The sequence below is a fragment of the Chitinophaga alhagiae genome, from assembly GCF_003568665.1.
Classification (GTDB): domain Bacteria; phylum Bacteroidota; class Bacteroidia; order Chitinophagales; family Chitinophagaceae; genus Chitinophaga; species Chitinophaga alhagiae.
The window spans coordinates 922,744-1,153,429 of sequence record NZ_QXMH01000002.1; the positions used below are offsets into that span (position 1 = coordinate 922,744).

Annotated in this window: 190 protein-coding genes, 4 tRNA genes and 1 pseudogene (2 of these 195 running past the window's edge); 102 read left to right on the forward strand and 93 right to left on the reverse strand. The window is 53.6% G+C overall.

Annotated elements, in window-relative coordinates; genetic code table 11:
* Window positions 1-2,075: the 3' portion of a sensor histidine kinase gene (locus tag D3A97_RS14600; RefSeq protein WP_119079214.1), read on the forward strand. Its footprint begins 1,021 nt before the window's first position; only the last 2,075 of its 3,096 coding nucleotides appear in the window; the start codon falls outside the window, past its left edge; it ends in the stop codon at window positions 2,073-2,075.
* Window positions 2,072-2,833 carry a LytR/AlgR family response regulator transcription factor gene (locus D3A97_RS14605; protein ID WP_198674003.1) on the forward strand — a complete coding sequence of 254 codons (762 nt, stop codon included), beginning with the start codon at window positions 2,072-2,074 and terminating at the stop codon, window positions 2,831-2,833. Before D3A97_RS14600 ends, D3A97_RS14605 begins: the two co-directional genes overlap by 4 nt.
* Window positions 2,834-2,848: 15 nt before the next feature.
* Here D3A97_RS14605 and D3A97_RS14610 read toward each other — a convergent pair whose 3' ends face one another.
* Complete coding sequence (locus D3A97_RS14610; RefSeq protein WP_232825968.1) at window positions 2,849-3,226, reverse strand: hypothetical protein; 378 nt, start codon at window positions 3,224-3,226, stop codon at window positions 2,849-2,851.
* Between the two features lie 117 nt (window positions 3,227-3,343).
* Between D3A97_RS14610 and D3A97_RS14615 the strand changes: the two genes are divergently transcribed.
* Window positions 3,344-3,970 carry an RNA polymerase sigma factor gene (locus tag D3A97_RS14615; protein WP_157986546.1) on the forward strand — a complete coding sequence of 209 codons (627 nt, stop codon included), beginning with the start codon at window positions 3,344-3,346 and terminating at the stop codon, window positions 3,968-3,970.
* Between the two features lie 18 nt (window positions 3,971-3,988).
* Here the strand turns inward: D3A97_RS14615 and D3A97_RS14620 are convergent, their stop codons facing one another.
* Window positions 3,989-4,645, reverse strand: coding sequence for a hypothetical protein (locus D3A97_RS14620; protein WP_119079218.1), 657 nt, complete (start codon window positions 4,643-4,645; stop codon window positions 3,989-3,991).
* 333 nt (window positions 4,646-4,978) lie between these two features.
* On the opposite strand from D3A97_RS14620, the gene D3A97_RS14625 reads away from it, so the two are divergent.
* From D3A97_RS14625 to D3A97_RS14650, 6 genes are all read left to right on the forward strand, one after another.
* Window positions 4,979-5,167: a hypothetical protein gene (locus tag D3A97_RS14625; RefSeq protein ID WP_119079219.1), complete on the forward strand. Its 189-nt coding sequence runs from the start codon at window positions 4,979-4,981 to the stop codon at window positions 5,165-5,167.
* Window positions 5,168-5,206: 39 nt separating this feature from the next.
* Window positions 5,207-6,190 carry a bestrophin family protein gene (locus tag D3A97_RS14630; RefSeq protein ID WP_198674004.1) on the forward strand — a complete coding sequence of 328 codons (984 nt, stop codon included), beginning with the start codon at window positions 5,207-5,209 and terminating at the stop codon, window positions 6,188-6,190.
* A gap of 75 nt (window positions 6,191-6,265) precedes the next feature.
* The gene (locus tag D3A97_RS14635; protein WP_119079221.1) at window positions 6,266-6,724 is read left to right on the forward strand and encodes a carboxymuconolactone decarboxylase family protein; all 459 of its coding nucleotides are present in this window, start codon (window positions 6,266-6,268) and stop codon (window positions 6,722-6,724) included.
* A 32-nt stretch (window positions 6,725-6,756) separates the two neighbouring features.
* Window positions 6,757-7,098, forward strand: a complete 342-nt coding sequence (locus tag D3A97_RS14640; RefSeq protein WP_119079222.1) for a YciI family protein — start codon at window positions 6,757-6,759, stop codon at window positions 7,096-7,098.
* A 10-nt stretch (window positions 7,099-7,108) separates the two neighbouring features.
* Window positions 7,109-8,353 (forward strand): RNA polymerase sigma factor, encoded by a 1,245-nt coding sequence (locus tag D3A97_RS14645; protein WP_119079223.1) that lies wholly within the window; start codon window positions 7,109-7,111, stop codon window positions 8,351-8,353.
* A 73-nt stretch (window positions 8,354-8,426) separates the two neighbouring features.
* A complete protein-coding gene (locus tag D3A97_RS14650; RefSeq protein ID WP_119079580.1) occupies window positions 8,427-9,206 on the forward strand; it encodes a succinate dehydrogenase cytochrome b subunit in 780 nt (259 codons plus the stop codon).
* 71 nt (window positions 9,207-9,277) lie between these two features.
* Here the strand turns inward: D3A97_RS14650 and D3A97_RS14655 are convergent, their stop codons facing one another.
* Together D3A97_RS14655 and D3A97_RS14660 are read right to left on the reverse strand one after the other, a co-directional pair.
* Window positions 9,278-9,634 (reverse strand): YciI family protein, encoded by a 357-nt coding sequence (locus D3A97_RS14655; RefSeq protein WP_119079224.1) that lies wholly within the window; start codon window positions 9,632-9,634, stop codon window positions 9,278-9,280.
* A 37-nt stretch (window positions 9,635-9,671) separates the two neighbouring features.
* Window positions 9,672-10,427: an SDR family oxidoreductase gene (locus D3A97_RS14660; RefSeq protein ID WP_119079581.1), complete on the reverse strand. Its 756-nt coding sequence runs from the start codon at window positions 10,425-10,427 to the stop codon at window positions 9,672-9,674.
* A gap of 318 nt (window positions 10,428-10,745) precedes the next feature.
* Here D3A97_RS14660 and D3A97_RS14665 point away from each other — a divergent pair, with 318 nt between their 5' ends.
* Window positions 10,746-11,132: a VOC family protein gene (locus D3A97_RS14665; RefSeq protein ID WP_119079225.1), complete on the forward strand. Its 387-nt coding sequence runs from the start codon at window positions 10,746-10,748 to the stop codon at window positions 11,130-11,132.
* On the opposite strand, the gene D3A97_RS25170 is transcribed toward D3A97_RS14665, so the two are convergent.
* The 3 genes from D3A97_RS25170 to D3A97_RS14680 form a co-directional block, all read right to left on the reverse strand.
* Window positions 11,123-14,332, reverse strand: a complete 3,210-nt coding sequence (locus tag D3A97_RS25170) for a sigma 54-interacting transcriptional regulator (protein WP_232825969.1) — start codon at window positions 14,330-14,332, stop codon at window positions 11,123-11,125. The two genes, D3A97_RS14665 and D3A97_RS25170, sit on opposite strands and share 10 nt — an antisense overlap.
* A gap of 171 nt (window positions 14,333-14,503) precedes the next feature.
* On the reverse strand, window positions 14,504-15,280 hold the full coding sequence (locus D3A97_RS14675; protein ID WP_119079226.1) for an alpha/beta fold hydrolase: 777 nt from the start codon (window positions 15,278-15,280) through the stop codon (window positions 14,504-14,506).
* A gap of 52 nt (window positions 15,281-15,332) precedes the next feature.
* On the reverse strand, window positions 15,333-16,322 hold the full coding sequence (locus tag D3A97_RS14680; RefSeq protein ID WP_119079227.1) for an alpha/beta hydrolase: 990 nt from the start codon (window positions 16,320-16,322) through the stop codon (window positions 15,333-15,335).
* A 227-nt stretch (window positions 16,323-16,549) separates the two neighbouring features.
* On the opposite strand from D3A97_RS14680, the gene D3A97_RS14685 reads away from it, so the two are divergent.
* From D3A97_RS14685 to D3A97_RS14745, 14 genes and pseudogenes are all read left to right on the forward strand, one after another.
* Window positions 16,550-17,116: a hypothetical protein gene (locus D3A97_RS14685; protein WP_119079228.1), complete on the forward strand. Its 567-nt coding sequence runs from the start codon at window positions 16,550-16,552 to the stop codon at window positions 17,114-17,116.
* Between the two features lie 6 nt (window positions 17,117-17,122).
* Window positions 17,123-19,243, forward strand: a complete 2,121-nt coding sequence (locus D3A97_RS14690) for a cation:proton antiporter (RefSeq protein WP_119079229.1) — start codon at window positions 17,123-17,125, stop codon at window positions 19,241-19,243.
* A gap of 192 nt (window positions 19,244-19,435) precedes the next feature.
* Window positions 19,436-20,011 carry an RNA polymerase sigma factor gene (locus D3A97_RS14695; RefSeq protein ID WP_157986547.1) on the forward strand — a complete coding sequence of 192 codons (576 nt, stop codon included), beginning with the start codon at window positions 19,436-19,438 and terminating at the stop codon, window positions 20,009-20,011.
* Window positions 20,012-20,073: 62 nt separating this feature from the next.
* On the forward strand, window positions 20,074-21,252 hold the full coding sequence (locus tag D3A97_RS14700; protein ID WP_198674005.1) for a FecR family protein: 1,179 nt from the start codon (window positions 20,074-20,076) through the stop codon (window positions 21,250-21,252).
* Window positions 21,253-21,396: 144 nt separating this feature from the next.
* The gene (locus D3A97_RS14705; RefSeq protein ID WP_119079232.1) at window positions 21,397-24,756 is read left to right on the forward strand and encodes a TonB-dependent receptor; all 3,360 of its coding nucleotides are present in this window, start codon (window positions 21,397-21,399) and stop codon (window positions 24,754-24,756) included.
* 12 nt (window positions 24,757-24,768) lie between these two features.
* Complete coding sequence (locus D3A97_RS14710) at window positions 24,769-26,310, forward strand: RagB/SusD family nutrient uptake outer membrane protein (RefSeq protein WP_119079233.1); 1,542 nt, start codon at window positions 24,769-24,771, stop codon at window positions 26,308-26,310.
* Between the two features lie 45 nt (window positions 26,311-26,355).
* The gene (locus tag D3A97_RS14715; RefSeq protein WP_119079234.1) at window positions 26,356-28,272 is read left to right on the forward strand and encodes a sulfatase-like hydrolase/transferase; all 1,917 of its coding nucleotides are present in this window, start codon (window positions 26,356-26,358) and stop codon (window positions 28,270-28,272) included.
* A gap of 597 nt (window positions 28,273-28,869) precedes the next feature.
* Window positions 28,870-29,343: pseudogene (locus tag D3A97_RS25425) on the forward strand (alpha/beta hydrolase); the annotation flags it as partial.
* Window positions 29,344-31,842: 2,499 nt separating this feature from the next.
* Window positions 31,843-32,121 (forward strand): T9SS type A sorting domain-containing protein, encoded by a 279-nt coding sequence (locus tag D3A97_RS25430; protein ID WP_438830698.1) that lies wholly within the window; start codon window positions 31,843-31,845, stop codon window positions 32,119-32,121.
* A gap of 79 nt (window positions 32,122-32,200) precedes the next feature.
* On the forward strand, window positions 32,201-33,010 hold the full coding sequence (locus tag D3A97_RS14725; protein ID WP_119079236.1) for an AraC family transcriptional regulator: 810 nt from the start codon (window positions 32,201-32,203) through the stop codon (window positions 33,008-33,010).
* A gap of 79 nt (window positions 33,011-33,089) precedes the next feature.
* Window positions 33,090-35,555: a TonB-dependent receptor gene (locus tag D3A97_RS14730; RefSeq protein ID WP_119079237.1), complete on the forward strand. Its 2,466-nt coding sequence runs from the start codon at window positions 33,090-33,092 to the stop codon at window positions 35,553-35,555.
* 80 nt (window positions 35,556-35,635) lie between these two features.
* Window positions 35,636-36,550, forward strand: a complete 915-nt coding sequence (locus tag D3A97_RS14735; protein ID WP_119079238.1) for an alpha/beta hydrolase — start codon at window positions 35,636-35,638, stop codon at window positions 36,548-36,550.
* Window positions 36,551-36,558: 8 nt separating this feature from the next.
* Entirely contained in the window at window positions 36,559-37,197 is a 639-nt protein-coding gene (locus tag D3A97_RS14740) for a hypothetical protein (RefSeq protein ID WP_119079239.1), read from the forward strand.
* Between the two features lie 5 nt (window positions 37,198-37,202).
* Window positions 37,203-38,768, forward strand: coding sequence for a right-handed parallel beta-helix repeat-containing protein (locus D3A97_RS14745; protein WP_119079240.1), 1,566 nt, complete (start codon window positions 37,203-37,205; stop codon window positions 38,766-38,768).
* A 21-nt stretch (window positions 38,769-38,789) separates the two neighbouring features.
* Here the strand turns inward: D3A97_RS14745 and D3A97_RS14750 are convergent, their stop codons facing one another.
* Window positions 38,790-40,190, reverse strand: a complete 1,401-nt coding sequence (locus D3A97_RS14750) for a sialate O-acetylesterase (protein ID WP_119079241.1) — start codon at window positions 40,188-40,190, stop codon at window positions 38,790-38,792.
* A 139-nt stretch (window positions 40,191-40,329) separates the two neighbouring features.
* Here D3A97_RS14750 and D3A97_RS14755 point away from each other — a divergent pair, with 139 nt between their 5' ends.
* Together D3A97_RS14755 and D3A97_RS14760 are read left to right on the forward strand one after the other, a co-directional pair.
* Window positions 40,330-41,175, forward strand: a complete 846-nt coding sequence (locus D3A97_RS14755; RefSeq protein WP_119079242.1) for a helix-turn-helix domain-containing protein — start codon at window positions 40,330-40,332, stop codon at window positions 41,173-41,175.
* 108 nt (window positions 41,176-41,283) lie between these two features.
* On the forward strand, window positions 41,284-42,066 hold the full coding sequence (locus D3A97_RS14760) for a hypothetical protein (RefSeq protein WP_157986548.1): 783 nt from the start codon (window positions 41,284-41,286) through the stop codon (window positions 42,064-42,066).
* A 25-nt stretch (window positions 42,067-42,091) separates the two neighbouring features.
* Here D3A97_RS14760 and D3A97_RS14765 read toward each other — a convergent pair whose 3' ends face one another.
* The gene (locus D3A97_RS14765; RefSeq protein WP_119079244.1) at window positions 42,092-43,036 is read right to left on the reverse strand and encodes a Dyp-type peroxidase; all 945 of its coding nucleotides are present in this window, start codon (window positions 43,034-43,036) and stop codon (window positions 42,092-42,094) included.
* Between the two features lie 70 nt (window positions 43,037-43,106).
* Between D3A97_RS14765 and D3A97_RS14770 the strand changes: the two genes are divergently transcribed.
* Entirely contained in the window at window positions 43,107-44,219 is a 1,113-nt protein-coding gene (locus tag D3A97_RS14770; RefSeq protein WP_119079245.1) for an acyltransferase family protein, read from the forward strand.
* Window positions 44,220-44,233: 14 nt separating this feature from the next.
* Here the strand turns inward: D3A97_RS14770 and D3A97_RS14775 are convergent, their stop codons facing one another.
* The 3 genes from D3A97_RS14775 to D3A97_RS14785 all read right to left on the reverse strand — a co-directional run bounded on the left by D3A97_RS14775 (window position 44,234) and on the right by D3A97_RS14785 (window position 48,764).
* A complete protein-coding gene (locus D3A97_RS14775) occupies window positions 44,234-45,655 on the reverse strand; it encodes a hypothetical protein (RefSeq protein WP_119079246.1) in 1,422 nt (473 codons plus the stop codon).
* 33 nt (window positions 45,656-45,688) lie between these two features.
* Window positions 45,689-47,182 carry a sulfatase gene (locus D3A97_RS14780; protein WP_198674006.1) on the reverse strand — a complete coding sequence of 498 codons (1,494 nt, stop codon included), beginning with the start codon at window positions 47,180-47,182 and terminating at the stop codon, window positions 45,689-45,691.
* 382 nt (window positions 47,183-47,564) lie between these two features.
* Entirely contained in the window at window positions 47,565-48,764 is a 1,200-nt protein-coding gene (locus D3A97_RS14785; protein WP_119079584.1) for a cytochrome-c peroxidase, read from the reverse strand.
* Window positions 48,765-48,952: 188 nt separating this feature from the next.
* Here D3A97_RS14785 and D3A97_RS14790 point away from each other — a divergent pair, with 188 nt between their 5' ends.
* Window positions 48,953-49,504 carry a dihydrofolate reductase family protein gene (locus D3A97_RS14790; RefSeq protein WP_119079247.1) on the forward strand — a complete coding sequence of 184 codons (552 nt, stop codon included), beginning with the start codon at window positions 48,953-48,955 and terminating at the stop codon, window positions 49,502-49,504.
* Window positions 49,505-49,808: 304 nt separating this feature from the next.
* Here the strand turns inward: D3A97_RS14790 and D3A97_RS14795 are convergent.
* From D3A97_RS14795 to D3A97_RS14805, 3 genes are all read right to left on the reverse strand, one after another.
* A tRNA-Leu gene (locus D3A97_RS14795) sits at window positions 49,809-49,894 on the reverse strand.
* A gap of 89 nt (window positions 49,895-49,983) precedes the next feature.
* Window positions 49,984-50,056, reverse strand: a tRNA-Gly gene (locus tag D3A97_RS14800).
* 75 nt (window positions 50,057-50,131) lie between these two features.
* Entirely contained in the window at window positions 50,132-50,968 is an 837-nt protein-coding gene (locus tag D3A97_RS14805; RefSeq protein ID WP_157986549.1) for an RHS repeat domain-containing protein, read from the reverse strand.
* 104 nt (window positions 50,969-51,072) lie between these two features.
* Between D3A97_RS14805 and D3A97_RS14810 the strand changes: the two genes are divergently transcribed.
* Genes D3A97_RS14810 through D3A97_RS14825 form a run of 4 tightly spaced genes read left to right on the forward strand, consistent with a single transcriptional unit; the run spans window position 51,073 to window position 54,048 of the window.
* Entirely contained in the window at window positions 51,073-52,101 is a 1,029-nt protein-coding gene (locus tag D3A97_RS14810) for a DUF3667 domain-containing protein (RefSeq protein WP_157986550.1), read from the forward strand.
* 11 nt (window positions 52,102-52,112) lie between these two features.
* The gene (locus tag D3A97_RS14815; protein WP_119079250.1) at window positions 52,113-52,892 is read left to right on the forward strand and encodes an enoyl-CoA hydratase-related protein; all 780 of its coding nucleotides are present in this window, start codon (window positions 52,113-52,115) and stop codon (window positions 52,890-52,892) included.
* Between the two features lie 5 nt (window positions 52,893-52,897).
* Entirely contained in the window at window positions 52,898-53,533 is a 636-nt protein-coding gene (locus D3A97_RS14820; RefSeq protein WP_119079251.1) for a carbonic anhydrase, read from the forward strand.
* Complete coding sequence (locus D3A97_RS14825; protein ID WP_119079252.1) at window positions 53,530-54,048, forward strand: Ivy family c-type lysozyme inhibitor; 519 nt, start codon at window positions 53,530-53,532, stop codon at window positions 54,046-54,048. Before D3A97_RS14820 ends, D3A97_RS14825 begins: the two co-directional genes overlap by 4 nt.
* 202 nt (window positions 54,049-54,250) lie before the next feature.
* On the opposite strand, the gene D3A97_RS14830 is transcribed toward D3A97_RS14825, so the two are convergent.
* Both D3A97_RS14830 and D3A97_RS14835 read right to left on the reverse strand, forming a co-directional pair.
* Entirely contained in the window at window positions 54,251-54,895 is a 645-nt protein-coding gene (locus D3A97_RS14830; RefSeq protein WP_119079253.1) for a dihydrofolate reductase family protein, read from the reverse strand.
* Window positions 54,896-55,116: 221 nt separating this feature from the next.
* Complete coding sequence (locus D3A97_RS14835) at window positions 55,117-57,354, reverse strand: Tex family protein (protein WP_119079254.1); 2,238 nt, start codon at window positions 57,352-57,354, stop codon at window positions 55,117-55,119.
* A gap of 167 nt (window positions 57,355-57,521) precedes the next feature.
* Between D3A97_RS14835 and mazG the strand changes: the two genes are divergently transcribed.
* Both mazG and D3A97_RS14845 read left to right on the forward strand, forming a co-directional pair.
* A complete protein-coding gene (gene mazG, locus D3A97_RS14840) occupies window positions 57,522-58,289 on the forward strand; it encodes a nucleoside triphosphate pyrophosphohydrolase (RefSeq protein WP_119079255.1) in 768 nt (255 codons plus the stop codon).
* 68 nt (window positions 58,290-58,357) lie between these two features.
* Entirely contained in the window at window positions 58,358-62,110 is a 3,753-nt protein-coding gene (locus tag D3A97_RS14845; RefSeq protein ID WP_119079256.1) for a sensor histidine kinase, read from the forward strand.
* 79 nt (window positions 62,111-62,189) lie between these two features.
* Here D3A97_RS14845 and plsX read toward each other — a convergent pair whose 3' ends face one another.
* The 3 genes from plsX to D3A97_RS14860 are packed head-to-tail and all read right to left on the reverse strand — an operon-like array spanning window position 62,190 to window position 63,956.
* Window positions 62,190-63,146: a phosphate acyltransferase PlsX gene (gene plsX, locus D3A97_RS14850; protein WP_119079257.1), complete on the reverse strand. Its 957-nt coding sequence runs from the start codon at window positions 63,144-63,146 to the stop codon at window positions 62,190-62,192.
* 46 nt (window positions 63,147-63,192) lie between these two features.
* Window positions 63,193-63,387, reverse strand: a complete 195-nt coding sequence (gene rpmF / locus D3A97_RS14855; RefSeq protein WP_119079258.1) for a 50S ribosomal protein L32 — start codon at window positions 63,385-63,387, stop codon at window positions 63,193-63,195.
* A 32-nt stretch (window positions 63,388-63,419) separates the two neighbouring features.
* Window positions 63,420-63,956 carry a YceD family protein gene (locus tag D3A97_RS14860; protein WP_119079259.1) on the reverse strand — a complete coding sequence of 179 codons (537 nt, stop codon included), beginning with the start codon at window positions 63,954-63,956 and terminating at the stop codon, window positions 63,420-63,422.
* Window positions 63,957-64,151: 195 nt separating this feature from the next.
* Between D3A97_RS14860 and D3A97_RS14865 the strand changes: the two genes are divergently transcribed.
* Entirely contained in the window at window positions 64,152-66,623 is a 2,472-nt protein-coding gene (locus D3A97_RS14865) for a PAS domain-containing hybrid sensor histidine kinase/response regulator (protein ID WP_119079260.1), read from the forward strand.
* Window positions 66,624-66,635: 12 nt separating this feature from the next.
* Here the strand turns inward: D3A97_RS14865 and D3A97_RS14870 are convergent, their stop codons facing one another.
* Window positions 66,636-67,517, reverse strand: a complete 882-nt coding sequence (locus D3A97_RS14870) for a fructosamine kinase family protein (protein ID WP_119079261.1) — start codon at window positions 67,515-67,517, stop codon at window positions 66,636-66,638.
* A 16-nt stretch (window positions 67,518-67,533) separates the two neighbouring features.
* Between D3A97_RS14870 and D3A97_RS14875 the strand changes: the two genes are divergently transcribed.
* Window positions 67,534-68,601 (forward strand): DUF3810 domain-containing protein, encoded by a 1,068-nt coding sequence (locus D3A97_RS14875; protein WP_232825992.1) that lies wholly within the window; start codon window positions 67,534-67,536, stop codon window positions 68,599-68,601.
* On the opposite strand, the gene D3A97_RS14880 is transcribed toward D3A97_RS14875, so the two are convergent.
* The gene (locus D3A97_RS14880; protein WP_119079263.1) at window positions 68,598-69,545 is read right to left on the reverse strand and encodes an arginase; all 948 of its coding nucleotides are present in this window, start codon (window positions 69,543-69,545) and stop codon (window positions 68,598-68,600) included. The genes D3A97_RS14875 and D3A97_RS14880 overlap by 4 nt on opposite strands.
* Before the next feature lie 108 nt (window positions 69,546-69,653).
* Complete coding sequence (locus tag D3A97_RS14885; RefSeq protein WP_119079264.1) at window positions 69,654-70,796, reverse strand: acyl-CoA dehydrogenase; 1,143 nt, start codon at window positions 70,794-70,796, stop codon at window positions 69,654-69,656.
* A 195-nt stretch (window positions 70,797-70,991) separates the two neighbouring features.
* Between D3A97_RS14885 and D3A97_RS14890 the strand changes: the two genes are divergently transcribed.
* The 3 genes from D3A97_RS14890 to D3A97_RS14900 all read left to right on the forward strand — a co-directional run bounded on the left by D3A97_RS14890 (window position 70,992) and on the right by D3A97_RS14900 (window position 74,917).
* Window positions 70,992-71,663, forward strand: a complete 672-nt coding sequence (locus D3A97_RS14890; protein WP_119079265.1) for a YggS family pyridoxal phosphate-dependent enzyme — start codon at window positions 70,992-70,994, stop codon at window positions 71,661-71,663.
* A gap of 1 nt (window position 71,664) precedes the next feature.
* Window positions 71,665-72,897 carry a peroxiredoxin family protein gene (locus tag D3A97_RS14895; protein ID WP_232825970.1) on the forward strand — a complete coding sequence of 411 codons (1,233 nt, stop codon included), beginning with the start codon at window positions 71,665-71,667 and terminating at the stop codon, window positions 72,895-72,897.
* 778 nt (window positions 72,898-73,675) lie between these two features.
* Window positions 73,676-74,917: a serine hydrolase domain-containing protein gene (locus D3A97_RS14900; RefSeq protein WP_119079267.1), complete on the forward strand. Its 1,242-nt coding sequence runs from the start codon at window positions 73,676-73,678 to the stop codon at window positions 74,915-74,917.
* A 178-nt stretch (window positions 74,918-75,095) separates the two neighbouring features.
* On the opposite strand, the gene dcd is transcribed toward D3A97_RS14900, so the two are convergent.
* Entirely contained in the window at window positions 75,096-75,632 is a 537-nt protein-coding gene (dcd, locus tag D3A97_RS14905; protein ID WP_119079268.1) for a dCTP deaminase, read from the reverse strand.
* Window positions 75,633-75,699: 67 nt separating this feature from the next.
* On the opposite strand from dcd, the gene D3A97_RS14910 reads away from it, so the two are divergent.
* The 8 genes from D3A97_RS14910 to D3A97_RS14945 all read left to right on the forward strand — a co-directional run bounded on the left by D3A97_RS14910 (window position 75,700) and on the right by D3A97_RS14945 (window position 85,321).
* The gene (locus D3A97_RS14910) at window positions 75,700-76,329 is read left to right on the forward strand and encodes a 4'-phosphopantetheinyl transferase family protein (RefSeq protein ID WP_119079269.1); all 630 of its coding nucleotides are present in this window, start codon (window positions 75,700-75,702) and stop codon (window positions 76,327-76,329) included.
* Between the two features lie 109 nt (window positions 76,330-76,438).
* Window positions 76,439-76,921: a shikimate kinase gene (locus D3A97_RS14915; protein ID WP_232825971.1), complete on the forward strand. Its 483-nt coding sequence runs from the start codon at window positions 76,439-76,441 to the stop codon at window positions 76,919-76,921.
* On the forward strand, window positions 76,914-77,300 hold the full coding sequence (locus tag D3A97_RS14920; protein WP_119079271.1) for a DUF423 domain-containing protein: 387 nt from the start codon (window positions 76,914-76,916) through the stop codon (window positions 77,298-77,300). Before D3A97_RS14915 ends, D3A97_RS14920 begins: the two co-directional genes overlap by 8 nt.
* A gap of 93 nt (window positions 77,301-77,393) precedes the next feature.
* Window positions 77,394-79,973, forward strand: a complete 2,580-nt coding sequence (locus D3A97_RS14925; RefSeq protein WP_119079272.1) for an FtsK/SpoIIIE family DNA translocase — start codon at window positions 77,394-77,396, stop codon at window positions 79,971-79,973.
* A 131-nt stretch (window positions 79,974-80,104) separates the two neighbouring features.
* Window positions 80,105-80,779, forward strand: a complete 675-nt coding sequence (gene lolA1, locus D3A97_RS14930) for an outer membrane lipoprotein periplasmic chaperone LolA1 (protein ID WP_119079273.1) — start codon at window positions 80,105-80,107, stop codon at window positions 80,777-80,779.
* Window positions 80,780-80,948: 169 nt separating this feature from the next.
* The gene (lpdA, locus tag D3A97_RS14935; protein WP_119079274.1) at window positions 80,949-82,355 is read left to right on the forward strand and encodes a dihydrolipoyl dehydrogenase; all 1,407 of its coding nucleotides are present in this window, start codon (window positions 80,949-80,951) and stop codon (window positions 82,353-82,355) included.
* A 241-nt stretch (window positions 82,356-82,596) separates the two neighbouring features.
* The gene (locus D3A97_RS14940; protein ID WP_157986552.1) at window positions 82,597-82,926 is read left to right on the forward strand and encodes a hypothetical protein; all 330 of its coding nucleotides are present in this window, start codon (window positions 82,597-82,599) and stop codon (window positions 82,924-82,926) included.
* A gap of 214 nt (window positions 82,927-83,140) precedes the next feature.
* Entirely contained in the window at window positions 83,141-85,321 is a 2,181-nt protein-coding gene (locus tag D3A97_RS14945) for a S46 family peptidase (RefSeq protein ID WP_119079276.1), read from the forward strand.
* Window positions 85,322-85,362: 41 nt separating this feature from the next.
* Here the strand turns inward: D3A97_RS14945 and D3A97_RS14950 are convergent, their stop codons facing one another.
* Both D3A97_RS14950 and D3A97_RS14955 read right to left on the reverse strand, forming a co-directional pair.
* Window positions 85,363-86,259 carry a class I SAM-dependent methyltransferase gene (locus D3A97_RS14950; protein WP_119079277.1) on the reverse strand — a complete coding sequence of 299 codons (897 nt, stop codon included), beginning with the start codon at window positions 86,257-86,259 and terminating at the stop codon, window positions 85,363-85,365.
* 36 nt (window positions 86,260-86,295) lie between these two features.
* Window positions 86,296-87,849, reverse strand: coding sequence for an acyl-CoA mutase large subunit family protein (locus D3A97_RS14955; RefSeq protein WP_119079278.1), 1,554 nt, complete (start codon window positions 87,847-87,849; stop codon window positions 86,296-86,298).
* Between the two features lie 54 nt (window positions 87,850-87,903).
* Between D3A97_RS14955 and D3A97_RS14960 the strand changes: the two genes are divergently transcribed.
* The gene (locus D3A97_RS14960; protein WP_157986553.1) at window positions 87,904-88,806 is read left to right on the forward strand and encodes a M23 family metallopeptidase; all 903 of its coding nucleotides are present in this window, start codon (window positions 87,904-87,906) and stop codon (window positions 88,804-88,806) included.
* 83 nt (window positions 88,807-88,889) lie between these two features.
* On the opposite strand, the gene D3A97_RS14965 is transcribed toward D3A97_RS14960, so the two are convergent.
* The 11 genes from D3A97_RS14965 to D3A97_RS15015 form a co-directional block, all read right to left on the reverse strand.
* On the reverse strand, window positions 88,890-89,441 hold the full coding sequence (locus tag D3A97_RS14965) for a DUF7935 family protein (protein ID WP_119079279.1): 552 nt from the start codon (window positions 89,439-89,441) through the stop codon (window positions 88,890-88,892).
* 300 nt (window positions 89,442-89,741) lie between these two features.
* A complete protein-coding gene (locus tag D3A97_RS14970) occupies window positions 89,742-89,939 on the reverse strand; it encodes a hypothetical protein (protein ID WP_119079280.1) in 198 nt (65 codons plus the stop codon).
* An 82-nt stretch (window positions 89,940-90,021) separates the two neighbouring features.
* Window positions 90,022-91,449, reverse strand: a complete 1,428-nt coding sequence (locus D3A97_RS14975) for an L-serine ammonia-lyase (protein WP_119079586.1) — start codon at window positions 91,447-91,449, stop codon at window positions 90,022-90,024.
* A gap of 106 nt (window positions 91,450-91,555) precedes the next feature.
* Entirely contained in the window at window positions 91,556-92,947 is a 1,392-nt protein-coding gene (locus D3A97_RS14980) for a SusD/RagB family nutrient-binding outer membrane lipoprotein (RefSeq protein WP_119079281.1), read from the reverse strand.
* A 10-nt stretch (window positions 92,948-92,957) separates the two neighbouring features.
* Entirely contained in the window at window positions 92,958-96,482 is a 3,525-nt protein-coding gene (locus D3A97_RS14985) for a SusC/RagA family TonB-linked outer membrane protein (RefSeq protein WP_198674007.1), read from the reverse strand.
* A 227-nt stretch (window positions 96,483-96,709) separates the two neighbouring features.
* A complete protein-coding gene (locus D3A97_RS14990) occupies window positions 96,710-97,642 on the reverse strand; it encodes a FecR family protein (protein ID WP_119079282.1) in 933 nt (310 codons plus the stop codon).
* Window positions 97,643-97,723: 81 nt separating this feature from the next.
* Window positions 97,724-98,308, reverse strand: a complete 585-nt coding sequence (locus tag D3A97_RS14995; protein ID WP_157986554.1) for an RNA polymerase sigma factor — start codon at window positions 98,306-98,308, stop codon at window positions 97,724-97,726.
* Window positions 98,309-98,424: 116 nt separating this feature from the next.
* On the reverse strand, window positions 98,425-98,916 hold the full coding sequence (locus tag D3A97_RS15000) for an FKBP-type peptidyl-prolyl cis-trans isomerase (RefSeq protein WP_119079284.1): 492 nt from the start codon (window positions 98,914-98,916) through the stop codon (window positions 98,425-98,427).
* 12 nt (window positions 98,917-98,928) lie between these two features.
* Window positions 98,929-99,441: an FKBP-type peptidyl-prolyl cis-trans isomerase gene (locus tag D3A97_RS15005; RefSeq protein WP_157986555.1), complete on the reverse strand. Its 513-nt coding sequence runs from the start codon at window positions 99,439-99,441 to the stop codon at window positions 98,929-98,931.
* Between the two features lie 131 nt (window positions 99,442-99,572).
* On the reverse strand, window positions 99,573-101,207 hold the full coding sequence (groL, locus tag D3A97_RS15010) for a chaperonin GroEL (RefSeq protein WP_119079286.1): 1,635 nt from the start codon (window positions 101,205-101,207) through the stop codon (window positions 99,573-99,575).
* A gap of 46 nt (window positions 101,208-101,253) precedes the next feature.
* Window positions 101,254-101,535 (reverse strand): co-chaperone GroES, encoded by a 282-nt coding sequence (locus D3A97_RS15015; protein ID WP_119079287.1) that lies wholly within the window; start codon window positions 101,533-101,535, stop codon window positions 101,254-101,256.
* A 314-nt stretch (window positions 101,536-101,849) separates the two neighbouring features.
* Here D3A97_RS15015 and nusB point away from each other — a divergent pair, with 314 nt between their 5' ends.
* The 4 genes from nusB to coaE all read left to right on the forward strand — a co-directional run bounded on the left by nusB (window position 101,850) and on the right by coaE (window position 104,320).
* Window positions 101,850-102,746, forward strand: a complete 897-nt coding sequence (nusB, locus tag D3A97_RS15020; RefSeq protein ID WP_232825972.1) for a transcription antitermination factor NusB — start codon at window positions 101,850-101,852, stop codon at window positions 102,744-102,746.
* 11 nt (window positions 102,747-102,757) lie between these two features.
* Window positions 102,758-103,198, forward strand: coding sequence for a DUF1573 domain-containing protein (locus D3A97_RS15025; protein WP_157986556.1), 441 nt, complete (start codon window positions 102,758-102,760; stop codon window positions 103,196-103,198).
* A gap of 37 nt (window positions 103,199-103,235) precedes the next feature.
* Window positions 103,236-103,586: a preprotein translocase subunit YajC gene (gene yajC, locus D3A97_RS15030; RefSeq protein ID WP_119079290.1), complete on the forward strand. Its 351-nt coding sequence runs from the start codon at window positions 103,236-103,238 to the stop codon at window positions 103,584-103,586.
* Between the two features lie 146 nt (window positions 103,587-103,732).
* Window positions 103,733-104,320 (forward strand): dephospho-CoA kinase, encoded by a 588-nt coding sequence (gene coaE / locus D3A97_RS15035; protein WP_119079291.1) that lies wholly within the window; start codon window positions 103,733-103,735, stop codon window positions 104,318-104,320.
* Window positions 104,321-104,479: 159 nt separating this feature from the next.
* Here coaE and D3A97_RS15040 read toward each other — a convergent pair whose 3' ends face one another.
* From D3A97_RS15040 to D3A97_RS15055, 3 genes are all read right to left on the reverse strand, one after another.
* On the reverse strand, window positions 104,480-105,670 hold the full coding sequence (locus D3A97_RS15040; RefSeq protein ID WP_119079292.1) for a pyridoxal phosphate-dependent aminotransferase: 1,191 nt from the start codon (window positions 105,668-105,670) through the stop codon (window positions 104,480-104,482).
* A 410-nt stretch (window positions 105,671-106,080) separates the two neighbouring features.
* Window positions 106,081-106,788: a DUF4397 domain-containing protein gene (locus D3A97_RS15050; protein WP_157986557.1), complete on the reverse strand. Its 708-nt coding sequence runs from the start codon at window positions 106,786-106,788 to the stop codon at window positions 106,081-106,083.
* Window positions 106,789-106,831: 43 nt separating this feature from the next.
* A complete protein-coding gene (locus D3A97_RS15055; RefSeq protein WP_157986558.1) occupies window positions 106,832-108,016 on the reverse strand; it encodes a serine hydrolase in 1,185 nt (394 codons plus the stop codon).
* Between the two features lie 228 nt (window positions 108,017-108,244).
* Here D3A97_RS15055 and secDF point away from each other — a divergent pair, with 228 nt between their 5' ends.
* Window positions 108,245-111,391 (forward strand): protein translocase subunit SecDF, encoded by a 3,147-nt coding sequence (gene secDF, locus D3A97_RS15060; RefSeq protein ID WP_119079296.1) that lies wholly within the window; start codon window positions 108,245-108,247, stop codon window positions 111,389-111,391.
* Window positions 111,392-111,577: 186 nt separating this feature from the next.
* On the opposite strand, the gene D3A97_RS15065 is transcribed toward secDF, so the two are convergent.
* Window positions 111,578-111,922: a HesB/IscA family protein gene (locus D3A97_RS15065; RefSeq protein ID WP_119079297.1), complete on the reverse strand. Its 345-nt coding sequence runs from the start codon at window positions 111,920-111,922 to the stop codon at window positions 111,578-111,580.
* Window positions 111,923-112,051: 129 nt separating this feature from the next.
* Between D3A97_RS15065 and D3A97_RS15070 the strand changes: the two genes are divergently transcribed.
* Both D3A97_RS15070 and D3A97_RS15075 read left to right on the forward strand, forming a co-directional pair.
* Window positions 112,052-114,844, forward strand: coding sequence for a TolB-like translocation protein (locus D3A97_RS15070; RefSeq protein WP_157986559.1), 2,793 nt, complete (start codon window positions 112,052-112,054; stop codon window positions 114,842-114,844).
* Between the two features lie 10 nt (window positions 114,845-114,854).
* Window positions 114,855-115,907, forward strand: coding sequence for an AI-2E family transporter (locus D3A97_RS15075; RefSeq protein WP_119079299.1), 1,053 nt, complete (start codon window positions 114,855-114,857; stop codon window positions 115,905-115,907).
* 85 nt (window positions 115,908-115,992) lie between these two features.
* Here the strand turns inward: D3A97_RS15075 and D3A97_RS15080 are convergent, their stop codons facing one another.
* A complete protein-coding gene (locus D3A97_RS15080) occupies window positions 115,993-116,475 on the reverse strand; it encodes a hypothetical protein (protein WP_119079300.1) in 483 nt (160 codons plus the stop codon).
* Between the two features lie 52 nt (window positions 116,476-116,527).
* Window positions 116,528-119,224, reverse strand: coding sequence for a valine--tRNA ligase (locus D3A97_RS15085; RefSeq protein ID WP_119079301.1), 2,697 nt, complete (start codon window positions 119,222-119,224; stop codon window positions 116,528-116,530).
* Between the two features lie 417 nt (window positions 119,225-119,641).
* Here D3A97_RS15085 and D3A97_RS15095 point away from each other — a divergent pair, with 417 nt between their 5' ends.
* Together D3A97_RS15095 and D3A97_RS24855 are read left to right on the forward strand one after the other, a co-directional pair.
* A complete protein-coding gene (locus D3A97_RS15095; protein ID WP_198674008.1) occupies window positions 119,642-120,187 on the forward strand; it encodes a hypothetical protein in 546 nt (181 codons plus the stop codon).
* Between the two features lie 387 nt (window positions 120,188-120,574).
* A complete protein-coding gene (locus D3A97_RS24855) occupies window positions 120,575-121,189 on the forward strand; it encodes a hypothetical protein (protein ID WP_232825994.1) in 615 nt (204 codons plus the stop codon).
* Between the two features lie 78 nt (window positions 121,190-121,267).
* Here the strand turns inward: D3A97_RS24855 and D3A97_RS15105 are convergent, their stop codons facing one another.
* Complete coding sequence (locus D3A97_RS15105; protein ID WP_119079304.1) at window positions 121,268-122,281, reverse strand: threonine aldolase family protein; 1,014 nt, start codon at window positions 122,279-122,281, stop codon at window positions 121,268-121,270.
* Window positions 122,282-122,672: 391 nt separating this feature from the next.
* On the opposite strand from D3A97_RS15105, the gene D3A97_RS15110 reads away from it, so the two are divergent.
* The 5 genes from D3A97_RS15110 to D3A97_RS15130 all read left to right on the forward strand — a co-directional run bounded on the left by D3A97_RS15110 (window position 122,673) and on the right by D3A97_RS15130 (window position 126,786).
* Window positions 122,673-123,530 (forward strand): sigma-70 family RNA polymerase sigma factor, encoded by an 858-nt coding sequence (locus tag D3A97_RS15110; RefSeq protein ID WP_109698810.1) that lies wholly within the window; start codon window positions 122,673-122,675, stop codon window positions 123,528-123,530.
* Between the two features lie 165 nt (window positions 123,531-123,695).
* On the forward strand, window positions 123,696-124,580 hold the full coding sequence (locus tag D3A97_RS15115; protein ID WP_157986561.1) for a DUF4249 domain-containing protein: 885 nt from the start codon (window positions 123,696-123,698) through the stop codon (window positions 124,578-124,580).
* 35 nt (window positions 124,581-124,615) lie between these two features.
* Window positions 124,616-125,563, forward strand: a complete 948-nt coding sequence (gene trxB / locus D3A97_RS15120; RefSeq protein ID WP_119079306.1) for a thioredoxin-disulfide reductase — start codon at window positions 124,616-124,618, stop codon at window positions 125,561-125,563.
* Between the two features lie 67 nt (window positions 125,564-125,630).
* Window positions 125,631-125,987: a dihydroneopterin aldolase gene (locus D3A97_RS15125; RefSeq protein ID WP_119079307.1), complete on the forward strand. Its 357-nt coding sequence runs from the start codon at window positions 125,631-125,633 to the stop codon at window positions 125,985-125,987.
* Window positions 125,988-126,030: 43 nt separating this feature from the next.
* Window positions 126,031-126,786, forward strand: coding sequence for a tetratricopeptide repeat protein (locus tag D3A97_RS15130; protein ID WP_157986562.1), 756 nt, complete (start codon window positions 126,031-126,033; stop codon window positions 126,784-126,786).
* A 104-nt stretch (window positions 126,787-126,890) separates the two neighbouring features.
* On the opposite strand, the gene D3A97_RS15135 is transcribed toward D3A97_RS15130, so the two are convergent.
* Window positions 126,891-128,225 (reverse strand): MATE family efflux transporter, encoded by a 1,335-nt coding sequence (locus tag D3A97_RS15135; RefSeq protein WP_119079309.1) that lies wholly within the window; start codon window positions 128,223-128,225, stop codon window positions 126,891-126,893.
* 99 nt (window positions 128,226-128,324) lie between these two features.
* Here D3A97_RS15135 and D3A97_RS15140 point away from each other — a divergent pair, with 99 nt between their 5' ends.
* From D3A97_RS15140 to D3A97_RS15155, 4 genes are read left to right on the forward strand one after another with little or no spacing between them, the layout of a single operon-like run.
* A complete protein-coding gene (locus D3A97_RS15140) occupies window positions 128,325-129,203 on the forward strand; it encodes a DUF3822 family protein (protein WP_119079310.1) in 879 nt (292 codons plus the stop codon).
* Window positions 129,191-129,757, forward strand: a complete 567-nt coding sequence (locus D3A97_RS15145) for an RsmD family RNA methyltransferase (protein ID WP_119079311.1) — start codon at window positions 129,191-129,193, stop codon at window positions 129,755-129,757. Before D3A97_RS15140 ends, D3A97_RS15145 begins: the two co-directional genes overlap by 13 nt.
* A gap of 12 nt (window positions 129,758-129,769) precedes the next feature.
* On the forward strand, window positions 129,770-130,252 hold the full coding sequence (gene coaD / locus D3A97_RS15150; protein WP_119079312.1) for a pantetheine-phosphate adenylyltransferase: 483 nt from the start codon (window positions 129,770-129,772) through the stop codon (window positions 130,250-130,252).
* A gap of 12 nt (window positions 130,253-130,264) precedes the next feature.
* Entirely contained in the window at window positions 130,265-130,702 is a 438-nt protein-coding gene (locus D3A97_RS15155; RefSeq protein WP_119079313.1) for a hotdog fold thioesterase, read from the forward strand.
* On the opposite strand, the gene D3A97_RS15160 is transcribed toward D3A97_RS15155, so the two are convergent.
* Both D3A97_RS15160 and D3A97_RS15165 read right to left on the reverse strand, forming a co-directional pair.
* Window positions 130,686-131,414 carry a class I SAM-dependent methyltransferase gene (locus tag D3A97_RS15160; RefSeq protein ID WP_119079314.1) on the reverse strand — a complete coding sequence of 243 codons (729 nt, stop codon included), beginning with the start codon at window positions 131,412-131,414 and terminating at the stop codon, window positions 130,686-130,688. The genes D3A97_RS15155 and D3A97_RS15160 overlap by 17 nt on opposite strands.
* A gap of 3 nt (window positions 131,415-131,417) precedes the next feature.
* Complete coding sequence (locus D3A97_RS15165; RefSeq protein ID WP_157986563.1) at window positions 131,418-132,002, reverse strand: NUDIX hydrolase; 585 nt, start codon at window positions 132,000-132,002, stop codon at window positions 131,418-131,420.
* Window positions 132,003-132,061: 59 nt separating this feature from the next.
* Here D3A97_RS15165 and pyrE point away from each other — a divergent pair, with 59 nt between their 5' ends.
* A complete protein-coding gene (gene pyrE, locus D3A97_RS15170) occupies window positions 132,062-132,727 on the forward strand; it encodes an orotate phosphoribosyltransferase (protein ID WP_317126381.1) in 666 nt (221 codons plus the stop codon).
* A gap of 53 nt (window positions 132,728-132,780) precedes the next feature.
* Complete coding sequence (locus D3A97_RS15175; protein ID WP_119079317.1) at window positions 132,781-133,158, forward strand: heavy-metal-associated domain-containing protein; 378 nt, start codon at window positions 132,781-132,783, stop codon at window positions 133,156-133,158.
* A 406-nt stretch (window positions 133,159-133,564) separates the two neighbouring features.
* On the opposite strand, the gene D3A97_RS15185 is transcribed toward D3A97_RS15175, so the two are convergent.
* Window positions 133,565-134,020, reverse strand: a complete 456-nt coding sequence (locus D3A97_RS15185; protein WP_119079319.1) for an LEA/WHy family protein — start codon at window positions 134,018-134,020, stop codon at window positions 133,565-133,567.
* A gap of 342 nt (window positions 134,021-134,362) precedes the next feature.
* Here D3A97_RS15185 and D3A97_RS15190 point away from each other — a divergent pair, with 342 nt between their 5' ends.
* From D3A97_RS15190 to D3A97_RS15200, 3 genes are all read left to right on the forward strand, one after another.
* Window positions 134,363-134,995, forward strand: coding sequence for a WbqC family protein (locus D3A97_RS15190; RefSeq protein WP_157986564.1), 633 nt, complete (start codon window positions 134,363-134,365; stop codon window positions 134,993-134,995).
* Between the two features lie 303 nt (window positions 134,996-135,298).
* A complete protein-coding gene (locus tag D3A97_RS15195) occupies window positions 135,299-136,696 on the forward strand; it encodes a type III PLP-dependent enzyme domain-containing protein (protein ID WP_119079321.1) in 1,398 nt (465 codons plus the stop codon).
* Between the two features lie 513 nt (window positions 136,697-137,209).
* Entirely contained in the window at window positions 137,210-137,554 is a 345-nt protein-coding gene (locus D3A97_RS15200) for a hypothetical protein (protein WP_232825973.1), read from the forward strand.
* 3 nt (window positions 137,555-137,557) lie between these two features.
* Here D3A97_RS15200 and D3A97_RS15205 read toward each other — a convergent pair whose 3' ends face one another.
* Window positions 137,558-138,397 (reverse strand): hypothetical protein, encoded by an 840-nt coding sequence (locus D3A97_RS15205; protein WP_119079323.1) that lies wholly within the window; start codon window positions 138,395-138,397, stop codon window positions 137,558-137,560.
* 121 nt (window positions 138,398-138,518) lie between these two features.
* Window positions 138,519-138,956, reverse strand: coding sequence for an Hsp20/alpha crystallin family protein (locus D3A97_RS15210; protein ID WP_119079324.1), 438 nt, complete (start codon window positions 138,954-138,956; stop codon window positions 138,519-138,521).
* 220 nt (window positions 138,957-139,176) lie between these two features.
* Here D3A97_RS15210 and D3A97_RS15215 point away from each other — a divergent pair, with 220 nt between their 5' ends.
* The 10 genes from D3A97_RS15215 to D3A97_RS15260 all read left to right on the forward strand — a co-directional run bounded on the left by D3A97_RS15215 (window position 139,177) and on the right by D3A97_RS15260 (window position 151,214).
* Window positions 139,177-139,590: a BrxA/BrxB family bacilliredoxin gene (locus D3A97_RS15215; protein ID WP_119079325.1), complete on the forward strand. Its 414-nt coding sequence runs from the start codon at window positions 139,177-139,179 to the stop codon at window positions 139,588-139,590.
* A gap of 209 nt (window positions 139,591-139,799) precedes the next feature.
* Window positions 139,800-141,029 carry a prolipoprotein diacylglyceryl transferase gene (locus tag D3A97_RS15220; protein ID WP_232825974.1) on the forward strand — a complete coding sequence of 410 codons (1,230 nt, stop codon included), beginning with the start codon at window positions 139,800-139,802 and terminating at the stop codon, window positions 141,027-141,029.
* The gene (locus D3A97_RS15225; RefSeq protein ID WP_119079327.1) at window positions 141,029-141,454 is read left to right on the forward strand and encodes a hemerythrin domain-containing protein; all 426 of its coding nucleotides are present in this window, start codon (window positions 141,029-141,031) and stop codon (window positions 141,452-141,454) included. Before D3A97_RS15220 ends, D3A97_RS15225 begins: the two co-directional genes overlap by 1 nt.
* Window positions 141,455-141,955: 501 nt before the next feature.
* On the forward strand, window positions 141,956-144,424 hold the full coding sequence (locus D3A97_RS15230) for a TonB-dependent receptor domain-containing protein (RefSeq protein ID WP_119079328.1): 2,469 nt from the start codon (window positions 141,956-141,958) through the stop codon (window positions 144,422-144,424).
* A 186-nt stretch (window positions 144,425-144,610) separates the two neighbouring features.
* Window positions 144,611-145,147: an RNA polymerase sigma factor gene (locus D3A97_RS15235; RefSeq protein ID WP_157986565.1), complete on the forward strand. Its 537-nt coding sequence runs from the start codon at window positions 144,611-144,613 to the stop codon at window positions 145,145-145,147.
* 3 nt (window positions 145,148-145,150) lie between these two features.
* Window positions 145,151-145,681 carry a hypothetical protein gene (locus D3A97_RS15240; protein ID WP_119079330.1) on the forward strand — a complete coding sequence of 177 codons (531 nt, stop codon included), beginning with the start codon at window positions 145,151-145,153 and terminating at the stop codon, window positions 145,679-145,681.
* Window positions 145,671-146,744, forward strand: a complete 1,074-nt coding sequence (locus D3A97_RS15245) for a hypothetical protein (protein WP_157986566.1) — start codon at window positions 145,671-145,673, stop codon at window positions 146,742-146,744. The genes D3A97_RS15240 and D3A97_RS15245 overlap by 11 nt, the downstream gene beginning before the upstream one ends.
* Window positions 146,745-146,767: 23 nt before the next feature.
* Window positions 146,768-147,514, forward strand: coding sequence for a head GIN domain-containing protein (locus tag D3A97_RS15250; RefSeq protein WP_119079332.1), 747 nt, complete (start codon window positions 146,768-146,770; stop codon window positions 147,512-147,514).
* 39 nt (window positions 147,515-147,553) lie between these two features.
* Window positions 147,554-148,702, forward strand: a complete 1,149-nt coding sequence (locus D3A97_RS15255) for a C1 family peptidase (protein WP_119079333.1) — start codon at window positions 147,554-147,556, stop codon at window positions 148,700-148,702.
* Window positions 148,703-148,853: 151 nt separating this feature from the next.
* Window positions 148,854-151,214 (forward strand): ABC transporter permease, encoded by a 2,361-nt coding sequence (locus D3A97_RS15260; protein ID WP_119079334.1) that lies wholly within the window; start codon window positions 148,854-148,856, stop codon window positions 151,212-151,214.
* A 19-nt stretch (window positions 151,215-151,233) separates the two neighbouring features.
* Here D3A97_RS15260 and D3A97_RS15265 read toward each other — a convergent pair whose 3' ends face one another.
* The 14 genes from D3A97_RS15265 to D3A97_RS15330 form a co-directional block, all read right to left on the reverse strand.
* Window positions 151,234-151,506: an acylphosphatase gene (locus D3A97_RS15265; RefSeq protein WP_119079335.1), complete on the reverse strand. Its 273-nt coding sequence runs from the start codon at window positions 151,504-151,506 to the stop codon at window positions 151,234-151,236.
* Window positions 151,507-151,562: 56 nt separating this feature from the next.
* Window positions 151,563-151,982: a hypothetical protein gene (locus D3A97_RS15270; protein ID WP_157986567.1), complete on the reverse strand. Its 420-nt coding sequence runs from the start codon at window positions 151,980-151,982 to the stop codon at window positions 151,563-151,565.
* 177 nt (window positions 151,983-152,159) lie between these two features.
* Entirely contained in the window at window positions 152,160-152,738 is a 579-nt protein-coding gene (locus tag D3A97_RS15275; RefSeq protein ID WP_119079337.1) for a 2'-5' RNA ligase family protein, read from the reverse strand.
* Between the two features lie 188 nt (window positions 152,739-152,926).
* Window positions 152,927-153,685: a triose-phosphate isomerase gene (gene tpiA / locus D3A97_RS15280; protein ID WP_119079338.1), complete on the reverse strand. Its 759-nt coding sequence runs from the start codon at window positions 153,683-153,685 to the stop codon at window positions 152,927-152,929.
* 43 nt (window positions 153,686-153,728) lie between these two features.
* A complete protein-coding gene (locus tag D3A97_RS15285) occupies window positions 153,729-154,901 on the reverse strand; it encodes a putative sugar nucleotidyl transferase (RefSeq protein ID WP_119079339.1) in 1,173 nt (390 codons plus the stop codon).
* Between the two features lie 66 nt (window positions 154,902-154,967).
* Window positions 154,968-155,222, reverse strand: coding sequence for a type B 50S ribosomal protein L31 (locus tag D3A97_RS15290; protein ID WP_119079340.1), 255 nt, complete (start codon window positions 155,220-155,222; stop codon window positions 154,968-154,970).
* A 64-nt stretch (window positions 155,223-155,286) separates the two neighbouring features.
* Complete coding sequence (locus D3A97_RS15295; protein WP_119079341.1) at window positions 155,287-155,778, reverse strand: YajQ family cyclic di-GMP-binding protein; 492 nt, start codon at window positions 155,776-155,778, stop codon at window positions 155,287-155,289.
* A gap of 135 nt (window positions 155,779-155,913) precedes the next feature.
* The gene (locus D3A97_RS15300; RefSeq protein WP_119079342.1) at window positions 155,914-158,382 is read right to left on the reverse strand and encodes a M56 family metallopeptidase; all 2,469 of its coding nucleotides are present in this window, start codon (window positions 158,380-158,382) and stop codon (window positions 155,914-155,916) included.
* A 10-nt stretch (window positions 158,383-158,392) separates the two neighbouring features.
* Window positions 158,393-158,776 (reverse strand): BlaI/MecI/CopY family transcriptional regulator, encoded by a 384-nt coding sequence (locus D3A97_RS15305; protein WP_119079343.1) that lies wholly within the window; start codon window positions 158,774-158,776, stop codon window positions 158,393-158,395.
* Window positions 158,777-158,976: 200 nt separating this feature from the next.
* Complete coding sequence (locus tag D3A97_RS15310) at window positions 158,977-159,873, reverse strand: sterol desaturase family protein (RefSeq protein WP_119079344.1); 897 nt, start codon at window positions 159,871-159,873, stop codon at window positions 158,977-158,979.
* A gap of 157 nt (window positions 159,874-160,030) precedes the next feature.
* Window positions 160,031-160,654 carry a hypothetical protein gene (locus D3A97_RS15315; RefSeq protein ID WP_157986568.1) on the reverse strand — a complete coding sequence of 208 codons (624 nt, stop codon included), beginning with the start codon at window positions 160,652-160,654 and terminating at the stop codon, window positions 160,031-160,033.
* Window positions 160,655-160,674: 20 nt separating this feature from the next.
* Window positions 160,675-161,544 (reverse strand): DUF4249 domain-containing protein, encoded by an 870-nt coding sequence (locus D3A97_RS15320; protein WP_119079346.1) that lies wholly within the window; start codon window positions 161,542-161,544, stop codon window positions 160,675-160,677.
* Between the two features lie 6 nt (window positions 161,545-161,550).
* On the reverse strand, window positions 161,551-163,926 hold the full coding sequence (locus D3A97_RS15325) for a TonB-dependent receptor (protein WP_119079588.1): 2,376 nt from the start codon (window positions 163,924-163,926) through the stop codon (window positions 161,551-161,553).
* A 176-nt stretch (window positions 163,927-164,102) separates the two neighbouring features.
* Window positions 164,103-164,312, reverse strand: coding sequence for a hypothetical protein (locus D3A97_RS15330; RefSeq protein WP_119079347.1), 210 nt, complete (start codon window positions 164,310-164,312; stop codon window positions 164,103-164,105).
* A gap of 93 nt (window positions 164,313-164,405) precedes the next feature.
* On the opposite strand from D3A97_RS15330, the gene D3A97_RS15335 reads away from it, so the two are divergent.
* Window positions 164,406-165,404 carry a helix-turn-helix transcriptional regulator gene (locus D3A97_RS15335; RefSeq protein WP_119079348.1) on the forward strand — a complete coding sequence of 333 codons (999 nt, stop codon included), beginning with the start codon at window positions 164,406-164,408 and terminating at the stop codon, window positions 165,402-165,404.
* A gap of 354 nt (window positions 165,405-165,758) precedes the next feature.
* On the opposite strand, the gene D3A97_RS15340 is transcribed toward D3A97_RS15335, so the two are convergent.
* The 8 genes from D3A97_RS15340 to D3A97_RS15375 form a co-directional block, all read right to left on the reverse strand.
* Window positions 165,759-167,975, reverse strand: a complete 2,217-nt coding sequence (locus D3A97_RS15340; RefSeq protein WP_119079349.1) for a sodium-translocating pyrophosphatase — start codon at window positions 167,973-167,975, stop codon at window positions 165,759-165,761.
* Between the two features lie 85 nt (window positions 167,976-168,060).
* Window positions 168,061-169,575, reverse strand: a complete 1,515-nt coding sequence (locus tag D3A97_RS15345) for an NAD(P)H-hydrate dehydratase (RefSeq protein WP_119079589.1) — start codon at window positions 169,573-169,575, stop codon at window positions 168,061-168,063.
* A 261-nt stretch (window positions 169,576-169,836) separates the two neighbouring features.
* On the reverse strand, window positions 169,837-170,370 hold the full coding sequence (locus D3A97_RS15350; RefSeq protein ID WP_119079350.1) for a hypothetical protein: 534 nt from the start codon (window positions 170,368-170,370) through the stop codon (window positions 169,837-169,839).
* A gap of 35 nt (window positions 170,371-170,405) precedes the next feature.
* Window positions 170,406-170,873 (reverse strand): hypothetical protein, encoded by a 468-nt coding sequence (locus D3A97_RS15355; RefSeq protein WP_119079351.1) that lies wholly within the window; start codon window positions 170,871-170,873, stop codon window positions 170,406-170,408.
* Window positions 170,874-170,951: 78 nt separating this feature from the next.
* Window positions 170,952-172,148, reverse strand: a complete 1,197-nt coding sequence (nhaA, locus tag D3A97_RS15360; RefSeq protein ID WP_119079352.1) for a Na+/H+ antiporter NhaA — start codon at window positions 172,146-172,148, stop codon at window positions 170,952-170,954.
* A gap of 23 nt (window positions 172,149-172,171) precedes the next feature.
* On the reverse strand, window positions 172,172-174,064 hold the full coding sequence (locus tag D3A97_RS15365; RefSeq protein WP_157986569.1) for an OstA-like protein: 1,893 nt from the start codon (window positions 174,062-174,064) through the stop codon (window positions 172,172-172,174).
* Between the two features lie 5 nt (window positions 174,065-174,069).
* Entirely contained in the window at window positions 174,070-175,062 is a 993-nt protein-coding gene (locus D3A97_RS15370; protein WP_119079354.1) for an MlaD family protein, read from the reverse strand.
* Between the two features lie 94 nt (window positions 175,063-175,156).
* Window positions 175,157-176,398 (reverse strand): N-acetylmuramoyl-L-alanine amidase family protein, encoded by a 1,242-nt coding sequence (locus tag D3A97_RS15375; protein WP_157986570.1) that lies wholly within the window; start codon window positions 176,396-176,398, stop codon window positions 175,157-175,159.
* A 262-nt stretch (window positions 176,399-176,660) separates the two neighbouring features.
* On the opposite strand from D3A97_RS15375, the gene D3A97_RS15380 reads away from it, so the two are divergent.
* On the forward strand, window positions 176,661-179,408 hold the full coding sequence (locus tag D3A97_RS15380) for a putative LPS assembly protein LptD (RefSeq protein WP_157986571.1): 2,748 nt from the start codon (window positions 176,661-176,663) through the stop codon (window positions 179,406-179,408).
* A gap of 161 nt (window positions 179,409-179,569) precedes the next feature.
* Complete coding sequence (locus D3A97_RS15385) at window positions 179,570-179,989, forward strand: phage holin family protein (protein ID WP_119079357.1); 420 nt, start codon at window positions 179,570-179,572, stop codon at window positions 179,987-179,989.
* Between the two features lie 3 nt (window positions 179,990-179,992).
* Here D3A97_RS15385 and D3A97_RS15390 read toward each other — a convergent pair whose 3' ends face one another.
* A complete protein-coding gene (locus D3A97_RS15390) occupies window positions 179,993-180,367 on the reverse strand; it encodes a YccF domain-containing protein (protein ID WP_119079358.1) in 375 nt (124 codons plus the stop codon).
* Window positions 180,368-180,458: 91 nt separating this feature from the next.
* Here D3A97_RS15390 and D3A97_RS15395 point away from each other — a divergent pair, with 91 nt between their 5' ends.
* Window positions 180,459-182,804 (forward strand): ATP-binding protein, encoded by a 2,346-nt coding sequence (locus tag D3A97_RS15395; protein WP_119079359.1) that lies wholly within the window; start codon window positions 180,459-180,461, stop codon window positions 182,802-182,804.
* 10 nt (window positions 182,805-182,814) lie between these two features.
* Here D3A97_RS15395 and D3A97_RS15400 read toward each other — a convergent pair whose 3' ends face one another.
* On the reverse strand, window positions 182,815-186,585 hold the full coding sequence (locus D3A97_RS15400; protein ID WP_119079360.1) for a glycosyltransferase: 3,771 nt from the start codon (window positions 186,583-186,585) through the stop codon (window positions 182,815-182,817).
* Window positions 186,582-187,904, reverse strand: a complete 1,323-nt coding sequence (locus D3A97_RS15405; protein WP_119079361.1) for a glycoside hydrolase family 2 TIM barrel-domain containing protein — start codon at window positions 187,902-187,904, stop codon at window positions 186,582-186,584. The genes D3A97_RS15400 and D3A97_RS15405 overlap by 4 nt, the downstream gene beginning before the upstream one ends.
* Window positions 187,905-188,078: 174 nt before the next feature.
* Between D3A97_RS15405 and D3A97_RS15410 the strand changes: the two genes are divergently transcribed.
* Window positions 188,079-190,106: a tetratricopeptide repeat-containing sensor histidine kinase gene (locus D3A97_RS15410; protein WP_198674009.1), complete on the forward strand. Its 2,028-nt coding sequence runs from the start codon at window positions 188,079-188,081 to the stop codon at window positions 190,104-190,106.
* Window positions 190,107-190,118: 12 nt separating this feature from the next.
* On the opposite strand, the gene D3A97_RS15415 is transcribed toward D3A97_RS15410, so the two are convergent.
* Both D3A97_RS15415 and D3A97_RS15420 read right to left on the reverse strand, forming a co-directional pair.
* Complete coding sequence (locus D3A97_RS15415) at window positions 190,119-191,027, reverse strand: alkaline phosphatase family protein (RefSeq protein ID WP_232825975.1); 909 nt, start codon at window positions 191,025-191,027, stop codon at window positions 190,119-190,121.
* A 49-nt stretch (window positions 191,028-191,076) separates the two neighbouring features.
* Window positions 191,077-191,694 (reverse strand): helix-turn-helix domain-containing protein, encoded by a 618-nt coding sequence (locus tag D3A97_RS15420; RefSeq protein WP_119079363.1) that lies wholly within the window; start codon window positions 191,692-191,694, stop codon window positions 191,077-191,079.
* A 169-nt stretch (window positions 191,695-191,863) separates the two neighbouring features.
* Here D3A97_RS15420 and D3A97_RS15425 point away from each other — a divergent pair, with 169 nt between their 5' ends.
* Complete coding sequence (locus D3A97_RS15425; protein WP_119079364.1) at window positions 191,864-192,685, forward strand: hypothetical protein; 822 nt, start codon at window positions 191,864-191,866, stop codon at window positions 192,683-192,685.
* 90 nt (window positions 192,686-192,775) lie between these two features.
* Here the strand turns inward: D3A97_RS15425 and D3A97_RS15430 are convergent.
* Window positions 192,776-192,849: transfer RNA gene (locus D3A97_RS15430), tRNA-Arg, on the reverse strand.
* A gap of 92 nt (window positions 192,850-192,941) precedes the next feature.
* Between D3A97_RS15430 and ung the strand changes: the two genes are divergently transcribed.
* Both ung and D3A97_RS15440 read left to right on the forward strand, forming a co-directional pair.
* Window positions 192,942-193,613 carry a uracil-DNA glycosylase gene (gene ung, locus D3A97_RS15435; RefSeq protein WP_119079365.1) on the forward strand — a complete coding sequence of 224 codons (672 nt, stop codon included), beginning with the start codon at window positions 192,942-192,944 and terminating at the stop codon, window positions 193,611-193,613.
* Between the two features lie 30 nt (window positions 193,614-193,643).
* Window positions 193,644-194,414 carry a lysophospholipid acyltransferase family protein gene (locus D3A97_RS15440; RefSeq protein ID WP_119079366.1) on the forward strand — a complete coding sequence of 257 codons (771 nt, stop codon included), beginning with the start codon at window positions 193,644-193,646 and terminating at the stop codon, window positions 194,412-194,414.
* Window positions 194,415-194,470: 56 nt separating this feature from the next.
* Here D3A97_RS15440 and D3A97_RS15445 read toward each other — a convergent pair whose 3' ends face one another.
* Both D3A97_RS15445 and D3A97_RS15450 read right to left on the reverse strand, forming a co-directional pair.
* Entirely contained in the window at window positions 194,471-194,848 is a 378-nt protein-coding gene (locus tag D3A97_RS15445; RefSeq protein ID WP_119079367.1) for a VOC family protein, read from the reverse strand.
* A 72-nt stretch (window positions 194,849-194,920) separates the two neighbouring features.
* Window positions 194,921-195,715 carry a helix-turn-helix transcriptional regulator gene (locus D3A97_RS15450; RefSeq protein WP_119079368.1) on the reverse strand — a complete coding sequence of 265 codons (795 nt, stop codon included), beginning with the start codon at window positions 195,713-195,715 and terminating at the stop codon, window positions 194,921-194,923.
* A gap of 206 nt (window positions 195,716-195,921) precedes the next feature.
* Between D3A97_RS15450 and D3A97_RS15455 the strand changes: the two genes are divergently transcribed.
* Together D3A97_RS15455 and D3A97_RS15460 are read left to right on the forward strand one after the other, a co-directional pair.
* Window positions 195,922-197,202: a Gfo/Idh/MocA family oxidoreductase gene (locus D3A97_RS15455; protein WP_119079369.1), complete on the forward strand. Its 1,281-nt coding sequence runs from the start codon at window positions 195,922-195,924 to the stop codon at window positions 197,200-197,202.
* 14 nt (window positions 197,203-197,216) lie between these two features.
* The gene (locus tag D3A97_RS15460) at window positions 197,217-200,597 is read left to right on the forward strand and encodes a 3-keto-alpha-glucoside-1,2-lyase-like domain-containing protein (protein WP_119079370.1); all 3,381 of its coding nucleotides are present in this window, start codon (window positions 197,217-197,219) and stop codon (window positions 200,595-200,597) included.
* A gap of 169 nt (window positions 200,598-200,766) precedes the next feature.
* On the opposite strand, the gene D3A97_RS15465 is transcribed toward D3A97_RS15460, so the two are convergent.
* The 4 genes from D3A97_RS15465 to D3A97_RS15480 form a co-directional block, all read right to left on the reverse strand.
* Window positions 200,767-202,425: a RagB/SusD family nutrient uptake outer membrane protein gene (locus D3A97_RS15465; RefSeq protein WP_119079371.1), complete on the reverse strand. Its 1,659-nt coding sequence runs from the start codon at window positions 202,423-202,425 to the stop codon at window positions 200,767-200,769.
* A gap of 23 nt (window positions 202,426-202,448) precedes the next feature.
* Window positions 202,449-205,652 (reverse strand): SusC/RagA family TonB-linked outer membrane protein, encoded by a 3,204-nt coding sequence (locus tag D3A97_RS15470; protein ID WP_157986572.1) that lies wholly within the window; start codon window positions 205,650-205,652, stop codon window positions 202,449-202,451.
* Window positions 205,653-205,992: 340 nt separating this feature from the next.
* Complete coding sequence (locus tag D3A97_RS15475) at window positions 205,993-207,030, reverse strand: FecR family protein (protein WP_119079373.1); 1,038 nt, start codon at window positions 207,028-207,030, stop codon at window positions 205,993-205,995.
* 193 nt (window positions 207,031-207,223) lie between these two features.
* Window positions 207,224-207,766 (reverse strand): RNA polymerase sigma factor, encoded by a 543-nt coding sequence (locus tag D3A97_RS15480; RefSeq protein ID WP_157986573.1) that lies wholly within the window; start codon window positions 207,764-207,766, stop codon window positions 207,224-207,226.
* A 157-nt stretch (window positions 207,767-207,923) separates the two neighbouring features.
* On the opposite strand from D3A97_RS15480, the gene D3A97_RS15485 reads away from it, so the two are divergent.
* On the forward strand, window positions 207,924-208,124 hold the full coding sequence (locus D3A97_RS15485) for a hypothetical protein (protein WP_119079375.1): 201 nt from the start codon (window positions 207,924-207,926) through the stop codon (window positions 208,122-208,124).
* Window positions 208,125-208,276: 152 nt separating this feature from the next.
* Here the strand turns inward: D3A97_RS15485 and msrA are convergent, their stop codons facing one another.
* Complete coding sequence (gene msrA, locus D3A97_RS15490; protein ID WP_232825976.1) at window positions 208,277-208,927, reverse strand: peptide-methionine (S)-S-oxide reductase MsrA; 651 nt, start codon at window positions 208,925-208,927, stop codon at window positions 208,277-208,279.
* A 220-nt stretch (window positions 208,928-209,147) separates the two neighbouring features.
* On the opposite strand from msrA, the gene D3A97_RS15495 reads away from it, so the two are divergent.
* From D3A97_RS15495 to D3A97_RS15520, 6 genes are all read left to right on the forward strand, one after another.
* Complete coding sequence (locus D3A97_RS15495) at window positions 209,148-211,253, forward strand: endonuclease MutS2 (RefSeq protein WP_119079376.1); 2,106 nt, start codon at window positions 209,148-209,150, stop codon at window positions 211,251-211,253.
* A gap of 67 nt (window positions 211,254-211,320) precedes the next feature.
* The gene (locus D3A97_RS15500) at window positions 211,321-212,208 is read left to right on the forward strand and encodes a helix-turn-helix domain-containing protein (RefSeq protein ID WP_119079377.1); all 888 of its coding nucleotides are present in this window, start codon (window positions 211,321-211,323) and stop codon (window positions 212,206-212,208) included.
* Between the two features lie 497 nt (window positions 212,209-212,705).
* Window positions 212,706-213,746 (forward strand): efflux RND transporter periplasmic adaptor subunit, encoded by a 1,041-nt coding sequence (locus tag D3A97_RS15505; protein ID WP_232825977.1) that lies wholly within the window; start codon window positions 212,706-212,708, stop codon window positions 213,744-213,746.
* 78 nt (window positions 213,747-213,824) lie between these two features.
* Window positions 213,825-216,998 carry an efflux RND transporter permease subunit gene (locus D3A97_RS15510; RefSeq protein WP_119079379.1) on the forward strand — a complete coding sequence of 1,058 codons (3,174 nt, stop codon included), beginning with the start codon at window positions 213,825-213,827 and terminating at the stop codon, window positions 216,996-216,998.
* A 15-nt stretch (window positions 216,999-217,013) separates the two neighbouring features.
* Complete coding sequence (locus D3A97_RS15515) at window positions 217,014-218,423, forward strand: efflux transporter outer membrane subunit (RefSeq protein WP_119079380.1); 1,410 nt, start codon at window positions 217,014-217,016, stop codon at window positions 218,421-218,423.
* A 327-nt stretch (window positions 218,424-218,750) separates the two neighbouring features.
* Window positions 218,751-218,835 (forward strand) — tRNA-Ser (locus D3A97_RS15520).
* A 333-nt stretch (window positions 218,836-219,168) separates the two neighbouring features.
* Here the strand turns inward: D3A97_RS15520 and D3A97_RS15525 are convergent.
* Entirely contained in the window at window positions 219,169-219,573 is a 405-nt protein-coding gene (locus D3A97_RS15525; RefSeq protein WP_119079592.1) for a VOC family protein, read from the reverse strand.
* A gap of 98 nt (window positions 219,574-219,671) precedes the next feature.
* Window positions 219,672-220,580 carry a helix-turn-helix domain-containing protein gene (locus tag D3A97_RS15530; protein ID WP_157986574.1) on the reverse strand — a complete coding sequence of 303 codons (909 nt, stop codon included), beginning with the start codon at window positions 220,578-220,580 and terminating at the stop codon, window positions 219,672-219,674.
* Window positions 220,581-220,713: 133 nt separating this feature from the next.
* On the opposite strand from D3A97_RS15530, the gene D3A97_RS15535 reads away from it, so the two are divergent.
* Entirely contained in the window at window positions 220,714-220,971 is a 258-nt protein-coding gene (locus D3A97_RS15535; protein WP_119079382.1) for a YciI family protein, read from the forward strand.
* Here the strand turns inward: D3A97_RS15535 and D3A97_RS15540 are convergent.
* On the reverse strand, window positions 220,961-221,815 hold the full coding sequence (locus D3A97_RS15540) for a hypothetical protein (protein WP_157986575.1): 855 nt from the start codon (window positions 221,813-221,815) through the stop codon (window positions 220,961-220,963). The two genes, D3A97_RS15535 and D3A97_RS15540, sit on opposite strands and share 11 nt — an antisense overlap.
* 275 nt (window positions 221,816-222,090) lie before the next feature.
* Here D3A97_RS15540 and ppsA point away from each other — a divergent pair, with 275 nt between their 5' ends.
* A complete protein-coding gene (gene ppsA, locus D3A97_RS15545) occupies window positions 222,091-224,709 on the forward strand; it encodes a phosphoenolpyruvate synthase (RefSeq protein WP_232825978.1) in 2,619 nt (872 codons plus the stop codon).
* A 5-nt stretch (window positions 224,710-224,714) separates the two neighbouring features.
* Here ppsA and D3A97_RS15550 read toward each other — a convergent pair whose 3' ends face one another.
* Both D3A97_RS15550 and D3A97_RS15555 read right to left on the reverse strand, forming a co-directional pair.
* Window positions 224,715-224,924: a helix-turn-helix domain-containing protein gene (locus D3A97_RS15550; protein WP_119079384.1), complete on the reverse strand. Its 210-nt coding sequence runs from the start codon at window positions 224,922-224,924 to the stop codon at window positions 224,715-224,717.
* Window positions 224,925-224,926: 2 nt separating this feature from the next.
* Window positions 224,927-225,481 carry a DUF2975 domain-containing protein gene (locus D3A97_RS15555; protein WP_119079385.1) on the reverse strand — a complete coding sequence of 185 codons (555 nt, stop codon included), beginning with the start codon at window positions 225,479-225,481 and terminating at the stop codon, window positions 224,927-224,929.
* Between the two features lie 210 nt (window positions 225,482-225,691).
* Between D3A97_RS15555 and D3A97_RS15560 the strand changes: the two genes are divergently transcribed.
* Complete coding sequence (locus D3A97_RS15560; RefSeq protein ID WP_119079386.1) at window positions 225,692-227,485, forward strand: glycoside hydrolase family 97 protein; 1,794 nt, start codon at window positions 225,692-225,694, stop codon at window positions 227,483-227,485.
* 179 nt (window positions 227,486-227,664) lie between these two features.
* Here the strand turns inward: D3A97_RS15560 and D3A97_RS15565 are convergent, their stop codons facing one another.
* Window positions 227,665-228,507, reverse strand: a complete 843-nt coding sequence (locus D3A97_RS15565) for a helix-turn-helix domain-containing protein (RefSeq protein WP_119079387.1) — start codon at window positions 228,505-228,507, stop codon at window positions 227,665-227,667.
* A gap of 148 nt (window positions 228,508-228,655) precedes the next feature.
* On the opposite strand from D3A97_RS15565, the gene D3A97_RS15570 reads away from it, so the two are divergent.
* Window positions 228,656-229,510, forward strand: coding sequence for a phytanoyl-CoA dioxygenase family protein (locus D3A97_RS15570; RefSeq protein ID WP_119079388.1), 855 nt, complete (start codon window positions 228,656-228,658; stop codon window positions 229,508-229,510).
* A gap of 81 nt (window positions 229,511-229,591) precedes the next feature.
* Here the strand turns inward: D3A97_RS15570 and D3A97_RS15575 are convergent, their stop codons facing one another.
* Complete coding sequence (locus D3A97_RS15575; RefSeq protein ID WP_119079389.1) at window positions 229,592-229,999, reverse strand: DinB family protein; 408 nt, start codon at window positions 229,997-229,999, stop codon at window positions 229,592-229,594.
* A 79-nt stretch (window positions 230,000-230,078) separates the two neighbouring features.
* On the reverse strand, window positions 230,079-230,686 hold the 3' portion of the coding sequence (locus D3A97_RS15580; protein ID WP_119079594.1) for a helix-turn-helix domain-containing protein. Its footprint extends 235 nt past the window's final position; the window shows 608 of its 843 coding nt (coding positions 236-843); its start codon lies off the right edge, out of view — the gene reads right to left on this strand; the stop codon is at window positions 230,079-230,081.

The following is a 230,686-nucleotide window of genomic DNA, read 5'->3' on the forward strand; positions in this document are numbered from 1 at the left end:
TCGGTTTGCTGCGGGAGCGGAAAGAGCAGCCGCTCTTTACCGCCTGGGACCTCAATACAGCGCCGCAAGACGGCTACTCCCAGTTCTACGCTATGCTGCGCCTGGGCGGCCGCCTTTACCTCACGGGCAGCGATCCCGAGGCCGCCATTACCGTGGTAGACACCGCCACCATGTCTGTTATCCGCACCATCAGGCTGGACCCCGGCGGCAAAGACAGGATGCAGCTGCCTTCCATCCAGAGCTACCATCCGGACACGCTCTGGATAGGCACCAACAAAGGCGTGATGTGGCTGGATACGCGGCATTACCGTTTTGGCCGCGTGGCCGTACCGCCGGAGCTGGAAGGGCTGCGCGTCAACCTCGGGCCCGCGCTGAAGAACGGCGAAGCGTGGCTGGTGGCCATGTGGGGCGGCGCGGTGGCGCGCTACAACATACAGCGCCGCAGTTTCACCTGTTATACCGGCAGCACCGATCCGGCATTGCCCTTTGACCGCGTGAAGCAGGCCGTCTGCGATGCCTACGGCGATGTGTGGATCTCCGGCCATGGCCTTGCCCGCTGGCGTTACAGCACCGGGCGGTTTGATGATACGGTGATCACCCGCTACAACGGCATCAATAAAGAGGAAGACAACATACTGGCCATTTGCGCGGATGCCCGCGGCTCGTTATGGCTGCACAGCTTCGAGAACGGCCTGCAGGAGTACCGTATCCGAGAAGACCGCTTTATCAGCCACAGCCTGACGGAAGGTTTTTCTTCCACCGCCCTTGTCAGCATCAGCAACCGGGAGGTGCTGGGAAAGATATGGTTCTCCACCCCGGGCAACCAGGTGGGCAATATTGACCTGGACACGCGCAAGTTCAACATCTACGGCGCCGCAGACGGCCTGCCGGAAGAGCGCCCCAGCTCCCGCAGCATTTTTTATGATGAAGAAACCGGCGCCTGCTATGCGCTTACGGCCAATCACCTGGTACGCTTTTACCCCGGTGATGAGCCTGCCGCACCCAACACCAGCCCCATCCTGATAGAACAGGTAACGGCGCCCGGCGGGCCCATCTACCACCCCGGGGATACCGTGCGTTTTCCCTATCAGCATAACAACGTGGACGTGCGCTTCACCATTGTGAGCTACGGCAATAACGCAGACAACCAGTTCTTCTACCGCATCAACACCGCCAAAACATGGGTGCCGCTCCGCAACCAGCGCAGCGTTAACATGAGCGGTCTTTCACCCGGCACATATAACCTGTGGATCAGGGCCGTAGGCAGGCATGGGGATGAGCAGTTCCGGCGCCTGGCCGTGATCATTGACCCGCCTTTCTGGGATACCTGGTGGTTTTTGGCGCTTGCCGCCATGCTGGCCGGCGGCGCGGGATATACGGCCATGCGGTGGCGGGAGCGCATGCAGCAGAAGAAGCTGGAGCTGGCCCTGCTCAACCAGCAGCTCACGGAAATGGAAATGAAAGCGCTGCATGCGCAGATGAACCCGCACTTCATTTTCAACTGCCTCAACAGCATCCTGGGCATGATCATCTACCGCCGCAATGAGGAGGCATACCGCTACCTCAACCGCTTTGCCCGCCTCATCCGCGAGAACTTCGACCATAGCCGCCGCACCTTCATCACCCTGCAGCAGAATATAGACTACCTGCACAATTACCTCAAGATGGAGCAGCTGCGGTTCACCAATTTTGAATATGATATGAAAGTAGACGAAGGGCTGAACACCACGGAGATCATGATTGCCCCCATGCTGATACAACCGCTGGCTGAAAACGCCATCTGGCACGGGCTGCAGGCCGTAGAAGACAAAAAGCAGCTATGGATCTCCTTTTCCCGCAAACGGGATTACCTCGTGTGCGAAATAGAAGACAACGGCATTGGCATCAACCGGGCCACGGCAGACCGCAGCCACACCCAGCGCCACCTTTCCATCGGCATAGACAACATCAGGAAACGCATTGTGCTGCTGCAAAGGAAATATAATACAGACTGCATCATCCGCTTTATGGACAAGAGCGAGCGGGGCACCGGCGAAAGCGGTACAATTGTAACCCTTACATGGAAAATCATATGATCAAAGCAATCATCACAGACGATGAGGTACGCAGCGTGGAAACCCTGCGGCGGCTGCTGGAACTGTATTGCCCTGCTGTTACGGTAGTGGCGGAATGTTACAACGTGGAGTCTACCCGCCGGCAGATCTCCATTCACCGGCCAGACCTGCTTTTCCTGGACATTGCCATGCCCGGCAAGAGCGGCTTTGACCTGCTGCGCGAGCTGGGAGACGTTCCTTTCGAGATCATCTTCATCACTGCCTTCAGCGAGTACATGATGCAGGCCTTCCGCTTCAGCGCTATAGACTACCTGCTGAAGCCGGTGGATGAAGAACTGCTGGTGAACGCGGTAAACAGGGTGGAGAAGCGGCTGCAAAGCGCGGCGGCGCCCACTTCCATGGAGGCGTTGCGTTATAATCTTGAGAAACTGCAGCGGCCGCAGGAGATGAAGATCTGCATTCCTCATTCCAAGGGGTTTGTGCTGGTACACCTGGCGGATATTATCTATTGCGAGGCAGACAATACCTACACCACTTTTTTCCTCACCACCGGCAAACCCTTTGTGTCTTCCAGGTCTATCATAGATTTTGAGCTGCTGCTGCAGGATACGTCGTTTTGCCGCATCCATAAATCTTTCCTCGTTAACATGCTGCACATCAAGGAGTACGTAAAAGGAGAGGGAGGCAGCGTGATACTCAGCAACAATGCGGAGCTGGAAGTATCACGCCGGAAGAAAGACCATTTTCTGGCAAGGGTGAAGGAGTATTACAAGTTTTAAACCATGCCGCCTTCTTTATGCCTTGCCGGCCGCCTGGAGCCTGGTCAGCTGCGCCAGGGTATATGCGCCCACCGCCATCACCAGGTCCCGTACGGCCACGTCAAAATAATGGCCTCCCATTACCAGTTGCAGGGCAATACAGATCAGCCAGGCCATTACCACATAGGCCCCTATCAACGGCCGGACCAGCACCAGAATGCCCGCCACGATCTCGATGACGCCTACTGCTTTCATAAATGCCTCCGGGGCAAGGGGAACGATGCCCGTCATAAAGCTGCTTAAATAGTCCGTCCAGTTAGCCAGCAGGTTCGTAAATTTGTCCAGCCCCGCAATGACCGGCACCAGGCCGAAAGTGAGCTTCAACGTTTGCTGTAATTGCTGTATGGATGCCATGATATACATATTTTGGTACCTATATTGGATGTGGCGGGGAAGAAAACGTTACAAAACTTTCCGGGATTTTTTTTGGCAACTGCTGTAACCTTTTATGGCTGCCCGCATCTAATGCATATGATAGCTACACCAGACCAGGTATCTGACCAGGAACTTGTTGCAAGGGTACTGGCCGGAGAAAAGGGAATGTTCGAAACAATTATCCGCCGTTATAACCAGCGGCTGTACCGCATTGGCATGTCTGTGCTGAACAGCGATACCGATGCGGAAGACGCCATGCAGAACGCTTATATAAAGGCATATGAACACCTGGCAGGGTTTGAGCACCGCGCGGCCTTCAGCACCTGGCTGACCCGCATTATGCTGAACCAGTGTTACGAGCAGAAAAGAAAGAACAGGCATATGGTGGCCCCGCTTTCTCCAACAGATAATTTTATGCATATGGATACGCCGGCAAATGATCTGGTGAACAAAGAACTGGGCAACGTGCTGGAACACGCAGTTGCGCAACTGCCGGAAAAGTACCGGCTGGTGTTTGTTCTGCGGGAAATAGAAGACCTGTCTGTCAAAGACACGTCTGAAACCCTGGATATTGAAGAGAGCAACGTAAAGGTCCGTTTGAACCGGGCCAAGGTGATGCTCCGGAAAAGCCTGGCCGGGTATGTGAAAGACCATGTGTACAGCTTCCACCTGAGCCGGTGCAACCGGATAGTGAGCCATGTAATGGGGAAGCTGGGGGCGTGATGGGGCGGAGCCAGGCCGTCAATTCATTGCCCTGTAATAGTCCTGTATCTTCTGCCGGTTTTTCCAGCCCTCCAGCAGCTGTACGTTCCTTTCCTGCAGCAGGCGGAAAGACTCCATGGTGGCGGTGATCTTTGACAGGTATTCCCTGCCTTCGTCACTCAGTGTGCCGGGAGAAAAGCGCTTCTTTTTGTCCATTTGTTCTTTCAGCGCCCCGTTGAGCGTATCAGCATTGCGCATGAATTGGCGCATGGTCTCCTGCATCTGGGCATGGCCTTCCAAGTTTGCGCTGCCGCATTTATCCGCCAGTTTTGCCGCAAATGGCTGCAGCGCCTTTTTATGATAGGCGGCCAGCAGGTTGTACAGTTTAACAATGCATCCATAGACCTGTTTTGCGGTGGCCGTTTGCGCAGTACGCCAGTTGCCGGCTTCCTGCAAAATTTTCAACAGCTCCGTGGCCGCGGGCAGGTCGGTATGCTTCAGTTTTTTGGTGATCTTGACAATGTAGTGGCTACAGTCATGTTCCCTGGTATGCCATTCCAGCAACTTTTTCAGGTTGTCTTTCCCGGTATAGCATTTATAGATCAGCGTGTCATGCTGCTCAAGTGACTTAAAAGGAAAAAATGCAAATCCTTCGCAGAATTTCTTTTGCAGTTCGGTGTCGGTAAATGAAGGCATAGTCTCTCTCTTTTGTTACAATGATCGGGTATAGGTTTTCACAGATAGTAAATGTATGCAACCAAAGATATGTTTCCGCCGGTGCATGCAGCTAACCCAAAAGTAGTACAACGGACGTTAACAGCAATACGGGGCGTTGTATCTTAGTGTTATGGCCCGCCAAAACTTCACTATATACCGTGTAACCTCCGCGTACTGACGATATATCGTGACCCCGCGCCATGCTGGGGGATCCTAATCAGTTGATCTATAGCCTGTTAATCCAATGGCACATGGGTTGCAAATACTCCTGCGCAACAATAATGTTGTTATCACCACTTAAAACCCAAAGCCATGACAGTACTTTCCCAGATCCTCCGCGCCCTTTTCGGGGGCCCTGCAACAACGCCGGTTGTAACAACCGTTGAGACCGCGCTGGAAGAAGTGCATGAAAAAGACGTTTACCAGGGCATTGAGTTCCTGGATGATCCTCTCCGGCTTGATGACCCGGATGAAAATGATATGGATAAATGGACATATTGATCAATCAACAGGCACATGCATATAGGAAAATCATACAGGTTGTCCGACTTCCTTTTCTGGACGCGGAAAAAAATGTACACATTGGTGATACTGGGCACGGTACCCGTAGTGCTCTACCAGTTGCTGGGGTTTAAATGGCTGACGGTACCGTGGATGGTGGTGGCGCTTTTGGGCACGGCCACCGCTTTTATTGTTGGGTTCAAAAATACGCAGACCTACAACCGCACCCGGGACGGGGGCGCCGTGTGGACGGGTATCAACAGCAGCAGTAAAACATGGGGCATAATGTGCCGGGAGTACTTTCAGGATGCCGGCCTGGTACGCGAGCTGGTGTACCGCCACTTTGCCTGGCTGACGGCCCTGCGCTACCAGTTGCGCGAAGGCCGGGTGTGGGAGGTGACGGATACGCAGCCCAATGCGGAATACCAGCGGTATTACAACATTCCCGAACGGCAGGCAGGTTTTGAAGGGGAGATGCTGAAATACATCCCTGAGCAGGAACTGGCCGCTATAGCCGGCGTCCGCAGCAAGGCAACGCAGTTGCTGGCCCTGCAAAGCCGCACCATCAAGGCGGCACATGAAAGCCAGGCCATAGCCACCGCCCAGTTCATCGAAATGCAGCGTACGCTCAACGTTTTCTTTGGCCAGCAGGGGCAGTGCGAAGCCCTGAAGGAGGCGCCTTACCCGCGGCAGTACTCCATTATCAATACCATTTTTGTGCGCATGTTCTGCGTGCTGCTGCCGTTTGGCATGTTGCAGGAGTTTGACAAGCTGAACAGCAGTGTAAGCGGGTGGATGCACGGGCACATGATCTGGCTGCTGATCCCTTTCAGCATGATCATATCCTGGATGTACACGTCACTGGAGCAGGTGGGGGAAAGCACGGAAAACCCTTTTGAAGGCAGCGCCAACGATGTGCCTATTTCCCAGATCTGCCGGGCCATTGAGATAGACCTCCGGGAAATGCTGGGCGAAACGGAGCTGCCGGTACCGCTGGAACCGCAGAACGAGATCGCTGTCTGAAAAAAATATCCGGGAATTTGTCTAAAACAGGAAAACCGGTTGTCATTAGTATATAACAAATCAAATCAGATTAAAATGGAACAAAGAATTAACTTTCAGGAAAAAGGGCCTGGCGCCATTAAAACGCTCTTTCACATTGGCGCTTACCTCAAAAGATCATTGATAGAGGTACCCCTGCAGGAGCTGGTATCTTTCCGGGTATCACAAATTAACGGCTGTGCCTATTGCCTTGACATGCATTCAAAAGATGCCCGTTCTCATGGGGAAACGGAGCAGCGCCTGTACGCCCTGAGCGCGTGGCGGGAAACGGCGTTTTTCACCACCCGTGAAAGGGCGGCGCTGGCATGGGCGGAAGCGGTAACGGCCTGTCACATACCGGATGATATTTACATACGGGTAAAAGAACAGTTCACAGATGAAGAACTGGTAGACCTGACGCTGGTGGTTGCTTCCATCAATAGCTGGAACCGCTTCAACATAGCGTTCACCCGGCCCGATGCCGTAGGCACCTACCAGGTAGGCCAGTTTGGCTGAGACTTTGCCCAGGCACAAAAAAACCAAGATATATGAACGATTTCTTACTGGTATTCCGCAGAGATTACAAAACGAAGGAGATACAACCGTCGCCGGAGCAATTGCAGGCGCATCTGAGCCGGTGGCGGGAATGGTTTGACGGCCTCCAGGCGCGGGAACTGCTGGCAAGGCCGCTCCAGCCCTGGGAAGCCACGGGAAAAGTGCTGAAGCATGATAAGACCGTAACAGACGGCCCGTATGCGGAGATCAAGGAATCCATAGGCGGGTTTATAGTGATCAGGGCCAACAGCTACGATGAGGCCGTTGAAATTGCCAAAGGCGCGCCCATCCTTGAGCTGGGCGGAACAGTGGAAGTACGGATGGCGGTGGTGTAACTTTGACCGTATGGAAGGAAAAGAACTATTGCCGCATTTGTTCAGAACAGAGTACCGCAAAATGGTGTCGGTACTTTGTTCCCTGTTCGGCATGGAACATATAGAACTGGCGGAAGATATTGTGAGTGACACCTTTCTGGCCGCAACAGAATCCTGGAGCGCCAGGGGCGTACCGGAAAACCCGGCGGCCTGGCTGTACGTGGTGGCCCGGAACAAAACAAAGAACTGGCTGAAGAGAGACAATTTCTTTCACCGGCAACTGCTGGTTGATCTCCGGCTCAATACCCCGGAGGGAGAAGAGATCGAGATCGATCTTTCCGCCCGCAACATAGAAGACAGCCAGCTGGCCATGATCTTTGCCGTATGCCATCCTTCCATTCCCGCAGAATCCCAGGTGGGGCTTGCGCTGAACCTGCTTTGCGGTTTCGGGGCGCAGGAAATAGCGGATGCTTACCTTACCAGCAAAACGGTGATTTACAAACGCCTGAGCCGGGCCAAAGAGAAGTTGAAAGAAGCGGGGATAAAGATCGGGCAGCCCACGCTCCCGGAAATGAACGAGCGGCTGGAGGCGGTGCTGAAAACGTTGTACCTCCTTTTTTCCGAAGGCTATTATTCCACTTCCCACAACACGGTGTTGCGGAAAGAGCTGTGTGTGGAAGCCATGCGGCTCAACTACCTGCTGGCGGAACAACCGCAAACAGACCAGCCAGCGGTGAACGCCTTGCTGGCGCTGATGTGCTTTCACTCTTCCCGTTTTGACGCAAGAACGAATGATTCGGGAGAGCTGCTCCTGTACGAAGACCAGGATGAGACGCGCTGGGACCGGGAACTGATCGGCCGGGGCGAGTATTACCTCCACCGTTCCGCGGCCTCCCTAGTACTGACCCGCTACCACCTGGAGGCGGCCATTGCCTACTGGCACACTCATAAGGAAGACTCCCGCGAAAAATGGGAGAACATCCTGGGCCTGTACAACCAGCTGCTGATACTGGAATATTCTCCCATGGCCGCCCTGAACCGCACATTTGCCCTGGCCAAGGCAAGAAGCAAACAGGAGGCTATCAGGGAAGCGGAGAAACTGGGGCTGACAGACAATTATTTTTATTACCTGCTGCTGGGCAACCTTTATACGCATGTAGATGACAGGAAGGCGCTGCGGCATTATGAAACGGCGCTGAAGCAGGCCAATACCCCGGCCAATACTTCGTTCATGATAAAGCATATGGAACAGCTGAAGCGCCACCTGAACAATTGATGTTCGTTCTTTTGTTGATACTGTATAACCGTGGCCGTTGCCCGCGCCTGCACGGCCCATAAACGCATTCACCATGCAAGGTTTCAAACAATTCTTCCGCTCATCGCTGGGCAGAAAGCTGATCATGTCCATGACGGGGCTGTTCCTCTGCCTCTTCCTCATCGTACACCTGGGCGGCAACCTTACGCTGTTTGCCGGAGATGAAGGGTATACGTTCAATATCTACGCGCATTTTATGACCCATTTTTTGCCGGTTGAAATTATTGGCTATGTGTTGTATGTGTCCATCCTGATTCATGCCTTCTATGCGCTGGCGCTCACCATCAGCAACCGGCGCGCCCGGCCGGTGAAGTATGCCATTGCGCCAAAAGGTGGCGCCAGTTGGGCTTCCCTGAACATGGGGCTGCTGGGCAGCATCATTTTCCTGTTCCTGGTGATCCACATGACCAACTTCTGGGGCCGGTATAAATTTACCGAAGGCACCTACCGGGAGTACCGGAAAGATCTTTTGACGGGGCAGCTCACATCCACCGTGTACGTACCGCCATCCCCGGATTTTGAGTACGCCGTTACCCAGGAGCAGCACATTGAGGTGGTACGGGTAAAAGACCTGTATGCTATTGTTGCGCACAGCTTCAGCCTGCTCTGGTACGTATTGCTGTACCTGGTGGCCATGGTGGCGGTGGCCTACCACATGTACCACGGTTTCCAGAGCGCTTTCCAGACCGCGGGGCTGGCCAGCCGGCGGTATACGCCCGTGGTCAAATTCATCGGCATATGGCTCTTTGCGGTCATCATCCCGCTGGCGTTCGCGTCCATGCCAATTGTATTTTACATCAAGAGCCTGTTGTGATCAGCAGACAAAAGCAGCAAGGCCTTTGCGGTATACCGCAAAGGCCTTGCTGTTGCCGTTCAGTACGGTGATCAGGCTACCGGTACCGCCATGCGTACTTCAACAATGGCGCCGTAGCGGATGATGGGGCAGCCTTTGGCTATTTCTACCGCATCGTCATAATCCTTTGCCCGTACCAGGAAGAGGCCGCCGATAGATTCCCTGCTTTCAGCATAAGGGCCGTTGTATACCTGGTCTTTGTTCTTTTCAAACCTGATAACCCTGCCGTCTACGTCCCAACGCTTGGGCGGGGCTACCAGCCTGTCTTGCGCGGCAATGCCGGCTACCCAGTCCTGGTACGGTTTAAGGGCTTCTTTCATCTGTTCGGGCGAGGGCGTTGGGTTAGCGCTGGTCAGGTCCCTGTGGATCACTAAGAGAAATTCTTGCATGTTGTTGCTGTTTATAAATGAATACTAAAAAAAGTTGTTACGCTTTCACAGGGCGGTTGGCAAACCAGGTCTCAAAATTGATGTGGCCAATGCGCGGGTTGGGGCCGGGTACGAGCGACTGGTTGTTGAGCAGCGCGCCGAAGTACCGGGCAGAATTATCCGCCACCACTGTACGCGGATCTTTCAGCTCACCAAGGTAGCGGGCTACCAGGGCGGCGAGGCTTACTTTTTCCGGCCCGGCAATTTCTACGGTGCCGTTCACCGGCGCTCCCAAGGCAACGTCTGCCACGGCATCCGCTACATCGTCAGACGCAATGGGCTGTATAAATGCCGGTGACAGGTGAATGGCCTCTTCTTTGGCCGCTGAGGCCGCAATGCCGCCCAGGAACTCGAAGAACTGGGTGGAGTGAACAATGGTGTAAGGAATGCCGGAGCGTTTGATGAGCGTTTCCTGTGCCGCTTTTGCGCGGAAGTAGCCGCTTTCCTGCAGCCGGTAGGTGCCCACTACGGAAAGGGCCACGTGGTGTTGAACGCCTGCTTCCGCTTCCGCGGCCAGCAGGTTGCGGCCGGAGGTCTGGAAAAACTCCAGTACGGCCTTGTCTTCAAAAGAAGGAGAGTTGGCCACGTCTATCACTACGCCGGCGCCCTCCAGCGCTGCGGACAGACCTTCGCCGGTAATAGTGTTCACGCCGGTGGCGGGAGAGGCGGCTATTACTTCGTGCCCAAGCAGGCGAAGTCTTTCAACTGTTTTGGAGCCGATCAGGCCGGTTCCGCCAATTACTACGATTTTCATGATCAGAACATTTAAGGTTGCCTGCATGCAGGCAGTGGTGAATTAATTTGCAGAATAGTTTGCAAGTGAAGTGCCATTGCTTTACCGGGCTATAAATCAGTTAGTTGCATTGGGGCAGCCTGTTTTTCTTTCACCTTATAAAGAGAATTGCCGTGGGTTTCACGAAATACAGCGGGGTTTTTATGGGGTACCGGGAGAATGACGGAAACGGCCCGCAGAATTTCGCAAATGGCCGCCTTGCCTGACAAGCTGATGGGCTATCTTTGAGACTGATACAGGCACGCCAGCAAGCATGCCGGAACACATTAAATCTGGTTTATGAAAACAAAAAAGATTTGGGCCAATTTCGGTGTCCTGGATTTAGAACGGACCACTACATTCTATCAACAGCTCGGGTTTAAGCACAATGGAGCGTCTGGCCAATTGACCAGCTTCTTCTTTGGCGATGAGAACTTTATCATCCATTTCTTTCTGAAGGATGTGCTTGAGCCCGCTATGAAGGGGCCAATAGTTGATACCAAGGCCGGGAATGAAATTATATTTACCATTTCCGCTGACAGCCGGGAAGTGGTTGACAACTGGGAAAAGGAGGTGCGGCAAGCCGGGGGGACCATCGTTTCCAAACCCGAAGCGTTTGGCGAAGGGTATTACGGTTTTGTATTTGCTGACCCTGACGGGCACAAGTTCAACGTATTTCAGATGTAGTCCGCCTTGACGATCTTTAGCTTTCTCATTTTGGAATGCAGCGTGGTGCCCGGTATCTCAAGTATCTCCGCCGCTCCCCCGATGCCGGATATTTTTCCGCCGCACCGTTTCAGCATGTCAATGATATGGCTGCGTTCTATCTGTTCCAGCGTTCTTCCGGATGATGCCTGCGCATTTCCGTTATTTTCCTGCTGGCGCCCGGGCAGTTGAATTTCACTGAGCGTATCGCCTTCGCTGAGCAGAATGCCCCGCTCTATCTGGTGTTCCAGCTCCCGCACATTGCCCGGCCAGTCGTAACTTCTGAGCTGTTTCAATACCCTGGCGGACATGCCGGTCACTTTTTTGCCGATGTTCTTGTTGAATTTGGCGATAAAGGAATTGGCGAGCGCCTCAATGTCTTCCAGGCGTTCCCGCAGCGGGGGCAGGTGAATGGGGAATACGTTCAGCCGGTAGTAGAGGTCTGACCGGAAACGGCCTGCCTGTACTTCCGCTTCCAGGTTACGGTTGGTGGCGGCAATAATACGCACGTCTACCTTGATGGTGCTTTTCCCGCCCACTCTTTCAAGCTCCCTTTCCTGCAATACCCGCAGCAATTTCACCTGCAGCTCCAGCGGCATTTCACCGATCTCGTCCAGGAAGAGGGTGCTGTGATTGGCCAGCTCGAACTTCCCGATGCGCCGGTCTATAGCGCCGGTGAAAGCGCCTTTTTCGTGGCCGAACAGCTCGCTTTCAATGAGGTGGGTGGGCAGGGCGGCGCAGTTCACCTTTACCATCAGCTTGCTTTTACGGGGAGAGGCGTTGTGTACGGCGCGGGCTATCAGCTCCTTGCCGGTGCCCGTTTCGCCCAGTATCAGCACGGTAGAGGCCGCGTTGGCCACCTGTGTGATGAGGCGGTACACCTTCTGCATCTGCGGCCCGCTGCCTACGATCTCGGAGAAATTGTAAATGGTCTTGATCTGCTCCCGCAGGTAATCGTTCTCATGCTCCAGCTTCTGTTTGTAGGCCAGTATCTTTTCGTTGGCGCGGATGTTCGAGATGGCAATGGATACCTGCGCGCAGATGCCCTGCAATATGGTGAGGTTAAGCTCATTGGTCAGCAGCCAGAGCGTGCCTACATTGGCATTGCCCGCACGCAGCGGCGCGCCGAAGGCGTTCTCCATCCCTACGCTTCGCCAGAAGCGCACAATAGGGCTGTCATTGCCCCGCGCCATCTCTTCTTCCACGTTAAAGAGCAAAGGCCCCTCGCTCCGCAGCACCCGCGCGTTCAGCTCATCTGATATATCAATGTTCCTGGAAACAAGCATCCTGAACGTAGTGTTTTCGTTCTGGAACTCTTTCTCGTCATACATGTAAGGGCTGAGGGTAACGCCATCGTCTTCAATAATGCGGATAATGGCCAGCTTGATGTTCAGCACCTTTTGCAATACCCTTGAAATGGCCAGCTGCAGCTCATCTTTGGTGCGTACAGCGGCAATGTCACGACTGAAATCCAGGAGGAAGGACTGTTCTTTTTCCCGGCGCAGTATTTCTTCGTTGGCAATAATGTTGTACATGGCTATGGAGATCTGGGCGCAAATGCCCTGCAACAGCGGCATGTTTATTTCTTCCAGCCCCAGCCACAGCACGCCCAGCGTTACATTGCCGGTACGCAGCGCGGTGCCTACCACGGTGGTGAACCCGATCTTTTTCCAGAGCTGCAGGTAACGCGCGGTGCCGCCCTTCCTGATCTCCGAGTTTACATTGAAAAAGAGCGGTATCTCGCTGTCCAGCACCCTGTTCTGCAACCCGTCTTCCAGGGGCAGCCTGGCCGTGAGCATTTCCCGTACCATCTCATCATCTTCTTCCGCAATATCTTCATCATAAATATAAGTAGTGGACGTAACGCGGTCTTCGTTGATCTTGCGGATCACGTAGCCGTTCAGCGAATCCAGCTTCCGGAGGCTTTTACGGACGGCGTCAGACAGGTCTGCCTTGCTTCTTACCGCGGCAATGTCGTTGCTGAAGTCCAGCAGGAATGATTTTTCCATTTCCCGTTTCAGTATTTCCTCATTGGCGGAAATATTGCTGATGGCGGTAAACAGCTGGCTGGAAATGCGGTTAACGATGTTGACGGCCTCCGTGCCGAACATCCCGGTCTGGTCTGCGAAGAGCATCAGGCTGTACTTGGACGTGCCGTTACCGCCCAGTATTTTCACGATCATTTCACGGGAGCCGGCCTCGTAATGCAGCCTGAACCAGAGAGGGGCATGCTCCAGGTCAAAAGACCGCATGTCAAAAACCAGCGGCTTGTAATAGAGTGACGCAATGTCGTAAATGCCATCATCCGCAGGCGTTGCCATGCCGAGTACGTTCCCGGAGTCTGTCAGCTCTTTCAGTTTGGCTTCCGCGTCCATCAGGTAAGCCTTGTAGTATTCCTCCTTCTCGTCCATCACTGTGATCATGCTGGCGGAAAAGGGCACGATCCCCTTCAGGGCGGAGCTGATGACTTTCAGCAGGTCCTGCCGGTCCCTGACCTTTACCATTTCGTTGCTGAGAGACAGCAGCACTTCGTTGACGGAGTCTGCGTGGCGCATGGCCTCATTTTTCTGGATATTGGCCACAGCGCTGGATATCTGGGGCGCAATGCCGGTGATGATGCCCGTAAATTCGTCCGTAAATCCGGCGGGGTCTGTTGTATAGGTGTGCAGGAAACCGATGATCTGGTCTTTGTCTTTCAGCGGCGTCATCAGGATGACCCGGATGCCCGCCTCGTAATTGACCTTCAGGAATACGGGGCTGCCGGGGAGGTCCATCACGTCTTCCATCCGGAAGGGGGTAGGTTCTCCGCTGGTCATTACCCGTTCAATAAAGGGCTCCTGCATCGGAAAGCGGCCGGCTACCAGGGAGGCATACAGCTCGTGGCCCTGGATGGGCGATGAATCAGGGTCCAGCAGGAAAGGAGTGTAGCTCTGCCCGTCCGGGTTGATGAGCGTAACAATAGCATGGGAAAAGGGGAACATTTCCCTGATCTTCAGGGAGAAAATGGTGATCAGGTCTGTTTTTTCCCGCACCTTGGTCAGCTCGTTGCCCAGCTCCAGGAGGATGCGGCGCTCTGTTTCCAGTGAGGCGATGCGTTCATTGGCCCGCCGGGCACTGGTACCGGTCACAAGTGTAGTGGCGGGGGAGATTTCGGAGGTAACTGCGGTTTTCGTTTTTTTCATGCTAAATGGACAGATTGTTAATGGTTAAAATGCAATGCTCATACTTAATAACAATCAGAAGGCGGTAAGTGGACAAAAAATACGGAATATTTATACCATTTCTTTTGTTTTTAGTAAAAAGCGCAAAGACCCGGGCGGGCCGGATCTTTGCGCTTTCGTGTTACGGGGCTGTTACAATTCCTGTGCGGCATTAACAATTATTGCCGCCACCTTTTCCGGCATGGAGACCATGGGTACGTGGCTGGATGCCAGCTCGGTGGTTTTGGCCTTGATCATGGCGGCTTCCGCCCGGGCCAGGTCTGGCGGTACCATCTGGTCTTCCGTGCCAATGATGCACCAGGCCGGCCGGGTCTTCCATGCTGCTGTTGATATTTTGGCAACGGTGGCTTTTGCGGCCCAGGGTGTTTGCGTAGCTACCAGTACGCCCCTTTCGGCGGCGGAGAGGTCTTGCGCAAAATGTTCGTTGATCCCTTTGGGAGAAAGGCGGAGGAAACCGGCGTCATCCTGCCTGAACTCCGCGCTGCCGGGCGCCGGTGGAAAAGCTTGTGTTACGTCCACTACAGATTGACCATCGTTGGGGATCAGGGCGCATACATACACCAGGCCAGCCACTTTGGGATCGTTACCTGCTTCCGAGATCACCATGCCGCCGTAAGAATGGCCCACGAGCAGCACAGGGCCTTCCATCAGCGCAATGGCCCTTTGGGTAGCTGCTACGTCTTCTTCCAGTGAGACGAGCGGGTTCTGCACCGCGGTAACGTTCAGCCCTTTGGCCTGCAGCAGGGGAATGACCTTTGCCCAGCTGGAGCCGTCGGCAAACGCGCCATGGACCAGTACAATGTTTTTCACGCCCTTGAGAATGGGCTGGGATTGCGCACCGGCAGGGCCGGGGGCAACTGCGGCAGCAGACAGTACCGTTGCGGCCACCACTTGTTTAATTGTAGACATATTGTATGTTTTTAAAAGTGTAGAAAAATCAGGTGAGAACAGGGTAAAGCGGTTACCCGGCGGCCAGCGATCTTTTTATCACGGCCGCGGCCTGCAGCAGCGCGGTTTTAACGGCCGGCACGCCGGCAAGGGCATTGAGCAGCCCGTAGTCATGTATCAAACCGGCGTAGCGGGTAAGGGTAACGGGTACGCCCGCTTCGTCCAGCTTGCGGGCGTATGCCTCGCCTTCATCGCGGAGCACGTCGTTTTCCGCCGTTTGCACCAGCGCCGGGGGCAAGCCTTTTAACTGGTCTGTGGAAGCCTGCAGGGGAGCGGCATATATTTCTCCACGCTTCTTTTTGTCTGGCAGGTAATTGTCCCAGAACCATATCATCATATTTTTGGTAAGGAACCTGCCTTCGCCCATTTCCTGGTAGGAACCTGTTTCGAAATTGGCGTCTGTAACCGGCCAGAGCAGTACCTGCAGCCTGATGGCGGGGCCGCCTTTCTCTTTGGCCAGTAACGCCAGCGCGGCTGCCATGTTGCCGCCTACGCTATTGCCCACAACAGCCAGGTTATGCCCGTTCACGCCTATTTCATCGCCCTGTTCCGCTACCCATTTGGCGGCGGCATGTAGCTGGTGTAAAGCAACCGGGTATTGCGCTTCAGGAGAGGGAGTATAATCCGGGAACACCGCTACGGCGCCGCTTTCTACCACCAGGTCCCTTACCAGCCTGCGGTGCGTGGGGTAATCTCCCAGCACCCAGCCGCCGCCATGGATGTAGAGGAACACCGGCGCGCCGGGTTGCGCATGGAGCGGTTTGGTGATGTGGAGCTTCAGCGTTTCTCCCTCCCAGGGGATAACTTTCTCCGATTCTTCGATGCCTGAATAATCTGCCGCTGCAGCGCTTTGGGCGCCGGATAGCACGTTCCGCGCGTCTGCCGGGCTGAGTTGCTCAATAGGTTTGCTGCCGCCGGCATTCAGCTGTTGCAGGAAACCCCGTACTTGCGTGAAGATGCGCGCATCTTCTTCCGGCCTTGATGTTTTTTTAGATGGTGCCATTGTGATCGTGTTTAATGTTGAATGATCGTAACCGTGATGCATGTGTTGTTGCAAGTGCTGCGCCATTTGCCAAACTGTTGAGCGCCAATAGCATAAAAAAGAACGTGTGTAGATTTTCTGGCTATATTTCGCCAATTGCCGAAATACGGTTCACAAATTGTGGAGAAAGGCCGCAAAGACCCTGTTCCCCTGTTTTTCGTATATTGATATACTAAACGTTTTGATGTATGGGCTGGCAACAAAAGATAACAGGCATCTTGCTACTTGGCTTGACAGCGTCTTGTGCCGATGGCCGGCGGGAACAGCAACTGACCTGGCGGGAACAGGTATTGGCGGAAAAAGAACGGCAGTTTGCCGTGAAAGAAGCGGATTATCAGTTGCTGCTCCGCATGAGAGACAGCCTGCTGGCCGCTGCAGATGCCCCGGAGCAACAGGCCTGGCCGGAAGACATACAGGGCAGGTGGAGCAGCAAGACCATTTGCAAGGAATCTACCTGCACGGAGTATGTAGTGGGAGATCAGCGTTCAACTGCCTGGGAATTTACCGGTGACTCTACCGGCCTGTTCACGAAAGTGTTTGACCGGAATATGGTAACGCGGGTCTTTTCCGCGTCTTTTGACAGCAGTACCGTCCGTTTGCTTTTTCAGTCAGATTCCGCCGCGCACAAGAACATGCAGATAAGCGTAGAGCTAAGCCGGGTCAGCCCTGGTTTGATGAAAGGCAGCCAGTTGCTCCGCATAGATAATAACTGCGCCGCCAGATTTTCTGTGGAACTAGTTCGTGCATCAAACTAATTGTGTATGTCATTGCTGAGTATAGGGCATCTGAGCCTCCCGATAGAGGACCCGCTATTGAAATTCCTGCTTGAACTGATCATAATCCTTTGCGCACCGTTGCTGCTCAACAAGATCAAGGTGCCGCACCTGCTGGGCCTTATCATTGCCGGCGCGCTGATAGGGCCGAACGGGTTCAACGTGCTCTCGCGTGACAGCAGCGTGGTAGTGACCGGCACCACCGGCCTGTTGTACATCATGTTCCTGGCGGGCCTTGAAATAGACATGGGCGATTTCAAGAAGAACAAGTGGAAGAGCATCACGTTTGCTGTTTACACCTTTGCTGTGCCTTTTGTATTGGGCTACCTGGGCGGCTATTATATACTCGGGTTCAACGTGCTTACTTCCGTGCTGTTTGCCAGCCTTTTTTCTTCCCATACGCTTATTGTATATCCCTACATCAGCAAAATGGGCATCTCCAAGAACCTTTCCGTTAACATTACGCTGGGCGGCACCATGATCACGGACGTACTGTCACTACTGGTACTGGCGGTAGTGGTGGGCATGACGCAAGGTGAGGTAGGAGCAGGTTTCTGGGCGCAATTGTCAATATCCATGGTAGTGTTTGTGGTGGTGGTGCTGGTGGTGTTCCCGCTAATGGGGAGGTGGTTCTTCAAGGAGGTGCAAGACAAAATATCGCAATACATCTTTGTGCTGGTCATGATATACCTGGCGGCGCTGCTGGCGGAAATAGCCGGTGTGGAAGCTATCATCGGCGCATTTTTTGCCGGCCTTGCCCTGAACCGCCTCATTCCCCGCACCTCCACGCTCATGAACCGCGTAGAGTTTGTAGGCAACGCCATTTTCATTCCCTTTTTCCTGATCAGCGTGGGCATGCTGATAGACTTCAAGGTGTTCTTCAAAGGCTGGGAAACGCTGGGCGTAGCAGCCGTAATGCTGGTGGCGTCAATTGGCGGCAAGTACCTGGCGGCCATGGCCACAAAAAAAACCTTCCGCCTGAGCAGGGATGAAGGCCGCCTGATCTTCGGGATGAGCGCCGCCTCGGCCGCGGCTACGCTGGCATCGGTAATGGTGGGTTATAATATCATCCTGTACGAAACCGCGGCGGGCGAGCCGGTGAGGCTGCTGAACGAGCATGTGCTGAACGGCAGCATTTTACTGATCCTGATCTCCTGTTCCATTTCGTCTTTCGTGTCTATGTCCAGCGGGCAACGCATTGCGGAAGCAGACAATGAGAACACCGTGTCCGGCAACACCCAGGAACGGGAACACATCCTGATGGCCATGAACCACGAAGAGACCATAGAGCGCATGGTGAACCTGGCCTTGCTGATCAGGGGCAAGGGAGGCGCCAGCCGGCTCTTTGCCCTCAATGTGATCAACGATGAGAAGAACGAGTCTTCCGTGAAGAACGCGGAAAAGATACTGCATCATGCGGTAGACACCGGCGCGGCGGCAGACGTGGAGGTAACCCCGCTGACGCGGTACGACAGTGATGTAACAGCAGGTATCGGTAACGTGATCAAGGAGCAGAAGATCACAGACCTGCTCATTGCCTTGGAAGGAGAGAAGGGATTTGCTCCCTCGTTTGCCTACAACCTGTACAACGGGTACCTGCAGAACGATCATGTGAATGTGCTGGTATACAGGGCACGGCAGCCGCTTTCCACCATCAGGAAGTATACCGTGGTAATCCCGCCGAATGCGGAGAAAGAGCCGGGTTTTTTCCACGCGCTTTTGCGGGTGTGGAACATAGGCAGGAACACCGGTGCGCAGATGATCTTTTATAGCAGCGAAGCCACTACCCGCATATTGAACCGGATACTTGCAAAAGCAGGCATAGAGGCGGAAATGCGGACAATGGGCCATTGGCGGGAAGTGGAGAAGATAGCCGGGGAACTGGCTGAAGACGAAGGGCTGATAGCCATGATGGCCAAGCGGGGCATGGTGTCCTATACGCCTGACATGCGGTTGATGCCCGATTTCCTCAACCTCCGCCTGCCTAACCATAATTACCTGCTGATATTTCCTTTTTCGGAAGAAGAGGGGATGGTGGAAAAAAGGGCTGTCAGCAATCACCGGGACTTTATGGAGATCGGGAACGTGATCAGCAGGTTGTTCAGGTAGAGCGCCCGCAAAAGCCACCGTAATAATTATGTCCATCAATAAAAAAGGAATATCTATTTTTTTTAAGGGAAAAGTTCACTTACTTAGGAGTAAATTTATCCGCTGCCTGGCGGATAATGGTATGGCAGCCGGATGGCACCTTTGTACTGACGTAGCCCGCTTTGCGGGGGCCAATCATAAATTACACTTGTTTTGATCAACGAAGAATTGCATGTAGACGAGGGGGCGCTGTTTAAATTAATTGCGCTGGGAAACGAGGAGGCGTTTGAAACGCTCTTTCGCGGTTTCCTGCCAAGGCTTACGCCTTTTGCCCTGCGGCTTACCGGTAACGAAGAAGTGGCGCGGGAAATTGTGCAGGAGGCGTTCATGCAGCTGTGGCTGGGGCGGGACAAGCTGGAAGATGTGAAAAACCCCGCCGGCTGGATCTTTACGGTCACCGCCAGGCTCTGCTACAAGTTCCTCCGCCGCAAGGTGCTGGAAGAGGCGCCCCGCCCCGGGCTGGCGGGAGAAGAGGCCACCCATGACCATTACGCGTTCCGCGAACTGAAAACATTGATACACCAGGCCGTGCTGAACCTCTCGGGCCAGCGGAAAACGGTCTTTTTGCTCAGCCGCGAAGAAGGGCTTTCCATTCCTGAAATAGCCAGCCAGCTGAACCTCTCCAGCAATACGGTCAAAAATACCCTGGTGAGCGCCCTGAAACAGATCAGGGAGCACCTCAAGGCACATGGCTACCTGATGCCCTGTGCCATCTTCCTCTGGCTTTAAAAAAAAGTTTTGCCGGCCATTAGTCCTGAATGGCTGGTTGCGGTACATACCTGTATATCATCATGAAAAATAAAGAGCAGATAAAGGAACTGTTGCGCCGGTATATGGACGGAACAACCGGAGACGCCGGGCAACAGGCGTTAAAGGAGGTTTTGGCCGATGACGGTATGGAGGAAGTGGTAGTAGCTGCCTTGCAGGAGCTGGCCGCGGAAACGGGCAGTGACGCGGCAGCGGTGCCCGGCGAATGGCACGGCATGCACAAGACCATTACCAGCGTAGACAAGCCCTTTCTCCCGCGCACGAAGCGCCTGCCGCTCTTTAAAACATGGGGATGGGCCGCGGCCGCCGCTGTATTGCTGGCTGTTGCCGGTTACCGGTGGCTCGGTACGGAAAAGGGAACGCAGCCCGTTGTGGCGGTACTACCCGTGCCGGACACTACAGCCATTTCTCCCGGTGCGTACGGGGCCGTGCTGACCCTGGCAGACGGCAGCACCGTGGTGCTGGACAGCCTGGGAGAAGGCACTATTGCCGCGCAGGCAGGGGCGGTTGTGAAGCTGGCCGGTGGCCAGCTGGCTTATGATGCCGCAGGCGCAGGCGGCGAAGCGGTCTGGAATGCCATGACCACCGCACGGGGCAAACAGTTCCGGCTGGTGCTGCCGGACGGATCGCGGATATGGCTGAACGCGGCCTCATCTATCCGTTACCCCACCTCCTTTACCACCGGAGACCGTGTAGTGGAGCTGCAGGGCGAGGCTTACTTTGAAATAGCCGGCAATCCGCAGCAGCCCTTCCGCGTAATCCTTGACCCTGAAACGGAAATACAGGTGCTGGGCACGGCGTTCAACGCCAGCAACTATGAGGGCGGGGGCGGAATAACCCGCACCACGCTGGTGGAAGGCGCCGTGAGGATCAGGTCTTTCAGCCAGTCGCAAACGCTGAAACCCGGCCAGCAGGCATTGACCGCGCCGGGGAAAATACAGCTCATCAGCGGTGTAGACACGGAGCAGGTGCTGGCATGGAAAAACGGGCTGTTCAACTTCAACGGCGTTGGCATAAAAGAAGTGATGCAGGAGCTGGAACGCTGGTATGACATAGATGTGAAGTATGAAGGCGCGGTTACCGCGGAGAAGTTCAGGGGCGGCATGCAACGCGGCCTGCAGCTGTCAGAAGTACTGGAAAGTTTAAAATATATGGGGGTAAAATGCCGCCTGGAAGGCCGCACGCTCATTGTATCGCAATAGAAAATAACTCTCTGATAACTATACCATCCACGTTAGGATACGAATGCAGTACCGGGAAGGCTTTTACGGGCCTTACAGGCTACCGGTACATTCAACCAGGCATACATTAGAGCCTTTATTCTTATCACCAAATGATTGCACACTATGCAAAAATTCCACTTTCTGCAGTGGCAGGGCTATGCGCGCAGGCGCCGTACTAACAGCGTTATTTCCAGGGCTAACCTGATGCTGTTATTGCTGCTATTTTTCTTTCTACAATCAGCCGCCCGCGGCTTTTCGCAGGTAATCCGTTTTTCAGGCAAGGAGGTGCCTGTTGAAGAAGTATTCCTTGCGGTGAAAAAACAGACAGGCTATGTGTTCTTCTACAAGGAGTCTGTTATCAAACAGGCAAAGCCGGTCACCATCACGGCGCAAAGTATGCCGCTGGAAGCATTTCTCCAGGAAGTATTCAAAGACCAGCCGCTCACCTATATTATCCGCAACAAAACGGTGACCGTAAAAGAACGTGAAACAGCGCCGGCCCCGCCGCCCGTACCGCAGGCGCCTGTAAAGGGGCGGGTGGTAGACAGCAACGGAGCACCGGTACCCGGCGTTACCGTGATGGTGAAAGGTACCCGCAAAGGTACTGCCACAGACCAGGAAGGCCGCTTTACTATTGAAGCGCCCGAGCGCGGGGTGCTGGTATTTTCCAGCATCGGGTTCAAACCCCTGGAGCTGCCCGTTACGCCGGGCAACAACAGCCTGCAGGTAACCCTGGAAGCCAGTGTAGGCGCCATGGAAGAAATGGTGGTGGTGGGGTATGGCGCGCAGAAACGCGCCAATGTAACGGGCGCCGTGGCCAGTCTTGATTTTGACGAACTGAAAAACGTTCCTCAGTCCAATACCATGAACATGCTCTCAGGCCGGTTGCCCGGTGTTGCCGTGGTGCAGCCCGGCGGCCAGCCGGGAGCGGATGAAGGAGAAGTGCTGGTACGGGGCACGGGCACGCTCAACGATGCATCTCCCCTTGTGATCATTGACGGGGTGATGGCCACCACGCGTGACCTGGGCAACCTTACACCGCAGGAGATCGAGACCATCAGCGTGTTGAAAGATGCTTCTTCCGCCGCCATCTACGGCGCCAGGGGCGCCAACGGCGTAATACTGGTCACTACCAAACAGCCCGGCGTTAAAAAGCTGCGGGTGGGGTACGACTTTTACTACGGCCTGCAAAAGGCCACCTATCTTCCCCGGTTCGTGGAATCGTGGCAGTGGATGACCCTGAACAATATTGCTACAAGAGCTACCAACTATGCCCCCCGCGTTATTGAAGACGTGAAGAACGGCATATTGACAGACTCGTTTAACAACGTGCAATGGTTTGACCATGTTTTCAGAACGGTGCCCATGACCAACCATTCCATCTCCCTTTCGGGCGGCAACCAGCTGGCCTCTTTCCAGGCCAACGTGGGTTATCTTGACCAGCAGGGCATCATGCACGGTACTTCCGCCAAAAGGTATACCTACCGTGTAAATGTAAAAGCGAACATTTCCCCCGTGCTCAGCGTAGGGCTGAATACCTGGGGCTACCTGCAGCGGCAGCACGAGCCGGGCACAACGCCCACCGCCATCATGAACCACACCAATATGGCGCTGCCTATTACCCCGGTATATTTCTCCAACGGCAAGTGGGGCGTGTACCACCCGGCGCACCCCGGCGGCAATGACCCCGCGCGGGTGGTGAACAACCCCCTGCTGTTCACCACCATTGGAAGAAACGATGTGGATGACAACAAGACCAACCTGCAGGGGCATATTGAATTGAAGCCGCTTGCGGGGCTGAAAGCCAGGACCATGATCGTTTACTCTAACAATAACCGGTACGGGGAAGCGTTTATGCCCACTTATTCCTACAGTGCGTTCAATGACCAGCCGGTATTGTTCAGCAACCGCTCCAATCTCCAGAACAGGCAGGACGCTATTTCACAGCTACAGGTGCAGACAACCCTGAATTACGCAAAAACGCTGCGCAAGGTGCATGACCTGAACCTGCTGCTGGGGCATGAGTACAATGCCTATGATTCCAGGTATTTCCTGGCCAGGGGATATGATCTGCCGGACAATGACCTGCAGGTGCTGGACAGGGCCGTTACCGACTACAATATTGCCGGCAGCAAACAGGCCTGGCGGCTGCAGTCTTTCTTCGGGCGCGTCAACTATGCGTTTGACCAGAAGTACCTCTTTGAGGCCAACCTGCGTATTGACGGTTCTTCCCGTTTTTCTGAAGGGAACCGGTACGGGTTTTTTCCTTCCTTTTCCGCCGGCTGGGTGCTTTCCCGGGAGTCTTTCCTGGAGGGGCTGTGCAACGCGGGCATAGACCTCCTGAAGCTGCGCGGCGGCTGGGGGCGTGTGGGGAACGACAGGATCGGGAACTATGCTTCGTCTCAATACCTCAACCTGGACAACATGTATGCCATTGGCGGGCAGATACAGGCCGGGGCGGCCATTACCGCCTTTGGCAACAAAATGCTGCAATGGGAGTCCACTACCACTACCAACATCGGCATAGACATGGCCCTGCTGAAAAACAGGCTGTTCGTGAATGCGGACGTATTTGACAGGCTTACCAGCAATATCCTCTACAACCTGCCTGTACCGCCTTCTTTTGGCAATGTGACCCCCAGCGTGCAGAACGTGGCGGCCGTATCCAACAAGGGGTGGGAGCTGGGCGTAACCTACCGCACCACTGTTGGGAAGGTCAACATCAACGCCGGCGCCAATGTGGGTTTTGTCAGGAACCGGGTGGAAAGCCTGAACACGCGTGAAGCGATCAGCGGCAAGTTCATTCTGCGCGAAGGACAGCCCATCAATTCGTTCTTCGGTTACGTGTATGAAGGTCTGTTCCGCGATTCCGCGGACCTGCAGGCATATCCCAAATATTCCCTGAGCGGCCCCAAGATAGGCGCCATGCGGTTCAGGGACGTAAACAAAGATGGCATGATCTCCGAAGCAGACCGTACCGTACTGGGATCTGCCAATACGCCCTACACCTACGGCGTTACCGGCAGCCTCTCCTACAAAGGCATTGACTTCAGCTTTCTCCTGCAAGGGGTGCAGGGAAAAGATATGTACATCTATGACAACGGCAACCGGCCTGGCAACGCGGGCAATTCCAACTACTGGAAAGAATGGTGGGACAACCGGTATGATCCCGTAGTGAACCCCGGCGGCAACTGGCCCGCCATGATCAGGAACTCTTCCGAGCCGGCGGCAACTTCTTCTTTCTGGATACAGGACGCATCTTACCTGCGGGTGAAGAACCTGGAGCTGGGTTACTCCCTGCCGGCGTCAATATTGAAGAAAGTAAAGCTCTCTACCTTCCGGCTGTATGTTTCCGGGCAAAACCTGTTCACGTTCTCGAAACTGATCAAACAGCTGGACCCCGAGCGGAACAATACCGTGGTGGTCAATACGGCGTACCCGCAAACCAAAATACTGAGCTTTGGCCTGAATGCTTCACTTTAAACTGATCCTACCATGATGTTACAAATAAACCGACTACTAGTGAGCATCTTCCTGCTATCCGCCGTGCTGGGAGGATGGGGATGCGGAAAGAATATAGAGATATCCAACCCTAACCAGTTATCAGAAGAGAATTTCTGGAGGAATGAAAAAGACGCACTGATGGGGTTGAACGGGGTGCTGGACGCATTCCAGCATAACCAGTTTGCCGGTAAGTTTTACCGGGAATTTGATAACCTGACAGATAATGCCATCACCATTTCAGGCGCGAGCTGGGCGGAGATAGAGTCCAGCTTCCATACGCCCGCCACCGGGCGCGTGTTGAACGCATGGACGGTGTATTACACCGTGATCAACCGCGCCAACCTGCTGATAGCCCGCGTAAAGGCCATGCCGGCGGAGGGCATCAGCGATGGGGCACGCGCGCGCATCATTGCGGAAGCCTCTTTTCTGCGGGCCTACGCCTACCTCGACCTGACCATGCTTTGGGGCAACGTGCCGTTTTACCTGGAGCCGCTCAATGCATTTGACGAAGGCGGCCCGGCCGCCCAAAGATCAGTGATAGTGGCCGCCATGGAAAAAGACCTGGAAGACAACATCCCCCATCTGCCGGTCAATATCCCCGGCGCGGAAAAAGGAAGGATCGGGCGCGGTGCGGCGGTGGCCCTGCTGGGTAAATACTACCTGTTCAACAACGAACCGGGCAAAGCCGCGGGAATGCTCAAACCGCTGATGACCGCTCCGTATGCCTACAACCTCTTTCCCAGGTTTGACCTGCTCTTTACGCTAGACGGGGAGTTCTCCGCGGAAAGCCTGTTCGAGATCAACTTTGTGTCTGGCGGCATAGACAACGGCGAGAGCTTTTCCATCAGGGTAGATACCATGCTGACGCCGCTGGTGCCCCAGGCCAACTGGCGGCCCACGCCCAACCTTGTCAATTCTTTTTTATGTGCGGATGGAAAGCCTATACAGACCTCCGCCTTGTACGGCCCGGCGTCACCCACATACAACGCGGCCAAACCGTATGAAGGCCGCGACCTCCGCCTGCGCGCGTCTGTTCTCACCAACGCAGACGTAACGCCCGGCGGCAAAAAGATATGGGCATTTACCAACAACATACCGTTTGCACCCAGGAAATACTTTACGCTCACCTCCACACAATACAACGGCGGGCCGCAAAACTATTACATGATCCGCTATGCGGAAGTGCTGCTGATGTACGCGGAGGCCGAGAACGAGGCCGCAGGGCCCAATACCGATGTGTACACGGCCGTGAACGAAGTACGCCGGCGGGCGGGCGTAGCGGCCTGTCCGGACGATCTTACGCAGGAGCAGATGCGCCAGTACATCCGCAACGAACGCCGCTGGGAGTTTGCCTTTGAGCACCAGCGCTACTTTGACCTGCTCCGCTGGCGCATAGCGGAATACGTGATCCCGCCCATAGGAGGCGTAAAGGTCTTCACGGCGCCGAAAGATTACCTTTGGCCATACCCCCAGAACGAAATGGACAATAACCCGGCCCTGAAAGCGCAGGGGCAGAATGAAGGATGGCAATAGGCTAGCGCCCGCACAAAACGAAACCAGATCTCTAAATGCCAAAATATGCATAGAATCAACATAACCGGTATTTTCCTGCTGATGCTGTTCCTGGGGAGCCATACCGTCAGTGCACAAAACAAAAGGCCCAATATACTATGGCTGGTCATTGAAGACACTTCCCCGCAGTTTATTGGCTGCTACGGGAACAGCCAGGCTAAAACGCCTAACATTGACGCCCTGGCCAAACAGGGCATCCGGTTCAGCAACGCGTTCTCTACCGGAACGGTCTGCTCTCCCAGCCGCTCCGCCATTATAACCGGCGTGAGAACGTACGAGCTGGGCACCGGCAATCACCGCAGCAATTATCCGTTGCCTGATTTCATCAAAGGCTTCCCTTATTACCTGCGGCAGGCGGGGTATTACACCAGCAACAATAAAAAAACGGATTACAATACGTCTTCCGCCGGCAGAATTACTCGTGAGGCCTGGCATGAAAGCTCCGGCAAGGCCGGATGGTGGAACAGAGAGCCGGGCCAGCCCTTCTTTGCGGTGTTCAATTTTGAAGATTCCCACCAGTCGCGCACCATGACCAACCCTTACTACCTGTACCAAAAACAGGTGCTGGAACTTTTGCCGGAAGAAAAACAGGTAGCCGCCAAAGACATTGCCGTACCGCCTTTCTTCAGGGATTCGGATTCCATGCGCAAACAGCTGGCCAGGATCTACAATGGCATTGGCCTGGCAGATCACCGCATCGGCAAGGTGCTGGACAGCCTGCGGAAAGATCACCTGCTGGACAGCACCATCATCTTTTTTTACGCAGACCATGGAGAAGGCATGCCCCGCGCCAAAACCAACGGCATAGACCTGGGGCACCGGGTACCGTTCATTGTCTGGTTCCCGGAAATGTACAAACACCTGTCTCCCTGGGGCACAGGCGGTACCGTAAGCGCAGACCTGGTATGCTTTGCGGACCTGGCGCCCACGCTGCTGCAGCTGGCCGGCGCCACCATTCCCGGTTATATGAAGGGAAGAGTGCTGCTGAGCAAAAACGCCACCCCGGCGCCAGGCAGCATGTTGCTTTCCAGTGACGGCTCCGAAGGCGTATCCGAGCTGTGCCGTACCGTTACCAACGGCCGTTACTCCTACACCCGGGTATTCATGCCTTTTATGCCCGAGCTTTTTTACAAGAAGTATTTCGATTATAGTGACATTATGCAGCTCATGCGCGCAGACCTGAAGAATAACCTGCTGGGAAAAGAACAGAAAGCGCCGTTTGAAGAACGCAGCCCGGAATATCTCTTTGACATCAGCAAAGACCCCTGGCAAATGCATAACCTGGCAGAAGACCCGGCATTCCGGGAAGTGGTGGCGCAGATGCGCGCGGAAATGAACGCGGGCATTCTGCGGGACAAAGATGTATTGTTCCTGCCGGAATACGAGCTGGCGCGCATCTCTGAAAAAAGCACCCCCTACGTATTCAGAGAAGACAGTACCCGCTACCCCGTACGCCAGGTGCTGGACGCAGCCTCTCTCTCCGGTTTGCGCAGCCCGGACGCATTGAAACGGCAGGTTGCGCTTCTGGGCTCGCCGCAGCCGTACGTGCGCTATTGGGCCGCCCTGGGGCTCAAAAGCCAGGGCGCGGCCGTAAAGGCATACGCCCGCCAATTGAAGGCCGCCCTGAAAGACAACTATCCGCCCGCGCGGGTAGTGCTGGCGTCTGTATGTTACGATCTCCTGAAAGACGGTGAGGCCGAAGCTATCCTCAACCGCGCCATAGGGGATGATAACATGCACCTGTCAAGGCTGGCCATCCAGATGGCACAGTACCAGCAGCACCGCAACGCGTTTGTGCCCGCGGTTACCAGGGTGATAACGGAAGTGGAGCAGAAGAAGAGGAAACCCGGCGCCAGGGAGGCGGCAGAGATGTTCCTCTACAGTGTAAAGGGCGCACCCCTGCATTACAATGCTTTCTGGTAAAGATCATCCTGATTCCATATCACATAAATACCATCCACTACCATGAAAAAACTCTACTTGATGTTAGCTGCCTGGGTAAGCGGAACACTGGCTTACGGGCAATCATTTAAAGAAACCATCGGCAACGTGGCCGTTACGCCCACCGCTATTGCCACGCATGCCGCGGCCAATGGCTTTGCCAACAACTGGCTGTCTTTTTCAGGTACGGCAGACCTCCGGCAAACCAACGTTTCTTCCGGCTATGCGCAGGCATCCGGCCAGGGCAACGTATATCTATCCAAGCTGTCTGTGAACTTCACTATCGGGAATATCAATACCACCGCTATTGCCATGCCCGCGCTGGCATTTGGCATGCGGAAAGCGGGAGATGCGGACAATGGCGCAGAAGTGATAGTGGAATATTCCGTTAACGGCGGCAGCAGCTGGACGGCGCTATCCCTGCCGCCGCTCCCCACCGGCGCCGCTACCGCGGGCTGGCATTACAGGGTGGCGGGCGGTTTGCCGCAAGCGTCCGCGCTGATGCTTCGTTTCAGGAAAAATGCGTCAGACAATTTCTATTTCCTGGACGACTTTTCGGTGAATAACAAAACGGCCCTGATGAACAACGTAGCCTATCAGACCTATACCTATAAAACCGTTGATACCACTACGCTGCAGCTGGACGTGTTCCTGCCGCCGGAGCGCGTCAGCATAGACAGCCTGGCGCCCGCCATGGTGCTGTTTCACGGCGGCAGCTGGCAGGGCGGCTACAAGGAGATGCTGCATGAGCAATGCCAGTATTTTGCCAAGCGGGGCATGGTGACCGTTACCGCCAATTACCGCTTCAGGAACAGCAGCGGCACCGGCATGGAAACTACCGAAGAGATCTGCATCCGCGATGCCAAGAGCGCCGTGAGATGGGTGAAACAGCAGGCGGCCGTGCTGGGCATTGACACCGCCAGGATCGTGCTGGCCGGCGGCTCCGCAGGCGGGCACCTTGCCACCATGACATCCGTTAACCAGCAGGACAATAACGACTCAACAGATAATTTGTCTATTTCCACCCGCGCCAAAGCCCTGGTGCTGTTCAATCCCGCTTACCGGCATTTTACAGCGCCCAAATTATTGCCGTATAACTATATTCATAACGAGGGAACACCTGCCATATTTCTATATGGCGGTTTAGATAACTGGAAGCCCGCCGGTGACATGCTGTACAAGGCTTTCAATTTCCACGGGGCAGATGCGGAAATGTGGGTGGCAGACGGCGCGGGCCATGGCTTCTTTAACAGCGCGTACTGGCGGTTGCCCTGCAACCTGCTGGCAGATAACTTCCTGACCGGCCTGGGCCTGCTGGATAACGAAGGGTACAGCTTTCCCCTTCCTGTAGACGATACCCTGCACCTGCAAGCGCCTTACACCTTCCAGCCCGCACCTTTCCGTGAAACGTTCGGGCAGGCTGCAACCGCCGTTACCAACATGATGCAGCACCAGGTGAGCCAGGAGTATGATAACGACGGGCTTTATTTCTCCGGTGTTGCAGACATCAGGACCACGCTCACCTCTTCCGGGTACGGCAACGCCTCCGGCGGCGCCAACGTGTTCCTGTCAAGGCCTGATGCCAGTTTGCGGATAAGCGGCATCAACACGTCTGCCCTTACAGCCCCCGTACTGGCCTTTGGCATCTATAAAGGAGAAGACAGCAATACAGGCGCGGCCCTTGCCATAGAATACACTATAGACGATACAACCTGGGTGCCGCTCTCCATGCAGCCGCTGCCTGATGCGGCGGGCAGCGTTGGCTGGTACTACCGTGCGGTAACGGGGCTGCCCGCAGCGCCCCAATTGAGCATCCGTTTCAGGAACAGCGCCAGCGCGCACTACTTCTTCCTGGACGATGTTACGGTCGAAGACAGCGCCGCCCTTGCCCCGCTCGCTATCCGTGGTGTGAAATGGCGGCAGGCCGGGGATGAGGAGTTTTTGCAAACTACCGTTAACTGGTGGCTGGCAAAACCGGCCGGCTCCACCAAGCCGGGCGTATTGGCCGCCCTGGCCACCAAAGCGAACGCGGTAGTGCTGCGGGTTGACCGGGCAGACCGTTTCAAGCCGGATACGGCCGTGAATTTCAACAAGGCGATGGACGAAATTGTGGACGCCATCGTAAAAGCAAAGAACAACAATGTGCCGCTGGACATATACCTGTGGGGAAGAATATGGCTGGAGCGGGATGGCGCGCCCAATTTTGGCACGGCAGACGCCAGCGCGGCGGCGGTACGGGACTGGTTTACGCCCGTGCTGAACAAAGCCCTGGCCGCCGGCGTGCTGGACAGGATCAAGGGCATAGCCCTGATAGAGACCAATTGTGACAGAACGCAGGACGTGAAAGACTACGCGCTGCGCATTGCAGACAAGTTCAACGGCGTTACCGCCTGGAAGGACGCGGCCGGCCGGCCTTTCTTCCATACCCGTACCCTGATGGTGCCCGGCGCGGCTTTCGGCATGGACTTCCGTAACGTTGGCAATGGCGGCGGCGCTTTTTTTGACAGCATCAGCACCAAATGCCGCAACTTCTCCTTCATCTACAAACTGATGCAGGGTACCCACGAAACAGTTACCGGGCCTGAGTATGACAGCGTACTGGTGAATGGTACCTACCGGTCATGGGTAAACGACATGGAAAAGAACGATGCATCTTTTTCCGTAACAGACCGGAAGGCCTACCTGAACTATTTCGGGCTCAGCGAGCTGACGGCGTATGTGAACACCTATAAGGACACGCATCCAACAGCCGCCAACATCGTTTTTTGGGGAGACAAGTGGGACGGTATCAGCCAGACGCAGCCCATGACCAGGCAGGCATTGCACAGCCTGCTGGTGCGGAACGGGGGAGAAGAGCCCGTGGCCACCAATACCAGCTACTTTTTCACGCTGGCGGCCAATCACACGTCCAACACATCCGCCGCAAAATTCTACCTCCTGGATACCACGCTGGCGCCTAACCAGGTACCCGGCTGGACGGGTATATCCGCCTCCGCGGAATGGGACAGCTGGCCGCTGGCCAACCGGGGCGCCATGCCGTTTGCGGAAACCGGCGGTACCGTGCCCGGCAGCCTCTCCGCCACGCAAACCAACGGGCGGTTTGACAGCAAAGCCCTGCTGCTGAACTTCGGCGGCACGGCAGACCTCAGGAATACCACGCCCTCCACGGGGTACCCGCTGGCCTCCGGGGGCAATGCCTTTTACTTTAAAAAACCGGGCGCCTACCTGCAGATCAACGAATTGAACACGGCGCTGCTCCCCCAGGCCAGCGTTGCTTTCGGGATATACAAAGATGACACTACCGCCACCGGCAGTGACCTGACGGTGGAATATTCCACAGACGGTAACAACTGGTCAGCGGCGTCATTCAGCCCGCTTCCCGCAGGCGGGGGAACAGCAGGATGGTACTACCGCGTGGCGGATGGCCTGCCGCTTGTTACGGCGCTGCATCTGCGGTTCGTGAAAGACAGTTCCGACAACTTTTACCTGGTAGATGATATCCTGATACATGATACGGACTCGGTCAGCGAAGGGTCGTTAATGGCGCCCGGCATGCTCAGCGCAATAAAACAGCCCGGCCAGGCGCGTGCCGCCGGTGTAACGCTGTACCCCAATCCGGTACATGACGAGCTGTATGTGACTTACCCGTTAACCGATGCAGAAACAATATTGACCGTAGGCGGTATGGACGGCAAGCTCCATTACCGCAACAAACTGCTGCCCAACAGTACAACGTGCAAGGTATCCCTGGCAGGGCTGCCGCCTGGCGTATACTGGCTGTCTATCCAGGGAAAAGGGGCGCCGGTAGTGCGCAAGATCGTGAAATACTGACAGGCCCCTGGGGATGAGATATGGCCGGGCTTGAATCTCATCCCCAGGATGCTTATCTTGACGGTAATTATCAAAAGAGATGAACAACATCCCGATCAAATCTAAAATTACCGGGGATAGCCTGTTTAAGATCAGCATGATGAAAACGGTGATCAAGCCAACAAGGCCCCATCGCCATGCGGATTACCATGAATTTATTTTCCTGGATGAGGGCTCGGGGTTTCATGATATAGGCGATATGAGCTTTGAGGTGACGCCGCCCGTGTTTTTCTACATAAAGCCGGGGCAAACGCATTGCTGGAACTTTTCAGCACTGCCCAAAGGGTACGTGCTGCTGTTCCGGGAAGACCTGCTGCTGAAAGAAGATATAGATACCTTATTTGACCTGCCAGCCCATATTCACCTGGGAGAGCAGCCCCGGCTGTTCCGCCTGTTGTCAGACCTGCGGGAAGAGTATGAGGCCGCCGGGCAGGGCCGTGCGGTGTACAGCGCCTATCTTCATCTATTGATGGCAAAGATCAAAGTGCTCTCCGGAACAAAAAACAATGTGCAGACGTTCTCGGACGGGCTTTTCCAGCAATACAAACGGCTGGTGAACGATCATTTCCTGGACAGCAGGCAATTGAATTTCTATGTCAGCAAGCTGAATACCACCACGGGCACATTAAACGATATCTGTAAAAGATCGTCCGGTAAAACGGCCTCTGCCGTTGTGAACGAACGCGTTTTGCTGGAGGCCAAAATGTTGCTGTCCGCTACGGTCAGGCCGGTCAAAGAAATTGCGGCCGTGCTCAGGTTTTCCGATGCGCCGCACTTCGTCAAGTTTTTCAGGACGTACACTAACCTGACCCCCGGCAAATACCGGGAACTGGCGCTTTCAAAAAAATAATTGTACAACAATTGCCATGAATGTTACAACCGCGGCTTGCGGCAGGGGAGTATATTTGCGATGATTTTTTGATTGACCGATGAACATCAGACCGCTTATCCTTTCCGTTTTCCTGTGCGCTGCACAGGCAGCCCTTGGGCAAAAAGCCGCTGTTACAGGCACTATCATAGATGAAAAAGACGGCCTGCCGCTGGAATATGCCAGCGTTGCCGCCTTCAGGGCCGGAGATTCTTCTCTGGTGACCGGCGCGGTAACCAACGCAAAGGGCGGTTTTGTGCTGGAAAAACTGAAACACGGCAACTACTATCTGCGGGTTTTGTTTATGGGGTACGGAACGAGGTACGTGAGTAACATAACCCTGGCGGAGGGGCAGACGGCCAGCCTGGGCAAGATCGCTCTCAGCCGGGGAAGCGCCCTGCTGAACGAGGTGAACGTTACCGGCCGGGCGGCAGATGTTGCGAACAGGATCGATAAACAGTCTTTCCGCGCCGGGCAGTTTGAATCGGCAAAAGGAGGGAACGCCATTGACGTGCTGAAGAACCTGCCCTCCGTATCGGTGAATGGTGAAGGCAGTATCAGCGTGCGCGGTTCTACAGGCTTCCTGGTATTGGTTAACGGGAAACCGGTGATCACAGACGCGCAGACCGTGTTGAGCCAACTGCCCGCAAACGCCATTGAGAACATTGAACTGATCACTTCACCTTCTGCAAAATATGACCCTGACGGCAAGGGCGGTATCATCAATATCATCACCAAAAAAGGCGCCACAGACGGGTTCAGCATTGCAGCAAATGTAATGGGGGGATTGCCGAGTACCACAGACCATGGCAACAAGGAAAAACCGAAACGTTTTGGCGGCGACCTGACCATCAACTTTAAAAAGAACAAATGGGACGTTTCCGTTGGCGGCAACTATACCAGAAATGACAATGCCGGCTACCGCGAAGGGGATGTCTACACCAAAAACTTCGATACAGGTATCATGACCCGCTTCCCCTCCAATGGCGAGAGAAGTTTTGATAAATACAATTATGCCAGCCGTGCGTCCGCTACCTTTGCGCCGGATACGAACAATACGGTTTCCGCAGGCTTTTTCATTGGTAAAAGGTACCAGGCCAGGCTGGCAGACATACTCTACAACAATACGGCCTCCAACCTTACTACCGGGGAGCTGATCAGAAGCACCACTTATTTCAATTCCAACCTGCAAACCAAACAGGGGAGTTTTTACCTCGGCAACGTGGATTATACCCACCGGTTCCGGAACAGATCGGCCCTTACCGCTTCCGCGCTGTTTGAAAGCGCCCGGCTGTTTGGCAATACCAGCAACAAGAACGTGGGCTACCCGGAAACTGCGCACGTGTTGCAGGAAGTATTCAATCCATACGAAAACCCTATTGACGGGTACCGGCTCAAGCTGGACTATGTGATCAACATCGGGAAGGGGAAGCTGGAGAGCGGCTACCAGTTCAGGCATGATACGCAGAACGGCAAGTTCGATTACTTTGTAACGCCCGCCACCTCTCAGCCGGATGCAGACCGGTTCCGGGGATCTGCCAGCACCAGGAACCAGGTCAACGCTGTTTACACCCAGTATGCAGGCAACTGGCAAAAGCTGGAATACATAGCCGGTTTGCGGTACGAATATGCTGCCAGAACAGTAAAACTGTCTTACGACCCGGCGCCCCACGAGCTTGATCTCTCCAATTTATTCCCGTCTGCCAACCTGCTGTACAACATCGGCAACGGGTGGAAAGCAAAGGCAGGGTACAGCAAAAGGATACAGCGCACCAATAATTTCGAGCTGAACCCGATACCCGAACGGGAGCATTCCGAAACGCTGGAGCAGGGAGACCCTGACCTGCTGCCTTCTTTCATAGACCTGGCGGAACTGGGGGCCATCCACAATTTCAATAAAGGGTCGTTCTTTGCCACCTTGTATTACCAGCACGTTAAAAATCCCATACAGCGGGTCAACAGCGTGTATGCAGATACCATTTTAAACCGTGTGTTCACCAACGCGGAAGCGGCGCGTACATTTGGCCTGGAGGCGGGGACCAACCTGCAGCCAACGGCGTGGTGGGACCTGTACCTCGGGGGCAATCTTTACAACTACAAGATCAAAGGCAACCTGAACATCCTGGGCGTCAATTCAACGGTCAATAACAACGCCTGGGTATATTCCATCAATGCCAATACCAGCTTCAAACTGGGGGCAACATGGAACCTGCAGGTGAATGTCAACTACCTTTCCGCCAGGCCTACCGCCCAGGGAGAAGATTCCCGCTTCCTGGTGCCCAATACTTCCCTGAAAAAAACGTTCATGAACGGGCTGCTTTCAGCCACCCTCCAATGGCAGAACATGGACCTTGGCATGCGGCAAACGCAACGCCAGCGCATCACCACCAGCGGCCGTGATTTTTATACCACCACCAACTACATCTACGAAACAGACGTGTTCCTGATCAACCTGGGCTTTAACCTGAACAAACTGAGCGGGAGGTCCAAATTGCCCAACAGTGAATTTGGGGATAAGGAATTCTAAGGGAAGCAATTCCCGGTAACGTACACGGAAAATCAGAAAAAGATAATTATCTTGGCCCATATCAACCTAAAATCCACACTATGGGGCCATTGATCTTATTAACAAAACGGTTGCTTTCCGTTCAGGGGGCCAATGCATGGAAGAAGCTCACAGGGGCCTGTTTTTTCCTGGGCGGACTGGCCATGCCTTCCGCAGGGCAGGCGGCCACGGGGCCGCTTCCTGCGGACAGTGCGTACACGGTACAAGTGATAAGGAACGTCCGCTACGCGCCGCAACCCGATTCCATGAAAACGGATACTTCGTCAGACCGCCTGCTGGACCTATACCTTCCCGCGGTAAAGGGTAAATTGCCCGTGCTGGTGTTTGTTCATGGCGGAGGGTTCAGCGGCGGGGATAAACGGCAGGTAACGTCTTTGTGTACAAAGATCGCCTCAAGGGGTATTGCAGTGCTGTCTGTCAACTACCGCCTCTTCCTGAAACACCATAAAATACCCGGTGCAAGCGCCAGTGCCAACATGGCCGCGGGGCTGCCGGCGGCGGGCGCGTTCAACCCGGCGTTGCAGCATGCCGTGGAGGTGGCTTCGGAAGATGCCCAACTGGTGTTCAGGTGGATTGGCAGCCACGCGCGGGAATACGCTTTCAATAAACGGAAAGTAGCCATATCTGGCGGGTCTGCGGGAGCCATGACCTCGTTGTATACTGCTTATGCTTCCCGGCAGAAAGTGCTGCCGGTTGGCGCGGTGGTCAACCTGTGGGGCGGGCTGCCCGATGCCGGGGTTATTGAAAAGAACGCGCCTCCCTTGCTCACTTTCCATGGAGACAAGGATAAACTGATCAATGTTGCCTACGCGTATGCGCTTGACAAACAGATGAAGCAGCTGGGCAATGTTTCCGAGCTGCATGTGATGGAAGGAAAGGGGCATGCGGCCTATAAAGAGATCGAACTGCATTATGTTCCGGAGGTGGCCGCATTTGTAATGAAGCACCTGAAATAGTTTTTTTCATGATAAACAAACTGACATCCTTGCCGCTGGTATTGTTCAGCATGTTGTGGGCTACCGTTTCCATGGGCCAGAAAGCGGGGCAGACGGTGGGGTATATTGACGGGTTGCCCGTTACCGCTACGGAAGTCAAAAGGGAAATGATGAACGCCAGGTGGCAGCAGGCAGACGGGAACACGGAAGCCGTTCACCAATTGGCGGTAGCAGCGCTGGTGCGCCTGAAAGTACAGGAAAAGCTGCTGCTGGGCGAAAACCTGTGGCCATTCAAAACGTACGCTGCTTTGCTGGGCGAACTGCAAAAGACCAACGCCGCCCGGAAGGCAAAGGGTGCAGTATACGTAGGCCCGCAAACATACACGGAAGACGACTTCTATCAATATTGCCTGAACAATGCCGTGATCGTTCTCAAGGAAAAGATGCTGGAAAACAAACGCATTGCGGTGAGCCATGCTGACCTGGAAGCACAGTTCCTGGAGATGAAGAAAACAGTGTACAAGGCCGAAAAATATACGCTGGAGCTGTATGAGCGGCAGGTATATGATGCCTGCGTAGAGAAGGCGTATGCAGAAATGATCGATCAACTTTCGGCGGAAGCGGTCAAAAAGATCGATGCCGCAAAATTAGCAAAGGTCCAATTGTAATAACTATGAACCGTAACGCATATGTATGCTGCCTGGCGGCGCTGCTATTTTTGACCATGATGGCGCAGGGGGCGGCCATCATTACCGGAACGGTGTATGTAGATGCCCGCTCCGGTAACGACGCCAACAGCGGGCGCTCTCCCAAAGCCGCCTGGAAGAGCCTGGAAAAGCTCAATAACACTACGTTCGGCCCCGGCGCAACCATCCTTTTAAAGGCCGGTTGCCGGTGGACGGGAAGCCTGCACCCCAAAGGCTCCGGCACTGCCGCTGCCGTTATCACCCTGGGCATGTATGGCAAGGGGCCCAAGCCGCTAATTGACGGCGGCGGCCTGGTGGGCAGGGGCGTGCTCTGCCTGCATAACCAGGAATACTGGGAGATCAGCCACCTGGAACTGGTGAATTTTTCCCCCGAGCCGGGAGACCGGCGGGGCGTAGAGATCAATGCGGCGGACTATGGTACCGTAAATCACATTTACCTCAGGGACCTGGACATTCATCATATCAGCGGCATAGTGGGGCATGGGGATAAGGAAAAGCGCACGGCCGGTATCCATATCAACACCCTCAAAGACAAAGTAAAGGCTACGCGCTTCAACGATATCCTGATAGAAGGCTGCCATATTCATCACATAGAGAACCAGGGAATTGCTACCAACAACGATGTATCGGTATCCAACTATCCCGGTACGCCGGAGTGGGAGGCCAGAAAACTCACCAACCTGGTGGTCCGCAACAACGTGATCCATCACATTTCAAAGAATGCCATGATCATCCGGCTAACAGAAGGCGGCGTGATAGAGAACAACCTTTGTTATGAGACCGCCATTGCCATCACCGGCAATACCATCTTTTCCCGTACGGTAAAAGGTACCGTGTTCCAGTACAACGAAGGTTTCCTGAACCGCTCGCCGGATGCGGACGGCAGTCTGTATGACCCTGATATCAACAGTCCGGGTACCATCTGGCAATACAGCTACAGCCATGATAATGCCCACGGGCTGGTCTGGTTCTGTACCGATAAAAAAGATGACAGCATTGTAGTACGGTACAACCTCAGCGTTAATGACCGCGGCGCGCTGGTATATTTCAACTATCCTTTCCGCGGCGTGGCTGTATACAACAACGTCTTTTATATTGGCCGGCACCGGGCGCCGGTGATCATCCGGGAAAAAAGCACCGCCAGCCATACCTACAGCTTTGAGAACAACATTATTTACAACCTGGGCCAAAAGGCGGTATACGGCCTGGCTGTTGACGGCAAAGGAAAACAGGAGCGGCACTTCGGCCACAACATATTTTTCGGGCTGCACCCGGAGGGAGAGCCGGGCGGAACAAAGTTGGTGACCGACCCGATGTTCATCAACCCCGGCTGCATGTTCCCCGACATAAAGGGTTATGACGGGTACCGGCTCAAGGCAGGCTCACCGGCGCTGGGAGCGGGAAAACCGGTACCAGACGATGGCGGCCGGGACTTTTACGGCAACAAGCTGGAAACCGGCGCCGCAAGGTCCATTGGTATCTATGAAGGAACGGGCATCACTGTCCCGGCCGGCAGGAAGTTACCGGATTAGCGTACGCTCATTTGTTGCTGCTTACCAGTTGTCTGTACGGAAAGAAGAAGCCGGCAAACCTTCCGTATTAAAAAGCTCCCCTACGAACCAGTCTTTAAAAGCATACCGCACTGCCACCGGTTTTTTTACCTGCTCAGACCGTACGCGAATACCCGTTCCGGTTATTTTAGCTTCGGCAGCATGAAAGACCTTATCCTCACCTGCAATTTCGAACAAGGTCAGGTCTTTGGCGCCTGCATACAAACCATTTTTTGTATGATCGAAAGTGAGGTCAACAGTGTCATTATTGATCTTCATTGACTTGTAAGCCGGGCCCTGATACGGAAGCTGCCCGATCCCGTAGTCACGTGCCAGTGCGCAGTAGGCCAGGCGTTTGGCAACGGTCATTTTGTCTGGCGGATGAATGGAGTGTTCTTTTCCAATATCTGCGGTTACCGCCATGGCGGAATTGGGTATTATTTTCAGGGCCTGCAACTGTGCTTCCCTGAGGTAGGGCGAGTTATTATCGTTATCATATTTGTATGGCGCAATCTGCACATAATAGAACGGCCATTCCCCGCAGTTCCAGCGTTTGCGCCAGTCGGTCACCATAGACAGCATTTGCTGGGCGTACGGCTGCGCGTTTTTCCGGTTGGCCTCTCCCTGGTACCATAATGCCCCTTTGATGCTAAAACCGGCTATGGGGTTGATCATGGCATTATACAGTACCGTGGGGCTGTTCTGGTTCAATTTTGTACCGTCGCCGGGAGCCGGTATTTTGACAGAAGGAAACTCCTGCAGGCTGGAGGCGCTCATCCATGCTTCAATGCGGGTGCCGCCCCAGGAAGTGTGAATGATACCCACCGGTACATCCAGCCGCTCCTGGATGATCCTGGCAAACAGGTACGCAACAGCGCTCATTTCGCTCACGCTTTCTACATCCGCTTCCTCCCAGTGAAGGGCTTTGGCGTCGAATTGGGGCTGGTCAGACAGCTGGCGGGTAACCTGGAACAGCCGGATGTTAGGGTTCTTCGCGTTTATCAGCAGGTCGGTAGAACCTTCTATGGGCTGGTTGCGGAAGCCCTTCATGGGCATGGACATATTGGACTGGCCGGAACAAACCCAGACCTCCCCGATGAGTATGTTCTTCAGCACCAGTTTCTCTCCATCGTCAAAAGTGATGTTGAAGGGGCCACCTGCTGCCGGGGTACTTACTGAAACGCGCCAAAGGCTGTCATTTCCCGCCTGCACCGTGTACGATTTCCCGTTCCAGCTGGTGGTGATCTTCACCTTTGCCGCCGGGCGCGCTTTTCCCCAGAGCGCGGCGTTCGTTTTTTGCTGCAATACCATGTTGTGATCGATGACGGCCGGGAGAATTACCTTGGCATTGGCGGCCATGTTCATCAGCAGGAACAGGCCAATACATGATTTAATTCGTTTCATACGTGTTATTGATAAGGATATTTTTTTGTAACAGTAGGGCCAAAGTACTCAATATATTTGCTTTGTGCAAATGTAGTACATATGAGAGGCCACAGCCGGCAAAGTTTTATTATCTTTATCTGGTATCCAGGTTTAGCGAATGGGTTTTTTAGAAACATATCGCCCATGTGAAGCGCTGCAAGATGTAGTAGCGCTTTATTGGCGTTCCCGCTGTGACCTGGAACAGGCCCTTGTGCAGGAAATGTACACCCCAACTTTACAAGCCCTGACCTTCAATCTGGGAGGTAGATATGAAGATATTTTGCTGGAGGAGGAATGGATGCGAATGGATAAATATTGTTATGTAATTGGCCAGCCGCTGTCTAAACGTGTCTCCCTAAGCAACCCTAAAGGAATAGATATATTAGGCGTTAAATTTACCCCGCTAGGCTTGTACCTGCTCACAGGTATAGATATGAGGCATATTTCAGATAAAATTATCGATGCCGGTGATATATGGGCTCTTGACATTCCATTGCTATACGAAGAGATCTTGAGTAAAGGGACTACGCTGGAACAGATCGGTGTAATAGAGCATTTTCTCATAAGGAAGCGGAAGCAGCATAGCCGTTGTGAAAAGGCCCATATGGTCCGCCATACACTGGAATTGATGGCGCATAAAAGGATATTCTCTGTATCGCAGCTCAGGGAAGACAACTTTGTTACCAAAAAAACATTTGAGCGGTATTTCCTGAACCATATAGGCGTTACCCCTAAACAATATGCCAACATTTGCCGGTTTAACAATGTTCGCGCTTATCTGGACAGTTCATTGTCAGAACCTGATTGGCACGAGGTGGTCGTATCTTTTGGTTATTACGATCAGAGTCATTTGATAAGGGACTTCAAACGATATGCAGGAAAGACCCCTAAAGAATACTTTTCGCTAATACCTCATGCCGTACATCCGAAAGTAGTGGGCGGCCTGAAACAGATCCTCACTTAATTTTTGTACTCAAGATTGATGTTATCCCCGATTGTCTCTTTTATACAATGGGAAGGCTGCCGGTTTCCCTAATTTGCTTTCAATTTTTGAAGGAATAAATATTTTGAAATGAGAAAGCATCTGTATTATTTTATGGGAGTCATGTTATGGGCATTTAGTTTTTCCTCCTGCAGCAAGAAGGACAAGTGTGATCCCGAAGATAGAGATAGCCCTTGTTATGCCGGGGGCGGGGCAGGAGTGAAGCTCTTGCTGACCGAAGATAAAGTAAATGGTGAAGTGCTCGCAAAATTCGAATATGACAGCCAGAACAGGCGGACACGGTATATACTTGGTAGCGGCACCATTGAGTATAGCTACAATGGCAAAGGGTTTCTTTCCGCTACAGTATATAAGGACCTGACGGGAAAGATCACTCACCGCGAGGATTATACATATGGCTCGGATGACAAACCCGTGTCTATGGTGATCAATGATCTGAACGATAAGGATAATATACCGATTGATGTACAGTACACCTACTCCAGGAACAAAATAATAGAGACCTCAATTCCCCGGCGTGCAGGAGCGGCCATTACAACAAACACCTATTTGTTCAATGAGCAGGGAAACCTCACCGATGTTATAACTGTTACGGGCGGGGTAGAATCTACCAATTCCTGGGCCGAGTTTGATGACAAACCCTCCGCAGCAGTGCATGGCGACCCTTACTACTGGAAAAATTCCAAAAATAATGCGCAGCGCTTCCGCGTAACGTCGTCCGTGTTCAATCTTGAGCAAAAATGGGTTTATACCTATAATGCAGAAGGTTATCCCATTAAAGCGCTCATATATAATAATGGTGCGGAAGATGTGGCCGAAGAGCATGTTTTTAGTTACAAACCAGCTAAGTAGCTGGAATGTGTTCCCGGGCGGCGCGTCAGCCTGAAAATTCATCGAGCATATCCAGCCCGGGAACAAAAAACAAGCTCCCTGTTTGGGGAGTACTGAAGTCCAGGATACGGTCATAATTGCCTGGAGGGTCCCCGATAAACATATTGGTCAGCATTTTCTCTACTGTAGCAAAGGTACTTGCATAGCAGATAAAATAAGTGCCCATTTCATTGGAAGACACATTTCCGAAAGGCATGTTATCGCGGACCACCTTAAGATCGTCACCGATATTTGCCAGTGCAATATGGGAGTTCTTGGGCTTCACGTCATCAGCCATTTCTATATCATTGTCCCGCGATCTTCCGATGATCTTTTCCTGTTCATGAACGGGCAGCGATTTCCATGCATCCAGGTCGTGGATATATTTTTGAACAAAAAGATAGCTTCCTCCTTTATACGCGGGATCTTGTTCGTCAATAACGGCAAAGAATGCACGGTCGGCGCCATGCGGATTTTCTGTGCCGTCCACAAAGCCAAGAATAGACCGGCTGTCCCAGTACCTGAAGCCATGCACTTCCACCGTACATACGGCAATGCCTTTCATCAGGCCGGAAATCACCGAAGACATATCGTAAGCCAGGCTTTTTTTATCAGCCCTGATATGAAAATGCAGATCGCCGGGCGTTGAAACCGCGGTGTGTTTCTCTCCTTTTACCGCCACAAAGTTCTTCAGTTCTTTTGGCAGGGGTTTCGGGAGGCCGAGCGTTAACCAGGCTTCGTACCCTATGCCCATCACACAGCTGGCCTTGGCATCCGGAAAGCGGTCAAGGGCGGAGTTATTGAGGTTAATGACCAAAGCGCAAACCTGGCTGAAAACTGTTTTTATTTTCACAATATCCACTTCTTTCCTGAGGTCCCACACCAGAAAATAGGTGTTGTCATTTGGATAATCGGTTACGTTTTGAGATCTTACGTTGTTTTCCTTTTTCATGCCTGCGTTATTGCGGTGATACGCTAAATATAACAATAAAGGCAGCAGCCGGATAAATTTATTTTCGATAATGGATACGAACAGAACCGCCGCAACAATTCTGCAAACCAAACCGCATTTCGAGATCCTGGACGGATTGAGGGGTATTGCCGCCCTGGCCGTTGTAGTGTTTCATTTTATGGAGTGGGTGTATACGGACTTAAGCGAGAACTTTATCGGGCACGGTTTTTTAGCCGTCGATTTTTTCTTCTGCCTTTCGGGATTTGTGATTGGGTATGCCTATGATGACCGGATGGCAAAAATGGGTGTTCTCGAGTTCTTTAAATCGAGGGCCATCAGGCTGCATCCGCTGATCATAGCAGGATCGGTGTTAGGCTTGCTGGCATTTCTGTTTGACCCGTTTGGCGGCCAGCCTGAAATGTACAGCACCGGCAAGATCATCCTGCTGTTTTTGTGTTCAGCGCTGCTGATTCCCTTTCCTGTAATGGGAGACCGTGGCTTTAACCTGTTCGGCCTCAATGCGCCGTCCTGGTCTTTGTTCTGGGAATATATCGCCAATATCGTTTACGCATTTATACTTTGCAAGATCAAACGCGGCTACCTGGTGCTGTTAACCATCATTGCAGCAGTGGCTATTTGCTGGGTATGCTACCGTTCCGGCAATTTGCTGGGCGGCTGGAGCGGCCCCACCTTCTGGGATGGCGGCGCCCGTATATCATATTCTTTCCTGGCAGGGCTGCTTATTTACCGTTCCAACTGGATCATCAAAAACAAGCTGGGCTTTGTTGGCCTGGCTGTATTATTGTCCCTGGCCTTTATCATGCCATTTTCGGAATGGAACTGGTTATCCGAATCTTTAATAGTATTGTTTTACTTTCCCCTGCTGGTAGCCCTGGGCGCAGGGGCTACGTTGGCCCCGGGCCTCAGAAAGGTCTGCATCTTTTCCGGGAAGATCTCTTACCCGCTATACATGACGCATTACGCCGTTTTATGGATGTTCGGCAATTACTACACCAGCCATAAACCCGGCGGCACGGAGCTGACCTTCATCATCATTGCCGGAACAGTGCTGCTGGTGGGAGCGGCGTACCTGGTGATGGTGGCTTACGATATTCCGGTAAGGAAATATTTAAGCGATAAGCGGAAGGAAAGGCTTGATGCGGGCAAGCGCGCAACCGGGTAATTTGACAAGCAGGCCTACTGTTTCAGAACAATTTTATACATCTCAAACTGCCCGGCGCTGTTCACATCAATAGTGATCCGGTTATTCACAGCATCCAGCGTTGCTGCCGCGGTTTCTGCTATATAGGGAACGGCTGCGTCAGGCAGGGTGTAATTATTGGGCCGGAACCTGACTACGCTTTCTATAGCGCTAATTGTAAAACCATAAACTTTTACGTTACATGTTGTAGCGGGCTGATTGCGTCCCATCACAAACAGCGTGAGCGTATCCGTGCTATTGCGTGCAGCTGCCACATGGATGGAGTCGTATACGGTATTCACCGCATGGCCTGTATAGCTGCTGGACATCTCTTTGAATATCTGGCCACAGGGAAAAACAACGCCATAATTATAGTTCAGCAGGCCGAGCCCTGGAATAGAACTATTTACTGGAGGCCAGTAACTGCCGGCATCAGCACCCGCCCTTGCATATGCCTGGATTATATCCGGGACAACGTTGGCGGCTTGCATATATACCCAGTTGTCATTATAGGCTTTTGAAGGCGCCCACTCCGATAAATATGTATAGTTTTTAACAGGATTAAAATTATTTGCGCATTGTTCGATCCGTGATTTCAGGCTGTCAATACCATGAGTGGTTGTATAGTGCCCTGTATAGGTATGAAGCGCAACACCATCTATTGCGTCATATGCTTTCGTAAACTGCGCTTTCATTGCCGTAAATTCCGAAGGGACGGTATAATCCCCGTTGATCAGCAGCTTGAAATTCCGGGTGGCAGACGGGAATTGCTGGTTGATGTACTCTGCTATATTCATCGCGGTTTTAACATACTTGATCAATTTAGCGTTCCGGGCTACACCGCCGCCCCATTGCAGCCACCACTCATTGCCGATCTCAACTATCTTTACCTGGGTTGCTCCCGCCAGATTGATGGCTTTAACGGCTGAATCCCTCAGCGCGGCAATGGCACTCCACCAGGCAGGAGACCAAAGCTCTTCATTCATGGCCTGCAATGTTGGCACTACAATGGCATAATCTGTAACATTCGCTTTCAAGGTGGCTATTGATGCTCCGGGCGTGGCCGGCGTTCCGCTCCATCCCGGTGTGGAATTGGAGCTCCAATTGTAGTATTCAGACTCCCACCCTCCGGGAAACCTTACCAACCGGCTGCCGATACCGTTTAGCGCAAGCGCAAAGGAAGAGAAGGATGCATTGGTGACCCTGGACCAGTCATTATTAACGCCAAATATATCGGGGTTAATAGGTACCTTATCATTTGCCCATACATATCCGTTAGCCGTCAGTAAGGTGGCAGTCGCATTGTGCTTGACGTCTGTTTCGTTTATCAGGTCCTGGCCAGGCCCTTTGAGGCTTTTGGAGCATCCGCTTGTGCTTACAATAACTGCAATTAAGATCGTCCATTTCAGTTTTGTCATATAGAGCGATTTAATGATGATAATTGTTTCCTGTCAGGAGGCATATTTTATAGGGTATTGGGCGTTTTGCGTTTTTAACCAGCGTTCCAGGATCTCTTTAAGCGCTTTCGCTTTTTTGGGGTATTGCGTGATCAGGTTATTGCTTTCGGAAATGTCCTGATCGATATGATACAGTTCATAGCGGTCTTCCTCGTACCAGTGGATCAGCTTCCATCCTTTATATAATACGGCTGATGCCGCTCCTCCACCTTGCGGGCTGAAATGCGGGTAATGCCAGAATAAGGGCCGGTGGGCTATTTTCTTCCCTTTGAACAGGCGGTTGAGTTGCACGCCATCCGTATGCGGGGCAGGCGCCGGGGACTGCCTGGCCGCCTGCAGCAGGGTGGGGAAAAGGTCTGTACTGATAACAGGGGTTGCACTGGTTGTATTGGACTTGATCTTGCCTGGCCATTTTACGATCATGGGAACCCGGATACCGCCTTCATATACCCATCCCTTTCCGCCGCGCAGCGGAATATTTGAAGTGGGATGGCCTTCCGAGGTAGATAAACCCCCATTGTCGGAAAAGAAGATAACGAGCGTGTTCTCGTCCAGATTGAGCGCTTTGAGCTTATCCAGTACGCGCCCGATGGCCTCATCCATGGATTCTACCATCCCCGCGTAAATAGCATGGCTCTGGTTCGTTCTTGTTTTCAGATTTCCCTGGGTTTGAAACTCATCGGTCAGCTTGAGCTGTTCTTTCTTTTCGGTATATTTTTTTTGCAGTTCGGGGGTTGTTTGCAAAGGAGTATGTACAGAATAGAACGGCAAGTAGATAAAAAACGGGCGGTCACTATGTGCTGCTATAAACTGGTTCGTTTCCTGCGCTAGGCGGAGCGGGAGGTGTTCTCCCCGGGGGCCGTCTTCCAAACGCGGGTTGCCGTAGGGAGAAAAATAACCATTTGTCCCTGTTGCCTGGTTACGCCGCGGATGGCCCATGGAATTGCCGCCTTTATTCACCTCAAAACCCTGGTGTTCCGGCCAATATATGGCGCTGTCTCCCAAATGCCATTTTCCCGCAATGAAGGTAGCGTAGTTTGCATCTCTAAGCGCTTCAGCAATAGTTACCTGGTCTAGCGGCAGGTGAGACGCAGTGGGTGCAGGCAACATCCGGTAGCGGGCCTTCCACTTCGGATTGTTCCGGAGCTGTTGCGGGTCCGGGGCACCGATATAATCTGTAAGGCCCAATGCGGAAGGATACTTCCCTGTCATAATGCTTGCCCGTGTTGGAGAGCAGACAGGTGAAGCTGTGTATGCATTCGTAAACCGCATGCCTTCACGTGCCAGCTGCGATAAATGAGGCGTTTCATAAAATGAGCTTCCAAATGGGGTAATATCCGTCCACCCGAGATCATCGGCCAGGATCAAAATAATATTGGGCGGCTTTTGTTTTGTTTGCTGGGCAAAGGCGCCATATGCACCTCCCAGGAGCAGGAGGAAAAGAATACCCGAAATTTTCCAGTCGTGAAGGTTTTGTTTCCGATCCATATCTTCTATTTCTTATTTTAAAGGATTATCCATTACGATATTATTCTTTCATTGCATTGCCGTGATTGTTTGTTCACGATGCGGATTGCCCTATAATTCTCCCGTTGCCGGCCGGGATGCGCAGTTTTGCATGTATTGCACCGGCAGCAAAGAGCAATTACCTGCACATGAATATTATTAGTGAATTGCGATCAAATGTTCCTCACAGGTATGCCAGATCTCATTGGCCCGCAAGATCGGTCAGTAGTCCGTTGTTGTTTTGGTTGAAATAACATTATCAATACAATTTGACAGGCAATCAAAGATATTGCTATAGGGTTTCAGAAAAATGTCAGAATTGATGGTATAGATGGATAATTTTACGATGCCTCAAATCCGGCGTCTACCTGATATACCCGCCTACGGGCAGGCCGCTCGGTACGGAAGAGGGCACCTTTTTGTCGTAGTTGGCATCGTTGAGCGTGTTAAGAAATTCCACAATGCTATTGATGTCTTTAAACTCCACCCGTACCGCGGCAGCCAGGGGATCGAGCTGTGCGCGGTCAACATTTGGGTTGCGCAGCGGTTTGCCATGCAGGTCTTCATAAAAAAACAGTACTTCGTTGAGGGTTTGTATTTTACCGCTATGCATGTACGGCCTGGTGAAACGCAGGTTCCGGAGTGTTGGCGTACGGAAGCCGTAACTGCGCTGGATGCCGGAGTCGGATACCGGCAATTTTTCATTATCAGGAGCGCCCAGCACGTGAGATTGAAAATCTGACAGCATGGGCCCGCTGTGGCAACGTGCGCAACCGGAATTGATAAAAAGCTGCATGCCTTCCCGCTCCCTTTCTGTAAGGGCGGAGCGGTCGCCACGCATAAACTGGTCGAAGCGGGAGTTCGCGGCCGTCAGCGAACGCTGGAACGCGCCGAGGGCTTTGGTGATATTGGTAGGTGTGACAGTATTGCTTTCGGGGAATACTGTTTTAAAAAGCCGCCGGTATTGGGCTATGCCGTTCACACGTTTCGCCACTTCTTCCATAATATGATCTTCGCTGAAACCATGCCCGCGCATTTCTTCCAAAGTTTTTATCGGCATGGCAGCCTGCTCTTCAAGGCCCTTGGCGCGGAGGTCCCAAAACATAGGGGCCTCCTCCGGCGTATATTGCCCGTCTGGACCAATGCCATTGAACGCCGTATTGAGGAGAGATTGTGAATTGCGTTTAGTGAAGGGGATGTTGTTATCATGATTGAAGCGCCGCTTTTCGCCCAGGCCTGTACCGTTTACGCCAATAGACAGATCGATGCTTTCCGCGTAACCGAAATCCGGATGATGACATGTGGCGCAGGCTACGTCTTTTCCGCCAGACAAAACAGGGTCATAAAACAACAACCGGCCCAGTTCTATTTTTTCGGGCGTAGTGGGGTTATTGGCAGGAGAGCGGTAGGTGCGCGGCAAGGCGTCGATGGACCCCAGGCCCGGCAATTCTTTTTTTTCGGCAACGGCGGTTTGGCCGGCCGGTCTGTTGGGTGAGCGGCAGGCGTTCACAGCTACGATACCGGCCGCCAGAAGCAGTAAGGCATGAGTAATTCCCAGGCGCATAGGTTTGCTTATCATTTATGTCCGTCAAGATAATAAATAACGAGTAAATTGTCTTTTATTTTCCGGCGAAAAATTTGGAGGTAGAACATTGACCTGAAAGCCCTCCTTTTTGGCACGGAATGCCCTCAACATAGTTAACCCCCTTCCTTATTTTTGGCTTATAGCGTTAAAAACAAAAACTGATAAAGATGAGAACTGTAACATTCGGCATGAACATCAGCATTGATGGTTACTGCGATCACACTATTGCCGATCCAGGTGAAGAGGTCCTTGATTATTTTACGGGAATGATGGACGATGTAGACCTGGTCTTTTTTGGCCGTGTCATCTACCAGCTCATGTTTCCCTATTGGAGCGATGTTGCGAAAGATCAATCCGGCACACCCAGTGAAAATAGATTTGCCGAGAGGTTCAGTTCCATCAACAGGGTTGTTGTTTCAAGATCTTTGAACAGCGGCGATGACAAAACGCGGATCGTTCACAGCAACCCTGTGGCGGAGCTGGCGAAGCTGAAACAGCAACCCGGTAAAAAAATTATGGTAGACAGTGTGAGCATGCTTCCCGAGCTGATTGCAGCGGGCCTTATTGATGAGTTTAACCTGGTTGTTCACCCGGTGATAGTGGGGAAGGGAAGACAATTGCTGGATGCCGGGAGCCTCCAGGAAAAACTTGAGCTAAAGCTGGCCAAGATCATACATTTCAAATCCGGCAGTGTGGCGCTTCACTATTCGAAGCAATGAGGGAAAGATAAAGGACCAGGTTGAGAAATTGGGGAAGACGTAAAAGAGCAGAATGGTATTATAGGGTATTGAGGATCATAGCTATAATGATGGCTTAAATTTGACATAGAAAGGGGCGGCCGCCTTCTTATCGCCTTGTTGTAGGCTTGGCACCCCGGGCTTATCGGCTTCTAGTCGCCTTGTTATCGGCTTGGCACCCCCGGTTTATTGCCTATAAAAAGTATGCGGAAAGATAAATTAGCACGCTAACAACTGATGCAAACAAAAAAAGGCCGCCAGTTATGGTGACCTTTTTGATAATTCGTACCCGGGACGGGAGTCGAACCCGTACGGGCCTTGCAGCCCACAGGATTTTAAGTCCGGCGTGTCTACCAATTCCACCACCCGGGTATCCTGCTTTGTAAATGTAACCCATTCACAAAGAACTTTAAACAAAAATTCCAAACCACCACCGGCAGTTTGGAATGATCTGTTTTTTGAGCGGAAGACCGGGCTCGAACCGGCCACCCCGACCTTGGCAAGGTCGTGCTCTACCAAATGAGCTACTTCCGCAGAGATGTAAGAACTTTTTTCGTTGGGATTGCAAAGATAGCAATTGTTTTAATTCTGCCAAGTATTTTTTACCTTCTATTGAAAATAATCATACGTATACCGTATCATTCCCAATAGCTCCTGGCCTTTGCCATAGCATTCTTCCCGCGCCGGCAGCCCCTTCGTGTCATAACTGTATTTCCAGATCAGGTAATCTCCCTTTTCTATGTTCACCACCGTCATTTGTGCCAGTTTCCCATCTGCGCCGTACTCAAAACTGTAGTCCGGCAGCATGCGTTTGCGGCTGGGGTGGTAACGGAGCACGTCCGTGAGCCGCCCCTGGGCATCGTAGTTATAATAGATGCGGGCGCGGCCGGGGGCGGCTTCTTCGGTCACCCTGCCTGCGGTGTCTGTTTTGAACTGCACCATGGTAGAGTCAAGCCCGCCTTTTTTAACGATCAGGCGCTGCAGGCGGCCCAGGGTATCGTATATGTACTGGCGCTGCTCCGTCATCCGGAACTTGTCTTCCCGGCCCCGGGAAAGGGTCTGGATGCCTTCCAGCAGGCCGCTGGCATTGTACTGGTATTGCACCGTGCCGATGGAGTTCTCCGTACTGTCTACCGTTTTGGTAAGCCGCCCGGCATTGCTGAAGGAAGAGACCAGTACGGAACGGCCGCTCACCCGGCTTTGTGTAACGGCCCGCATCTGGCGGTAGCTCTGGTTCATGCCGCGCACGCAAACAAAATCATTGTCTGTTTGCTGGTTGGCATCCAGGCTCCGTACATGCTGGAAGCTGACCTTGCCGGCCTTGAAACCGGCCATGGTGGCGGCGGTTTGCTGGGTGCTGTAAATGTCCTGGTAATAATACTGCGCCCGGGCCCCGGCTGCCAGCAGCAACAGGGCGGCACACAATAACGTTCTCGGTTTATTCATATAAAACATCGGCTGTTGGCAAAAGTACTAACGTTCAGGGCAAATCAAAACGTATATTCTCATAAATCTATATCTTTAGCCGTCCAAAATCAGCAAACCCGCTCGTGAAAACACAACATCTCAGAAAAGATAAAACCTGCCTTAACTGCGGCGCCGAAGTGCCAGAACGTTTCTGCTCCCGCTGCGGACAGGAAAACGTGGAAACCAAAGAGTCTTTTGGGCACCTGGTGAGCCATTTCTTTCAGGACATCACCCATTATGATTCCAAGCTGCTCCTTACCTTAAAGAACCTCTTTTTCTACCCGGGCCTCCTCACCAAAAAGTATGTGCAGGGCCACCGGGCGGATTATGTGAACCCCATCCGGCTGTATGTGTTCACTTCTTTCCTGTTTTTCCTGCTGCTGGGCTCCGTGAACCACGGGGAAAACCCTTACCTCCGGAAAAAGCCGCATGAAAAAAGCGCGGCGGCGCAGGAAAACGAAAAGGCGGTGGTTACCTTCAGCAGTGTGGAAAAACGCCTTAAAGACTCCCTGGCCACGGCCAAACCTGAAGATTCGGCGGACTATAAAATTGCCGCCAACGCCATGGAGAGTTTTGCCAGGCTCCAGAACGACACTACCGGCCGTGCGGCCATCATGTATGACTCCCTGCAGCAACTGAAACCGGAACATGAGCGGGACGGGTTCTTTATCCGCAACCTCCAGCGCCGCCACTTTGAGATGCGGGACAAATACGGGGATAATGAAAGTACTGTGCTCAGGGAGAACATGATGCACCATTATCCCAAGCTGATGTTCCTGCTGTTGCCGTTCTTTGCCCTGCTGCTGAAGATCGTGTTCAGGCGGAAAGACCTGTATTATGCAGACCATGCCATTTTTGCCATCCACATCCATACCTTTGTTTTCATGATCTACATGGCAGGCATCGTGCTGAACCTGTTGGTCCACAACGATGATGTCTACGCCTGGCTCATGCTGCCGCTGTTCCTGTACTTTGTGATGGCAGCACGCAATATGTATGAGCGCAGCTGGATAGGGGCGCTTTGCCGTTCCCTGCTGGTGGTATTTTTGTACGCGGCCGGAACATTAATAGTGGCGTTATTGTTTATCATCCTGATGTTCGCCATTACTTAAAAACAGTTGTTATGACGCCTGAATACATCATCATACATCAACAGGCGCAGCCGCACATAGCGCATGTGCAGCTCAACCGCCCCAAGGAGCTGAACGCCCTCAACCTGCAGCTCATGCAGGAGCTGCGGGATGCGCTGAAGATGCTGGACGAAGACGAGAACACCCGCGTGATAGTGCTCAGCGGCAACGAAAAAGCATTTGCCGCAGGGGCAGACATCCGGCAAATGGCGGGCAAAACGGCTATTGACATGTTCAATACGGACCAGTTCAGCACCTGGGACGCCATCAAAAAAATAAAGACGCCCATGATTGCGGCCGTTAGCGGATTTGCGCTGGGCGGCGGCTGTGAGCTGGCCATGTTGTGCGATATGATAGTGGCGAGCGAAACGGCCCGCTTTGGCCAGCCGGAAATAAAAATAGGGGTGATGCCCGGCGCCGGCGGCACGCAACGCCTCACCCGCGCTGTAGGCAAGGCCCTGGCCATGGAAATGGTGCTGACCGGCCGCTTCATTACAGCGGCAGAAGCCCGGCAGGCCGGTCTCATTAACAGCGTAGTGCCGCAGGAACTATATTTGCAGGAAGCCTTTCGCCTGGCGGCCGTTGTGGCGGAAATGAGCCCGCTGGCCGTTAAAATGGCCAAAGAGGCGGTGCTGCGGGCGTTTGACAGCACGCTGGAAGAAGGGCTGCACTTCGAAAGGAAAAACTTTTACCTGCTGTTTGCCTCTGATGACCAGAAGGAAGGCATGCAGGCATTTATAGATAAAAGAACACCGGTATTCACTGGAAAATAATACATATGAACCCGTTCGAACAACTACTGGAGAATAACAAGATATGGGCCGCTGAAAGAGTGGCGCAAGACAAAGACTTTTTTAAGCGGCTGCAAGACCAGCAGGCGCCCAAGTTCCTGTGGATAGGCTGTTCAGACAGCCGCGTGCCCGCCAACGAGATCACCGACACGCAGCCTGGCGAAATTTTCGTACACCGCAACGTGGCCAACATGGTGGTGCATACAGACATGAACCTGCTCACCGTGCTGGAATACGCCATCAAGGTGCTGGAAGTGGAACACATCCTGGTGGTGGGCCATTATGGCTGCGGAGGGGTGAGAGCGGCCATGACGAATGAGAACTTCGGCATTATCAACCCCTGGCTTAAGCACATCAAGGACGTGTACCGCTTTTACCGGGATGAGATAGACGCGCTGGAAACGCATGAGCAGCAGGTAGACCGACTCACCGAACTGAACGTAAAGGAACAGGTGATGAACCTGGCCAAAACCACTACCATCCAGGAAGCCTGGCGCCGGGAGCAGCGCCCGCACCTGCACGGTTGGGTGTACGGCCTCAGCAACGGCATCATCAACCCCGTGTTCCACATGCCGCCCAATACGCCCATAGACCCTATTTACGAATACAATATCAAGCCATGAAACACTACATTGCCTGTATGTGCCTGGCCCTGGCCGCCTGCAACGCACCGGCGGGGAACAAGCAGGAAAAAAGATCGCCGGACTCATTGACCATGATACCGGCAGATACCATGATCCACACCACAGACACCACTATTACGCCTGCACTGGTGGAATCATGGAAATCTTATGAACAATACAACGGCAAGTATGCGCAGGATGTGAAGCTGGTAAGCCAGAACCCCCTGCGCCAGCGCCTCAGGCAGTTGCTGGGCGCCGATGAGGCGGAGTTCCTGAAACGCTACAAGGTAATGCCGCCCATTGAAGTGGAAAACGGCATCCTGTTCAATGAAGGCTGCAAGCCGCACGACTGTTCCGTGGAAGAGGCGGCTATTGCCATAGATATGAAGCGGGATGTGATCTACGTAGGCATTGCCCGCAACAAGGCGGTAAAGCTCTACGGGGAAAAGGAAGACACGGCGTACCCCGAGAAGCTGATGAAGTGGATGATGAAATTTGAAGAAAAAAGGAACTGATGCCTTGCAGGCACCAGGGATCTTATACAAAAGGGGCTGTCTCAAAAGTAATTTGATGGGCTTGAGAATCGCGTAAACGAAAAATCTCTCCATCAGGTACCTGAATAAGATCAGGTAAAAATTACTTTTGAGACAGCCCCTTTTTTGTTCAGGCGCACGTGGTGTTTTACCCAATGGCGCCCTGTCTATGCAAGTCTCCCGTTTATTTCTTTCTCTGTTCAAGTTCCTGTTCCGTAGCATCTTCTTCATCAAACTCGCCGGTAACTACTGCTCCCGCCGGCTGGTATTGCGCAATGATCACACCGGTGCCGGAAATAGCATGATCGGTGAGCTGCAGGCTGCCGGGTGCGGCGTTGCCGTCAAAAAGGCGTTTGCCTTTGCCCAGCAGCAGCGGGTACGTCATGAGGATAAGTTCGTCTACCAGTTGTTCAGCCAGCAATGTTTGCAGAAAGTTGGCGCTGCCCCACACCAGCAGGTCTATGCCGTTTTGCGCTTTCAGTTCCTTTACCTGTTGCAAGGTGTTTTTGTTGAGCAGTACAGTACGGTCCCACGTAGCGCTTTGCAAAGTGCCGGTGGCTACGTATTTGGTGGCCTTGTTGATCTTTTCTGCCATGGGGCCGCCTTTGAAAGGCCAGTAGCCGGCAAATATATCGTAGGTCTTCCTGCCCAGCAGCAGATCGTGTGGCTGCCCGGTAGCCTTGTCCAGGTATTGGCCAATTGTTTCGTCGCCATAGTTAACAGACCAGCCGCCGAATTTGAAGTTGTTGGAGGTATCTTCCCCGGGGCCGCCGGGAGCTTGTATAACGCCGTCAAGTGACGAAAAGGTAATGACTTTGATCTTTCTCATTTTTCTACGGTTGAAAGAGTGAAGAATGATTTGTTGATACAAAAGTAGGGGCAGGCGGTGAAAGAGGGGATGGGGGAATCCGACTTCGTTGCGGTGGAATGCGACATTTTGGGGAAAGGGGCTTCACCATACCCGGAATGATCAGGGCCGACCCCGTTTGGGGTCAGCCCTGTAATGATGCGCTGGTAGAACACGTGGTCCAGCCTTGCAGCAGTGATATGTTATTTGAACTTCGATCTCAACGCCTGCAGTTTTGCCTGGAAGTCGTTCAGCGGCGCTTCTTTGGCCGGCTTCTGCTCCCTGCGTTCCCTGCGCTGGCCGCCGCCTGAAGGTTCGCCGGTTTTCATGGAAAGGGAAATGCGTTTGCGCGCAATATCCACTTCCAGTACGGTTACCGTTACCTTCTGGTTCAGCTTTACGGCCTCGTTGGGGTTGCTGATGAACTTGTTGGAAAGATGGGAGATATGCACCAGCCCGTCCTGCTTCACGCCAATGTCTACGAACGCGCCAAACGCGGTGATGTTGGTGACTACGCCGGGCAGCGTCATGCCGGGTTTCACATCTTCCATGCTCTTGATGCCTTCCGCGTATTCGAAGATGGCGATCTCGTCTCGCGGGTCCCGGCTGGGTTTGGCCAGTTCCTTGAGAATATCTTCAACGGTGAGCTGGCCGGCTTCTTCGGTAATAAATTCCTTGATGTTGACCTGCTTGCGGAGGTCTTCCTTGCCGATGAGGTCTGCCACGGTGCATTGCTGTTTGGCGGCAATGGCCTCTACCAGCGGGTAGCGCTCGGGGTGTACGGCTGAATTGTCCAGCGGGTTGTCTCCGTTCTCAATGCGGAGGAAGCCCGCGCATTGTTCAAACGCTTTATCGCCCAGGCGTGTTACTTTTTTCAGCTCCTTCCTGTTTTTGAACGCGCCGTTCTCCCTGCGGTACTTCACAATGTTTTCCGCCAGGGAAGGGCCGAGGCCTGAAACATAGGCCAGCAGGTGTTTGGAGGCGGTGTTCAGGTTTACGCCCACGTTGTTTACGCAGCTGACCACCACGCGGTCAAGGCTTTGTTTGAGGTGGCCCTGGTTCACATCGTGCTGGTACTGGCCCACGCCAATGGCCTTGGGGTCTATCTTTACCAGTTCCGCCAGCGGGTCAATGAGGCGGCGGCCAATAGATACGGAACCGCGCACGGTCACGTCTTCGTTCGGGAACTCTTCGCGCGCTACCTCTGAAGCGGAGTATACGGAGGCGCCGCTTTCATTCACCATGAACACGTTCACCTTGCGGCCGAAGTCTATCTTTTTTACGAACTCTTCGGTTTCTCGGCCGGCGGTACCGTTGCCTACGGCAATGGCGGAGGCCTCGTATTTGTCTACCCAGTTGCGCAGCAGGTGCTCCGCATCCTGGGCCTTGTAATTCTTTTCAAGCGGGAAAATAACGTCGTGCGCCAGCATGTTGCCCTGGTTGTCCAGCGCCACGGTTTTGCAACCGGTGCGGTAACCGGGGTCTATGGCTATCACCGGCTTGGGGCCCAGCGGGGCCGCCAGCAGCAGCTGGCGCAGGTTTTCGGCAAACACCTCAATGGCTTCGGTATCCGCTTTTTCTTTGGCCGTGGCCCTGAACTCGTTTTCCAGCGAAGGGCGCAGCAGGCGTTTGTACGCATCCCCCGCGGCCTTGCCAACCTGTTCGGCCGCAAAGCCTTTGCCTTTCACAAATTGTTTGTGGATGATCTCTGAAGCGTCTTCTTCCACCGGCGCTATATTGCCGAAAAGGATGCCTTCGCTCTCCGCCCGCAGAATGGCCAGCACGCGGTGAGAAGGAATGCTGTGCAGCGGCTCGTTGAAATCAAAATAATCTTTGTACTTCACGCCTTCGGCCTCTTTGCCTTCTATCACCTTGGAGGTAAACACGCCGGTATTGGTAAAGAGCTTGCGCAGCTTGTCGCGCAGCTCGGCATTTTCGTTGATCCATTCCGCAATAATGTCCCGCGCGCCTTTGAGGGCCTCATCACTGCTGGCCACCTGCTCGTTGATGAAACCTTCGGCGGCCGCTTCCACCCCTTCTTCCTCCTGCTCAAAGATCAGTTTGGCCAGCGGTTCCAGGCCTTTTTCAATGGCCACGGTAGCGCGGGTCTTACGTTTGGGCTTGTAGGGGAGGTACATGTCTTCCAGCTCCGCCAGCACCCAGCTGCTTTCCAGCTTATCCAGCAGCTCAGGGGTCATTTTCTCCTGCTCCGTGATGGTTTTGATAATAAAGGCACGGCGGTCATCCACCTCCTTGTAGCGCTTGGACAGGTCTTCCACTTTGCCGATCTGTACCTCGTCCAGGCTGCCGGTCTGCTCCTTGCGGTACCGGCTGATGAACGGTACGGTAGAGCCTTCGGCCAATAGGCCCATGGTACTCTCGGCCTGCTTCGTGGAGATGCCCAGCTCGGCGGATATGAGCGCCACGTGTTTCGGATTCATATGCGTTTCTTTTGTGATTTTGCTAAGGCCGCAAAGCTAATTAAATTGGCTTTCCTGCCAAGAAAAAGAAATTAACAACCGCGGGGTGGAAAGATATGGAATCGGGGATATCCCGGATTTGCATTATTTTTCCGTTTCTTAGCACCGGGACCTTAATATTTAATGTTATGCAGCAGCCAGCACAAGCTTTTAACAGGTTATTGGAGATCATGGACGATTTGCGGGAAAAGTGCCCCTGGGACAGGAAGCAGACCCTCCAGAGCCTGCGGCAGCAAACCATAGAAGAACTGTACGAGTTGACAGACGCCATCACGGAAGAAGACTATAAAAGCATCCGTGAAGAGCTGGGAGACCTGATGCTGCACATCGTGTTCTATGCCAAAATAGGCGCCGAAAAGGAGAAGTTCACCATTACGGACGTGCTCACGGGCATTTGTGACAAGCTGGTGGCCCGCCATCCGCATATTTATGGGGACGTGAAGGTGGAAAACGAGGAAGACGTGAAGCAGAACTGGGAAAAGCTGAAGCTGAAGGAAGGGAAAACATCCGTGCTGAGCGGGGTACCGGTATCATTGCCCGCGCTGGTAAAGGCCATGCGGCTGCAAACAAAGGCCAGGACCGTGGGTTTTGAATGGGATACCACCAGCCAGGTGCTGGATAAAGTAAAAGAAGAGACCCTGGAGCTGGAAGAAGCGGTGCAGAAGGGCAACCAGGATGAAATAGAGGCCGAATTTGGCGATCTGCTGTTTGCCCTGGTCAACTACAGCCGTTTCCTGAAAATAGACGCGGAAAACGCCCTGGAACGCACCAACAAGAAGTTCATCCGCCGCTTTAAGGCCATGGAGACCCTGGCCGCGGAAACCGGCAGAACGCTGGATGAAATGAGCCTGCAGGAAATGGACGGGCTGTGGAACAGGATCAAACAGGGAGAATGAGCATACGTAGGCACAACACAATACAATAAACCAGGACAGGAACAAGCGAAACCGGGCCAATAAAAATTATGCTGGACATCAAGGAAATAAGACTGTTTTTTCTCCGCAACGGCTACCTGCTGATAGTGGCCGCGTGGCTGTTCACCTTCGCGTTCCTGTTCAACAACTACTGGAGTTATTATTCCTCCCCCCACGGCGTACAGCGCAGCCTGGAGAGCGACATCCACAGCCGCGAAAACTCGTTCGGCAAACTGGCGGCAGATACCGCCACCGTTAAAAAGCTGTTCAACGGCAGCTATAGCGAAGGCATGCTGAAAGACATTCACGGGCGGGATTATTTTCTCTTTGCTTTTGATACCACGGAATATGGCCATAAAATGGTGTTCTGGAGCACCAACACCGTGCAGCCTCCCGTGCAGGAAGGCCTGCGGCCCGGCACCAGTTTCCGCAAGCTGCTGAATGGCTATTACGTTATGAAGGTGCATGCCTACCCCTCCGGGCGCTACCTGCTGGGCCTTATCCCGGTAAAGCGGGAATACAGCATTTCCAACGAGTACCTGCCTTCCCGTTTTTACGGCCGCCCCGCCATAGGCCGGGAGTACGCCATCAACAACCGCCCGCCGGGGCTGCCCGTGGTGAACGTGGAAAGCACTATTCTCTTTTACCTGCAATATGACCCCTCCAAGTCGGAAACCTCGCCGAGTTTGATAAGCGTATTGCTGCTCACGCTGGGCTGCATTTGCGTGCTGATCTTCATCAACCTGTTTGCCACCCTCATTGCCAAAAAACTGTCCCCGCTGAAAGGGTTCCTTTTCCTGTTGGCTGTAGTGCTTATTTTCAGGGTGCTCAGTTACCTGTACGCCTTCCCGGTAGACCTGGGCTCCCTCAACCTCTTTCAGCCCACTATCTATGCAAAAGACGATGTGTTCCGCTCCCTGGGAGACCTCATGCTGAACGTACTGTTCACCTTCTGGCTGATCCTCTTTTTCCGGCAGCATGTGCGCACCATTCACCCGCCAGTGGTACGCAAAAAGTGGCAGAGCCGCCTCATCATCGGCGCGGCGGGCCTGGTGATGTTCATTGCCGGCCAGTTCCTGCTGGACCTGATCCGCAGCCTGGTAATAGATTCCAAGATATCTTACGACGTTACCAACTTTTTCAGCCTCAACGAGTACAGCGTAATAGGCAGCATGTGCCTGGGCTTCATTGCCATTACCTTCCTGTTCTTCTCGCAGATCGTCAACTACCTGCTCAACCAGCTGACCGACTTCCAGTACCGCAGCAAATACATTGCCCTGGCGGTGGTGGGCCTGGTGTGGCTGGCCTTCCGCTTCAACCAGCCGGATTTCAGCGCCTCTGTGGTGCTGATGTTCTGGCTGCTGGCCTACGTGGTGATACTGGACCTGCTGGAGCTGCGTTTCAGCCAGGGCTCCGCCTCCCTGCCATTCATTATGTGGATGCTGATGATGACGGTCACCACCTCTGCCGTGCTCATCTATTACAACAACCAGAAAGAGCTGAACACCCGCCTCAACATAGCGCAGAACCTCTCCAAGCAGCGGGACCCCTACCTGGAAACCTTGCTGACGGACGTGGGAGACCGCATTGCGAAAGACCCCGCCATCCGCCAGTTCTTTATACAGCCCAGCCGGGAAAGCAAGCGGGGCCTGGAAAGAACGCTGGAAGAAAAATATTTCTCCCGCTACCTGAACCGCTTCAATATTTCCTTCCACACCTTTGACGCGGAAGGCCAGCCGCTCTACAACCGCACGCGCGACACGCTGGAGCAGTTCAATGCCCGCATCATGACCGGCAGCACCCTGCCGCACGTACTGGGCCGGGACCTGTATTATGACGAGCGCAGCTTTAACGACTACAGCTACATCGGCAAAAAGGAATTTACCGGCTATAACGATTTTGTATCAGGCTACCTCTTTTACGAAGTACGCTCGGAGCCGGAAGTAGCGCGGGCAGACCGGCTGTACCCCGAGCTGCTGATAGAAAGCGGCATGCAGGACCCTGACGCGGAGTATGCAGACCGGTACTCCAGCGCTGTGTACGACAAGGGGGTGCTGGTGCTCAACCACAACAGCTACCCCTTCAAGACCTACCTCACGCCGCGTGAAATACCCGCCGCGGATGTGGTGTATGAGGAAGAGAACGGTTACTCGGTGCTGTATTACCAGGCCTCGAAAGACAAGCTGGTGCTGATAGCCAAGCCCACCCGAAACTTCCTGGAGTTCATCACGCTCTTTGCCTACATGTTCTGCCTCTTCTTGCTGATCATTGGCCTGTACGTGTTGCTTGACCTGCTCATCAAGGCGCGCATGCGCATTGCCAACCTGCGTAACATTGTGAAGCCCAGCATCCGCACCAAAGTGCAGGGCACCATTATTTTTGCCGTTACGTTCGCCTTCCTGGCGCTGGGCCTCACCACCATCCTCTTTTTCATTGGCCGCTACCGGGAAGAGAACGCTGAAAAGCTGAGCACCACCGTACATGGCATAGCCCGCGAAATTGAAGGCGCCTTTCATGCCCAGCGGGAGTTTGACGAAATGGAAATGATATTCGATTCCATTTTTGTGAAAGACCTCTCCGCCGCTATTGCGGAAATAGCCACGGAACATAATGTAGACATCAATATTTACAACACCCACGGTCAGCTGGAGCTGTCTGCCCAGCCGCTCATGATAGAAAAGGGCCTGCTGTCTGAAGCCATGAACCCGCTGGCCTATTACCAGCTTTCCCGGCTGAACGAGATACAGTTCATCCAGGAGGAGCGCATCGGCAACATGAAGTTCATCAGCGGGTACATTCCCCTGCGCAACAAGGGCAACGTGTTTGCCTACCTCAACGTGCCGTATTTTGCCACCCAAACAGAGCTGAACCAGCAGATATCCACCTTCCTGGTGGCCCTCATCACCATCAACGCCTTTATCTTCCTGATAGCTGGCCTGCTGGTGCTGTTGATCTCCAATACCATCACCAAATCTTTCTCTCTCATTACGGACAAGCTGCGGAACGTGAACCTGGGGCAGCACAATGAGGAGATAGCATGGGACAAGGACGATGAAATAGGCCTGCTGGTGAAGGAATACAACAAAATGGTGCAGAAGCTGGAAGTGAGCGCCGAAATGCTGGCCAAAAGCGAGCGGGAAGGCGCCTGGCGGGAAATGGCGCGGCAGGTGGCGCACGAGATCAAGAACCCCCTCACGCCCATGAAGCTCAGCATCCAGTACCTGCAGCGGGCCATTGCCAATGACTCGCCAGATGTGAAGGCCCTGTCTGTCAACGTGGCCAGCACCCTGGTAGAGCAGATCGAGCACCTGTCTAACATTGCGTCTGATTTTGCGGCTTTTGCCTACATCAGCAAGGGCCATAGCGAGGTGTTTTCGCTGGGAGAGGTGCTGCAGTCTGTGACCGCCCTCTATATGAGCAGCCCTGAATGCCATATTTACTTTGAACGCCAGCAGAAACCCTACCGCATTGCCGCGGATAAGACCCAGATCAACCGCCTGTTCACCAACCTCCTCCAGAACGCCGTTCAGGCCATTCCCGAGGGCCGGGAGGGGCATATTGCCATTTCTGTGAATGATGATGGGGAGCACGTTACCGTGGAGGTAATAGATAATGGTACCGGCATTCCGCCGGAGGTGGAGCCCAAAATATTCGTACCCAATTTCACCACCAAATCTTCCGGCACCGGCCTGGGCCTGGCTATGTGCAAAAACATAGTGGAACAGGCGGGCGGGGAGATCTGGTTCAAGACCTCCCCGGGCATGGGTACTACTTTCTTTGTGAAATTACCGCTGGTGAAGTAGCTCCCTGGGCGCAACGCCACAAAAGAAAAAGGGCTCACCTGGTAAGGTAAGCCCCTTGGTATCTTTAACCCGATGGGGATCAATCTTCTTTTACCGCTACAAAGCTCTCGCGGACCTTGTCCAGCAGTTTGCTTTCTATCATTCTTTGCGCCAGGGCTATCATGTTGGAGAAGGCGCGGCCCCCGGATATGCCGTGGCCGATGATCACCGGCTCGGACACGCCCAGTACCGGCGTACCGCCGTATTGCTCAAAGTCGAACTTGTCCATGTACTCGTCTTTGATATTGCGCCTGACCATAATATCATGGAAAGACTCCGCCATTTTCAGCACTACATTGCCGGTAAACCCTTCACAAACGATCACGTCTGCGGTGTCTTTGAACACGTCCCGGCCTTCTACGTTGCCGATAAAGTTCAGTTGTTTGGCCTCTTTGAGCAGGGGGTAGGTGGCTTGTGCCAGCAGGTTGCCTTTGCCTTCTTCTTCCCCGATATTGAGCAGGCCCACTCTGGGGGAGGGGTTGCCCATGATGTATTGGGAATAGAGGGAGCCCAGCAGGGCAAACTGTACCAGGTTTTCCGGTTTGCAGTCCGCATTGATGCCAACATCCAGCAGGAGGCCGGGGTTACCGGTTTCCCTGGGTACAATAGTGGAAATGGTGGGGCGTTGAACGCCGTCAATGAGCTTAATGGAATAAATAGCGCCTACCATCATGGCCCCGGTATTACCGGCGCTGATGAAAGCACCTATTTTTTTGTTTTGCAGGAGATGGAAGCCGATGGAAATGGAGGAATGCGGCTTTTCCTTGAGCGCCTTGGTAGGATGTTCATTCATCCCGATGAGCTGGGATGAATGAACAACTGAATATCTTGATTGGTCCAGCTGTGCATCGGACAGCAAGGGCGCCAGGGCTTGCTCGTCACCGATCAGTACCAGATGCACATCTGCGGCAACACTGCTATCTAAAAATAATTTAACTCCTTTTACTGCTTCTGCGGGGGCGTAATCGCCGCCCATCATATCAAGCCCGATTCTCATGAACTGTGTTTGTCTTTTTGCTCGGGGGTAAAATTAGTAAAAATTATTATTTAACGGCAGCTTGTTTTTCCAAAACAACTTTTCCTTTATAGAACAGTTTGTTCTCTACCCAGTGAGCACGGTGTCTCAGGTGCACTTCGCCGGTAGCGCTGTCTGTGCTTAACGTTTCAGCAAAAGCCTTGTAGTGCGTTCTTCTTTTTGCTGATCTTTGCTGCGAATGTCTACGTTTAGGATTCGGCATCTTATTTAAATTTTAATTGTACTTGTTTAAAATCAATTGTCTCTGAACTTCTCCAACCCTTTCCAGATCGGATTAGTGGTGTCTTCGCCCTGTTTGTTCATTTTTTCCAGCATTTCGAGCACTTTCGGGTCGCAACCGCTTTTGCCGTTGGCATCATCCGGGTGTATCCGCTGCATGGGGATACTCAGGTTGATGAACTCGTAGACAAAATCGGCTACGTTCAGGTGCGATTCCGTCCTGGAAATGTACGTAATGTCCGGATCTTCGTCACCGCTCAGCTCCGCGGGGTCTTCCACCAGCTTTACCACCTGGTTGAAATCGTCCCACAGCTGCATCTCGAACGGCTGCCCGCAGCGGTCACAGGTAACGGTAACCGTACCCCCGACCTCGAATTTTAACAAGAAAAGGTTATTTTTCTTGTCAAATTGTAACTTTACGGTCGCGTTACAGTTCGAGAAATCCTGCTGTCCGTAGTTTTCAAAGAAACTATCTGTGATCTGGTATTGGAATGTATGCACCCCGGGCGTCAGACCTACAAAAGCTATGTCAAATTCGCGGAGATGCTTCATATCAAAAACCTCACTTTTAGAGGGATGCAAAGGTACACAAATATTTGCAAAAGCAAAAATTTCCTACTTTTACTGATTCTCATCTGATTTTTATATATAAAAATTTATAAAAATGTCAGATATTTACAGATAGCCACTTACGGCAAAATGATGTAACTTCATGCTCCATTAAAACAAATTGCTCCGCAATGCCTTATGAAATCCTATAAAGCCCCCTATTCTGCAGACAACATGACACCCAAAGGACGAATAGGACGGACGAAAAAAAACACACTGAAGTCACCTGCAGCCCCCCCAACAGACGGGTTACCCCATATTTTTGCCCTGCCCATTGCCGTTTACCTCCAGAATACCAATGCCGGCGTGCTGGTCTCTGACGAGCGCCACCGCTTTATCTGGGGAAACGACGTGTTCATGGGGTATTTCAATGCCGGCCGGGCGTATAAAGGCAATATGATCGACAAAACCTTCCGGTCCATGATCGACTATTGCGCGCCCTACCTGACCGATCCTGCCGGATTTGAATTGAAAATGAAGGAATTACGTAAACGGAAAAAGCCTTACTTCGGCTGGGAGCTTGCTTTCAGCACCGGAGAGATCCGGGAGGTCAGCTATATACCGGTATTTGACGGCGCCCATTTTGCCGGCAGCATCTGGCAGATCGTGGATGTGACCCGCCACCGCCTCTGGCAGGAAGAACTGCGGCGCGCGGATGAAAAATACCGCGTCATCCTGGACAACCTCAACGCCGGCCTCTGTGAAACAGACCTGGAAGGCAACATCGTAAAGGTGTACGAGAGTTTCTGCCGCCTTTCCGGCTATACGGAAGAAGAGCTGTTGGGCCGCAATATTACAGACATCTTTGTGCCGGAAGAGAACCGGGAGTATGCCCGCAACCTGCGGCGCTACCGCGTGGAGAAAAAGGTGGCCCTGCTGTACGACATGGAAATAGTGCTCAAAGACGGTACCCGCAAATGGGTGCTGGCCAGCTCCGGCAATATTTATGACCGGGAGGGCATGCCCGTTGGCGGCGTAGGCATCCATATGGACATTACCCCCCAGAAAGCCCTGCAAAAGGAGCTGGAAACGGCCAAACAGGCGGCGGAAGAGGCCCAGCGCGCCCAGAAGGAGTTCCTGGCCAACATGAGCCACGAGATCCGTACCCCCCTCAACGCCATCATAGGCATGGCCCACCTCCTGGATGAAACGGCCCTCAGTGACGAACAGAAGGAATATATCAAGATACTCAAACACTCCTCCGGCATCCTGCACGGCCTTATTACGGACATCCTGGACATTTCCAAGATAGAGGCCGGCAAACAGGAGATCAATGCCCGCGAGTTTGACCTGCGGGAGCTGATACAGCGCATGAAGCACACGTTCCAGCTCAAGCTGGGGCAACGGCCGGTGAAAGTGACCCTGGAACTGGACAAACGTATTGATACCCTGCTGATAGGAGACGATATGATCCTGAACCAGATACTGATGAATTTGTTAGGAAATGCAGAAAAATTCACGAAAGAGGGCGAAATTGCGATCAGGGTGTACCTGGACAACATACAGGGCAACACCCTGTGGCTGAAGTTCCAGGTGGCAGATACAGGGATAGGCATTGAAAAGGACAAGCTGGAGCTGGTGTTCCAGAACTACAAACAGGCGGAAAAAGACATCCGCGAGCGGTATGGCGGCACCGGCCTGGGCCTGGCCATAGCCAAACAACTGGTAGAGCTGCAGGGCGGGCAGATCAGCGTGGAAGAAGGGCCGGAGTTCCGTACCTGTTTCAGTTTCACCCTGCCGTTCATAGACACCCGCAAGCCGCTGGCCGGCATGGTGGAGGCAGACATGGACAACAACAAGTATGCCCGCATAGACTTCGGGCAATCACGGGTACTGGTGGTGGAAGACAACCCCATGAACCTGAAATATATTATCAGCCTGCTTGAAAAATACAAGATAGACTACCAACTGGCCACCAACGGCCCTGACGCACTGTACTTCCTGGAATCCAGGCAGTACGACCTGGTGCTGATGGACATCCGCATACCCGGCATGGACGGGTTTGAGCTGGCCCGCAAGATCAGGGAGGACGAGAGCCGTCCCAACGTGGCCACCCCGGTAATAGCCACCACGGCGGCCGCCATGCCGAGCACCATCACACTGGCGCGCACCATCGGCATTACGGACATTCTCACAAAGCCCTATACACCTGATCAGTTATTGCAGGTGTTGAACAAATACCTCAATGAAGACGAAACAGAAATTATTATGGAAGTGCAAAATATTAGCGGATACGAATTTCATCCCGGCCTGGACGTAAGGTACCTGAACACGTTGTATGAGAGTAACATCGGTTACGCCATAGACCTGTTCGAGATCTTTGTGATGACCATACAGGAAGAAATGGGCAAGCTGGAAACAGTGGCCAGGGAAAACGACTGGGAAAAACTGAAATTCCAGGTGCATAAGATCAAACCGAACTTTTCCATGGTGGGCCTCACCTGGATCACCGCGCGTATGGAACAGCTGGAAGCGCACCTGCGCAAAGCGGAAGAGCTGGATATGATACCCGGCATGCTGCAGGAAATTTCTACCGAGGTAAACAAACTGTTCCCCACCATTGAAAGCGAGCTGCAGAAGATGCAGGCATTTGTGAAAGGTAAAGAATAACAGCTGCGCCCGTCAGTTCAGCACGGCCAGTATCTCCTTGATGTCATTATAATAACTGCCGCCAAACAGGTTCAGGTGTACCAGCAGGGGGTATAGCTGGCAGAGCCCTATGCGCTGCTGCCAGCCGTTCTCCAGCGGGCGTATGGCCTGGTAGGTATAATAGAAACGTGTGTCGAACCCGCCGAACAAACGCGTCATGGCGATGTCCATCTCCCGGTGGCCATAGTATACGGCAGGATCGAAAATACAGGCCTTCCCGTTAGTGCCCACCAGGAAGTTGCCGCTCCACAGATCACCATGCAGCAGTGCCGGCGGCTCGTCAGGAAAAAGGGCGGGCAGGCGGCGGCACAACTGTTCTATTTGCCGCAGCACGCTTTGTTCCATCCTGTGCTGGTCATACGCCATGCGCGCCAGCGGCATCAGCCGGTTAAAGGCGTAGAACACGGGCCAGTTGCTGTAGGGGGTATTGTATTGTTTGAGGGAACCGATGTAATTGGCGGCCTGCAGGCCGTAAAAGGGCTGTGTTTGCTCGTGCAGCCGCGCCATGCCGGCGGCAAAACCTTCCCAGAAATCAGGGGCGGCGGCGCCTTTTTCCACGTATTCCGTAACCAGGAAAGCCCGGTTGCCGGCAGCGCCCGTGCAAAGGGGGCGGGGTACGGCCAGGGCGCCGGTCTGCCACAGTTCCTCCAGCCCGTCGTGCTCCCGTATGAACATATCAGGGTACTTGCGGGCATCGTTCGTTTTGAGGAACCAGCGGCCCTCATTTGTTTCCAGCCGGAACGTATCGTTAATATCTCCACCGTATACCCGCTCTGCGCTATTAATCTGTATTTTCACCGATAATTGTGCGGATAGGGCCTGGGCCAATTCCCTTTTTGTAATTTCATCTATCATGTTCCGTCAAGTTAAAATGGAAACGAACAACCTGGTCAAAAAGCAGCTGATAGGCATAGTTATCAGCGTACTCGGCATTCTTGTATTGAATGCGGTATTTGCAGCGGGTGGTTGGCCGGCTGATCTATATTTTCATAGGTGGTACGTTTTCATTAGTACAGTCTTAAGAAAAGTTTTAGGAAAAATACCCTTCAGTATTGGCGATGTAATATACGGCGTCTGGGTAATAATGTTTGTAGTATTTTTATTAAGAATTGGCTGGGACCTGGTATGCGGCCGCTGGCAGCAGCTGCTGTACCGTTTTCTGCAGGGCGTGCGCTGGCTGCTCTCCGTGTATTTCGTGTTCCTGCTGTTCTGGGGCGGGCATTACCGCCGCACCACGCCGGTGGCCGAGCTGGGGTTTGATGTAAAAAAATATACCACGGCAGACCTGTACCTGCTGGCGGATACGCTGGTGACACTTACTAACCGGGACAAGGCGGCCCTGCACCCGCGGCCTGACACGCATTACAGCGCCACCTTCAGGGCCGCGGCGGAAAATTACCGGCAGGCCGCGCGTACATGGCCGGAGCTGGCGTATACGCCTGTTTCCCTCAAACCGTCGTTGTACAGCAGCTACCTCAATTACCTGGGTGTAACCGGGTACCTCAATCCTTTCACCAACGAGGCGCAGGTGAACACGCGCATCCCGGCTTTCCTGCAACCTTTCACCACCTGCCACGAGATTGCCCACCAGCTGGGCTATGCGCCTGAAGAAGACGCCAACTTCATTGGTTACATTACCGCCAGCCGCTCTGCGGACCCGCGTTTCCGCTATGCGGCCAATTTTGAAATGCTGTTGTACACGCTGCGCCAGCTGGGCCGCCGCAACGGCTATATGGCCCGCCTGATCTGGAACCGGGCAGATATTACCGTGCGGGAAGACGTGCGCGCCATGATCCTTTTTTACCGGCAGTTTGAAGGCCCCCTAGACGATTATTCCGCCGTGCTGTACGATCAGTACCTGAAAGCCAACCGGCAGCAGCAGGGCATCCGCAGCTACAGTGAGGTGGTGGGCTGGCTCATGTCCTATTACAAGCTCTAGTTCATCATCAGCACGTTCACGCTGCGCTGCAGGATGTTGAAGGCTATTTCCGCCATCAGGTTCTCGCGGTCAAGGGTGGGGTTTACTTCCGTGATCTCGAAGCAGCATATTTTACGGTGCTGCATGAATTTGGAGATAAGGTCTTCCGCCTCTCTTTCCCGCAGGCCATTGCTCACCGGCGTGCCGGTACCGCGGGAAATGGAAGCGTCCAGGCTGTCTACGTCAAAAGACACATAGATGTACTCACAGTTGCTCAGGTAACGGAACACGCTGCGGGCCACGTTTTCCGCGCCCTTGCGGCGTACTTCGCCGGTGGTGATCACCTTCATGCCGTGTTTTTTGATGAGGTGCTCTTCTTCCTTCTCATAATCCCGCAGGGAAATGAACACAATATCTTCCGGCAGCACCTTGGGCGCTATTTTGCCGATGTTCTTGAGCTGGTCCCACATCTTCACCGTATGCTCGTCTACTTCATGCACCATGTGATCTTTATTGTCTTCCGCAATGCTCACCGCCAGCGGCATGCCGTGCATGTTGCCGGAGGGAGTGGTGAAGGGGGTGTGCAGGTCCGCGTGCGCATCTATCCAGATCACGCCCAGCTTGGCCTTGGGCCGGGCCATCTTCAGGCCGGCAATAGTGGCCCCGGCCGTGCTGTGGTCTCCTGACAGCACCACGGGGAACCAGTTGGCCTTGATGGTATCGCACACGCTTTTGCTGATCTTCTCATACATGGAATAGGTGCCTTTGATGCGTTTGGCGTAAGGGCTTTCTATGGGCTCGAAGAGGAGCTTATTTTCCGTTTCTATTTCTTCTGTGGGAAAGTGTACAAAGAAGTTGCTCATGAAATCGAGCGCTGCTATCTTGATAGCGTCTACCCCCAGGCTGGCGCCACGGGTACCTGCCCCGATTTCGGACTTCACTTCAATAATCTTGATGTTCTTCATATTGTTTTGGTGTTGTGGCCGCCAATACGGATAGGGCGCCGTTTTGCGGGGAATCGTATTGTTGCCGGCAGGCTGTGCCCGGTTGCCGGCCGCCGGGCGCGGCGCCGCCTAATGGCCCAGAATGCTGCGGCCTATCACGATGCGCTGCACTTCGGAAGTACCTTCGTATATCTGCGTGATCTTGGCGTCCCGCATCAGCCTTTCTACATGGTATTCTTTTACGTACCCGTAGCCGCCGTGTACCTGTACGGCCTCGGTGGTGACCCACATGGCGGTCTCTGATGCAAATACCTTGGCCATGGAGCTGCTCAGCGTATAGTCCAGGTGGTTATCTTTCTCCCATGCCGCGCGCAGGCACAGCAGCCGCGCCGCTTCTATGCGGGTGGCCATGTCCGCCAGCTTGAACTGGATGGCCTGGTGCTGGCTGATCTCCTTGCCGAAGGCCTTGCGTTCCCTGGAATATTTCAGGGCCAGCTCAAAGGCGCCGCTGGCTATGCCCAGGGCCTGCGAGGCAATGCCAATGCGGCCGCCGCCCAGGGTCTTCATGGCAAACTTGAAACCGAAGCCGTCTTCCCCGATGCGGTTTTCCTTGGGCACCTTCACGTCCTGGAACATCACGCTGTGCGTATCGCTGCCGCGGATGCCCAGTTTGTTTTCCTTGGCGCCGATGGTGATGCCCGGCGTGTTCTTTTCTATAATGAGGGCGTTGATGCCCTTGCTGCCCAGTTCAGGATGGGTTTGCACCATTACCAGGTACACGCTGGCGGAGTTGCCGTTGGTGATCCAGTTCTTGGTGCCGTTCACCAGGTAGTGGTCTCCCTTGTCTTCCCCGATGGTGCGTTGGGACGTGGCGTCAGACCCGGCTTCCGGCTCGCTCAGCAGGAACGCGCCAATGATCTCGCCCTTGGCCAGCGGCGCCAGGTATTTTTGTTTCTGTTCTTCGTTGCCGAAAGTTTCCAGCCCCCAGCATACCAGGGAGTTGTTAACGCTCATCACCACGGAGGCAGACGCGTCTATTTTAGAGATCTCTTCCATGGCCAATACATACGAAATTGTGTCCAGTCCGGCGCCGCCGTATTTCGGATCTACCATCATGCCTAAAAAGCCCAGCTCGCCCAGTTTCTTGATCTGTTCCGCGGGAAATTTCTGTTGTTCGTCGCGCTCAATGACGCCCGGCAACAACTCATTCACCGCAAAATCACGCGCAGCCTTTTGGATCATCAGGTGTTCTTCCGTTAACTGAAAATGCATATGTATATGGTTTTAAAAAAGATTGTTGGTGTGTACAAACCTATTTTAAAATGAGGATGTAAAAAAATAATTTGACATCATCAAGCATTTTACACGTATTGTTGAATAATTTGCACGAATGTGGCACCTAATATGTGTTAATTCACAAAGCAGGACTGCTCAGAAATGGTAAAAGTCTATTAATTTTGTAGGATTATGGCAGTCAATTTAACGAACTACCGGCAGGTGCTGGCCAACATAACGCCGTACCATGCCCGGCTGGTAGCCGTATCAAAGATCAAACCGGTAGAAGACATACAGGCGCTGTACGATGCAGGGCAGCGCATCTTCGGGGAAAACTACGTGCAGGAGCTGGCAGACAAGGCCGGCCGGCTGCCGCAAGACATTGAGTGGCATTTCATAGGCCACCTGCAGCGCAACAAGGTAAAATACATAGCCCCTTTTGTAAGCATGATACATAGTGTAGACAGTGTGAACCTGCTGCAGGAGATCAACAAGCAGGCCGCCCGCCACAACCGGGTCATCCACTGCCTGCTGCAGGTGTTCATTGCCACGGAAGAGACCAAGTTCGGCCTTAGTGAAGCAGAGGTGTACGAAGTGCTGGAGCAGGCCGGGGCATTGCCCAACGTGCGCATAGCCGGTTTGATGGGCATGGCCAGTAATACGGACGATGAAGAGCGTATACGGAAAGAGTTCCGCGGCCTCAGGGCATTGCACAACGAGGTGCGCGCCCGTTATTTCAGCGGGGCCGAAAGTTTCAGGGAATTATCTACCGGTATGAGCGGTGATTATAAAATAGCGCTGGAAGAAGGCAGTACGCTGGTGCGTATCGGCAGCCTGCTTTTTGGCGCAAGAAACTATGTATAATATGAGAAGACTGTTAATTTTTGGTGCGGCCCTGACCCTGGCGGCCTGTGGCGCACAACAATCGAAACAACTGGCCGCCGGCCCCTGGCAGGGCCACCTGCTGCGTGAAGACGGCGGGGATATTGTGTTCAATTTTGAGGTGCAGGATAGCGCCGGTAAAAAAACGATCTACATCCTCAATGCCGGGGAACGGATGCTGGTAGATGACGTGCGGCAGGAAGGCGATTCCGTTTTTATCCGCATGCCTTTTTACGACTCCGAGTTCCGTACCGCCCTGCAGGCAGACGGCAGCCTGGAAGGCCGCTGGATCAGGCACCTGGCGGATAGAGACCAGAGCATTGCCTTCAAGGGCCTGCCCGGCATTGCAGAACGCTTTGCCGCCACCGCACCGCCGCAATACAACATTACCGGCCGCTGGCCCACGTACTTCAAGTTCCCTGACAGGAAAGACAGCAGCTTTGCCATTGGCGAGTTTGTGCAGGAAGGCAGCGCCGTACGCGGTACCTACCTCACCACCACGGGAGATTACCGGTACCTGCAAGGCGTAGTGAGCGGCGATACCCTGAAGGTATCTACCTTTGACGGCTCCTTTGCCTACGTATTTACCGCCAAAATAGAGAACGACTCCACGCTCGGCAACGGCGAGTTTTTGCAGGGCATCACCAACAAGGCCGCTTTCACCGCAAGGAAAGACAGCGCCGCCCGCCTGCAGGACGCCACCACCATTGCCACCGTGAAAACACCCAACACCAAGCTGGACTTCTCCTTCCCCGACCTCAACGGCCAGCAGGTATCTATCAACGACGACCGTTTCAAAAACAAGGCCGTGGTGATACAGATCTCCGGCTCCTGGTGCCCCAATTGCATGGATGAGACCAAGTACCTGAGCGAGTGGTACAAACAGCACAAAGACCGGGGCGCGGAAATCATCATGCTCAGCTACGAGCGCACTACGGACTTTGAAAAGTCCAAAAAAGCGCTGGCCAGCTTTGTAGACCGGTTCAACGTAACGTATCCCGTGCTCATTACCGGCGTAACGCCCGCAGACCCGCAGAAAGCAGAAAAAACGCTGCCGCAGCTAACGGCTATCAAAGGTTTTCCCACCACCATTTACCTGGACAGGCAGGGGATAGTGAGAAAGGTACACACCGGGTTCAACGGCCCGGGCACCGGGGAGCATTATGAAGAATACAAAAGGGCGTTTAACGCGTTGATGGATGAGCTGTTGAAATAGGAGCGGCGTTGAAATAACGCCAGGCGGCGGATGCGGTGAATGGCATCCGCCGCTTTTTTATGCGGTCAATGAACTGAAATTTTTTAGTTGTCCGGACAATGGGAAATGTGCTCTGTTTTCCTGTGTTATGCGGCTGCCGTTCCGCAGTACAGTTGGGTTTGAGAAATTTTCTTGTAGTAATGTGAAAATCTTCATGATCTTTTTCAAACCCCGTCATTAATTTTGAGTAGAACAATTGATGATAACATTACAATTTTCTGTTGAACAGGCAAAAATTTCTTTCAAAATAAAACCCTTTGCTGTGGAGGGTTCCAGGGAAATGGTGAGGTGCTTGTTTTCATTGTGAGAAAGGTAGCCGCATGCCGGGCCTTTTTATCCAAAGAATCCACTAATTTGGACCGGTGTAGCGGGACCCCCTCCCCCCCTTGAAAATTACTGCATGGATTCACACAGAAAGTGGGCTGCATAAAAAACGGTCCATTTAATGTGTATGAAGAAATGCACAAAAAAACCATCCAGGTTTAAAGTTTTCCTGGATGGTCTTACGCGAATTGTAAGTTTGGTCAAAAAACTCAAGGACCTTTTTGATTCGTTTCAGTAAGGTCCGCGGCCTGGAGTCTCGTACACTCCGGGCCTTTTCATAAAAATACACTTTATTTCATAATGAGAATCAGACTTTCAACCAAATTTCTCATTATGCTCCCTGTAAAATCACAATGCAATTGATTTGTTAACCAAGATTATGTTTTTTGCCCGCTGACCCGTAATTTTCATACCTATGAAAAAAATTCCACTGTTCCTGCTCGTTCTCACGTTTCAGGCCGCCCTTGCCCAGCAGCAGCTCAAGCCCGCCGCCAGCGTAAGCGCCGCAGGTTTTTCTCCCGAGCGCCTGGCGCGCATAGACAGTTTTTTTAACGCGGCCGTCAAAAACGGGTATGCCCCCAACGCCGTTACTTTCATAGCCCGCAACGGGCAGATAGTGCATCACAAGGCCTTTGGTTTCAGCAACATGGAGCAGCGTACGCCCGCGCGTACAGACAATATTTTCAGGATTGCCTCACAAACCAAACTGGTGACCACTATTGCCATGCTGATGCTCTATGAAGAGGGCCGCCTCTTCCTGGAAGACCCGGTGGAGAAATACCTGCCGGAGTTCAAGGGCATACAGGTACTGGAAGACCCGGCTACAAGCAAAACGGGAACACGGCCGCCCAAAACGCCGCTGACCATCCGCCACCTGCTTTCTCACTCCGCCGGCATTCCCTATCAGCACCCCGCAGATACCGCGGGCCTAGAAGCGCTGGCATCGCTGGAAGGCCTCACCACGGAAGCGCTGGTGAAGAAGGTGGCCCAGCGCCCCCTGCTCCACGATCCCGGCGCCCGGTTCACCTACGGCTTCAATACAGACGTGGCGGGCCGCATAGTGGAAGTGATCTCCGGCAAGCGGCTGGACGAGTTTTTCCGGGAACGCATTTTTGCCCCATTGGGCATGCACGATACTTATTTTTACCTGCCTCCGGCCAAGGCCGGGCGCCTGGTGGAGCTGTATGCCAAACCTAAAATGGACAGCCCCATTACCCTCAGCACCAACGAAGCGGTACGCCGCTTCCCGGTAACCGGTAAACAAACCCTTTTCCTGGGCGGCGCGGGCCTGGTGAGCACGGCGGCAGACTATGCCAAAATATGCCAGCTGGTGCTCAACGGCGGGGAGTTCAACAATGTGCGCCTCCTTTCCCGCAAAACAGTAGACCTGATGGCGCGTAACCAGATAGGGGAGGCCACCGTGTGGGACCGGCAAGACCAGTTCGGGCTGGGCCTCCAGATCATCACGGCCAACAGCCGCTACGGAGACCAGGCTACGCCCGGCTCGCTCACCTGGGGCGGGGCCTATTGCTCGGAATATACCATAGACCCTTCCGAAAAGTTGATCATGCTGGTATTTACGAACGTAACGCCTTACGCCTGGTACGGGGAGTTTGTGCGGAAGTTCAGGATATTGACTTACGCGGCGTTGAAGTGATACATGGTCCGGGCAAGAGAAGCAAGTAAGCAAGCAAGCAGCCTGGCTCCGGGGCCGGAATTGCTGTAAGAAGGCAAAGCAATAATAAACAAGCCGCGATAAGCAAAGAGGGTTGGCCGCAGCAATACCGGCCAACCCCTCTTTACGTATAAAAAGCGCATGGCGCGCCTGTATCATTCTAAAATTCGTTCTTCCACATCATGCTCTCCACGGGCCGCACTGTTCTGCCGTTGTACTTGGCATTGCCTTTCTTGTTGTAAAAGGTCTCAATGTCCCCTTCCACCGCAAAATAAATGAGCTGGCCAATAGGCATGCCGGCGTAGATCTTCACCGGCTGGGCGCAGGATATTTCAAGCGTCCAGGTGTTGCAGAACCCAACGTCTCCCTTACCCGCGGTGGCGTGAATGTCTATACCCAGGCGCCCGGTGCTGGACTTGCCCTCCAGGAAAGGCACGTGGGCGTGCGTTTCCGTGTATTCCAGCGTTACCCCCAGGTACAGGGTGTTCGGCTGCAGCACATATCCTTCTTCCGGTATCTCAAAGTGGATGATCTCGTTGTGTTTACGCGCGTCCAGCACCCGGTCCGCATAAGTGGCCAGGTGTTTGCCCAGGTGTACGTCGTACGAGTTGGTACCCAGGTATTTGCGGTCATAAGGGCTGATCACGATGGTGCCCTTTTCAATTTCCTCGAGTATCCGTTTATCCGACAGGATCATGATGTGTTCGTTTAGGTTAGGCCAGTTGGGTATTTCCCGTTAAATTCGCGTTTAATGCGGCGAATTTATGGCATTAATACGTACAATTCAAATAGATCAGGATACGAAACTCGGAGTGTGGAAAATTGGTGAAGAAGAAGCCTTTTTCAGGAAGACCGTAGCCATAGAGCCGGAGGTACACCACCCCCACAAGCGCCTCCAGCATTTTGCGGGCCGCTACCTGCTGGTGCAGCTTTTCCCGGAGCTGCCGGTGAACGATATCAGGATCATGGACAGCCGCAAGCCCTATATTCCCGGCAATCCCTACTATTTTTCCATTTCCCATTGCGGGGATTTTGCCGCCGCCATTGTCAGTACGCGTGAGCACGTAGGCATAGACATTGAGCTGGTGCAGCCCAAAATAGGCAAGGTGGCCCACAAGTTCCTGGCCCTGCGGGAGGCGCAGTTCCTGTCCAGGGAGCACAAGCTCCGCCACCAGACCGTGTGCTGGTCTGCCAAAGAGGCCGTGTACAAATGGTACGGCATGGGCGGGCTCGATTTCCGGGCCAACATGCAGCTCCAGGCCTTTCCCTACGCCCACACCGGTTTTATCACCTGCGATTTTCTGAAAGACGAGCGCCTGGCCTGCCTCGACCTGCAGTATATGTTTGACGGGGACCTGTGCCTTGTGTGGGTAGCGGGGGAGCGGCGGCAATAGGGCCGGCCGTATTAATTTTTCCCATTTCCCCCCTCATTTCGTACTTTTATTAAATTCAGCTTTAACATCAATAAACATTTATATATTGAAAATATTCTTACTCGGTTTTATGGGAGCCGGAAAATCCTATTGGGGCAAACAGCTGGCCACGCACTGGAGCTTGCCCTACTTTGACCTGGATGAAGTAATAGCCGAGCTGGAAGACATGCCGGTGGCGGACATTTTCAATACCAAGGGAGAGGACTATTTCCGCCGGAAGGAAGCTGAAACGCTCCGCGCGCTGGCAGATGCCCATGAATCCTTCCTGATCTCCTGCGGCGGCGGCACGCCTTGCTTTTCGGATACGATGGACTTTATGAACGGCACCGGCATCACCATATGGCTCAATCCTTCCATTCCCCTGATGGTAGAGCGTTTGCAGCGGAAACAATACAAACGCCCCCTCATACAGGACCTTGGTACAGAGGAGCTGACCGCCTTTACAGAAAAGAAACTGGCAGAACGGAAACCGTTTTATGAGCAAAGTCAGGTGATCATCAGTGAAGATGAAATAACTTTGGGCACTTTTGACAAACTGATCAGCCATGCATAAATCATTTCTCGTATGGGCGGCACTGTTAGGCGCCCTGGCCGTTATACTGGGCGCCTTTGGCGCACACAAGCTGAAAGAGCTGGTACCCCCTGAAACCGTGAGCACTTTCCAGACCGGGGTTACCTACCAGTTCTACCACGTATTTGCCCTGCTGGCCGTGGGCATCCTGTACGCGCACATTCCGGCGCCGCAGCTGGTATGGGCCGGGCGGTTCTTCCTGCTGGGCATTTTGCTGTTTTCCGGTTCGCTGTATGTATTGACGCTGCTGAAGGCTACGGAAACCGTGGGCCTGCGTGGCATTGGCGCTATTACGCCCGTTGGCGGCCTCTTGTTCATTGCGGGCTGGATAAGCCTGCTGCTGGGTATCCTGAAGAAATAGGCACGCTGAAACCGGCCCGCCCAGGCAAAACAACCGGCGCCGCGAAATAATTTTCCGCGATTGCCCCGGCAATAGTTAATTTTGATTTCGATTATGGCTGGTAACAAACTGAAATCAGAAAAGAAAGAACCTAAAAAGAAAAAGGAGCAACAACCTAATCCGGATGTACTGAAGCCCGACAAGGAAGCGGAAGTAAAAGTGAAGGAACTGGTAAGGGACGAGCGCACCCATAAGGTGCTGGGGGCCTTTTTCATCCTGCTTTCCCTTTATTGTTTCATTGCTTTCACGTCTTACCTGTTCACCTGGGAAGAAGACCAGGACAAGGTGTTCCGCTACTCCTCCAAAGTGCTGTTCATGCACGAAATTGAGGTAGACAACCTGCTGGGCCGCCTGGGCGCCTACACCTCCCACTGGTTCTTTTTCAAAGGTTTCGGGCTGGCCTCTTACCTGTTCTGTTATTTCTTTTTCATTATCGGTATCAACTTCATTGTAGGCCGCCGCGTGTTCCGCTTCTGGCGCAATGTAAAATACATCCTCTTCGGCCTGCTGTTCATCAGCATGAGCCTTTCTTTCCTCACCGGCAAGGCTGATTTTCCCTGGGGCGGCGCGCTGGGCAACGCTATGAACAAATGGACGGGCGGCTTCCTCGGCAAAACAGGGGAGGGCCTGCTGCTGTTGCTGGCAGGGCTGGCCTGGGTGATCTGGAAGTTCAACGTGGATTTCAAGTGGCCGGAGAAAAAACCGAAAAAAGTAAAAACGCCGCTGCCTGTTACGGAAGAAGAAGAAGAAGAAGGCAATACGGAAGCGGAAGAGGACGAAATGATGGCCGCGGCCGCCATGAACCGCTACAACAACGCGGAAGGCAGCGTAACGGTAATACCGGTTATGGAAGAGGAAGCCTTTGACGCGGGCCTGCAGCTGATAGAGAAAGAAGACACTACGCCCAATGTAGCCTACATTCCGCCGCAGCCGCCCGTTGTGGTGAAAGAACCGGAACCTGCGCCGGCGCCCATGCCCGAGCCGGAACCTGAACCGGTGCGCGAAACAACGCCGCCAAAGAAAAGCAGCGCCGCATCCGAAGTGGCCTTTGAAATAAAACCGGTGTATGAAGACCCGGCCGAGGAAGAAATTGAAGAAGCGGAAATAGTGCGGGAACCGGTACTGGCAGACCCTTACGAGCCTACGCTGGACCTGCGGGACTATAAATACCCCGCGCTGGACCTGCTGGAAAACCACGGCTCTGACAAAATTGTGCAAGACGCTTCCGAACTGGAAAAGAACAAGAACCAGATCATTGATACGCTGAAGAACTACGATATCACCATCCAGAAGATCAGTGCTACGGTAGGCCCCACGGTAACGCTCTATGAAATAGTGCCGTCTGCCGGGGTGCGCATTTCCCGTATCAAGAACCTGGAAGATGACATTGCCCTCAGCCTCTCCGCGCTGGGCATCCGCATTATTGCGCCCATCCCCGGCAGGGGCACCATCGGTATTGAGGTGCCCAACGTGAAAAAGACCATCGTTTCCCTGCGTAACATACTGGCGTCAGACAAGTTCCAGCACAGCACCATGGACCTGCCGATAGCCATCGGTAAAAAGATAGATAACGAGAACTTCATTGTAGACCTGGCCAAAATGCCGCACCTGCTCATGGCGGGGGCTACCGGCCAGGGTAAGTCCGTAGGCATCAACACCCTGCTGGTATCCCTGCTCTACAAGAAACACCCCTCGCAGCTCAAGTTTGTACTGGTAGATCCCAAAAAGGTGGAACTGTCTCTCTACAAGCTGATAGAGAAACACTTCCTGGCCAAGCTGCCGGGAGAGGAAGACGCCATCATCACAGACACTAAAAAGGTGGTACACACCCTCAACGCGCTGTGTATCGAAATGGACCTGCGGTACGATCTGCTGAAGGAAGCCGGTACCCGCAACATCCGCGAGTATAACGGCAAGTTCACCCAGCGCCGCCTGAACCCGCAGAAAGGGCACCGCTACCTGCCCTTTATTGTGCTGGTGGTAGACGAATTTGCAGACCTGATCATGACGGCCGGCAAGGAAGTGGAAATGCCCATTGCCCGCCTGGCCCAGCTGGCCCGTGCGGTAGGCATTCACCTTATTATTGCCACGCAGCGCCCTTCCGTGAACATCATTACCGGTACCATCAAGGCCAACTTCCCCGCCCGCATCGCGTTCAAGGTATCTTCCAAGATAGACTCCCGCACCATCCTGGATATTGGCGGCGCGGAGCAGCTCATCGGGCAGGGAGATATGCTGATTTCCTTCAACGGTGAGCTGGTACGCCTCCAGTGCGCTTTTGTAGACACGCCGGAAGTGGAAGGCGTGGCCGAGTTCATCGGTGAACAGCGCGGCTACCCGGATGCCTTCCTGCTGCCGGAGTATATTGACGAAAAAGATATGGAAGGAAAGGATTTCAGCCTGACCGACCGTGACCCGCTGTTTGAGGAAGCCGCCCGCGTGATCGTGCAGAACCAGCAAGGCTCCACCTCGCTGCTGCAAAGAAGGATGAAGCTGGGCTACAACCGGGCCGGCAGGCTCATGGACCAGCTCGAGGCCGCAGGCATTGTAGGCCCCAATATGGGCAGCAAGGCCAGGGACGTGATGGTGAAAACGGAGGCTGACCTGGAAGAAATTCTTAACAGTATGTTATAATTTTGCGCACGTTGACCGCAAACATTGCACCTTTTGTAATAAATGACGAATTTTGCAAATCTTTAACAGGGCGGCTTAAACGGCCCGGCATAACATTTGTCTAAATACCTGTAACTGTAACACTAAAAATTATGATGATGAAGAAAACGGTATGTATGGGGTTGATCTTGTGCGGGCTGGCATTCGGCGCAACTGCTCAAAGTCGCGCTTCCCTGGGGCAGAGCGATCCCAAAGCCAAGGCAGTACTGGATAACGTTAGCAAGAAGTTCAAATCCCTCAAATCTGTCATAGCTAATTTTATTTTGAAGATAGAAGGCGCCAACAACAGCGTAATGGACTCCAAGAAAGGGGCCGTGTACCTGAAAGGCCCCAAGTATAAAGTGGTGATGGGAGACCAGGAAATTATCAGCGATAATAAAACCTCCTGGACGTATGCCAAAGACGTGAACGAGGTGACCATCAACAACGTAGACCAGAGCGGCAGCGCCATGACGCCGGCCAAGATATTCACCAACTTCTATGACAAGGATTTCCTGTACCGCCTCAACGGTGAGACCACCGAAAAAGGCAAGGTGCTGCAGAATATTGAGCTGACGCCCACAGACAAGTCAAAGACCTTCTTCAAGGTACTGGTAGACGTAGATAAAAAGAACCAGACGCTGGCCCGCATGAAGGTGTTTGAAAAGAACGGCAACCGCTATACCTACGAGATCAGCAGCTTTACGCCTAACGGCGCCGTTACGGACGATATGTTCACCTTCGACGCCAAAAAATATCCCGGCGTGGAAGTGGTAGATTTACGATAACAACCTGTTCATCAAGTATAAAAAAGGAGATCACCGTACTGGCGATCTCCTTTTTTTTAACTTTTAACTGCGTAAAAATCAACGCTGTACGCAGCATTCTTTTTACTTTTTACGTTTTGCTTCTGACTTTTATTACATTTGCCAAGTTTTATTATAAAAATCAAGCAATATGGCATACGACGTAATCGTAATTGGTAGTGGCCCCGGTGGGTACGTGGCGGCTATCCGGGCTTCTCAACTGGGATTTAAAACAGCTATAGTAGAAAGAGAGAGTTTGGGCGGTATCTGTTTGAACTGGGGCTGTATCCCAACCAAGGCATTGTTAAAATCAGCACAGGTAATGGAATACATACAGCATTCCAAAGATTACGGTGTAACGGTGGGTGATGCCAAAGCAGATTTTCCCGCAGTGATCAAACGTAGCCGCGGCGCTGCTGATAAAATGAGCAAGGGCGTTCAGTTCCTCATGAAGAAGAACAAGATAGACGTGATCCTCGGCAATGGCAAGCTGAAAGCCAAAGGCCAGGTGGAAGTAACTGATAAAGACGGAAAAACGGCCGTACATGAGGCTAAACATATCATTCTGGCTACCGGCGCCCGTTCCCGCGAACTGCCCAACCTGAAGATAGACGGCAAGAACGTGATCGGCTACCGCGAGGCCATGAACCTGCCCACTCAGCCTAAGAGCATGATAGTGGTAGGCTCCGGCGCCATCGGCGTTGAATTTGCCTATTTCTACGCTACCATGGGCACCAAGGTGACCATTGTAGAGTTCCTGCCGCGCATTGTGCCGGTTGAAGATGAAGACATCTCCAAAGAGCTGGAAAAGATCTATAAGAAGAAAGGCATTGAAGTAATGACCAATTCCAGCGTGGAAGCGGTAGAAGCCACCAAAGGCGGCGTGAAGGCGAAAGTGAAGACCGCCTCCGGCGAAGTGGTGCTGGAAGCAGACGTGGTACTGAGCGCTGTAGGCATTGCCGCCAATATCGAGAACATTGGCCTGGAAACCCTGGGCGTAAAAACCGATAAAGGCAAGGTGCTGGTAGACAAGTTCTACGCCACCAACGTGGCCGGCGTATACGCCATTGGCGATATTGTTCCCGGTCAGGCCCTGGCCCACGTGGCTTCCAAAGAAGCCATCGTTTGCGTGGAAGCCATTGCATACAACGAAAAGAAATTCAATCACAAACCTACCCCTATCGACTACAACAACGTACCGGGCTGTACCTATTGCTCTCCGGAAGTAGCGTCTGTTGGCTACACCGAGAAACAGGCCAAAGAAGCCGGTTACGAAGTGAAAGTGGGCAAGTTCCCCTTCTCCGCTTCCGGCAAGGCCGTGGGCGCAGGGGCTACGGAAGGTTTCGTGAAAGTGATCTTCGACGCCAAGTACGGCGAGTGGCTGGGCACCCACATGATCGGCATGAACGTGACCGAAGCCATTGTACAGACCGTAACGGCCCGTACGCTGGAAACCACTTACCTGGAAGTGCTCAACAGCATCCACCCGCACCCCACTATGAGCGAAGCGGTGAAAGATGCTATTGAAGTGGCTTACGGGGAAGCGATCCACCTGTAAATAATAAGAACGATCTTTTGAAAAGAGCTGCCTGGCAAGGCGGCTCTTTTTTTTGTTGGTTGCCCTGGTGAACTACACGGAAATTCCGGATAGTTCAGTTATTCGGATTTTTCGAATAACCGGGTGACCGCTGCGAAAGGAAAAATAGCCCGGTTTGCCGTATGGTGGCCGTTTTTCAGTCCCGGAAGCGGGACAGAAATCACCCCATTTAAAGATTTCGAAATGTTTGAGTATTCCGCCCATGAATAGTTGCATGAACAACCCCGGCGCCACGCATTTGTGTATCAAGGCTTTGGCCGTACATGTTCAGCCTGGCTTTGAACAGGCAACGGCCACCGCGTCAGCGGCGGTGCTGTTTCCGGTTGACCATCCTTCAGGTGAGATCACGCTGGTGGTGCCCGCGCAAAAGGTCGTTGTGAGCTGTGTGATGCTGGAAGTCAGCCAGTACATGGAAGAGCAGGGGAAGATGGTGTTCCTGCATAACCGGCAATACACCGCGGTGGATGTTATTGCCGTATTGCCGGGAAGGATGGCGAAAGTGAAGCGCAAACGCCCTGTTGTAAGGCGGTAGGCGCAGCGGCAGGCGGAAGTGCCTTGCCTGCCTCCAGCGGTCCATGCTACTTTCGCGTCAAGTTCGCATGTCCTTCAGCGCATATCCGCATCAAGTCCACCTTTTCAGTATCAACCTCTTGATTTTCATTGTACTTTACGATACGGTTTGTTATTGCCAACCCCTACAAATTCCCTAAATTGCTCCTTTCTAGTCACCAAAGCACAACTTACTTATGAGAAAGTATTTTTTGATGGCAGTGCTGCTGGCCGGCCACCTTTCCGGGTACGCTACGGAAGGCATGTGGTTGCCGCAGCTGCTCACCAAACTGAACGAGAAAGAAATGAAGGGCATGGGCATGAAGATCAGCGCCGCGGACATCTACAGCCTGAACAAAGGCAGCCTGAAAGATGCCATTGTGAGCTTCGGCGGTTTCTGCACCGGGGAGATCATTTCTTCCCAAGGCCTGCTGCTCACCAACCACCATTGCGGTTACTCCGCCATTCAAAGCCATTCTTCCGTACAAAACAATTACCTCGACAATGGTTTCTGGGCCCGCAACAAAGCGGAAGAGCTGCCCAATGAAGGCCTCACCGCCACCTTTATTGTACGCATAGAAGATGTAACCGCGCAGGCCCTGCAGGGCGTAGCGGGCCACCTCAGCGAAAGCGCCCGGCAGAGCGCCATAGACAAGAACCTGAACACTATTAAAGCCGCCGCAAAAAAGGAAAGTTACCAGGGCGTGCTGATCAAACCTTTTTTTGAAGGCAACCAGTATTTCCTGTTCATCACGGAAACGTATAAAGACATACGCCTCGTAGGCGCGCCACCTTCCTCCATAGGCAAATTTGGCGCGGACACGGACAACTGGGTGTGGCCCCGCCATACCGGCGATTTCTCCATTTTCAGGATCTATGCCGGTCAAGACAACCGGCCCGCGGAATATTCCAAAGACAATGTGCCCCTGAAACCCAAACATTTCCTGCCCATTTCGCTGGATGGCGTGGCGGAAAATGATTTCACCATGGTGTTCGGCTTCCCCGGCCGCACCAACGAGTACCTGCCGTCAGAAGCCATGAAGCTGACGGTGGAAGGGCAAGACCCGGCCCGTGTGCAAATGCGGGACGCGGCGCTGAAAGTGATAGACGGCTTCATGAGAAAGGATGAACAGGTCAAGATCCAGTATGCTTCCAAGTTTGCCAGCACCGCTAACGCCTGGAAAAAATGGATCGGTGAAATGCAGGGCGTGAAACAGACCAACGGCATTCAGCGCAAGCTCGATTTTGAAAAACGCTTCCAGCAGCTGGCACAGGCCCACCCGCCCTACCGCGGCCTGCTGGATTCTCTCAACAACCTCTACAAGGCCCAGGCGCCCTACGCCGTCAGCCGCGATTATTACAGCGAAATGGTGCGCAGCGTGGAAATGCTGTCCTTTGCGAACAACATCATTTCTTCTCTGCAGGCAACCCGCCTGAAAGGGGAGGAACATTGGAACGCAGAGCGGGAGGAGCTGCTGGCCAAACTGCAGCCGCTGTACAAAAATTATAACAACGATGTAGACCGCGAAGTAGCCGTTGCGCTGCTGGACATTTATTTCAGGGAAGTGCCCTCCAGCCGCATTGGCGGCGAGGCTTACCAGATCTGGATGGAAACCAACAAAGACGGGCGCACTACGGCCAATAAACTGTACAGCCAGAGCGCGCTCACGGCTTACGACAAACTGGCCGCTTTCCTTAACCAGCCTTTCCGCAAAGTATCTGAGGCTGTATGGAAAGACCCCGCCACCCGCCTGGCCATTGGCCTGCGGAACGGCTATATTGATTTCATCAACAAACCGTATGACGAGCTGCAGCCGCAGATCAACCACTTGCAGCGCCGCTACATGCAGGCGCAGATGGACCTGGTGAAAGACAAACGTTTTTACCCGGATGCCAACAGCACGCTCCGCCTCACCTACGGCAAGGTGAACGGCTACAGCCCGCGGGATGCGGTGAAATATGGTTTCGTTACTACGCTGGACGGGGTGATGGAAAAATACAAGCCGGGTGACTACGAGTTTGACGTACCGGAAAAGCTGCGCGACCTGTATGCCCGGAAAGACTACGGCCCATACGGTGCAGCAGGCAAAATGCCTGTGTGTTTCATTGCCTCCAACCATACTACCGGCGGCAACTCCGGCAGTCCCGCGCTGGATGCGTACGGCAACCTCATCGGCCTCAACTTTGACCGCACCTGGGAAGGCACCATGAGCGATATCAACTACGATGCGTCCATTTGCCGGAACATTATGGTAGACATCCGGTACGTGCTCTTCATTGTAGACAAATTTGCGGGGGCCAAACACCTGATAGATGAAATGAAGCTGGTGCGGCCGAAGAAGATGAAAGCGCCCACGGTAAAAAAGAAAGCAGCCTGATAACAAAAGAGCGTGTTCGTTTTCCGGACACGCTCTTTTGTTTATAACAATTTGCATTCATACACAATAGAACTGCACTTGTCTACATGCCGCCAGGCTTTCCAGTAGGAGCGCAGTCCCCTGAAACCACCCGCCAGCAGGCCGCCTTTGCCGGTCCTATATTTTTCGCTCAGCAGGCTTACATAAAAGGCATCGAACACCATGGGGTGTTTGGACTCGATGTTGAAGCGGTGCTGCTGCATCAGCATGTCCATAGCCACGGGTGAGAAGTGGTAGAGATGGCGGGGTACATCATATGCTGCCCAATGGCTGCCGTAGATGCGGGCATCTGTAGATCTGTAGTTGGGAACGGCCACCAGCAGCGCGCCGCCGGGTTTGAGCAGGGTATGTATCTGGTCAAGGTAGCCGTGGAGGTCATGTACGTGCTCCAGTACGTGCCACATGGTGATGCAATCGTATTGACCAGGTTCCAGCTGGAAGAGGTCTTCTATAGAGCGGCTGTCTATTTGGTGGTATTTGAGCGCATTTTCGCGGGCGGTGGCATCCGGCTCCAGGCCGGTTACGTCCCAGCCCAGCTGTTTCATATGGGCCAGGAAGGCGCCGGTGCCGCTGCCAATATCCAGCAGGGTGCCGGTTTTAACGCCTGCGGCGGTTTTCACCCAGTTCTGCTTGGAGCGCATGGTGATCTTGCGCACGCTGTGATACAGGCGGTTGATGAGGCCTTCGCGGGTCTCGGAGTGGGAAATATATTCGGCAGACTGGTAATACCGGCCTATGTCGGAAAGGGCAGGCACATCCTGCGTGAAGCGGCCGGTGCAGGTGGCACACTCCCATATGTCAAAAGTTTCCAGTGATACGGTATGGTCTTTTGCCGTGAGCTTTTTGCCGATCTTTTCAGATCCGCAAAGCGGGCATTGCTGGTAATGAATCAAACTCATGTTGTAGTTAAAGCTGCTGCAAGATAAGCATCCATTTTAAATACCACTGTACTCTCCCCATACTTTGCGCAACGTGTCCGCAATTTCTCCCAGGGTGCAATAACATTCCACCGCATCCACCACCAGGGGCATCAGGTTGGCGGAAGTGCCGGCGGCAGCCTTCAGGGCGGCCAGGGCGGCGGTAGCTTTTTCATTGCTGCGGCGGCTGCGCAGTGCCTGCAGTTTTTCCGACTGCAGCTTGCGGATGCTGTCATCTATCCTGAACACGTCTGTATGTGCTTCTTCTTCCACCACAAATTTGTTGACGCCTACGATCACTTTTTCGCCCGTTTCAATTTCCTGCTGGTAGCGGTAGGCGCTGCGGGCTATTTCATCCTGTATGAAACCCTGTTCCACAGCGGCTACGGAGCCGCCCATGGCATCTATTTTCCCGATCAGCTCCCAGGCTTTGGCCTCCACTTCGCGGGTGAGCGCTTCTACGTAGTAGGAGCCGCCCAGCGGGTCTACCGTATCGGCAATACCGCTTTCGTAGCCGATGATCTGCTGCGTGCGCAGGGCAATGCGGGCGGCGGCTTCCGTGGGCAGGGAAATAGCTTCATCAAACCCGTTGGTGTGCAGGCTTTGCGTGCCCCCCAGGGTGGCGGCCAGCGTTTGCACGGCCACGCGCACAATGTTGTTGTGGGGCTGCTGCGCGGTGAGGGTGCTGCCGCCGGTTTGCGTGTGGAAGCGGAGCATCTGCGCCTTGGGATCTGTAGCGCCCAGGCTTTGGGTGATGTGCGCCCACATGTTGCGCGCCGCGCGGAACTTGGCCACTTCTTCAAAGAGGTGATTGTGGGCGTTGAAGAAAAAGCTCAGCCGCTTGGCAAACACGTTGATGTCAAGCCCCTTCTCCAGTGCGGCCTGCAGGTAGGCCTTGCCGTTAGAGAGGGTGAAAGCCAGCTCCTGCACGGCATTGGCGCCCGCTTCGCGGATGTGGTAGCCGCTGATGGAAATGGTGTTCCATTTGGGCACCTCGCGGCTGCAGTAGTCAAAAATATCGGTGATCAGCCGCATGGAGGGCTTGGGAGGGTAAATGAAGGTGCCGCGGGCGGCGTATTCTTTCAGGATGTCGTTCTGGATGGTGCCCGAGATCTTTTTCAGGTCCGCGCCCTGTTTTTTGGCCAGTGCAATGTAGAGGGCCAGCAGAATATAGGCGGTAGCGTTAATGGTCATGGAGGTGGATACCTTTTCCAGGTCTATGCCGGAAAACAACACTTCCATATCCTCCAGCGAGTCTATGGCCACGCCTACCTTGCCTACTTCGCCTTCCGCCATGGGGTGGTCTGAATCGTACCCGATCTGCGTAGGCAGGTCAAAGGCCACGCTGAGCCCCATTACACCCTGGCCGAGCAGGTAATGGTACCGTTTGTTGGAAGCCTCCGCCGTGCTGAAACCGGCGTACTGCCGCATGGTCCACAATTTGTCACGGTACATGGAGGCATGGATGCCGCGGGTGAAGGGGAAACTGCCCGGCACTTCTTCCATCGGTACGGGATTGGTGTACAACGGTTGTATCTCAATGCCCGAATCAGTGCTGATCTTCTTTTCCATATTCACAATGTTACTTTAAAAACAATAAATTGTGATAAATTTTGTTGCCTGGTTATGATTACGTACCTGTTGCTGCTGCTGACGATAGGCATTGGACTATGGAGCATACACCTGTTTTTTCGCGCCACGCGCAAACCCATGCCGGACGCGCTGTTCACCGCTGCCCTGTCTGCCGCCATGGCCCTGTTCATCTACCTTTACGGCACCTGGGTGTTCCTGACCATTTACGCCAAGTACGTTTTCGGCGGTGCATACCTGCTGCTGGCGCTGCTCTTCCTGCTGCGGCGTAAAACCGCCGGCCGCAACCGCGGTGTTATTGTCAAAGTGTTCTTTACCCTTTTACTGGCCCTTGGCTGCGTTTTGTATTTTACCGGCACAACGGGCCGGCCGGATACTGTTGAGCTTGATTTTCCGCTTAAAAAGGGGCGTTATTTCGTTTTACAGGGAGGGAAGGGATTGCCCACCAACCTTTTCCACTTCAGCCTGCGGGGCGCCATTTATGCAATGGACATTGTGAAGCTGGACCCCCTGGGCCGCCGGGCCAACAAAATATTCTCGCGCAGGCTGGAAGATTACGCCATTTTCGGGGATACCATTTACAGCCCTTGCGACGGTATTGTAACGCGGGCCTACGGCGGCAACCCGGACAATATTCCCCCCAATATGGACCGCGGCCCCAAAAACACCAACCTGGTGCTGATAGAAACGCCGGACTATTATGTGTTCATGGGGCATCTGAAAAAAGGGAGCGTGCTCGTGCAGGAGGGGGATACGGTAAAAACCGGTTTCCCGCTGGGCCGGGTGGGCAACTCCGGCTTCAGCTCCGAGCCGCACCTGCACATACAGGTGCACGCCAGGGAGGCGGGGAAAGCCTGGTACGCTTCCACACCGCTGTATATTCACTTTAACGGGAAAGGCTATTTGCTGAATGAGATGATCAAAAAGAAAGACCTTTAGGCAGATGGCCGCTGCAAAAAAAGTGCGGTGGCTGTGTTTATTCCCGCATTACCCAAATGCTCCCGCGGGCATGTAGAAAAGCCTCAGGAGGCAGACGCCTGCTGCATCAGCTGCCTGGCCGCCGCATTGATGATCTCCGCGGCAATATCAGAAGGCGATTCTTTCTGATGCATGAAAAGTTCCAATATCTGTTTGTTCAGCTCAATAGAAGGCGCGTCTGGCGGGAGCTTGAGCGCTATCTGGTTAATGATGGAAATGGTCTGCTCCTTCACCGTTCTCACGGCCTCCCAGGCCTCCGGCGCTACATAGATCTGCTGGGAAACGTTGTGATCGTATTCTGATTTGATGTTGGATACCATGCCTATCTGCATGTCAAGCACGGAAAAGCCAGGCTGGTTCACGCGGCTGATCAGGCTTTGCGGGTTGATCCTTTCCACAAACAACACCAGCCGCTCATAGGCCTGCAACTGCAGGGGCAGCACTACCTCCTGCTGCTGGCGCTTCCCGGCCTCCGCGGCGGGTTTGTCGCCACCCGTTTTGCCGGGTTTCTTCAGCGTGTCTTTCAATGTCCAGATAACGAGCACTACGGCGCCGGCAATGATCAGTATAAACAACAGTTCCTGGGTGGAGGGCATAATACGGTGTGGTTTAGAAGTACAAATATAATAGTATTTTTATATTTGTAACGGTTGTTGTGGAAATTTTGTTGGCAGCAGCGCGGCGGCGGGGCAGGGCGGCTGAAAAAGCTGCATGGCCTTGAAGCTGAAGTAAGTGATGTTGATGTTGAGTACCTCCCGGAAGGGGATCATGAGCAGGTCTCCGGAAATGTGCGTGGCCCTGCTGGTTTCGGAAGAGTAAAAGCAGGGTCAGCACGAAAGCCCCGATAGCTAAATTCATGGAAGGTTAACATTTATATAAACAATGGATGCAAGCGGTCAATCAAACTCAGGCGCCGGTGACCTTACAACTGATATCCGCATGGCAGGGCGGCTGGCGGTGGCAGGAACATCTACCCATATTTCCTGCCGCATGGCAACCGCGTAAGGGTTGTTCAGGATGGCCGTAAGCACGGCATCTGCCGCTACATCGTCTCTCAGGAATTGTTTTCCGAGTTCGCTGATCGCAGGTCTCATAAATAGTTGGTTTTAATGCAACACAATTTACAGCAAAACCCCTTTCCTCCCAAAAGATTTTCTCACACTCAACCTGCAAACATCAGCACTCCGGCAAACTGATAGGAATGTTCACGGCCAGCCCTCCGTCTGATGTTTCCTTGTACTTGGAGTTCATGTCCAGCGCGGTGTCCCACATGGTTTTCACCACTGCGTCCAGCGATACTTTTGCCAGTTCGGGGTTGCTTTGCAACGCGAGCTGCGAGGCGGTAATGGCTTTGATGGCGCCCATGGTGTTCCTTTCAATGCAGGGCACCTGCACCAGGCCGCCAATGGGGTCGCAGGTGAGGCCGAGGTGGTGTTCCATGGCTATTTCAGCGGCCATGAGCACTTGCCTTTGCGAACCGCCGAGGCATTCTGTGAGCGCTGCCGCGGCCATGGCGGAAGATACGCCTATTTCCGCCTGGCAGCCGCCCATGGCGGCGGAGATGGTAGCGCGTTTTTTGAAGATGCTGCCTATTTCTGAAGCGGTGAGTATGAACTGCAATATTTTATCCCGGTGCAGGCCATCGCAGAAGGCAATGTAGTATTGCAATACAGCGGGTATCACGCCCGCGGCCCCATTGGTGGGCGCTGTTACCACGCGGCCGAAGGAGGCGTTCTCCTCATTCACGGCCAGGGCAAAACAGCTCACCCAGTCAAGCGTATAGGAAAAATGGCTGCCGCCCGCGCGGATGGCCGCTATCCACGAGTTATAGTCTGTGTATGTTCTTCCCTGCAACAGTTTTTTGTTGAGCGCCGCCGCCCTGCGGCCTACGTGGAGGCCTCCCGGCAGCTCGCCGGTGGTGTGGCAGCCGCGGTAAGTGCATTCCTGCATCACCTGCCATATCTTCATCACGCCTTCCCGCGTTTCCGCTTCACTTCTCCATGCCTGTTCATTTTCCATCACCAGCTCGGAAATGGAATACCCTGTTTTCATGCACCATTGCAGCAGCTGCCTGGCGGTGTCAATGGGGAAGGGCAGTTCCACGCCGCCGTCGGCGCCGCCGGTTTCGCCTTCTTTCACCACAAAGCCGCCGCCAACAGAGTAATAGGTGGCTGCCAGCTGCTCTCCGTCTGCCAGCGTTACCAAAAAGGTAAGGGCATTGGGATGGAAGGGGAGGGATGCTTCGAAAAGAAATTCAATGTCTTCCACGGGGTCGAACGTAAGGGTATGCGTACCGTGCAGCTGCAGGGTGCGGTAGCGGCGGATGTGATCTATTTTGGAATGGATCTGGCTAACGTCAAACGTAACAGGGTCATCTCCGGAAAGGCCCAGCTGCACGGCAATGTCTGTACCGTGGCCGTGGCCTGTTTTGGCCAGGGAGCCGTACAGCAGCACTTTCACCTGCCGCACCTGCGCCAGCTTGCCGGCGGCCTGCAGCTCATCGCAAAAGCGCATGGCGGCGCGCCAGGGGCCAAGGGTGTGAGAGCTGGAAGGGCCTACGCCTATCTTGAAAATGTCAAATACGGAAATGCACTCGTTTGGCACAATTGATACGTGTTTAATTTTCAAAGGTAAGCGTTCCGCGGCAGATGCAAAAAACAAGGGCCGGCACAAAGGCCGGCCCGGGTATAAGGAAGGGTGTTTCAATAATCTACGGTTTGTCCCACCACAGTTTGCCGTACAGCCCGTCTCCCGCGCCGCCGAACTGCCGGGTCACGGCTTCGTTGTAATTGTCGCGGTTGTTGAATACTTCATCTGACGGGTAGCCCTGGCGGGTGGGGATGTCTTTGCCCTGCGGCTTGTGCAGTACGGGGAAGCCCGTTCTTCTCCATTCCGCCCAGGCCTCATACCCGTGCATGAACAGGTGTACCCAGCGCTGCGTGGCAATCTGTTCCATGCCGTTGGCGGGCACATAGGTGATGCCGGGTTTGGCATAGAAAGCGGGGTAGCTGGCGGAGTCTCCCGTCCACTGGTAAATAGATTCCCGGATGGCGGCCTTGTAACTGGCTTCCGCTTCGGCTTCGCCGCCGCCGGTCCAGCCGCGTTTGGCGGCTTCCGCTATGGCAAAAAGGGCCTGTGCGTAGGTGACCAGGTATACTTTGGCATCTTGCCGGCGTACCTCGGCGCCCAGGAGGGAGTAAGCAGTGGTGCTCAGCCCGTCCTGCTTGCCAAATTCCAGCCCAACGTACTCGCCGCCGGAGTTTTTGTCGCCATACACGGGCAGGCGCGGATCGTCCACGGGTTTCATTTTATCTACCAGGGTGAGGCTGAGGGCCCACCATTTGCGGTTCTGGTCCGAGACCTGATCGTACCAGAAACTTTCATTGGCCTGTTCGGCCAGGTGCTGGAAGGTGAGGTTATCTGCCGTGCCCGTCATGATGCCGGCGGCCAGGGCGGCGTTAAATTCCGTTTTGGCCTTTTCCGGCGCCACTTCGGAGAGGCGGAGCGCCATCAGCAGGCGGATGGTGTTGGCCAGCTTTTTCCATTTGGCGATGTTGCCCTTGTAAATGATATCGTTGCTGATGTTGCCGGCCACTATCATGTTGCTGGCATCGGTCAGCTCTGCGAACAGGCTGTTGTAAAGCTGCTCCTGCGGGTCATACACGGGCGTAAAATCGCTCTTCCCCTGTAGGGCGGCGGAGTAGGGCACATCTCCCCAGCGGTCTGTAACATGCCAGAAATAATAGGCCTTCAGTATTTTGGCCACGGCCTGCTGGTTGGCGCCGGGCCCTTCTGCCGGGTTGTACACTTTGGCGCGCAGCACGGAGTCCAGGTTCATGAGCGGCCCCTGGTAAATGCCGTAAAAGCTGGCGCTCACCTGGTTGAAGAGGGAGAGGTTGGGATACTGCGTTTCTGACAGGTATTGCGCAAAGTATTCGCCCTGCGGCGATTCTGCCAGCACCGGCAGGTACAGCTGCGAGTTGGCTATCAGTTGCGTATTGGAGGCCTGTGAGGGCAGGTTCGGGTTCACGTTCAGATCGCCAAATTTGTTACACGCCCCAAGCACCATGCACGTTATTGCTATTATCGGGAGTATTTTCATTGGAGTAGTTTTAGAAGTTGACAGTAAGGTTTGCGCCAAATGAACGGACGGTGTTGGATTGGCCGGACTCAAACCAGCTGATGGCCTGGCTGCCGCTGGAAAGCTCCGTGGGGTCAAGCCCTTTGGGGGCTTTCTGCCACAGCATGGCGGGGTTGCGGGCAATCAGCGCAATGTTGACGCGGGAGAAGGGCAGCTTGCCGAGGCTGGCCTTGTTGAGGGTATACCCCAGCCGTATTTCGCGCAGCTTTATATAATCCGCCCCGTACAGCCATTCTTCATATACATGGGTGCCCAGCGTGGTGCGGTAGTAGGTGCGCGCGTCTACAAATGCCGTTACCGGTTCTTTGGAAACGGAGGAAATGCCGGTCACCTTTACACCGCCGCCGTCTGCCACGGGGTCCCGCACGTTCTTACCGTTCTCGTTGGTAGCGGCGGTTTCAGCGGCCATGCCCGTTTTGGCGGCCAGCATTTTGGAGCGGCTGAAGAACATGCCGCCAAACTGGTAGTCTATCATCACGCCCAGGTCAAAGTTGCCGAGCTGGAACATGTTCTGGAAACCGCCGGTAACATCCGGCAGCACGCTGCCGAAGTTGTGCGTTTCAGACGTGTAGAGCGGCTGGTTGTTGGCGCCCAGCAATATTTGCCCGGTAGCGGAATCCCGCTGGTAGGCCTTGCCAATGAGGCTGCCGAAGGGCTGGCCCTTGTAGGCGTTCAGGTAAGAGGTAACCTGGCTGTAAGTGGTGGAGTACAGCGGGTACACATCCTGCCCGGGCCCCAGTTCCACTACCATGCTGCGGTTCCTGTTCAGGTTGAAGATGGTGTTCCAGCTAAAGTTCTTGCCGCGTATGGGCGTAGCCGTTAGGGTCAGTTCTATCCCTTTGTTCTCTATCAGCCCCGCGTTGATGGTGGTACGCGCATAGCCGCTGGTGCCGGAAAGGCCCAGGGGGATGATCTGGTTCTTGTTCTTCTGGATGTAATAGGTGAACCCGGCGCCCAGCCTGCCGTCAAAGAACTTCAGGTCTATGCCTGCTTCGTAGGAGTGGGCAAAGGAGGGTTTGATCTCCTGGTTCACGAGATCGTCCAGCACATAGAGGGAGTTGGTTTGCGAATTGGCGTCTTTATAAAAACCGCCTACGCCGTAGTTCAGCGAGGTTTCGTACACGCCCAGGTCGGAGCCGGCCTGCGCATAGCTGAGGCGCAGCTTGCCGAAGGAGAGCGGTTTCCATTGCATGACCTCGCTGAAAATGAAGCTGCCTGAAATGGAGGGGTACCAGTAGGAGTTGTTCTCGGCGGGCAGCGCGGAAGAATTGTCGTTCCGCAGCGAGGCGTCTACAAAATACGTGTTCCTGTAACCGAAAGAGGCCATGCCGTAGCCGCTCCTGATCTGCTTGCGCAGCAGGTAAGAGTTGCTCAGCGGCCGGTCTATGGAGGCGGCCAGGTTGTAGAAACCCGGACTGGAAAGACCGCCCTGCGTGGCGCCGGTCACATAGCTGTAGCGGCGGTTGTAAATGTTGCCGCCCAGGTTGGCGTTGAAGGAGAAATCGTCCCAGTTCTTGTTATACTGCGCCAGGAACTCGTAGTTCATTTCCCGGTTCTGGTACTTGCCGGTGGAATATTGCGGTACGCGCCTGCCGCCGTATGCAATGCGGCTTTCGATGTTCTGGGTATACATATCGCCGCGTACAAAACCGCTCAGTTTCAGTTCCGGCAATATTTTCCAGGTGAGGCCCACGTCCCCGAAAAAACGGTCGCGGCTGTCATTGCTGGTATTTTCGAAAGCGTCAAAGTAGGGATTGTCCCAGTAGAGGGCGCTGAAGTCTGTCAGTTCGCCGCTGCTGCCGGAAGCGGGCGGGTCCAGGTTCCAGTGTTTAACGGTACCGTCTGCATAACGGTAGTCCCGCATGCGTTTCATGTCCAGGTTGCGCTGGAACCATTGCACAATATAGCGCGCGCCCCATTCGGAGCCCTGGGAGGGCCTCTGGGCGCTGTTGTTGGCGTAGTTGATGTTGGTGGCTACCGTCCATTTGGGAGAAAGGTCCAGCGCGGCGCTCACGCCCAGGTTGTTCCTCTTCAGCCAGGTATTAGGCTCTATGCCGCCAATGCTGGTGTTGTTGTAGCTGACGCGGAAGGTGGAGTTTTCGCTGCCGCCGGCTACGGTAATGCCGTTGTTGAAGTTATGCCCGGTCTGGTAAAAATCCTTGATGTTGTTGGGGTGCGGTACAAAGGGCGTTTCTTTGCCGTACTCGGGGTCTTGCGGGTAAAAGCTGAACACCTGGCGTACGGGCGTGCCGTCCATTTTGGGCCCCCAGCTTTCATCATAGTCCAGCTGCACAAATTTCTGGCCGTTGGAAAGGGTGCGCCATGTTTGGGTGGAACCGGCGCCGTAGAGGTTTTGCAGTTCCAGGAAGTTGCCGGCCTTTTCAACGGAATAGGCGCTGTTGAGCTGTACTTCCACTTTTTTGGCGCCGCGCCTGCCTTTTTTGGTGGTGATCATGATCACCCCGTATTGCCCGCGGATGCCGTAGAGAGCGGATGCTGCAGGGCCTTTGAGCACGTTGATGGTCTCAATGTCTTCCGGGTTCACATCTTGCCCCAGGTTGCCGAAGTCCGCCCGGTCGCTGCCGGCAAAGTTGGCGTTGGAGATGGGCGTGCCGTCTACCACAATGAGGGGCTGGTCCCCGCCTGAAATGGAGTTGACGCCGCGGATCTTTATTTTCTGGGTGCCGCCCATGCTGGAGCCGGAAGCGCCTACTACCTGCACGCCGGCAATTTTGCCGGCCAGGGAGCCGAGTACGTTCTGTTCTTTGGTGAGCGTGAGGTTGCTGCCGTCTACCTGTTGCGTGGCATAACCGAGGGAGCGCTGGTTGCGGTTGATGCCGAGGGCGGTCACCACTACTTCACTGAGGTCTTTGCCGCCTTCTGCCAGCTCAAAGTGGAGGGTGGCGGTGGCATTGTCCTGCACGTCAACGGTTTTCACCAGGGCGTCAAAACCCACGGCGGAGGCCTGCAGCTGGTGGCTGCCTGCCTTGAGGCCGGTAAGGGTAAATTCTCCGTTCGCATCGGCCACTGTGCCTTTGGTGGTGCCTACTACGGTAATGGTGGCAAACGGCACGGGGGCGCCGCTGCGGTCCCTTACCACGCCTTTTACATGGCCGTCATACACGGCCGCGCCGCTGAAGCCGGGCGCGGCATGCGGGGTTGCGGCGGGCAGGGGCATGCCGCTGAAGGTCTTTTTAATGATGATATTGGCTTCTACCTGCTCGTACCGCAGGTCTGTAGATTTCAACAGGTCGTCCAGCACCAGGGCCAGCGGTTTTTCTACCGCCTGGTACGTGATGTTGGAGTAGGCCGCCACGTCTGCGGTCTTATAGGTAAAGGAAAGTTTGCCGAGATGCTCTATTTTCCGGAGGGCCTGCTTCAGGCTGGCGTTCTTAAGCTCTATGGACACGGGTTTGCGCAGGTCCTGGCCGGTTCCGTTGCCGGCCATCAAAAGCCCGTTGATCGTTAGCAATGCGGCCAGAATGGATATTCTCATAAATAACCGTTTGGTTTTACAGCATAGCAGCGGATGGCCATGCAGTTTTGCATACAAATTCATAGCTTTGATAAGTTTTAATGATTCTGAAACAGGGATTATTAATTACAAACAGAGCCGCAACCTGCTGCAACAGGGAGCGGCTCTTTCACAACCCTTTATCCGTAAGCGGATTTTCGGTACGTATTCATACAATAGATTTTGGTTGACGGTTAGATTGCTACTAACTATTGAATAATGTATATGCCTTCCGACCGGAGCAATTGTTTGTCTGTTAACCTGCAGAGCACTTCCAGCGCTTTTTCCGCACCTACGTTCCGCCTGAAGGAAGTGGATATCCTGATCTGCTCTATGCCCGGTTCCATGATCCGGATGTTGACGTTATATACCCGTTCCAGGTCTTTCACAATATCTTCCATGGTCTCGTTGTCATAGGCCAGGTTGCCCTGTTTCCATGGCGCGGCCTCTGTAATGGCCGTTTTTATGGCGGCGGGAACGGTCTCTTCCGGGCGGTCTACTTTCAGCTGCTGGCCGCCGGTGAGGGTAGCGGCCTGCTGGTGGCCGTAGTTGACGCTCACCTTGCCCCTGTTCACGGATACGATAATGTTTTTCAGGCCCGGGTACGCCTTGATATTAAAAGCGGTGCCCAATACGGTGGTAGACACGCTGCCGGTATGTATCACAAAAGGCACCTGTTCCGCGTGCTGCACGTCAAAATAGGCCTCGCCGGAAAGGTACACTTCCCGTTTGCCGCCGCTGAACTGCGCGGGGTACTCCAGCGTGCTGGCGGCGTTGAGCCATACCTGCGTACTGTCTGGCAGCAGCAGGTGCTTAAATTCCGAGCGGGCGGTATGGTTGCGGGTAAGCGGCGGGGCGGGCTGCCACCAGAGTGCCACGCCCAGCAGCAGCACGGCGGCGGCGGCCATGCTCCAGCGCAGGCCGCGCTTTGCTTTGCGCAGCACCAGCGCACCGTTGCCGTCTACATAAGGCGGCGCGGCGGGCGGTTCCTGCCCCTGCGCGGCATACAGCTCGCGCACCAGGTCCCTGAGCGCCTCATCTCCGGAAGACCGGCGCACGTATGCAAAGAACTCTTCGTACTCCTTCCTGGAGCATTTACCGGCAGTATACTGCCGGAATAAGTATTTGATCCGCTCTTCCATTTCGGGGTGCTTGTATTGGTGTACGTGGATTAGAAAAGTTGTAACCTTCAACAGGGAAGACGAAGCAAAAAGAAGATGTTCCTATTCGCCCGCAAAATATTTCAGAAAAAAGAGGGAAAGGGGGCCGGAAGTTTTGAGAATGAAGCTCCTGATAGCGTGGAGGGCGGTAGACAGTTGGTTTTTAACGGTATGCCGGGATATCCGCAGCTCTTTTGCGATCTGCTGGTAATTAAGGCCTTTCTCCCGGTTCAGCTGGTAAATGAGGCGGCGCCGGGGCGGCAGGTGGGCAATGGCTTTTTGTAGCATGTGATGGTATTCCCGGGTCACTACCAGGCTTTCCGTGGCCTGGGCGTTGGGGGAGAGGGAATGCCAGATGGCCTCCCGTAGCCGCTCGTCTGCCGCCGCCTTGCGGAGAAAGTCTATCACCTTGTTTTCCGTGAGGCGGTACAGCCAGGCTTCCATGTTGTCGATATCACGGAGCTGCGCGCGCTGTTCCCAGAGTTTCATGAACACTTCCTGGATCACGTCTCCGGCAAACAGGTCTGATCTGGTGAGTTGATGGGCCAGGGCGTACAGGCGGCCTTCATGCTGCCTGAAAATGTCTACAAAAAGCAGTTCAAGCGCTTTTTCATTGTCGGCGGTAATATGTTGGGTACGCTCTATCATTTTTTGGTTGACATCATTTTCGGGGGCAATTAAAAATAACCAAAAAAAACATCTTTGCCGCATAAAAAATGCCCGCCTTTTTGGGAGGCGGGCATTTTTTTAAAGAATATCGGTGATCAATAATAGAAGTTATGCAGGGTGATCTCGAAAACCAGCACGGAGTTGGGCGGTATGCTGCCCATGTTGGCGTTTTTATACCCCAGGCCGGAGGGGACCAGCAGCAGCACCTTGCCGCCTTTGGAAATCTTGCGGAGGCCTATTTTCCAGCCTTCTATCAGGTTTTCCAGGCGGTACTCCCCCAGGGTGGTCTTTTCTCCCGCGTCAAACTGGTTACCGTTCAGCAGGGTGCCCACGTAGGTGATGTTCATACGGTCATCCAGCGCAATGGTGTCTCCGGGCGTGCCATGTTCCATTATCTTGTAATGCAGCCCGCTGGTATCTTTCAGCGTGCCGGTAATGTTGTTCCTGGTGATGTGCTCCTGTATCAGCTGTTCGTCAATGACTGCCTGTTTCACCGGGTCGTAGGGCGGCGGGTTGTCTTTTTTCTTGCAGGCCGCAAAGATCGAAATGGCCAGGAGGCTTAACAGCCAAAAGTAGTGTCTCTTCATATGCAGATCGGATTATTTAATGTCCACAAGGGTTACGTCACAAATCAGGATGGCATTGGGGGGGATGATGTTCTGCACGCCCTGCGTGCCGAAGGCCAGGGCGGACGGGATGTACATGATGATGCGGCCGCCTTTGGTGATCTGCGGCAGGCCTATCTGCCAGCCGGCAATATGGTCTTTGAGCTTGCGCCCGTCAAAAGAGGTGGGCAGGCCCAGGGAAGATTCTATGAGCTTTTCACTGGGGAGCAGGTAACGTTTGAATACCACCACCGGTATGTTCTCGCGGCGGATGGAGTCACGGCCGTTCCCTTCTTTCACCACCTTGTAGCACAGCCCGCTGGGGTGTATCACCAGGCCGGAGTCCAGCTGCCGGGAGCGAAGGTACTCGCGGATGATGCCATTATCCCGGTAAATGGACTCTACCGCGGCATTGGCCGGCATTTCGCTCTGGTTTTTCATGCAGGAGGTGAATACCACGGCGGTACAGGCGGTCAGCAGTAAAAAATATAGCGGTCTTTTTATCATCTTGTTGCCGGAAATCACAAAAGTTCGTCAAAAATACAACAGTTAAACGGCCGGGAGGGAAATAATGTTACAAAAAAAATCCCGCCCGGGAGTGCCGGGCGGGACAGGAATATCGGATAACCGGTGGCGGACTAGTAGTCCATGCCCATACCGTGGCCGCCCGGCATAGCGGGAGCAGCGGATTTAGGTTCCGGTTTATCTGCAATCACGCATTCGGTGGTCAGCAGCATACCGGCAATGGATGCGGCGTTTTCCAGGGCAATACGTGTTACTTTGGTCGGGTCAATTACACCGGCGGCCAGCATGTTCTCATACTTTTCGGTGCGGGCGTTGAAACCGTAGTCTGCCTTGCCTTCCTTCACTTTCTGAACAACGATGGAACCTTCGATGCCGGCGTTTTCAGTGATCTGGCGCAGGGGCTCTTCAATAGCGCGTTTTACGATAGCCACACCGGTTTGTTCGTCTTCGTTCTCACCTTTCAGTTTTTCCAGGCTTTCAATAGCGCGGATGAAGGCTACGCCGCCACCGGCTACGATGCCTTCTTCAACGGCAGCGCGGGTAGCATGCAGGGCGTCGTCCACACGGTCTTTCTTCTCTTTCATTTCCACTTCAGTAGCAGCACCAACGTACAGTACGGCAACACCGCCGCTCAGTTTGGCCAGGCGCTCCTGGAGTTTCTCACGGTCGTAATCGGAAGTAGTCACTTCGATCTGTGACTTGATCTGTCCGATGCGGGCCTGGATGTCTTCTTTTGCGCCCTGGCCGCCTACGATGGTGGTATTGTCTTTATCAATGGTAACGGATTCTGCGCGGCCCAGGTAAGTGAGGTCTGCATTTTCCAGTTTGAAACCTTGTTCTTCGCTGATCACTACGCCTGCGGTGAGGGTAGCAATGTCCTGCAGCATTTCCTTCCTTCTGTCTCCAAAGCCGGGGGCTTTCACAGCCGCTATTTTCAGGGTGCCGCGCAGTTTGTTCACCACCAGGGTGGCCAGTGCTTCACCTTCCAGGTCTTCAGCAATGATCAGGAGGGGAGCGCCCTGCTGAGCTACTTTTTCCAGGATGTGCAGGATGTCCTTCATGGTGCTGATCTTCTTGTCGTAGATCAGGATGTAGGGGTTCTGCAGCTCAGCCTGCATTTTTTCGCTGTTGGTGATGAAGTAGGGGGAGAGGTAACCGCGGTCGAACTGCATACCTTCTACCACTTCTACAGTGGTTTCGGTGCCTTTAGCTTCTTCTACGGTGATTACGCCGTCTTTGGTCACTTTCTGCATTGCTTCAGCAATCAGTTTACCGATCTCGGCGTCGTTATTGGCGGAGATAGCGGCCACCTGTTCAATCTTCTTGGTGTCGCTGCCTACTTTTTCGGATTGTTTCTGCAGGTTCGCTACAACGGCTTTCACCGCTTTGTCGATACCGCGTTTCAGGTCCATCGGGTTAGCGCCGGCGGCCACGTTCTTGAGGCCTTCGCCGATGATGGACTGGGCCAGCACGGTGGCAGTGGTAGTACCGTCACCTGCAATGTCCGCAGTTTTGGAGGCTACTTCTTTCACCATTTGTGCGCCCATGTTCTCGATGGGGTCTTCCAGTTCAATTTCTTTCGCTACGGTAACACCGTCTTTTGTTACGCCGGGAGCGCCGAATTTCTTTTCGATCACCACATTGCGGCCTTTGGGGCCCAGGGTCACTTTCACAGCGTTAGCCAGGGTGTCCACGCCCTTTTTCATTTTATTGCGGGCGTCGGTATTGAAGAATATTTGTTTTGCCATAATGCTTAGTTTTTCTTTGGTCGTTTTGAGAAAAGGTGGGTGAGGCTTAGAGTACAGCCAGAATGTCTGATTCGCGCATGATCAGGTAATCGTCTCCTTCCAGGCTGATTTCGGTGCCGGAGTATTTGCCATACAATACGGTATCGCCTACTTTCACGCTAACGGGTTCGTCTTTTTTACCGGGGCCAGCCGCTACTACGGTGCCGCGTTGAGGTTTTTCCTTAGCCGTGTCCGGGATGATAATGCCGCCTGCGGTTTTTTCTTCTGCTGCTGCGGGTTTTACGATCACCCTGTCTGCGAGAGGTTTAATACTTAATTGTTTTGCCATTGTCAATCTATTTTTAAAGACTTGTTTATGTGTATTAAGGAGATAATTTGACGGAATTTCCCTTTACGAAGATTGTGCCAACCGGCTATTCGGGTCAAATTTTCAGGAACCAAAGATAATCAAATTGGTGAGGGACTGACAAGAAATGCCATTTTTTCATTTTTGGCTGTCAAAAGCCCTGTTCGTGGCAGTTTTTTTGTCTGCCGCCGGGGCAGTGGGGAAGTATTTTTTAAAAAGTCCCTGTAAAACAGTAGATTTGCGGCCATTTTCCTAAGCGTACAATGATCAGTAGAAGAAACATCCGGGTAAAAGTTATGCAAACGCTGTATGCCATGGACACCATGGAGCAGGGCGCCGTGAAACCGGGCACTGCCACGAGTTTGCTGAATGAGAAATTGGACCAGACCTGCCAGATTTTCACTTATTTGCTGTATACTATTGCCCGTGTGGCGCAGTATGCGGAAACAGACGCGCAGGCCAGGGCCTCCAAACACCTGCCCAGCGCGGAAGATCTGTCTGTCAACACCAAAATAGCCGGGAACGATTTTGTGTTCCAGGTATTGGGAGACAAAGGGTTCCAGGTGAACCTGGATACCTGGAAGCTGCGGCGGTTCGAAGACGTGGAACTGGTGCGCAAGCTGTATAACCAGCTGACGGACAGTGAGGTGTATAAAAACTACATTGCCGTGCCTTCCCGCGATAAAGCCTCCGAGAAACAGATCGTTGAATATATTTACAAAGAGGTGCTGGACAAGAGCGAGCTGTTCCGCCAGCATATGGAAGACAGTTTCCTGCACTGGGGAGACGATGAGGAGATGATGGGCATACTGGTGGGCAACTACCTGTCAAAGCCCCAACTGTTCAACTTCCTGCAGCTGATCAGCCATGAAAAGCTGGAATATGCCAGGGAACTGCTCACCACGGGCATCAACAAGAAAGATTACTGCCTGGAGCTGATCAAACCCAAATTGCAGAACTGGGACCCGGAGCGTATTGCGGCGGTAGACATGCTGCTGATGGAAATGGGGGTGTGCGAGTTCCTCTATTTTCCCACTATTCCTACAAAAGTGACCATCAATGAGTATATTGACCTGGCCAAGGCTTACAGCACGCCCCAGAGCGGGCAGTTCGTGAACGGCATACTGGACAATATCCTGAAAGACCTGCAGCAGGCCAACCTGGTGCAGAAAGTGGACCGTACCAAAAAATAATCATGTTACGTATGAAACTATTCTTATACCCGTTGGCAGCCATTGGCCTGCTGCTGGCAGCCTGCAACGGCGGCGGGGAGGGCGGCGGCAAGCAGCCGGTTTCCACCAATGCTGCGGACACCGGCAAGGTGGCTGTCATGACATTTGAGAAGGAGGTGCATGATTTCGGCAAGGTAACGCAGGGCGAAGTGGTGGAATATTCTTTCAAATTCACCAACACCGGCAACAAAGACCTGCTGATCCAGAAAGCGGAGGCCAGTTGCGGCTGCACCGTACCGGAGTGGCCCAAAGAGCCCATCAAGCCCGGGGAAAGCAGCTACATGAAGGTGAAATTTGACAGCCATGGCCGGCCGGAAGGGTATACGGAAAAGGAATTGTTCATCCAGGCCAACACCAACCCTCCGCTGGTGACCGGCCCCAGAATTCAATGCGTGATCGTTGCAAAGAAATAGGTAACTTTACGAGCTTCAAATCAACAAACTACATACGATGTACAACTTATTAAATGTTTTATTGATGACGCCGCCCCAGGGTGGTGGTCAGGGCGGTTTCGGCGGCATGGGCTCCCTGCTGTTCTTCGGCGGTATGATCCTGGTAATGTGGCTGTTCATGATCCGTCCTCAAACCAAAAAAGCCAAACAGCAAAAACAGTTTATCGACAACCTCAGAGAAGGAGATAAAGTGGTGACCATTGCGGGCATCCACGGCAAAGTAAAAAAGATCAACGAGAACAATACTTTGCAACTGGAAGTGAGCGCCGGTACCTATTTTACCATTGAGCGTTCCGCTGTAAGCATGGAATATACTACCGCGGTAAACAAAGCTGCTGAAACCAAATAAACTGTTTTCAGCTAAATGAAATAGAGAGGCGCTCCATCACCGGAGCGCCTTTTTTTATGCGTACAGATAACGCTTTTCGTACTTGTCAGAACTTGACAAAAATGAATACGTTTTTATTTTCTATATTTAGTTTTTTAACGTTAGACATGCTCATTATCGGTATCACAGGCGGCATTGGTTCCGGCAAAACCACTGTGGCCAAACTGTTTACATTGCTTGGCATCCCCGTTTACTCGGCAGACGATGCCGCTAAAGAAATCATGACCAAAGATGCGCTGCTGGTCCGGCAGATCAAAGAACACTTTGGCCCGGCATCTTATTGTGAAGATGGCAGCCTCAACCGCCAATACATTGCCAACATTGTTTTTAACGACAAAGACCAGCTGGAGAAACTCAACTCCCTGGTACACCCCGCCACCATCCGCGATTCCAAGACCTGGGCAGCGCAGCAAAATGCGCCTTATGTGATCAAGGAAGCCGCGCTCATGTTCGAAACAGAATCTTTCCACCATGTAGACAAAGTGATCATGGTGTATGCCCCGCAGGCGCTGCGCATTCACCGGGTGATGCAGCGGGACGGCGTGGAGCGGGATGCCGTGCTGGCGCGCATGCACAAGCAGCTGGATGAGAAGATCAAGCTGAAACTGGCGGACTATGTGATCTATAACGACGAGCAGCAGATGGTGATACCCCAGGTACTGGCGTTGCACAAACAATTTCTTACGCTTGCCTGAGAGCTTTATGCGCGCTGGAAGGAACGCGGGGAAAAAGGCATAACTGCGCACAAAGAGGAGGCACGTCCGCCTGCAAAAAGTACAACTACGCGGCAAACAAAAAAGCATGACCGCTGCCATAAAAAAAGGCCGGAACAACGCCCGGCCTTCTGTATCGTTTTATTGCAGCTTGCCCAGCCACTCCTTCATTCTTTTCATGCCTTCCTCAATGCGGGGCATACCGGTAGCGTAAGATATCCGGATGCACTCCGGCTGGCGGAAAGCCGCGCCGGATACCACGGTCACATTGGCCTTGTGCAGCAGGTACATGCAAAGCTCATCCGCGTTGCTGACCGTTTCTCCTTCGTAAGACCTGCCAAAAAAGGCGCTTACGTTGGGGAACATATAAAAAGCCCCGTCCGGCTCATTCACCTGCAGGCCCGGTATATTTTTCAGCGCATTGTAAATGAACGCCCTCCGTTCCCGGAAAGCGGCCACCATTTCCCGGGCCGTGTCCAGCTCGCCGCGCAGGGCCGTAATGGCGCAGCGTTGCGTAATGGAGCAGGTGGCGGAGGTGAACTGGCTTTGCACCATGTCTGCCGCTTTGGCTATTTCCAGCGGCGCGGCCAGGTAACCCAGGCGCCAGCCCGTCATGGCAAAACCCTTGCTCAGGCCGTTGATGATCACCGTTCTGTTCTTCAGCGTGCCAATAGCGGCAATGCTGGCATGCTCCCCTACATAATTGATGTATTCATAGATCTCGTCGGAAATGATGAAGACCTGCGGATGTTTTTCAAACACCGCTGCCAGGCCTTCCAGCTCCTGGCGGGAATATACGGAGCCGGTGGGGTTGCAGGGGGAAGAGAACATGAACAGCCGGGTTTTGGGCGTAATGGCGGCTTCCAGTTGTTCCGGCGTGATCTTGTAATTATTTTCAATGCCGCAGGTCACAAATTTTATGTCACCCTGGCACAGCTTCACCAGTTCCGAATAAGTAACCCAGTAGGGAGTGGGTATGATCACTTCGTCTCCCGGGTCTACCAGGCTCAGCACGGCATTGGCAATGCTTTGTTTGGCGCCGGTAGATACTACGATCTCTTCGGGGCTGTACGCCAGCCCGTTGTCCCTTTTCAGTTTATAGGCCACGGCCTGCTTGAGGTCCAGGTAACCGGCTACCGGCGTATAGTGAGTATAACCTTCGTCAATCGCTTTTTTGGCGGCCTCCCGGATGTGGGCCGGCGTATCGAAGTCCGGCTCCCCGATGCTGAGGTCTACAATGTCTATTCCCTGTGCTTTCAGCTCCCGGCTGAGTTTTGCCATTCTGATGGTCTGCGGTACGGATATCCGTGTTAATCTTTCTGCTAACTGCATGCTTGGTAGAGTTTTTTTTGGATTGACCGCGGCAAACCTACGAATTTTAATGCTATGCTGCCATGGCTTCCTGTACCCGCCGCGGGGCGCAGCGAGAGGCCGGGCGTGCCCCTCCTCGCAACAGGCAGTTGCACATCCCAAATTTTATCAACGGCAAGGTAAACGGCCAACAGCCCGGCGGCCATTATTCCCCGTTGGCAGTCACCGGGCCTTATGATGGTATTATCGGGCCTTATGATGGTATTATATTAACAATACCCCCAACCGAACCTCAAGCGAACGTGAAGCGAACGAGAAGCGAAGGAGAACCGAAGGAGAAGATTGTGAAAATAGTATCAGTTTAAACAGGGAAGGCCCGGCCAGTTGTTTGGCCGGGCCTTCCCGTTCTATATAGTTGTATTACCGGTGAGTTAGTACCTGTACCCGATAATGGCAGGTTTCCTGTCTCCGGTATCACCTTCGGTGCCGGCGTAGAAAATAGTGTACACCCCGCCGGTAACGCCCAGGTCTACTGTTTTCCTGGTCAGTTCAGTGCCGGCTGCATTTTTTACGATGATCTCGGCGGAAGAAGACGGCTCTATGGCAGTAAAGCTGTCATAGTAACCACCCATAAAGTCTTCATACATGCGGCTGGCGCTGAGTTTGGTCTCGCCAATGAAAAAGTCTACCGGGTCTGAATCTGCCACTACATTATAAAAGCGGATATTGGCTTTGGAAGTGGAGAGGTCGGAGAAATCTTCCCGGATGGTATGCATTTTAATACCATGGGTTTGCGTGCCGTGAATAAAGAAGCTGAAGAAACGGAGCGTATCCAGTGTAATGTTGGTACTGGTCAGCAGGGTATCTGAGCCAAGGCGTTTGATATCGATCTTGGCCGGGCCCGGGTTAACGGCGCCGGCGCTTTGCCTGCCAAATTCCAGCCCTTCCCCTCTCAGCAGGTCCGTGTTATCGCGCCAGAGTGTCACTTTGTAAGAAGGTGTTGCCAGGTTAGCGAAAAATGCATAACCGTTAATATCCGGCTCCACCGGTGTATTGTTTTTCAAACAGGAAGTGAGGCCTGTTACAACGGCCACGGTCATCAGCACTGCGAGAAGTCGCTTCTTTGTTGCTAGGATCATGCTCTCTTTTTTTATGAATTTAAATGTTGAGTTGCTACGGTTGTTATTCCTTGTCATATGTTACTTTAAAACGTTGCAGATCAGGTTTGTATTTTTTCACACGCTGCAGTTCCAGCTCATATATCATCCGCCCCAGTTCTCTCAGGAAAGGCTTGCCTGTGGATTCAAAATCGTATGTATCGTCTCCTATAACGCCGTCTTTATTGGCATACAGGGTGGCAGACAGCATAAATTCCACCCCTGTATCAAAATCCGCAAAATATGCCACGTCTGTCAAAAAGCCATACGCCCAGCCCGGTTTGTTGAAAATGCGCAGGCCGGGAGGAAGCTCCGTGGCCGCATCAGCGCCGCCCATCAGGTATTTCACGTAGTTCCGGTGAAATTCCGTGGTATCGTATACCGGGTGGCTGGTTTCCGCTGGCAGCTGTGACATATACCGGTATAAAAACCGGTAATCGTCTTCCTTTAAACGAAATGCCTGCCCGGATGTTACACTTTCCGGAAAAATTATGCTCCTGAGCATTTGGTGAAGGTCTTTGAGCAGCAGCCGGTTCTTGGCGGAAAAATCGAAGGGCCCTTCCACCAGCTGGTTGTTGGCGTAGTGGGCGCGGCCCACGGTATCGTGCCGGGGGGCAAACGCCAGGCGGCTGGTCACATCGGGCTGGGTGTGAACAACCGTGCCGTTTTGCTCAAAACGCACGGCATTGGTATGGCGGTTGGCTTCCTGCGGCAGCGCAATATCCAGCCGGTGGCGTATCTGGGCGGCCTCGTACCCTTTTTCCCAGAGGCCGCGGTTAATGCCTTCCTGCCCCAGGAACTCGTACAGCCGGTTAAAAGCGTCGTTGTCACTGACGAGGAATATTTTTTTAATATAATGCGCCACGGAAGGCTGCCCGTTGGCGGCCGTACTGTCTGCCATCACCGCGGGCGTGATGCCGGCCAGGCTGTCTGTGTACATGGGCGTAAATTTGTCCAGCCCCAGCCGGCCCATTTTTTCGAGGGCCAGCAGGGCGGCGGGCATCTTGACGGTGGAAGCGGGGTAGAAGTACTCTTCCGGGCGGGCGCGGTAATAATAGTCCGTGAAAACCGGGCGGTTGCGGGCATCCCGGTCTATCTGCGTGTAGATCACCTGCAGGCGGCAGCCCTCCGGATCAGCCATTACCGGACCCAGCCGGGCGGCATGGGCGCGGAGCAGGGAATCCAGCCGGCCGGGATTTTTTTTGTCCATTGCAGGAGAATTTATGGTCCGGGATGTTTGGCAGTTCGCAAAAAAAACCAATATTGCACCTGCCATTAAAAAGCGTTGCATCATAGAAGTCATTTTTGAAGGCCAAAATCCTGCTCAGAATCAGTCACATATTGGATTTTTAGCTGTTTAAATCCGGGCTTTAATATATCAATTTAAATTCTATCTTTGCAACTCTTAAAAAATTTATATTCATAATCCGTAAAGAAAATGCAACTAAAAGGACTGGTTAGATTTTTTGCTGTCGCACTGATCCTTATCTCTTTGTATCAATTGTCCTTCACGTTTGTGGTGCAGAACTATGAGAAAAAGACTAAGAGCAAGGCTGAAGAGTTTGTGGCCAAGCAATATCCCTCTGCCGAACAGAAGTACCCCGGTAACAAAGAGTTACAATCTTTCTACCAGGACACGCTGAACGACTTTGTGAAAGCGAGGATGGAAGAGTTACTGGACAGTACCAGTGGCAAACAGATTGCCGGATTCCCCTGGTTTACCACCTATACCAAAGCGAAAGAAAAGCAGCTGAACCTGGGGCTTGACCTTCAGGGCGGTATGAACGTTGTGCTGGAAGTGAGCGTGGAAGACGTGGTGCGTAACCTGGCCGGGCAATCCAAAGACCCTGCTTTCAACAAAGCCATTGAAAAAGCAAGAGAACGCAAGAAAAACAGCCAGTCTGATTTTGTTACGCTTTTCGGGGATGCTTATAAAGAAGAAGCGCCCAATGGCAAACTGTCTACCCTTTTTGCGAGCGCTTCCCAGAAAGACATCACCTTCAACAGCAGCAACGAGCAGGTGCTGACGGTGATCCGGAACGAAGCCAAAGCCGCCATCAGGAACACTTACAAGGTACTGCAGAACCGTATTGACAAATTCGGGGTAGCATCTCCCTCCATCAACCTGGACGAGAACCGCGGCATCATTTCCGTGGAACTGGCCGGTGTGGACGATGCCGACCGTGTGCGTAAATACCTGCAGGCCAGCGCCAACCTGGAGTTCCGCGAAACGTATAAAAGCAGCGAAGAATTTTACGTAACGGTGCTGCAGCCCATGAACGAGGCCATTAAAGTGGCCCTGGGCACTGCACCGAAAGCAGATACTACACAGAAAGACAGCGCCGCCACGGCCGCCGCAGCCCCTGCCTCCGCAGACTCTACGGCCAGCCTGAGCAGCCTGCTGGCTAAAGATTCCGGCAAAGGCGCCCTCACCGGCGATTCCGCCAAACTGCTGGAAGCACAGGCCGCCCGCGAGAACCCGCTGTTCACCATCTTCATGCCCAACGCTACCCAGCAGGGCATTGTACCCAGCTCTACGCTCGGTTACATGGCCCCCAGGGATACCGCCACTTTCCGCAGGTACATCGAAATGCCGGCCGTGAAAGCGGCCATGCCGAAAGACCTGGTGTTCGTGTACGGCCCTTCCAACAAGGAAGACCGTAACCAGCCCCTGCAGGTGTACGGCATCAGGGTAAACCCGGCCAACCCCAAAGCCCGCATCACCGGTGAAAGGGTGATAAAGGCCAAGGCTGACTTCGGGCAGGACAACCAGGTGGAAGTATCCATGAGCATGGACCCCACCGGCACCCGTGACTGGCGGAACCTGACCCGCGCGCTGAAACCCACTAATCCCAACGATCCGCGTACCTTCAACTACGTGGCCATTGTGCTGGACAACGTGGTGTACACCGCCCCCTCCATCAACACCGAAATTCCCAACGGGAACTCCTCCATCAGCGGTAACTTCACCACCGAAGAGGCGGATGACCTGGCCAACATCCTGATGTCTGGCAGAATGCCCGCCCCCGCCAAAATTGTGCAGGAGCAGGTAGTAGGGCCTACCCTCGGGCAGGAATCCATTGAAGCCGGTGCAAAATCTTTTATCATATCGTTTGCGGTGATCTTCATCCTCATGCTGGTGTACTTCAACACCGGCGGCTGGGTGGCCAACATCGCGCTGATCCTCAACCTGCTGTTTACCGTAGGCATCCTGGCCTCGCTGGGCGCCACATTGACCATGCCCGGTATTGCCGGCCTGGTGCTGACCATCGGTATGGCAGTGGATACGAACGTAATTATATTTGAAAGGATCAAGGACGAGCTGAGCCGTGGCAAAACCTACCAGCAGGCCGTGGAAGACGGCTACAAGCGCTCCTACGCGCCGGTGCTGGACGGTCACATCACCTCCCTGCTCACCGCCTGCATCCTGTTCTACTTCGGCCTCGGCCCCGTACTGGGCTTTGCCACCACGCAGATCATAGGCCTGCTGCTCTCCCTGTTCTGCGGTATATTGGTATCCCGTATGATCACCGACTGGTGGACCAACAAAAAACGCCACCTGGAGTACTTCACACCGATCAGCCGCCGTATTTTCAAACATGCCAATTACGACTTTGTAGGCATGCGCAAATACACCTACATCATTTCCGCTATTGTGCTGGTGCTGGGCATCGGCTCCTTCTTCAACGGCTTTGACCGCGGGGTGGACTTCAACGGCGGCCGCAGCTACACCGTACGTTTCGACAAACCGGTGAACCGCGCTGACGTACATGAAGCGCTGAACAAGGAATTTGAATCAGAGACCTTTGTAAAGACCATTGGCGATAACAACCAGCTGAACATCACCACGTCTTACAAAGTAGACGAAAATACAGACGAGGCCGCAGCAGAAGTGCTGACCAAGCTGCACAACGGCCTGAAGCCTTTCTATGGCGGCGATATTGACCAGCAGGCATTTGTCAGCAGGTTCCTGGTAGGCTCGCAAACGGTGGCGCCTACTATCTCTGACGACCTCCGCCAGGGCGCTATCAAGGCCACCGTACTGTCCCTGCTGGTGGTGTTCCTGTACATCCTGCTGCGCTTCAATAAATGGCAATACTCCATCGGTACCATTTTCTCCCTGCTGCACGACGTGCTCGTAACGCTGGCCGTGTTCTCGTTCTGCCGCAACTGGGTGCCGTTTGCGCTGGAAATTGACCAGCACTTCATTGCGGCCATCCTGACGGTGATCGGTTTCTCCATGAACGATACGGTGATCGTATTTGACAGGATCCGCGAGAACTTCCGCCTCACCAAGAATACCGATACCAAGTTCGTGATCAACCGCGCCATCAACGAAACGTTGAGCCGTACCATCATGACCTCCGTAACGGTGTTCCTCACCATTCTCATCCTCTTCATCTTCGGTGGTGAAGTAACCCGCGGCTTTGCCTTCGCTATGCTGATCGGCGTGCTCACCGGCGCTTACTCCTCTATTTTTGTGGCAGCCCCCATTTTGGTGGACTTCGACAAAAAGAACACCCTTGCACAGGAGAAAGAAGCCGTGAAGATCGAGAAAGCACCGCCTTTGGTGAGAGGGAAATAACTGATGATGCATTCTTTATAATAGGGGCTGACCAAAAATAATGGTCAGCCCTCATTTATTTGGGTACCTGTCATCGTGTAAGCAATTCTCAAGCCTTTCATTTTACTTTTAAGCCGCCCCGTCTTACGGCAACGCATAAAAAAAGCCCTTCCGCTCCGGAAGGGCTTTTCCAAAAGATGCTCAATATTACACCGCGAAAGAAGTGCCACATCCGCAACTGGACGTAGCATTCGGATTTGTAAACGTAAAACCGCGGGCATTCAGGCCCTGGGCAAAGTCTACTTCCATACCCAGCAGGTAAATGCCGTGGGCCTTTTTCATGACAACAGGGATGCCTTCGATCTCGTACACTTCATCGTCTTCCATTTTGGCATCAAAGCCCAGTACATAAGAAAGCCCGGAACAACCGCCGCCCTTTACGCCAATACGCAGGTACTGGGATTGGTCAAAGCCTTCCTCCGAACGGAGGCGCTGCAGCTCCTGTATGGCGCCGGTGGTCAATTTTATAGGTGATTGTGCTATTGTTTCCATCTTGAAAATGCATTTATATTCCCTGCAAAAATACGAAAAAATTACGGATGCCTGTTACCCCGGCATGCCCGGCCGGAAACATGAAAATTAATGGGCATACTTCAAAAATGTATGTAATTTGTTACGCATATGCGAAAAGTTCTATGCCTCGTATTGGCGGCAGGCCTCGCGCAACAGGCTGCCGCCCAGCAATTTGGCGGCAACCTGCCCTCCCTGAAATGGCAGCAGATCAATACAGATACGGTACGCGTAATTTTTCCCCGCGGCATGGAAGCGTATGGCCGGCGGGTGGCGGATATTACCAGCCATGTAAGCCGGTACCACCGGGCTTCCGTTGGCCCGCTGCAGCAAAAAGTGAGCATAGTGCTGCAAAACCAGACCCTGCAATCTAACGGGTACGTGCAGCTGGGGCCTTTCCGTTCCGAGTTCTTTATGACGCCCCCGCCTTCCAGCAACAACGTAGGCTCCCTCAACTGGGCAGACCAGCTGGCCCTGCATGAGTACCGCCACGTGCTGCAGAACGCCAACTTCCGCAAGGGGGTGAGCAAGGTGTTCTACTACCTGTCCGGGGAGCTGGGCCAGGCGGCCGTTACCAATATTGCCGTGCCCAACTGGTTTTGGGAAGGAGACGCCGTAGTGACGGAAACCGCCCTCAGCCAGCAGGGCAGGGGGCGCCTGCCGGCATTTTTCAACGGCTTCAGGGCCTTGCACCTGGCCGGCAGGAACTATTCCTACATGCAGGTGCGCAACGGCTCTTACCGCCGCTTTACGCCTGACCATTACGCTACCGGCTACCTCATGACCAGTTACGGCCGGCTGCAATACGGGCCTGATTTCTGGAACGGGGTAACAGACGATGCGGTGCGCTACCGCCGCCTGTTCTATCCCTTCTCCCAAAGCCTTAAACACCGCACGGGCAAAAATGCGGCGGCATTCTTCAAGGCCTCCCTGAACAGCTATACGCAACACTGGCCGGCCGCCGCCCCGCAGCCGGCAGACACGCTCACACCCGCCACCCGTACTTATACAGACTACCGCTATGTATATGCGGACGGCAGCGGCGGCCTCATTGTATCCAAACGCTCCTACAAAACCATCCCCGCTTTTTACGCTATCAGCGCAAACGGGGAGGAAACCCGCATTACCGCGCCGGGCCTGGGCTTTGACGATTATTTCAGCTACCGCAACGGCCATCTGCTGTGGACGGAGAGCCGCTACAGCGCCCGCTGGGGCTGGAAAGACTATTCCCTGGTACGGGTGCATGACCGGGCCACCGGCCAAACCCGCACCCTGCGCCACGAGCGCCGCTGCTTTTCGCCAGACCTTTCATTTGACGGCCGGAGCATAGCGGTAGCGGCCGTTACGGAAAACCAGCAATACCACATTGAAATACTGGACGCCGCCAGCGGCGCCATCCTGCGCAAGCTGCCCAACCGGGAAAACTGGTATTACACCTACCCCAGGTTTGCGCCGGGAGACAGCCTGATCATCAGCGCCGTGCGGGACCAGGCGGGTAATATGGCGCTCATCAGCCAGTCCATCGCAACCGGTGAAACAACCATACTCGCGCCCTTCCGGGTGCAAACCATCGGCATAGCCGCCGTGGAAGGGGAGCAGGTGTATTTTACGGCGGCCTTCGGGGACGCGGACAATGTATACCGCCTGTCTCTCCGCCAGCCCGCCGCCATGGAGCAGGTGACCCGCCGCCCCAACGGGGTGCAGCATATGGCCCTCACCGGCGGCGGCATTGTATACAGTGAATTTACGGCAGACGGCTACAAACTGCTGAAAAGCCCCCTTGAGCCGCAACCCTTCCGGGAAACGGGCCATAACGCCTGGTTAAAGCCCGATTTTGGCGAGGGAGGGGATATACTGGATAAAGTGCCCGCCCGGGAATATGAGGTGCGCAAATACCCTAAAACGCACCGTATTTTCAATTTCCACAGCTGGCTGCCCCGTATAGATGACCCGGACTATGGCCTGTACCTCTACGGCGAAAATGTGCTCAGTACCCTGCAGACCACGGCCGGCGCGTCTTACAACATTAACGAGAACAGCCCCGAGGTAAGCGCGGCGCTGCTGTACGGCGGCTGGTTCCCCTACCTGCGTACGGGAGCGGATTACCGCATGCGGCGCAAGCTACAGGTGAGTGATACCGTGAGCCTGGAATGGAACGAGCTGGACTGGTACGGCGGCTTCAGCATCCCGCTGAACCTCAGCGCCGGCAAGTATTACCGCTCCCTCAGCCTGGGCGCCAACTACCATTACCTGAGCCGCGCCCGCACCCCCCGCTCCAAATACCGCTTCCGGGATGACAAGGTGCAGTACGTAGACGCCGCTTTTACCTTCAGCAACCAGCGCATCAGGGCCTTTCAGAACATCTACCCGCATTTTGCTCAGATCTTGCAGCTGCGGTACAACAAGGCGGTGAACAACGTGCCCGCGGAGCAGTGGCTGGGCCGCCTGGACCTTTACCTGCCGGGCTTTTCCGCCAATCACAGCCTGGTGCTGCAAGGCATGTACCAGCAGCGGGATACCATGCTGCGGTACGCTTTCACAGATCACTTCGTATATGCGAGAGGATATGAAAAACCTTTCTACGAACATATCTATAAAGCCGGGGCCAATTATCATTTCCCTATTTGTTACCCGGACTGGGGTTTTGCCAACCTGCTGTACTTTATGCGGCTGCGCGGGAACGTGTTTTATGACCACAGCATAGCCTACAACTTTCGGAGCAGGCAGGATGTTACTTATGCATCTGCCGGGGGAGAGTTTTTTTTCGACACCAAACTGGGGAACGTGCTGCCTTTTACATTCGGCATGCGTTACAGCCACCTGCTGCATACAGACCCGGTAGACCCTTTGCGGAAAAACAGGTTTGAAGTGATAGTGCCCCTGCAGCAATTGTTTTCTTATTAAACCAACTGCCATGAAACCAGTGAGCAACAAGCCGCCTTTTTATATCAAACTCAGCCATGTGCTGCTGAGCCTGGTGCTGATAGTGGTGATACTCCGTACCACCAAAGACATACTGGCGCCGGTAGCGTTCGGGTTCATCTTTGCCATACTGCTGCTGCCGGTGGCGCAGGGGCTTGAAAAACTGCGCCTGTCACGCGGGCTGGCCGCTACCCTCGCCGTGCTGCTGTTCATCCTCTGCATGTTCGGGCTGATCTATTTTATTTCCTGGCAGATGTCTTCTTTCCTGACAGACCTGCCGCAACTGGAAAAAAGATTGATGCAGCAGGCTAACGCGCTTACCCTGTGGATCGATGAAAAATTCCAGGTGGATTCAGCACAGCAGATCGCGTGGATCAATGAGACGGCGGCCAAGAGCATTGCCACCGTGTCCCAGTTTGTGGTGAACGCGGTGTCTTCCGTTTCTTCCGTGCTCATCTTCCTGGTGTTCATCCCGCTGTATACTTTCTTTTTGCTGTTTTACCGCCGCCTGCTGGTCAATTTCCTGCTGCGGCTGTTCCGCCGGGAAGATGCGGACAATGTACACGCAGTGATAGCCCACGGCCGCGTGGTGATCAAAAGTTACGTGGTGGGCCTGTTCATTGAAATGGTGGTGGTAGCCCTGCTGAACGTAACGGCCCTGCTGTTGCTGGGCGTGCAATACGCGGTGCTGCTGGGTACGCTGGGTGCTATTTTTAATGTGATCCCGTACCTGGGCATGGTGGTGACCATCATCATCACGCTGCTGGTAACCCTTACCACGGCTACGCCGGTGCTGGCCTTATGGGCGGTGGTGGCCCTGTTTGCCATTCATTTGCTGGATGCTAACGTATTGCTGCCGCGGATAGTGGGGTCTAAAGTGTCTATCAACGCCATGATCACGCTGCTGGGCGTATTTATAGGCAGCATGATATGGGGCATTGCGGGCATGTTCATTTCCATTCCCGCCATGGCGCTGCTTAAAATCATCTTTGACCGTATCCCGAACATGAAACCCTGGGGTATTTTGATGGGCTCGGGAGAATAGGGGAAGGGCTGTTTTCAGGGAGATCGTTCTAATCGCTCACAGGCACTGCGGCGGCGCCGGGAATTGCTGTGGGGGCCGGCCGCCCTTACCTGATGATGATCTTCAGCTCCGCCACGCGGTAAAACTTGTTGCCGGGGTAGCTGACAACGATGTTGTTGAAGAACAATACATCACCTTTGGCCAGGTCTTCCTTCAGCCTGTTCACCCATGCGGCAGACAGCCGGTCGGATCTGAAAGAATCCCCGGTGAGGTCACGCGCTATCTGTACTTCGCGGGTAGTGTCATTGATATAAGGCTCCAGTTTTTCGTAAGTAAAATCAAAGGAAACTACGGGCACGCGGTTTTTGTTGCTGTCTCTCACCACCAGCGCGGAGTCCAGTATTTTCAGTATTTCCGGGCGGGGAATGGAATCACTGAGAAAAATGTGCCAGGAGGTAGTGAAACGAAGGGGCTTTTTCTGTTCCGCCGCCTGTTTGGCGGGCGCGGGCTTCTTCACCGCCTTGTTTTGCGCCAGGGCGGCGGAAGTGCAGCCAAGCAGGCATACCAGATATAAGCATTTTCTAGTCATAGGAGATAATAAAAAGATCGTCCGGTTATTGAACGCCGGACGATCTTTAAAATTATAAAGTTTTTAAACTTTCTTCAATACTCTGAATCCTGTTCAGGCAATCGGACTGTTTGCGGCGTTCTGCCTCTACAATTTCCGGTTTGGCATTTTGTACAAAACGTTCGTTGGCAAGTTTCTTTTCTACGGATTGCAGAAAGCCTTTTTGATACTCAAGCTCCTTCAGGAGTTGTTCTTTTTGAGCTTCTTTATCGATTGTTTTGTTGGTGAAAGCTTGTGTCTTATAACCTAAAACAGGTATTGTAGTCATTGTAGTGGTAGTAGCGGACGTTGTGCTAGCGGTTGTTGGTGTAGATTCATCGATAGGCCTTTTCGTTGTTGTTGTTGTTGTTGTTGTACTTACATTTAGCTGTTTTTGAATTATCAGCATAATGCTTGAATAAAATCCAATGAGTTCATCTGGAACCACTAATTCTTCTATCACGTCAGAGCTTTTAAATTGCCCCTCCAGCCTAACTTTTTTATTTACGATAGTTATGTAAGTTTTCAAATTTGCCCCATGAGCTAGAATCTCTGTGTCTACAGATTTTACAGGATCAAACTGGCGCACCACCAGGTCGTCTCCCGCCTTGCGCTCGCGCAGCAGGTGGTACAGTTCTTCCGTTACGAAAGGCATGAAGGGGTGCAGCAGTTGTACCAGCCGCTCAAAGAAGCTGATGGTCTTTTCGTACACGCCTGCGTTGATGGGCTGCTCAAAGCCGGGTTTGATCCATTCCAGGTACCAGCTGCAGAAATCGTCCCAGATGAGGCTGTAAATAGCTTTCAGGGCTTCGCTCAGGCGGAAGTCCTGAAACAGTTTCTCCACTTCGGCATGCACTTCGTTGAGACGGTTCTCGAACCACTCCACGGCAAACTCCGGAACGGCGGCGCCGGTATTTTCTACCGGTGTCCACATCTTCACCAGCTTCAGCGCGTTCCACATTTTATTGTTGAAGTTGCGGCCCTGCTCGCAGCTCGCATCGTCAAACAGCAGGTCGTTACCGGCGGGAGAGGAGATCATGATGCCGAAGCGCACGGCGTCTGCGCCGAAACGTTCTATCAGCTCCAGCAGGTCTGGCGAGTTGCCGAGCGATTTGCTCATTTTGCGGCCGAGCTTGTCACGCACCATGCCGGTGAAATATACGTCGCTGAAGGGTTTCTCCTGTTTGTATTCCAGGCCGGCCATGATCATGCGGGCCACCCAGAAGAAGATAATGTCCTGGCCGGTTACCAGTACGGAAGTGGGATAGTAGTACTCAATATCCGCATTGCCGGGCTGGCTGATGCCGTGGAACACTTCCATGGGCCAGAGCCAGGAAGAGAACCAGGTGTCCAGGCAATCCTCATCCTGCCGGAGAGATTCCCGCGTGGCGCCGTACTGCTGCGCATAACGGCGAAGCGCTTCTTCATGCGTTTCAGCTACTACAAATTGCCCGCTTTCATCGTACCAGGCGGGGATTTGCTGGCCCCACCAGAGCTGGCGGGAAATACACCAGTCCTTCACATTCTCCATCCAGTATTTGTAGGTGGCCATGAAGCGGTCCCCGGGGTGTATCCTCACATCGCCGCTTGTTACCGCTTCCAGCGCAGGCTGCGCCAGGTCTGCCATTTTCACGAACCACTGTGTGGAAATACGCGGTTCCACTACCGTATCAGGGTTGCGCTGGCTGTACCCGAGGCGGGTGGCGTACTCCTGCTCTTTTACCAGCAGGCCTTGCTCCTGCAGGGCGGCCACTACCTTTTTACGGGCGCGGAAACGGTCTTCTCCCACAAACACCACGGCCGCGGCGCTGAGGGTACCGTCTTCATTCAGCGTGTCTACCACCTCCAGGTTGTGTTTGAGGCCCAGGTTGTAGTCGTTGATATCATGCGCCGGCGTTACTTTCAGCGCGCCGGTACCAAATTCCTTGTCTACATATTCGTCAAATATCACCGGCACTTTGCGGTTTACCAGCGGCACTATGGCATAGTGGCCCTTGAGGTGCGCATACCGTTCATCTTCCGGGTTCACGCAAATAGCGGTATCGCCCATGATGGTTTCCGGGCGCTGGGTGGCAATGGTGATGAACTCCCCGGTGGCTTCGCCGGCGGCGTTCACCACGGCGTATTGTACGTGGTACAGCTTGCCGTTCAGCTCTTTGTATTCCACTTCCTCGTCACTGAGCGCGGTTTTGGCCTTGGGGTCCCAGTTGATCATGCGGGCGCCGCGGTAAATGAGGCCTTTGTTGTACAGGTCTACGAATACCTTGATCACTGCTTTGTAATAGTGATCGTCCATGGTGAAGTTGACCCGCTCCCAATCTACAGAGCAGCCCAGTTTTTTGATCTGGTGGTAGATGATGCCGCCGTATTTTTCCTTCCACTCATGCGCGTATTGCAGGAACTCCCCGCGGGTGAGCTGGCTTTTTTCTATTCCTTTTTCTTCTTTCAGCATGTTCACCACCTTGGTTTCGGTGGCAATGGAAGCATGGTCCGAGCCGGGTACCCAGCAGGCATTGAAGCCGCTCATGCGGGCATGGCGCACCAGGATGTCCTGCACGGTTTCATTGAGGGTATGGCCCATGTGGAGCACGCCCGTAACGTTAGGCGGAGGTATAACAATGGTGAACGGAGGCCGCCCGTCGGGAACGGAGCGGAAATATTGCTTGTCCATCCAGTACTGGTACCACTTGTCTTCTGCCGAGGCAGGGATATAATTCTTCGAAAGTTCCATGCTGTATATAATATATGCGATTTCTTTACAGGATTGCAAAAATATTGAATCTGGCCAGTATTTCCACTACCGGCCCCGAAATGGCCGCCCGGCGGCGTTTTTTTGCCTGCCTGCGCGGCGTGGCGGCAGTTTTTTGGGGGAGTGCAGGGCCTGTGCGGCGCGAGGCGCATATTCCGGAAGGTATTCCCGGCTGGGCGCCTGAAGAGGTTGCCTGTGGCGCTGGTATATATTTCCGAAGCCGCTCTCCCCGGTGCGAATAAAAAACGTCTGTTAAACTGCAACCCCCATCGGTTAAAGAAAACCCGTTATCCGATCATTTGACGGGAAAGCCTGCTGCGGGCGCCGCTATCTTCGCCCCCGATATTTATTTCAACATCATCAAACAAAGTAAAAAAGTTCATGAAAAAGTTAATTCCAATGCTGTTTGTTGTACTCCTCGCTTCAGCTTGTTCCAAAGAAGGCCCCCAGGGCCCTGCCGGTACAGCCGGCACTAATGGCACCAATGGTACCAATGGCGCTCCGGGCGCCCAAGGCCCCGCCGGTCCCCAGGGGCCGCAAGGTAACGCCGGTACCGCCAATGTGATCTACTCCGGGTGGATAAAGAAAACCAATGCCGACTGGGTGAATGTGAATACCACCGCTTCCACCACGGTAGTAGCGGCGCCCGCCCTCACCGCCAACCTGCTGGGTAACGGTACGGTACTGGTATACATGCGTTATAACCTCGTGGTGTACCCGCTGGCGCACACCTTCAACGCCAATATCGGTTCGGTAGATTTTTCCGTAGTGCCCGGCCAGATCACCGTCCGCAATTTTATAGATTTTGTGAAGCTGGTGAAACCCCTTGGCGATGCGGATTTCCGTTACATGCTGATACCCGGCGGCACCCAGGCCCGCGCCGAAGCCCCGGTGGATTACAAGGATTACGAAGCTGTAAAAGCGTATTATAACCTGCCTGAGTAAACCTGCAACTGTTGCACTGTACGTCCCTGCCGTTTGTAGCGGCAGGGATTTTTTTTGTACCGGGGAACGGCCGCGGAGGGCGGGTGCTTTCCCAGCGCAGGCTTTTTTTCCAGGCCGGTTGTTTTACAGCCGGCTTCACAGCTACTTGTCAGACCATTGCAACCTGCAGTTGTAACAGGCTCCCGCCGGTCAGCCACTTACACCTTCCTCATTCAGCATGTCGGTATCCAGGAGTTGTAACAGGCTCCCGCCGGTCAGCCACTTACACCCGCAGCAGCTTTTCATTAACCCGTTTCCGTGAAAGGTTAATCCGCGGCCCCGGCGGAGAAAACGGCACCGTAGTTTTAACCCCGTAAAGAAAAAATGATCACGCTTAACCTCAAACACATGAAACGTTTGCAACACATTTTTTATCTCGCAGGCTTATCTGTAATTCTTCTGACAGCAGCATGTTCCAAAGAAGGCCCTGCCGGCCCCGCAGGCCAGCAGGGTAATACGGGAGCCCCCGGCCCGCAAGGCCCACAAGGCCCGGGCGGCGCAACCGGCCCGCAAGGTCCCGCAGGCCCCGCCGGCCAGCAGGGCGCGCCGGGTAATGCCAATGTGACCTTGTATACCTTCAAGAATGTTAAAGTTAAGATCGGCTACCAGCTGCATCTCACCAACCTGCCGAAAGCGCGGATGGATTCCTGCATGGTGCTGGGCTACTATAACCCCGCGGGCGAGTACTCAGGTACGTGGTATCCCATACCGGGCCCGGGGCCGGGCAATGCGTACTGGGCCGTGTATAATCTGGTGCAGGTAGGCGGCAATATGGGCCTGTATGGCTTCAACCTGAAGCTGCAGCAGCCGGATGGCACTGCCTACAATACGGAAGTGATATTCAACACCGTGCGCATCTTTGTGGTACCGGCGTCTTCCATTATACCGTTGGGAAAACAGGCGCCGGCGGTAGACGTGAAGGATTATGAAGCCGTGCTGAAACACTACGGTTTCCAGGATTAAACCGCTGCGGTTGGCAGGAGCTTGCCTCCGGCGTGTGTTGGCTTTCCTCCGGCACACGCTGTTGCGTTAACCCCCGTGTCAGGACATGGTCCGTATCACTTCCACCGTTTTGTCTACCATGTCAGGCGTAACGCCCAGGTGGGTCACCATGCGTACCTGCGTGGGAGAGATGGCCATTACGCGGATGCCTTCCTTGGCCAGGTAATCCCGGAAAGTAACGGGGCTCCAGGGCGATTTTATCTCGAAAATGAGGATGTTGGTTTCCACGGGCAGCATGTGGCCGGTAAACTCCCGTTCCAGCAAGGCGCGGGCAATTCTTTTGGCGTGGGCATGGTCTTCCGCCAGGCGGTCTGTATGATGTTCCAGCGCGTAGAGGCCGGTAGCCGCCATGTACCCCGCCTGCCGCATGCCGCCGCCGAATTTTTTGCGCACGCGGCGCGCTTCGCGGATGAAAGCCTGGCTGCCTATGAGCACGGAGCCGATGGGGCAGCCCAGCCCCTTGTTGAGGCAAACGGAAATACTGTCAAACACTTCGCCGTATTGCCGGGCGGTTTGGCCGGTGGCCAGCAGGGCGTTAAAGAGGCGGGCGCCGTCCAGGTGCAGCTGCAGGCCATGGTTGTTGCATACGTTGCGTATCCGTTGTATTTCCTCAAAGTCATAACAACAGCCGCCGCCCCGGTTGGAGGTATTCTCCAGGCATACCAGCGAGGTGCGGGCCTTGTGAACATCGTCCGGATTGATGGCGGCTTCCACGGCCGCCGCGGTGATCATGCCGCGGTCTCCTTCCAGCGCGCGCACCTGTGCGCCGGCGTTGAAGGCTATGCCGCCCCCTTCGTAAATGTACACGTGCGCCAGCGAGCTGCAGATCACTTCATCTCCCGGCCGGGTGTGTACTTTGATGGCCACCTGGTTGCTCATGGTGCCGGAAGGGCAGTAAAGGGCCGCCTCCATGCCAAAAAGTGCTGACATGATGGCTTCCAGTTTGTTCACCGTAGGGTCTTCGCCAAAAACATCGTCTCCGGTATCCGCCCGCAGCATGGCTTCCAGCATGGGCTGGGTGGGTTTCGTAAAGGTGTCGCTCCTGTAATCCATTAAATATTTTGCAATAACGGGTGAAATAAATTAGAGAAGTTTTTAATCCGAATATGATTATTTTTCAATTGTTAAAATTTACATAAAGCGCCGGAAATACTGACGAAAACGCTATAAAAATCCGTTTATATGGAGTACTTTGTTTAAGGAAGTCAGGCATAGAGACTGGCTTTCCAAAGTGCGCAACCATTGATAGTGAACGAGTAACGCGCGTCTTACCCCGGTCGGTCGTAACCCATCCGCAGCCATGTTGTCATATTTGGAAGAGTGGGGGATTAGCACGATCTTTGCAGGCTAATTTCGCAACCGTGTAAGATATACCATTTAAATGTTACAACAAAATTATCTTTCGGCTGTTAGTATAATATTCGTAAACCAATACTTTTAAAATATGAGGCAACTTAAAATTGCCACCCAGATCACCAATCGTGATTCGCAGGCGGTAGAAAAATACCTGCAGGAAATCTCGAAGATCCCCTTGTTAACTCCAGAGGAAGAGACCATACTGGCTCAGCGCATCAAAATGGGCGACCAGCGGGCTCTCGAAAGATTAACTACAGGAAACCTTCGTTTCGTTGTTTCCGTGGCCAAACAGTATCAACACCAGGGCTTAAGCCTCAGCGACCTCATCAACGAGGGCAATTTAGGGTTGATCAAGGCCGCACAGCGTTTCGATGAAACCAAAGGTTTTAAATTCATTTCATACGCGGTATGGTGGATACGTCAATCCATCCTGCAGGCGTTGGCAGAGCAGGGCCGCCTTGTCCGCCTGCCGCAAAACAAGATCGGCACTTACAACAAAGCGAATAAAGCTTACATGGCATTTGAGCAGGAGAACGAGCGTGAGCCTTCTACCGAGGAACTGGCAGAGATCCTGGAAATGTCTGAGTCGGAGATCAACAATATCTTCCAGAGCAATACCCGCCACATGTCTCTTGATGCACCCGTGCATGAAGCGGAAGACGTGGCCATGGGCGACCTGCTGGAAGGCGGTGATGTGACCGATGACGATGTCATGCAAGATTCCCTTCGTGAAGAGATCCGCCGCGTGCTCAAGTCCCTGAGCCCCCGCGAAGCGGAAATTGTGAACGCGTACTTTGGTCTGGATGGTGAAAACGGCGCAACAATTGAACAAATAGGACAGAAATACGATTTGACGAAGGAACGTATCCGCCAAATCAAGGAAAGGGCCATCAAAAGGCTGCAAAAAGCCCGCTATAGCGGCGCATTGAAATCCTATCTGGGATAATTGGTTTAAATTTTAATTCTTTCGAATCTGGGATAAAAGCATCCCGCCCTATGAACAGGCGGGATGCTTTTTTTTATGCCTATAGGTAGTGTCTATAACCGTATAGACGCCTTTCATCATACCTTATTCGAAATTCTCCTCCCAACCCTTTATTTTTGCAATCCTATGCAAAAGGCATACATTCCGCTGATGCTGATCTTCCTGACCGGCACAGCCTGTGAAAAGGAAGTTACGGTAGACCTGCAAAGCAGGGAAGACCGCCTGGTAGTGGAAGGCGTTATTGAGAACGGCCGGTTCCCCATGGTGACCATCAGCCGCAGCCTCAATTACTTTTCCCGGATCACCCCGGAGCAGTTGCTGGCGTCTTTTGTGCACGATGCGGTAGTGACCGTATCCAGCGGCGTACAAACGCACCAGTTGCGAGAGTACCGTACAGATACCACCAACGGCATTGCGCTGTACTACTATACGGTAGATACCGCGCAGTTTCACAGCGCCTTTGCCGGCCAGCCGGGTAACAGCTATACGCTGAAGATAGAAGCGGAAGGGCAGACGCTGAGCGCTGTTACCACCATCCCGGATGCAGGGCTCCGCCTTGATTCCATGTGGTGGATGCAGTCAGGCAACAGCAACCTGGGAGAAAAGGCCCGCGTGCTGGTGAAAGTGACAGACCCGCCGGAAAGAGGCAACTACGTCAGGTACTTCACCTCCCGCAACCGGGAGCGCTTCCTGCCGGGCCTCAACTCGGTGTTTGACGACCACGTGGTGAACGGCACCACCTTTGACGTGCCGCTGGACGCGGGGATAGACAAAAACCAGCAAATAGATTTTGACACGTACGGGTATTTCAGGCGCGGAGATACCGTTACCCTCAAATTCTGTAACGTAGACCATAATACGTACGATTTCTGGAGAACGGCAGACTTTGCCTATACCGCTACCGGCAATCCCTTTGCCACACCTACCCGCACCCTGGGCAACATTCCCGGCGCGCTGGGTTACTGGGGTGGATATAACGTAACGTACAAGACCATTACTATACCAAAATAATCAGAAACCAAACCAACAACAGTTTAAACAACAGCATGGAAAACAACACATCACCCGAACATGTACACGTATTGATCATCGGATCGGGCCCGGCAGGGTATACGGCAGCCATCTATGCCGCCCGCGCTAACCTGAAACCTGTACTATACCAGGGCATACAGCCCGGCGGCCAACTGACCATCACCACAGAGGTGGAAAACTATCCCGGCTACCCGGAAGGCATCCAGGGCCCCGAAATGATGGTGGACTTTGAAAAACAGGCCAGCAGAATGGGCGCAGACATCCGCTACGGCATGGCCACCAAGGTGGATTTTTCATCGCAGCCTTATAAAGTGGAAATAGATGAGGAAAAGACCCTCACGGCAGACGCTATCATTATTGCTACCGGCGCTTCCGCCAAATGGCTGGGGCTGCCCTCCGAGCAGCGCCTGAACGGCAGCGGCGTGTCTGCCTGCGCGGTGTGCGACGGCTTTTTCTTCCGCGGTAAAGAGGCCGCTATTGTAGGCGCGGGAGACACCGCCGCCGAAGAAGCGCTGTACCTCTCCAAGATCTGCTCCAACGTACACATGCTGGTACGCCGGCACGAAATGAGGGCATCCAAGGTGATGCAGGACCGCGTGCTGAAAACGTCCAACATCATGGTGTACTGGAACACGGAAACCCTGGAAGTAGTAGGCGAGAATAAAGTGGAAGGCGTACGCGTGCTCAACAGCCAGACCAAAGAAGAAAAGGTGATCCCCGTGAACGCCTTCTTTGTGGCCATCGGCCACCAGCCTAATTCCGGCATTTTCAACGGCCAGCTGGACATGGACGAGCAGGGGTACATCAAAACCATTCCCGGCACCACCAAAACCAGCGTGGAAGGCGTTTTTGCCTGTGGGGACGTGCAGGACAAAATATACCGCCAGGCCGTTACGGCCGCGGGCAGCGGATGTATGGCCGCGCTGGACGCGGAAAGGTACCTCTCTGCAAAAGGACATTGATCATAAAGAATGGGGGAGGTACCGCTTCTCCCATTTGTTTTTTTATAGCCCAACAATCTGCAAGCACATGCTCCACATTGCGCTGGAAGGCATCCGGTTTTACGCCTATCACGGTTTTTACAAGGAAGAACAGGTGATCGGCAATCATTTTGTGCTGGACGTAAAGGTGAGCATCCCCGAGCCGGAACACCCATCTTCCCTGGCAGAATCGGTTAATTACGAAGGGCTGTATGCCATTGCCCAACAGGCGATGCAGGTACCTCAGGCGCTGCTGGAACAGGTGGTGCACGATATTACCGCCGCCATCAAAACACAATACCCCGGCGTACAGGCCTCCGTGGTAACCCTCCGGAAACAGGCGCCCCCGTTTGGGGGAGACGTGGATTTCTCCGTGGTTTCGCTGGAAAAACAATATGTGATATAAAATAAATATGACTTATTTTTGGATCACCCAACAAATTCGTCCTATGCTTAAGAAAACCATCCTGCTTCTTTTGGCCTGCTGGGCCTCACTTTTTGCCAAGGCCCAAACCGTGGAGGAAATCATTGCCCAGGCGCAGCAACTGGAAAAACAGATGAAAGAAAATGAATCGCTGGAGAAATACAAGGAGGCGCTGCAGGTGTCTCCCGGCCATGTGCTGGCTTTTACCCAGGCCAGCCTGCTGGCAGGCAGGGAAGGGGCCCGGCTGAAAGACAAAGCGGCCAAACAGGAGTATTTCAACAACGCCAAAATATACGCTTACGAGGCACTCAAGGTGGAACCGGAGAATGCGGAGGCCAACTACGCCATGGCGGTAGCCTGGGCCCGCATCGGGCAGATATCCGGCGCCAAGGAAAAAGTGGCGGCGGCCAAGGAGGTGAAGAAATATGCGGACCTGGCCCTCAAGTTCAAGCCTGATTACGGGGAGGCCTGGCACCTGGTGGGCAAATGGAACTTTGACCTCTACAACTTAGGCTCCATTGAGAAAGCTGCGGCCAAGGTATTGTTTGGCGGCGTACCCCCCGGCACCATGGAAGACGCCATTGCCGCCTATGAAAAATGCCTGAAGCTGAAACCCTCTTTCATACTCAACTACCTTGACCTGGCGCTGGCCTACCGCCAGAACAACCAGGAAACCCAGGCTATGGAAGTGCTGAACAAAGGTGTGAGGATGCGCCCCATTTACCAGGATGACCCGGGGTACAAGGCAGAAATGAAAAAACTGCTGGACGCCATGCAGTAGGGGCCGCAATATTCCGTGCGGTGCCTTTGCGGGGTACTCCGGATGTGGAGCTTGTCTTCTTGTTGCAACACCTCCGCGCCCATTGGGGTATACGGCATCTCCTTTTACTGCAGCACCTTCCCCTTCCACCGGCCGCTCCGGAGGTACCAGAGCGCCAGCCCGCCCATAATGATCCAGTACACGAACTCCGCGCCCCAGGCCCAGTGCAGCGGGCTGCGCCACCGTTCTACCACCAGCACGCAATACACCAGGTAGATGGTTACGGCAGATACCTCTATCAGCATGTTCACCCGCGTACGGCCGGTGCCCGTTATACCGTTGAAAGTAACAGCGGTCACTGAAGAAAGCAGGGTAACGGCGGTGCATACACGGATAGACGGGATGGCCGCGGTGATCAGTGTTTTATCTGCCGTGTACATCCGCAGCAACTGGTAAGGCAGCAGGTTGATCAACAGGCACACGGCGGCCGCGCAGAAGAAGGCAAAGCCCGCTATTTTCCGCACCGCTTTCAATACGTCCGCCTCCCGGCCCTGGCCAATGAGGTTGCTCACCATGGTATTGCAGGTGGCGGCCAGCGCCCAGGTAAAAATGCCGAACAGCCCAAAGATGCTGCGCATCATGTTAGACAGGGCCAGGGGCCTTTGCCCCAGATGCTCAATAAATATGAAGAACACCAGCCAGCTGCCGATGCCGAAGAGGAACTGCACAATAAGCGGCGCCGAAATGGTGAGAATGTTGCGCATGGCCGCAAAGTCTGGTTTGAGACGGGCAAAAAGATGATACCTGGGCGGGAACTTCAGCAGCACCAGTATGCTGTACGCCGCCACAAAACCAATGCCTTCCGCAATAATGGAGGCCACGGCTGCGCCGTTGAGCCCCATCGCCGGCAGGCCCAGCTTCCCGAATATCAGCCCATAGTCCAGCACAATATTGGCCACCTCCTGGAAAAGGGAAGTGATGGCCAGCAGGCGCGTATGGCCCGTGCCGATGTAAAAGGCATTGCAAAGCCCCATCAGCATCAGGAAAGGCAACCCCCAGATGCGGATGCGGATAAAAGACACCGCCGCCTCCCTGATCTGCGGGTCATGCAGGCTGCCGCCGAAGAAAAGCGGCGCCAGGGTATAAGTGACCGCAATGGCAAACAGGGAGAAGAGCAGCGCCAGCACAAAACCATTGGAAAAATACCGCCCCATGCCGGCATAGTTCATTTCTCCCGCGCGGCGGGCAAAAAGCACCTGCAGCCCGTTGTTCAGGCCGTAGGCGATCATGTGCATCACCAGGTAATAAATACCCGCAATGCCGTTCACGGCAAAGGGGAACTCGCCCAAATGGCCCAGGAAGGCCGCATTGGTCATGTGGTTGATCTGCGGCAGCACCAGCGAGAGGCTGATGGGAGCGGCAATAGCGATCACCTGTTTATTTGTTAAGTTAACCTGCATATGAAAAGGGCGGGCAAAAATACGAAAATCCCGCTGCCGCCCCTTCGCGCCCAAACTCAACAATTTTAATTATTATTGTGCTTTACAATACTGAAATACATGCCCGTGGCATATACCATACAACCCACATACGCAATAGATGACGCCACCCTGCTGGAAACGGACCTGACCACCTGCACCCTGCTGGTGCTGGTAGGCAGTGGCACGTTCAGTTATGCCGTATTGTCTCCCCTGCAACGCAAGTTCCTGGCGCTGAAAAGTTATAGCTACCAGCCTAAAACGCTGGCTATGGCGGACCTGGAGATGATAGAAGAGATCTTTGACGCGGACAAGCTGTTGTTTACCGCCTTCAAACAGGTGCTGCTGGCCTTTGACTCGCCGGAGAGCACGCTGGTGCCGGAAGCGCTTTTTCAGCCGCAGCTGAAAAGGGACTACCTGCATGTGGCGCAGTTGGAAAAAATGCAGGAGGCCGTGCTGTTTGACACCGTGCCGGAGCTGGGCCTTGTGAACGTATATGCCATAGATAAAGACATCCTGGGCTTTCTGCGGAAGGAATTTTCTTCAGATACCGTTATGCATGCCTACACCGGCCTGCTCAAAGCCTACCGGAAAGACAACGAAGTACAGTTCTCTGACGGGGTGGTATACGTGGAAGTGCAGCCCATGCAGTTTGCCCTCACCATTTTTGCCGGCGGCAAGCTGCTGCTCCAGCAGCAACTGGGGTACCGCAGCGGGCTGGACATGGTGTATTACATTGTCAACTCCCTGCGCCAGCTGGGCCTCAGCGAGCTGCAGGCCAAGGTGAAGCTGGGCGGCGCCCTCACGGAAGACTCGCAGGTGTATCACGAGCTGCACCGCTTTCTGCCCCGGCTGGACTGGGTGCACAAACCAGACGGCTTCCTGTACATTCCCCGGATGAATGAAGTGCCCCCGCATCATTTTCATAATTTATATGCACTGGCCTTATGCGTATCATAGGAGGTTCCATGAGCGGCCGGCGGATCAATCCGCCCGCTAACATGCCGCACACGCGCCCTACCACAGATATTGCCAAAGGCGGGCTGTTCAATATCATCGAAAACAACCTGGACATTTCCACCCTCAAGACCCTGGATATTTTTGGCGGCACCGGCAGCATCAGTTACGAACTGGCGTCCCGCGGGGCCGCAGACCAGACCATTGTGGAGAAAGACCCGGCCATGGCGGACTTTATCAGCAAAACCGCCGCGCTGCTGGGCGTACAGTTGAAGCTGGTGCGGATGGACGTGTTCAAATACCTGCAGCAGTGCACGGAGCAGTTCGATTTTATTTTTGCCGGCCCGCCCTACGCCCTGGGCACTATAGACGAGCTGCCCAAAATAGTATTTGAAAGGCAGCTGCTGAAACCGGAAGGATGGTTCGTATTGGAACACACGCCGCGTAACAATTACAAGGAGTTCAGCTACTACCGCTCGGAACGGAATTACGGTACCACCATATTTTCCATATTCATTAACCGGGAAGAACTGAGGAAACCCTCTGCCGGTCAATAATACTTATACACTATGCACAGCATCTGCTTATTTCCCGGTACATTCGATCCTGTGACCCTCGGGCATACCGACATCATTGACCGCGCCCTGCCGCTTTTTGACGAACTGATCATCGGCATCGGCATCAACTCCGGCAAAGTGCCCATGTATTCCGTGGAGCAGCGCGTGGAATGGATCAGGGAAATTTATAAGGACCAGCCCAAGATAAAGGTCACCTCCTACGAAGGCCTCACCGTTACCTTCTGCCGGCAGGTGAATGCCCGCTTTATACTGAGAGGCATCCGGTACGTGGCGGATTTTGAGTACGAAAAGGCGATTGCGGACATCAACCGGAAAATGGACCCCGATGTGGAAACCATCTTCCTCACCTGCTCGCCCGAATTTTCCACCATTGCCTCCACGCTGGTGAGAGACGTGATCAGGAACGGGGGAGATGCCGCGCAGTTTTTGCCCGGTCCGGTGGCTAAAAGCATACAGCAACAAAAGAAGAGTTAAAACCGCAATATCATGAAGGCAATCTGGTTCTCGCTGGACATTTCTCTTGACCAGCTCAATGAAAATGCGCAGAACACCATGGGCACCTACCTCGGCATGGAATTTACCGAGATAGGCCCGGATTACCTGCGGGCCATGATGCCGGTAGACCACCGTACCGTTCAGCCCTACGGCCTGCTGCACGGCGGCGCCTCCGCCGCCCTGGCGGAAACCGTGGGCAGCGTGGCCTCCGCCCTCATTATTGATCCGGAAAAGCAGATCTGCGTAGGGCTGGAGATCAACGCCAACCACGTACGCGGCGTGCGGGAAGGGTATGTGCATGCCGTGGCCCGGCCGTTACACATCGGCTCCGGTACCCACGTGTGGGACATCCGGATCACGGATGACGATAATAAGCTCGTTTGCGTGAGCCGCCTCACCGTAGCCATACTGGCTAAGCGCCAGGCTTAGCCGCCACCAGGTAATGCATGCGCATGATCACTTCATGGTCCTGCACCATAAAACCTGCGGCCGTCAGCATCATTTTTACCTGCTCTATGCCCAGCCGCAGTTTCCTGTAGCTGCTTACTTTCTGTATCCACTGGCCCTGCTGTTTTTCCAGTAAAATGTCGTACACGCTCACATACCCCGGGAAATATTCCAGGAAGCAGGTGTGAATGCGCTCATCTTCGGCGCGTACGGGTACAAACCGTTCTTCCTGCTCCAGCGGTTGGGTGAGGTCACGGAAAGACAGTACCAGCTTGCCTTTGGGCGTGAGCATCCGGTACCATTCCCCAATAAGGGTGTTTACCTGCTCCACGCTTTCCAGGTGGGTGAGCGTGTCTCCCATGCAAACGATCAGCTCTGCGTCCATGCCGTACTGGCCCGTGTTGGCCAGGTTGGCCAGGATGGTGCGTACCGGCAGGCCCTTGGCCCGCGCGTTCAGCTCAGACAGCAGATGCTGGTTAAAGTCTACCGCAAACACGGAAAACCCCAGGTTGGCGAGAGACACGGTTTGCAGGCCGTGGCCGGCGCCCAGGTCAAGCGCCACACCGTTGCCGCCGGGGGCAATGTGTTTGTTGGTGAAATAGGCCTGCTGTTCCTGCTGTTTGGTGTCGAAGTTGCCGCTCATCCAGGCGTAGAAGGCGGCCAGGTGGTTGTCGTAATGGGCTTGTGCGTTCATAGGTCATAGTTTATATCCCGCTTTCAGGAACACCTCCCGGATGTTTTCGTAGGAATAGGCCATGTACTTGCCAAGGTTTTCGGGGCGTATCCATTGAATGTCCAGGATGTCTTCCTCTATCTGCGGAACGGTCAGCTCCGTACCACTGAAAAACATGCGGTACCAGTGACTCTGTTTGAGGATTTTTTTGTCTTTCAGGGGATAATAATGGAAGGTTTCCGTGATCTTGCCGCTAATATTGACGTGCTGCAGGCCGGTTTCTTCCTGCACCTCGCGCAGGGCGCAGGCTTCCAGGGTTTCTCCTTCGTCCAGCTTGCCTTTGGGCAGGTCCCATTTGCCCCGGCGGAACATCAGCAGTATCTCGCCGGCTTCGTTGGTGATCAGTCCGCCCGCTGCTTCATATACTGTAAAATGCCCTTTTACCGTTTCAAATAAAGACGGTACGTGCTGCTGGCGGAGCACCGCCATGGGCAGTTGGTTTTTTTCCAGCAGGGCAATGGTTTGCGCTATTTCCGCCTGGCCGGGCGAGAAGAGGGTGGCCGCCCCGTCAAAACCGGGGGGCAGCAGGTGCTTGTCTCCCGTAAGCAATAAAGGTCTTTCATTTATATATATAATAACCGGCATTTCCATCCTGCAAAAATAATCGTTTGCATTATTCATTGTACTTTTGCGACGTTATGAACAATGTCAGCGAAAAACAGGTAGCAGAGAAGCTGCTCCAGGTACAGGCCGTAAAACTGAGCCCGGCCAAGCCCTTCACCTGGGCTTCCGGATGGAAATCTCCCATTTATTGCGACAACCGTAAGGTGTTGTCTTTTCCGTACGTACGTGATTACATCAAGTCGGAACTGAGCAACCTGGTATTTGAGACCTTCCCTGACGCGGCGGTGATAGCCGGGGTGGCCACGGCGGGCATTCCCCATGGGGCGTTGGTGGCGGACCAGCTGAAGCTGCCGTTCATATACGTGCGGTCCAAACCCAAAGAACACGGCATGGGCAACATGATCGAAGGCGTATTGCAGCCCGGCCAGCCTGTGGTAGTAGTGGAAGACCTGATCTCTACCGGCAAAAGCAGCCTGGAGGCCGTGCAGGCCATCCGCGCCGCCGGTGGTGAGGTGATAGGCATGGTGTCTATCTTCAACTACGGGTTTGAGGTAGCGGTAAAAGCCTTTGAAGCGGCCGGCGTGCCCTTCAGATCCCTGAGCAACTACAGCGCCCTGATAGAGCTGGCGGTAGAAAAAGGGCAGGTATCCGCGGAGGAGCAGAGCACTTTGCAAGCCTGGCGTACCGCCCCGGACGTATGGGGAAAATAGGAACATATTTAATTTTATAATAGTATATTGTGTTGGTTTAAAAAAGACTTGCTATGCGTACAATCCAATTAATGCTGTTGCTGTTGCTCGCCGGGGCAGGGGTAACAATGGGCCAGGTAAAGAAGGGCACACTGGCCACTGCCAAGATCAAGGTGCCCACGGTGCAGTGCAACATGTGCAAAGACCGCATTCAGCGTTATTTTCTCCGGGAGGAAGGGATCAAATCCATGGTGGTAGACGTGAAGAAGAAAGAAGCAACGGTGAAATACTATACAGACCGTACCAATGTTGAGAATATCAAGACCGCCATTGCCAATGTGGGATATGATGCGGACGATGTAACGGCGAACGAGGATTCTTACAAGGAACTACCCAAATGTTGCCAGAAACCGGAAGACGGCGGAGGCCCGCCACCCAAGAAAAAGGGATAGCTTTTCCAGAAGAACTTGACCGCTCCGGGTATTCCCCCGGGGCGGTTTTTTTATGTGCGCGGGTGGGTATTTTCAGTCAATGTGCATCCTCCTGAAACACAAAACCGGCTCTTCCTGCTGAAAAATTGCCTCCATATTTCGTTTTCATTCCCCGCGTTGGGGCATCCCCCAAAACACAAAAACCGGCTCTTCCTGCTGAAAAATTGCCTCCATATTTCGTTTTCATTCCCCGCGTTGGGGCATCCCCCAAAACACAAAAACCGGCTCTTCCCGCTGAAAAACCGGCTCCATATTTCGTTTTCATTCCCCGCATCGGCGCACCACAAAAACCAGAAAACCGGCTTCCCCTTGTAGGAAGAGCCGGTTTTCTGGTTTATTTCAGGCCAGGCAGCAGACCGCCCTTTTCTCAGAAGAAATCCAGTTTTTGTTTCGTTTCACACCTGATCGGGAAGGGCAGATAAACCCCTTTTTTGCCCACTTTGCAGTTGCCCGCCGCTTTGATGGTCACCTCCTTATTGGTCATGGCCCCCAGCACATTCCGGAAAACATTGCCCATTTCCACCTCCAGCTTCACCGGAAAATAGAAGGTATCCCTGGCCGGGATCTCTATCAGGGTATCCTGCAGGGAATGCCCCACTTTGGTATCGTCCAGGAAAATATCGAACTCGGCATCTTTCAGGCGGAGGGAGAAATTGTTGGGATTGAAATAGGCCAGCTCCATTTTAACCGTGCTTTTTGAGAACCCGAGGGCGTCAAAATCGAAGCTCGCTACCCGGAGAAACTCCAGGTCTTTCATCTTGTCGCAGGAGCTGAGGGTACCCCATAACAGGAATATCACCATGGCCCAGGAATATCTTTTCATTGAACGGCGATTTTTAAAATTCCCCCAAACCTACAAAACTCCAACCAAATAAGAAGTTAAAGATTGGCATCCGGAAGGCTGGGAGGCACCCCTCTATTTAAAATTTTACTTTAAGTAAAAACAGGCCAAAATCAACTCTTTTTGGAACTAATAACTTTAGTATTTTTGTTAACTTTTAATATTCAGCTTAAAAGTACTTTTTACTAAAGTAAATAGCATATTTACAATCATTCTATAGGCTGTTTTTCAATATATTAACATGTTGTAACTGTAGCTTAACATTTAATTATAACAGGGCGTTTTTCAAGGATTTTGCAGACTTTTCAATTTAATTATGACGATATGACAGAAGGATACAATAACAAAACTTTACTTATTGAATCTCAATACTTTCCACCAATTTCATTTTATAAAACTTTAATTGAGGTCAACATATTAAAGATCGAGAGATATGAACACTACCAGAAGGTCAGTTTTCGCAACCGTTGTTACGTGGCCGGACCGAACGGGACCATCCTTTTAAGCGTTCCCCTGGCCAAGGGAAAAAATCAGCGGACTATCATGAAGGACGTTCGTATCAGCAATCAGGAAAACTGGCAGGCCCTCCATTGGAAAACCCTGACGTCGGCCTACCGCCGTTCCCCCTGGTTCGAGTATTTCGAAAATGAACTGGAAGAGCTTTACACCCGGAGGTTCGATTTTCTGCTGGACTGGAATATGGCCTGCCTCCAGTGGGCTAACCAGGTATTGGGCATTTCCCCGGAGATCAGCCTTACAGACCGGTTCGAGAAAACCTATGACCCCGCTACGGGCGTGCTGGACAGGAGAGACCACCTGCAGCCCGGCCAGCCGGCGCCAGACGGGGCGCCCGTATATGCCCAGGTTTTTGGGGAACGCACCGGCTTTTTCCCGAACCTTAGCATCCTGGACTTGTTGTTTTGTGAAGGAAAAAGGGCTATTGAACTATTGACGTGATTATGAAGGGGTTGTAAAACGGGGCCACCAGCGGGGAATGTCCTGCCATAGATTTAATTTTTGCTGTAGTTAATTGTTTGTAAACTGTTGTTATACAGTTGTTTAAATAAACTTACTCCCTTCCATAAAAAAGATGGAAATTTTTTGGGAATGCATTGGAACAAAATAGTAGATTTGCAACCGATTTTGCTGGTCAAACGACTTACGTAGGTGTGTTGTTATCAACTTAAAACCAGAAGTTACCAGCTCATTTATACTGTAGTTTAAGTTTTTACTAACTCTAAAATTCATTCACAGCCTTAAATGAACAACACCTACACGGACCTCGTTAACCAAACCTTCGAGTTCCCCCAGGAGGGTTTCGAAGTGAAGGAGAACAACCTGATATTTAACGGGTTGGATATCCGGGCGCTGATCGACAAGTACGGAACGCCTTTTAAGCTCACCTATCTGCCCAAAATCGGGATGCAGATCAACCGGGCCAAAAAGATGTTCCAGGATGCGATCAAGAAGAACAGGTATGATGGCAAATACTATTACTGCTATTGCACCAAAAGCTCACACTTCTCCTTTATAATGGAGGAGACGCTGAAACACAATGTGCATATTGAAACGTCTTTTGCGTACGATATAGATATTATCCATAAGCTGTACGAACGCAAAAAGATCACGAAAGATACCTTCATCATCTGCAACGGGTACAAGACCAAAACCTATACCCGCAGTATTGCCAAGCTGATCAACACCGGTTTTACCAACGTGTTGCCGGTGCTGGACAATAAGGAGGAACTGGAAGACTATTCCAAATTCATCCGGGCAAAAGGCCCGGTAAAGCTGGGTATCCGCATTGCGGCGGAGGAGGAGCCAACGTTCGACTTTTATACCTCCCGCCTGGGCATTGCCTCCCGGGACATCCTGGAGTTCTATGTAGACAAGCTGAAGGGCAACCCGAAGTTTGAGCTGAAAATGCTCCACTTCTTCATGAACAAAGGGATCAAGGACGACATTTTCTACTGGAGCCAGTTCAACAAGGTGCTGAACCTTTACTGCCAGCTGAAAAAGATCTGTCCCGAACTGGAAAGCATCAACCTGGGTGGCGGTTTCCCCATCAAACACTCCCTCGGGTTTGACTATGATTACGCTTACATCGTGAACGAGATCGTAGCCAATATCAAGAGCGTGTGTAAAAAGAACAAGGTGCCCGTACCGGACATTTATACGGAGTTCGGTTCGTTTACCGTAGGGGAGAGCGGCGCGGTGATCTACAGCGTGCTGGGCGAAAAAATGCAGAACGACCGGGAGAACTGGTATATGATAGACAGCTCTTTCATTACCACGCTGCCGGATACCTGGGGCATCGGGGAAAAGTTCCTGATGCTGCCCATCAACAAATGGGACCAGGAATACCAGGAGGTGCACCTGGGAGGGCTGACCTGTGACGGTTATGACTTCTACACCTCGGAAGAGCACATCAACGCCGTGTTCCTGCCCAAGCTCACCAACGGGGAGCCCCTCTACATCGGGTTCTTCCATACCGGGGCCTACCAGGACCAGCTGAGCGGTTACGGCGGTATCAAGCACTGCCTGATACCTTCCCCCAAACACGTAATAGTGGGGTACGACAAAAACGGACAATTAAAAGACTGGCTATACGCTAAGGAGCAAACCTCCCAGAGCATGCTGAAAATTTTGGGTTATTAAAAAAATGGGTTAGTAATCCACTTAAAAACCCCTCGGTTCTCCGAGGGGTTTCTTTTTAATAAAATAAGGCCCCCCGTTTCTGGAGAGCCCATAATTTCATAGGATAGACGGATCCAACATTCATGGCAAGGGAATTACACATTTACGGAACGGTCCATAAATGTAATTTCAAGGCATAAGGTAAAAGGAAATTTCAAGGCATAAGGAAAAAGGCATTGTGATTCGGTATAGGAGGCAATAGGTTACGATAATAATTTGCTCAGTGTAAAAGTACTGGTCTGACCTTCTCCTGCAAATACCAATTAGTTGTATCTTTTTGCCGTTTTCTAATGAAATTGCATGGCAAGTGCACGCTATATATTAAATAGATTTAGTAATTAATACCCCTTTTACTATATGAAAAAGGCCTGCTTCATTCCTTTGTTATTATTACTTATATGTTCTAACCGTGTAGCAGCGCAGTCTTCGGAAGAAGAAGCTGTGAAAAGTGCCATCCGTCAACTGTTTGACGGTATGAAGAAGGCGGATAGCGCTATGGTAAAGGATATATTCGATGAAAACGCCATTATGCAAACGGTTGTAATGGCTCCGAACGAAGGTGTTATAGTGCGTAGCGCCAGCATCCAAAAATTCGTTACCGCTGTAGGTACCCCTCACACGGACGTGTGGGACGAGCGGATCACCTTTGACAAGGTATTGATAGACGGGCCTCTTGCTTCCGTATGGACACCCTACCGTTTTTACCTCGGGGACCGTTTCAGCCATTGCGGCGTCAATTCTTTCCAGTTATGCAAGTCGGAAAAAGGGTGGAAGATCATATACCTGGTAGATACACGCAGAAAAGAGGATTGCCGCTGATATTTATTGGCCGGCGGCGCCAGGGTTGTCCAGGAGGTTGATGGCCGAATCGCACTGTTTTTCTATTTCAGAAAAGCAGGCGTCCATCATTTCCAGGTTGCCCTCCATGAACTCGTTCTTGCCCGAGCGGGAAAGCCCTTTCAGCAGCAGGAACTGTTTGGTGAGGTTCTGGTTGATGAGCGCGGAGAACTGCTGCTGCTTCTGCAGGGTTTGCTGCTGCTCCAGCCGGGTAATGTTGCGGTAGTACACGCCCCACACCCGCAGGAACACTATCAGGTAGCCCGCCATGAGGAACGGGGTGACCAGGTATTTGTCCAGCGCGGAATAAGTAGGAGGCAGGAACACGGGCAGGTTGTATATTTTCATGTACGCCACCAGCCCAAGGTAGAGGAACAGCAGCACTCCCAGGGTTAGTGCTGTTCTGAGATTAACGGCAAAGTAGCCCAGCATGCAGGCCATCATCCAGGGCATGGCGTATATGGGGGATACGTCCAGGTCATTGGTGAAAGAAGATACCATGGGTACCAGCAGGGTGTTCAGGGCGGCTATAGTACCTGTGACCGCTATGCCTGCGCCGAGGCTCATCAGAAAAGCACAGCAAATGAACACGCCCGCAAACACACCGGTAATGGCGAGGTTGAGATAGTCATGTACATAGAGTAAAGAAATGAGTACCGGTAAAAGTGTAAGGCTGTAGAAGAAAAGAAAATCGAACAGCATTTTGATACGTGCCTGCTCAAACGCGCAGGGATGCCTGCGGATGAGTTTTGCCGTTACCGCTTCTTCGGTATGCTTGTACAGGTATATGGATAAGTTCTTTAATATTTTGTTGGCCCGGCCCATCCTGGTAAGATATGTGGAAGCAAGGTACTATCCTGCGCGCTGCCTGCCATTCAACTTTAGTGGTAATTTGATGCATAAAAAAAGGGCCGCCCCAGATGGAGCGGCCCTGTTATCCTAACCCTTATGCAACTGTAATTTCTTTTGCAGTGTCCTGTTTTGCCTCTTTCTTGGGCAGGGTCACTTTCAGTACACCGTTTTCATATTTCGCGCTGATCTGGTCTGCGTCAATGTTCTCGTTCACGGTAAATGAGCGGGAAAAAGAGCGGAAGCTGAACTCGCGGCGGATCTGTTTATCGTTTTCTTCTGTCTGTTCCGTTTTCTTTTCGGAGCTGATGGTCAGCGTTTGCCCGTCGAGGTTAATGCGGAAGTCGCCTTTTTCCTGGCCGGGGGCCACCACGTCCAGCACATAGGCCTCTTTGGTTTCCTTGATGTTCACCGGGGCGTGCTGGCCAAAGAAATCGGAGATACCGAAATCGCGGTTGAGCTTGCCGTTGAAAATTTCGTCTACAAAGCCGCTGAGGGTGCGGGCCGGCTGATGATTAAATTTTACGAGTGTCATAGTGTTTATAATTTTTTGAGTTAAACCATTTGTTTTTTGGTTACACCGGGTATTGATCAAACCGGATACCAATGCCATGTTCCGGAAATTTCGCCAGTAAAGAGGAGCGTGAACGAGACAAAAAGTCGGTTTCTGCTGGATTGATGCGACAAAATGTCTCTTTTACTTTATTTATTCAAGTATGTCGATATATTATTAACTTTGCAAAAAAGAAATAATTATGTACCCTGCGGAACTCGTGATGCCTATGAAGGCAGAACTTACAGATAATGGTTTTGAAGAAATGCTCACCCCTGCAAAGGTGGATGAGGTGTTGGCCAAGGAAGGCACTACCCTGGTAGTGATCAATTCCGTATGTGGCTGCTCGGCCGGTACTGCCCGTCCGGGTGTGCTGATGGCGGTAGCTACCAGCGAGAAAAAGCCGGACCGTTTAACGACCAGCTTTGCCGGTTTTGATTCGGACGCGGTAAAACAGATCCGTACGCACCTGATGCCTTACCCGCCGTCTTCTCCCTCCATTGCCCTGTTCAAAGACGGGCAATTGGTGCACTTTATAGAACGCCATATGATCGAAGGGCGTTCTGCACAGTTGATCGCAACCAACCTGTTGGCTGCTTTCGACGAATATTGCTAAAATCAGTTACGGATTACGGGCAGAATATCTATTATTTAAAACCCGTAATTCGTAATTGTAATGTAACTTGGTGGTTTGATTTTCCTCTTGATATAATTCGGCTTTGTTCATAGGAAAACTCAGATCACCATTTTTTTTAGCTTTTTCAGCCTATGTATCCTAATTTATATTACGCATTCAAGGATCTGTTTGGAGTAGAGATACCTTTTTTGAAGATTGTACAAACGTTTGGTTTTTTTGTGGCCATTGCCTTTCTGGCGGCGGCTTATGTACTCACCTCCGAACTGCGGCGGCGGGAAAAGCTGGGATGGCTGGCGCCGGTGCAGGAAACCATGGTAACAGGCAAACCGGCCTCCGTGGGAGACATGCTGGTGAGCGCGGTGATCGGGTTCATTATCGGTTTCAAAATATTCGGGATGTTTGGCGCAGGCACGGAAGACTTGCGTTCTTATTTTCTTTCCGCGCAGGGCAGCGTAATTGGCGGCATCCTGGGCGCCGCGGCCATGGCTTACTGGAAGTACTATACGAAAAAGAAGGCCGCCCTTCCCAAACCCAAAGAAGAAAAAGTAAATGTATGGCCGCACCAGCGGGTGCCAGACTTTACCATTATGGCGGCAGTGGCCGGCCTGGTAGGGGCCAAGATATTCCACAACCTGGAAAACTGGGGCGAGTTTGTGGCAGACCCCTGGGGTTCCCTTTTTTCCGCCAGCGGCCTTACCTTCTATGGCGGTCTCATTGTAGCCGCATATGTCATTATCCGTTACGCACATAAAAAACAGATCAACTGGAAACACCTGGTAGACAGCGCGGCGCCCGCCCTCATGCTGGCCTACGCGGTGGGCCGTATGGGCTGCCAGTTTTCAGGAGACGGGGACTGGGGCATCAACAACAGCGCTTACGGCACCAACCCCACCGGCAAGGTGCAGGTCATTTCCGAAGCGCAGTACCAGGACGTGCTGCACCGGGATTCCACATATTTCACCCGGCACTTCGGCAGCCTTGAACAGGTGCCGCACAAGCGGTTTGAGAAACCCGCTTCCCTCAGCTTCCTGCCGGACTTCTTTTTTGCCTACAGCTACCCCCACAATGTGGTGAATGACGGCATGCCCCTGCAGGGCTGCAGCGGGGAATACTGCAACGCCCTGCCCATTGGCGTATACCCAACGCCGTTATACGAGATCATTGTTTGCGGCCTGTTCTTTATTGTACTGATGGCCGTACGCCGGCGGGTGACCACGCCCGGCGTGATCTTCGGCATTTACCTCATACTCAACGGCATTGAGCGCTTTTTTGTGGAGAAGATAAGGGTGAACACGAAATACGATATTTTCGGCTTCCATCCCACACAGGCGGAAATTATTGCAACGCTGCTGGTAATAGGCGGCGCCGGCCTGATATGGTACGCCCGTAAAACAAAACCTGTACAAAAAACAGCCTGATGCAGCGCCACCCGAACCTGGTACCGCTCTCTCACGAGCATAAATCCCTGCTCTTTGTTTGCAGGTACCTGAAAAAAGACGCGGCGCCCTACGAGGGCTACCCGCTGGATGCCGTTTCCAAAATGGCCTACATGGTCAAGGTGTTCCAGGAGATCATGGTGCCGCATATCCAGAAAGAAGATTACCTGTTTGAACAATGCCGCGGCCACCGGGCGGACATGGACGCCCTGCTGGACGAGCTGATAGCCGAGCACCGCATTATTTCCGGCATGTACAGCGCGCTGGTAGACAGCGCTGACCCCGTGGAGGCCATGGACCAGTTGGCCCGCAGCCTGGAAGACCACATCCGCAAAGAGGAGCGGGTGGTGTTCGAGAAGATGCAGGAGGAATTGCCGGAGGTGATTGCCGCGCTGCGGTTTGAGTAGCATATAATTATAGCAGGAGCGGGGCGGCCAGTGCAAGGCGGCTTTTTGAACGCCGGTGACGGGCAGAACGCCACGCTGCGGTCCACATCCCCGCCCATTGGGCCCGCTTCCTGGCAAAACGCCCTGCTGCAGTCCACATCCCCGCCCATCGCGGCCGCTTCCTGGCAGAACGCTCCAGTCCACATCCCCGATCCGTCATTTTAATCACAGGATCAACCCTGTTCGTCCCTTTTCCCCACGCCATTCACCTGCTTCCCCCTAGTTTTGCCCCGGTTTTGTAACAATCACAATGACCGGTCGTCTTCTATGAACAAGCAACAATACCGCAGGTAACCTAACGTTTCACCCGCATCATTTTTTACCAATCATCACCAAATAATGACCACTTATGTATCATTATGTACTATGTAAAACATACTACCTATCTTTACACTGTAGTTGTTAAAGAAAGGAACTATAGAACAACAACCTAACTAATCCGAATCTAAACATCCGCCTTATATGAAATCGATATCTAAATTGTTGACCTTGAGCGCCTTACTGGTCAGTATCGGCAACATGGCTCAGGCCCAGAACGGGAACGGCACGGCCGGCCTCAAAGGGAAAATAAACGGCCAGGTGCACCGCACAAACAGCAAACCGGTAGAATTTGCCACCGTAACCCTGCTGAAAGCAAAAGATTCTTCCCTGGTAAAAGGGGCCATAGCCGGGGTAGACGGCCAATACGAATTTGAAGGTATCCGCGAAGGGCGGTACCTGGTGGCCGCCGCTAACATGGGCATGAAAAAAGCATACAGCCAGCCCTTCACCGTAAACGGCAGCCCGGTAAAAGTACCGGCCATCACGCTGGAAGAAACATCCCGCAACCTGAAAGAAGTGAACGTAACGGCTAAACGCCCTTTCATAGAACAGAAAGCAGACAAAATGGTGGTGAACGTGGAAAACAGTATTGTAGCGGCAGGCGGCACCGCCCTGGAAGTACTGCAACAATCACCCGGAATACAGGTAGATAAAGACGACAATATATCCATGCGTGGCAAGAACGGAGTGATCATCATGATCGACGGCAAAGTCACGAACATGTCTCCCCAGGACGTTGCCTTGCTGCTGAAAAATATGCCCAGTTCTAACATAGACCAAATAGAGCTGATCGCCAATCCTTCCGCCAAATACGACGCAGCAGGCAACGCCGGGATTATCAACATCAAACTGAAAAAGAACTCCAGCTACGGTACCAACGGCAGCGTGAACGCTGGGTTTGTGCAGGGCAAGCTGCCCAAGGCCAACGGCGGCCTCAACCTGAACCACCGCAACAAAAAAGTGAATGTGTTCGGCTCCTATAATTACAACTACAACCGGAACTTCGAGGATCTGCGCATTTACCGCGACAACTTCGAGAAATCAGGCCGTATCACTTTTGACCAGCATTCTTACCTGGACAAAAAATCACAGTACCACGGGGGCAAGTTCGGGGCAGACTATTTCATCAATAAAGACCATACCGTGGGCGTAATGGTGAACCTGGCCACCAACAACTGGAAAGGCGGCGGCAACAGCATGACCTGGATAGGGAGCGGGGAGGCCATAGACTCCAGCCTGCGTACCGTTACAGACAACGATAATAAATGGGACCGCCAGTCTTACAACATCAACTACAAAGGCAAGCTGGACACTTCCGGCAAGGAGCTGAACATAGACCTGGACTATTCCCGCAACTCCGAAGACCAGGGCAGCCGCCTGTATTCCGCCTACTTGGACGGTACCGGCAAACAGTACTGGCGGGGAGATACCACCCGCAGCCTGCAGCCTTCGGTGATCAATATCAAAACGGTAAAAATAGATTATACCCACCCGCTGAAGAAGGAAGCAAAGATCGAGGCGGGCATCAAGCTGAGTTTTGTGGACTCTGACAACAACTCCCGTTTTGATTCCCTCCGGCACACCCAGTGGGAATATGACGCCAACCGTTCCAACTATTTTATTTATAAGGAGAACGTGAACGCCGCCTATATCAACTACGCCAAGCAGTTTAAAAAGTTCGGTGTACAGGCCGGTCTCCGCGCGGAGCAAACCCATGTGGAAGGCCATTCCGTTACCCTCAAGCAGGTGAACGATACCAGTTACCTCAATTTCTTTCCCAGCGTGTTCCTCAGCTACACGGCCAACAAGAACAACCAGTGGGGGATCTCCTACAGCCGCCGGCTGCAGCGCCCCAGCTACGATGACCTGAACCCGTTCGAGTTTTTCCTTGACCGGTACACCAAGGCCGGGGGCAACCCCAACCTGCGCCCGCAGTATTCCCACAATTTTGACCTGACGCATACATTCAAGTCTTTCCTGACCACGGCCATCGGCTACAGCCATACCAGCGATATGCTGTCACGCATCCTGGAACCGGGCGTAGACCCCGCCACTGGAGATACTACCATCATTGTGTATAAATATATGAACGTGGCTAAAAAGGATAACATCAACCTGAACGTGTCCGCCCCGGTGCCCGTCACCAAATGGTGGAGGACCTTCACTACCGTGTCCGTGTTCTACAACGCCTTTGAGACCACGGTGAACGGGGAGCTGATCAAACGGGCGTCCGGCGGTTTCTTCGGGCAAACGCAGCACACTTTTACCTTTAATAAGGGGTATTCCGCAGAAGCGTCTTTCTTCTACGTGTCCCCGCAGATCTCACAGGAGGGCCTGTTCCGCATGAACGCTATGTATGCCTTCAACCTGGGCCTGCAAAAGCAGGTGCTCCAGAAGAAGGGCACCATACGCCTGAACGTGAACGATATATTCAATACCCAGCGCTTCAGCGGCACCTATAATGTCAACAACCGCCAGGTACGCCTCGGCACCCGTTGGGACAGCCGGCAGCTCCGGGTATCCTTCACCTACCGCTTCGGAAATTCAAATGTGAAAGAGGCCCGCAACCGTAAAACCGGGCTGGAAGATGAGCAGAGCAGGGTGAAGTAGCACAAACACGTACCTAATCATGTTTTAGGTATATAAGGATGGAAGGAACGCAGCCACTTGCTGGCTGCGTTCTGTTTTTATATTGCTATGATTTTCAGTATATTCAAAATAAATGGTGGACAGATGCAACCATTTTCCCCCTTCGCCGTCTTTAATATGAGTTTATACCCTAACGCTTTGGAAAAAATGCCTGTAACAGATCAGATCGTGGTACGCTGCCGCAAGGGCGACGTTCGGGCTTTCCGTGAGCTGTATGAGGCATATGCCAGGGCCATGTATAATATCTGCCTGCGGATGACGGGGCATGCCGCCGATGCGGAAGACGTATTGCAGGAGGCTTTTACGCAGGTGTTCAAGAACCTGGACAAACTCGGGTCAGACAGCAGCATCACCGCGTGGATCAAAAGGATAGTGGTGAACCACTGCCTGAGTTACCTGCGGAAAAAGAAAGTATACTTTGAAGAAGTGGGGGAGACGGACGCGGCGGAAGAAGCCGCGGTAGATGAAGGGGCCTACGCCCTGACCGTGTCCGCGGTGAAAGAGGCCATCGGCCAGTTGCCGGATGGTTACCGCACGGTGCTGAACCTCTACATTTTTGAAGAGTACACCCACCGCGAGATAGCGGATATGCTGGGCATCACGGAGTCTACCGCCAAAACCCAGTTTATGCGGGCCAAAGAAAAGGTACGGCAGCTGGTAAAGTTAAAAACGAAAGAAGTATAACATATGCAACTGGAAGATTTCATACAACAAAACCGCAGTGCGTTTGAGGAGGAGGGCCCCGGCCCGCGCGTTTGGGCGGCGTTGGAAAAAGAGCTGCCGGTGAAACAGCGGGCAAGGGTGGTGCAGCTGATGGCGCGCCATTGGTGGAAAGCCGCTATTATAGTAGCCCTGGTGGTAAATGCCGGCCTGCTGGTGAAGTTCCTGCATACCAAGCAGGAAGTAGCGTACGTGCTGCCTGAAATGGAAGAAATGCAGGTATACTATACTTCCCGGATAGAACAGAAGCTGGATGAGCTGGGGCAATACCCGGAAGAGCAGCTGGGCCTTGACAGCACCACCCGCAAAGAGCTGCAACTGCGCAACGAGACCTACCTGCTGCTGGAAAAAGAACTGATGAGCAACCCCGGCAACGAACGCATCCGCGCCGCCATGGTACGCTATTACCAGATGAAGCTGGAGCTGCTGGACAAGATCCTCTCCGAGCAGGAAAAATACCATCATATCACACCCTCAAATAAAAAAGATGCACTCTAGATCTACATTATTGTTCTTATTGTTATGGCCCTTCGCCGCCTTTGCCGCCAAGGGCGATGAAGAGCACAAGATCCGTGTTGTAAAGGAGTTCAAGGCCGGTTCCGGCTCTGACCTGGCGGTGCTGAACAAATACGGTAAAATTGTGATCAAGGTGTGGGACAAACCGGTTGTACGGGCTGAAATAGAAATAGTAGGCTTCGGAAAAAACCAGGAACAGGCCCGCAGTATTGCTGAAATGGTGAATATAGCCGGCTCCGAATCCGGCAGCAGCATCCGCATTGAAACCAAATACAATCCCGGCGGAAGCAGGTGGTTCTCTTTCGGCAGAAAGGACTCGCGGGATTATGTGAACATCAACTACGTAGTGAACATTCCCCGCAATATCAAGGCCGTGGCGCTGGAGAACCAGTTTGGGGACATACTGGCCAGAGACCTGCCCTTTGATACACGCATCAGTGTAAACTACGGCTTTTTCGACATCGGCAATGCGGAGAAATTGAAAGTGACCATGAACTATACGGACAAGGCGCGGATCGAGCAGGTACACCGCCTGGAGCTGAACGCCAATTATTCCTCGCTTCGCTGCGGCAGCACCAAAGAGCTGAAAGTAAACTCCAACAACAGTTCCTATACTTTTGGCGAAGCAGGCAACATGCGGCTTAACTCCAATTATGACGAGTACCGGCTAACGGCCGTGAACGATCTTTCCCTCAGCGGCAACTACTCCAACCTGCGGGCGGAAACGCTCAAAAAGAACGCGGTGTTCAATGTGAACTATACAGACCTGAACATCCGCCGTGTAGACGCCGCTTTCTCCTCCATTACCGCTCATCTCCGTTATTCTGACTTGAAGCTGGGTATGGCAGATAGATCCGCTTTCAGGATCACCGCCAACCTTCATCACGGAAGCCTGACAACCGGTGATTTTGAATGGAAGAACGTGACCAACATCCGAAAAAACAATAACCTCTCCTTTTCCGCCATAACGTCCAATGGTACAGACGCATCCGGGCTGATCAAAATAGACGGCGCGTATTGCGATGTAAAATTGGCAGGAGAATAATCTAAAACCAAAAATGACCGAGCATGAAAAAGACCTCTAAGACAGTCAACGCTATTGTTTCCTTTGCCTTTGCCGCGCTGCTGCTGGCCCCGTTTGCGGGCCAGGCCCAGCGGCAGGAGCAGATCAACGGCAACGGCAACATGAAAAAAGAAAAACGGGAAGCCAGCGCCGCCATAGATGAGATCTCCACTTCCGGCAAGTTCAAGGTGTACATTACGCAGGGCAGCACCGCTTCCATTGAACTGGAAGCAGATGAGAACCTGCTCCCATACATTGAGGCCAGAATAGATGGCGATGAGCTGCACCTGGGGCCCAAAAGAGGCTACAACCTCAAACCCAGCGGCGATATCATAGCAAGAATTACCGTGGTAAAGCTGGAAAGCCTTGCCGGCAGCGGTACCTCCGGTTTCTATACCCAGGGCGTAGTGAAAGGTGATAAGCTGGAGCTGGCGCTTAGCGGCCGCGGTGAGGCAGACCTGGACCTCCAGTACAGGAAGCTGGAAGTAGGTATTTCCGGTACCGGCAAAGTGAAGCTGCAGGGCAGGGCGGACGAGGCTGAAATAGGTATTTCCGGCAGCGGTGCGGTAACGGCGCCCAACCTGCAAACGCGCGAAATGGAGCTGGGCATTTCCGGCAACGGGGAAGCATATGTGAATGCCAGCAAAAAACTGGACGTATCTGTATCCGGCAGCGGCACCGTGAAATATAAAGGTACCGCCAGCGTGAACCAGGCCATATCCGGCAAAGGCAGGATAGAGCACGAAAATTAACTTATATTGCAGCATACTAATGATTATTATATACTGCTTATGAGAAAAAATATTGTAGCGGCCGCATGTGTGCTATTGAGCCTGCAGGCCGCAGCCCAGGAGCAACCCGTAATGATCCGCGCGGCAGTGGGAGAAGGTGTGACCATTTTAAAGAACAACGCCGCCACTACCGTTAAAAGCCAGGGCAAAACCGGCACCTGCTGGTGTTTTTCCACTACCTCGCTGATAGAAAGCCAATGCATGCGCCAGGGTATGGCCCAGCCAGATCTTTCTGAAATGTACACCGTGCGCAACGTGTACCTGCTTAAAGCACGCAACTATATATTGCGGCAGGGTAAAGCGCAGTTTGACGAAGGAGGCCTGGGGCACGATGTGCTGAAAGCCGCTTCCATGTTCGGGCTGATGCCGGAATCCGCCTACAGCGGGCTGAAAGCAGGGCAGGAGCAGCCGGACCACGGCGGGATGGTAAAAGCGCTGAGAACTTACCTGGACACTATCCTGAAAAAACGCCCCGTGCCCGCGGACTGGGAACAACAATATGCCGGCATTATGGATGAATACATGGGCGGCGCGCCGCCGGCCAGTTTTGCCTATAACGGGAAGACCTATACGCCGCAGGAGTTTGCCCGGCAGGTAGTGAAGTTCAACGAGGCGGATTATGTAAGCCTCACTTCTTTCACGCATCATCCGTATTACAGCAACTTTGTACTGGAGCTGCCAGACAACCATGCCAACGGCGCTTTTTACAACGTTACGCTGGATGAGCTGATCGGCGCTACCAAAACCGCTGTGAACAAAGGTTATACGGTCATGTGGGATGCGGATGTGAGCAACCGGGGGTTTGTTTACAAATCCGGCTATGCTTTTTCACCTGTACATGATACGGTGCCGAACAAAACACAGCCCAACCCGGACCTGGAAGAAGTAAAGGTAACGGCTGCCTACCGCCAGGGCCTTTTTGACCAGCTGGTTACGCAAGATGACCACCTGATGCACATTACCGGCATCGGCAAAAGCAAGGAGGGCAAGCCGTTCTTTATCGTGAAAAACTCCTGGGGCACTACGTCTTCTCCGTTTGACGGATATGTGTATGTGTCTGAGCCGTACTTTGCGGTGAACACTATTAACGTGATCGTTCCCAAAGCCTCGCTTGACAAAGCGCTGCTCAAAAAATTACAGCTCAACTAAGTTTGATCTTCTCAAGTTTCCTGTCCGGAAACGGACGTTCCCCGTTCGCATCCGGACAGCCGGCATATGTCATTCCCGCCGCAAGGCCCGCCAGCAGGGCGCGGCGGGAATGGCAATATAATTGCGGCACGTATGGCCTAACATTTCAGCCATGTTCAAGAACTACTTCAAAACGGCCTGGAGAAACCTGGTCAAACATAAGTTCTACTCCGCCATCAACGTAGCCGGGCTCACCATTGGCCTCACCGTGGGCATCCTCATTTTACTCTGGGTGAGGAATGAGCTGACGTACGATAGGTTCCATAAAAACGCAGACAATATTTACCGCGCCTTCGCCAATATGGGGCCCAAGGGCAGCCGCCAGGTATGGACCAGCATGCACGCGCCCCTGGCCGTTTTTGCCAAAGAGGAAGTGCCTGAAGTAACAGAAGCCGTGCGCATCAGGCACAACTGGAATTTCTCTCTCTTTGAACATCACGGCAAGCGTTTTACGAACGATAAAAAGGCTTACGTTGATCCCTCTTTCTTTACGATGTTCGACTTCCCGCTGCTGAAAGGCAACCCGCAGCAGCCCTTCCAGGGAGATTACTCCGTGATCCTTACGGAAGCCGCGGCGCAGCGGTATTTTGGTACTGCGGAGGCGGTGGGCAAAATGTTGCGGGCAGACGGTAAGCAGTATTTCATCGTAGCCGGCGTAATGGCCAACTTCCCGGAAAATTCCAGCATCCAATATGACATGCTGTTCCCCATGAGCCTCTGCGCCAAATTGTTCAGGGGCAACGGCGAATGGAAGACCATTGACACGGACATCGGCAACTTCGACTATCATGTCTACCTGCAACTGCAGCCGGGCGTTTCTCCCGCTGCGGCCGAGAAGAAGCTGGCCGCCAGCCTATTCAAACGGCGCAAGCTGGAGTATGATGACCCGTACCGCCTGATGCCGCTGCGGGACATGCACCTTTATAAAGCAGACGGCAGTGAAGGTCAGATACAGACCGTGCGCATTTTCCTCATCATCGGCATCCTCATCCTGCTCATTGCCTGCATCAATTACGTGAACCTTTCCACGGCGCGGGCCATGCTGCGGGCCAGGGAGGTGAGCGTGCGCAAGGTGATGGGCGCGGCGCGCCGGCAGCTCTTCTTCCAGTTCGTAACAGAAACCGCGCTGGTATTTGCCTTTGCCATGGCCGCCGCCATGGTGCTCACCTATGTGCTCATGCCCGTGTACAACAATATTTCGGGCCGTAACATTGCGTTCAGCTTTACCGATGGGGGCGTGTGGCTGCTGGCGGGCGCAGCGGTGCTGGTCTCCCTCTTGCTGTCAAGCATCTACCCGGCTTTGCTCCTTTCCTCTTTTGAACCGTTGAAAGCATTGCAGGGCAAGCTGCGCGGCGGCATGAGCACTACCTTTTTCCGGAAGGCGCTGGTTACCACCCAGTTCGTGTTTTCCGTGGCGCTCATTACCGGCACGCTGGTGATTGCCGGCCAGCTCACCTATATCAATGAAAAAGAACTGGGCTACGATAAAGAACATGTGTTCACCTTTGTGCTGCGTAACATGCGGGGCCACCTCCCGGCCGTGCGTGCGGAGCTGATGCAGGAGCCGGCCATCACGGGCCTGAGCACTGCAAACGACCAGATACTGCAGATCGCCAATACCACCAGTGATACGGATTGGGACGGTAAAGACCCCAAAGGCGAGTTCTTTATTCATGGCATGTACATTGACTCCAACTTTTTATCGCTGATGCAGCTTCCTATTGTGGAGGGAGAGGGTTTCAAAGGCATTGCATCTGATTCAGCGCATTACATCCTGAATGAAACCGCGGTAAGAGAAGCCGGTATCACCAACCCCGTCGGGAAAAAGTTCGTACTGCATGACGAGCCGGGCACTATCATTGGCGTGGTAAAGGATTTTCACTTTGCTTCGCTGCGTACGAAAATAGAGCCGGCCATTTTTGTGTACCGGCCATCGGGAGACGGCATGTACGTGCGCACCACCGGGGGGAACGCCTCAAAGGCAACTGCCGCGGTAGAAAAGCTGTGGAAAAAATACAACCCCGATTTTCCCTTTGAATACACCTTCCTCGATCAGCAGTACGACAACATGTACAAGTCTGAACAGCGCACTGCCAGCCTCTTCAGCATCTTTGCCACGGTGGCCGTGCTCATTTCCTGCCTGGGTCTGCTGGGATTGGCGGCTTACACGGCGCAGGTCAAGACCAAGGAAATAGGCATCCGCAAGGTGCTGGGCGCCAGCGTGGCCAGTATTCTGCAACTGCTGGGCAAAGACTTTATGGTGCTGGTAGTGATTGCCATTGTTATTGCCACGCCATTGGCCTGGTACGGCATGAGCTTGTGGCTGAAAGATTTTGCGTACCGTGTCAATCTCAGCTGGTGGATGTTTGCAGCGGCGGGGCTGGCCGCTATCAGCATTGCGCTGCTGACGGTGAGCGTACAGTCCGTGAAGGCCGCGCTCACCAACCCGGTGAAAAGTTTGCGGTCAGAGTAGGGGATGCAACCGCTAAGCGCTAACCATGAAGGATATCAAACCCTTCGTAATGCTGCGGTGTTCCCTCCTCAATATCCAGCGAGGTAACGCTGGCGCCGGTGGGGCCAATGCGGCACCAGTCAATAAATTCTTCCATGGCGGCTTCCTGGCCTTCCGCGGCGATCCATACGCTGCCGTCCGGCAGGTTTTGGATCACGCCTTTCAGGCCGAGCTTAACGGCTACGGACCTGGCGGTGGCCCTGAAGAAAACGCCTTGCACTTTTCCTTTTACGGTTATTTTCCTATGGATCATAAATGACGCTAAATGAAGATCAGTAAAGATATAACAAAGATGCGGGGCCTGGTGTTTCACCCGGCGGCAAAGCACAGCCGAAGTTGGTCGAGTCCTTCTGCATATGCTGTGCTGCCCCCGGGGTAAAATATAAAGAACCTGGGCGGGTGCAGCGGCATTTCATTCACCTCATGCACCTGTATATGTAAGCCTGGATGAAAGTAAAAGTATTCTATGGCCGCGGGGGCCACGTTCCTCCGTACCTGTTCCAGTTGGAAACCGGCTTTGGTCAGCAGGGAAAACACCGGTTGCGCCGGGTCTTCCTGTATAATGCCATTGTTGTAAACCGGTTTGATAGATACCCATTCCATGTATCGGTCGTTTTGCTGCTGTTGCTGCTGCATGTTATGCCATGGCCGTACGGGCCCGTTGGGCCATGCGGTATTGCCGGAGCAATACGTGCCCATCCGGCATGTCTGTTCTGTAATGGACAGCATGCGCATCCAGCATTAGATAATGTACCGGCTCCGCCGGCTGAATTTACGGGTAGGTAAGTAGCGAGGGTAAAGCAGATCAAAAAGGGGCCGGGCGGCGAACGCCCGGTCCGGGAAGTTCAAGTGATATTTGATACTGACTCTTGAAAAGACGTTTTAATGACGGGTAACGGTGGCCCGTTATGCCGCATGGTTGAACAGCGGGTGCTCTGACGCGTTGTCCCTGCCAAAGCGGAACTCCCGCACCAGTTCATATTGCTGCCCGCCCGCCGGCTTCCTCAACAGGCTGAAGCTGTGGCAGTGAAAGCTGCGCACAAACATCTTGTTGGTGAAGTAGGGGGCCAGCCGGTTAAATTGTTGTGTATTGACAGACCGCACCAGGGCCATATGCGGCCTGAAGGTACCCGGCTTCAGCTCAAAGGTGCGCAGTATTTTCCTGTGCAGCTCCTCCACCGGTTTAGGGTTGGCCACGTTCACATAGAACATGTGGCGCTCTCCCTGCCGGCAATGGTCTATCCGCGAAGTATAGATCGTAAAGGCAGACTGCTCCTGCACCATTTCCTCCAGCATGCCCGTGAAGTCCGCCTCATATCTTTCCGGGAACTCCGACCGGAATAAAGCAATATGCGCCTGCGAAAAAGCAGCCTGGTCCATACCCAGCTCTTCCGAGATCAAATGCCGGAATATGCTCACATCCTGCAGGGTCTGCGCATCCGGATGTATCACCAGCATATAATCATACATTACTTCGTTTTCCATGTCTTTTTGATTAAGCAACCATCAAATTGAAACGATCATTATCATTTACAGCACTAACAATAACAACCCCTTCTTTCACAACACGAATATACTAACATTTTTGGAAATACTAATAAATTTAGCAAAAAATACTAAAAAAAATGGCCCTATACGTAAGGGCCATTGTTATATGTTGCAAGTTACCTGTTTCAGAAGCTCTGCGCAATAGCGGTAAAATCAGCCGCTACCAATGATGCGCCGCCGATCAGCCCGCCGTCTACGTCCGCGCAGGCAAACAGTTCCCTGGCGTTGGAAGGCTTGGCGCTGCCGCCGTAAAGAATGCTCAGCCCCAGCGCCGCTTCGCGGCCGTATTTGTCCGCTATGCTGGAACGGATAAAGGCGTGCATGTCCTGCGCCTGCGCCGCGCTGGCGGTCAGGCCGGTGCCAATGGCCCAGATGGGCTCATAGGCGATCACGATGTTCTTCAATGCGGCCGCATCCAGGTGGTACAGGCTTTCTTCCAGCTGTTTGGCCACGTAGGCGTTCTGCGTTTCCGCCTTGCGCACTTCCAGCGGCTCGCCGCAGCAGAAAATGGGCTTGAGGCCGTTAGCCAGCGCCTGGTCTATCTTTTTGGCCAGCTGCGCATTGGTCTCGGAAAAATATTCCCGGCGCTCGGAGTGGCCCAGTATTACATAATCCACGTCGACAGACCGCAGCATTTCGGCAGATACTTCGCCCGTGTAGGCGCCGGACTTTTCGCTGGCGCAGTTTTGCGCGGCCAGGTAAATGCCGGGGTAGTTCCGGATGAGCTGTTTTACTTTCAGCAGGTAGGGAAAGGGGGGAGCGATCACTACTTCCTGCCCCTCGGGCAGCTTGATGCCTGCGGCAAGGATATCGTTCACCAGTTGTTCGCCCTGGGCCAACGTAAGGTTCATTTTCCAGTTGGCGGCTACGATCTTTTTTCTCATATATGTATATACTGTTTTTAAAAGAGGGCCGAAAAATACATAATTACCCGTGAAAAACCCGGGTTAATATCTGCTGGTCGGTTTCGGTCAGTTCCCGCCCTTTCAGCTGCATCCAGGCGCCGGCGTCCCGCAGGGCCTCTGTGAGCCGGTATTTTTCACCGGTATGCTGCTGGCCGCCCCAGGTGAAGGAGGGAAGGTATTTGGGCGGAAAATCGCCCCCGAACACGTTGCAGCTTACGCCTATGACGGTACCGGTATTGAACATGGTATTGATGCCGCAGCGGCTGTAGTCTCCCATGAGCACCCCGCATTTCAGTCCCGCGGCCCAGGCCTCGTTCCTGGCTTCCATCCACACCTTTACCTCGCGGGCGTTGTTTTTCAGGTTGGAGCAGGTGGTGCCCGCGCCCAGGTTGCACCATTCGCCGATCACGGCATCGCCCAGGTACCCGTTGTGCGCCTTGTTGGAATGGTCAAAGAACACGCTGTTCTTGACCTCGCCGCCAACCACGCAGCGCTCTCCCAGGGAGGTAGCGCCATACACCCGCGCGCCCATTTTCAGCACCGCGCCGGTGGCCATGCCAAAAGGCCCGCGTATCATGCAGCCTTCCATCACCTCGGCGTCTTTGCCAATATAAATGGGCCCTGTTTCGGCATTCAGGATACTGCAGCTGACCCGGGCGCCCGGTTCAATGAATACCTGTTTAGGGTTCAGCAGCGTGTTCCCGGCCGCAACGGCGGCAGACTTGCGGCCCTTTGTCAGCAGGGCAAAATCGTCCCGGAGGGCCTGATCGTTGTATTGGGCCATGTGCCAGGGCTGGTCTATGCGGATAATGTCTTCTTCAAAGTCAATGCGGGCCTGGTCTGCGGGGAGGAAAAAATCGTCTCCGCTAACGGCCTTGGCCAGCAGCCGCCCGTTCTTGTACAGCTCCTGGCCGGGTTGCAGGGCGCGGATGGTCTTGACCAGTGCCGCGGAGGGCAGCAGGTGGCCGTTTACCAGTATGGTGATGGCTTGCTGGGGGGCTTTAATGAGGGGGAATTTGGCCTGCAGGTAATCCATGGTAAAATACCCGATGGGAGATACCTTCAACCATTTTTCCCATTTTTCGCGGATGGTGAGCAGGCCTACCCGGCAGGCTGCCACAGGGCGTGTATGGGTGAAAGGGTATAACTGGTCACGCTCAGGCGTGTCAAACAGGATGTAGTGCGGGTTCTTCATGACGGGCGAAAATAAAGAAATCCCGCCGATTAATACCGGCGGGATTCCCAAATATTTGCAGACGGCTTATTTAACGTCTTTTTTGTAACGTTTGTTGAACTTGTCGATACGGCCCGCGGTATCTACCAGTACGTTCTTACCTGTATAGAACGGGTGAGAGGTGTTGGAGATCTCAAGCTTGATCAACGGATACTCGTTGCCATCTTCCCATTTCACGGTTTCGCGGGTGGGGGTAGTGGAACGGCTCAAAAAGCTATGCCCGTTAGACATATCTTTAAACACTACGAATCTATAATTTTCCGGATGAATTCCCTGTTTCATATCAATAAGTTAATAAATACAGAGCGCAAAGGTAACAGATATTTTTAAATCAGCCAAGAAAAATCTAGCTTTTCATATTCTGGTACTGCAGGGGGATACCCAGGTTGGCGCCTTTGCACAGTTGTATAACTTCCTGCAAATCATCTATTTTCTTGCCTGTTACCCGTATAATATCGTCCATAATGGCTACCTGCACCTTCAGGCCGGCGTCTTTGATCAGCTTGACGATCTTTTTGGCGTCTTCCTGTTTGATGCCGTTGCGCACGGGAATATCCTTTTTATACACTTTGCCGCTCTGGTACGGCTCTTTGCTCATGTCATACACGGAGGCTTCCATGCCCTTGCGCATGGTCTGGCTGATGAGCACGTCCACCACCTGGCCCAGTTTCATGTCGGTTTCCACTTCCAGCTTCAGCACCAGGTCTTTTTTATCCAGCTCGATATTGACGTGGCTCCCTTTAAAATCGTACCGGTTGGTGATTTCTTTCTTGACAGTATTAATGGCGTTATCCAGGGTTTGCAGGTCTACCTTGCTCACAATGTCAAAAGAGGGCATAAACGGGTTTTTAATGGTGAATAAAGAGGAGCAAAGATAATAAAAAACCGCTACCCGGTCAGGTAAGCGGTTTTAGTTGATAGAATGGCGGCTAAGAATGATTAGCACGGACGGTCAAAGCGCCTGTTGTTGCCTTTAACGGTTGTCCTGGGCATGCACGTTCAGATTGTTCCTGCTGCCCTTTATACTAACGTTTTCGTTTTTAAGATATTGTTGATATTTTTTTTTTACGTCGTCAGACTGTTTTTGCCCGTTGATGTAAAGCTCGTCCCCTTTTTTGTTGATCTCGAAGTTGTTGCGGTCGATCAGCTGGTCTGCCTCCAGCTTGTCCAGCAGCTCGTTGTAAGACCTGGTCTCCCGTGCCTGTTCCCGTGCCCTGGCCGCGTGCTCCCGGGCTATCTGCTGGTGTTCTTCCGCCCGTTGGCGGGCTTCCCCGGCTGCTTCCCTGGCCTGTTCCCGTGCGTCCCGCTGGGCTTTTTCCGCTTGCGCCAGGGCAATACGGTGCTGTTCCCGTGCTTCCCGCTGGGCCTGGTCTGCCTGCTTACGGGCTTTCTCAATGGCTATCCGGTGCTGCTTTTCTGCTTCCCGGCGGGCTTCCTGCCCCTGGCGTTCTGCTTCCTGGCGGGCTCTCTGGCTTTCACGCAAAGCCTGCTGACTTGCCCGCAGGGCCTGCGCCCTTCCTTCCCGTGCCGCGGCCAGGGCCTGTTCACGATGGGCCGCATCCTGCCAGGCGGAAGGGTTGTTCTTGATGTCTTCTTCTATCTTTTTCCAGTCTATCTTGTCTATTTTATCCTTGATCTCTTTTTCGATCTTCTCCCAGTCAGTTTTCTGGAGGCTGTTCTTTATCTGGTCGGAGATCTTGTCCCACTGAATGTTCTTGATGCTGTTGTTCACGTCTGCGCTGATCTTTTCCCAGTCAATGTCTTTCATACGGTCTGCCATTTTCTTGTTGGCCTCCCGCATGTCTGCGTTCATCTTGCTCCAGTCTATGTTTTGCATGCTTTCCTGGATGTTCTTGTTCATCTTGTTCCAGTCTATGTTTTGCATGCTTTCCTGGATGTTCTTGTTCATCTTGCTCCAGTCTATATCTTTCACGGCATCCTGCGCTACTTTCATTTTGGCGGACAGCTGGTTGAGCGCCTGCTTTTTTTCCTGCAGGCGGAGGTATTTCTCCCGGTCTTCGGGCGTCATCTCCTCCAGGTTGTTGTAGGTGCGCGTACCCTTGTCGTCTTTGATCACGATCTTGCGGGGCACGGTATCCAGCGGCGGCAACGGGGCCATCGGCGGCAAATATGCCGGAGGGGTTGCCGGGGTCATCGGCGCTAAAGGGGCTAGCGGCGTGGGCGGTGTTGGCGGCAAAGCAGGTACCCATCCGCCGGGAGCGGCTACAGGGGCAGGCGCCGGCAGAGGCGCCGGTACAGGAGCGGGCGCTGCCGGGGGCTCCGGCATATCAGAAGGCGCTGCCGGCTGCACAACTGCAATGGCGGGTGCAGGTGCAGCGGGCGGCAGGGGAATAGTATCACAGGCAACGGCTCCCGGTTTGTTCTCCTCACAGTTCTCTTTCTTTTCAGACTTGCCCGGGTTGAGCCAGGCAATAGACACCAGGCCGGTCACAATGATGAGCAGGGCAAGGAGGCGTTGGCTATAGTTGAGATTTTTTGTTTTCATTTCCATGATGCGTTTGATGCGATGAAACAAATGGTGTTTGTCATCTGCCGCGGCCATGGCCATTGGGTTCACTGTCAGGCGGTATTCTTCCAGCGCAACCAGGGCCCTGGCGTAATGCAGTGGCTGTACGGTACCTGCTATCACCAGGTCGTCACAGCAATGTTCCCTTTCCAGGCGGATGTTCTTGCTGATCCACCATACAAAAGGATTAAAGAACAGGATGGTCTCTACAATGGTCTGGAAGATATTCAACAGGTAATCGTTCCGTTTGATGTGGGCCAGCTCATGCAGCAGTATGGCCTCCAGCTGTTCAGGGCTGAGGTTGTTGACCATGGCCGCGGGCAGCAGTATCACGGGGCGGAGAAAGCCGATCATCACGGGCACCTGCAGATGCCTTGAAATGAAAAGCTGTACCCTGCGGGCAATGCCCATCCGCTGCGCCAGCACCTTTACGTACCGTTCCCATTCCATGCCGGGGGAGCTGACGCCCTGCCGGCGCAATTGCCGCAGCTGGCTCAGGTCAAAGCTCAGCTTGATGGTCATGATCACCACGCCGGCCGCGTAAATGGCCACCAGAAAGGGGAAGTAGGCTTCCATACCCGGCATCACGGTTTGCAATCCGTCTGCATGCTGCTGCGGTACCTGCTGCAGCGCTGCCTGTATGGTGGCCGCGTCCATCTGCGTGGCCAGCGCCCTGACCTGCTGTTCTTCCTTTATAATAGACAACTGCCTGAAAAAAGTAGCGCCAAACCAGCCCGCAATGCCGGCCAGGGAGAGGCAAGACAAATGGTACTTGATGGCGGAACTGGCCATGGGCCATATTTTCAGCACTATGCGCAGGCAGGCGTAAATACAGAAGCCCTGCCAGAAAGAGTGCAACAGCGTCCAGCCGAATGCGCGGATAAGGTCTGTGGTTAAAGGAAGCAACGAGGTCATGGTAGTTGTTTTATGACTGCTTTTTTTCCATTTCGTTCAGGTACCGGCGGATCTGCTCCAGCTCTGCGGGGGAGGAGCGGTGATGCCCCAACGCCTGCATCACCAGTTGCGTGGCAGACCCTTTATACACGGTGTCAATCATCTTGTTCAATAATTGCTGCTGTGTATTTTCACGAGACACGGCGGCCTCATAAATATGCGTTTTGGCACTGGCGTCCCGGGTGAGCAACCCCTTTTCATGCATGATCTGCATCAGCTTCAAAGTGGTGGTATAACCGGCCTCTTTGCTCTGCTCCAGTATCTCATGCACTTCCCTGACCGTACTGGCGCCTTTTTCCCAAAGGATGCCCAGTATCTCCAGTTCACTTTCCGTGGGCTTGATGTGCTTGTTCATGTGTGTGCTTTATAATGATCCACCTGTTGTACGAATATCTTCGTAAACAAATGTACGATAGTTTTCGTAAATGCAATATCATGATCAGAAAAAAAGGATGAACGGGGATTAGGATGTACGAACAGCGGCTGGAAATTACGGGGCGGGCGGAAGCAGGCGCCTCACCGGGTAAAGCGTGGCGGCCTGCGCCGGGATGGCTGTTATGCAGGGGGCCGCACGCCCTGTTCTGCCTGTGTTGCGGCGGCCTTCCGCAGCTCCCGGGTGGTTTTGCGGCTGCCGTTGTGGCTCCAGCCGGGCGGGCCAAAGAGGTACAGGAGCCAGTGGCGCAGCCGGCGGCTTTTGCGCAGGTCTGCGGCTATGGCCGCCCACTCGTGCGTGGCTATACGTAAAGGGTTGTAAGTGTGGATGTTGGTGGTGAGGCCGTAGGCGGGCCTTTCTTTTTCCGGTTCAAAGGTGCCGAACAGGCGGTCCCAGATGATCAGTACGCCGGCGTGGTTCCTGTCCAGGTACTGCAGGTCAGACGCGTGGTGTACGCGGTGGTGGGAGGGGGTGTTGAGGATGAACTCCAAAGGCCGGGGCAGCTTGCGCACTGCCTCGGTATGTATCCAGAACTGGTAAATGAGGCTGATGGCCTGCATGCTCATCACCATGGCGGGGTGAAAGCCCAGCAGCGGCATCCAGCCCCAGAAGAGGAAGGTGCCGGAGAGGTTGCCCGTCCACGTTTGCCGCAGGGCGGTGGAGAGGTTGTACCGTTGGGAGGAATGGTGTACTACATGGGAGGCCCAGAAATAACGTACGTTGTGGCTGATGCGGTGAAACCAGTAATATGTGAGGTCGTCCGCAAAAAAGCAGGCTACCCATACCCACCACACGCCCGCATCCAGGGTGAAGAGGCGGTAGCGGTAGACAAGATCGTACACTACGTAGATCACGCCTTTGGTGACCAGCCCTATGGCTACGTTGCCCAGCCCCATGGCAATGCTGCTGGCGGCGTCTTTTGTTTCGTAAAGGCCGCGTTTGTCCCAGGCGGAGAAGATCACTTCTGCCAGCAACAGCAGTACAAAGCCAGGGATGGCGTAGTGGATCAGGTCTGGCATGGTAGAACGGATCAGGAATTACGGATAAACGGGCATTGTGCCGGTATTCTCTTTGCCAAAAGTTACTGAATTTTCAGACACCGTCCGTTCTCCGTAATTCCTGACCGCGCGGGCCGCCGCCATTGTTCCGCCGGGGCATTAAGGGGGGCCTGCCCGCCTAAAACCGCCCTGCCTTGATGGTGAAATGCGCCGCGGGGCCGCTCAGCCTGTCATCTGTGATGCCGGGCGTGCCGGAGCCTTGCACAAAGCGGTAGGAGCCGCCAACGGCCACCCGCAGGTACGAGGTGATGTTCATTTCAAAGTTCACATGCGGCTCGCCCACAAAAAAGCTGCTGTAGTCTTGCGGCTCACTGTCATCCCAGCCATGGTGGTACCTTTCGTTCTTCATCACGCCGCCGCCGCCAATGAGCGCGCCTACGGCCACATGAAAGAGTTTGTTGCCCCTGATGGTGTACTCGGGCACAAAGCCGGTGTACCACATGTTCCAGTACAGGGTGGGGTCTGCGGGATCGGCGCGGGGCGCTTCTATATTGTTCACCAGCCCGTAGGCGCCCGCGCCCAGCATCAGCTGGCTGTTGAGCATTACGCCGGCGTAGCCGCCCAGCAGCAGGCCCATTTCTTTGTTGAACGTAGTGAACTTCACCGTGGGCGCGCCAAAGCCGCCTACCCTTATTTTGCCTTTGCCGTTGCCGGCAAGGCTCTCAATGCCTGATCGCTGGGCAAAGCTGTATTGGGCCAGCAGCAGCGCCGCCGCCAGCAAACATAATTTACCGATTTTCATACCGTTTTTTTTAAGATGTACTATTCTACTTTTTTCTCCCTGAACGTTACCGATGAAGCGCCGAACCAGCCGAGTACGCGTTCCTGGCTGCCGGTGTTGGTGTTGAGGATATTGCTTTTTACGTTTTCCAATATTTTGGCAAACAGCCCGCCGTTGTTCAGCTGGTTGTTGACATGCACCAGAAAAGTGTGGGTAGGCTTCGTAACAGCCGCCAGCCGTACAATAATGGTCTCATGCAGTTGGAACGGTTTGTCCCAGCGGGTAATGCTTTCGCTGATGGGCACAATAAAAATGGAGCTGTCAGACACGTTCTCTGAAAAAGACCCGTCTACCGCAAAACCGTCTGCCACGCGGTTGTCTTTTGTAGTGCGGTAGCTGCGTATCCAGTAATAGTCCGTTGCCCCGCCCAGGTCGCGGCCATGGAAACGGGCGTAATACCCTTCTTCGCCGCTGCCGGAATCTTCCGCCTTCTTGAACTCGTAGGTGATGGAGTCTATGGCGGGTACGCGTTTAATGGTGTCTATCGCTTCATACACCTGCTGCTTCAGCTCCACGCGCAGTTTGTAGGCATGGTTGAGCTTGCCGATGCTGATGCCCGCGCCGGGGTTGTGGGTGTACTTCCCGTCCGCAAAGGTGAAGTTGTAGGTTTTATTTTCCGTGAGGTCCGTAATGGTCACTACCGCGTCTGTAACAACGGGGGCGGGTGCCTGGCTGGTGTAGGGCACGGTTTCCGTGATGCGGACGCTTTGCGCGCCGGGCTCGTCTGTGAGCCATGCGTCTACTACCGGCATCACTTTGCCCTTGGGCACTTCCACGTCTATCACATCTTCACACGCGGTAAAGGCCGCGGCGGTTGCAAGTATGGCCAATGTGCTGTATATCCTGTTCATCTGTTGCTAGAATTTGAAGTTGTAAGTAATGCCGGGTATGATGGAGCCGATGATGGAGAGGCGGATGGCCTCTTTCTTGCTGGCATCGTCCGGGTTTTGCCTGAAGTACACGGTGTAGGCGTTCCTGCGCGCGTATACGTTGTACAGGGAGAACACCCATTCGCCTTTCCAGCGTTTGAGCTGTTTGCCTTTGTAGGTGAAAGACAGGTCGAGGCGGTGAAAGGGTTTGAGGCGGTAGTTGTTCCTTCTTTCCGTGGTGTTGTAGGGAATGTCCCAGTCCTGGTACTCCAGCCGGCTGTCCGCAAAGGTGGCGGGCGTGCCGGAGGCAAACACCCAGTTGGCGCCGAGGCTGGCGCGTTTGGAGAACTCGTGGCTCACCACGATGTTCACGTTATGCGGCCTGTCATACCGGTTCAGGAACCACTCGTTCTGGCTGAGGCCGGGCGTTTGCCGTTCTGTGCGGGAGAGGGTGTAGCTGATCCAGCCGGTGGTATTGCCCACATCTTTTTTAGCGTACAGCTCCAGCCCGTAGGCGCGGCCTTTGGCGGCCAGCAGGTCTGCTTCTATGTACTCGTTGAGGTCAAGGTCCGCATCGTCTATATAGTCCAGCTGGTCTTTCATGGTCTTGTAGAACACTTCCGCTGATATTTCGAACTTGTCTCCGGGCGCGTTATAAAAATACCCGGCGGTGAACTGGTCTGTGAGCTGCGGTTTCACGTTGTTGGTCACCGGCGTCCAGATGTCTACCGGGGTGGGAGAGGCGGTGTTGCTCAATTGGTGCATGTATTGCGCGGAGCGGCTGTAGGCCACTTTTACGGCGGAGGTGCTGTTCAGCGAATATTTGGCGGAGAGGCGCGGCTCCAGGAAGTAATAGTCCGCAATGTTCTTGCCGGCGGCAAATTCCTGCTCGTTGATCAGGCGTTTGCGGATGCCGGGCGTAGTGTCCGCATAATAGTAGGCGGTGCTTTTGCCGCGGAACTGGAAGCCGGAGAGGCGTACGCCGTACTGTATGCCGAACCGGTTGCCGACCTTCCATTCATGGTCCAGGTAGGCGGCGGTTTCCAGGCCGTGTTTGTCTTTCACCACTACTTCGGAATAGCGGTCATCTTCCTGCGAGGTGCCTTTGCCGGGTTTGAAGGTGTAGTACGTGCCCTGCAGGCCGAAATGCAGCGTGTTGCTGGCATTGATGTAATAGGTAAAGGCCGGTTTCACGCCATAGTTGATGATGTTGGAGGTCCATTTGAACTGTTGCTTCACGGTCTCGTCCGCATCGCTCTTGAACGCCAGGCTATAGTCATATTTGGTATAGTAGGTGGTGAGGTTGAGGAAGAGGCGGCTGTTGAAGATGTGGTTCCAGCGGATGGAGCCGGTGGTATTGCCCCAGTTGAGGTCTGCCTGGTTGCCGAAGCCGAACACATCGCGCCCCAGGTAACCGCTGACAAAGAGGCTGTTGTTCTTGTTGAGATTGAAGTTCACTTTGGCCGTGAGGTCGTAGAAATACAGTTTGGTGTCTTTCATATCGCCCTTCAGGAAAGGTTTCATCATAATGTCCATGTAAGAGCGGCGGGCGGCAACAATGAAAGACGACTTGTCTTTTTTCAGCGGGCCTTCTACCGCCAGGCGGCTGAAGATGTTCCCGATGCCGCCGGTGAGGCCGAGGCGCTGGTTGTTGCCGTCCTTCATCCGGATGTCCAGCACGGAGGCCGTTCTGCCGCCGTATTCCGCGGGAAAGCCGCCTTTGATGAGGTTGATGTTCTTCACCGCGTCCGGGTTGAACACGGAAAAGAAACCGAGCATGTGGGTGGAGTTGTATACGGGCGCTTCGTCCAGCAGAATGAGGTTCTCATCCCCGTTGCCGCCGCGCACGTTGAAGCTGGCCGCGCCTTCGCCCACGGTGTTGACGCCGGGCAGGGTCTGGATGGTACGGAGTACGTCTACCTCACCCATGAGGGTAGGCAGTTTTTTGATCTCGGCAATGTCCAGCTTGTTGAGGCTGGTGCTGAGGGTGTTGATGCTTTTTTCCTGGTGTTTGCCGGTTACCACCACTTCGTTCAGCTGGCGGTCCGCCTGTGCCAGTTTGATATCCAGCCTTTTATTGCTGGTGAGGTCTACCGTCATTTTGGTGGGGGCGTACCCGATGTAGGTGTACTGCAGTTCGTGCTGGCCTGCCGGCAGGGTGAGGGAATAAAAGCCGTACTCATTGGTAACGGTACCAATGGTGGTGCCGGGCTTGCCTATGGAAATGCCGATCAGCGATTCGCCGGATTGTGCGTCTTTCACATAGCCGCTTACGGTATAGCGCTGCTGCTGTTGCGCGGAGGCCCCGAGGGCGCCCAGCACCAGCAGGCAGATGCATATAAACGCTTTTGCTGTTGATTTCATATTGGTTTTCATTTGCCTTTGTGTGTTTCCGGGAATATGACGTGCAAAGTAGGTGTTACCCCTATGAAGGGAGCTATAAATCATCATTAAATATAAAAAGGGGAAATGAGGGGTTACCTGATGAATATCATGTTTTATCAGTAAAAAAGGGCGCAATTTCAATGTGGCGCTGCTTTTTAGTCCAGCATGGCGCACTGGTAGCCGAGGCTGCGCACAAAGGCGATCACCTTGTTCTCTTCCAGTTGCTGGCAGACCACCCGGAGTACTTTGTCACAATCTTCCAGGTCTATGGTGCAGGCGGAGGTACGAAAATGGCCGGCAATGGCGTTTACGACCGTATGCTTATCCTGCAGGGTACTGATGTTAGTTTTGAAGATGCCGATCATGTGCCTGAATTGAATAATTTTACGCAAAATTCGTACGCAGCGGTGAGTTGGGCTTATATTAAACGGATTATTATTTACACTTAACGGATTTTTATGCCGGTTACCATCAGGAACGATCACAAGGAAGTGCTTTACCAATTTGAAGATCAATATCTTCAGGAGCACTTCAACACGCCCCAGTTGGTGGAAACGGACCATCAGATAGACATTGCCTGCGGGCAGGCCCGGTTCAGGGAAATGCATTTTGACGGTTTCATCATGGGCTACGGCAGCATGGAGGTAAAGCAGCGGCTGCATGTGCAGAGCAACGATGCCTTGCGCCTGATAGGCCTGCATTTCATGCTGCAGGGAGAGATCACCTCCAGCCTGGAAGGGGTGGCCAGCAACCTGGTTACCTCCAGCCTGCAGCATAACATCGTATACAATCCCTTTTCGGAAGAACATCTGAGAATAGAGCAGCAGCCGGACATGAAAGTGTTCGGCCTGAGTTTCTGCACAAACAAGTTCATAGAACTGGCCGCCAACAACGGCCCGGTGCTGGACAAGTACGCGGAGCAGGTGGAAAAGCGGCAGCCGGTGTACCTGAAGAAGGGCCACCGTATTACGCCCCGCATGATGCAGGTGATAGACGAAATAAGCCACTGCCATTTCACCGGCGGGCTTAAAAAGCTCTTCCTGCAATCCAAGGCCATAGAGCTGCTGGCCCTGCAATGTGAGCAGATAGAGCAGGAAAGCCTGCGCGGCACCACCGGGCCCGGCAAGGTGAGCAAAACGGATGAAGAAAGGATCTACCATGCGCGTGACCTGCTGCTGGCCAACGCGCAGGCCCCCCTGTCACTCAGCGAGCTGGCGCGCAAGGCGGGCATCAACGAGTTCAAGCTGAAGAACGGGTTCAGGAAGGTATTTGACAATACCGTGTTCGGCTACCTGAGTGATTACCGGCTGGAGCAGGCGCGGCAGCTCATCCGGGAGGGCAGGCTCTCTTTCACGGAAATAGCCGGGGAACTGGGGTATTCTTCCCTGCAGCATTTCAGCCATTCGTTCAGGAAAAAGTTCGGGATCAGCCCGCGAGAGGTTAAACACGGCATCTAAAAAGAACGGGGACGCCTGCCGCCGAAAAAATAGGTACAATTAACATGTTGATTTAAAGCAGGTTATAAGCCTTGGTGCGTCAAAATAAGGGCCATTTCTGCAGAAATACTATACAAGTAATTGAAAATGTGTTGGTTGTAAAATGTCCTACTTGGGTTAGACCTATGTCACACCTAGGTTAGACCTATGTTAGACCTATATCAGACCTATATCACACCTATGTTAGACCTATATCACACCTATATTAGACCTATATTAGACCTATATCACACCTAGTTCCGACCTAAATACGCGGGAAAAATAAAAGGCCGCCCTCAACCGGGGCGGCCTTTTAACATTATCGTCAGAATAAGCCTATTTCAGCGCAATAACGGCCTTTTCTGCCGCGGGGGCAGTGGCAGCCACCTTTTTCGTTTCAGGCGCTATTTTCTGCGCAGAATGCCCGTTCCCGTGCATTTCGGCCAGGGTAGGCGCAATTACCAGGGAAACAATAGACATCAGTTTGATAAGGATGTTCATGGAGGGGCCGGAAGTGTCCTTGAAGGGGTCACCTACGGTATCTCCGGTTACGGAAGCCTTGTGAGGCTCTGATTTTTTGTAGTATACTTCCCCGTTGATCTCCACGCCTTTCTCAAAAGATTTCTTGGCATTGTCCCAGGCGCCGCCGGCGTTGTTCTGGAACATGCCCATCAGCACGCCGCTTACGGTAGCGCCGGCCAGGAAGCCGCCCAGCACCTCGGGCCCGAAAATGAAACCGACCAGCAGGGGGGAAATGATGGCGATGCCGCCGGGGAGCAGCATTTTCCTGATGGAGGCCTCTGTGGAGATGGCCACGCATTTGTCGTATTCCGGTTTGCCGGTACCGTCCATAATACCGGGAATGGTGCGGAACTGGCGGCGCACTTCTTCTACCATGCTCATGGCCGCTTCACCTACGGCGCGGATGGCCAGGGAAGAGAAAATGAAGGGGATCATGGCGCCTACGAAGAGGCCGGCCAGCACGTCTGCTTTATAAATGTTGATGGCATCCTGCAGGTCGTACCCGTTGGCTTTCACTACGCCTACATAAGCGGCAAACAGCGCCAGGGCGGTGAGTGCGGCGGAGGCAATGGCAAAGCCTTTGCCGGTGGCGGCGGTGGTGTTGCCCACGGCGTCCAGGATGTCTGTTTTTTCACGTACGTCTTTGGGCAGTTCGCTCATTTCGGCAATACCGCCGGCGTTGTCCGCAATGGGGCCGAAGGCGTCAATAGCGAGCTGCATAGCGGTGGTGGCCATCATACCGGCGGCGGCAATAGCCACGCCGTAGAGGCCAGCAAATGCGTAAGAGCCGTAAATACCGCCGGCCAATACCAGAATGGGCAGCATGGTAGATTCCATGCCTACGGCCAGGCCGCCGATAATGTTGGTGGCGTGGCCGGTAGAAGACTGGCGGATGATGGATTTCACCGGGCGTTTGCCCATAGCGGTGAAATACTCGGTGATGATGCTCATGAGCGTACCTACTACCAGGCCCACAATGATGGCGCCGAATACGCCGCCTTTGGTGAACTCGTGGCCGCGCAGGTTCATGGTATCGGGCAGCATCCAGTTCACGGCAAAGTAGCATACAACAGCGGTGAGAATGATGGAGCCCCAGTTGCCCATGTTGAGCGCGCGTTGTACCGCGCCGGTGTTAAGCCCGGTGCTTTCGCTTATTCTTACAAAGAAGGTACCGATGATAGACAGAATGATACCGATGCCGGCAATGAACATCGGCAGCAGGATGGGGGCAATACCGCCAAAGCTGTCTACCGAAGATGTTTCAACGCCCAGTACCATGGTAGCCAGCACGGTGGCCACATAGGAACCGAAAAGGTCTGCGCCCATACCGGCCACGTCTCCCACGTTGTCTCCCACGTTATCCGCAATGGTAGCGGGGTTGCGGGGATCATCTTCCGGGATGCCGGCCTCAACTTTACCTACCAGGTCTGCGCCTACGTCTGCCGCTTTGGTATAGATACCGCCGCCTACGCGGGCAAACAGCGCAATGCTTTCCGCGCCCAGGGAGAAGCCGGTGAGCACTTCAATGGTCTTGATCATTTCAGCGGAGTTGGCTTCCGCGCCAAAGTAGGCTTTGAGAATGATGAAGAGGCTGCCCAGGCCCAGTACGGCCAGGCCGGCAACGCCCATGCCCATTACAGACCCGCCGGTGAAAGAAACTTTCAGCGCGCGGGAAAGGCTGGTGCGGGCGGCTTGCGCGGTACGCACATTGGCTTTGGTGGCTATTTTCATGCCTATAAAACCTGCCGTGGCAGAGAAGATGGCGCCTATAATAAAGGTCAGTGCAATGGTCCAGTCCGAGCTGGCGTGGGAATACCCCATGTAGCCCAATAACAGGGCGGCTATGATCACAAAATAGGTGAGGATCTTGTACTCTGCCTTCAGGAAGGCCATGGCGCCTTCGGCAATATGTTTGGCAATTTCCGTCATCCTTTCATTACCGGCATCCTGGCGTGTTACCCAGGCGCTTTGGATGGCTGTAAATAACAGTGCTATCAGTCCGAACAGTGGAACAATGTAAACTATACTCATACTTGGTGTTTGGCCTTTTTAATTTGTTACAAGGTTGACGAAGATAATGTATTAGAATTTATTTTACTAGTGCTATTGCATTCGATTATTTTTGAATGTGTAGCCAGGCCTGGCCAAGATAGTAAACAATGTCTTCTGCCACCATGGCTTCTTCAGATACGTCGCTGGCGGCAAGGTCTCCCGCCTGGCCGTGCAGCCAGGCGCCCAGCAGCAGCGCGGCCTTGGGGGCGTAGCCCTGGCTGAGGAGGCCGGTGAGCATGCCGGTGAGCACGTCCCCGCTGCCGCCGGTGGCCATGCCGGGGTTGCCGGTGGGGTTGAAATATACCGCCCCGTCAGGGCAGGCCATGGCGCTGTAGCGGCCTTTGAGCAGAATGTACAGGCCCAGCGCCGAGGCTTTGGCGGAGAGCAGTTCCAGCCGTGCAAAATGATCGGGAGAAGGGCCGAAGAGGCGTTCAAATTCTTTGGGGTGCGGGGTGAGTATGGAGCCCGCGGGTATTTTTTCCAGCAGGGCGGGGTAGGTGCTGATGATGTTGAGGGCGTCCGCGTCCAGCACCATGGGCTTGTGGTAGAGCTGCAGCAGCTTTTCCAGCGCGCCGGCGGTGGCGTGGCCCGTACCGATGCCCGGCCCTATGCCGATGGCCGCGTAGTCTGGCGCGCGGTGCAGCCGGAAGGCTTCGTGAAACTGGCTGCTGTACTTTACTTCCTCGTCTGTTTCACACATGGCCTCCGGTATGGTGGTTTGCATGATGTTGTAGCCGCACTGCGGCACATGCGCCGTTACCAGACCGGCGCCTGCCCGCAAACAGGCCTTGACGGCCAGTATGGCGGCGCCCATTTTACCGTGGCTGCCGGCAATGATGAGGGCATGGCCATAGGTGCCCTTGTGCGCAAATGGAGCGCGCGGCTGGTAAATGGTCTGTATGATCTGCGCGTCCGTAAGGTGGTATTTTGTTGGCGCCGCCGCGGTGTACGCGGGGTGCAGGCCAATGCGGAGCACTTCTACCTGGCCCGTGCGCGCGGCATTTTCCGGCAGCAGGAATGCCAGTTTGTAAAACTCGAAACTGAGCGTATAACGGGCATGTATACACGGTGCGTGTACGTTGCTGCTGTCTGCCATCAGCCCGGAGGGCATGTCTATGGACACAATGGTGTGCCTGGCGCCGGCGTCGTTGATCTTGTGGAGGATACCGGCTACCCAGCCTTCTACGGGGCGGGAGAGGCCGGTGCCGAAAATGGCGTCTACCACAATGCCGGGCGCTTCCATTTCCGGGAACTCCGTGAGGGCGTGAATATGCTGTATGGGCGCTACGGTTGCCTGGTTGGCGGCATTGTCTGCGGAAGGGGCGTCTGCATGATGCACCATATAGGCCTGCACGTTATAACCATTGGCGCGCAGCAGCCGGGTGATCACCAGGCCGTCCCCGCCATTGTTGCCCATGCCGCAGAAAACATAGTAGGGGGGCGCTTCGCCAAAGGAATGCGCCAGCCAGCCGGCGCATTCCGCCGCGGCCCTTTCCATCAGTTGCAGGCTGCTCACCGGTTCATGCTGAATGGTGTAGGCGTCTGCTTCCCGGATCTGTCTGGCTGACAATATTTTCATGGGAACAGTATTGGTTGTTCCGGGAATGGCCCGGATGTTAAATATAAGCGTTTCCGCGGATTTGGGGGAAGCAGGAGGGTACCGGCATAACCGCGGGCGAAGGGCGGGGGCGCCGTTACACGGGCATGCTATGCTCCACGTCACCACCGGGTATACGCCATGCAGGAGCGCCGCCTTGCGCGGCCGGCGCTCCTGCATGGCAGGCAAAAAAAAGCGCGCCCTCAACAGGCGCGCCATTGTTTAAAGAAAGAAGTTGTTGGCTTATTTGAAGGTATACCTTACAGAGAACCCGCCGATCTGTTCACCGATAAAATCGTTGTAACCGTTAAAGTTGAAATAAGGCTTCAGGTCGGCGCTGAGGTTCAGCGGAATGTTCTTGAACGTGTACTCCACGCCAAAGATGCCGTCCAGGCCTCCTACTACGTGTGTGTCATTCCGCCTGCGGCCATTGTTGTCCCAGTAACGGCCGTTCCAGAAACCCAGGTGGGCGCCGCCGCCGGCGTACATGTTCCACTCAGACTTGCCAAACACGTTCCAGTGGTATTCGTACAGGCCGGTGAAGGTCACGTTAGACTCATCGTTGCCATTCCAGAAATAGTGGTGTACGATGCCTTCAATGGCATGCGGCCCGTTCAGGAAGTGCTTTACCGTGAAACCAGCCAGCCAGGGGTTCACCCTGAGGCCCAGCGCCGTGTGATAGTCGCCGGGGTTTCCGCCGCCACTGGTCCGGCGTTGTGCATTTGCCTGGAAGGCCATCAAAGAAAGTACTCCGAAGAGCAACAAGATCCTTTTCATATAGTTTGTTTATTTAGAAAAAATGTTGATCGTACTTATTTCTTTCTTCCGAAAACATACCGTGCTGAAATACCGAACTCCGCCAGTTCTGAAGCGGTAGTGAAATGAATGGCGGGTTTCCAGTCCAGGCTCAGGTTCAGGGGTATCTTCTCAAAGATGTAATTCACGCCGGCAATGGCATCTATCCCTGCCAGAAATTCGCTGTTGCCGTCTATTCTGCGCGTGCCCAGGTGCGCCCCGCCGCCTGCGTACCAGCCTACCCCGGGGGCGGTCAGTTCTGACAGGTCCCAGTGGTACTGGTACAATCCGGTAAGGGACGCGGTCCTGTTGTACAGCCCTACAATGCCTTCTACCGCGGAGTGTTCCGTAAAAAAATATCTTCCTGTAACGCCCAGCGGCAGGCCCACTCTAACCCCGGCTTCCAGTTGCCCGGCTGCCTGCTGTGCTTTGGCAGTACCGGCAAAACATAATGTCAGCATAGCAGCAATGATGCGGTATCTCATGTGATGTAATATTTGCAATAACAATGCCAAAGGCATATGGTGAGAACAGTGTAAGGGCAAAGGTCGTAACAGAAACGGCTATAAGGCCGTTTTATTTTGCCGGTTGCTTAATGTCTTTAAAAAAATGAAACCCGCCAGTGCCGCTATAACGGAAGCCGTGATCACGGACATGATAGACACTACCTGTGTTTCGGCATCGTCAAAGGCCAGCGTGGCAATAAAAATGCTCATGGTAAAACCTACGCCGGCTATCATGCCCACGCCCAACAGCTGCTTCCAGCTGGTGCCGGAAGGGAGGCTGGCCAGCCGGAGCTTTACCGCCAGGAAACAAAGCAGGAAAATACCGAGCGGCTTCCCGATCACCAGCCCGGACACAATGCCGAAGCTCACGCTGTGCGTAAAGGCCTGCAATACGTCTGGCGGAAAGTGGATGGCGGTGTTGGCCAGCGCAAAGATGGGCATAATGATGAAGTTCACGGGGTCGTGCAGGGTATGCTCCAGGGCGCTGATCTTGTTTAGCGGAATGCAGAAGGCCAGCAATACGCCTGCAATGGTGGCGTGGATGCCGGAGTTGAAAATGCAATACCACAAAATGATGCCGGGAATGAAATAAAAGAACAGGTTCCTGACCTTCAGCCAATTGAATACCAGCAGCAGGGCCAGTATGCCCGCGCCCCAGTACAGGTACAGCAAATGCAGCTCTTCCGTATAAAAAATGGCAATGGCCAGTATGGCGCCGAGGTCGTCAATAATGGCCAGGGCGGTGAGGAATATTTTTAGGCTCAGCGGTACGCGGTTGCCCAGCAGGGAAAGGATGCCGAGGGAAAAAGCGATGTCTGTGGCCATGGGGATGCCCCAGCCGTGGTGGAAAGGCGTACCGGCGTTGAAGATGCTGTAAATGAGGGCGGGGGCCAGCATACCGCCTATGGCGGCCAGCACGGGCAACAGGGATTTGCGGATGGACTGCAGCTCGCCCACGGTCAGCTCCCGTTTGATCTCCATGCCCACCAGGAAAAAGAAGAGCACCATAAAACCGTCATTGATCCACAGCAGCCACGAGTTGGGCAGGTGCAGCCCTTTGAAGTTGTAATGATGCCCGCCGGCGGGGTCAAAGAGGGTATTGAAGAAGCCTGTGTACGCTGCTTCCCAGGGAGAATTGGCAATGATGATGGAAATGACGGTGCAGGAGATCAGTGTAATGCCAACAGCGCGGCTGTCACTCAAAAATTGGTAAATGGGCGATAAAAGTCTGTTGATCGTTCTCCCGAATATCATTCCATCGTGTTTAGGTGAAAAAATTATTGGCCCAGCAGTTCATACTTGGACTTTGGTTTACGGTGTATTTCCCAGCGGAAGCCCTGCAGCCGCTTCTGGTCTTCCGGCATTTGTGTGAAAGGGAACATGGTGGCCTCCGGTTCTTTGACGAACACTACCCGCTCCAGCTCCCCGTTCTGGAAGTAGATGCGGGTATTGGCGGAGAGCAGCCGGTTCACGGAAACAAAGGCGCTGTCATCGTCCTGCACGTAATAGATATTTTCCGCGTTGCCGTTCACGTGCATGGAATCCAGCTTTTCCTCCCCGAAGTAGCCCATTACCGTGTTGCCTTTGATCTGGTTATACATGTCAGGCCCGGCCTCGCTGATAATAAGGGCGTTCTGGTCCAGCAGGAGGCGGTCTGCCTTCTGATTTTTCGTGAACAGAAAAATGGTATCGCCCAGCATCTGGTTGTCATTAGCCCACAGCACGGGATTGCGGAAGAGGCGGAAAATGGAGTCTACGCTGGAGTAGTACACACTGTCTGCCACGCCCTGCAGGGAGTCTGAATAGATCTTGACATCGTGATAGGCAATGATGAACCTTTTTTCTGTAGTGTCTCTGGGGGGCGGTGCGGCGGTTACCTGCGGGCTGATGATGCGGGCCGTGTCAGCACGGGGCCCGGTGGTATCAGGCATGGCGGCGGCCAGCGCGGCGGTATCAGGCACTATGGCGGCGGCGCTGCGGATGGCGGCCAGGCCGCTGGTGTCTGGCTGGGTTTTGGCGGCCACCATGTTGCTGGTGTCTTTGGCGTCTGTAGCCCCGTCCAGCAGTTTTTTAAAGGCCGCGTGGCCGGCCGTGTCCCTGATAGCGGGCCTTTGCACGGCGGTTACCGCGGGCCTTTCCGTAATGGGCCGCATGGTGGCGGTGGCGGCGCTGTCTTGTTTTGGCGCTACGGTGTCTTTTTTGATGATGCCGGAAAACAGGGTGTCCGCGGCTATGAACAGGGTATCTGTTTTACCTTCCAGCAGCATCACCGGTTTTTGCGTGGCCAGTACGGTCTTGAGGTGTTGGTTCACAATGCCGTAATTGGCCAGCACGGCCACTTTCTGCGCGGTGTCCCGCCAGATCATATTGCCGGTGGCAATGGAAATACCGGTGCTTTTATCTGTCTGGATCTCGTTGGCGGTGAAGGTGTTGGTGCTGTCTTCTATCACCGGCCGCTGGCCGAAGCTGCCATACCCGTTATCCGTGTTGTAAAACCCGGAGGTCACGTACATGGTGGCCTTACCGTCGTTAATAGTGGTAGGGGCCAGTATGGTGGCAATTTTGGTGTTGGAGTTGTACAGCAGCGTGTCTGTGCCCAGGGTGAAGCCGGGGTCTACGATCTCTACGTTCTTCTTGAAATAAACGTCTTTTGTTTCCGCGTAATAGAACCCTTCCTGGCTGGTGAGCACAGATTCTCCGTTGACCAGCTTGCCGCCCTTGTCATACGTACCGATCTTGGTGTTCATGTCATATACCAGCTGCGGGCTGGTCAGCACTATTTTGCTGTCTGTAAGTCTGGCGTTGCCGGTGAGGGTGGCAATGCGCGTATCGCCAACATACACCAACTGGTCGGAGTAGGTGTGAATGCTATCGTCCTGGTTGATATGCACATGGCCCCAGGCCTCCACAATATTCTGCTGGGCCTTGATCACCGCGCTGTCACAATAGAGCAGGCTGGTGCCCTGCCGGAAGATCACGTCTCCGGTGAAGCGCCGCTCGTCTACGGAGTCTGTGGCGATGTTCTCCACAGACTTTGCCTGCAGCAGGTGGATCCTTTTGGTGGTATCCTGCTGTGGCGGCTGCGCGGGCAAAGTTGCGGCGTGCCGGCTGTTGGCGGCCAGTAGCCCGGTTACGCCCAATCCTGCCAGCAGAATAAATGTTCTTAGCATTTTCACTATTGTAATTGCGCCGAATCTGAAGGGATCGGCACCACTTTATTTTTTCTTCCGAATACGCTCAGGTGTACGTACCGCCAGGGATTGTACCGGAGGTCTTCCAGCAGCCTGTTCAGGCTGCCGAGCGAGTGCTGGAGGTTGTTGTACACTTTTTTATCGTTCATGAGCAGGCCCAGGGAACCGTCTGTGCTGTTGATCTTGGTGACCACGCCGTTGAGCTGCTCCACCGTGCCGCGCAGTTGGGCAAGGGCCGTATCCAGCTCCCCGTTGGCCAGTGTGCCGGAGGCTTTGTCAAAGTTGCCGAGTATGTTGGAGATCTTGTCGTTATTGTTTTTCAGGTTGGCAGACACTGCCTCGAAGTTGCTGAAGGTGCTGCCGATGGAGCCGTTGTCTGCCAGCATGCCGTTAATGGAATGGGAGGCTTTTGACAGGTGCTGCATGGTACCGTTGAGGCCGGCCACGGCCGTGCGCAGGTTGTTTTTGGTAGTGGTGTCGAACACGGAGTTGACGGTAATGAGCAGGGTATCTACCGCGCCCAGCGTAACCTCCAGTTTTTTGACCAGGGGGCTTAACTGTTCCTTCAGGGCGTCTGTGATGGAATTGTCTACCGCTGCGTAGATGGTATCTTTATTTTTCAGCACTTCCGTGGTGTTGCCGAAGTCTATCTCCACCTTGCGGGTGCCCAGCAGGTCTGAGCTGATGCGGGCCACGGAGTTTTTGGGGATCTCAATGTCTTTATTGATCTGCAGGGTTACCAGGATGCGGCCTGCCTGCTTGTCCATCACTTCAAGGCTTAAAACATTGCCTACGGTCAACCCGTTCACCATAACGGCGTTAGACGGCGCCAGCCCGTTCACCTGCCCGTATACGGCGTATATCGTTTTTTTACTGGAAAAGAGGCTCCTGCCTTTCAGGATATTGAATCCCAATATCAGCAACACAATGGCGACCGCGGATAGAATGCCTATTTTCGATTCGTTGGATATCTTCATCGAGTTAAGTTAATGTCCGTGCAAAAATAGTTAAAACAACGGTGCGCAGTTGTAGGAAAACATAAATCATGCAAAAGGCGGGCCGGAAAACGGGTTAATCTACCCGTTCCCCGTTCTGGTAGGTGACCACAAAGGCGTCCTTAAAACCATGCTGGCGCGCTTTGTACACGGCGGCGTGCGCTTCTGCCTCAGTGCGGAAATTGCCCCAGATGTACTTGTGCAGTTTCTGGGACCCCTGTTTCACGTCTTCCCGCTCAATGGTGCCATTGAGCTTGCTGAACAGGGAGGAGCCGCGGGCGTACACTTTTTCTGTGGTCATCAGCTGCACCTTGTAGTGGGTATTGTCTGCCGCCGTCTGCGGGCCGGATGCCGGCAGTTCGGTCTGGGCACTAACGGTGGCGGGTATATGCTGTACGGGCTGCGGGGCAGGGGCCTGGGCTTGCGCCGTTGCGGCCTGTTCATGCGCCGCGCGGCGTACGGCCTCGGCGTTGTTGTATACTCTTTCCAGCTGGTCTTTATACCTTTTCACGGCGCGGTAGATACACTGGGCCATTTCATCCTGCCCGTTTTTGGAGTTCAGGAAATCTTCCTCTTCCGGGTTGCTGATAAAGCCCAGCTCCACCAGTACGCTGGGCATGGCGGTAGCGTGCAGCACCAGGATGCCCTTTTCGTTGCGCTGGCGGGCGCCGCGGCTGATGCGGCCCACTTTGGTGAACTCGTCTTCCACCAGGCCGGAAAGGCGCAGGCTCTGGTCAAAGTACACGTTCTTGAGGGTGTTGAGCATAATGAGCGTTTCCGGGTCTGTGGCGTTCATGAGCTGCTGCGTTTCTTCGGAGTTGGCGTCAAAAACGATCACGGAGCTGTTGCGCAGGGCCTCGGCCTTGGCGTTGTTCTTGGTGGTGGCCCATACGTACGTTTCCGTACCTTTGGCCGGGTTGGGTATCTTTTGGTAAACGGGCACGCGCTTGGTGTACTTCTTGCCTTTGGAGTTCCGGTAGGTTCTGGTTTTATGGCCCACCACGCGGGAAAGGGGAGCGGCGGAATTACAGTGTATGGAAATGAACAGGTCTCCCTGCGCCTCATTGGCAATGGCCGCCTTGCGCCTTACATCGTCAAAACGGTCTGTTTTACGGGTATATACCACTTTCACATCGGGCATGGCGTCTTCCACTATTTTGCCCAGCTTCAGGGCAACGGCCAGGGCTATGTCTTTTTCAACGGAATATTTACCCCTCGCCCCGGGGTCACTCCCCCCGTGGCCTGCATCAATTACAATAGTACGTATAGGCTTGTCTTGTACAGGGAAATCCGGTGTAGTTTTTGCATATACGAACAAAGTATAGAGTAATCCTATACCGAGTCCAGAAAATAAAACTCTTTTCCAGCGCATGTCAACGTTTAATTTTAAATGGGTTGTGTCCGATCCGGGAGGGTCTGTATTAATTGAACGCTACAGATCTACACTTAATTACAGGCACAAAGCATTAGCTTTCTGTGTAATAAATTGTATAAAATCATGTAGGTTTGTGCCCGCTTAACACATGGACCCTCACTGCAAAAATAATTATAAAAACTTTTTAAGGCGGCTGTTCCTGCCTTTGATTCTTCTTTTATTCTCGGCAGCCGCCCTGTTAAAAGACGAAATAGCGCATGCATCCGTATTTCCGGGGTTTCACTTTAACAAAATTTTCACAGATACGGTGCCCGTTCCGCGGCCGGATACCGGCCGTCCGGCCTTTAAAAGGGGAAAAGACAGCATTCCGGTCAAAGCCGTAGATACCATTACCCTGCCTGACAGCCTGCAGCGCCGGGCAGACTCCACCGGCCTCCTGCCAACAGATGCTGCCGGCCGCCCGCAGGCAGATACCACCATAAAACCCATCCGCATATCCAGAGACAGCCTCAGCGCGCCTGTATATTATAAGGCGCAGGACTCTATTGTGATGTTCGTCAAAAAGAAAGAGTTCCACCTGTATAACAAGGCAGACGTAAAATATGAACAGACGCAGCTGACCGGCAGTACCATGGATTTCAACCAGGCCACCGGCATCCTCACCTCCCGCATGGGGGTGGATACCGCCGGCAAGCCGTTTGAAAAGGCCGTGCTGAATGACGGCAGCACCAGCTCCGAAATGGACTCGGTACAGTACAATTTCAACTCCGGGAAGGCCATGATCTACCAGACCCGCGCCCAGTACGGGGAGGGATACGTGAACAGCCGCAAAGTGAAAAAACAGCCGGATAACACGGTTTTCGGCTTCCGCAACGGCTATACCACCTGTAACCTGGATACGCCGCACTTTGCCTTCAGGGCCCGCAAGATCAAGGTGATACCTGACAAGCTGATCGTTTCCGGCCCGGCCAACCTGGAAATTGAGGGCATTCCCACACCGCTGTTCATTCCCTTCGCCATTTTCCCCATCAGCCATGGCCAGCGCACCGGCCTGCTGCCCCCGCAATACGTGGTGAACCAGCAGAAGGGCATAGGCCTGGAAAACGGCGGTTATTACTTTGGGCTGGGGGAGTACCTGGACCTGACGGTGAGGGGGGACGTATACTCCTACGGCAGTTGGGGGCTTACCCTGAGCCCCACCTACCGGAAGCGGTACAAGTATAACGGGGGCATGAACATTGCGTTCTCCAACAGCAAATTTGGCGGCGACCCGCAGATCAAGGAGGAGTTCACCACTTCCAAAGACTTCCGCGTGTCCTGGAGCCATAGTATGGACGGCAAGGCCCGCCCCGGTACCAACTTCAGCGCCAGCGTCAACTTCGGTACCACCTCCTACAACCAGTACAACGTAACGGACGCCGCCACCAGGCTCAATAATAATATGAGCTCTTCCATCAACTATTCCAAAAGCTGGGTGGGCAAGCCGTATAACCTGACCCTGGCGGCAGGGCATAACCAGAACAACTCCACCCGGAAAATGAACATCAACTTTCCGGACGCGTCTTTCAACGTCAACACCCTGTACCCCTTTCAGAAAAAAGAAATGGTGGGCAGTCCCAAATGGTACGAAAAAATAGGCCTCAGCTACAACGGCCTGCTGCGGAACAATGTCAGTTTCGTAGACAGCACCTTCGGTACCCCGGCCATGTTTGACAACCTGCAGGCCGGCGTGCAGCACCAGATACCCATCACCCTGTCCATCCCCGTTATGCGGAACCTGACGCTGTCCCCCAGCATCAACTATACGGAGAAATGGTACATCCGCCAGCAGGTGCTGACCTGGGACCCCAAGAACCTGAACTACGATACTACCTATAATAACGGCTTTTACCGCAGCAGCGCCATGAGCACGGGCGCCTCCCTGGCTACGGCCATTTACGGCATGTACACCTTCAAGAACAAAAATTCGAAGGTATCCGCGGTGCGCCACGTGATGCGGCCCAACGTCGGCATCAGCTATTCTCCTGACCTGGCCAGCAAGGACTATTATATGGTACAGAGTGATACGCTGGGCCGCATGTCACGCTTTTCGTACTACGACGGCGCGCCCTTCGGCCCCTCCGCCGCCCAAACCTTTGCCGGTATCACTTTCGGGATAGACAATAACCTGGAAATGAAAGTGCGGTCAGACAAAGACACCTCCGGTTTCAAAAAGATCAAGATACTGGACGGTTTCGGCATTACCAGCAGCTATAACCTGGTGGCGGATTCCTTTAACCTGGCGCCGTTCTCCCTCAATGCCCGCACCAACCTGTTCGATAAAGTGAACCTCTCTTTTGGCGGTACGCTAGACCCCTACCAGGTAGACAAGTACGGTTACCGCATAGATAAATACGTCTGGAACGGGGAAAAATTCAGCATCGGCCGCCTCACCAATGCCAATATTGCCCTGAGCACGTCTTTCCAGAGCCAGGACAAAAAAAGCAAGGAGAAAGAGAAACTGAAAAACGAGCTGGCGGAAGAGGAGCAAACGCCAGACGCCATGCTGCAGGAGCAGCAGCGGCAGGCGCAGATGATGCGCGCCAACCCGGGAGATTATGTGGACTTTGACATTCCCTGGCGGCTGGACCTTTCTTACAGCCTCAACTATACCCGCGGCCGCACGGCAGACCGCCTGCGGGATACCACCATCTTCAACCAGTACCTCGGCTTCAGCGGAGATTTCAGTCTTACGCCCAAGTGGAAAATTATCATGACGAGCGGTTTCGATTTCCGGCTGATGCAGATCTCCTACACCAACCTCACCATTTCGCGCGATCTGCACTGCTGGCAAATGAGCATCAACCTGGTACCCTTTGGCAGCTACCGCCAGTTCAGCATCACCATCAACCCCAAGGCCGGCATTCTGCGGGACCTGCGGGTGAACCGAACGCGGCAGTTCTTCGACTTCTAGCAGGCGGCCGCTATACGCCATCCCATACCGCCCGCACGCGCAGCTAACCTGCGTACAAGAAAATCTTTATCCACAGTGCATATTTTTTCAATACGCAGATTGAGCAGGGTAGTGGCCGCCTACTTTTGAACTTCGATTGTGTAAATGAAAAAAAGACTGTTATGAAAACTTTATTCACCGGAGATTTTTCCATTGTGTTCCACCCCAGCTTCAACTTGCTGATATGGGTATTTATTGCCATGATGCTGGACCTGTTCACGGGCATCGTCAAAGCCCTCATGCACCATACCGCCCGTACTTCTTCCGGCTACCGCAAAACCGCCCGCAAGTTCACCCAGTACATCGGCGCCATACTGGTGTCTGTCATACTGATGAACACGTTCCGGCAGGAGCACCCCGTAGTGCAGTACATGAATGACGGGTTGCTGATATTGCTCATCTACATTGAGACCACGTCCATTTTCGAGAACCTGTACGCCATTGACAGCACAAGCATGTTTGCGCGGTATTTCATTGCGCCGGTGCTGCGGCTGCTTACGCTGTACATGAAGAAACTGCAGCGCGGGGAAACGGACGCCTAGCGGTCACGCCCGGTACAGCTCCTTGCCGAACGGTGTAAAAGTGAGGGACAGCAGCTTGAAATGCTGCCGCGCAAAAGGAATGCCGATGATGGTGATGGCCAGCAAAAAGCCGAACAGCAGGTGCCCCAGCGCTACCCAGATGCCGCCGAACAAGATCCAGAGAATGTTCATGATAGTGGCCAGGCAACCGGTGCCCCCGGGTATTTCCCGCACCCTGGTGCCAAAAGGCCAGAGGGTGAGAATGCCTATCTTGAAAAGCTGCAGGCCGAAGGGAATGCCGATAATGGTGAGGCAAAGGCAGAAACCGCCTACCATATATCCTACAAAAGAATAAAAGCCGCCGAATATCAGCCAGATGATGTTACCGATCAGGTTCATAGGCATAAATGTAGGAAACAGCCGTTGATTTTGAATAAATTGTTAATATTGTGTGGATCACCTGTCTATGTCTGATCTTTAAACCTGACCGATGAACACTTACTTACAGGGCGCGGAAGAGAGCTACATTCAGAAGGCCTTGCAGCTTGCGCCTATTGGCGCTTTTATGTCGGATATGGAGGGGAACTGTTTTTTTGTGAACGATGAGTGGCAGAAGATATCGGGGATCGGGTTTGACGAGTCTATGGGAAGGGGCTGGATGAAGTACATCCTGCAGGAAGACATCCCCGGTATGAAAAATGGCCTGCAAGCGGCCATGAAAACCCCCGAAACGCCGTATATCTATGCTTACCGCATGCAACACCCCGTTCGCGGATTGCGTTACTTCAAGGCCCATGTACGGACCGTTGCCGGCCAGGCAGGCGGCGCCGGTTGCCTGGTGGGCTATGTGCAGGACGTTACCCCGGAAAAAGAAGCGGAGAGCCGCCAGGCGGAGCTAACGGCCCACCTGCACGCCCTGCTTGTTTCGCTGGAAGATATCACCTTCGAGATCAATGGCCTCCAGGTGTTCAGGAATGTATGGATACATGATGACAGCAAGCTCTTCATGCCCCGCGAGGAATTTCTGGGCAAAACGGTACAGGAAGTGTTCGGCCCGCAGGCCGCTATTTTTGTAGAGGCCATCAACGCCGTGCTGCAAACGGGTATGGCGCATGAGGTGGAATACAAACATTTTTATGAAGACATAGACCAGTGGTTCAGGGCCAGCATCAAACCGGTGTACATGATGCCCGACCCGGCCCATACGGTGATGGTGATCAGCATACAGGACATTACCGCCAGGAAGCTGGCGGAACTGCGGCTGGAAGAGACCAAGAACAGCCTGGAGCTGAGCAACCAGCTGCTGGACGTCAGCCAGCTGCTCAGCAACACCGGCGGCTGGGAATACAACCTGGAAACCGGCCAGGTATTCTGGACGCGGCATACCTACGTGATATACGAAATGGAAGAAGATTTTGTGCCTGACTTTGACAGCAGCATCCTCTTCTTTGACGAAGCAGACCGGCCTGTAATGGTCAGGCAGGTAGAAGACGTGATACTGGAACAGAAACCTTACGATATAGAGCTGCGGATCACCACCCGCAAAAACACCCCCAAATGGGTGCGCGTGATCGGCACCCCTGTTGTGAAAGACGGCCGCGTGGTCATGATCAGGGGCGCACTGATGGACATCACCCAAAAGAAAAAAGACGAACTGGAACTGATCAGCGCCAAGGAAATGGCGGAAGACGCGGCAAAGGCCAAGTCTGATTTCCTGTCTATCATGAGCCACGAGATCAGAACGCCGCTCAACGGCATCATCGGCATTACCAACCTGCTCAAGCTCAACTACACGCAGGAGCAGGAAGAATACATCAGCAACCTGCTGTTTTCCGCAGACCACCTGCTGCAGCTTATCAACGACATACTGGACCTCAACAAGATAGAACGCCAGCAGTTTGAGCTAAGCCCCTCCGCCGTCAACCTGCATGACCTGGTACGGAACATCCGCAACCAGTTCGCCTCACTGGCGGAAGCAAAGGGCATTGCGCTGCAAACCACGGTAGACAAGGCCATTCCTAAAAAAGTGATGGCAGACGTGGTGCGCCTGAGCCAGATATTGAACAACCTGGTGAGCAATGCCATCAAATACACGGAGCAGGGAACGGTCCACCTGTCTGTGGCGGTGGTGGAGCAAAAGGCGGGAAAAATAACGCTGCATTTTTCCGTGAAAGACACCGGCATCGGCATTCCGCCGGAGCAACATAACCTGGTGTTCGAGAGCTTCCGGCAGGTGCAGCAAAATGAAATGCGCAAACAATCCGGCACAGGCCTCGGTCTCACCATCACGCAAAAACTGATAGCCCTCCATAACAGCCACATTTCCCTGGAAAGCGAACCGGGAGAGGGCAGCGAGTTTTATTTCGACCTGGTGTTTGACCTGCCCGCCAAAAAAGACAAGCTCACCCCGCATACGCAGGTTTCCGAAATTTCCGCCTATGCCAACAAATTCAGGAACATGCAGCTGCTGTTCGTGGAAGACAACCCCATCAATGTAATGGTAGCCCGGCGGCAGCTGGAGTATTTCGGCATTGAGCCAGACTGTGCGGCAGACGGGCAAAGCGCCCTGGAGCTGCTGAAAGAAAAAGGCAGCCTCTACGATGTAGCTTTTATAGACCTGCACATGCCGGAAATGGACGGGTACGCGCTGGCGGAAATTGTCCGGCAGGAATACCCCGAGATACACATCGTTATTTTCACGGCAGACATTATGCCGGAGGTGAGGCGGAAGTTTGCGAAGAAAGGGATATTCGATATCCTGAATAAACCGTTCTTTCCGCGGGAGATGCTGTCCACGCTGCTAAAAATTGCGCAGGTGCGGCGGATGAAGATATGAGCCGGTAACCCTATTCCGCCAGCGGCGTATTGAGCGTGCTCCTTGCCGTGGCAACATCATCCCCTTTCACCGCTTCCACGTACAACCGGTAATACGCCTGGTTGTCAGGAATGGTCAGTGTAATGGAAGGGCCTTTCCCCAATTCTTTCAGGAACACTGCATTCCCATACGCGTCTGTTTTTAACAGGTACCATTCAAATTCAGGGGCCGAAGCCACACTGTCTGCCAGCGCCCATTCCCCGTTTTGTGAAAGCAGGGCATGGTAGGTCAGCTGCGCGCCGGGGTAGGTTGGTTGGGCCGGCCTCAGGATGTGGATGCGGGGCAGTTGCGGCGCGGGCAAAGGGGCCTGCCAGTAACGGCCAAGCTGGTAGAAGCCCGGTTTGTAGCGGCCCCGGCGGTCTGTAAGCCCGTCAAAGGTCACAAAGTCACGCGTATGCAGGTCTTGCCAGGCGGTGATGAACGCAGGGCGCCGGCCGGGTGGTAACTTCGTGTATGCCTGTACGGGCATCTGGCTGATGAAGGCGGGCGTAGCCCATATGCCGGGGTCTTGAAGGCCGGCGGTGTCTGCAGCGGTTACCAGGCCAAAGGCATCTACGGCGGGCAGCTCCTGTTTAAAGAACGCCAGCGTACTGCCCACCCCGCTTTCCAGCTGAACATCCAGCGTGAGCGGCCGGCCGGGATCTGCCGCTTTGATGCGGCGGGTCAATTGCTTCAGCCAGTCCGTCCACTGTTTTTGCTGGTAAAGCAGGGCGGGTTTGTCATACTGCCTGTTCAGCTGCAGCCAGGCGTTGTTGCCAATGTTCCAGGCTTTTATGCATGAGTTGTGCCGCAGGCGCTCAACAGTGCTGATGATGGACTGCTCCAGCCGGGCCAGTGTGCCGGCCTGTTCATACATGTCCGTAATGTCAGGTACCCAGAAGCCATAGTGAACGTCTATCCCTTCTTCCGTGGCAACGGCCAGTATGTTCCTGTCATATACGCCCGGGCCGTACCGCTTGATGGTATTGACGCCCAGCGTTTTCATGGCCCTGATGTCTGTGCTTACTTCCCGCCGGGTGAGGGAGTGCAGGTTCCTGAACCAGTTGTCTCCCTTGCGGTAGTTGACGCCGCGTATGGTATCTGGCAACGTTAGTCTTGCAGTGGTGCGGTGGCTGGTGTCTGTTGCTATGAGCGGGGCCAATTGCGATGCGGGCAGCGGCCTGATGCGTGGGTCTTTTTGCAGGGCGGCAAAACATTGCGCCGGTTGCTGCAGTTGCCAGTTAAGCACCTGGCCGGGTGCGGGGCGGGGGAGGTTTTTGTCCCGGTCACTGTTGAACAGGATGGCCGCATGAATTTCAGGGAACCTGTTACGCATGGCGCTGAAAGCATCTGACATCCACACTGCCTGGCCGCCGGCTGCGGCCAGCGAGCCCATTTCAGCCACCATCACCGGTATACCCGCCCTGAAAACCGGCAGCCGGTGAAAAGGCGCGTACAGCTCCGCAAAAGAGCGGGAGCGGGCGTCTGCGTACTGCGGGCCATAGTTGAGGCAGGTAACGCCTATCCAGTCTACATACGCCTTGCCGGGAAAATAGGCGGCCGCGGCCTGGGGGCGCCAGGGGTTCCATACCCAGATGGCATTGTGTACATGGCGCTGCGCAAAAAAGCGGTGTACATATTGCCAGGCGGCTTTAAATTCTTCCGGGGTATTGTTGCCAGCCGGAGACCAGGGGTAGGCCGGGTTGTCTGCTTCGTGCGCAAAGCGCAGGTATACCGGGCGGTTGAGGGCTTTAACCTGTTGTGCAAATGTTTGCAGGTAACTGTCATACACGCCCGTGCTGATGCGAGCCAGCATTTTCTCTTCGCTATTGGCATCGCGGAACAGCGCGGCCCAGGGCTCCCAGGTGATCATGGGCAGCGAGCCGTTGCGGTAAATGGCCTGTACCAGCGGGTCAGGTACGTAACACTGCGGCGCTTCGCCCCAGGGAACGTACAGGGAAATGATGTTGAAACGGGCCTGGTATTGCTGCTGGTACCGGCGTACAGTATGCATGTCCGTTAGCCCGTTGGAGGTGCCAGGTTCGTAAATGCCGGTATACAATACGTTTTGTTTGTGCGCCACCCGACCGGTAGCGGCGATGGATGGTTCTTCACTCATGCTCATCAAGTAAAGCGTAATGCACACGGCCGCCAGCAATAAAGGCAGCCCCAGCTTGCGGAACACCACGTACAGGCGCAGGTGCCTGAACAGCCAGAACTGTTTTTTTAACAGCAACGGATATACGAGCGCGGCCCTTGCCCAGCTGAAGCGCGCCTGCAGGCGCTGCGGCCGCAGGCTGGCAATGATATTGAAGATCATGATGAGGCAGTTGATGCCTGCAATGCCTGCCATTACCAGCGAGTAAGGGTTCAGATCGTAAGAAAGCCCGTAAATGATAGCGCCCGCGGAGGCCAGCAACACGATGATATTGGGAATGTTGAGCCGCCAGTTGTCCGGCCCGGTATCATCTTTGGGCGTGGGGATGTACGGTACCTTCCTGCGCATCAGCGTGTATACCAGCCCGAGTATATGCACCCACCAGGTGCCGATGAACAACAGGCCGCCTACCACGTGAAAGCCCCGCTCCGTTTCTTCCATCACCCACCGCTGTACAAAATGCCTCACCAGTATAATGGAGGCAATAACGGGCAGGCCCAGCAGCGCAAAGTCTACCATGTCCACGCGGAAAGGGATGAGGCCGGTTACAAGGGACAATATGGGGATGAGGAAGTTGATGAAAAACACCACGCCTGAAAAATAATGAAAGGGAATGGTGCCGTAGTGCAGCCGTTGCCGCCAGGTGAAACGGCTGAACAGCTTCGGGTAAGCGGTCACCAGCAATTCAAATACGCCGCGGGACCATTTCAGCTGCTGGGCATAATAGGCGGAGAGGGTGGAAGGCACCAGCCCGCGGGTCAGAACGGCTGGGACGTACACAGACTGCCATTGCCTGGCGTGTAGCTGCATAGCGGTATGCATGTCTTCCGCAAGGCCGGCCGCGTGGCCGCCTATGGAGTCAAGCGCCGCCCTGCGGAAGGTGCAGTTGGCGCCAATGGCCAATACGGTGCCGTAGCTGTTCATGGTAGCCATAATAGGGCCATAGAACTGGAAGGTCTGCTGCGCGGCGCCTTTGGCCACCAGGCTGTCTCCCATGTTGCTGTAGGCCTGTACCACCTGCACAAAGCCTACTTCCGGGTTATTGAAATGATGTACGATGTGATCGAGGAGATCAGGCGCGGGCACATGGTCTGGGTCCAGCACCACGCAAAGCTCGCCGGTGGCGTATTGCAGGGCGTTGTTGATGTTGCCCGCCTTGGCGTTTATTTTATTGGTACGGGTTACATGTATAACGCCCAGTTGCCGGCACACCTCCACCAGGTATGGGTCATTGGCCTCATCGCAGAGATAGGTGGTGTGCGGGTAGCGGATGGCCTGGATGGCGGTAAGCGTGTCCACCACCATGGCATAAGGCTCTCCGGCGCAGAAGGTGGTAAAAATATCTACCGTAAAGGCCTGCTGCGGCGGGGGAGCGGCGGGGATGGAGATGGAGAAATAATGGTACCATTCATGCAGTATCCGCAGGCAGTTGAAAGTAATGCCCGCCATCAGCACCCAGTAGAACGGCGCATAGCCTACCTGCGAGTGCCGGTACAGGCACAGCAGCATGTAGCCCATGGCGCAGGCGCCGAGCAAAATCATCAACCGTAAAGTGAACAGTTCCATCCGCGAGGGCGGAGCAACCGGCGCCAGTGTTCTGATCATGGGCCTACTACGTAAAAAGGTGTATTGGCGGAAGCATATTGCCCCTTGTTATCAAATACGGTCACAAATACCCGGTAAGGGCCTTCTTTTACGGGCGCCCTGAACGTGGTGACATACCCGCTGTCAGCAACCAGCAGCCCTTCCAGGGGTGCGGGTTTGCGTGTATTGGGCGTGTACTTGTCTTTCATGTACCAGTCTTCCGGCAGTATTTCCCAATGTATGTGCAGGGAATCTGCGGGCGGCGTTTCAAACAGCACTTCCGCGGTTTGCACGGCGCCGGGTTTGAGCAGGATGTTGTCTCTCGCGCCCTTGCCGTTGACCAGCATGTATTTGAGCGCCGGCGCCTGTTGTTCGGGCCAATGGCCCGTCCACAGGTATTGCAGTGTGTGTACCGTTTGTGACAGGGCGCCGGTGTTGCTGAAGGTGCTGAACCAGGTATGCGTTACCTCTTGCTTGCTGCCCCAGTAAAATACGCAGGCGCCCAAAAAGCGCGGGTTGTTCACCGGCATGTGCGTTTCATACAGCTCCCGGTACTGCGCTGCCTTCCGGGTGCTGGTGTTCTCTATGGGAGAGCCCCAGGCCGTGTGCTCGGATTCCCATGGGCCGGCCGGGCCCCATTCCGCAATGAGGAAGGGGCCGTTCCACGCCCACGCAACTTTGCCGAGGTCTTGTTCAACACTGCGCAGCTGGTTGAAGATGTTGACAGACAGCAGGTCAAGGCCTTTTACTTTCCAGCGCAGGTTGTAGATGCTTTTTTTGTCTATGTTGATGATGGCCGTGGTCACCGGGTGATCAGGATCTTCCGTGCGTATCATGTTCACCAGGCGGTTGTACGCCTTGTAAAAGGGTTTGAACATAGGCCGGTACGGAAAGCCCAGTTCATTGCCCAGGCACCACATGAGCAATGCGGGATGTGATTTGTAGCGGTCTACCACGGCGCGGAAAGCCGCGTATTGCGCCGCGGTCTGTGCCGTGTCTTCGTAGTAGGAAAGAAAGCCGCTGGCGGGCATGGGGAAACCGGCTATCACCGCTATGTTGTGGGCCTGCGCTTCGTCCAGGATGCGGCCAAGGTGCAGGGTGTCCCATACGCGGATGGTGTTGCCGCCCGCCTGCCGTAGTTCCCCGAGATGGGTGAAGCCGGCGGCCCCTTTGATGATGAAAGGCGTGTTGTTACGGTACAGCACATATTTGCCGTTCTCTTTGCCAATGTGTACCCGTGGCTTGTAGGCCGGCCGGGGAGCCGGTTGGCAGCCTGCAAACAAGGTAAGGGCAATTGAGACCACTATTCCGTACGTGGATATGGATATGGCTTTTTGCATAACGAACTATCGCTGCTAAATATAGAACATTCTCCACTATTGCGGCTGTGGTAAGTTACCCTGCATTTTTGGATAAAGAAAATGCTTATATTTATTTTATAAAGGTTCCCATATCCTGGAGGAATGAATGAATGTTCTTTGTCTCAGACCCGACACCCGGTAACAGGGCGGATCATGCTGCTGATAGTAATATTTGCATCCGCCTGTGTACCCTCCGTGCAGGAACAATATGAACATCCTGCATATTTCAACAAGGTTTTCTCCATAGCTGACAGTATCGGAAATTTCGATGCGGCAGCGTCATATGCCTACCTGGAACAGGCATATGCGGCATTTCCCGCACCCGGGAAAATTGACCTGTACAACAAATATGCCCGCATGCACTCGTACCATGCGACCAAAACCTACGATTTTCCCCTCGCCATGGCCTATGCAGACAGCGCACTGTATATTTTTAACGAACGGCCGCTCCGGGAAGCGTACCCGCTGTATTATGCCCGGGCGCTTTTTTATAAGGGAGACGTGCTGCGCGAGCTGAAAAAATATGATGATGCGTACGTGTATTTCTACCGCGGGCGGGAGGCGTTGCTCCGTACAAAAGATACCTGCCAGTACCACGAGTATGCCAGCCGGCTGGCACTGGTATATTACCGCCAGGAAAAATACGGGGAGGCCGCGCCTTATTTCCTGGAAGCGTTCCGCCATCTCAGGCGTTGCGATACCACCGCCTTCAATACCTTCTACACACGGCAGGGGATGCTTGACAATGCGGCGCTCAGTTATGATAAAGCGGGGAACGATGGCAAGGCGCTTGTTTTTTATGACAGCACGCTTCGGTTCATAGCACGCAAAGGCGCCAAGTTCCTGCATGATCCCGTATACAACAACGGCATCCAGGCGGCCATTGCCGTAGTGTATGGCAACAAGGGCAATGTGCTGCTGCGCACGGGAGATACGCTGGGCGCGGAAACGTTGTACCGGCAAAGCATAGATATCAATAGCAGGGGAAAAGATGAAAAGAGGGACGCCCAGCTGACCATGGCCAAGCTCATTGCGCTCTACCTGGCCGGCAACCACCCAGCCCAGGCAAAAGCCGTGCTCGAAGAAATGAAGGCCTCGCTGAACGTCCTGCCCACCGCCGGGACCAGGCAGCAATGGTTGCTGCTGCAATGGCAGTATTATGAAAAGACCGGCGAGCAGGCCAGGGGATACGCCGCCCTCAAGGACTATGTGCATCTCAACGACTCCCTGCAGGCCACCGCGGCCAAACCCGCCGTGGCGGACATCAATAAAGAATTTGTGCGCATGGCGGGAGAGCACCGGCTGGAGATGCTGCAAAAGAACAGTGAATTGCAGATGGCCTACCTGTTCATCCTCATTTTCCTTTGCCTCACTATCATGTCCGTTGCATGGATGATCTGGCAAAACTGGCGGAAATCACGCCGCCATGTAGCCGCGCTGCAACAATTGAACCAGCAGATCACCGCCCAGCATGAGAACATCCGCAAAAGCCTTTCAGCGCTTGAACAAAGCCAGCTGGGGCATTACCGCATGATGAAGATAGTGGCCCATGACCTGCGCAACCCCGTGGGCGCCATTCATACCTTGTCAGAATTGTTATTGATGGACCCTGCGCAGGAACCCAGGAACCGGCAAATGGTAGACCTGATCAAAACCTCCAGCGCCAGCGCCCTGAACCTCATATCAGACCTGCTGGTGCTGGATACTTCGCTGGCAAATATGGAAAAGGAACTGGTGGAAGTACATGTTGCCCTGCAGTATTGTGTAGACCTGCTGCAGATAAAGGCCATAGAAAAACAACAGGAGATCCGGCTGGAAGCCGAGCCGGTGAAAGTGCTGGCTTGCCGGGAGAAGATCTGGCGGGTGTTCAGCAACCTGATCAACAACGCCATCAAGTTCAGCCCCGACGGCGCCAGCATAGAAGTAGCGCTGAAACGGGAGAACGGCGCGGCCCTGATAGCTGTGAGAGACTACGGCATCGGTATTCCCGAAGGCCTGCAAAGCAAACTCTTCAGCCAAACGAGAGAAGCGAAAAGAAAAGGCACGCGGGGAGAAGAATCTTTCGGCTTCGGCCTCAGCATTTCCAAACAGATCATTGAAGCGCACAACGGCAAGATCTGGTTTGAAACAGAAGAAGGCAAGGGCACTACGTTCTATATTGAGCTGAAGGAGGTGGGGTGAGGCCGCGTTCCCCTATTTAAATATCTCCATCACCGCTCTGCCGATCCATACCTGCGGCGGTGTTAACCCAAACAGGCGGGCTATGGTGGCGGCGGTGTCAAAGGTCATCACACTATTTTTCACTTCATGGTTTTGCAAAATACCGGGGCCTTTCACGATCCAGGGAATTTCCATTTCGTTCATGGATATAGACCCGTGGCCTTTGTTGATGCCGCCATGGTCTGCCGTGAAGATCACTACCGTGTTTTGCGCTATGCCGGCATCTTCCACGGCCTGCAGGATTTCTCCTATATGCGTATCTGTACGTTCTACTGCGGCATAGTATTCCGGCGTGCCGTGGCCTACTTTGTGGCCTACGCTGTCTACATCATGCAGGTGTACGAACAGGAACGCCGGTTTTTTTGATTTGATGTACGCACAGGCGGCGGCAGCTGTGGCTACATCGCCATCACAGTTCAGGTCTTTGTTAACGGCGGCTTTCGGGAAAAGGTAGCCGATGCCTTCCCATTCGTAGATCACGCCTATCTCGCTTTGCGGTTTTGCTTGCCGCAGTAGGGAGTATATGGTGGGGAACATGCCGTATTCATCCAGCACGCGTGCCGGCAGGTCTGGCTTTTTGCTGCCCCAGGTGGTATAGCCATGCAGTTCCGGCCCGGCGCCCATCACCATGGAGGCCCAGTTGGGAGCGCTGGAAGAGGGAAGTACCGTTCTGGCATGCAGCGTCCAGGAACCTTGCTGCATCATGGCCCGGAGGTGAGGTACCCGGGCCTGCTGGAAGGCATATGCGCCAAATCCGTCTGACCCGATCAGGATAACGTGTTCCGGCGCGGACTGGGCGGTTGCCTGGCGGCAGGCCAGCAGCAATACGATCAATAAGAGTTGGGTAGGCCTGGAAAAGATCATGGTCTTTTTGCCTGTCAAGGTAATTAATATTTCTTGAAAGGAAAATAAATTTCCGGTAAGTAAATTATCAGGTGCTTAATTCACCAAAGAAATACATCACCAGCAGGCGGATGGTACCGTTCAGGTGATTGATGGGCACATGGGCAATATTGCCGTCAAAAAACAGGGAATCGCCTTCCTGCAGGTCAAAGATCTTGTCTTCCAGCTGGTATTGCAGGTCACCGTTCAGCACGTATACAAATTCATAGGCGGCAGTGGTAACGGCCTGCCGTTGCGAGCCGGGGCGCAGGGTGAGGAGGGAGATCTGGAAAGCCCCGCCGGCAAAATTGTTCTCCAGGATAGACTGGTATTCGAAACCGGTAGCCCCTTCTTCTTTTTCGTAGCTGGAATAACTGTTGGCCCGCAGCAGCAGGTAACCGGGGAAACTGCTTTCCGCGCTCAGCTCTGAAAAAAAGGTGTCGGGCCTGATGCCCAGTTTCCTGATAATGGTAAAAAGTGTCGGGATGGTAGGCAGCATCCGGCCGTTCTCTATTTTGGACAGCATGGCGGATTTGATACCGGTAACACCTGAAAGGTCCAGCAGCTTCAGGCCTTTTTCTTTCCGGTAACGGCGTATCAGCCCGCCTATTTTATGATAAACGAGATGGCCTGCACTGATCGCGTCTTCTTGTGGGTCCTGGTTCATAAGGCACTAATTTAGTGAATAAGCCATACAATTAGATGTCCGGGCGGGCCGCCTGCGGGTGCTGCCATAACCGGCGGGGAACGCCGGGCGCCTGTTGGGCACGGACAACGCACGCCGCGTTATTGCAAGCCGATTTTGTTATATTTGTAATAACCTTTAACTAAACTGTATGAAAAAGATCCTGCCCTGTTTAGCCCTGCTGGTTGTAACCCTTTGCACATTTGCCCAGTCAGTTCCCCAACATGATGTGGTCCTTAAACTGAACGGTGGAGAGCTCACCGGGAAAGTGGTCAAGATCAGCGATAATGATGTTGATTTTGTGTACGCCAATGAAACGCTGATATACAATATCAAGAAAGCGGATATCATGAAGATCACGTTCGGCAGCGGCCGTATCGAGGTGTTCAACAAACCGCCCGAGCCCGCGGGCAACCAGCAGGCACAGGGCGGCCCAGGCCTGGAAGAGCATCATAACAAGGTAGCTGTTCTGCCTTTTACTTTTGTGCGGGACGGGCAGCCGTCAGACGATGCTGTAAGCGAAGAAGTGCAGAACGAATGTTTTGCGTACATGAATAAACATGCCGGCGTATTCACCATCCTCAACCCCCGTACCACCAATGCCTTGCTTATTAAAGCCGGGGTCACCAAAACTAACATCAAGGGGTATACCATGGAAGACCTGTGCGGTATCCTGGGGGTGGAATATGTGGTAGACGGCATGGTGTCCATGAACAAAACCACGCAAACCACCTATCAGTCCAATACAGGCTCCTCTTCTTCCAAAAATGACAATAATAAAGACCGGCGGTACAACTCTTCTTCCTACGGCACCGCCACGCAAAACTACCAGACAAAGCTCAACCTGGCTATTTATAACGACAAGGGCGCCAATGTGTACGAGCAGGACAGAACGTCTTTCTGGAACACGCAAGACGCTTACAAAAGCACATTGGAATACCTGCTGAAACGTTCTCCGCTTTATTCAAAATAGCTGTTGCCGACGGTGTGGGGAAATGCAGCGCACCCACTTCATTTGCAGGCATAAAAAAAGGCGATCTTTGAATAGATCGCCCCGTCAGCGTGAACCGGATTGGATTCGAACCAATGACCTGCTGCTTAGAAGGCAGCTGCTCTATCCAGCTGAGCTACCGGTCCGGTACACTATAAAAATTTTTTTATTGGGAGTGCAAATTTATATAATTTCCCGTTAATTAATCAAAATATTCCTCTGATTCAAAATTATAGCCATGGACGTAAAGATTGAAAGTAGCTGGAAAGAAGTGTTGAAAGATGAATTTCAGAAAGCCTATTTTGAGCAGATCGCCATGTTCCTGAAACATGAAAAAGCCCTCGGTAAAACAATTTATCCGCCCGGAAGCCTGATATTTAACGCTTTTGACAAAACGCCATTTGACCGGGTGAAAGTGGTGATCCTGGGGCAAGACCCTTATCATGGCCCCGGGCAGGCACACGGCCTTTGTTTCAGCGTGCAGAAAGGCGTAAAGCCGCCGCCCTCCCTCGTTAATATCTACAAGGAACTGAATAAGGACATTGGCCTTCCCATGCCGGAAACGGGAGACCTTACGCCCTGGGCGGAAAGCGGCGTGCTGCTGCTCAATGCCATGCTGACCGTGCGTGACGGTGAACCGGCCTCTCACAGCAAAATAGGATGGGAGAGTTTTACTGATGCGGTGATCCGCAAGGTGTCAGACGGGAAAGAAGGTGTGGTGTTCATGCTCTGGGGAAAGTTTGCGCAGGACAAACAGGTGCTGATAGACGGCACCCGGCATTACATCCTGAAAGCGGCGCATCCTTCGCCCTTCAGCGCAGACAAAGGGTTTTTCGGTTGCCGGCACTTTTCCAAAGCGAATGAGCTGCTGATAAAGCAGGGCAAAGAGCCGGTGAACTGGCAGTTATAAAAACGATATTTACAGATTGATCCCTTTTACATGAATTGGCTCAGAAACATAGCAGGGCGTGTGTTTGCCGTATACGGGCTATTACTGTTCGCAGCTACTTTGCTGATCGTGCTGGTACCCATCTGGATCGTTTCCTTCTTGCCAGATCCGCATAAGACCCGCGGGTTTCTCACCATAGGTAGGGCATGGATGAAAGTATACATGAACCTTATTTTTTGCCCTGTGTACCGCAAAGGCCTGGAGTATTTTGAAAAGGGGAAAGTGTACGTGGTGGTGTGCAACCACAATTCTTTTATGGACGTACCGGTCACTACGCCCGGCGTTCCCGGTGTGAACAAGACCCTGGCCAAAGCAGAGATGGCCAGGATCCCGTTGTTTGGTATGATGTACAAGATTGGCGGCATTATGGTAGACCGGAAGAACGATGCCAGCCGCCGGCAGAGTTTTGAGCATATGCGGGACGCGCTGGAAATGGGCATGCACATGGTGCTGTTCCCGGAAGGTACCCGCAACCGCACCGGTTACCCGCTCAAGAGCTTTTACGACGGGGCCTTTATTTTGGCCATCGATACGCAAACGCCCATTATGCCTTCCCTGCTTTTCCATACACGTGATATTCTGCTGCCCGGCAAATTCTCTGCCCTGCCGCACCGTATAGACTTTCACTTCCTGCCGCCGGTGCCCACCGCCGGCCTCACGCACGAAGACCTGCCCATACTGAAAGAAAAAGTGTTTGTTACCATGTGGGACTATTACCTTGCCAACGGTGGCTCCGGTGAACAGCATTTTAAAGCAGGCTGATCCGGCAACCGTCAATTGCACCGCTTCGCCTTCCTTAGAACAGTTCCTTGTTTTGGCTATACCGCCGTGATCCACCAGCTGTTGCCCCATGGGTCAAAGATGCCGGCAGCGCGGCCATAGTCTTTGGTTGCAGGTTCCTGCCGGGACGTGGCGCCCGCAGCCAGCGCTTTTTTGTAAACGGCGTCCGTATCATTTACGAACATGAAAACGGCCCCTGTTTCCGGTGGGAAAGCATCGGTGCTGTTGCCGAACATAATAACGCTGTCATCGATCCGTACTTCTGCGTGCAGTACGCGGCCGTCATCGTCTTTATGCACCAGTACCTCTTCCGCGTCAAAAACCGTTTTTACGAATGCCATGAACTGGAGGGCGTCTGATACCAGGAAGTAAGGACATACTGTCTGAAAGCCTTCGGGTTTCTTTGTTGTTGCCATGTTGTCTGATGTTTTGAGTACGGTACAAAGATAGGAGGGCAGGGCGGGGCGAAATTGGATAAATGCGACATGTTACTCCCGGTACTCAATGCCCTCCGGCCGCCCTGCAAAATACTGGCGGGGGTGGTAACCTGAAAACTCCCTGAACTCGCGGATGAAGTGAGACTGGTCGTAATACCCGCATGCATACCCTATCTCTGTAAGGCTCCTTCCTTCTCCGTAAGCGGCCAGCGCATGCTGGAAGCGGATGATGCGGGTGTATAGTTTGGGAGAAAAACCGCAGTATTCCTTGAAGCGCCGTTCAAACTGCCGCCTGGAGAGGCAGGTTTCCGCGGCCAGTTGTTCTACGTTCAATTGCCCCTGCTGGTGAAGAATATGCCGTAGTGCCAGGTGCGCGGCGGTGGGGTGTTGTGCCCTTTTCCGCAACCGGGCCTCTAAAAAAGCGCTCAGTATTTTTACCCTTGCGTGGTGGTGCGGCGCGGTCATGATACGTTCTTCCAGCAGGCGGCCTTCTGTTCCCAGTACTGCTTCCAGGCCGGGCATCTGGTTGCTGAAGTCCGTAGCAGGGAGGCCAAACAATTGGGGCAGCGCGGTGGGGTAGAGGTACACCCCGAAAATGCCGAAGCTGCCGTGTGTCAGAAAGCGGCGGTAATGGCTGCTTTGGGCATGCACTACCGCGGGGTGGTAAACATCGCCCGGCCGCGCCGGCTCCGTGAACATGCCTTTATAGTGAAATACCATTTCCACACAGCCGTCTGCCATAGAGCGGTATACGTACGGCTCCCCCAGGGACACTTCATGCTCGAATACCCAGAACATGCGCACATGGGCCACCAGAGCGGGTGGAGGAGGAAACGTGCGGTACATACACAAAAATTTTATTAAAGTTACCGCATATATATCTATTTCCCAACGCGGACTCACCCGAAAGCCGGCATACGCGCGCAACGATGTGAAAAAAATACGGCCTGTACAGGGTTTGGACGGAATTTATTTCAGGAAACCATGACTAAACAAAAAATCTAATTTGTATTTTGTTCCGCGAACTATCACGTTTACACTTAAATAAAACCATGGCAAAGAAAGAAAACCAAACTTCCAGGCGGGCATTTGTCCGTAACTCACTGGGAGCGCTGGCTGCATTCACCATTGTGCCTCGCCACGTATTGGGGCGCGGTTACCTGGCCCCCAGCGATCAGCTCACCAAAGCCGTTGTAGGCACCGGCGGTATGGGCCGCGGCCATTTCGGGTATGCCGGTACCCGCGTGGTGGCCATCTGCGATGTGGATAAAACGCACATCCAGAAAGCCCTGGACGTATTGCCCAACCAGGGCAAAGGCGTAAAGACCTTTGCAGATTACCGGGAGCTGATACAGTTGCCCGAAGTTGACATTGTGCACGTGGCCACGCCGCCGCACTGGCACGGCATTATTGCCGCAGACGCGGCCCGCGCGGGTAAAGACGTGTGGTGTGAAAAACCTATGACGGCCACCATTGGCGAAGGTAAACGCCTGGTGGAAGCGGTACAGCAGCATGGCCGTATTTTCAGGCTCAACACCTGGTTCCGCTTTGATGCCAACTTCTACGGCATGGGCACTACCGTGAAACCCATCAAGAAGCTGGTGGAAAGCGGTTTGCTGGGATGGCCCCTGAAAGTGACCGTGAGCCGCCATACCGGTTTTGACTGGAAATTCTTCTGGGTGGGCAAAACCAACCTGGAGCCGCAGCCCGTTCCCAAAGAACTGGACTATGATATGTGGCTCGGCCCCGCGCCCCATAAACCCTACCACCCGCACCGCGTACACAGCACCTTCCGCGGGTACTGGGATTATGATGGCGGCGGTCTGGGAGACATGGGCCAGCACTACCTGGACCCCATCCAGTATTTCCTCGGTAAAGATGATACCAGCCCTGTGAAAGTAGAGATAGATGCGCCCCAGCAGCATACAGACGCGGTAGGCACCTGGCGCAAGATCACCTATACTTATGCAGACGGTTGCCAGATAATATTAGACGGTGCCGGTACAGAAACCAAGGCAGCTTATATTGAAGGGCCGAAAGGCAAGCTGTACCAGGGTTTCAAGTCAGACATCCCGGACCTCGAAAAGAAACTCGCCGAGTTCCCTGACCCTGCCCCGCAGGTAACGGACTTTGTGGAGGCCGTTAAAAAACGCCAGAAGTTTGCGCTCAATGAAGAGAACGGGCACCGTTCCTGCACCATGGTGAACATCGGCAAAATTGCCCTGCAACTGGGCCGCAACCTGGAGTTTGACCCGGTAAAACAGGAGTTTATCAACGATGAAGGCGCCAACAGGCTGATATTCCAGCCCATGCGCGGACCGTGGACCATCTAATCAACAACACAACAATGAAAAAGATCCTTTTAATAGCTGCATGTTGCCTGGCGCAGATGGCCGTAATGGCACAGCCCAGGCAAGACAACCGCGCAGCGCATACAAAGATCGCGGACCTGCTGGCACAGCAGCCTGCGCAAAACGCAAAACAGCTTGACGCCAATATGAAGGCGCTGGCTGAACTGGGAGAGGAAGGCATTACCGGAATGGCTGCCATGCTGTCTCCCGCCGGAAAAGGAGACAACGGCGCCGTGCAGTACGCACTGGGCGGTTATGCCTTCTACGTCACCCAGCCGGGCAAGGAAAAAGAACGCACCGCTGCCGTAGATGCCTTCTGCAAGGCATTGAAGCAGGTGAGCGATAAAGAGAACAAGGCATTCCTCATCACCATGTTGCAGCACATTGGTACGGATGCGGCCGTTAGCAGCCTGCAACCTTACCTGGCAGACGAGCGCCTGTGCGATCCCGCTGCCCGCACACTGGTGAAGATCAATTCTCCCGCTGCGCAAAAGGCGTTGCTGGAAGCATTGCCCAAAACAAGCGGCCGCAACCAGCAGATACTGGCGGAAGTGATCGGGGATAGCCGCATGGCCGGCGCTACCGGCGCCCTGTTGCCGCTGGCCGCCTCTTCAGACAAGATGCTGGCCAAAACGGCGCTGTATGCCCTGGCCCACATTGCCGAGCCGCAGGCCGCAAACGCATTGAAAGCCGCTGCCGCCAAAGCCGGTTACAAGTATGATGAAAGCAACGCCACCGCTGCCTACCTGCTGTACGCGCAGCAGATTGCCGCAAAAGGCAAAACGAAAGAAGCAACGGATATTGCTAACTCCGTAATGTCTGCCGCCGGCCGCGCCGGTCAGCAACAGGTGCGCACCGCCGCACTGTATCTGCTGCACCAGCTGCAGGGCGAAAAAAGCCTGCCCGTATTACTGGCGGCTGTGAACGATCCTTCCGCGGAGTACCGCGATGCCGCGCTCAAATTTGCCGGCCAGAACCTCACACCCGCCGCTACGGCTGCATGGATCAAGGCACTGGCAAAGGCTAACAGCGGCGGTAAAGCGGCTGTTATTTCCATGCTGGGCAACAACAAGGTAGACGCCGCTGCGCCCATTGCCATCCGCTCGCTGGCGGATAAGGATGCCAATGTAAGGCTGGCCGCAATTACCGCTGTTGGCCAAACCAGTGGCGCCCAGGCTATTACCCCGCTGCTGGCCCTCATGAAAAAAGGCGATGCCAAAGAAGTAGCCGCCATTGCCGGCGTGCTGAAAACTATAAAAGGCAATGAAGTAGTAACGCAGGCCGGCGCCGCATTGGGCACTATGCCTCCCGCCGCGCAGGTAGCGCTGATAGATGTGCTGGCCAGCCGCAAGGCAGACGGCCAGGTGCAGAACGTGCTGGCCCTTACCCGCTCTCCGCAGGAAAACGTGCGCAAGGCCGCTTATGATGGCCTCAAAGATGTGGTAACCGCCCAAAACCTGCCGTCCCTTTTTACACTGCTTTCCAAAGCTGCCGCCCCTGCTGATGTGAAAGCGCTGCAGGCTGCCGTAGTGGCCGGCGCAGGCTCGCTCTCCGACCCAGCAGAGCCGGTGATAGCACAAATGAAAAAGGAAAGCGCCGCAGGGCAGGAGCGTTATTACGCTATACTGGCCGGTATTGGCGGTGCCGCCGCTAAAAAAGTGGTGAGCGATGCATTTGCCAATGGCAGCGCTTCACAGAAGGCCGCGGCCGTAGCGGCCCTGGTAAGCTGGAAAGACGCCAGCGCGGCCAATGACCTTATCAATATTGCCCGTAATAGTGCAGACTACCGCAAAACCACCCTGCAAGGGTATGTGCGCCTGGCAAAAACTGCCGGCACCGCAGAGCAGCGCCTGCTGATGCTCACCAACGCCATGGAGCTGACGGAGGATGCGGGCCTGAAAAAGAACATCCTGCAACAGGCGGAGCAATGCAAAACGTTCCCCGCGCTGGTGTTTGCCGGTCAGTATCTGGACGATGCCGCCGTACAGGCCCAGGCCGCTGATGCAGTGATGGGCATTGCGCTGGCAGATAAAACGTATAGCGGCCCCCTGGTGCGCAACCTGCTGGAAAAGGCTGCCAAAGCCCTCAAAGGTGGTGATGCGGACTACCAGCGCCAGGCCATCCGCAAATACCTGGATGAAATGCCCGCAGGCGAAGGATTTGTGCCCATGTTCAACGGTAAAGACCTGAGCGGCTGGAAAGGCCTTGTGGCAGACCCCGTTAAACGCGCTAAAATGGACGCGGCCACATTAAAGAAAGAACAGGAAAAAGCGGATGCCGTAATGCGGGAAGGATGGAGCGTGAAAGACGGCCTGCTGGTGTTCAACGGCCATGGCAGCAACCTCTGCACGGAGAAAAAGTATGGCGACTTTGAAATGTTCGTTGACTGGCAGATCACCAAAGACGGTGATGCAGGCATTTACCTGCGTGGTACGCCCCAGGTGCAGATCTGGGACACCGCCCGCCGCGATGTAGGCGCCCAGGTAGGCTCCGGCGGCCTGTACAACAACCAGAAAAACCCCAGCAAACCCACCGAGCTGGCAGACAACGCCATTGGTGAATGGAATACCTTCCGCATCATCATGAAAGGAGACCGCGTAACGGTATACCTCAACGGTAAACTGGTGGTAGACAACGTGATACTGGAAAACTACTGGGACCGCAAGCTGCCCATCTTCCCCGAAGAGCAGCTGGAGCTGCAGGCGCACGGCACTCACGTGGCCTACCGCAACCTGTATATCCGCGAATTTGAACAACCCAAACCGTTTGAGCTGAGCGCCGAGGAAAAGAAAGAAGGGTACAAGGTCCTCTTCGATGGTACCAACATGCATCAGTGGGAAGGTAACACTACCAGCTATGTGATGGATAACGGCAACATCCTCTGCTCACCGAAAGGTTCCGGCGGCGGCAACCTGTACACCAAAGAAGAGTTCGCAGATTTTGTGTTCCGCTTTGAGTTCCAGCTCACGCCCGGCGCCAACAACGGCCTCGGCATCCGCATGCCTCCCGGCGGAGACGCTGCTTACAAAGGCATGGAACTGCAGATACTGGACAATGAAGCAGACATCTACAAAAAACTGCACATTTACCAGTACCATGGTTCCGTATACGGTGTAATACCCGCCAAACGCGGCTTCCTGAAACCTAACGGGGAGTGGAACTACCAGCAGGTAACGGTAAAAGGCACACATATTATTGTGGAGCTGAACGGCACCGTTATCCTTGACGGCGATATTGCTGAAGCAAGGGATAAAGGCACGCTGGACAAAAAAGACCACCCGGGCCTGAAGAACACTACCGGCCGCATCGGCTTCCTGGGCCATGGCTCCGTGGTGCGCTTCCGCAACATCCGCGTAAAAGACCTGGCAAAGAAATAAACCGCGGTACATCCGCAGAAAGAGAAAGGGCTGTCAAATTCTGACAGCCCTTTTTTGTATGGGGAAGAGTAGCAACTATCAATATTGTTGTACCGGGGGAGGAACCGCATCTGGCAAGCGCGCTTTCCTTATGCCGGGAAAAGTGCGGCAGGCCATATGGGCCGCATGCTCACTGGTACCCGGGGTTGTTCGGGTTCAGCTTGGGGTTTTTATCGATGTCTGACTGCGGTACGGGCATGAGGTACAGCCTGTCGTCCCACTTGCGGGTTTGCACCAGGCCGTTCTCCAGATCGTACAGGTTGGTCATTACATGGGGTGCGATCTTCCAGCGGCGGATGTCCCTGAAACGGTGCCCTTCCAGTACCAGCTCAATGCGGCGCTCCTGGCGGATGGCTTCGCGGAGCAAGGCCTGTGTGCCCAATGCGGCGCGGTTGAGCACGGGCATGCCGGCGCGGGTGCGCAGCTGGTCTATGGCATTGTACACGGTGGCATCCGGGCCGGAAAGCTCGTTTTTGGCCTCTGCGTAGATCAGCAGTATTTCCGCGTAGCGGATAATGATGTGATTGGCATGATTGTCTATCCGCGCGCCCCAGGCTACAGGGTCTACATATTTACGGAAGTTGTAGCCGGTTTTGGAGCAGTTGTTGCCGCCCTTCACCCAGGTAAAAGCGTAACCATCTTCGATACTGTTCCAGGGCGCTTCATCAAACAATATGCTGGCGTAGAAGCGCGGGTCCCGGTTGCGGTACTCCGCGTAAAACGCAGGGTCTGTGGCGCGGGCTTTATAACGTGTGGCGCGCTCCGCCGCGGGAACGGGGGCAATAGCAGCGCCTGTTTTAAAGCTCTGGTAAGCATCTACCAGGCTTTGCGTGGGCGCTATGGAGCTCCAGCCGCCGAGGTCGTCAGACAGCAGCAGGGTGTTGATGAACTTGGTGTCTTTTTCAGGGATGTGCTGCCTGTCCAGTATCACTTCTTTATTTTCTTCATACTGCTGCCAGAAGAGCTTTTCATAACTGCGCAGCCCCAACCTGAACCGGGCGGCCTCATCCGCGTTCGCAAAATCTACCCAGCGGGCATAATCATCTGCGGCGTCTTTAGCGTCTTCACTGGTTACCCTGAACAGTTCGTAGCCCATGCCCATTACCTGCTCCGCGGCTTCCACCGCCAGTGGCCACTGGCCGTTGTAAAGGTGTACGCGGGCTTTCAGCGCCAGCGCCGCGCCTTTTGTAACGCGGCCTTTTTCATTGTTCTTGCCGCCGGCGTAAGAAGGCGGCAATACGGCGGCCACCGCGGCCAGCTCATCCGTAATGAACTGCAGCACCTCCGCTTTGGGCGTACGCGCTACATAAGATTCTTCTACGGTGAGGGTTTTGGTGATCAGCGGCACGTCTCCGAAGTTGCCCAGCATATTGGCGTAACGGAAAGCGCGCATAAAGCGGGCTTCCGCCTTGTAGCGTTCTTTCAGCGTATTGTCCATCGGCGCCTTGTCTACGTTCTCCAGGAAGTAGTTCACCCGGCGGATGGCCTCAAAGTTCCAGCCTTCGTTCATGGAAGTGGTAACGTCTCCAAGAGAAATAGTGGTGGCATTGCTTTCCCAGGGGTACTGGGCGTGGGCGTTATCTGTAGAGCCGTCTTCGTAGGCATTGCCGTCACTGCCGTCTATCTGCTGATAAATGGCGTTCAGCGCGGCGGTGGCGTCTTTTTCGCTGGTCCAGAAAGTGCCTTCGGAAAGCTGGTTCTGCGGGGGCCTTTCCAAAAAGTCCTTGTTGCAGGAAAACAGCAGGCAGGAGGCCGCGAGCGCTGCTATATGGAATGTATATCTTGTCATTTCTTTTTCTGTTTAGATCATCATTAAAAACGCACGTTCATACCTATGGCCCAGGTTTTAATACCAGGGTAACCGCCGCGCCCGGAGCCTATTTCTGGGTCATAATCGGTCAGGCGTTTGTCCATCATGAAGGTGAACGGATTGTTGGAAGTGACGAAGAGCCGGGCCTGTTGCATGCCTGCTTTTTTCACCAGCCTGCCGGGGAAGGTGTACCCGAAGTTCAGCGAACGGATGCGCAGGTAAGAGGCGTTGAACAGCCAGAAAGACGAGCGGTTGTCATAGTTATGCTTGCCGTCTGCGCTGATCAGGATGCGGGGATACGCGGCGTTGGGATCGGGGTTGGCCGTTGTCCAGCGCTGGAGGTGATAGCTTTTTACGCTGGCGCCGTTGAAGAAAGAAAAGGCCGCTTCCCCGTCCAGGTAGGTTTTTACACCGGCCGCGCCGTACACCAGCACTTCCACGCTGATCCCTTTCCAGGAGGCGCCAATGCTGCCGCCGTAGTTCACCCAGGGCACGTCGTTGCCGAGGATCACCCGGTCACTGGCGTCTATCTGGCCGTTGCCGTCCTGGTCTTTGTACTTGATATCGCCGGGTTTGGTGGAGGCGGATTGCGTGGCATGTTCGTCTACGTCTTTCTGGTCTTTGAAAAGGCCCATGGCCTCCCAGCCGTAGAAGGAACCAACGGATTCGCCCACCCGCTCGATCCAGCGGTCGCTGAGCCGCTCGGTAACGCCGGGGCCGAGGTTTACGATGGTGTTGCGGATGTGGGAGATGTTGGCGCTTACATGGTATTCAAAGTTTTTGCCAATGCGGTGGGTGTGGCTGAGCATCAGCTCTATGCCCTTGTTCTGCGTGGCGCCGGCATTCACCGTAGCCGCGTCCAGCGCGTAGGTAGCGGGCACGCTCTGGGTGAGCAGGATGCCGTCTGTTTTTTTGATGTAATAGTCTGCCGTTACGTCCAGCAGGCCGTTAAAGAGGGTGAAGTCAAGCCCTACGTCCGTCATGGTCACTTCTTCCCAGCTGGCCAGCTTGTTGGTGCCGGTTTTCTGCCATACGCCGTCTACCGGGCCGCCTTCAAAGTTGTAGGAGTAGCCGGTGTTGAGACGGTCATAGTAGTTGCCGAGGGCCACATTGTCCTGGTTACCGAGGATGCCCCAGGAGGCGCGCAGCTTCAGGTTGTTGAGCCATTGTACGTTCTTCATGAAAGGCTCTTCGGAAATGCGCCAGCCGGCGGAGAGGGAGGGGAACTTGGCCAGCCGGTAGTCCGGGTGGAAGCGGGATGAAAGGTCCAGGCGGAGGTTGGCTTCAAACAGGTATTTGTCTTTGTAATTATAGTTGGCGCGGCCAAAGAAGGAACGGATGGCCCATTCTTCCGCCGTGGAGCGGTTGGCGGAGCCGTTATCGTCTTCACTGATGTTCTCCGAGCCGCCGCCGCCCAGGCCTACAGTGTTGGCCGTGTTGTTGGGGAAGCGTTTGCGGCCTACAAAAGCCTGGCGCAGCTCATTGCTCTCCTGGGAGGCGCCTATCATGAGTTTGGCGTTATGCCTGCCGAAGCTCTTTTCGTACTCCGCATAGGCTTGCAGCAGCAGCTCCTGGCGGCGCGTCCAGTACTCTTCCATTTCGTTGGGGGTAACGGCGGTGGAGGCAATGGGTTGTTTGGTGATGAAGTTGATCAGCGGCGGCAGCTCGTTCCAGAAACGGTTGTTCACGTCGTTGTTGTACTTGATGGAGCCGAGGCCTTTGATGCTGAGGCCGGGCAGCGGGGTGAGGGTGGCGTTGAGCGCGGTTTGGGTAACCTGGTTGCGCGTCCAGCCGCGGCCGCCTTCCGCCATGTTGCGCAGTACATTGTCTTTGGCCAGCGTAGCGTCTACCTTGCCGCCGTTGATGGTGCCCCAGCTGCCGTCAGACTGCCGTGCGGCCATGGTGGGGCCCAGCCGGTTGAGGCTTACCCAGTTCATTTCACCGCCTTCGGTATCCAGGTCTTGCTTCAGGAAAGACATGTTGGCGCCAACGTTCAGGATGGGGAGCACCTGCGAGTTCACGTTGAGGCGCACGGTATAACGGTTCATGCCTTTATTCTGCACCAGCGACTGTTGCCCCAGGTAACCGGCGCCCAGGTAGTACTGCGTTTTGTTGCTGCTGCCGGTTACGCCTATCTGCACGTCTTTGTAGGCAGGGCGGTTGGCCAGCGCCTCATCATACCAGTCCGTATCCGGGTACAGGTCCGGGTCACTGCCGGTGGCAAATTTGCTGATCTCTTCTTCCGTATACCGCGGTTGTTTACCGGCATTGGTCATGGCCTCATTGTACAGGCGGGCAAAGTCCGCGGAGCCCAGGTAATCCGGCAGGCGGGTAGGGGATTGCCAGCCGTAGCTGGCGTTCAGGTCTACAGACATTTTGCCTTCCTTGCCGCGTTTGGTGGTAATGAGCAGCACGCCGTTAGCCGCCCGCGCACCGTAAATAGCGGCGGAAGACGCGTCTTTCAGCACGCTCATGCTTTCCACATCGGCAGGGTTGAGAGAGGCCAGCTCTCGGTTGGAGGCCGGTATGCCATCTATGATCACGAGCGGGCCCGGGGCGCCCAGGTTGGTCCGGCCGCGGATGGTCATGGTGCCCACGTCACTGCCTACATCGCCGGGGCGGTTCAGTACCGTAAGGCCCGGTACCAGCCCCTGCAGGGCGTTCTGGATGGAGGTAACGGGGCGCTGGGTGATCTGCGCGGGACTGATAGACGCCACGGCGCCGGTCATGCTGGCGCGTTTCTGCGTACCGTACCCTACCACTACCACCTCGTTCAGGCCCTTGGTATCTTCCTGCAGCCTGACGTTCAGGGTAGTGTTATTACCTATTTCCACCCGTTGGGGCAAATAGCCCAGCAGGCTGAAAATAAGCGCGGCCGTGGCCGGCGCTTTCAGTTCGTAGGCGCCTTCCGAATTGGTAAGGGTGCCGCGGGTAGTGTTTTCCACCCGCACGGCCACGCCGGGCAGGGGAACGCCGGTGCTGTCCGTTACCCTTCCCTTTACCGTAATATCTTCCAATTGGGCATGGGAGGGGGCAATGGCCACCAGGTTGTTGGAGAGCACTTTAAAGTTGAGGCCGGTATCATCCAGCAAAGTTTTCATCACTTCGTCAAAAGGCGTTTCTTCTGCGTTGAGCGTGATCTTTTTTTCGGCAGGAAGAACATCGTTGCTGTAAACGAACCTGTAGCTGGTTTTTTTCTCGATCAATTTTAGTATCCGTGCTAGTTGAACCTTTTCCGCCTTGAAGGTCAGTTTTGTCTTCTGAGAATAAACTTTGGCTGATACCTGCATACATGTAATAAGTATTATTACAAAACATACTTTCATAAAGAGCAGGACTTTTAAAATGGGCACGGGTAATGGCAATAAGACACCCGGAAGTCTGATTTTTTTCATACTTTTAAGTGGATTTAGGTCAATAAAATGCAGACAGGCCTCCGGTTCCAACTGAGAACCTGTCTTGTAAGTCTAAATTCTTCCAGGGAAATGTTAGCCGCATTTCCCTGATTCATTTAGTAACGTGGCTGCTTACATCATAGGCAATATTTTAACGGGTGATATAAATAGTTTGCCGGTCTATCCGGAAATTGAACGGCGCCGTGTACTGCAGCGCTTCCAGCGTTTCCCGGATGTTCTCATCTTCGAAAGTGGCCGTAAAGCGCAGGGCTGATGCCGAGCTGTCTGCAAATACGATCTTTACCTCAAACTTCCTTTCCAGCCGCAATGCTATATCCTGGAAACTTTCATTCATAAATGCCAGGCGGTTGGTGACCCAGGCGGTTTCCGCCACGGACCGGTCTGCCGGGTTTACGGATACGGCCGCCAGGGCGTAACCGTCTCGCTGCAGGGCCTTGAAGCCTTCTTCCGGCAGCATGCCCGGGCTTGTTGTCAGCGGCTGGTTGGGTAATACGATCTTTTCGTTGGGTTTCAGCAGCACTTTTTTGTCCGGGTGGCTGAGCGGGCTTACTTCAATGGCGCCGCGGATGAGGGAGGCCTCATGCGTCTGGTCGTTCGGGTACGCCTTTACATTGAAGGCGGTGCCCAGCACGCGGATGTCCATTTTACCCGTGTGTATCACAAAGGGTTTGCCCGCGTCTTTTTCCACGTCAAAAAAGGCTTCCCCGCTGAGGGTCACTTCGCGCTGGCTGTCCCCGAAACCCGGCCCGTACGTGAGGCTGCTGCCCGCATTGAGCCATACTTCCGTACCATCCGGCAGGGTGGCCTGCCGGGTGGCGCCGTACGGGGTGGTAATAGACCGGGCGTCTGCCCGGGCGGCCGTAACGGTGGCCGGCGCGGGCGTTTTTTTCAGCAGGAACCAGGCGCCCGCCGCCAGCGGCAAGGCTATGGCCGCTACCCTGGCCCAAACGGGCAGGCGGAAACTGCGGGCGGGTTGTTTGCTGCGGTTGATCTGCTGCCACAGCGTTTCCTTTACGGCCAGCTCCGCGGCCGCATCGGGAAAGGGCAGGGAGCTGCCGCCGCCGAGGGAGGCGTACCAGCTTTCCAGCTCCGCCAGTTCTTCCGGCGTACACTGCTGCCTGCCGTATTTATGCAGTAATGAATGAATGCGTTGTTGATCAGACGACATGGGTGTAAGTTTAATTTAGAATGGCCGGGATTATAGTCGCTGGAAAAAGGGAGTTGTACCAGAAGCGGGGGAAGTTTTTTTTAGGCTGTTGTTCGGAGAGGATAGTGCTTCCAGGGGCCAGGGTGACGCTGCCATGCCAGTCCGGTACAACGGCCCTGCATTGTCACCGCACTATCCATGCGTTGGCTGACCTTCAGCGCGCATTCTGGTACCGCTCCACCGCTTCCCTGATGCGGTGAATGGCCGTGCTGATCTGGTTCCTCACGGTTTGGTCGGAGAGGGAGAGCTTGCGGGCAATTTCGGCGGAGGGGAGGCCGCCGTCCCGGTTGAGGATGAATATTTCCCGCATGCGGCTGGGCATACGTTCTACCGCGGCGCGGATAATGCCGTTCAGCTCCTTGGTCTCATAGTCCGGGGAGGAGAGGGCGCCGCCGGGCAGTATGTTCTCGTAGTACAGGCCGCGTTGCGCGCGGAGGCGGTAATGGTCTATGATCTTGTGGCGGAGGGCGGCGTGGAGGTAAGTGTTCAGCTGTGCTTCCAGTTGCAGGGTGCCGCGTTTTTTCCACAGGTAGAGGAAAATTTCCTGCACCAGGTCTCCCGCATCTTCCGGGCTGGTCTTTCGGAAGGCAGTTTCATACAAACTCTTCCAGTGCCGGTCATAAATTTCCCGGAATGCCTGTTCACTGTTTTCTTTCAATAGGCCAACCAACGTGGCGTCTGAATAGTTTTTCAACAAAAAAGAGAAATTATCCCGCAGGCAAGTTAATAACTATCACGGGATAATAAAATATTTTCAGGGGGCTGTAAACTTTCGTAAAACTGGCACGTTATAGGAAGGATAATATGTGGACAGACAAACAGTAACCTATTGCATTAACCCAAATATACCTTTCATGAAAACGATCACGCTCATAGGCGGCATTACCGGCGTTCTGATGGCCGTTTTTGCCTACTTCGCGGAGCTGTACAGCTGGATGAGCATTGAGGCGGTGGTGACGCTCGGATTTGCAGGATATGTGTTGATAATCACCGCTATAGCCTATTTTTTACTCTCCTGGCTCACCAAGGGGATAAAAGAGGTGGAAGTGTTGTAACAGCAATAGTATATACATCAAAAAAAGGCTGACCCGTTGTGCGGGCCAGCCTTTTTTCGTTTCAAGCGGGAAAGGGCAACGGCTCTTGGGGCCATCGTTCCTTCCGGGCGCCAGGCGCCACGTTACGTTTTCGCCTGTCTCGTCGCGCCCCTTTATTTCTTCAGCTTGTCGGCAAACGCCTTTTTGAACTTCTCCAGCTTGGGCCGTATCACGTAATGGCAGTAAGGCGCCGAGCCGTTCTGGTTATAGTAGTTCTGGTGGTAGTTCTCCGCCTTGTAATACTCTTTCAGCGGCGAGATCTCGGTCACGATGGGTTTGTCATACGCGCCGGACTCCTGCAGCTTCTTTTTGTAGTATTCCGCTTCTTTCTTTTCCTCCTCATTGCCGTAGAATATTACGGAACGGTACTGCGTGCCCACGTCATTGCCCTGGCGGTTGAGGGTGGTAGGGTCATGGCTTTCCCAGAAGGCCTCCAGCAGGGTGGCGTAGTTGATCTTTGCGGGATCGTAGGTAATTTTGATCACCTCGGCATGGCCGGTATTGCCGGTACACACCTCCTCGTAGGTGGGGTTGGGCGTGGCGCCGCCTGAGTAGCCTGATTCCACTTTCAGTACCCCCTCCAGCTGCTGGAAAATGGCTTCCGTACACCAGAAGCAGCCGTTCCCAAATACGGCCTCCGCCGTTTTCTGATCTTTTTGAATGGTCATATCACCGGGTTCATTTACTTTTTTCCTGCCCTGTGCACAGGAGGCCAGGCTGCCGGTCAGCAGGCACAGGAGCATCACATGTTTCAGGTATTGCATATATCAAATTACGACATTTGCCGTGCTTTGGATCAACAAGTTAAGTAACTTTAACATTCTTTTCCGGAAGTGGCGGATGATGAACGGCGTTTGTCATTCACGGCTGCCGGTTGATCAAACATTTTTTATCAATTCAGGGGGATCGGCCAATTTTGCGGTACGAAAAAAGGAAAAAGGCTGCAATTGGGCCGGTAGCCGAATAAATTAAATTGACAAGAAGGTGAAATATTTTCCGGAGTCGGCGCTGGTGCAACTGGAATTTGACAAGGTGAAAACGCTCCTGCAGGAGCACTGTAAAACAGAACTGGGCAAGCAGATGGCGGAAGAGCTGCGGCTGCATACCCATATAGATTACGTAAAGTCTGCGCTGCAACAGGCGCATGAATATAAGCAGCTGGTGCTGCTGCAACAGCATTTCCCCAATGACTATGTGCTCAACCTGCGGCAGGAGCTGCGGTTGCTGGAAATACAGGGGGCCGTGCTGGGCGGGGAGCAGTTCATGCAGCTCCGCAAGCTGGCAGACAGCATGCACAGCATTGTAAGGTTTTTTGACGCTGACAGAAAGGTGACATATGCCGGTCTTTACGAAGTAATTGCCGGCACTTATTACGAAAAGAAGATAGTAGCGCTGATAGACGCTGTGCTGGACGAGGCCGGGCAGGTGAGGGACAATGCCACCCCTGAGCTGGCCAAAATCAGGATGGCGCTGTTCCGTAAACGTACGGACCTGCGGCGGGTGTTTGACCGCATCCTGTCCAAACTGCAGAAGCAGGGCTACCTGGCAGACATTGAGGAGAGCTTCCTCAACGGCCGCCGGGTGCTGGCTGTGTTTGCCGAGCAGAAACGCATGGTGAAGGGCATTCTGCACGGGGAGTCTGATACCCGCAGAACGGCCTTCCTGGAGCCGGAAGAGACCATCCAGCTCAACAACGAGGTGTTTTCCCTGGAAAGGGACGAGCAGCGGGAGGTGTACAAAATTCTCCGCACCCTTACGGCAGACCTGGCCAAACACCATGGCCTGCTGCAGGGTTATCACGATATACTGGGCATATTCGATTTTATACGGGCCAAAGCCCGGCTCGCCCTGGATATCAACGGGAATTACCCCATGCTGCTGCCACATGCGCAGGTGCATCTTGTAGAGGCCTATCATCCTTTGTTGCTGCTGTATAACCGCAAGCAGGGCAAACCCACCATCCCCGTCAGCCTTACGCTGAACAAGGAACATCACATCCTGGTGATCAGCGGGCCCAACGCGGGTGGTAAAACCGTGACCCTCAAAACAGTGGGGCTCATTCAGCTCATGCTGCAGGCCGGTCTGCTGGTACCGGTACACCCGGCCAGCCAGATGGGCATCTTCCGTAACGTGATGATCCACATCGGGGATACGCAGAGCCTGGAGTTTGAGCTGAGCACCTACAGTTCGCACCTCAAGAACATGAAGTATTTCATGGAGAACGCGAACGGTAAAACGCTCTTTTTTATAGACGAGCTGGGCAGCGGCTCCGACCCCAACCTGGGCGGGGCCTTTGCGGAAGTGATCATGGAAGAGCTGGCGCGCAAGCATGCCTGCGGCATTGTGACCACGCACTACCTCAACCTGAAGATCATGGCCGGCAAGGTGAAGGGCATTATTAATGCGGCCATGGGTTTTGACGAAGAAAACCTCCAGCCCATGTACAAGCTGCTGGTAGGCAAGCCCGGCAGCTCGTACACCTTCTCCATTGCCCAGCGTATAGGGCTGGACCCCGCCCTCATCAGCCGCGCGCGCAAGCTGGTAGATGAAGGGCATTTCCGGCTGGACAAGCTGCTGAACAAGGCGGAGCAGGACCTGCAAAAGGTGGAAAGCAAAGAGCGGGAGCTGCAGAAACTGCTGAAAGAGAACGAGAAACTGAAAAAGGAATACGAGGTACTGTCAGACAAGGAACGCGCGCAGCAGCAATACACCATATTGAAGCTGCAGAACAAGATCCGGGAAGAGGAGATACAGTACCTCAAAGACATGGAACGCAAGCTGAAACAGATCGTGGTAGAATGGAAACGGACGGAAGACAAGCAGAAAGTGATCAAACAGGCGGAAGCATTGCTCTTCCGGAAAAAAGAAAAGGCCATTAACGAAAAGCTGCAGAAAAAGGTACAGGATAAATTTGAAGAGGTGAAGGGAGAAGTGAAGGTAGGGGACCGGGTGAAGATACGTACCAATAACCAGGTAGGGAAGGTGAATGAGCTGCGGGCCAAAACCGCGGTGGTGCAGATAGGGAACATTCCCATACAGGTAAAGCTGAGTGACCTGGTGCTGGTGCAGGAACGGGCAAAAGCGGAATAACCGTACCTTTGCCTGCCGGCATTTCTGACGGGGCCTGAACATTTAACCTAACAAAAAACAGATTCCCATGCAACTCACCAAGATGCATCATATACCCCTCATCAGCTTCCAGGAGCCATCCGCCCGGGAAGAGGGTTCCCAGTTCATGATACAACTGGCCAACCTCCGGGATATTGACTGGGAGGGGTTTGATATTCCGCACCGGCACGACGGGTATACCATAGACATACTGCTCAAAGGCAGCATTACCCAATACATCGATTTCGAAAAACATACCATACACGCCCCCGCCGTGATCATGCTGGACCCGGAGCAGATCCACCAGCATGACCGCAGCTCCGATGCGGAAATACTGGCGCTCTATTTCACGCGGGATTTCCTGATCACCGAAACGCTGGGCGTATTGAGCTGCTGGCAATGCGTGTTCAAAGACAATGTGGTGCCGCTGGAAGAAAGCCAGTTGCAGGAATTGCTGGCCTTTGCCCGCATCCTGCTCACGGAGTTCAGGAGTGACAAGCCCCGGAAGGAGGCCATTATCCGCAATGTGCTCAGCGCCTTTATTATTGCCTGCGGCCGTATAGCCCGCCCGGAAACAGCGGAGATCTACCGGCCAGACAATAGTTTCAACAGCCTGGGCATCCAGTTCAAAATACTGGTAGACGAGCATTTCAGGGAAAAAGTGCAGGTGTCTGAATACGCGGAAATGCTGCATGTAACGCCCGGCCATCTGAATGATACGGTAAAGAATGCCATAGGCCGCAGCGCCAAGCAGATCATAGATGCCAAGCGCATTATGGAGGCAAAACGGCTGCTGTTCTGGCAAAAGCACTCTGTGAAACAGATCGCGGGGGAGTTGAACTTTGACGATGACGCCTACTTTTCAAGGTTCTTCAAAAAGCATACGGGACAAACACCAGCGCTGTTCCAGAAGACTATCCGCGAAAAGTACAATTAATCCCGCAATAAGGAATGTTTTCAAAAGCAAGTATCTTTTTACATTTGCAGTGTCAATTGCAACGCATCAATATCAGCGAACGATGAAACTTATGTAACCTAACTGTAACAGTTCTGTTGACGATATAACAGCAATATCGGGAACAGGGACTGCTAGTTTCAGTTATACTGCACGCCCAGGCAGTATTACATTACAGTCTTCCTTTTTTTCACACCATGTTTTGAATGCACCGGCATCATCATGCCCTGGTTGCCTTATTGTCTTCCGTTTACGGGATACAATACAGGATACAACACGGATGTGAACTTTCTAATTTTTCTATAAACAACCGAAGTATGAAATCAGTATTAAAATTCGACAGACCATTACACGAAAAAATGATCGCACATCAACCACTTGCCTACTCAATTGGCATCCTGATGTTGGCCGTATCATTATATAGCTGCTCATCTCCCAAGGCAGGCCCGGTCCATCAAGGCCCCCCGCAATTGCCTGTGATGGCGGTTGTATCAGCGCCGGCTACCACTTACCTTGAATTTCCCGCTTCGCTGGAAGGCAAGGTGAATGTAGACGTGCGCCCGCAGGTATCCGGCTATCTTGAAAAGATATTTGTGGATGAAGGCGCTTATGTAAAAGCAGGGCAGCCTTTGTTTAAAATAGATCCGAAAGTATATGCCGAACAATTGAACAGCGCCGCTTCGAACCAGCTTGCTGCGCAAGCTAACGTTGAAAAGGCGCAGGTGGAAGTGGACCGCCTGTCCCCCCTGGTTGCCAGCAACGTGATCTCTGACGTGCAGTTGAAAACGGCAAAAGCAAACCATGAGGCCGCAAAGGCGGCTTTAGCCCAGGCTAAGGCAGCCGCAGGCAGCGCACGGATCAATGTAGGCTATACCCTGGTCACCGCTCCAGTGAGCGGTTACATAGGGCGGATCCCTTATAAAGTAGGCGCCCTTGTAAGCAACGCCGATGCCCAGCCCCTCACCGTGCTTTCCGAAGTACAGGAAATGTACGCCTATTTTTCAATGAGCGAAACGGACTTTATCACTTTCCAAAACAATTTTCCGGGAAAGACGCTTGAAGAAAAGCTGAAGAGCACACCTCCTGTAGAGCTGATACTGGCAGATAACAGTACGTTCGCCGAAAAAGGGAAGATAGGAACGATAGAGGGACAATTCGATAAAACCACCGGGGCTATCACTTTCCGTGCCACGTTCCCCAATCCCGATGGTGTACTGCGCACGGGCAACACAGGCAAAGTAAGGTTTGCACAGGAGGTCCCTTCCGCCATTACGATACCGCAGGAAGCTACATTTGAGATCCAGGACAAAGTGCTGGTATATACTGTAGCCGATAGCAATAAAGTGTCCAGCAGGCCCATCCGGATCTCCGGGAAGACCGCCAACCTCTATTTTGTCAGCGAAGGACTGAAAGCAGGGGAGAAGATCGTTTTGTCCGGAACGGGTAATTTAAAGGACGGAGCTGTTATCACACCACAGCCGGTACCGGCAGACAGTGTGCTTAAGTCAAAAACATTGTAAGTAAGAGGCGATGCTTTTATGGCCATGCATGACATGCAAAATCGATTTTTACTTACGATCTAAAAAAGTGAATTCATCATGTTAAGAAGATTTATATTAAGGCCGGTGCTTTCTACGGTAGTGTCCATAATCCTGCTATTATTGGGCATTATATCCTACTTCGCCCTGCCTGTTACGTTGTTCCCGGACATTGCGCCGCCCAGTGTTACGGTGACGGCTGTTTACCCCGGTGCTAACGCCGAAGTAGTGGCCCGCTCCGTGGCCAACCCGATTGAGGAAGCCGTGAACGGCGTGGAGAACATGACCTACATGACCTCCAACTCCAATAACGACGGCAGTATGGTGCTGACGGTCTTTTTTAAACAGGGGACCGATCCCGATATTGCGGCCGTAAACGTGCAGAACAGGGTATCCAAAGCCACCAGCCAGTTACCCGCAGAAGTGGTAACGGCGGGCATCAGCACGCAGAAGGTGCAGAACGGTTTTATCATGTTCATGGGTTTGTATAGTGAAAACCCCAAGGAATACGATGAAAAGTTCCTCCAAAACTATATCAAGATCAACCTGATCCCGCAGATCCAGCGTGTACCCGGCGTAGCCCAGGCGCAGATCTTTGGCGCCAAAGACTATTCCATGCGTATCTGGCTAAAGCCCGACCGCCTGGCAGCCAATAATCTTGCACCGCAGGATGTACTGAACGCGATCAGGGACCAGAACATTGAATCAGCCCCGGGCCGTTTAGGCGAAAGCAGCACTGAGACCTTTGAATTTGTATTGAAGTACAAGGGTAAGCTGAGCCTGAACGAGGACTATGAGAATATTATCATCAAAGCCAACAGCGATGGGTCTATGCTTCGCCTGAAAGACGTAGCCCGTATAGAGTTCGGGTCGCTCAGCTATGGAGCTAATAACCTGCTGGACGGTAAACCGGCTGCGGGTTTCGCCATTATTCAGACGGCCGGCTCCAATGCCAATGAGATACTGGACAACATCGAGCATCTGCTGGTGGATTTCAGCGCCTCTCTTCCTGCCGGGGTGAAAACGGAAGTGATGTACAACGCCAAGGACTTCCTGGACGCCTCCATACACCAGGTCCGTGAAACGCTTGTGATCGCATTTTTGCTGGTATTCCTGGTGGTATACATTTTTCTGCAGGATTTCCGCTCTACGCTGATCCCTGCTATTGCGGTACCGGTGGCCATTCTAGGTACATTCTTCTTCCTGCAGCTGTTTGGTTTCAGTATCAACCTGCTAACCTTGTTCGCCCTGGTGCTGGCAATCGGCATTGTGGTGGATGATGCGATAGTGGTGGTGGAAGCGGTACACGCCAAAATGGAACACACGCGATGGCCGGCGAGGAAAGCTACCCTGAAGTCGATGGATGAAATATCAGGGGCCGTTATTTCCATTACATTGGTGATGATGGCGGTATTTATTCCCGTTGGTTTCATGGAAGGCCCCGCAGGCGTGTTCTACAGGCAGTTTGCATTTACACTGGCCATCGCGATCATGATCTCTGCGATCAACGCATTGACCCTGAGCCCTGCGCTGTGCGCCTTGTTCTTAAAACCTGAAGAAGGGGAGCATGGTAAGAAGACGGGCTTTGGAAGCCGCTTCTTTAATGCCTTCAATGCCGGTTTCCGCTCCATGACGAACCGGTACGTCAGGAGCCTTAATTTCCTGATCCGCCGCAAGGCGATTGCCATCGGCCTCCTGGTAATAGTGACCATCGGGGCGTTTATACTGGCCATGAGAACACCTACCGGGTTTATTCCTACAGAAGACCAGAGCTTCGTATTATATGCCCTGAACACACCTCCGGGCAGTTCCATGGACAGAACGCACAAGTCTACACAGAAAATAGACGAGGCGCTTCGCCAATTCCCGGCGGTAAAACATACGTGGACGGTGGATGGTTTTAACTTCATCAGCAATGCCGCGGCTTCTCCTTACGCCGCAGGGTTCGTACGCCTGAAAGACAGAGGGGAGAGGGGCGCCGTAGAGAATATTGACCAGATTACCGGAATGATGTACGGGCCGGCAAGCCAGCTGAAAGATGCAAGCGCCTTCTTCTTTACCTTCCCGACGGTGCAGGGTTTTGGTAACGTGAGCGGCTTTGAGTTCATGCTGCAGGATAAGCTGGGGCGCCCGCTGGACCAGTTGGGTAATAACGCCTGGGCCTTTATCGGCGCTTTGATGCAAAGAAAAGAGATCGGTGCGGCCTTCACCACCTTCTCAGCCGGCAACCCCCAATACAAGGTAGAAGTGGATAATTTCAAAGCCAAACAATTAGGCGTATCAATTAATGACCTGATGCAGACCTTGCAGATATATTACGGTAGCAGTTATGTTTCGGATTTTAACCGTTTCGGAAAATACTACCGGGTTGTAGCGCAGGCTGACGTGCCCTATCGTAACGATATCCACTCGCTGGATGGTATTTACGTGAAGAATAACCAGAGTGAGATGGTGCCGGTAAAATCAATGGTTTCACTTAAACGTGTATACGGTCCTGAAACCGTGACACGCAACAACATGTTCAATGCCGTGACCATCAATGGTACGCCCAAGCCGGGTTACAGTACAGGCGATGCCATCAAGGCCATTGAAGAGACCGCAAAAGAAGCGCTGCCCAATGGATATGGTTACGAATGGACCGGCGCAACCCGCGAAGAGATCAGCGCCGGCAGCCAGCAGATCTATATCTTCCTGCTCAGCATCCTGTTCGTATACTTCCTGCTGGCCGCGCAATACGAAAGTTATGTATTGCCGCTGGCAGTCATCCTCACCATTCCAACTGGTATCCTGGGCGTATTCGCCTTCATCGGTTTTGCCGGTCTGGACAATAACATATATGTACAGATCGGTATGATCATGTTGATAGGCTTGCTGGCAAAGAACGCCATCCTGATCGTGGAATTTGCCGTACAGCGGCGGCGTAACGGGATGGGGCTGCTCGAATCGGCGTTGGCCGGGGCAAGGGCCAGGCTTCGCCCTATCCTGATGACTTCCTTCGCCTTTATCGTAGGCTTGATACCCCTGGTATTTGTGCAGAAAGGCTCCGCGGTCGGGAACCATTCCATTGGCTATAGCGCCATTGGCGGTATGCTGACCGGCGTAATATTAGGCGTATTTATTATTCCTGTACTGTATGTGATATTCCAGTTCTTGCAGGAAAAAATAACCGGCCGTCCCGGCTTAAGGGTTTATGAAGAAGAGATGGAAGTGGAAATGGAAGAAGCAACAGTATAAGTAAAATCAAGGTATATGACGCAATACTCAAAATATATAATAGCTATACTCGCGGCAGCTTCGTTTGCCGCCTGCAGGGTCGGAAAAGACTACAGGCGGCCCGAAGTGGCCCTGCCGGAGCAGTTCGTAAGAACGCCCGCAACAGACAGTACCATTGCCAACGCGCCGTGGCGGCAGTTTTTCCCTGACCCCACGCTGCAGCACCTGATCACAGACGCCCTGGTGAACAACTTTGACCTGCAGATAGCGCTGAAGCGTATTGAGGCCGCTTCCGCCTACGTAAAACAGGCCAAGACCGCCCTGCTGCCGTCTGTTACCGCCAATGCCACGGCCAATACCAGCATCCCGTCCAAAAACAGCCTGAACGGCCTGAGCCTGGAAAATTTCCTCAAAACGAACCATATTGAGGATTTCACCCTGGGCGTAGGCATCAGCTGGGAAATAGACATCTGGGGCAAGATACGCCGGCAAAAAGAGGCCGCCCTGGCCAGCTACCTGCAGTCTTTTGAAGCCGCCAAAGCCATACAGACCGGCCTGGTAGCCAATGTGGCCAACAGCTATTTTAACCTGCTGATGCTGGACGAGCAGCTGCGCATAGCCCGCAGCAATGCTACCCTGAGCGATACCATTGTACAGATGATCCGCATGCAGAAAACGGCCGGTGATGTAACAGAACTGGCCGTTCAGCAGGCCGTGGCGCAGCAACAGGCCGCGGAACTGCTGGTGCCGCAGCTGGAGCAGGCCGCCGCCATCCAGGAAAATGCCATCCGCATACTGATGGGCCAGATGCCCGGCGCCGTGCCGCGCAATACTGCGCTGGCCGATCTTAAGGTATGGGACGAACTGGCCACCGGCGTACCCGCCGCCGTGATCAGCAACCGGCCGGACGTGAAAGCGTCCGAACTGGGCCTGAAAGCGGCCAACGCCAACGTAGGCGTGGCGCAGGGCAGCATGTACCCCGCGCTCAGCCTCACCGCCAACGGCGGCCTCAACGCTTACGAAATAGGGAAGTGGTTTTCCATTCCCAACTCCCTGTTTGGCACCGTGGCCGGCAATATAGCCCAGCCCGTGTTCCAGCAGCGCCGCCTGAAAACGCAACTGGAAGTGGCCAAAGTGGAACGTGACCAGGCCGTGATACTCTTCCGCCAGTCTGTTACTAATGCCGTACGAGAAGTGTCTGACGCGCTGGTGCAGCTGGAGAAACTGAAGGAACAGGAAACCATTGCCACCAGCCGCCTGGAAACCACGCAGCAGGCCGTATCTAACGCCCGCTTGCTTTTCCGCAGCGGCCTGGCCAACTACCTGGAGGTGATCGCGGCACAGAGCAGCAGCCTGCAGGCGGAACTGACGCAGGCGGATATCAGTCGCCAGCGGCTGACCGCCATGGTGGATCTTTACCGCTCCCTGGGGGGCGGGTATCAATAAAACCCGGTGTTCGGCAATAGCGGAGAAAGAGGGATTCGAACCCCCGGAGCCGTTATTGCAACAGAGCGGGGAACGTTGACAGGTGATGGTTGTATTTCCGGATCAACAGACAGGTTAAAAGGAAGAATGCAAAAGGCAACTGTCATCTGTCAACGTTACACCGCTCTTCATGAACATCAGGTTGTACCGGTAAACTTAGCCAAGGGAACGGCGGTTTACCGGTTTTTTATTGGCTGAAGTGCCCTGCAGCAGGGTGTTTGAAAGGTTTTTTACCCGCTTGCGCGAAAAAAATTTTTTTTAATTCATCCGGATTTATACTTTTGCGCCGGAGGAATGGCAGAGCGGTCGATTGCGGCAGTCTTGAAAACTGTTGACTGTAACAGGTCCGGGGGTTCGAATCCCTCTTCCTCCGCTCTAAAAAAATGTCTCGCAGGTAGCGGGACATTGGTGTTTTTAGGGGGATGTGGCAGCCTTTGCATAAACGATGTTGACTGTAACAGGTCCGGGGGTTCGAATCCCTCTTCCTCCGCTCACTTTTGAATGTCTCGCAGGTAGCGGGACATTGGTGTTTTTAGGAGGATGTGGCAGTCTTTGCATAAACGACGAATACCACAATAAAGCTAAAATGCTTAATGTTATTGTTTTCATCATTGTCTGGTTTTAATTGGTACACGACAAATCCCGCTATCCGTAGTTCCGGCGTCTTGCCAACTGCGGGAAATTTGTCGTGTACCCTGTTAATTGACTAACCCGGCATTTGACTTACGTCCACATAGGCTACTTCCCATTGGTGGCCATCCAGATCGGCAAAACTGTGCTGGTACATCCAACCCTGGTCGGCCGGTTCGGCGTAAATGCTCGCCCCCAGTTCTTTTGCCCTGGCGATTGTTTGTTCCACTTCTTCACGAGAAGCAGCATCCAGGGCAATCAGCACTTCGGTATTTTTAGTCGCATCACATATTGCCTTCCTGGTAAACGTCTGAAAGTATGGTTCCATAAGCAGCATCGCAAATATGGAATCACTGATAACCATGCAAGCCGCATTCTCGTCACTGAATTGTGGGTTGAAACTGAACCCAAGACCTGCGAAGAACGTTTTAGACTTGTGCAGGTCCTTAACCGGTAAATTGATAAAAACTTTTGTTGCCATGATCTTTTCATTTTTAATGATTAACACCATTGCAAAGGAAGGGGCTTCCCGACGTAAAATGTTGTCGAAAAATTGGGTTGGTCGGTAAATTTGATGGATTATGGCTTTTTCGCAAATACTGATGGAGATTGCCCTGTTTCTTTTTTAAAGAATTTCCCAAAATTAGCCGGGTCTGAAAAGCCTAACCGATAGGCGATTTCCGATATGCTAAAGTCGGTGTATAAGAGTAGGGATTTAGCTTCCCTTACCAGTCTTTCGGAGATATAGGTCAGCGCATTTCTACCGGAGACCGTCTTGATGGTTTGAGAAAGATGGTTGGGTGTTACCGAAAGCAGCTCGGCATATTCCTTTACCGTCCGCTTCTCAATATAATGGCTGTTTACCAGATGCAGGTATTTACTTAGCAATCCCTGATCAGGGGAAGCAAATCGTGCGGCATCGTATTGCTCATCTATAAATTCTTTCACACGGTAAAGCAGCGCAAGCAGTTTTAATCTGGCTTCAATATGCGCTCCCTCGCTGCTCCTCTCGTAAGCTATTAGAACCTCTTCAAAATGGGGGATCAATTGGCGATAAGTAGCCTTGGTCAGCGTAAACAGGTTTGTATAAAGGCGGTTAAAGAAAGGGAACTCCCTATGGAAGCTCGGTTTGAAAAACGAAAAACACTCCGGTTTAAAATAAAAGATATACCCTTCCAAGGCATCGGATTTGGAAAAGCTATAGACCAAATCCGGTGAGTGGCAAACCAAATAGGCTTCGGGGTCATTTACGGTTTTGTTGTCATAGCTGATCTTGATTTTTCCCGAACTCAGGAAAATAGCAAAAAAATAGAATGCCCTTCGGAACGGGGGAATGTAAAATTCTTTTTCTATGTCTGATTTATTCAGCTTTATGCTATAAAACAGGGGGTTAGCTGTCCGCCCCGAAAAAGGGAATATTTTCAGAAAATCATTGATCTCGGTATAGTACGGGATGGATACAGTTGATTTTGTCATTGCTTGCTTCACTTCATCTTTTGGTTAAACGTAAAATGGCGCTCGTGTTATATTGAATGTTGTCAATCATTTTAATTGCTTGTTGTATCTAAGGTAAACAAAAATGCTGTGAACAGGATTGCTGTCCCAAACCAAAAAATGTCTCATGCAGATACATGATTTTTCACCCAGCGGGCCGCAAAAGACCGTGAAGGAAGATAGCCTGGTGTCTGGTAGTTTAAGGCTCATCAGCAACATCGTCATCAGGGCGGCTGATTTTGAGGCGGCGCTACGTTTGGCAAAATCCTGCCCGGTGCTTGAACAAGGGGGAACAATAGAAGCCAGGGAGATCCAGCCGCGGCCGGTGCAGGGCAAAAGGGACGATGTACCGGGCAACCCGGGAGGCGCGGAGCTTAACGTGTAACACGGTCATATTCCCGGCTCCTCCTGTTCAGCGTGTAACTGAAGTCCTCATTTCCGACCAGCAGGCTGCCATCAGGCCGTACGAAGAACAAGATATTGTCATCACCTTTCAGTAAGCTGATCACATGGTCCTTGTTATCCGGCTTCAATTGATAGATGATCCGGCCATTGCTTAATGTTTGTATGCTCCATGTCCCTTTGTCCATCGTTTCTTTCCTGTAGCCGCTTCCGCCTTCGAGATAGTATGTAGGCTTTTGGGTGATGGGGTCCGCGTACAGCAGCACATACCATTTCATTTTGAGGCAAGCGTCCTGCTTATTGGGGTCCAGTAAATGAGATAGCCCCTGGCATGGTGTACGGCCTTCAAAAACCAGCGGGTAGGCCTGTTTGTTCGGACTTGGGGCGATGGTGAAGGATTGGGTGGCTTTTGGCCGGTCGTTGTTCAGTACAAAGCTGTATCCTCCGTTACCAACAAGCATGTTGCTGTGATGATCGGCAAGATGCAGCAGGTTTTCATTTATTTCCAGCAGTTCCAGGGTTTGATTATTCCGGTGCAGGGTATAAATGTGGCGCTCTTTGGTGAGTTTCCCGGCGCCATGTACAACTTTTTCATCGATAAAACCCGGTGTTCCGCCTTTGGAAATACCATACTTGCAGGTAAGTTCATAGCTATCCTTGTTGACAGACAGCTTCCAGCGCATAAAATCTATCGAGTCTGATGCGGATATTCCCAAAAATGCCCTTACAACAGCATGGGGCGGGGTGCTTCCTACAAATGTGGTAGCCTGTCCGTAAGATGTACTGGAGAAAATAAGGAGGATTGTGAGGAGTGTGCTGGATTTCATGGCAGTAAATTTTTCTTGCCTGAAATTAAAGCGCGGAAAGTTGAGGTAACACTAGTTATGACCACAGGAAGGAAAACCTACACCAACTCACCAGTTAACGTGACGTAATATCCAGAGAACAATTGCCCGCCTGCGCCCGGGGGTACCCCTCTATTTTGTAAGAAAACGCCATTGCTTTCGCCCTTATTGTGCGCAAAAAAATATAGTTGAAAAACGATGCGTTGCTTCCTCATAGCACATATTTTTGGCTTTCCACACTGCTAAAACCCGTCAGTATGATGCCCAAAAACAACAAGAATACCTACGTAATCCGTTTTCAGGAACTAGACAGATCGATGCTGATGCTCGCAGGCGGCAAAGGCGCCAACCTCGGAGAACTGTACAGGATAAAGGAAATACCCGTACCGGCAGGTTTTTGCGTTACTACCGAGGCGTACCAGCAGGTAACCGGCAACAGCCGGGCACTCAACAGCCTGCTGGATGAACTGGCGGGCCTGAAGGCGGAAGAGCGGGAAAACATCCGTGAGGTGAGCGCAAAGGCCCGTACGGTTATTGAAGAGATGCCTGTTCCGGAAGAGATAGCAGCAGCGGTAATGAGTTGTCTCTTACAGTTCGGAGAAGAAGAAGCCTATGCCATACGCTCCAGTGCTACGGCGGAAGATCTGCCCACCGCATCTTTTGCGGGCCAGCAAGACACGTATCTGAACATCTCCGGGAAGGAAAACATTTTGCGGCATATCCGTAAATGCTGGGCATCGCTGTTTACGGAGCGGGCCGTTACTTACCGCATCCGGAACGGCTTTGACCACCGTAAGGTACAGCTGGCCGTGATGGTGCAGAAAATGGTGTTCCCGCAGGTGGCGGGCATTTTGTTTACGGCAGACCCTGTTACTTCCAACAGGAAAGTACTGTCTATTGATGCCAGCTTCGGGCTGGGGGAGGCGCTGGTTGCCGGCCTGGTGAACGCTGATAACTATAAAGTGCGCAACGGCAAGGTGACAGATAAAAAGATATCCGCCAAAAAGCTGGCCGTTTACGCCGTGGAAGGCGGCGGAACAAAGGAACAGGAGGTGGGACCGGCAGAGCAGCACACGCAGGCGCTGACGGATGAACAGGCCCTGCAACTGGCGCGTATAGGCAGAAAGATCGAAGCACACTTTGGCGGCCCGCAAGACATTGAATGGTGCCTGGCGGACGGTACGTTCTACATAGTGCAGAGCAGGCCTATCACAACGTTATTCCCCGTTCCTGCGGCAGATGACGGGGAAAACCATGTATATATATCGGTTGGCCATCAGCAAATGATGACAGACCCCATCAAGCCGCTGGGCTTGTCTTTTTACCTGTTATTGACCCACGCTACCATGCGCAAGGCGGGCGGAAGGCTGTTTGTTGATGTTACGCCTATGCTGGCAACGCCTTCCGGCAGGGAAAATATCATGAACATGGCGGGCAAATCCGATCCGCTTGTAAAAGACGCATTGATGACCGTGATGGCGCGGAAAGATTTTGTCAAACTGTTGCCGGATAGTGATAACGCACCGCGGAGCAGGGCGGCGGCGGCGTCTCCGGGTAGGCCGGTGGAGAACGCCCCGGCCATTGTGGCGGGCCTGATCAGCAGCAACCAGGCAGCGCTGGCGGCGTCAAAGCAGCACATCCAGGCAAAGTCCGGGCCGGCACTGTTTGATCTCATCCTGGAAGATGTCCGGCAATTGCAGCAAATATTGTTCAACCCGCAAAACCTGATGATGATCATGGGCGCTATAGACGCGGCAACATGGATCAACGAAAAAATGAAGGAATGGCTGGGCGAAAAGAACGTGGCAGACATCCTGACGCAATCTGTACCCAATAATGTTACGTCGGAAATGGGCCTGGCGTTGCTGGATGTAGCGGATGCGCTCCGGCCTTACCCGGCGGTCATTGATCATTTGCAACATACAAAAGATGATAACTTCCTGGAGGAGCTGGAAAAGCTGGAAGGGGGGCAGGTGGCCCGGGAGGCCATACAGGCTTACCTTGACAAATACGGCATGCGGTGCGTAGGGGAAATTGATATTGCACGGCCCCGCTGGAGCGAAAAACCCGCCGCACTGGTGCCCATGATACTCAGCAACATCAGGAACTTTGAGCCGGGCGAGGGCAAACGGAAGTTTGAGCAGGGATTGGCGGAGGCTTCAAAAAAAGAGCGGGAGCTGCTGGAGCGGTTGCGGCAGTTGCCGGACGGTGAAGAAAAAGCGGCTGAAACCAAACGTATGATCGGCCAGCTCCGGGATATGGCGGGCTACCGTGAATATCCGAAATACAGCCTCGTAAACCGCTACTACGTTTATAAGCAGGCCTTGCTGAAAGAAGCGGAGCAACTGGTGCGGGCCGGGGTGATGCGGGAAAGGGAAGATGCTTACTACCTCGCTTTTGAAGAATTTAAGGAAGTGGTGCTTACGGGCCAGCTGGATGATGCGGTCATCCAACAACGGAAAGCGGCGTACAGGGAGTATGAAAAACTGACCCCGCCGCGGGTGATCACGTCAGACGGGGAGGTCATTACGGGCCGTTACGCGCATGACCACCTCCCGGCCGGGGCTATTGCGGGCCTGCCTGTTTCTGCCGGCGTTATAGAAGGGCGGGCGCGGGTGATCCTCCATATGGAGGAGGCCAACCTGGAAGCGGGCGATATACTGGTGACCGCCTTTACAGACCCCAGCTGGACGCCCCTGTTCGTATCCGTTAAAGGCCTGGTGACCGAAGTGGGCGGGCTCATGACGCACGGCGCGGTAATTGCGCGGGAGTACGGCCTGCCGGCGGTAGTGGGAGTGGAGCGGGCCACCATGCTGATCAAAGACGGGCAGCGCATCCGGGTGAACGGAACGGACGGCTACGTAGAGGTGCTGTAGCTGGTCTATTCTTCTTCCTGGTACTCCAGGATATCCGCAGGCTGGCAATCCAGCGCCTTGCAGATAGCTTCAAGCGTGCTGAACCGTATGGCTTTCGCTTTGCCGGTTTTGAGAATGGACAGATTGGATAACGTAAGGCCAACTTTTTCGGAAAGCTCGTTTAACGACATTTTGCGCCTGGCCATCATCACGTCGAGGTTTACTATAATCGGCATAGCTATATGGTTAATTCGTTTTCTTTCTGTATCTGGATACCCCGCTTGAAAATATGCGCTACCACAAACAAAACAACGCTCATGAACAGCCATACGTCCGCCCCGCCGAACCCCATGCCTTCTATACCGGGCATGGTGATGCCCTTATCTGCCAGCCACCCGGTGTATTTAACGCCCCTCCAGGAGAACAGGCCGATCAGCAGCGCCAGGTACGATATGTTGAACATAAAACGCCCCACTTCCTTGCTGAAAGGCTGCCCCATGTTCAGCTTTTTATCGTGCAGCAGCATGATGATGAGGTAAAACATCCATGCCTTCATCACCGCAACAACACACATAAAAAAGGCGATTACCAGGAAATGCCCGCGGTCATAGTTGAAAAGGGCAGACAGGTCCATCCGCTGCCAGAAATGTTTCGCGCCCACCGGGTTCAACACCATGGTATAAAAAGTATTGGATAGAAAACCGCCCGCGTCAATACACACACCCACAAATATTATCCAGGACAGGATGTACAGTATCCACAGCATTTGCTTTGTGCCGATTTTGATTTCCATGACAGGTAATTTTAGGAATGATACCACAAATGTAATAAATATTTATTGAAAAACAATAAAAATAAGTTAATCATTAATAAAAATTGGCTGAATAAGGATAACGGTTGATGTGCCTCCTGCGGGAACATTCCCACAACATTGGGAGGCTTCCCGGTGCTTTTATACCGGTCATGCATATACTATCTGCCTGCGCAGGCTTTAAATTTGGGTATGTTTCCACGTATCTTTTCCTGCCTGCTGCTGCTGCAGTGCATTTTCCTGAAAGTATATCCGCAATCCGAACTGCGCCTGGGCCACACAAATGGCCCGTCTGTGATCTTGTCTGTTAGCAACGGTGTGTTGAACTGGTCTGCGGTGGCCGGCAATAAAACACTGACAGGGCCTTCCGCCGCCGGTTTCCAGCTCAATAACGTACGCTACGGGCATGCTGTTGAAAGCATGGACATATCCGCCCGGGAGGGAGACCGTTATGACGTAACGGTGAAAGACCGCCAGGGCGTTTTCAGGATGGTGTTCAGGCTGTTTAAGGACGGCTGCGCTTTCCGGTACGTATTGCCGGAGAGGGGAAAGCTCGTGAAAGAGCTGACGGCATTCCGCATTCCGGCATCTGCCCGCGTGTGGTTCTTTGAAAGGAACAACGCGTGGAAACTGAAATCTTACGCCGGGTGGTGGACGAGCACCATCGTAGACAGCCTGCCCGTTATTTCCGCCATGGGGCCGGTGCAGGGCAAACCATTGGTGATGCAGCTGCCAGACCGTACGTACATGGCCATCACCGAAGCCGCCTTGTACAACTACAGCGGCATGCGGCTGGAAGCTACCGGCAACCGCACCGTGCAGGTCAATTTCACGGAAGGGAACGCGGGGTTTGATGTAGATGCGGGGCAAGTAACGCCCTGGCGGGTGGTGATGTACGCGGAAGATCTCAACGCACTGGTCAATAACGGGATGATAGCGGCATTGAACCCCCGCCCCAACGCCTCCCTGTATAAAGACGTATCCTACATCCGCCCGGGAAAGGCTGTGTGGAGCTGGATTACCCGGAAAGAAAATTACATGCAGCCGGAAGAAGAGAAACGTTTTATTGACGCGGCCGCCCGCCTGCGGTTTGATTATACGCTGCTGGACGAAGGCTGGGAGACCATCTGGCCCAACAAATGGGCGCAGCTGAAAGACATTTGCCGGTACGCGGCGGAGCGGAAAGTAAAAGTATGGGTATGGCGGGATTCCAAGCTGCTGCGCAACCCGCAGCAACGGGACCTGTTCCTGGACAGCCTGGTGCAATGCGGTGTTGCCGGTATAAAAACAGATTTCATGAACAGCGAGGCGCGGGAGCTGGTAGATTTCGAGATCGGCTTCCTACAGGCCACCGCCGCCCGCAGGCTGATGGTGAACTTCCACGGGTGCCACGCGCCCACGGGAGAAAGCGTTACCTACCCCAATGAAATGACGCGCGAAGGTATCCGCGGCCTGGAGCTGAACCCCATGAAAGAGCCTATCCCCGCCTGGCACAACGCGGCCTTGCCGTTTACCCGCTTCCTTTGCGGGCATGGGGATTATACGCCCGGTTTCTTCACCAACAAAGGCCCCACTACTGATGTACACCAACTGGCGCTGATGTACCTTTTCAATTCGCCCTTCCAGTGCATGGCCGAAAACCCCGTTACCCTGCTCAACAGCCCGTTGTATGCGCCCATTATCCCGCTGCTGCAAACGCTGCCCGTTACCTGGGATGAAACGCTGGTGCTGGAAGGCAGTGAAATAGGGCAGCTGGCGGCGCTGGCCAAAAGGAGCGGCAGGGAATGGTACGTGGCGGTGATCAACGGCACAGACCAGCCGCAGGAGTTCACTTTGCGGCCAACGTTCCTTTCCCGAGGCAGGCACCGCGGGCTGGTGGTGAGCGATGAGGAAGGGTTTGTATTGGAAGAGCGGCGCATCCGGCGGCAGGACGCGCTCAGGTTCGTATTGCCCGCAACGGGCGGGTTGGTGGTACGCATCCGGTAGAGAGGTGTTCCCGGCGGCCATCCGCGGCAATACTTTTCGAGCTGGGATGGCGGCCGCTGTGCGGCAAAAAGAGATCGTACGCGGAGATAGACAGGGGAGGCGGGCCCTCCTGCCGGAAGAGTTGCAGGCGCTTATTAAAACAGGAAGTTGGGATCATCCCTGCCATGCGCCGCCATCTCCTACACCCGGTGCTTGCGCCTGAACGCTGAAGGAGACAGCCGTACTATCTTCCTGAACTGCTTGGAAAAATTGGTCATGTTATTGAAGCCGCTGTCCTGGCAAATGTAGCTGATGCTGAAGTGGGTTTTCATCAGTTGCCGGCAGGCATGGCCCACCCTGATCTGGTTCACAAAGTGGGAGAAGGTCTTCTTGGTCACCTGCCTGAAGTACCGGCTGAAGCTGGAGGGGCTCATCATGGCCATGCGCGCTATTTCTTCCAGCTGTATGTCTTGCCTGAAATTGGCCAGCACGTAATCGAATATCTGCTGCAGGCGGTCATTGGCCTTGCTGCTGCCCGTTACCCCGGGGCTTGAGAGCACGGCGTATTCCGCGGAGGCAGACAGCTCCTGCAAAACAGACAGCAGGCACATCAGCCGCTCCATGCCCGTATGCGCCAGCATGGCCTCCATTTTTGCGCTTACGCTGGCCCGGGTGTTGCCGGTGAAGTGCAGGCCGGTGGCCGCCCTTTCGAACAGCAGCAGCACGGGCTGCATTTCGGGTATCTGCAAAAAGTCCTTCCCGAGGAACGCTTCCCTGAAATGCACCACCAGGGAGCCGCCTTGTTCTTCTTCATCATCTTTCCGGTACCAGTGGGGCAGGTTGGGGCCCAGCAGGTCCAGCTCGCCCTCGCAGTAGTCAGATACATGATCGCCTACAAAACGTTTGCCTTTCCCCCTGATGATCAATACCAGCTCATACTCCGGGTGATAATGCCAGGGCGTTTCAAAGTAGGGCGTCACATATCGGTCCGCCACAAAAGAGGATTGCTCCGAAAGGGGGAGTTTTTGAATGAGCGACTTCATGCCGGTGCTGTTGGATATAAAGTTAAAATACTAAAAAATGCCCTGCAGGAGATTGAAAAGGTCAAAAAAGTTGCTTTTTTAGGCCGGATAGTTGTACCCCTGCCCGCCGGTAATCCCCAATTTTGGAGGGCTATCAAACCGTATTCGTATGACCACGTTATTCACGCCCGAACAAATACAGCAGTACCACCGGGACGGGTACATCATCGTAAAAAACCTCGTGTCCCCACCGGAAACCGATCTCTTGTACAAAACAGCGCTGGAAGACGATGCCATGCGCAAGAACGCGCTTGACCTGAATGACCAGACGGGCAAAAAAACAAAGCTGTCTCTCTGGTTCACGCCGGGGAACGACGTATTCGGCTACCTCACGCGCAGCGAAAGGGTAGTAGGCCGGGCCGCGCAGCTGCTTGACAGTACGGCGCCCGTTTGCCATTTCCATTCCAAGCTCATGCAAAAGGAACCGAAGGTGGGCGGCGCCTGGGAGTGGCACCAGGACTATGGTTACTGGTACAAGAACCAGTTCATGTTCCCTGACCAGCTCATCTCCGTCATGGTGGCATTAACGGAAGCCAACAAACAGAACGGGTGTTTGCAGGTGTTGAAAGGATCGCACAAAATGGGCAGGGTCAACCATGGCTTTGCGGGAGAGCAGGTAGGGGCGGACATGGTGATGGTGAACAATGCGCTGCAAACCATGGAGCTGGTGTACGTGGAAATAGCGCCCGGCGATGCGGTGTTCTTTCACAGCAACATCCTGCACCGCTCGGAAGCCAACCTGTCTGACCGCCCGCGCTGGTCCGTGATCTCTTGCTACAACGCACAATCCAACCTTGCCTATAACGAAACCTCCACGGCATGGAAAGAACCGGTGCAGATAGTGCCTGATGAAGCGCTGCTGCAGTGGGAAGCGGCCCCGTTGTCTGGCGCGGACTTCCTGAAAAAAGAAAATGACCCGGCGCTGAAGGAAACCGGGTGGGAGAATGATGTGGAGGTGAAATAGCAAGGGCGCCAGGTGCGGATATTTTTCCCGGAGGGAACGGAAGGCCACAGGTAAGCGGCGCTCCGTTCCCTTTTTTCATTGCTAGTAGGTATACTCCGGCGGCGTAATGCCATGGCACCGCAGGTACACCACCGCCTGCGCGCGGTGATGGGTAACATGGTCAAGCGTAGCGTGGAACCCCTGTACGGCGGCATCCGTTGCTTTCAGCCCTTTGAGCGTTTTCTCAAGACCGTTAAAGGCTTTAAGCAGGCCGGCCGTTACCTCTTTTTTGTTCAGCCCGGTAACGGGCGGATCCCAGGATGTTTCCGTACCCAGTATAAAATTATCTTTCCACCAGTCTATGCCATACCCGATATGGCTCAGCTGTTCACCAAAGTTCCAGCCTCCGCCTTCGGGCTTAAAAGTATAGCCGTTGGCGGGCATAGCCTCGGCCACAGCCAGTGTGTAGTCCCTGCACTTTTCCAGTGTGCTTAACAATTGTTCTTTCATAAAAAACTGAATTATGTTGGGACAAAAGTAGCGGCGGGCGCAGGGAAGCACTTTAGGAATCTTGCTCTTTTGATGCGCATCAGGCCGTTAGCTGCCGGTAGCGCGCGGGGGAGTGCCCGGCATGCGCGGCAAAGGCGGCGGAGAAATGGTCTGGGCTATTGAAACCGGAGGCAAAGGCAATGTCTGCCACAGGGCTGGCGGTGGTTTTCAGCAGCAGCTCCGCATTTTTCAACCGTACGGAAAGCAGGAAGCTGTGGGGAGAACAGCCGGTGAAGGTCTTGAATATCCTGCTGAAATGGAAAGGGCTCACGCAGCATGCGGCCGCAATGTCTGTCAGCGAAATATCGTCCGGGAAGTGTTCCAGTATGTAAGCCTTGGCCTGTTCAACGGTGCCGAGGTGGTTCCTTTTCAGCCGCCGCCCCAGCGGGTCAGGCCCTTCCGGCATCAGTGCGCCCAGTGTTCTTTCCACAATTTCCAGCACCAGCGTATCCGTTTGCAGCCGTTCCGCGCGCCCGGAAAGCAGCAGGTGCAGCAGGCGGTGGTGCAGGTATTCGGTTGCCGGGCTGGTGCCGGTCTGCAGGGAGTGAAGGTCGTTATCCGTAAAGAAACGGTTGTTGCCGTAATGCACCCGCGTTTGCCGGTAAAACTCCGCGGGAAACTCCACAATGGTGCATTCATCCGGTACCT

What these genes read in the sequence shown, in the direction of transcription:
- D3A97_RS15070 (WP_157986559.1), top strand. Translation starts at nt 112,052, where the DNA reads ATGCGAAAAGTTCTATGCCTCGTATTGGCGGCAGGCCTCGCGCAACAG.
- D3A97_RS14965 (WP_119079279.1), bottom strand. Translation starts at nt 89,441, where the DNA reads ATGCCCTCCACCCAGGAACTGTTGTTTATACTGATCATTGCCGGCGCC.
- lolA1 (WP_119079273.1), top strand. Translation starts at nt 80,105, where the DNA reads ATGATGATGAAGAAAACGGTATGTATGGGGTTGATCTTGTGCGGGCTG.
- D3A97_RS14690 (WP_119079229.1), top strand. Translation starts at nt 17,123, where the DNA reads ATGTCATTGCTGAGTATAGGGCATCTGAGCCTCCCGATAGAGGACCCG.
- D3A97_RS15050 (WP_157986557.1), bottom strand. Translation starts at nt 106,788, where the DNA reads ATGATCCTAGCAACAAAGAAGCGACTTCTCGCAGTGCTGATGACCGTG.
- D3A97_RS15335 (WP_119079348.1), top strand. Translation starts at nt 164,406, where the DNA reads ATGCCGGTTACCATCAGGAACGATCACAAGGAAGTGCTTTACCAATTT.
- D3A97_RS14865 (WP_119079260.1), top strand. Translation starts at nt 64,152, where the DNA reads ATGAAATCCTATAAAGCCCCCTATTCTGCAGACAACATGACACCCAAA.
- D3A97_RS15210 (WP_119079324.1), bottom strand. Translation starts at nt 138,956, where the DNA reads ATGACACTCGTAAAATTTAATCATCAGCCGGCCCGCACCCTCAGCGGC.
- D3A97_RS15085 (WP_119079301.1), bottom strand. Translation starts at nt 119,224, where the DNA reads ATGGAACTTTCGAAGAATTATATCCCTGCCTCGGCAGAAGACAAGTGG.
- D3A97_RS15255 (WP_119079333.1), top strand. Translation starts at nt 147,554, where the DNA reads ATGAGAAAAAATATTGTAGCGGCCGCATGTGTGCTATTGAGCCTGCAG.
- D3A97_RS15130 (WP_157986562.1), top strand. Translation starts at nt 126,031, where the DNA reads ATGCTTAAGAAAACCATCCTGCTTCTTTTGGCCTGCTGGGCCTCACTT.
- D3A97_RS15465 (WP_119079371.1), bottom strand. Translation starts at nt 202,425, where the DNA reads ATGACAAGATATACATTCCATATAGCAGCGCTCGCGGCCTCCTGCCTG.
- D3A97_RS14765 (WP_119079244.1), bottom strand. Translation starts at nt 43,036, where the DNA reads ATGAAAAAGGAAAACAACGTAAGATCTCAAAACGTAACCGATTATCCA.
- D3A97_RS14925 (WP_119079272.1), top strand. Translation starts at nt 77,394, where the DNA reads ATGGCTGGTAACAAACTGAAATCAGAAAAGAAAGAACCTAAAAAGAAA.
- D3A97_RS14910 (WP_119079269.1), top strand. Translation starts at nt 75,700, where the DNA reads ATGGCATTAATACGTACAATTCAAATAGATCAGGATACGAAACTCGGA.
- D3A97_RS14665 (WP_119079225.1), top strand. Translation starts at nt 10,746, where the DNA reads ATGAAAACAAAAAAGATTTGGGCCAATTTCGGTGTCCTGGATTTAGAA.
- D3A97_RS14745 (WP_119079240.1), top strand. Translation starts at nt 37,203, where the DNA reads ATGAACCGTAACGCATATGTATGCTGCCTGGCGGCGCTGCTATTTTTG.
- D3A97_RS15510 (WP_119079379.1), top strand. Translation starts at nt 213,825, where the DNA reads ATGTTAAGAAGATTTATATTAAGGCCGGTGCTTTCTACGGTAGTGTCC.
- D3A97_RS15475 (WP_119079373.1), bottom strand. Translation starts at nt 207,030, where the DNA reads ATGTCGTCTGATCAACAACGCATTCATTCATTACTGCATAAATACGGC.
- D3A97_RS14900 (WP_119079267.1), top strand. Translation starts at nt 73,676, where the DNA reads ATGAAAAAAATTCCACTGTTCCTGCTCGTTCTCACGTTTCAGGCCGCC.
- D3A97_RS15160 (WP_119079314.1), bottom strand. Translation starts at nt 131,414, where the DNA reads ATGAACGCACAAGCCCATTACGACAACCACCTGGCCGCCTTCTACGCC.
- D3A97_RS15195 (WP_119079321.1), top strand. Translation starts at nt 135,299, where the DNA reads ATGAACAACACCTACACGGACCTCGTTAACCAAACCTTCGAGTTCCCC.
- D3A97_RS14970 (WP_119079280.1), bottom strand. Translation starts at nt 89,939, where the DNA reads ATGAGACCTGCGATCAGCGAACTCGGAAAACAATTCCTGAGAGACGAT.
- D3A97_RS15155 (WP_119079313.1), top strand. Translation starts at nt 130,265, where the DNA reads ATGAAGGCAATCTGGTTCTCGCTGGACATTTCTCTTGACCAGCTCAAT.
- D3A97_RS14960 (WP_157986553.1), top strand. Translation starts at nt 87,904, where the DNA reads ATGATTACGTACCTGTTGCTGCTGCTGACGATAGGCATTGGACTATGG.
- D3A97_RS24855 (WP_232825994.1), top strand. Translation starts at nt 120,575, where the DNA reads ATGAAACGTTTGCAACACATTTTTTATCTCGCAGGCTTATCTGTAATT.
- D3A97_RS15440 (WP_119079366.1), top strand. Translation starts at nt 193,644, where the DNA reads ATGAATTGGCTCAGAAACATAGCAGGGCGTGTGTTTGCCGTATACGGG.
- D3A97_RS14860 (WP_119079259.1), bottom strand. Translation starts at nt 63,956, where the DNA reads ATGAAGCATCTCCGCGAATTTGACATAGCTTTTGTAGGTCTGACGCCC.
- D3A97_RS14805 (WP_157986549.1), bottom strand. Translation starts at nt 50,968, where the DNA reads ATGAATAAACCGAGAACGTTATTGTGTGCCGCCCTGTTGCTGCTGGCA.
- D3A97_RS14660 (WP_119079581.1), bottom strand. Translation starts at nt 10,427, where the DNA reads ATGAAAATCGTAGTAATTGGCGGAACCGGCCTGATCGGCTCCAAAACA.
- D3A97_RS14790 (WP_119079247.1), top strand. Translation starts at nt 48,953, where the DNA reads ATGAGAACTGTAACATTCGGCATGAACATCAGCATTGATGGTTACTGC.
- secDF (WP_119079296.1), top strand. Translation starts at nt 108,245, where the DNA reads ATGCAACTAAAAGGACTGGTTAGATTTTTTGCTGTCGCACTGATCCTT.
- D3A97_RS15365 (WP_157986569.1), bottom strand. Translation starts at nt 174,064, where the DNA reads ATGCTAAGAACATTTATTCTGCTGGCAGGATTGGGCGTAACCGGGCTA.
- D3A97_RS15455 (WP_119079369.1), top strand. Translation starts at nt 195,922, where the DNA reads ATGGCAAAGAAAGAAAACCAAACTTCCAGGCGGGCATTTGTCCGTAAC.
- D3A97_RS14895 (WP_232825970.1), top strand. Translation starts at nt 71,665, where the DNA reads ATGAGAAGACTGTTAATTTTTGGTGCGGCCCTGACCCTGGCGGCCTGT.
- ppsA (WP_232825978.1), top strand. Translation starts at nt 222,091, where the DNA reads ATGATGCCCAAAAACAACAAGAATACCTACGTAATCCGTTTTCAGGAA.
- D3A97_RS14735 (WP_119079238.1), top strand. Translation starts at nt 35,636, where the DNA reads ATGGGGCCATTGATCTTATTAACAAAACGGTTGCTTTCCGTTCAGGGG.
- D3A97_RS15330 (WP_119079347.1), bottom strand. Translation starts at nt 164,312, where the DNA reads ATGATCGGCATCTTCAAAACTAACATCAGTACCCTGCAGGATAAGCAT.
- D3A97_RS14605 (WP_198674003.1), top strand. Translation starts at nt 2,072, where the DNA reads ATGATCAAAGCAATCATCACAGACGATGAGGTACGCAGCGTGGAAACC.
- D3A97_RS14920 (WP_119079271.1), top strand. Translation starts at nt 76,914, where the DNA reads ATGCATAAATCATTTCTCGTATGGGCGGCACTGTTAGGCGCCCTGGCC.
- D3A97_RS15500 (WP_119079377.1), top strand. Translation starts at nt 211,321, where the DNA reads ATGCAACTCACCAAGATGCATCATATACCCCTCATCAGCTTCCAGGAG.
- D3A97_RS15310 (WP_119079344.1), bottom strand. Translation starts at nt 159,873, where the DNA reads ATGCCAGACCTGATCCACTACGCCATCCCTGGCTTTGTACTGCTGTTG.
- ung (WP_119079365.1), top strand. Translation starts at nt 192,942, where the DNA reads ATGGACGTAAAGATTGAAAGTAGCTGGAAAGAAGTGTTGAAAGATGAA.
- D3A97_RS15515 (WP_119079380.1), top strand. Translation starts at nt 217,014, where the DNA reads ATGACGCAATACTCAAAATATATAATAGCTATACTCGCGGCAGCTTCG.
- D3A97_RS14755 (WP_119079242.1), top strand. Translation starts at nt 40,330, where the DNA reads ATGGGTTTTTTAGAAACATATCGCCCATGTGAAGCGCTGCAAGATGTA.
- D3A97_RS15125 (WP_119079307.1), top strand. Translation starts at nt 125,631, where the DNA reads ATGCTCCACATTGCGCTGGAAGGCATCCGGTTTTACGCCTATCACGGT.
- rpmF (WP_119079258.1), bottom strand. Translation starts at nt 63,387, where the DNA reads ATGCCGAATCCTAAACGTAGACATTCGCAGCAAAGATCAGCAAAAAGA.
- D3A97_RS14880 (WP_119079263.1), bottom strand. Translation starts at nt 69,545, where the DNA reads ATGAAGAACATCAAGATTATTGAAGTGAAGTCCGAAATCGGGGCAGGT.
- nhaA (WP_119079352.1), bottom strand. Translation starts at nt 172,148, where the DNA reads ATGATATTCGGGAGAACGATCAACAGACTTTTATCGCCCATTTACCAA.
- D3A97_RS14710 (WP_119079233.1), top strand. Translation starts at nt 24,769, where the DNA reads ATGATGTTACAAATAAACCGACTACTAGTGAGCATCTTCCTGCTATCC.
- D3A97_RS14830 (WP_119079253.1), bottom strand. Translation starts at nt 54,895, where the DNA reads ATGAGAAAGATCAAAGTCATTACCTTTTCGTCACTTGACGGCGTTATA.
- D3A97_RS15040 (WP_119079292.1), bottom strand. Translation starts at nt 105,670, where the DNA reads ATGCAGTTAGCAGAAAGATTAACACGGATATCCGTACCGCAGACCATC.
- yajC (WP_119079290.1), top strand. Translation starts at nt 103,236, where the DNA reads ATGTACAACTTATTAAATGTTTTATTGATGACGCCGCCCCAGGGTGGT.
- D3A97_RS14625 (WP_119079219.1), top strand. Translation starts at nt 4,979, where the DNA reads ATGACAGTACTTTCCCAGATCCTCCGCGCCCTTTTCGGGGGCCCTGCA.
- D3A97_RS15245 (WP_157986566.1), top strand. Translation starts at nt 145,671, where the DNA reads ATGCACTCTAGATCTACATTATTGTTCTTATTGTTATGGCCCTTCGCC.
- D3A97_RS15095 (WP_198674008.1), top strand. Translation starts at nt 119,642, where the DNA reads ATGCTGTTTGTTGTACTCCTCGCTTCAGCTTGTTCCAAAGAAGGCCCC.
- D3A97_RS15265 (WP_119079335.1), bottom strand. Translation starts at nt 151,506, where the DNA reads ATGATCCATAGGAAAATAACCGTAAAAGGAAAAGTGCAAGGCGTTTTC.
- D3A97_RS15190 (WP_157986564.1), top strand. Translation starts at nt 134,363, where the DNA reads ATGACAGAAGGATACAATAACAAAACTTTACTTATTGAATCTCAATAC.
- D3A97_RS15535 (WP_119079382.1), top strand. Translation starts at nt 220,714, where the DNA reads ATGCAGATACATGATTTTTCACCCAGCGGGCCGCAAAAGACCGTGAAG.
- D3A97_RS14705 (WP_119079232.1), top strand. Translation starts at nt 21,397, where the DNA reads ATGCAAAAATTCCACTTTCTGCAGTGGCAGGGCTATGCGCGCAGGCGC.
- D3A97_RS14885 (WP_119079264.1), bottom strand. Translation starts at nt 70,796, where the DNA reads ATGCATTTTCAGTTAACGGAAGAACACCTGATGATCCAAAAGGCTGCG.
- D3A97_RS15325 (WP_119079588.1), bottom strand. Translation starts at nt 163,926, where the DNA reads ATGAAATCAACAGCAAAAGCGTTTATATGCATCTGCCTGCTGGTGCTG.
- trxB (WP_119079306.1), top strand. Translation starts at nt 124,616, where the DNA reads ATGGAAAACAACACATCACCCGAACATGTACACGTATTGATCATCGGA.
- D3A97_RS14620 (WP_119079218.1), bottom strand. Translation starts at nt 4,645, where the DNA reads ATGCCTTCATTTACCGACACCGAACTGCAAAAGAAATTCTGCGAAGGA.
- D3A97_RS15295 (WP_119079341.1), bottom strand. Translation starts at nt 155,778, where the DNA reads ATGCCCTCTTTTGACATTGTGAGCAAGGTAGACCTGCAAACCCTGGAT.
- D3A97_RS14845 (WP_119079256.1), top strand. Translation starts at nt 58,358, where the DNA reads ATGCTGGACATCAAGGAAATAAGACTGTTTTTTCTCCGCAACGGCTAC.
- D3A97_RS14650 (WP_119079580.1), top strand. Translation starts at nt 8,427, where the DNA reads ATGCAAGGTTTCAAACAATTCTTCCGCTCATCGCTGGGCAGAAAGCTG.
- D3A97_RS15395 (WP_119079359.1), top strand. Translation starts at nt 180,459, where the DNA reads ATGAACACTTACTTACAGGGCGCGGAAGAGAGCTACATTCAGAAGGCC.
- D3A97_RS15260 (WP_119079334.1), top strand. Translation starts at nt 148,854, where the DNA reads ATGTTCAAGAACTACTTCAAAACGGCCTGGAGAAACCTGGTCAAACAT.
- D3A97_RS15115 (WP_157986561.1), top strand. Translation starts at nt 123,696, where the DNA reads ATGCAAAAGGCATACATTCCGCTGATGCTGATCTTCCTGACCGGCACA.
- D3A97_RS15135 (WP_119079309.1), bottom strand. Translation starts at nt 128,225, where the DNA reads ATGCAGGTTAACTTAACAAATAAACAGGTGATCGCTATTGCCGCTCCC.
- D3A97_RS15410 (WP_198674009.1), top strand. Translation starts at nt 188,079, where the DNA reads ATGCTGCTGATAGTAATATTTGCATCCGCCTGTGTACCCTCCGTGCAG.
- D3A97_RS14915 (WP_232825971.1), top strand. Translation starts at nt 76,439, where the DNA reads ATGGGAGCCGGAAAATCCTATTGGGGCAAACAGCTGGCCACGCACTGG.
- D3A97_RS25430 (WP_438830698.1), top strand. Translation starts at nt 31,843, where the DNA reads ATGCTCAGCGCAATAAAACAGCCCGGCCAGGCGCGTGCCGCCGGTGTA.
- D3A97_RS25170 (WP_232825969.1), bottom strand. Translation starts at nt 14,332, where the DNA reads ATGAAAAAAACGAAAACCGCAGTTACCTCCGAAATCTCCCCCGCCACT.
- D3A97_RS15235 (WP_157986565.1), top strand. Translation starts at nt 144,611, where the DNA reads ATGCCTGTAACAGATCAGATCGTGGTACGCTGCCGCAAGGGCGACGTT.
- D3A97_RS14825 (WP_119079252.1), top strand. Translation starts at nt 53,530, where the DNA reads ATGAAACACTACATTGCCTGTATGTGCCTGGCCCTGGCCGCCTGCAAC.
- D3A97_RS14675 (WP_119079226.1), bottom strand. Translation starts at nt 15,280, where the DNA reads ATGTCTACAATTAAACAAGTGGTGGCCGCAACGGTACTGTCTGCTGCC.
- D3A97_RS14985 (WP_198674007.1), bottom strand. Translation starts at nt 96,482, where the DNA reads ATGAGAATATCCATTCTGGCCGCATTGCTAACGATCAACGGGCTTTTG.
- D3A97_RS14815 (WP_119079250.1), top strand. Translation starts at nt 52,113, where the DNA reads ATGACGCCTGAATACATCATCATACATCAACAGGCGCAGCCGCACATA.
- D3A97_RS15550 (WP_119079384.1), bottom strand. Translation starts at nt 224,924, where the DNA reads ATGCCGATTATAGTAAACCTCGACGTGATGATGGCCAGGCGCAAAATG.
- D3A97_RS15175 (WP_119079317.1), top strand. Translation starts at nt 132,781, where the DNA reads ATGCGTACAATCCAATTAATGCTGTTGCTGTTGCTCGCCGGGGCAGGG.
- D3A97_RS15425 (WP_119079364.1), top strand. Translation starts at nt 191,864, where the DNA reads ATGAAAAAGATCCTGCCCTGTTTAGCCCTGCTGGTTGTAACCCTTTGC.
- D3A97_RS15405 (WP_119079361.1), bottom strand. Translation starts at nt 187,904, where the DNA reads ATGCAAAAAGCCATATCCATATCCACGTACGGAATAGTGGTCTCAATT.
- D3A97_RS14780 (WP_198674006.1), bottom strand. Translation starts at nt 47,182, where the DNA reads ATGGATCGGAAACAAAACCTTCACGACTGGAAAATTTCGGGTATTCTT.
- D3A97_RS15305 (WP_119079343.1), bottom strand. Translation starts at nt 158,776, where the DNA reads ATGAACAAGCACATCAAGCCCACGGAAAGTGAACTGGAGATACTGGGC.
- D3A97_RS14785 (WP_119079584.1), bottom strand. Translation starts at nt 48,764, where the DNA reads ATGCGCCTGGGAATTACTCATGCCTTACTGCTTCTGGCGGCCGGTATC.
- D3A97_RS15225 (WP_119079327.1), top strand. Translation starts at nt 141,029, where the DNA reads ATGCAGCGCCACCCGAACCTGGTACCGCTCTCTCACGAGCATAAATCC.
- D3A97_RS14640 (WP_119079222.1), top strand. Translation starts at nt 6,757, where the DNA reads ATGAACGATTTCTTACTGGTATTCCGCAGAGATTACAAAACGAAGGAG.
- D3A97_RS15025 (WP_157986556.1), top strand. Translation starts at nt 102,758, where the DNA reads ATGAAACTATTCTTATACCCGTTGGCAGCCATTGGCCTGCTGCTGGCA.
- D3A97_RS15385 (WP_119079357.1), top strand. Translation starts at nt 179,570, where the DNA reads ATGAAAACTTTATTCACCGGAGATTTTTCCATTGTGTTCCACCCCAGC.
- D3A97_RS15145 (WP_119079311.1), top strand. Translation starts at nt 129,191, where the DNA reads ATGCGTATCATAGGAGGTTCCATGAGCGGCCGGCGGATCAATCCGCCC.
- D3A97_RS14730 (WP_119079237.1), top strand. Translation starts at nt 33,090, where the DNA reads ATGAACATCAGACCGCTTATCCTTTCCGTTTTCCTGTGCGCTGCACAG.
- D3A97_RS15205 (WP_119079323.1), bottom strand. Translation starts at nt 138,397, where the DNA reads ATGGGCCGGGCCAACAAAATATTAAAGAACTTATCCATATACCTGTAC.
- D3A97_RS15105 (WP_119079304.1), bottom strand. Translation starts at nt 122,281, where the DNA reads ATGGATTACAGGAGCGACACCTTTACGAAACCCACCCAGCCCATGCTG.
- D3A97_RS15015 (WP_119079287.1), bottom strand. Translation starts at nt 101,535, where the DNA reads ATGGCAAAACAATTAAGTATTAAACCTCTCGCAGACAGGGTGATCGTA.
- D3A97_RS14945 (WP_119079276.1), top strand. Translation starts at nt 83,141, where the DNA reads ATGAGAAAGTATTTTTTGATGGCAGTGCTGCTGGCCGGCCACCTTTCC.
- D3A97_RS14775 (WP_119079246.1), bottom strand. Translation starts at nt 45,655, where the DNA reads ATGACAAAACTGAAATGGACGATCTTAATTGCAGTTATTGTAAGCACA.
- D3A97_RS14645 (WP_119079223.1), top strand. Translation starts at nt 7,109, where the DNA reads ATGGAAGGAAAAGAACTATTGCCGCATTTGTTCAGAACAGAGTACCGC.
- D3A97_RS15200 (WP_232825973.1), top strand. Translation starts at nt 137,210, where the DNA reads ATGAAGAAGGCGGATAGCGCTATGGTAAAGGATATATTCGATGAAAAC.
- D3A97_RS15065 (WP_119079297.1), bottom strand. Translation starts at nt 111,922, where the DNA reads ATGGAAACAATAGCACAATCACCTATAAAATTGACCACCGGCGCCATA.
- D3A97_RS14890 (WP_119079265.1), top strand. Translation starts at nt 70,992, where the DNA reads ATGGCAGTCAATTTAACGAACTACCGGCAGGTGCTGGCCAACATAACG.
- D3A97_RS15355 (WP_119079351.1), bottom strand. Translation starts at nt 170,873, where the DNA reads ATGAGATACCGCATCATTGCTGCTATGCTGACATTATGTTTTGCCGGT.
- D3A97_RS15000 (WP_119079284.1), bottom strand. Translation starts at nt 98,916, where the DNA reads ATGAAGAGACACTACTTTTGGCTGTTAAGCCTCCTGGCCATTTCGATC.
- D3A97_RS14655 (WP_119079224.1), bottom strand. Translation starts at nt 9,634, where the DNA reads ATGCAAGAATTTCTCTTAGTGATCCACAGGGACCTGACCAGCGCTAAC.
- msrA (WP_232825976.1), bottom strand. Translation starts at nt 208,927, where the DNA reads ATGCAATACCTGAAACATGTGATGCTCCTGTGCCTGCTGACCGGCAGC.
- D3A97_RS15140 (WP_119079310.1), top strand. Translation starts at nt 128,325, where the DNA reads ATGCCCGTGGCATATACCATACAACCCACATACGCAATAGATGACGCC.
- D3A97_RS15080 (WP_119079300.1), bottom strand. Translation starts at nt 116,475, where the DNA reads ATGACTAGAAAATGCTTATATCTGGTATGCCTGCTTGGCTGCACTTCC.
- D3A97_RS15290 (WP_119079340.1), bottom strand. Translation starts at nt 155,222, where the DNA reads ATGAAACAGGGAATTCATCCGGAAAATTATAGATTCGTAGTGTTTAAA.
- D3A97_RS14740 (WP_119079239.1), top strand. Translation starts at nt 36,559, where the DNA reads ATGATAAACAAACTGACATCCTTGCCGCTGGTATTGTTCAGCATGTTG.
- D3A97_RS15055 (WP_157986558.1), bottom strand. Translation starts at nt 108,016, where the DNA reads ATGGACAAAAAAAATCCCGGCCGGCTGGATTCCCTGCTCCGCGCCCAT.
- D3A97_RS14955 (WP_119079278.1), bottom strand. Translation starts at nt 87,849, where the DNA reads ATGGAAAAGAAGATCAGCACTGATTCGGGCATTGAGATACAACCGTTG.
- plsX (WP_119079257.1), bottom strand. Translation starts at nt 63,146, where the DNA reads ATGAGAATCGGGCTTGATATGATGGGCGGCGATTACGCCCCCGCAGAA.
- D3A97_RS15230 (WP_119079328.1), top strand. Translation starts at nt 141,956, where the DNA reads ATGAAATCGATATCTAAATTGTTGACCTTGAGCGCCTTACTGGTCAGT.
- D3A97_RS14715 (WP_119079234.1), top strand. Translation starts at nt 26,356, where the DNA reads ATGCATAGAATCAACATAACCGGTATTTTCCTGCTGATGCTGTTCCTG.
- nusB (WP_232825972.1), top strand. Translation starts at nt 101,850, where the DNA reads ATGCAAACGCTGTATGCCATGGACACCATGGAGCAGGGCGCCGTGAAA.
- D3A97_RS15570 (WP_119079388.1), top strand. Translation starts at nt 228,656, where the DNA reads ATGACCACGTTATTCACGCCCGAACAAATACAGCAGTACCACCGGGAC.
- D3A97_RS15110 (WP_109698810.1), top strand. Translation starts at nt 122,673, where the DNA reads ATGAGGCAACTTAAAATTGCCACCCAGATCACCAATCGTGATTCGCAG.
- mazG (WP_119079255.1), top strand. Translation starts at nt 57,522, where the DNA reads ATGCAGCAGCCAGCACAAGCTTTTAACAGGTTATTGGAGATCATGGAC.
- D3A97_RS15555 (WP_119079385.1), bottom strand. Translation starts at nt 225,481, where the DNA reads ATGGAAATCAAAATCGGCACAAAGCAAATGCTGTGGATACTGTACATC.
- D3A97_RS15315 (WP_157986568.1), bottom strand. Translation starts at nt 160,654, where the DNA reads ATGAAAATCGGTAAATTATGTTTGCTGGCGGCGGCGCTGCTGCTGGCC.
- D3A97_RS15340 (WP_119079349.1), bottom strand. Translation starts at nt 167,975, where the DNA reads ATGAGTATAGTTTACATTGTTCCACTGTTCGGACTGATAGCACTGTTA.
- D3A97_RS15370 (WP_119079354.1), bottom strand. Translation starts at nt 175,062, where the DNA reads ATGAAGATATCCAACGAATCGAAAATAGGCATTCTATCCGCGGTCGCC.
- D3A97_RS14950 (WP_119079277.1), bottom strand. Translation starts at nt 86,259, where the DNA reads ATGAGTTTGATTCATTACCAGCAATGCCCGCTTTGCGGATCTGAAAAG.
- D3A97_RS14835 (WP_119079254.1), bottom strand. Translation starts at nt 57,354, where the DNA reads ATGAATCCGAAACACGTGGCGCTCATATCCGCCGAGCTGGGCATCTCC.
- D3A97_RS15565 (WP_119079387.1), bottom strand. Translation starts at nt 228,507, where the DNA reads ATGAAGTCGCTCATTCAAAAACTCCCCCTTTCGGAGCAATCCTCTTTT.
- D3A97_RS15250 (WP_119079332.1), top strand. Translation starts at nt 146,768, where the DNA reads ATGAAAAAGACCTCTAAGACAGTCAACGCTATTGTTTCCTTTGCCTTT.
- D3A97_RS15485 (WP_119079375.1), top strand. Translation starts at nt 207,924, where the DNA reads ATGAAAACGATCACGCTCATAGGCGGCATTACCGGCGTTCTGATGGCC.
- D3A97_RS15320 (WP_119079346.1), bottom strand. Translation starts at nt 161,544, where the DNA reads ATGAACAGGATATACAGCACATTGGCCATACTTGCAACCGCCGCGGCC.
- D3A97_RS14990 (WP_119079282.1), bottom strand. Translation starts at nt 97,642, where the DNA reads ATGGAAGAGCGGATCAAATACTTATTCCGGCAGTATACTGCCGGTAAA.
- D3A97_RS14685 (WP_119079228.1), top strand. Translation starts at nt 16,550, where the DNA reads ATGGGCTGGCAACAAAAGATAACAGGCATCTTGCTACTTGGCTTGACA.
- lpdA (WP_119079274.1), top strand. Translation starts at nt 80,949, where the DNA reads ATGGCATACGACGTAATCGTAATTGGTAGTGGCCCCGGTGGGTACGTG.
- D3A97_RS15350 (WP_119079350.1), bottom strand. Translation starts at nt 170,370, where the DNA reads ATGAAAAGGATCTTGTTGCTCTTCGGAGTACTTTCTTTGATGGCCTTC.
- dcd (WP_119079268.1), bottom strand. Translation starts at nt 75,632, where the DNA reads ATGATCCTGTCGGATAAACGGATACTCGAGGAAATTGAAAAGGGCACC.
- D3A97_RS15575 (WP_119079389.1), bottom strand. Translation starts at nt 229,999, where the DNA reads ATGAAAGAACAATTGTTAAGCACACTGGAAAAGTGCAGGGACTACACA.
- D3A97_RS15075 (WP_119079299.1), top strand. Translation starts at nt 114,855, where the DNA reads ATGAAACCAGTGAGCAACAAGCCGCCTTTTTATATCAAACTCAGCCAT.
- D3A97_RS15185 (WP_119079319.1), bottom strand. Translation starts at nt 134,020, where the DNA reads ATGAAAAGATATTCCTGGGCCATGGTGATATTCCTGTTATGGGGTACC.
- coaE (WP_119079291.1), top strand. Translation starts at nt 103,733, where the DNA reads ATGCTCATTATCGGTATCACAGGCGGCATTGGTTCCGGCAAAACCACT.
- groL (WP_119079286.1), bottom strand. Translation starts at nt 101,207, where the DNA reads ATGGCAAAACAAATATTCTTCAATACCGACGCCCGCAATAAAATGAAA.
- D3A97_RS15460 (WP_119079370.1), top strand. Translation starts at nt 197,217, where the DNA reads ATGAAAAAGATCCTTTTAATAGCTGCATGTTGCCTGGCGCAGATGGCC.
- D3A97_RS15285 (WP_119079339.1), bottom strand. Translation starts at nt 154,901, where the DNA reads ATGAAGAACCCGCACTACATCCTGTTTGACACGCCTGAGCGTGACCAG.
- D3A97_RS15560 (WP_119079386.1), top strand. Translation starts at nt 225,692, where the DNA reads ATGTTTCCACGTATCTTTTCCTGCCTGCTGCTGCTGCAGTGCATTTTC.
- D3A97_RS14680 (WP_119079227.1), bottom strand. Translation starts at nt 16,322, where the DNA reads ATGGCACCATCTAAAAAAACATCAAGGCCGGAAGAAGATGCGCGCATC.
- D3A97_RS14875 (WP_232825992.1), top strand. Translation starts at nt 67,534, where the DNA reads ATGGAAACGAACAACCTGGTCAAAAAGCAGCTGATAGGCATAGTTATC.
- D3A97_RS14750 (WP_119079241.1), bottom strand. Translation starts at nt 40,190, where the DNA reads ATGAAACGAATTAAATCATGTATTGGCCTGTTCCTGCTGATGAACATG.
- D3A97_RS14820 (WP_119079251.1), top strand. Translation starts at nt 52,898, where the DNA reads ATGAACCCGTTCGAACAACTACTGGAGAATAACAAGATATGGGCCGCT.
- D3A97_RS14995 (WP_157986554.1), bottom strand. Translation starts at nt 98,308, where the DNA reads ATGATAGAGCGTACCCAACATATTACCGCCGACAATGAAAAAGCGCTT.
- coaD (WP_119079312.1), top strand. Translation starts at nt 129,770, where the DNA reads ATGCACAGCATCTGCTTATTTCCCGGTACATTCGATCCTGTGACCCTC.
- D3A97_RS15505 (WP_232825977.1), top strand. Translation starts at nt 212,706, where the DNA reads ATGGCGGTTGTATCAGCGCCGGCTACCACTTACCTTGAATTTCCCGCT.
- D3A97_RS15215 (WP_119079325.1), top strand. Translation starts at nt 139,177, where the DNA reads ATGTACCCTGCGGAACTCGTGATGCCTATGAAGGCAGAACTTACAGAT.
- D3A97_RS15300 (WP_119079342.1), bottom strand. Translation starts at nt 158,382, where the DNA reads ATGACCTCGTTGCTTCCTTTAACCACAGACCTTATCCGCGCATTCGGC.
- D3A97_RS14870 (WP_119079261.1), bottom strand. Translation starts at nt 67,517, where the DNA reads ATGATAGATGAAATTACAAAAAGGGAATTGGCCCAGGCCCTATCCGCA.
- D3A97_RS15345 (WP_119079589.1), bottom strand. Translation starts at nt 169,575, where the DNA reads ATGAAAATATTGTCAGCCAGACAGATCCGGGAAGCAGACGCCTACACC.
- D3A97_RS15420 (WP_119079363.1), bottom strand. Translation starts at nt 191,694, where the DNA reads ATGAACCAGGACCCACAAGAAGACGCGATCAGTGCAGGCCATCTCGTT.
- D3A97_RS14610 (WP_232825968.1), bottom strand. Translation starts at nt 3,226, where the DNA reads ATGGCATCCATACAGCAATTACAGCAAACGTTGAAGCTCACTTTCGGC.
- D3A97_RS14635 (WP_119079221.1), top strand. Translation starts at nt 6,266, where the DNA reads ATGGAACAAAGAATTAACTTTCAGGAAAAAGGGCCTGGCGCCATTAAA.
- D3A97_RS15525 (WP_119079592.1), bottom strand. Translation starts at nt 219,573, where the DNA reads ATGGCAACAAAAGTTTTTATCAATTTACCGGTTAAGGACCTGCACAAG.
- D3A97_RS14615 (WP_157986546.1), top strand. Translation starts at nt 3,344, where the DNA reads ATGATAGCTACACCAGACCAGGTATCTGACCAGGAACTTGTTGCAAGG.
- D3A97_RS14725 (WP_119079236.1), top strand. Translation starts at nt 32,201, where the DNA reads ATGAACAACATCCCGATCAAATCTAAAATTACCGGGGATAGCCTGTTT.
- tpiA (WP_119079338.1), bottom strand. Translation starts at nt 153,685, where the DNA reads ATGAGAAAAAAGATCGTAGCCGCCAACTGGAAAATGAACCTTACGTTG.
- D3A97_RS15540 (WP_157986575.1), bottom strand. Translation starts at nt 221,815, where the DNA reads ATGAAATCCAGCACACTCCTCACAATCCTCCTTATTTTCTCCAGTACA.
- D3A97_RS15390 (WP_119079358.1), bottom strand. Translation starts at nt 180,367, where the DNA reads ATGAACCTGATCGGTAACATCATCTGGCTGATATTCGGCGGCTTTTAT.
- D3A97_RS14980 (WP_119079281.1), bottom strand. Translation starts at nt 92,947, where the DNA reads ATGAAAATACTCCCGATAATAGCAATAACGTGCATGGTGCTTGGGGCG.
- D3A97_RS15445 (WP_119079367.1), bottom strand. Translation starts at nt 194,848, where the DNA reads ATGGCAACAACAAAGAAACCCGAAGGCTTTCAGACAGTATGTCCTTAC.
- D3A97_RS15240 (WP_119079330.1), top strand. Translation starts at nt 145,151, where the DNA reads ATGCAACTGGAAGATTTCATACAACAAAACCGCAGTGCGTTTGAGGAG.
- D3A97_RS15275 (WP_119079337.1), bottom strand. Translation starts at nt 152,738, where the DNA reads ATGGAAAACGAAGTAATGTATGATTATATGCTGGTGATACATCCGGAT.
- D3A97_RS15005 (WP_157986555.1), bottom strand. Translation starts at nt 99,441, where the DNA reads ATGATAAAAAGACCGCTATATTTTTTACTGCTGACCGCCTGTACCGCC.
- D3A97_RS14700 (WP_198674005.1), top strand. Translation starts at nt 20,074, where the DNA reads ATGAAAAATAAAGAGCAGATAAAGGAACTGTTGCGCCGGTATATGGAC.
- D3A97_RS15450 (WP_119079368.1), bottom strand. Translation starts at nt 195,715, where the DNA reads ATGTACCGCACGTTTCCTCCTCCACCCGCTCTGGTGGCCCATGTGCGC.
- D3A97_RS14940 (WP_157986552.1), top strand. Translation starts at nt 82,597, where the DNA reads ATGAATAGTTGCATGAACAACCCCGGCGCCACGCATTTGTGTATCAAG.
- D3A97_RS14760 (WP_157986548.1), top strand. Translation starts at nt 41,284, where the DNA reads ATGAGAAAGCATCTGTATTATTTTATGGGAGTCATGTTATGGGCATTT.
- D3A97_RS15400 (WP_119079360.1), bottom strand. Translation starts at nt 186,585, where the DNA reads ATGATCAGAACACTGGCGCCGGTTGCTCCGCCCTCGCGGATGGAACTG.
- D3A97_RS14770 (WP_119079245.1), top strand. Translation starts at nt 43,107, where the DNA reads ATGGATACGAACAGAACCGCCGCAACAATTCTGCAAACCAAACCGCAT.
- D3A97_RS15270 (WP_157986567.1), bottom strand. Translation starts at nt 151,982, where the DNA reads ATGCTGTCCATTACAGAACAGACATGCCGGATGGGCACGTATTGCTCC.